This window comes from Brevibacterium pityocampae (assembly GCF_039541555.1).
In the GTDB taxonomy this organism is placed as follows: Bacteria; Actinomycetota; Actinomycetes; order Actinomycetales; family Brevibacteriaceae; genus Brevibacterium; species Brevibacterium pityocampae.
In genome coordinates, this window is record NZ_BAABGL010000006.1 from 110202 (window position 1) to 336388 (window position 226187).

Consider the following 226187-nt stretch of genomic DNA (forward strand, 5'->3'; position numbering starts at 1 on the left):
TGCGCCGTCCGTGGACTGGGTCACGCTCACCGCCACCCAGTCGTAGCCCGGGGCGGCCCCCGGCAGCTCGGCGAGCGGTCGGGAGTCCACGACGACGCCTCGGGGGCGGTGGACGACGAACGGGTAGGTCACGCTGGTGAACTCGTCGTCGGCGACGAGCACCCGGGCCCCGTCCGGCACCGCTGCGGCGACGAGCCCGATGAGCGCCGAGGCGCTGCCGCCGATCGTCACGCTGCTCACCGGCACCCCGATGAGATCGGCGTACCCCTGGAGCGCGGCCGCGACGGGAGGGTCGTACTCTGCGACCGTCGTGCGTCCCTGCGCCCAGCGCTCGAGTGCCGTCCTCATCGCCTCCGCGACGCGGCCCGGCGGAATACCGATGCTCGCGGTGTTGAGGTATCCGGTCGGAATGTCGACGGTCTCTCCCCAGCTGTGACGCATGCCACTGGGCCCTAGCATCCGAGGCTCAGCCGCGCTCCCATTCCGCGCGCGGCCCGGGCACCGCGAACATGAGCGGGTGGAGCGCTGGCACGTCACCGTCCCGCGCCCGCTCCGCGCAGGCCTCGGCGTGCGCGGGGCTGCGGATGCTGAGCTTGGCCAGCAGGTGGTCCCACTCGAACGCGATCTGCCCCTCGGCGACCTCGATGGTGCCGTCCCACGCGTCGTCGACGATGAGGCCGCGGTTGAAGGTGTAACCGCGGGCATCCGCCTCGGCGGCGAGCCCGGAGAGGTAGGCGCCGATCGCGGCGACCGGCGCGTCGAGCTCGCGGAAGCGCACGAGCTGCGGGTGGCTGCGGTACCCACGGGTCTGCCCGCGCAGCACCTTCTGGGCGAGCAGCGTCTCCCGCCAGCAGGCGATGAGCCCCTGCCGGTCGAGGTGGGAGGGGTGGAGCGACCAGATGCGCACAGGACCCGCGCTCAGCCGGTGGGCGCGGTCTCGTCGAACAGGATGACCTGCCGGACCGCCCGTCCGTCGGCGAGGGTGTCGAGGGCGGCGTTGATGTCGGCGAGCCCGATGTGCCCGGAGATCAGCTCGCCCACCGGGAGCCGCCCGTCGCGCCAGAGCCCTTCGTAGACGGGGATGTCCCGGGCCGGCACCGCGGAGCCCAGATAGGAGCCGATGATCGTGCGCGCCTCGGCGGTGAGGGTGAGCGGCGCGATCGAGGACCGGGCATCGGGGGAGGGCAGGCCCACCGTGACCGTCGTGCCGCCCACCCCGGTGAGCCGCACGGCGGTCTCGAAGGCCTTGGGGTGGCCGGCGGCCTCGATGACGACCGGGGCGCGCACCTCGGCGTCCTCCGCCTCCTCGGGTGTGTGGACGGCGTCCGCGCCGAGCTCGGTGGCGCGGTCGAGCTTGTCGCGGTTCGCATCGACCCCGATGACCTTCCCCCGGCCCAGGGACACGGCGGTGATGAGCGCGGCCATCCCGACCCCGCCGAGGCCGACGACGATGACGTCGTCACCCTCGGCCGGGTCGCCGGCGTTGATCACAGCGCCGCCGCCGGTGAGCACGGCGCAGCCGAGCACGGCCGCGATGTCCGCGGGCACATCGTCGCCGACGGGCACCACGGAGGTGCGGTGGAGGACTGCATGGGTGGCGAAGCCGGACACGCCGAGGTGGTGGAGGACGTCCTCGTCGCCGCGGTGGAGGCGGATGTGGTCGCCGACGAGGTGTCCGGCGTTGTTCGCCGCGGTGCCGGGGGTGCAGGGGAGCTTGCCGTCGGTGCGGCAGTTCGCGCACTCCCCGCAGCGCGGCAGGAACACCGTGCTGACCTGCTGGCCGGGGGCGAGGTCGGTGACGGCCGACCCGACCTCCTCGACGATCCCGGACGCCTCGTGCCCGAGCAGCATGGGGACGGGGCGGACGCGGTTGCCGTCGACCACGGACAGGTCCGAGTGGCACAGGCCGGCGGCGCGGATCCGGATGCGCACCTCCTCGGGTCCGGGCGGATCGAGCTCGAGCTCCTGGACCCGCAGCGGTGCGGACTCGGCGTAGGGGCGCGCGGCCCCGATCTCCTCGAGGACAGCTCCGGTGATCTTCATCCTGGCTCCTTCTCCTGTGTGCCGCCGCGTGGGGGCGGATGCGTCGTCGTGCATCCGACGCTACCGGTTCGCGGGCGCCGACGGCAGGGGCACCCACCGACCGGTGGATGCCCCCTCCGTCCCGTCCTCTCGGCGGGGCGACGCGTCATCAGGTGTGCTGAGGACTCCCACGCCCCACGGTGACATCACTCGGGGTGCGGTCCGCGCGCCTCGGGAGCGGGTGTGCGCCGTGGAGCACGCTCGCAGCAAGACCCGTGCAGGCGCCGAGCAGGAGCAGGCCTGAGAGGTAGGTCGCCCACTCGGTGAAGTTGCCGCCGACGAACTCGACGAGGACGAACGCGATGAGCACCGGGCCGGCCCAGCGCGGCGCGGTGCCGGAGCGGAGGTGGGCGATGCCGAGGAGCACCAGGCCCACCACCGTGCAGATCAGGCCGGCCATCATGAATGGCATCAGCGGCAGGTAGGACTCGAGCCGGCCGGCGGCCGCGAGGTTGGCGGTGGGGTCGGCGGCCAGCGCGTGGCGCGCCATCTCGACCCCGCAGAACACGGTGTGGCCGAAGCCGCCGAGGATGGCGAGTGCACCGCCGATCGACGCCAGCCCGGGGGTGGCCGGATGGAGCCAGACCGCGACTCCGACGAAGGCGATCATGAAGGCGAGCTGGCTGAGGGTGAGCGCCAGGACGGCGATCGGGGCGGTGGCGCCGGCGTCGGCGATCACGAGCAGGCTGTTCTGGGGGTCGACGGCGCTGTCGGGGAGGAGCAGTGTCCAGACGATCGACAAGGCTGCGAAGAGGACGAGGCTGATGGCGACGAGAAGTCGAAGTTTTCTGTTCATGTCTCCAGCACACCACCGCAGAGCGCGCCCGGCATCGGCCCCGGGTCGTGCCCGGTGTCCTCCGCGGGATGAGCCTGAGGCTGCTCGATGTCACCCATGGTTGACTCCCGCGGCGGCCTGCCCGTGCAGCACCGAGATCCGCGCGGACCGCCTCGGCGCCGGGAACGCCACCAGGGAGGGCCCGGGGAGCAGTGAGCACCACTGTTGTATGGTCCGAAGATTGTCATCCGTGGGATGATGCCACGGGTGCCCGACCGGCCTACCGTGAATATATGGAGCGGCACCGGTCCAGGATCGTCGATCTCATGATCGCCCTCGCTGTGCTCGTGGTCGGCCTGCTGGAGGTCTGGGTCCCGTTCGTCTCCCGTGAGGGGGACGGAAATCTGTGGCTGTCCTCGGCGCAGGTCGTCATCGTGGCGGCGGCCATGGTGGTGCGCCGCACCCGTCCGCTCATCGCCGCCGGGGTGGCCCTCATCCTGTTCAGCGGTCTGCACATCGCCGGGGTGACCTACCTGCTGTTCTACGGACAGTTCGTCCCGATGGTGCTGACGACCTTCGCCGTGGCGCGCCACGGAAAGGGGCGGGAACCCTACCTCGGAGCGGCGCTGATCATCGGCACCATGCTCGTCGGCGACCTGCTCGTGCCGGAGCTGCAGGTCCCTGACGAGATCGTCTTCCACTGGAGCGTACTGTTCGGCGCCTATGCCCTGGGACCTGGCAGCGGGTGATGGCGAACCAGGCCGCGCTGGCGCGGCAGCAGGCGATCGACGCCCAGGTTCAGGCCGCGGCCCGGACCGCACAGGCGAATCTCGGGGAGCGCACCCGGATGGCGCGCGAGCTGCACGACGTGGTGGCCCATGCGATGAGTGTGATCGTCGTCCAGGCGGGAGCGGCCCAGCTCGTCAGCGACGACGAGGACGAGGTGCGTCGTTCGCTCGAGACGATCCGGCTCACCGGGGCCGAGGCGCTGGGGGAGATGCGGCGGTTCGTCACGATGCTCCGGGATCAGGACGAGACCGCTCTGCGCGTGCCGCAGCCGGGACTGGCCGCGGTCACGCAGCTCGTCGACGACGCTCGCGACAGTGGGCTCCCGGTCACCCTCGCGGTGCACGGCACTCCAAGGGGCCTGCCGGCGGGGATCGACCTCGCGGCCTCTCGGATCGTCCAGGAGGCGCTGACCAACGTCCGGCGGCACGCGACGGGTGCAGCGGCGGTCGAGGTGACCGTCGATCATGCGGAGGACGGGCTGCACCTGGGGGTGCGCGATGACGGGATCCCCGTGGCCGGGACGACCGGTTCGGACCACGGCCTGATCGGGATGCGCGAACGGGTCGAGCTCTACGGCGGATCCCTGCGCGCCGGCCCGGCGGATCCGCGCGGCTTCCTCGGAGAAGCCGTCCTGCCGGTGGAGCGATCGTGACCACCTCGGTGCTCATCGTCGACGACCAGGAGCTGCTCCGGGCGGGATTCCGGCTGATCCTCGAGAAGTCGGGGTTCGACGTCGTCGGGGAGGCCGCCGATGGGTCGAGGCCATCGAGCGGGCGAGGGCGCTGTCCCCGGACGTCGTGCTCATGGACATCCGGATGCCGCGCCTGGACGGGATCGAGGCCACCCGCCGGATCGTGGCGCAGCTCCCCGCGACCAGGGTGCTCGTGCTCACCACCTTCGATCTCGACGAGTACGTCTACGACGCCGTGCGGGCAGGAGCGTCCGGTTTCGTGCTCAAGGACCTGCGCCCGGCCGACCTCGTCCGGGCCGTCGAGATCGTCGCGACCGGCGAGTCGATGCTCGCCCCGCAGGTCACCCGACGACTGCTCGAACAGTTCGCACCGCCGCCGTCGCAGGCAGTGGCGCTGCCCGTGTTGACGGACCGCGAGACGGAGGTGCTCACGCTCATCGCGGCGGGGAGGTCGAACACCGAGATCGCCGGTCTCCTCTTCCTCAGCGAGGCGACGGTGAAGACCTACGTCTCGCGGCTGCTCGCCAAGCTCGGCCTGCGCGACCGGGTGCAGATCGCCGTCCTGGCCTACGAGAGCGGACTCGTGCTGCCCGGATCGGGGTGACCGGCGGTGTGAGTGCGGGACGCCGATGTCCCGCCGCCCGGGAAGGCGATCCACTCCGACCAGGTCACGGCCGCACCTACATAGCGCGGCCGCTCGAGCCGCCAGTCGCGGGCGACTGTGGAGCGTGCCGGGGCTACACCGGGAGTCCACGCCTGCGCCGCCGCGCGCGGTTGGCGAGCGCGGCCGCGGTGCCGAGGAATACGAGCGCGGTGACGACCCAGACCGCGCGGATCCCGAGGGCCAGGTAGCACAGGCCTCCGAGCACCGCTCCGAGGGCGAGCGAGAGCCAGAGAAGGAAGTACCCGAGCCAGGCGGAATGGGCACCGCCGAAGAAGGCGCCGACGAATCGCTGCGACATCTTCACCAGGGTGCCTGTCATGTAGGTCAGAGAGATCGCGACCTCGCCGTCGCGTTCGAAGATGCTGTTCATCGAGCCCACGGTGAAGGACAGGCTGAGCACCGCGGGCAGATCGTGCCCGGCGAGGACCAGGGCCGAGGCGATCATCGCCGTGAGGCAGACGAAGAGGAGGACGAGCTCACGCGGTCGGGTGGGCGGCAGGTGGCGGTGGGCGAGTCGACTGACGAGTGAGCCGATCATCACACCGAGGAGGAACAGGGCCATCACCCCGGCCGCCCGTCCCACCACGTCCCAGCCGCCCTCGACAGCAGCTGCGGTCATTCGGGTGGTGTTGCCGGACATGAAGGAGAGGAAGAACCCGCCGAGGTAGAGGAAGCCGAGCGCGTCGATGAACCCGGTGATCGACGACAGGTACCACGCGAGCACACGTTCGCCGAGACGGTACCCCTCCAACGACGTGTGCCCTTCCTGCCGATATGTGGTGGGCCCAGAGGGACTCGAACCCCCGACCCTCTCGGTGTAAACGAGATGCTCTAGCCAACTGAGCTATAGGCCCCGACCGCTGTCCGCGCGCATCCGGGAACCGAAGGAATCGGTCCCGGTCAGCCCGCGCTGACAGCGGAATCAGTATGCCACACCGCCGACGGCGCTGCAGGGCGACGACACGGCCGCCCGGCGGCACCGGGTGCCGCCGCCGTCCGACCCCGCCGGCTTCCTTTCCCACCATCGCCTCGGTCATCCCGGCAGCGCATCGGTGGACAGGGCGCCGTAGACCACGGTGTCCGTCCACTCGCCCTTGCTCCACCAGTTCTGCCGGAGGTGCGCCTCGCGCGTCATTCCGATCCGCTCAGCCAGCCGCGCCGAGGCGGTGTTCCGGGCATCCATCTGCGCGGCCACCCGGTGCAGGCCGTAGGTCTCGAACCCGGCCCGGAGCAGCGCCCCGGCGGCTTCGGCGGCGAAACCCCGCGCGCCGTGCCTAGGGTCGAGCACCCAGCCGATCTCCGCCACCGGGAGCTCCTCCTCGGTGAGCCACAGGGCGACGTCGCCGATGACCCGTCCCTCGTGCTCGATGACGAGGGCGAGCGCCCGCGCCGCGGTCTCCAGCCCGGTGCGCCGGGTGAGCGACTGCGACTGCTCGGCCGCGTACTCCGGCGTCCACGGCTCCTCGAGCAGGTGCACCGCGACCTCGGGCCGGGAGTAGTAGGCGAGCAGCGAAGCGGCGTCGTCGAGGCGGTGCGGGCGGAGCGTGAGCCGCGGAGTGCACAGAGGCAGGGGCAGGGAATCCATGCCGGTCAGCCTAACGACTCACCCTCGTACCCTCCTCCGGGAACTCTTGTGCTCGGTTCACCACGCAGTGCATCCGGCACCGCGTCCGATCGAGCACCCGGCGCGTTGGCCTCCCACAGCTCGCGCGCGCGGCGGGCCACCGCATCGCGGATCGGGGTGGGGGAGAGCACCTCGACGCCGGGGACCTGGAGCAGCTGGGAGACGGCGATCGCTTGCGTCTCCATCGGCAGCTCGACCACGACCCGCGCTGCGGGAGCGCCAGTAACGCCGTCCACCGCATCATCTGTCACCGCATCGGCCTCCGCTGCCTCGAGCGCCGCCGAGGCGCCCGCCCCCGGGACGGCGTGCCGCAGAGCGGGCAGCGCGGACCGGTCCACCGCGACCCGCACGGTGATGCCGTCCAGGCCCCGTTCGAAGGCCGTCCGGGCCTGCGCCCAGTGCTGGGCCAGGGAGAATCCGGCGGGCCGCCATGCGGGCGCCTCCACCACCCGTGCGCCTGCGATCCGGGACACCCGGTAGGTGCGCAGCGCCCTGCGGTGCGCGGCGACGAGGTACCAGCGATCGGTCTTGAGGACCAGGCCGAGGGGATCGATGAGGCGCGACACGGCAGCGGCCCCACGCCGGTACAGCATCCGCAGGCGCCGCCCGGTCCAGACGGCCCGGGACACCGCGGCGAGCGCCGGCGGCTCCTCGGCCTCGGTGAACCACGCCGCGGCGTCGACGAGCACCCGCTGCTCGATGTGGTCGGCGACGTGCCCGTCCGCACTGGGTGGGTCGAGTTCCCCGCGCAGCCGGAGGCGGGCCGCCCGGTGCTCCCCGGCGAGGCCGAGCTCCCGCGCTGCGGTCTCCCCGAGGAGCAGTGCGGTGATCTCCTGCTGCGGCATCCCGGTGATCGGGGACGACCAGCCCTCGACGATCCCGACGCCGCCGGCCGGACCGGTGCGCGTCCACACCGGCACCCCCATCGCCTGCAGCTCGGCGAGGTCGCGCTGCACTGTCCGCCCGGACACCCCGTGGCGCTCGGCGAGCACCCCCACGCTCGTGGTGCGCAGGCGCGAGAGATCCATGATGAGCGACAGCAGCCGGGTTGAGCGCATGCGCGAAGCCTAGGCCATTCACGACACGGTCTGTCGGGAATGGCTGGGACGTTGGAACCATGGACGAGACGAGCTCACCCCAGGAATCCCGCACCCCCGCACCCGGTACCGCCGGACCCGGCACCAGTGCACCCACCAACGCGCGCCCGCTCACCGGGCGGATCGCGCTCGTCACCGGAGCCACCCGTGGTGCCGGCCGCGCGATCGCCCGGGAGCTCGCCGCCGCCGGGGCTGAGGTCCACTGCACCGGGCGCTCCGCGCCCGGCGACCTATCCGACTACGACCGGCAGGAGACCGTCGAGGAGACGGCGGAGCTCATCCGCGCCGCCGGGGGCACCGCGCATGCCGCGGTCGTCGACCACCGGGACATCGCACAGGTGACCGCGCTCCTCGACCGGATCGAGGACATGCACGGGCGCCTCGACATCCTCATCAACGACATCGGGGGAGAGGCCTACGTCGAGTTCGACACCCCGCTGTGGGAGTACGAATTCGACCGCGGGATGCGGCTGTTCGAGACCGGGTACCTCACCCACCTCATCACCAGCCGCTGCGCTCTCGGCCTGCTCATCCGGAATTCCGGCGGTCTCGTCGTCGAGGTCACCGACGGCACGCGGGAGTACAACGCCGAGCACTTCCGCTCCACGGTGTTCCTCGACCTCACCAAGACCGCCGTGGACCGGCTGGCGTTCGCCGAGGGCCACGAGCTCCGGCCCCACGGCTGCACCGCGGTGTCGGTGACGCCGGGCTGGCTGCGATCGGAGATGATGCTCGACCATTTCGGCGTCACCGAGGACACCTGGGCGGCCGCCGCCGCAGCGAACCGCGGGCGCACCGACGTCGTGCCGCCCTACGAGTTCGGGATCTCGGAGACCCCGGCGCTGCTGGCCCGGGGGATCGCAGCCCTGGCCGCGGACCCCGAGCGCGCCCGGTGGAACACGCGATCGACGAGCTCCTTCGAGCTCGCCGGGCACTACGGGCTCACCGACGTCGACGGCTCCCGCCCGGACACGTGGCGCTTCATGGCAGCCTTCGAGACGCTGCCGGTCGAGTCGATCGAGACCGACGAGTTCCGCTGAGCCGGGTCAGCGAGCGGCGTCCTCGGTGACGAGCGGATAGACGCCGTTCTCGTCGTGGACCTCGTGGCCGGTCACGGGCGGATTGAAGACACAGGCCATGCGCAGCTCGGTCTCCGCGCGGACGGTGTGCTTCTCGTGCCCGTCGAGCAGGTACATCGTCCCGTCGCGGAGTTCGTGCACCTCGCCCGTCTCCTCGTTCGTCAGGGTGCCCGTCCCCTGGACGCAGTACACGGCCTCGATGTGGTTCTGGTAGTGGAACGTCGAGGTGGTGCCGGCGTAGATCACGGTGTCGTGGAGGGAGAAACCCACCCCGTCGCGGGCGAGCACCATGCGGCGACTGCGCCAGGTCTCGGACGTGACGTCCTGGTCGGTCCCGTTGAGATCGTCACGATCGACGATGAGCATCGTCCTCCTCTTTCGGTGGGAGCGACGGCAGCGCGGCCGCCGCAGATGGCACCTCCCACGCTGACGGAACCGGCCGACGACGTCAAGGAACGAAGGGTGCTGTCAGGAACGAACGGTGCTGCCAGGAACGGGTGACGAGCACGGCACCGGTTCCCCGCAGCTCGACCCCGCCGGTTCGAGCTCCCGGCCGCCTCAGCCGGTGCGCAGCGTGCGCTTGAGGATCTTGCCCGCGGAGTTCTTCGGCAGCTCGGAGACGAAGTGGACCGCCTTGGGCACCTTGAAGCCGGCGAGCCGGCCCTTGACGTGCTCGATGACCTGCGCCTCGGTGAGGGAGTCGTCCTTGGGCACGACATAGGCGGTGATCGCCTCGATCCACTTCTCGTCGGGCATCCCGATGACGGCGACCTCGGCGACGGAGTCGAGTTCGAAGATCGCGTCCTCGACCTGCCGGCTCGCGACGAGCACCCCGCCGGTGTTGATGACGTCCTTGACCCGGTCGATGACCTCGACGTACCCCTCGGCGTCCTGGATCACGAGGTCGCCGGAGTGGAACCAGCCGTCGCGGAACGCCTCCTCCGTGGCCTCGGGCTTGTTCCAGTAGCCCTCGCACAGCTGCGGGGAGCGGTAGAGGATCTCGCCCTGCTCGCCCGGTCCCACGTCCACGCCGGAGGGGTCGACGACGCGGGTCTCGGCGAACAGCACCGGGCGTCCGGCCGAGCCCAGCCGATCCTGGTGCTCCTCGGGCCTCAGCACCGTGGCGAGCGGGCCCATCTCGGACTGCCCGAAGCAGTTGTAGAAGCCGAGCTCGGGGAGGTGGGCGACGAGCTTGTGGAGCACGGGCCCGGGCATGATCGACGCCCCGTAGTATGCCTTGCGCAGGCTCGTGAGGTCCCGGGTCGCGAAGTCCGGGTGGTTGACGAGCGCGACCCACACGGTCGGAGCGGCGAAGAAGGTGTTGATGCGCTCGGCCTCGATGAGCTCGAGCAGCTCGCCGGGCACGGGGGCCGGCACGATGATGTTGAGCGCGCCCTTGATGAGCCCCGGGATGAGAAAGACGTGCATCTGCGCCGAATGGTAGAGCGGCAGCGCATGGACCTGCCGGTCGGAGGCATCGAAGTCGAGGACGTCGAGGCAGCTCATGTACTGGTGCATGAGCGCGCGGTGCGTCATCACCGCTCCCTTGGGCAGCGAGGTCGTGCCCGAGGTGTAGAGCAGCTGGGCGACGTCGGTGTCGGTGACGTCGAACTCGCCCATCGCCTCCGGAGCGACGTCCGGGGCCTGGACGGTGTCGAGGAGGTCCTCGAAGTCCGCTCGCAGCGCTGCGCGACCGGCCTCGGTGGCGTCGACATCGGCGGCCATCGCGGCGTCCGAGATCACCAGGCGAGCCCCGGAGTTGTCGAGGATGTACTCGAGCTCGTCGGTCTTGAGCTGGTAGTTCACCGGCACGTGGATGAGGCCGGCGCGCACGGTGGCGAAAAAGACGAGGGCGTAGAGGTCGGAGTTCCTGCCGTACGCGGCCACCCGGTCACCGTGCTCGAGCCCCTGGGCGAGCAGATGCCGGGCGAGCGCGGTCACCGCGGTGTCGAGCTCGGCGTAGGTCCACGTGCGGTCCGCGAAGACGAGGGCGGTCCGTTCGGGGGTGCGGCGGGCGGTGCGGCGGAGGAGGTCGGCGATGGTGCTGGATCGCAGCGCTGGGATCGAGTTCATGGCACCACCCTAATGTGCGCCGCGCCATCCTCCCAGGGCTGTCCGCTCTCCGAACGGCACCGTGCACCGCGCACCGGCACACCGCCTCGGCGGCGGGTGGGCGTGTACTACGGTGGCACCATGAGCACCGCGACCGTGAGAACGATCATGCACCTGTGCGAGCAGCTGTGGCCGGCGGCCTACGCCGAGAGCTGGGACACCGTGGGGCTCGCCGTGGGCGACCCGGATGCTCCCGTGCGCAGCATCCTGCTCGCTCTCGATCCCGTCGACGCCGTCGTCGCCGAGGCGGTCGACGGCGGGTACGACATGCTCATCACGCACCACCCGCTGCTGCTGCGCGGGGTCACCTCCGTCAATGCCGGCACCCTCAAGGGCGGTGCGGTCCATGCCCTGATCCGCGCCGGCGTCGCCCAGTTCAACGCGCACACGAACGCGGACTCCGCGCTCGGCGGGGTCTCCGACGTGCTCGCCGAATCCCTCGGCCTCACCGATACGGCTCCGCTGGCCCCCACCGCCGAGGCGCCCGCCGGGGTGGGCATCGGCAGGGTCGGCACCCTGTCTGCGGTGCAGACCGTGGAGGACCTCGCCCGCCGACTCGCAGAGGTGCTCGATCCGACCGTGACCGGAGTGCGGATCGCCGGAGACCCTGCGGCCGAGGTGACACGGGTCGCGGTGCTCGGCGGCGCAGGCGACTCGCTGTTCGACGCTGTGCGCGCCTCCGGCGCCGAGGTCTACATCACCTCCGACCTGCGCCACCACCCGGCCAGCGAGGCCCGGGACACCGCACACCGGACCGACGACACCCCGCACCTCATCGACATCTCCCACTGGGCGGCCGAGGCGCTGTGGCTCGATCGGGCCGCCGACCAGCTCGCGACCGCGGCCGAGGACGCCGGATGCGCCCTCGACATCACCGTGTCGCGCACCCGCACCGACCCGTGGACGCTGCGCATCGACCAGCCGCTCGATGAACCGGGCGCCACCCGTCCCGCACCGCTCGGGCCCGGGGCCGCCGACCCGTCCGCTCCGACCGAGGACTGAGAATGCCGCTCACCGACACCGAACACCGCGCCCTCCTCGACTGGATCGATCTGTCCGCCCGCCTGCGGAAGAACGTCCACGCCGCGAAGCAGACCGAGCTCCTCGAACAGCTGCGCGGGCTCGCCGCCGAGCACAAGGCCAACGCCGAGCGCATCGCCGCCCTCGAGGCGACCCGCACCGCGGAGTCCGAGCGCGCTACCGCGCTCGAGACCGACGTCGCCGCCCGCGGGGCGACGATCGAGCGGATGGAGTCCCGCCTGGCCTCGGGTGAGGGGCTGACCTCCCGCGACCTCGTGGCGCTCCAGGGCGACATCGAGACCGCGAAGACCGCGCGGGAGACGGTCGAGGAGGACCAGCTCACCTCGCTCGGCACGGTCGAGGAGCAGGACGCGGAGATCCGGGACCTGCGGCAGGAGGGCGCGGCGATCGCCGCCCGCGGCAAGGACCTCCAGGCCGAGCGCAAGGCACGCGCCGAGGAGCTCGCCGCCGAGGCCGCGGAGCTCGAAGCCGAGCGCGCCGGCACGGCGGAGAAGCTCCCGGCCGACATCCGGCAGCGGCTGAGCGCGAAGGAGACCGCGGGCCAGATCGGTGCCGCAGTGCTCGCTCACGGCACCTGCGGCGCCTGCGGCGACGAGCTCAGCGGCGTCGCCCGCGATGCGCTCTCCGGTTCCGAGCCCGGCACGGTCGTCGAATGCGACTCCTGCGAGACGCTCCTCGTCACGCCGCTGGGCTGACGGCACGGACCAGCTGGACGGCCGCGGTGCGAAGCGCCGGTTCCGGAGCCACCTCAGTGCGGTTCTGGCACTCAACAGCCACTGCAGTGCGGTTACTCGCTGGTATCCGCACCGGACTGCACCCGGAACCCGCCGTCGTCCGGAGGCCCGCCCCGCTCCGGCGCCTCAGCCGGGCAGGATGATGTCGAGCCGGGCCGGCTGCCGGCCCTGTGGGGGAGTGAACTCGACCGCGTGGTACCGCTTCGCCGCCGTGACGAGGCCGCGGAAGTCCTCCGGCAGCGCGGCCCGGGAGCGCAGCAGGCGGCCGACGAGCTCTCCGCGCGTGTGCTTGGCGTTGTGCGAGACCACGGTGCGCCGGCCCCGGGACTCGGTGTACACGTCGACGACGGCGGTGCGCTCCGGCGGGCCCGGCCACGACTTCCGGTACTCCGTCGAGCGGCAGTCGAGGACGAGCTGCCCGGCGAACTCGTCATCCAGCACCGGTGTGAGGCGGGTGCGCCACCAGGTGGAGAGCACCTGGCCGGAGAGCCGGGTCTTCATCGACAGGCGGTAGGCGGGGATCGGGTCGAGTGCGGCGACGATCCCGAACAACGCCGAGGATACCCAGACGTGCCCGAGCCGGGCACGCGCCGTCGGGGTGAGCCGGCCGAGCGCCGAGTAGAGCACTCCGGAGTAGGTGTCGAGCGCCGGCGCGCAGGGGATCTCGGTGAGCCGCGTGTTGCGGGCGACGTCCTCGGCGATGCCCGCCCCGACGCCCAGCCGGTCGAGCGCATCCGGGGCGGCGGACACCTCGGCGAGCGCGTCGAGCACCTCGGCGCGGGCGCCGGTGAGCTCCGGCAGGCTGAGCGCGACGAGGTCGAGGCGCGGTCCGGTCGCGGCGGGCGTCTTGCCCTCGGAGGGCGGGAGGAGGATGATCACGGTCCACCATCCTAGAGGCCGCCCAGCCGCCCCCTGACCCGGGGTTATGGTCAGCGAGGACGGCGTGGCCCGGGCTCGGGCCGCCTGCGACTACACTGGGTGATCGAGGACAGGTCGCCGGACGGTCGCGGCAGCGGGAACGCTGACGAGGAACGTCCGGGCTCCGCAGAGCACAGCGGTGGGTAACACCCACCCGGGGCGACCCGCGGGCACGTGCAACAGAGAGCAGACCGCCTGCCTGCCTGGTGCAGGCCGGTAAGGGTGAAACGGTGGTGTAAGAGACCACCAGGGTTCCGGGTGACCGGAATCGCTGGGTAAACCCCGCTGGGAGCAAGATCAGACAGACAGCGTCCGAGGGCTGCTCGCCCGAGCTGTCGGGTGGATCGCTCGAGGCCGTCGGCAACGGCGGCCCTAGACAGATGACCGTCGAACGGTGTCCGGGCAACCGGCCCGTGGACAGAACCCGGCGTACAGGCGGCCTGTCCTCACCCCTTGTGCTTGCGCACCTTCGCCCGGCCCCCGTTGGCCGCGAGATACGCCGCACCCACCGTGCCGGCGTCGTTGCGGAGCTCGGCCGGCACGATCTCCGCGCGCAGCCGAAGCAGCGGCAGGAACTGCTCGTGGCTCTTCGAGATCCCACCGCCGACGATGAACAGGTCCGGGGTGAAGAGCATCTCGAGCATCGAGTAGTACTGCTGCAGACGCTGCGCCCACTCGGCGTACTCGAGCCCCTCGCGGACCTTGACGGATTCCGCCGCCTGCGTCTCCGCATCCGCCCCGTTCATCTCGAGGTGACCGAGCTCGGTGAACGGCACGAGCACCGCATCGTGGAACAGCGCGGTGCCGATCCCCGTGCCGAGCGTCGTCATGATCACCGTCTGCTTGCGGTGGCCCCGCCCGGCGCCGAAGGTCATCTCAGCCAATCCGGCGGCATCGGCGTCGTTCATGACGAAGCAGCTGCGGCCGGTGGCCCGGGTGATCGCCTCGGGCAGGTGCTCGCCGATCCAGCTCTGGTCGAGGTTCGGGCAGAACAGCACCGTGCCCTCCTTGACGACGCCGGGGAAGGCGACGCCGAGCGGCAGCCGGGCGAGCGCCGCGGCGTCCGGCACGACCTTCTTGCGCACGGCCTTGTCGACCACCTGGTCGACGGCATCGGCCACCGCACCCACGACCGCCTCCGGGGTGGCGGGCTTGGGGGTGAGCACGCGCACGCGCTTGAACGGCAGGGTGCCGTCGACGAGGGACACGAGGCCGACCTTGATCCCGGTGCCGCCGATGTCGATGCCGATGCCGTAGGGGGTGTCGGAGTGGAGGAAGTCGGTCATGATCCGCCTTTCGGGGAACGGGTCGGGCTCGTGGGGCGGCGTCAGGCCGCCGGGCCGTGGAAGATCGCGGTGGACTCGTCGGGCAGGGTGAGGATGTCGGCACCGGATTCGGTGACGACGAGGGTGTGCTCGAACTGTGCGGAGCGCTTCCGGTCGGCGGTGACGATGGTCCAGTCGTCGTCCCAGGACTCCCACTTCTCGGTGCCGAGATTGAGCATCGGCTCGATGGTGAACACCATGCCCGGCTCCATGACCTCGTTGTGGGCCGGCGCGGCGTCGTAGTGGGGGACGATGAGGCCGGAGTGGAACTCGCGGCCCACCCCGTGCCCGGTGTAGTCGCGCACGACGCCGTATCCGAACCGTCCGGCGTACTTCTCGATGACGCGGCCGATGACGTTGATCTCGCGTCCCGGCTTCACCGCCTTGATCCCGCGCATCGTGGCCTCGTACGTGCGCTCGACGAGCAGCCGGGACTCCTCGTCGACCTCGCCGACGCAGAAGGTGTAGTTCGTGTCCCCGTGCATCCCGTCCTTGTACGCGGTGATGTCGAGATTGATGATGTCCCCGTCCTGCAGGACGGTGGAATCCGGGATGCCGTGGCAGATCACCTCGTTGATCGAGGTGCAGATCGACTTGGGGAAGCCGCGGTAGTCGAGGCAGGACGGGTAGGCGCCGTGGTCGCAGAGGTACTCGTGGGCGATCCGGTCGAGCTCGTCGGTGGTGACGCCGGGGACGATGGCGCGACCGGCTTCGGCGAGCGCGTTGCCGGCGATCCGGCCGGCCGCCCGGATGCGCTCGATCTCCTCCGGCGTGTAGTGGTCCCCGCCGCGTCCCTCGTCCGGCACCGCACGGCCCACGTACTCCGGACGCGGGATGTCGGCGGGGACGCTGCGGACGGGGGAGACGGTTCCTGGTGTGAGGGTGCCCAGCGGCGCGTGTGATGTCATGATGCGGCCAGTCTAATCGGCGTCCGGCCCGGTCCGCAGTCCGCGGTGCGGGACTAGGATGGAGGTTCCCGAGGAGGTCGCATGAGCACACCGCTGTCCGGTCTGGGCGACGGTCTGGGGGACGTCGTCGTGATGACGAGCGCGCCCCAGCAGATCGCCGACCACATCATGTCCTCGATCGCCGTCGGCGCCCTCCCGGTGGGTTCGGCGCTGCCGCCGGAGCGTGAGCTCGCCGCGGCGATGCAGGTGTCACGGTCCTCCGTCCGCGCGGCCCTCGACCGGCTCGAGCGCGGCGGCTTCATCGTGCGCCGGCGCGGGCGGGGCGGCGGCACCTTCGTCGCCGAATGGGACTCCCGGGCACTGGCCGGGATCGAGGACCGCCTGCAGGAGTTCCACCGCACCCGCATCGACCTGCTCGACGCGCGCGCCGTGGTCCAGAACCGGGCCGCGCTGCTCGCCGCGCAGCGGCGCACCGCGGCCGAGGCCGAGGAGATCGCCGGGCTCGCCGAGGCCTACGCCGCCCAGGCCGATGCCGCGGGGGCCCGGCTCGCCGACGCCCGCTTCCACCACGCCGTGGCCCTCGCCGGGCACAACCCGGAGATCGTGCGGATCGTCACCGATCTCGACCGGCGGATCAACACCGGCTTCCGCCACGATCCGTTCTCGCCGGAGCTCTTCGCCCGCGCCTGCGCCGACCACTCGGCGATCGTCGAGGCGATCCGCGACGGCGACGGCCCTGCCGCCGGCCGGCTGTGCGAGGAGCACTTCCGGGCGACGACGATGATGGCCGGCTGACGGCCCGCTCCCGCGCGAGCACGCCGGCGGCCCGCCCGCTCTCGGCTGCTCACAGGGGCGCCCGCGCACGCCGGCGGCCCGGGAGCCGAAGCTCTCCGGGCCGCCGCTGGGCGCAGCCAGAGGGCCGTGCTCAGGCGTCGATCGCCTCGGCCGGCGTGATGTGCTCGAGACCGAACGCCTCGGCGACGTTCTCGTTCGTCACCTTCCCGGCCTGGACGTTGAGGCCGCGGGCGAGCGCCGGGTCGGCCACCAGCGCCTCGCGCCAGCCGGACCTCGCGATCCGGGCGGCGTAGGGCATGACCGCGTTCGTCAGGGCCTTGGTCGCGGTGTTCGGCACCGCGCCGGGCATGTTCGCCACGCAGTAGTAGACCGAGTCGTGCACCGGGAACGTCGGATCGTCGTGGGTCGTGGGCTTCGAGTTCTCGAAGCAGCCGCCCTGGTCGATCGCGATGTCGACGAGCACGGAACCGCGCCGCATGCCCTGCACCATCTCATCGGTGACGAGCTTGGGGGCGCGCTTGCCGGGGATGAGCACGGAGCCGATGACGAGGTCGGAGGTCTCGAGGGCACGGGCGATCTCGTAGGGGTTCGACACCGTGGTCTGCAGGCTCGCACCGTAGATCTCGTCGAGGTGACGCAGCCGCTGGGCGTTGATGTCGATGATCTCGACCTCGGCGCCCATCCCCATGGCGATGCGGGCGGCGTTCGTGCCGGCGACTCCGGCGCCGATCACGGTGACGCGGCCGCGGCGGACCCCGGGCACGCCGGCGAGCAGGATGCCGCGACCGCCGTTGGCCTTGAGGAGCGTGTGGGCTCCGACCTGGGTCGACAGCCGGCCGGCGATCTCCGACATCGGGGCGAGCAGCGGCAGACCGCCGCCCTCGGGCTGCACCGTCTCATAGGCGATCGCCGTGGTGCCGGCCTCGCGCAGAGCAGTGGTGAGCGGCTCGTCGGCGGCGAGGTGGAGGTAGGTGAAGAGGATGAGGTCCTCGCGCAGGTGGCCGTACTCCTCGGCGATGGGCTCCTTGACCTTGAGCACCATCTCACCGGCCTGCCAGACCTCGGCGGGATCCTCGATGATCTCCGCGCCGGCCTCCCGGTACTCCTCGTCGCTGATCGAGGAGCCGATGCCGGCGCCGGCCTGGACGACGACGGTGTTGCCGCCCTCGACGAGCGTGTGGACGCCTGCGGGGGTGATGGCCACGCGGTTCTCGTTGTTCTTGATCTCTGTCGGGACGGCGACCTTCATCGATTCTCTCCCTCGGGGGTGGCGGCGTACGCCGCCGGGGTATCGGGTCACCACACTGTACGCCCCTAAAGGTCGGCCGAGCAAACCTTTAGACGGTGGGACGGGGACGCGGCCCGGCACGGCGGTAAGGTGGGAGCGGAACCCGCCAACCGCGTGCGGACCGGGGGCGCAGCCGCCCCACCGCACCCCCGCAGCCGAAGGAGACCCGAGATGTCGGACGCGAACACCGATGCCGGTGCAGAGAAGTTCTGGTACAACACCAAGACGAACCAGGTGGAGAAGGGGCGCGCGAGCGCGTGGGAGAACCGGATGGGCCCCTACGACACCGCCGAGGAGGCGCAGAACGCGCTGTCCCGGGCCGCGGAGAACACCGCGGACTGGGAGTCCGAGGACCGGGACTGGAAGTCCTGATGGGATCCATGAACCGCCAGCAGGAGTTCGTGCTCCGCACCGTCGAGGACCGCGACGTCCGGTTCATCCGGCTGTGGTTCTCCGACGTGCTCGGCCAGCTCAAGTCCGTCGCCATCGTCCCGGCGGAGCTCGAGGGCGCATTCGGCGAGGGCATCGGGTTCGACGGCAGCTCCGTCGAGGGCTTCTCCCGGGTGTTCGAGTCCGACATGGTCCTGCGCCCCGACCCCTCGACCTTCTCGCTCCTGCCGTGGCGCGGGGAGTCGGAGCCCACCGGCCGCATGTTCTGCGACATCTACTCGCCCGACGGCCATCCCGCGGCATCCGATGCCCGCAACGTGCTGCGCCGGACCATGGATCGGGCGGGTGAGCGCGGCTTCACCTTCTACGTCCACCCTGAGATCGAGTTCTACCTCTTCGAATCCGGGGAGCTCGGCGGCCGCCCGCCGGTGCCCGTCGACACCGCCGGCTACTTCGACCACGTCAACGGCGGGACCGCCAACGACTTCCGCCGGACCGCCGTGCAGACGCTCGAGGCGATGGGGATCTCCGTCGAGTTCTCCCACCACGAGGCCGGCCCCGGCCAGAACGAGATCGATCTGCGCTATGCCGACGGCCTCACCATGGCCGACAACGTCATGACCTTCCGGGCCCTCGTCAAGGAGGTGGCGCTGCAGCAGGGCGTCTACGCATCCTTCATGCCCAAGCCGCTCGCCGACCGGCCCGGCAACGGCATGCACACGCACATGTCGCTGTTCGAGGGGGAGAGCAACGCCTTCTACGAGCCGGCAGGGGAGTACCAGCTCTCGCAGACCGGCCGCCGGTTCGTCGCCGGCCTGCTCCGCCACGCCGCGGAGATCAGTGCCGTGACCAACCAGTACGTCAACTCCTACAAGCGGATCTGGACCGGCCACGAGGCGCCGAGCTACATCTGCTGGGGCCACCGGAACCGCTCTGCGCTGATCCGGGTGCCGCAGTACAAGTCCGGGAAGTCCTCGTCGGCGCGCATCGAGTATCGCGGCATCGACTCCTCCGCCAACCCGTACCTCGCCTACTCCGTCATGCTCGCCGCCGGGCTCAAGGGGATCGAGGAGGGCTACGAGCTCCCCGAGGAGGCGGAGGACAACGTGTGGACGCTCAGCGACAACGAGCGCCGCGCCATGGGCATCGAGGCGCTGCCGGCGAGCCTCGACGAGGCGCTGGCACGGATGGAGGACAGCGAACTCGTCGCCGAGACCCTGGGCGAGGAGGTGTTCGACTTCTTCCTCCGCAACAAGCGCGAGGAGTGGAACGACTACCGTGCGCAGGTCACCGAGTACGAGCTCGGCCGGCACTTCACCGCACCCTGATGCGCACGCGACGCGGCGACCCGGCGCGCTCGGGCGGGGCGGGGACGTCCGCCCGGGCCCAGCGGTTCATGGGCGAGGCGGACGAGCTCCTCGGGGCCGAGGTGCTCGCCGGCCCCGCCGTCGCCGGCCTGCTCAGTGCGGCGGCGGATCCCGACGCCGCCGCGCTCGGCGTCCTCCGGGTCGTCGAGGCGGTGGCCCGCGAGGGGGAGGGGGATCGGCTGCGTGCCGCCCTCGCCGGGTCCCCGGCCTTCCTGTCCCGTCTCATCCTGCTCGCCGGCGCCTCGGAGGCGAGCATCGATCACCTCGTGCGCTGGCCGGACTCGGTGTTCGTGCTCAACGGCGAGGACACCCACCTCATCGTCGGCTCCGAGGACGCCGCACCGGACGCGCTGCGGCGGACGCTGTTCACCGCCGTCGGCGCTGATCCGGATGCCGAGCTCCCGACCGCGACGATGACGGGGGAGGAGGCCGTGGCCGCGCTGCGCCGCCGCTACCGCGACCTGCTCGTCCAGGTCACCGTCGACGACCTCGCCGCCCTCGAGCCGACATCGATCGTCGAATCCGTCACCGCGCTGCTGAGCGACCTCGCCGCCGGGGTGATCGACGCCGGTCTGACGATCGCCCGCGCGGAGACCGAGGACGCCGACACCGCCTCGCTCGCCGTCATCGGGATGGGCAAGTGCGGGGCGCGCGAGCTCAACTACGTCAGCGACGTCGACGTCGTGTTCTGCTACGCCGCGCGCGGCGAGGCCCCCGACGACACCGCAGCCCGGGCCGCGACCCGCCTGGCGCTGCGGCTCGTCGAGATCATCAGCGGCTCCGCGGCCGAGCCCGCGCTGTGGGAGCTCGATGCCGCGCTCCGCCCGGAGGGCAAGGCCGGACCGCTCGTGCGCAAGCTCGAGGAGTTCGACCACTACTACGCCGAGGTCGCCCACAACTGGGAGTTCCAGGCCCTGCTCAAGGCCCGCCCGATCGCCGGCGACGCCTCACTCGGCGCCGCCTGGTACGACACCCTCAACCCCTACGTGTGGACCGCCTCCGGCCGCGATGGGTTCATCGAACAGGTCCGCGCGATGCGGGTGCGGGTCGTCGACCTCATCCCCAAGAAGGAGACCGAGCGGCAGATCAAGCTCGGCCCCGGCGGGCTGCGCGATGTCGAGTTCTCCGCCCAGCTCCTCCAGCTCGTCCACGGTCTCGCCGACGACCGGATCCGCGTCCCCACCACCCTGCGGGTGCTCGCCGCGCTCGGCGAGACCGGGTACATCGCCTCCGCCGATGCCGCCGATCTCGCCGAGGCCTACCGCTTCATGCGGGTCGTCGAGCACCGGCTGCAGATCCCCCGCATGCAGCGCACCGCCCTGCTGCCCGACCAGGAGTCGAAGCTGCGCACGCTCGCGCGCAGCGTGTACGCGCTCGGCGACCGCTCGGAGGGGCGTCTGGCCGACGACCGCACCGCCCACAGCAAGCGGGTGCGCGGCCTGCACGAACAGATCTTCTACCGCCCGATCCTCGAGGCCGCCGCGGGGCAGGACGCGCTCACCGCGATGTCCGCCGAGGCCGCTCGAGCCCGCCTGGCCGCGTTCGGGTACCGGGGCACGAAGGCCGCGATGGGCCACATCGCCGCCCTGACCTCCGGGGTGAGCCGCGCCGCCGTCGTGCACCGCCAGGTGCTGCCCGCGCTCCTCGACTGGTTCTCCGAGGGCGTCGACCCCGATGCCGGCCTGCTCGCGTTCCGGCGGCTCTCGGAGTCCCTGTCCGGGTCGAACTGGTACCTCAAGCTGCTCCGCGACTCCGGGGTCGCCGCGCGGTCCATGGCACAGGTGCTCTCCCTGTCGGAGTTCGCCACCGGCCTCCTGCTCCACAATCCCGCGGCCGCCGCCTGGCTCGACGATCAGGAGCGCCTGCAGCCGCGCAGCGTGGACTCGCTGCGCCAGGAGGCCGCCGGTCTCCTCGAGCGGCACGGCGCCGAGGCGGTCGAGCCGATCCGTGCGCTCTACAGCCGCGAGGTGCTCCGCACGGCGCTGGGCGACGTGCTCGACGCCGTCGAGCTCCCCGCGATCCCCGGCATCCTCTCCCAGCTCATGGAGATCACGATCGACGCCGCGCTGTCCGCCGTGCGCGCCGGGCTCGACGCCGAGGCCGATGTCCCCGACTACGAGTTCGCGGTGATCGCGATGGGCCGGCTCGGCGGGGCGGAGATCGGCTACTTCTCCGATGCCGACGTGATGTTCGTCCACCGTCCGCTGGTGGACGACCTCGACTCCGAGGCCTCGGGGCGTCTGACGGCGCACGTGAAGAAGGTGGCGCTGGCGCTCACCTCCGCGCTCGGCGGCACCGGATCCGCGAGCCTCGAGATCGACATCGACGCCGACCTCCGGCCCGAGGGCAAGTCCGGCCCGCTCGTCCGCGGACTCGAGTCGTACCGCCGCTACTATGCCAAGTGGTCGGAGCCCTGGGAGGCGCAGGCGCTCCTGCGCGCCCGCCCGATCGCCGGTTCGGGAGAGCTGCGCGAGGCGTTCGACGCGCTCATCGACCCCCTGCGCTATCCCGGCGAGGTCCCGGTGTCATCGCTGCGGCAGATGCGCCGGCTCAAGGCCCGGATGGAGAGCGAGCGGCTGCCGCGCGGGGCGGACCCCAAGCGGCACATCAAGCTCGGCCGCGGCGGGCTGTCCGACGTCGAATGGACGGTGCAGCTCCTGCAGCTCCGCCATGCGGCGGATCATCCCGGCCTGCGGACCACCTCGACGCTCGGGGCGCTCCACGCCGCGGTGGATGCCGGGCTCGCGGGGGAGGACGATGCGCGGACGCTCGAGACCGCCTGGTCGATGGCGACCGCGCTGCGGTCGGCGGTGATGCTGTTCCGCGGCCGCACCGCCGCTGCGCTGCCCGCCGACCACACCGAACTCGAGGCCGCCGCCCGACTCATGGGCTACCGGCCGGGCAGCGCGCAGCGGCTCGCGGAGGAGTACCTCGGGGCGACCCGGCGTGCGCGCAAGGTCATGGAGCGGCTGTTCTACGAGTTCGACTGAGCCGCACTCAGGGGTGGGGCCGCACCACACTCAGGGGAAGGGCCGCACTCAGGGATGGAGTCGCGGGGCGTCGTCGAACGGGTCGTCGTTGACGGTGTGGTTCTTCGGCACGACCGTGAGCCCGCTGTCGGTGACGGTGAAGCCGCGTCGCCGGTCGACCTCGGGGAACAGCCCCACGGTCTCGCCGGGCGGCACCACCGAGTTCTTGTCGAGGATCGCCCGGTGCACCCGCGCGCCGCGGTCGATCCGCACATTGTCCATGGCGACCGAGGCGGACACCGCCGCGAGCGAGTCGACGGTCACCCCCTGGGAGATCACCGAACCCTCGACGTAGCCGCCGGAGATCACGACGCCGGGGGAGACGATCGAATCGACGGCGCGACCGGGCTGGTGGTCGATGTCGTGGACGAACTTCGCCGGCGGCAGCACCGTGTGGCGGGTGTAGATCGGCCAGCGCATGTTGTACAGGTCGAACGACGGGACCGGGGCGATGAGGTCCATGTGGGCGTCGTAGAACGAGTCGATCGTCCCGACGTCCCGCCAGTAGCCGTGATCCTTGCTCCCGGACCCGGGGATGACGTTGTTCGCGAAGTCGTACACGCCGGCCTCGCCGCGGGACACGAACGAGGGGATGATGTCCCCGCCCATGTCGTGGGAGGAGGAGTCGTCCTTGGAATCGGAGACGACCGCGTCGATGAGCGCCTGCGCATCGAACACGTAGTTGCCCATCGAGGCGAGGAACTCGCCGGGGGAGTCGGGCAGGCCGGGGGTCGAGGCCGGCTTCTCGACGAAGGCGGAGATCCGGCTCGGGTCGTCCTCGACGGTCTCGATGACCCCGAACTGCTTGGACAGGGCCACCGGCTGCCGGACGCCGGCGACGGTCGCGGGCAGGCCGGATTCCAGGTGGGCGTCGATCATCTGCCGGAAGTCCATCCGGTACACGTGGTCAGCGCCGAGCACCGCGACGATGTCGGGCTTGGCGTCGAAGATCAGGTTGAGGCTCTGGAAGATCGCGTCGGCGCTGCCCTGGAACCAGCGCTTGCCCACCCGCTGCTGGGCGGGCACGGAGGCGATGTAGTTGCCGAGCAGGGAGGAGAACCGCCAGGTCTCGGAGATGTGCCGGTCGAGCGAGTGCGACTTGTACTGCGTGAGCACGACGACCTCGCGCAGGCCGGAGTTCACGAGGTTCGACAGGACGAAGTCGATGAGCCGGTAGCTGCCGGCGAACGGGACTGCGGGCTTGGCGCGGTCATAGGTCAGCGGCTGCAGTCGCTTGCCCTCGCCACCGGCGAGGACGATGGACAGTACGCGGGGATCCGACATTCGCAGTCCTTCTCCGATGGAGGTCGAGCGGGCACTTCTCACTCTATTCGCTCGCCCCGCCCACGCCAACACTCCCTGTGACCTGCGGTTCGCCCGCAAGCGCACCCCACAGCGAACGCCCTGCGCTCCGGCGCCGCTCACGCCCGCAGGTGGTCCGTGATTAGATTGGGGCGTGCGTACAGACATCGTGTCCAAGGAATTCCCGCCCGAGGTCTACGGCGGTGCCGGCGTCCACGTCGCCGAGCTCAGCGCCGTCCTCGCGATGCTCATCGACGTGCGCGTCCACGCCTTCGGCGACCGGCGCGACATCCCTTATGCCACCGGCTACCCAGAGCTGTCGGCGCTGGCCGACCAGAATGCCGCGATCCGCACGCTCGGCGTCGACCTGTCGATGATCGCCGGGATCGCCGGGGCCGACCTCGTGCACTCCCACACCTGGTACGCGAACATGGCCGGCCACCTCGCCTCCCTCATGTACGACATCCCGCACGTGCTGTCCGCGCACTCCCTCGAGCCCCTGCGGCCGTGGAAGGCCGAGCAGCTCGGCGGCGGCTACGCGATCTCCTCGTGGGCCGAGCGCACCGCCTACGAGCACTCCGCCGGCGTCATCGCCGTGTCCGAGGGCATGAAGCGCGACATCCTGCGCGTCTACCCGCAGATCGACCCCGGGAAGGTGCGCGTCGTCTACAACGGCATCGACTCGAGCGCCTGGCAGCCGAACGAGGACACCGCGGTGCTCGACGAGTACGGCATCGACCCGCGGCGTCCGAGCGTCGTGTTCGTCGGCCGGGTGACCCGGCAGAAGGGCCTGCCCTACCTGCTGCGCGCCGTCGCCCTGCTGCCCGAGGACGTCCAGGTGGTGCTCTGCGCAGGCGCACCGGACACCCCGGAGATCGCCCAGGAGGTGGCCGGGCTCGTCGCCGAGCTGCAGGAGACCCGCTCCGGCGTCGTCTTCATCGACACCGTGCTGCCGCGGGAGAAGCTCACCCAGCTCCTCACACACGCGACGACCTTCGTGTGCCCGAGCGTCTACGAGCCGCTCGGCATCGTCAACCTCGAGGCGATGGCCTGCGGCGCGCCGGTCGTGGGCACCGCGACCGGAGGGATCCCCGAGGTCGTGCTCGACGGCGACACCGGGATCATCGTGCCCATCGATCAGCTCGACGACGGGACCGGCACCCCGAAGGATCCCGAGGCGTTCGTCCGGGACCTCGCCGAGGGCCTCACCCGCATGGTCTCCGACCCCGACCGCGCCCGCGAGATGGGCAGGCGGGGCCGGCAGCGTGCCGTCGACACCTTCTCCTGGGAGCAGATCGGCCGTGAGACCGTGCAGGTGTACGAGTCCCTGCTGCGCTGACGATGCGGGCGCGGCTGCGGGAATCGGCGAGCTCGTTCCGGGGCCGCACCCTCCTCGTCGTGCTCTTCACGATCTTCGCCGGCCTGCTCATCGCCGGCGGCCTGAGCTTCGCGTCCAGGCCAAGAGCGCCTCCGACCGGGCGAACAACGAGCTCGACGACGAGATCGCCGACCTCCGCACCCTCTCCGCGGCCGGCGACGCCGAGGGCGTGCCCTTCGAATCGCTCACCGAGCTGCTCTACGCCGCGATGACCGCCGACGTGCCGGGCGCGCACGAATCCTTCGCCGCGATGATCGACGGCGAGATCGTGTACGTGCCGGCCGGGGAGCGCACCGTCGACATCACCCATCCGGCGCTGCTGGCAGAGATCGAGAGCCGCAGGACCCCTGACCGGACCGTCACCACCGACGTGTCCTACGAGTCCGAGCTCATGCGGGTGGCGATCGTCCCGGTCACCGTGCCCGGCGACGAGTCGCAGGGCTACTTCATCATCGCCTACGACCTCGGACGGTTCTACGACGAGGTCGCACAGGGCGCCTGGATCTACGCCGGGGTCAGTCTGTTCACGCTCCTCCTCGTCGGGGTGCTCGGCGCCGGGGTGATGGCGCGGATGCTGCGTCCGGTACACGAGATCAACGAGGTCGCCGGGAGGGCCGACGCGAACGATCTCAGCGCGCGCGTCGCGGTGACCGGCACCGGCGACGAGATCGACCGGCTGGGCGCGAACTTCAATTCGATGCTCGACCGGGTGCAGGACGGGATCGAGGAGCAGCGGCGCTTCCTGTCCGACGCCGGGCACGAGCTCAAGACGCCGCTGACGATCATCCGCGGCAACCTCGAGGTCGTCGACGAGACCGATCCGGCCGACGTCGTCGAGACCCGTGACCTCGTGCTCGACGAGGTCGACCGGATGAGCCGCATCGTCGCCGACCTCTCGCTCCTCGCCGCAGCCGGGCACGCCGACTTCATCCGGATCGGCCCGGAGTCTGCGGCGTCGATCGTCAGCGAGGTCGCCGCGAAGGCCTCGAGCCTGGGCCCGCAGCGATTCACCGTCGCCACCTCCGTCGATCAGGAGATGGTCATCGACCGGCAGCGGATCGCGCAGGCCCTGCTCCAGCTGTGCCGCAACGCGGTGAACCACACCCCGCCGGAATCGAGCGTGGTGATCTCGGCTGCGGCCACCTCGTCCCCGGCCACCCACCCCGAGGCCGGGCCGGCGGTGCTGTTCCGCGTGGCCGACGACGGCCCCGGCATCCCGTACGAGGAGCAGCCGCACATCTTCGACCGGTTCCGCCGCGGATCCGGCAGCGGCGGCACCGAGGGCTCCGGCCTCGGGCTCGCGATCGTCGCCGCGATCGCCCACGCGCACGGCGGCTGGGTCGACCTCGAGTCCCGGCCCGGACACGGCGCCGCATTCACCATCGTCATCCCCCGCACCCCCTGGAGAACGGAGCCGGCACCATGGCACACATCCTGATCGCCGAGGACGAGGCGAACATCGCCCGCTTCATCGCCAAGGGCCTGACGAAGGCCGGGCACACCTCCGACGTCGCCGCCGACGGCATGTTCGCCCTCCAGTCCGCGCTCCACGGGGCGTACGATCTCATCGTGCTCGACGTCGGGCTGCCGACGATCGACGGCTTCGCGATCCTCGCCGCGCTGCGGGAGTCGAAGAACACCACGCCGGTCATCATGTGCACCGCACGGACCTCGAGCGAGGACACCGTGCACGGTCTCACCGGGGGAGCCGACGACTACCTGGCGAAGCCGTTCCAGGTCTCCGAGCTCGTCGCACGGGTGGAGCTCCGCCTGCGCGACCACCAGTAGCACCGGGCGGAGGCGGCGCCGGCGGCGGAGGCGCTCCCCCTGCGTGCCGGGGCGATCGAGCTCGATGCGCACGCCCGCACCGCGATGGTCGGGGATCGGCGGGTGGACCTGTCGGCCCGGGAGTTCATGCTCGCGGAGCTCTTCGTCACCCATGCCGGCACGGTGCTCTCGCGCGACCAGATCCTCGAGCGGGTGTGGGGGCCCGACTCCGACGGCCGGTCGAACGTCGTCGAGGTCTACGTGCGGTACCTGCGCCAGAAGTTCGGCGCGGAATCGATCGAGACGGTGCGCGGCCTGGGCTACCGGATGCTTCAGGATCCGCCGGTCGGCTGAGGAGCCCGCGTGACCCGGACACCGGCCCCGGGCCGCACCGGGGCGGATGAGAGATTTCTCCTACGCGACTCATCCGCGGCTCATCCCTGGCCGGGACCATGGAGACATTCGTAGGAGGAAGGCGGAACCCGTGCGCACCCTGATCACCATCGGCGCCCTGATGCTCGCCCTCATGGCCGGGATCGGGCTGTGGGTGACGGATTCGATGTCCCCGACGGATTCCCAGAGCGAACCGATCGTCGGCAACTCGCAGGACGCCGGTGCAGGGGAGACCGAGGCCGCCGAGGGCGCGGAGGGGGAGGCCGGTCTCGACCCCTCGGAATCCGCGGCACCCCCGGCGGGCGAGGCCGAGCGGCCGGAGTTCCAGGTCGAGCGCAGGCAGCCCGCACCCGAGCGCGAGAGCTCCGGGGGCGGAGGTTCCGGCAGCGGCGGCTCCGGCGGGGGATCGAGCAGCGGCGGCGGAGGCGGATCCGCCCCGCAGGAGGTCGCTCCGCCCCCGCGCGCGCCCGGCGGCGGAGGGGATGACGATGACGACGACTGGGACGATGACGACTGGGACGACGACGATGACGACGACGATGACGATGATGACGACGACTGAGCCCGTCAGTCGGTGAACTCGAGGCCGAGCAGGGCGTTCTCCACCGCCTCCGGCAGGGCGGGGTGGATCCAGTACTGCTCCCGGGCCATCCGGTCCGCCGGCAGGCCGAAGGCCATCGCCTGGATGAGCGGCTGCACGATCATCGACGCCTCATCGCCCATGAGGTGCGCGCCGAGGATCTGTCGGGTGCTGCGGTCGGCGATGATCTTGACGAACCCGGTGGTGTCCTCGAGCGCCCAGCCGTAGGCGACGTCGGCGTACTCCTGGATCTTCACCGTGTACTCCGCACCCGAGGCGCGGACGGCATCCTCGGTCGCGCCCACGGAGGCGACCTGCGGGCGGGAGAACACCGCGGCGGGCACCGCGCGGTGGTTCGTCGTCTCGAGCGCGGAGTCCGGTGCAGCGCCCGGGGCGCCCGCGGCGATGTCGGCGAGGAGGTTCGCCTGCACGATCCGCGCCTCGTGATTCGCGACGTGCTTGAGGAGGTGCGGCGAGCTGATGTCGCCGAGCGCGAACACCCCGGGCAGGGGAGCACCGTCGGAGAGCACGCGCTGGTGGTCGTCGACGGCCACGCGTCCGGCGACGACGTCGATGCCGGCCGCATCGAGGCCGAGGCCGTCGATGTTCGGCACCCGGCCGGTGGCGAGCAGCACGACGTCGGTGGTGATGTCGTCCGGGACGGGGGAGTCGGGAACCCGGCCGGAGGCCTCGAGCTGGAGCCGGACGCCGTCCGCGGACACCTCGGCCTGCCGGATCTGCGTCCCGAGGTGCACCCGGTGGTGGGCGGAGAAGGCGCGGGTGAAGCGCTCGGTGACGGTGGCATCGGCGGCGGTGAGCAGCCCCTCGCCGCGCACGAGCACGGTGACGTCGACACCGAGGGCCGAGAACACGTGGGCGAACTCGGCGGCGATGAACCCGCCGCCGACGATCGTCATGGTCTCCGGCAGCGCGCTCATCCGCATGACGGTGTCGTTCGTCATGACGGGATAGCCGGGGGTGTCGACGCGGTCGGTGTCGATGCCCGGCAGGGCGGGGATCTGCGCGCGGGAGCCGGCGGCGAGGACCACCCGGTCGGCGGTGAACTCCGTGCCGGACGCCGTGGTGAAGGACTTCGGGCCGGTGAACCGGACGTGTTCGGGGTAGACGGTGACGTTCGGCTGCCGGTTGGTCCGGTACTCCCGGCCGCCGGCCTCGATCGGGTCGATCCGGCCGAAGACGCGGTCGCGGATCGCCGGCCAGTCGGCACCGCCGAAGGAGGTGCGGATCCCGAAGGCCGAGGAGTCCGCGGCGGCCGCGGCGAGGTCGGCGGTGTGGACGAACATCTTCGTTGGGATGCAGCCGACGTTGAGGCAGGTGCCGCCGAACAGGCCGGCCTCTGCGATCGCCACCCGGAGGCAGTCGAAGCGCTCGTCGACGATCGAGTTCCCGGAGCCGGTGCCGATGATGAGGAGGTCGTAGTGGGTCATGGCCCCAGTCTAGGACGCACCGAGGGGGAGCATCCGCACGGATGCTCCCCCTCGGTGCGGACGGTCATCGGCAGGGTGCCGGTGACCGTTCCGGTCGATCAGATCGAGTAGTAGAGCTCGAACTCGGTCGGGGTCGGACGGAGGCGGGCGACCTCGATCTCCTCCTCGCGCTTGATCCGGATCCAGGTCTCGATGAGGTCATCGGTGAAGACGTCCCCGGCGGTGAGGAAGTCGTGATCGGCCTCGAGCTCGTCGAGCGCCTCGTCGAGCGAGTTCGGCACGAGCTTGATGTCGCCGAGCTCCTCCGGCGGAAGCTCGTAGAGGTCCTTGTCGATCGGCTCCGGCGGCTCGATCCGGTTCTTGATCCCGTCGAGTCCGGCCATGAGCTGGGCGGAGAAGGCGAGGTACGGGTTGCACGACGGGTCCGGCACGCGGAACTCGAGGCGCTTGGCCTTGGGCGAGGAGCCGGTGACCGGGATGCGGATCGCGGCCGAGCGGTTGCGGGCCGAGTACACGAGGTTGACGGGCGCCTCGTACCCGGGGACCAGGCGGCGGTAGGAGTTGATCGTCGGGTTGGTGAACGCGAGGACCGCACCGGCGTGCTCGATCAGACCGCCGATGTACCAGCGGGCGAGGTCGGACAGACCCGCGTAGCCGTTCTCGTCGTAGAACAGCGGCTCGCCGTCCTTCCACAGCGACTGGTGGCAGTGCATGCCCGAGCCGTTGTCGCCGAACAGGGGCTTCGGCATGAAGGTCGCCGACTTGCCGAACTCCCAGGCGGTGTTCTTCACGACGTACTTGAAGTCGAGCAGCTGGTCGCCGGCCTTCTTGAGGGAATCGAACTTGTAGTTGATCTCCTGCTGGCCCGCGGTGCCGACCTCATGGTGGGCGCGCTCGACCTCGAAGCCGAGCTCCTGCAGGGTGAGCGAGATGGCGTCGCGCACATCGGCGAAGTGGTCGGAGGGGGACACCGGGAAGTAGCCGCCCTTGTAGGGGGTCTTGTAGCCGAGGTTGCCCCCGAGCTCCTCGCGACCGGTGTTCCAGGCCGCCTCCTCGGAGTCGATCTTGAAGAAGCCGTGACCCGGGTCGTTCTGGTACTGGATGCTGTCGAAGAGGTAGAACTCCGCTTCGGCGCCGACGTTGACGGTGTCGGCGATGCCGGTGCTCTTGAGGTAGGCCTCGGCCTTGGCGGCGACCTGGCGCGGATCGCGCGAGTACGGCTCATCGGTGAACGGGTCGACGATGGAGTGGTTGACTACGAGGGTCTTCGCATCGCGGTACGGATCGATGAAGGCCGAGGAGACGTCGGCGAGGAGCTTCATGTCCGACTCGTGGATCCCCTGGAATCCGGTGATCGACGAACCGTCGAACAGCAGGCCGTCGTTGATCTCGTCCTCGCCGTAGGCGGAGGCCGGGAGGTTGAAGTGCTGGACCACTCCGGGGAGATCGCAGAACCGGATGTCGACGAACTGGACGTCGTTGTCCCTGAGATAGGACACGAGTTCGGAAGATGTGGAGAACAAGCTCACTCCTGGTGTCGGGCTGGGAGGACGCTGCGGCAGGATTGCCGCGACGTCATACCCTCAGTCTAGTGGGCGGCGTGAATCCGCGGTATCGCCCGTGTTTCGAGCGTGTTACACGCCGTGGGCCGGTACCCTGGTAGGTGTGATCGATCGCGACGACCTCGGCTCCTGGCTCGACGGCCCCCAGTTCAGCGCCCCCGCCGACTACTGGCCGGGGAAGAATCTCGGCCTGCCGGAAGCGGGCCCCGGCTCCATCGCGCCGCTCGGCCGACGCCTCCTCGGAGTCCTCCTCGACTGGGCGATGTGCTACGCGATCGCCGCGTTCCTCTTCGACGCGCACCCGCTGGCGATCCTCTCGATCTTCGCGGTCGAGAACCTCGTCCTCGTCTCCACCCTCGGCATGACGGTGGGGCACTGGGCGTTCGGCGTGCGCGTGATGAATCTCGCCGGCCGCGCACCGGGACTGCTCGCCGGTCTCATCCGGACCGCGCTGCTGCTGCCCGTCGTCCCCGCACTCATCAGCAACGTCGACAACCGCGGCTTCCACGACGTCGCGGCGCGCACGGTGATCGTCCGCCGCTGAGCCGTGGCGCCGGGGACCACCGGCGGCCGGTGCGATCGATCCGGGTGCTGATCCGTGGCCCCGCGGCCCACCCTCACCTGCAGCATTCGCGCCGGAGGTCATCCACGCCGGAGGCCGGGGCCGACGTCCCCGTCGTACCCCGGCCTCCGTTGCGCGGGTGGGCGCCTGCGGCCCGGCCTCAGCGGCCGCGCAGCGCCTTGCGGTCCGGCCGGGCCCGCATCGGGTCGATGCCCTTGGGGATCGGCGGGCGCGTGGTCATCGAGCCGAGTGCGGTGAGCCGCTTGCGCACGGCGAGCACCTCGGCCTTGTTGAGCGGCCGCGGCACCTGGTGGACGGTCTTGACGATGCGGCTCATCGGGATCTGCTCATCGCCCTCGCCGCCCTGGAAGGTATGGATCGGCACATTGGGCAGCACGCGCTCGTGGCGCTTCTTCTCCTTGGCGAGCATCTTGGCCGAGCGGTTCTTCGGGCCCTCGCTGAACAGGATCACTCCGCCCTTGCCGGTCGAGCGGTAGACGAGGTCCCGGGTCCGCGGGTCGACAGCGATCGGCTGCTCGTCCATGAGCCAGCCGCGCCGGGCGGTGTTGAGGACCGCGCCGATCGAACCCGGCTGGCCGCGCATCTCCTCGAACGCGGCGGTCTCCGCGAAGCGACCGAGCATGAACAGGGCGAGGAACACGCCGAGGAGCAGACCGAAGATCACCCACAGCCACATCGCACCGAACACGAACCCGGCGATGACGCCGAGGCCGATGCAGCCGACGATCGCCGCAGCCATGAGCCACACGGACGCCGGGTTGTGGCGTCGGGCGAGCTGCACGACCTGCTTCATCTGGGCCAGGCGGCCGGTCTTGTTGGGATCCTTGGGCCTGCGCTTGAACAGCCCGCGGCGCTTCTCTGAGTCTGTTGACATTCTCTCGCTCGATCGATGGCGGATGATTCCTCGCTCAGCAAGTTTACCCTCTCCCGCGCGGCGCCGTGGGACGCCGTCGTCCACAGGGCCGGCAACGCTCTTGTGCTCCGCGTCGACACCTGGTGGAATGATGCGAACGACCGCACAGGACATCAAACGACACTGAGCGAGATCAACAGAGTGATTCCGACGGGCGCCGGACCGGTGCTCCACCATCACCGCGAGCGAAGGAGCCGAGCGTGGACCGGCAATGGCACGTCGAGGCCGAGGTGGCACCGGGGATCGCCCGGATCCGTGCGGGGGAGGACACCGCGTGGTTCCTCCCAGGCGAACCGGCGGCAGCCGAGGCGATTCTGCAGGAAGCACGAGGGGGCGCCACCGGGATCCGGCACATCACGGTCCTCGGGCCGGGCGGCGACGAGGCCACCGGGGTCCGGGTCCCGCGGTTCGCCGGCGGGCTGCTCGTCGATGTCCTGCGCTCGTGTGGGGGATTGTCGAGCGCACAGACGATCGGTGTCCTGCAGGAGTGCTTGACCGCCCTGGCGGAGACCCCTGCAGCGCCGCCGGGCCGGACCCGCCTGCACCGGCACGTGTTCGCCCTCGATGCCGAGGGGGCGATCCGGACCGTCCCGTGCCACACGGCGGCGGCCGGTGCGGTGGAGCCGCAGGTCGAGCTCGGGGAGATCGGGTACCTGTGCCTGACCGGACGGACCTGGACCGAGGCAGCGATCCCGGTGCGATCGCTGCGCCACGCGCCGGCGGAGCCGCTCGCGGTCATCGTCATCGAATTGCTCGAAGCCGCCGCGGAGCTCGACCTCGACATCCACGGGCTGCCGAGATCGCTCTCCGCTCGACTCGCCGCCGCCGGCGACGCTGAGCCGTTCCCGTTCCTCCCCGCGGAGGCCGCAGTTCCGGTCGCCGATGCGGTGACCGCTCAGATCCGGATCGATGCCGGGTACGCGGAGCGGCTCGCGGCTGCGGCGAACGGACGGGGCGCACGCGGCCGCACCGGTCCCGCAGACGGCGGCGTCGCTGATGACCCCGGAGCCGCTGAGGACACCGGGACCGCGGAGCCGACCCGCGGAGGTGCCGGGAGCGCAAGGAGAGCGCGCAGCGCCGCGGGAAGCGGGGGAGTCGGCAGTGCGGGGACCGTGCAGGCACCGGCCCCGTCCGGGGTGGGTCGACTCCGTCGGGCGGCCGGTCGGCGCGGAGCAACGGGTCGAGACGGGAATGCGGGGCGAGACGGGAGCACACGTCGGAGGAGGGCTCAGCACCGGAGCACGGCGGGGAACCGGAGGAGCGGGAGGCCTCGCCGGTGGCCGGGGCACTTCGGTGCCCTCGCCCCGGGCGAGCGCCTCGCGCGGGTCGCGGCCCGGTTGCGTCGGCTCGGACTGCGCCCGCTCGCGGCGATCGGTGCGATGCTCGCCGTCGTCATCGGGGTCCTCGTTCTCCTGCCCGCTCTCCAGACCGAGCAGCGGACGACCGCGGGGCCGAGCGCTGCGCCCGGGCCGACCGCATCCGGACCGTCCGGCAGCGCCGGTGCGGAGGCAGCGACGCCGGAGTCCTCTCCGCCGGCAGCCTCCGCCCCGCCCGGGTCCGCGACGACGGCCGCTCCGGAGCTGTTCGACCGGGACGACCCGTTCACGGCGTTCCGGGTCCTCACCGAGGCCCGGGCCGCAGCCTATGAAGCCGGTGACGCCGAAGCCCTGTCCACCCTCACGGTGCCCGGTTCGCCGGCGGCCCGGGCGGACGCCCGTGCGCCCGTCGAGGAGCACAGCGGTACGAGGGTGACCATCATGCTCGAGCTGCTCGGGGAGCCCGAGGCCGACGGGGATTCGGCACGGCTCGCGGTGCGCATGCACACGACGACCAGCGCGCCCGACGGCACAGCCGAGGACCACGGCCGGGTGAGCATCCGGGTGGAGCTGCGCTACGGCGCGGACGGCTGGCGCGTCTACCGGATCACGGACGGAGACGCCGCAGGGGCGGGATGAGCACAGTGCTCATCCCGCCCCTGCAGCGAGGAGACCCGTGGATCAGAGGTCGAGGTCCGCCTCGAAGTTGCCGTCCTCCAGGCGCGCCTTGATGGTCTGCAGGAAGCGTCCCGCATCCGCACCGTCGACGAGCTGGTGGTTGTAGGTCAGCGGCAGGTAGACCATGTCGCGGATCGCGATGCTGTCCTCCCCGTCGGCCGTCTTGACGACGACCGGACGCTTGGTGATGACACCGGTGCCGATGATCCCGACCTGCGGGGTGTTGATGATCGGGGTGTCGAAGAGCGCTCCGACGCTGCCGATGTTCGTCACCGTGAAGGTGCCGCCGGTGAGCTCATCGGGCCCGATCTTCTTCTCACGGGTCCGTGCGGCGAGGTCGTCGACGGCCTTCGCGAGGCCGGCGATGCTGAGCTCGCCGGCGTCCTTGATCACCGGGACGAGCAGACCGCGCTCGGTGTCGACGGCGACCGCGAGGTTCTCGTGATCGAAGTACGTGATCTCCTTGGCCTCGACGTCGTACACCGCGTTGACCTTCGGGTGGACCTGCAGAGCCTCGACGATCGCCTTGGCGAAGAACGGCAGGAAGCTGAGCTTCACCCCGTGCTTCTGCGCGAAGGCGTCCTTGTGCGCGGCCCGCAGCTTGGCCACCCGGGTCATGTCGACCTCGATGACCTGTGTGAGCTGCGCGGTCGTCTGCAAGGACTCGTGCATGCGCGACGCGATCGTCTGGCGGATGCGCGAGGCCTTCTCGGTGGTGCCGCGGAGCTTCTGCGCCTCCTCCGGGATCTCGTGCGTATACGCCTCGCGCTGCTCGCCCGCACCGCCGGCGACGGGGGCCGCCGCCTGCGAGGCCGCGGCGTTCTGCGCCGCGGAGAGCACGTCCTGCTTGCGGATCCGGCCGCCCACTCCGGTGCCGGACACCGTGGACAGGTCCACGCCCTTGGTCTTCGCGAGCTTGCGGACCAGCGGGGTGACGTAGGCGGCGTTCTCGGCGCTCACCGTGGCGGAGATATCGCGTCCGGAGCGGCCCTCGGACTTCTCCGCAGGCGCGGATTCCGCAGACTTCCCGGCGGGCTCGGACTTCTCGGACTCCTGCCCGGAACCCGTGTCCGGCTCGGGGTCCTCATCGGTCTCCGCATCGACCTTCTCCGCGGCCTTCTCGCCCTCGGCGTCGGTCTCCGCGGCCTCGTCGGCCTTGTCCTCGGGTTCGGCGTCGGCCTGGTCCTCGGCATCGGCGACCTCATCGTCGGAGGAGTCGTCCGAAGAGTCATCGGCGGTGTCGTCCGCGCCGGACTCGCCATCCGAGCTGTCCTCGGTGGGAGCTCCGGAGCCGATGAGTGCCAGCGGCTCGCCGACCTCGACGGTGTCGTCCTCCTCGGCGAGGAGCTTCTGCACGACGCCGGCGACAGGCGAGGGGACCTCGGTGTCGACCTTGTCGGTGGAGACCTCGAGCAGCGGCTCGTCGACCTCGATCTCGTCGCCGACCTCCTTGAGCCAGCGGGTGACGGTGCCCTCGGTCACCGACTCGCCGAGCGCCGGCATGGTGACCTCGGTGGCCTCGCCGGAGCCGGACGAATCCGACTTCGGGGCGGAATCCTCGCCGGCTGAGTCATCAGCAGAGTCGTCGTCCTCGTCATCGGCGTCGTCCTCATCCTCGTCGGCTGCGGACTCGTCGTCGGCCGGGGCGTCGTCGGAGGAATCTTCAGCATCGGAATCCGCCTCGGCATCGGCGGAATCCTCGGACTCGTCCGCGTCGGCGGAGTCGTCGGAGCCGTCGCCGATGACCGCGAGGTCACCGCCGACCTCGACGACATCGTCCTCGTCGGCGAGGATCTGCTCGAGCACGCCCGCGTAGGGGCTGGGAATCTCGGTGTCGACCTTATCGGTCGACACCTCGAGCAGGGGTTCGTCGACCTCGATCTCGTCACCGACTTCCTTGAGCCAGCGGGTGACGGTGCCTTCAGTGACCGACTCGCCGAGAGCCGGCATCTGCACGGAGTTGGACATAATGGTGTGTCTCCCTCGGGATCAGTTGTGGAAGTGGAGAGGCTTGCCGGCGAGCGCCAGGTGCGCTTCGCCGATCGCCTCGTTCTGCGTGGGGTGCGCGTGGATGAGCTGGGCGACCTCTTCGGGGAACGCCTCCCAGTTGACGATGAGCTGCGCCTCGCCGGCCTGCTCGCTCAGGCGCGCGCCGATGCCGTGGATGCCGAGCACCGGGCCATCCTTCTCGCGCACGACCTTGATGAACCCGTTGGTCTTGAGGATCGCCGACTTGGCGTTGCCACCGAGCGGGTACTCGACCTTCTCGATGCTGTCCTCGCCGTACTCCTCGGCGGCCTTCTTCTCGGTCAGGCCGACGGAGAAGATCTCCGGCTCGCTGTAGGTCACCCGCGGGATCCCGGACTCGATGATCGGGGCCGGGGACAGCCCGGCGATCTCCTCGGCGACGAAGATGCCCTGCGCGAAAGAGCGGTGGGCCAGCTGCAGCCCGGGCACGATGTCGCCCACGGCGTAGATGTTCCCGACCCCGGTGCGCTGGCGCTCATCGACGATGACGAATCCGCGATCGAGCGTGATGCCCTGGTCCTCGAAACCGAATCCCTCGGTCACCGGACCGCGGCCGACGGCGACGAGGAGCACCTGGGCGTCGATGACGGAGCCGTCCTCGAGCTTCACGTGGACCCCGGAGTCGTCCTGCTCGACGCTGTCGAACTTCACGCCCACCTGGAAACCGATCTTGCGCTTCTTGAACGCCTTCTCCAGGGCCTTGGAGATCGACTCGTCCTCGTTCGCGACGAGGTGGGGCAGGCCTTCGACGATGGTCACCTGCGAGCCGAACGAGGCCCAGACGCTGGCGAACTCGACGCCGATCACGCCGCCGCCGAGCACGACGGCCGATTCCGGCACCTCGTCGTACGTCAGCGCCTGCTCGCTCGTCATCACGCGATCACGGATGTCGATGCCGATGGTCTTCGAGGTCGACCCGGTGGCGAGCACCATGTGGGTGCCGGTGACCTCCATGGTCCCCTCGTCGTTGGTGACCTCGACGGTGTCCTCGGAGACGAGCTTGCCCTCGCCGGCGATGTAGTCGATGCCGCGGGCCTTGATGAGGCCCTGCAGGCCCTTGTAGTTCCGGTCGATGATGCCCTGCTTGAAGTCGAGGACCTTGGGCATGTCGATACCCTGGAACTCGACCTCGATGCCGAAGCCGCCGGCCTCGCGCGCGGAGTCGGCGACCTCGGCCGCGTGGAGGAGGGCCTTCGTGGGGACGCAGCCCCGGTGCAGGCACGTGCCGCCGACCTTGTCGCGCTCGATGAGCGCGACCTTCATGTCGAGTTGGGCGGCGCGCAGGGCGGCGGCGTATCCTCCGGTGCCACCGCCGAGGACGACGAGATCGTACGTGTTGTCCGGATCGCTCACGGATCGCTCCTCGCAGTACTGAAGGGGTGTGCCGAGGGTGACGGCACGTTTCCAATCATCTTTCCACTAATCGACGGAAATGTCGTGATGAGAGGTGCCGGAATTGCTGTAAGCCGCCTCACGCCCGAAGCCCGGAGGCCCGCCCGCCAGAGGGCGAGCCGGACTCGGGTGCACGCGCGGGGCCGGGCCGGTGCTCAGCGTCCGGAGAGCTGCGCGGCGACCTCGATGAGGGTGCGGACCGGGACCCCGGTGCCGCCTGCCGGGGTGTAGCCCCACGGGGATTCCGTGTTGTAAGACGGTCCGGCGATGTCGAGGTGCGCCCACTGCACACCGGGGGCGACGAACTCCGCGAGGAAGATGCCGGCGGCGAGCATGCCGCCGTGGCGCTTGCCGGAGTTCTTGAGATCGGCGACCGTGGAATCGAACTGGCGGCGGATCTCCTCGGGGAAGGGCATCGGCCACATCTGCTCCCCGGTCGCGCCGGCGGCGAGCACCACCCGGTTGCGCGCGCCGTTGGTGCCCATGACGCCGGACACCCGGGTGCCGAGAGCGACGATCTGCGCGCCGGTGAGCGTGGCGATGTCGATGACGAGGTCGGGATCCTCCTCCTGGGCGGCGACGAGTGCATCGGCGAGGACGAGGCGCCCCTCGGCGTCGGTGTTCGTCACCTCCACGGTCTTCCCGCCGTAGATCCGGATCACGTCACTGGGGCGCTGGGCCTCACCGCTGGGCATGTTCTCGGCGAGCGCGAGCCAGGCGGTGGCGCGCACCGGCAGGCCGAGGTCCGCGATCGCGAACAGCGCCTGGGCCGCGGCCGCGGCACCGGCCATGTCGGACTTCATGTCCTCCATCGAGGCCGCCGGCTTGAGCGACAGCCCGCCGGAGTCGAAGGTGATGCCTTTGCCGACGAGAGCCAGATGACGGGCGGCCTTGCGGGGGCTGTACTCGAGCTTGACGAGGCGGGGGCCGCGCGGCGAGCCCTGGCCCACGCCGGTGAGCCCGCCGTAGCCCTGCGCGGCGAGCTGCGCGGGGTCGAGCACGGTGACCTTGACCTTGCGTCCCTTCGCCTGCGCGGCGACGGTGTCCGCGAAGGTCTCCGGATAGAGGTCGAGCGGGGGCTGGTTGACGAGATCGCGGGCCCGGTTCGTCGCGGCGACCACCGGAGCGGCCCGGGTTACGCCGTGCGAGCCGTCCTTGTCGGTCGTGAGCACGGAGATCGCCGTCGGGCGGCGCTTGGCCTCCGGAGTGCTGCGGTACTCGGTGTACTGGTAGGCGCCGAGCCCGGCACCGGTGGCGATCGCCTCGGCGGCGGAAGCGGTGTCCGCGGGCAGGGCGAGGGCGACGGACTCGCCCTTCGACAGCGCCCGCACCGCGGTGCCGGCCGCCCGGCGGAGGACTTCATGCGCCTCGTCGGCGCCTGCCTCGCCGACGATGTCGAGCTCATCGAACTCACCGAGGCCGACGAGCAGCACGGAGCGGGCGGCGACGCCCTTGGGGGCCGGGATGCGCGCGTGCGAGTCGACCGCGCCGGAGAAGCCGACCGCGGCGGCCGCCGCGCCGAGCTCCGACTGCGCACCCTTGGGCAGATCGATGCCGGCCGGGAGGGCGGCGGTGCCGTCCTGGGACCGCATGCCGAGGACGAGCACGTCCGCCCGGGCCTTCGCCGGGGCGGTGCCGTCAGCGGTGATGTCGATCGTGGGGGAGGTCATGGATGTCCTTTCGTCGGGGCTGCTGTCCTGCTCACTGATCGTAGTCCGTCGTCCTGGCATCGCGGTGAGCGCCGGGGCGCGAGGCGCGCCGGGCCCGGTCGCCCGCCGTTAGGATGGAGGCGTGTACCGATTGATACTGCGCACCGTGTTCGTGCCGATGGACGCCGAGCGCGCTCATCGGATCAGCTTCGGCGGCCTGCGGGCGCTCGACCGGGTCCCCGGTGTGCGCGCCGCACTCGGCGCCCTGTTCAGCGCCGGCACCGGCGATCCCGCCGAGGTGCTGGGCCTGCCCTTCCCCAATCGGGTCGGGCTGGCGGCCGGGTTCGACAAGAACGCCGCCGGCGTCCGTGCGCTCGCACTGCTGGGCTTCGGGCACATCGAGGTCGGGACGATCACCGCGCACAGCCAGCCGGGTAACGCGCGACCCCGTCTGTTCCGGCTCCTCGACCACGACGCGATCCTCAATCGGATGGGTTTCAACAACGACGGTGCGCGCGCCGCGTCCTTCAACCTCCGCACCGCCCGCACCCGGGTCGCGCGGATGCCCCTGGGAAGGCAGCCGATCATCGGCGTCAACCTCGGCAAGACCAAGGTCGTCGACGCCGTGCGGGCGGCCGAGGACTACCGCGAGTCCGCGCGCATCCTCGCCCCGTTCGCGGACTACCTGGTCATCAATGTGAGCTCGCCGAACACACCGGGGCTGCGCGACCTCCAGTCCACCGCCGCCCTCGAGCCGATCATCCGTGCCGTCCAGGAGGCCGCCGCGTCCGCCGTGCCGGCGCCCCGTTCGCGCCTGGGCCACGTGCCGCTGCTCGTCAAGATCGCTCCCGATCTCGCCGACGCCGATGTCATCGCGGTGGCCGAGCTCGCCCTGCGCACCGGGGTGGACGGGCTCATCACGACGAACACGACGATCGACCGGACGGTGCTCGACGGGTCGGACCGGAGATTCGCCCTCGCCGAGGCCGGCGGGATCTCGGGCCGGCCGCTCGCCGGCAGGGCCTTCGACGTGCTCCGTCTCGTCAAGGCGCACGTCGGCGACCGGCTCGCGGTGATCTCCGTGGGCGGGGTGTCCGACGCCCGCGATGTGCGGGCGCGGCTCGCCGCCGGCGCCGACCTCGTGCAGGTGTACTCGGGGATGATCTACGGCGGGCCGTTCTGGCCCGGCCGCCTGCTGCGCGCGATCAGGCGGGGAACTCGCCGCGCTTGACCTGCGGCTTCGGGATGCGCAGCGGGCGCATCTGGATCGAGCGCATGACGAGGTAGAACGTCAGGCCCTTCTCGAGCCGGTCGCGGCCGCCGAACTTGTCGGCCATCCGGGCCTTGACGCGGTAGTTGAGGACCACGCTGTCGAGGATGACGAGCGCGAGGATGCCGTAGACGATGATGTTCGCGATGACTTGGAAGTCCGGGCCGCCGAACATGCCGACGACGAGCACGATGAGCGCGAGCGGGATGAAGAACTCGCTGATCGACCAGCGCGCGTCGACGAAATCGCGGACGTAGCGGCGCTGCGGTCCGCGGTCACGCGCGGTGAGGTACTTCTCGTCCCCCTGCATGACGCCGATCCGCGCCTGGTCGCGCTGCTTGCGCATCTCGTCGCGGGCGCGCCGGTTGGCCACCTTGCGGTCCTGCGGCACGAGCGGCTGCTTGCGGGCGGCCTGCTGCGCGCTCCGCTTGGGGGTCGGACGGTTCTTCTTCGCCTCTGCCGGATTCACCGCCGCGGGTGCCTCGGGGTGCCCGGGTGCAGGCGAGCCGGCCCCGCCGTCGGGCGTCGTCGCAGGGTCGGCGGCGGAGGAGCCGCTCGCACTCGGGGTCTCGGGGTTCTTGTTCCGTCCAAACACGCATTCAATAGTATCGGACGCATGACCGATTCGAATCCAGCATCCACCGCACCCCTCACCGCCGCCGCCCTCCGCACCGAGCTCGAGGCGATCATGCCCCGCGTGCTCGACTCGCTCGGCTCGCTCGTCGCGATCCCGTCGATCGCCTGGCCGACGCTGGACCCCGCTCCGGTTCGCGCCAGTGCCGAGGCGGTGGCCGATCTCGCGCGGGCCGCCGGGTTCGACCGCGTCGACATCCTCACCGCGCATACCCCCGACGGCACCCCGGGCTACCCTGCGGTCGTCGCCTCGATCCCGGCGCCCCCCGGTCGGCCCACGGTCGTGCTCTACGCCCACCACGACGTCCAGCCCACCGGTGACGAATCGCTGTGGGACACCCCGCCATTCACCGCGACCCGGGTGGGGGACCGGCTGTTCGGCCGGGGCGCCGCCGACGACAAGGCCGGGATCATGGTCCACCTCACCGCGCTCGAACTCCTGGGCGAGCGGCTCGGGGTGGGCGTGACGCTGTTCGTCGAGGGCGAGGAGGAGGCCGGCTCGCCGAGCTTCCGGGATTTCCTCGAGCGCTACCGGGAACGGCTCACCGGGGACGTCATCGTCGTCGCCGACTCCGGAAACTGGGCGGCCGGCGTCCCCGCGCTGACCTCGAGCCTGCGGGGGATGGCCGCACTCGAGTTCACCGTGCGCACCCTGGATCACGCCGTCCACTCCGGGATGTACGGCGGCCTCGTGCCGGATGCGATGCTCGCCATGACCCGGCTGCTCGCCACGCTCCACGACGACGCCGGAGCGGTCGCAGTGCCCGGCCTCGTGCGGCGGGAGACCGCCGACGTCGAGTATGAGGAGGGGGAGCTGCGCCGCGATTCGGGGGTGCTGCCGGACACTGCGCTCATCGGCTCCGGCTCGCTGGCCTCCCGCCTGTGGGCGCAGCCGTCGATCACCGTGATCGGTCTCGACAACCCGCACGTCGACGACTCCTCGAACACCCTGCAGGCCTCGCTCCGGGCCAAGCTCTCGATCCGGCTCGCGCCGGGCGACTCGCCGGAATCGGCACTCGCCGCGGTCAAGCAGCACCTGGCCGAGGCGGTCCCGTTCGGCGCGCAGATCGAGTTCGGCCCCGAGGAGAGCGGCAGCCCGTGGCAGGCCGATGCGGACGACCCGGTCACCGCGCTCGCCCAGCAGGCGCTCAGCGATGGCTTCGGTGTCGAGTGCGTGCGCATGGGGCTCGGGGGCTCGATCCCCTTCATCGCCGATCTCACCGCGGTGTTCCCGGCGGCCTCGATCCTCGTCACCGGGGTGGAGGATCCCGACGCCCGGGCGCACAGCGCGAACGAATCGCTCTATCTGCCCGACTTCGCCTCCGCGATCGTGTCCGAGGCGCTGCTGCTCGACCGCCTCGCACACGGCGCGGAGTCGGCGGAATAATGCACCCGGGACGGGCGTTCGTTCATGTAGCCTGTGTCCGAACCACATGTCTGCGAAGGAGTCCCCGATGACAGTCACGAACGAAGCCCCGGTGCACGAGATCGATCTCTCCACCGCGGCCGCGGACAAGGTCCGCAGCCTCCTCCAGCAGGAGGGCCGGGACGATCTCCGGCTCCGGGTGGCGGTGCAGCCGGGCGGCTGCTCGGGCCTGATCTACCAGCTCTACTTCGACGAGCGGTTCCTCGACGGCGATGCCGTGCGGAACTTCGGCGGCGTCGAAGTCATCGTCGACCGGATGAGCGTGCCGTATCTCAACGGCTCGACCATCGACTTCTCGGACACCATCGAGAAGCAGGGCTTCACGATCGACAACCCGAATGCGGGCGGTTCGTGCGCCTGCGGTGACTCCTTCCACTGAGGCCGCGGCGGCGGATCTCGATCCGCACCGCGAACCGCCTCCGCCGGAGTCCGGAGACGACATGGACCTGGGTGATCTGCGCGCCGTCGGCGAGCTGCGCAGCATCACCCAGGTCCTCTCTGCGTATCGAGCCGGACTGTTCCCCATGGGGCTGGGGGAGGGCGGCTCCGGGCCGATCGGCTGGTGGGCACCGCGCCGCCGTGGCGTGCTGCGGCCCGGTGAGCTGCACGTCTCCACCAGCCTGCGGCGGTCCATGCGAAGGTTCTCCGTGACGGTCGACACGGATTTCGCCGCGGTCGTACGGGCGTGCGCCGACCCGGCCCGGCCCGGGGCCTGGATCACCGAGGAGTTCATCGAGCTCTACCTCGTGCTCCACCGGGCGGGGTATGCGCATTCGGTCGAGGTCCGGGCCGACGAAGAGCTCGTCGGCGGCCTCTACGGGGTCGCACTCGGGGGAGTGTTCGCCGGGGAATCGATGTTCCACACCCGCACCGACGCCTCGAAGGCGGCACTCGCGCACCTCGTCGGGATCCTCGACGGCGCAGACGATCCCGCCCCCTGGCTCATCGACACGCAATGGCGGACTCCGCACCTCGCGCGCCTCGGCGTGTCGGAGATCAGCGCCTTCGAGTACCTGTCCGCCCTGCGAAGCGCGCTCGAGCGGAATCATTCGCAGGCTTTTCTCACCGATTGAGCAGTTGAGTGTGATTTTCTACCGTGCGTAGCGGTAAGGTATGTGGAGACAGAATCAGAATTCGGTGATCCGCCCCGCCGGCGGCGGCCAGCACGGCGCGCAGGAGTGCGCGCGGGCGGGCCCACCAGGGCGGACGGTCATCGACGGAAGTTGTGAAAGGCTGCACGTGGATTCTCCGAATCAGCCAGTGCGCGGCAAGCGACGGATCTGGCCCAGACGGCTCGTGGCCGTCGGCGCAGTTGCCATGACAGCCCTCCTCGCCGGGTGCTCCCGCGAGGTCTGGGAGGTCGGGTTCTTCCCGGTGGAGTCCAAGGGAGCGACCTCCCACACGGACGCCTACACCGCGCTGTGGAACGGCGGCTGGATCGCCGCCCTGCTCGTCGGCCTCGTCACCTGGGGACTCATCCTCTGGTGCGTCATCGCCTTCCGGCGCAAGAAGTCGGACCGGGGCCTGCCAGTGCAGCTGGCCTACAACATGCCGATCGAGATCCTCTACACGGTCATCCCGATCATCCTCGTCGTGGGCTTCTTCTTCCACAACGTCAGCGCCCTCGAGAAGACCATCGACGACGAGACGCCGGGAGAGCAGGTCATCGAGGTCGTCGGCAAGCAGTGGGCCTGGGACTTCAACTATGTGACCGAGGACGTCCACTACGCCGGCGTCCAGGTCAACCTCGACGGCACCGAGCAGCCGGGCTACGACGCACCGACGCTCTACCTGCCGGCCGACACCGACATCGAACTCGTCATGCGCTCGCGCGACGTCATCCACTCCTTCTGGGTCCCCGCCTTCCTCGAGAAGCGCGACATGATCCCGGGACGCGAGTCGTCGATCCACCTTCGTCCCCTCAAGGAGGGCACCTACGTGGGCAAGTGCGCCGAGCTCTGCGGTGAGTTCCACGCAGAGATGCTCTTCAACGTCGAGGTCGTTCCGGAGAACGAGTTCATCGAATACACGGACAGCCTGCGCGAGCAGGGCAACACCGGCATCCTCGGCCCGGATTACGACCGCACCGAGTGGTACCAGAATCCCTATGAGCAGGAAGAGGGGGCTGAACAATGACAGCCGTCGCTGAGAACCGGTCCACGACCGCGGTGACCCGGGATCCGCTCCCCAGGAGCAAGGGTCGGATCGTCGTCGACTGGATCACCTCCACCGACCACAAGACCATCGGGTACATGTACCTGATCGCCTCCTTCATCTTCTTCTGCATCGGCGGCGTCATGGCGCTGCTCATCCGGCTCGAGCTGTTCGAGCCCGGGATGCAGATCATCGAGACGAAGGAGCAGTACAACCAGCTGTTCACCATGCACGGCACGATCATGCTGCTGATGTTCGCGACCCCGCTGTTCTCCGGGTTCGCCAATGTCATCATGCCGCTGCAGATCGGCGCGCCGGACGTCGCGTTCCCGCGTCTCAACGCCTTCGCGTTCTGGCTCTTCCTGTTCGGCAGCCTCATCGCGCTCGCCGGCTTCCTCACCCCGCAGGGTTCTGCCTCGTTCGGCTGGACCGCCTACGCCCCGCTGTCGAACACGACCTTCACTCCGGGGGTCGGCGGACACCTGTGGGTCATGGGCCTGGCGTTCCAGGGCTTCGGCACGATCCTCGGCTCGGTGAACTTCATCACCACGATCATCACCATGCGTGCGCCGGGCATGACGATGTTCCGGATGCCGATCTTCACCTGGAACGTCCTCATCACCGGCATCCTCGTGATGATGGCCTTCCCGCCGCTGGCCGCCGCGCTGCTCGCGCTCGGTGCGGACCGCATCCTCGGTGCCCACGTGTTCAGCCCGGAGAACGGTGGGCCGATCCTCTGGCAGCACCTGTTCTGGTTCTTCGGCCACCCCGAGGTGTACGTCATCGCACTGCCGTTCTTCGGCATCGTGTCGGAGATCTTCCCGGCCTTCAGCCGCAAGCCGATCTTCGGATACAAGGGCCTCGTCTACGCGACGATCGCGATCGCCGCGCTGTCCGTCACCGTGTGGGCCCACCACATGTACGTCACCGGTGCGGTCCTCCTCCCGTTCTTCGCGTTCATGACGATGCTCATCGCGGTGCCGACGGGTGTGAAGATCTACAACTGGATCGGCACGATGTGGCGCGGTTCCCTGACCTTCGAGACTCCGATGCTCTGGTCCCTCGGGTTCCTCGTGTCGTTCGTGTTCGGCGGGCTGACCGGGGTCATCCTCGCCAGCCCGGTCCTCGATCAGCAGGTGTCCGATTCGTACTTCGTCGTCGCCCACTTCCACTACGTCATCTTCGGCACGGTCGTGTTCGCGATGTTCGCCGGGTTCTACTTCTGGTGGCCGAAGTGGACGGGGCGGATGCTCAACGAGTCGCTCGGCAAGATCCACTTCTGGCTGCTGTTCATCGGCTTCCACATGACGTTCCTCATCCAGCACTGGATGGGTGCCGATGGCATGCCGCGCCGGTACGCGGATTTCCTGCCGCAGGACGGCTGGACGTGGATGAACCAGATCTCCACCGTAGGTTCGCTGATCCTGGGTCTGTCGATGATCCCGTTCTTCTGGAACGTCTGGGTCACCGCCCGCAGGGCACCGAAGGTCACGGTGAACGACCCGTGGGGCTACGGCTCCTCCCTCGAGTGGGCGACCTCGTGCCCGCCGCCGCGCCACAACTTCACCTCGCTGCCCCGGATCCGCTCCGAGCGCCCTGCGTTCGACGCGAACCACCCGGAGCTGCTCGAGCTGGCCGGCTACGATCGTGACGCGTACGCAGTGGTGGAGAGGACGAAGAAGTGAAGACATCAGCCATCATCTTCAGCTCGGGCATCCTGTTCTTCCTCCCGATCGCCTTCATCTACGGGTTCCTCACCGACTTCCAGGAGCTCGTCGGATTCCCGGCGATCCTCCTCGTCGGGCTCATGTCCCTGATGATCGGCGGGTACCTCTTCCTCCACGACAGGAGCATCGGACGGATCGCCGCCGACGACCTCGACGGCGAGATCTCCGATGAAGCCTATGAGTACGGCTTCTACAGCCCGTGGAGCTGGTGGCCGATCACCGTCGCCACCGGTGCCGGGATCTGCTTCGTCGGCGTGGCCGTCGGATGGTGGATCGTTCCGTTCGGAGGACTCATCGCCCTGGTCGGACTCGTCGGACTCGTCTACGAATACGATCGCGGCAACCACGCGCACTGAGCGCAGGCGCATAGCGCAGGCACGCTGAGGCGGGGCCGGGACTCATGTCCCGGCCCCGCTTCTCTGCGTGTGCCTTCAGGCGACCCGGGGGCGCCTCCCGTGATTGCTTGTTCCGGGGGAATTGGAACCGAGCGAGTGCGTGATCCGCGGTAGGATACTCGATCCTCTGGGCGCACGGGCGACGAACTGCGGTGATCGGGCGTGCAGGAGAGTTCGACGGGTTCAGGCGAACACTGCTGCGGCCAGGAAGAAGGCCCAGGCGGTACACGTGCTCAGCGGTGAAGGGTGCGGCGAAGGTATCAGCACGACCAGCTGAAATCGGCGATCCTGCGACCGCCGGTGCCCCGTTCCCGAGGAGTACAGCTTCACTGCGCTCCAGGAAGCGATGGTGTCCAGCAACTCCCCGACGATCGGTTCGTTCCTCCGAGACCGCACTGCATCGGACTCCAACGGATGCTCGATCTGGCGTGGGGGCTACGCCACGACCACCGACTATCCGCAGCGGCGAACCTCATGAGGCCCGGATCGCTGCAGTCGCGGCGGCGCTGTCCGAGGCGGCGCCGAACCCCCCTGCTCTCGCTCAGAAACCCAGCACCGCGGCCGACTTCGATACGTGTCTGCAACAACGCAGACTGCTGTGGCGGTCGTGGACTCGTGGACTGCGCAGTCTGCGACTGCGGCAGCAGTTTCCGTTGCGATCTCTCTGGGGTGTGAGACGAGGGCGAACCAGCGCTGAACTCAGTGAGCCGGAGCCGGCGAGTGATGGGCTGCGATTGACGGTCGAGCGCGAAGGCCAGCCGTGACGTGCCGGACGCCTCGTCCGCTCGGACGGAGCCTCGGGGGAGGGGACTGGGGGCCTGCATGTGATCGGACGAGCAGTCCGGCGAGCAGCCGTTCGCAGGACCGGGTGAACGGCCGAGGGCCGGACTGTCGGTAACAGTCCGGCCCTCGGCCTCGTGCGAGCGGATCTCCGCTCAGTGTCCGCGCGGGAGCTCTCCACCGGAGTGCGATCCGGCGTCGACGCCGTGGTCACCATGATCGTGGTGAGCGGCATCGAGCTCGTCCTTGGTCACCGGGGCGACGCGATCCTCGTAGAAGAACTTCGAGATCGCTGCTCGGCGACGCTCCCACTTCGAGATCTTCCCATCGGGGTCCGGCTCGGCGGGGACGTACTCGGGGGACTCGAAGGAGCTCAGCGCCCACACCTCGTGATCGGTGTGCACCTTGTGGCGCTCCTGGTACTCGCCGTGGGGCAGGCGGATGATCTCGCCGCTCTCGTAGCCGTGCAGGATGATCTCGCGGTCCTTCCGCTGCAGTCCGAGGCAGATCCGCTTCGTCACGATGTACGCGATGATCGGGCCGGCGAAGAACAGGAAGCGGAAGATGTAGATCATGTCGTTGAGCGACATGTGGAAGAACACCGCCATGAGGTCACCGGAGGCAGCTGCCCACATCACGGCGTACCAGACGACCGCCGCCATGCCGAAGGCGGTGCGCGTGGGGTTGTTGCGCGGGCGGTCGAGGATGTGGTGCTCGCGGTGGTCCTTGGTGACCCACGCCTCGACGAACGGCCAGGCGGCCATCGCACCGAACAGCAGCGCGGCGATGAGCAGCGCGGAGAAGATGTTGAAGCTGATCGGCCATCCGAAGATGTAGAACTCGGTCCAGCCCGGGATGATGCGGAGGAAGCCGTCCATCCAGCCGATGTACCAGTCCGGCTGCGTGCCGGCGGAGACGGGGGAGGGATCGTACGGCCCGTAGTTCCACACCGGGTTGATGGTGAAGAAGCCGGAGATCAGCGCCAGCAGGCCGAAGATCATGAAGAAGAACCCGCCGCCCTTGGCCGCGAAGGTCGGGAGCACCGGCTCGCCGACGACGTTCTTCTCGGTGTGCCCGGCGCCCGGCCACTGCGTGTGCTTGTGGATGACGACGAACATCAGGTGGACGCCGATGGCAGCGATGAGCAGCGCCGGGACGATCATGATGTGGAGCGAGTAGAGGCGCGACACGATGTCGATGCCGGGGAACTCGCCGCCGAACAGGAAGAACGACACATAGGTGCCGACGAGCGGGATGCCCTTGAGCAGGCCGTCGATGATCCGCAGGCCGTTGCCGGAGAGCAGGTCGTCGGGCAGCGAGTAGCCGGTGAAGCCGGCACCCATGCCGAGCGCGATGAGAGCGATGCCGATGAGCCAGTTGATCTCGCGCGGGCGGCGGAACGCACCGGTGAAGAAGATGCGCAGCGCGTGGATGCTCACCGCGGCCATGAACAGCAGAGCCGCCCAGTGGTGCATCTGGCGGATGAACAGGCCGCCGCGGATCTCGAAGGAGATCGCCAGCGTCGAGGCGTAGGCCTCGGACATCTCGACGCCCTTGAGCGGGATGTACGGACCCTCGTAGTGGAGCTCGCCCATCGCCGGCTTGAACCAGAACGTGAGGAAGGTGCCCGTGAGGATGAGGATGATGAAGGTGTAGAGGGCCACCTCACCGAGCATGAAGGACCAGTGGGAAGGGAAGATCTTGCGACCGAACTCCTTCACCATCTTCGAGGCGCCTACGCGGCTCTCGGTGAACTGTGCCGCTTTTCCGACAGCGGTCGTCGCGGGTGCTGTGCTCATTGCTCGGAGGTCTCCCTGGTGTTGATCTCCCAGAACGTCGGGCCGACGGGATCCACGAAGTCGCGCTGGGCGACCAGGTAGCCCTCGTCATCGACGGCGATGGGAAGCTGCGGAAGCGGACGCTTGGCCGGGCCGAAGATGACCGCGCAGTGGTTGGTCACGTCGAAGGTCGACTGGTGGCACGGGCACAGGAGGTGGTGGGTCTGGTGCTCGTAGAGGGCGACCGGGCAGCCGACGTGGGTGCAGATCTTGGAGTAGGCGACGATGCCGTCGACACCCCAGTCCTCCTTCGCCGGATCCGTGTTGAGCTCCTGCGGATCGATCCGCATGAGGAGCACGGCGGCCTTGGCCTTCTCGTTGAGCGGGTGCTCGGACTCGTACATCTTCTCCGGGATCACGTGGAACGCGGAGCCGATGGTGACGTCCTCGGCACGGATGTAGCGGTCCTCGTGGGGCACCATGCCCGGGTCCTGGACGAGGCGCACGCCGGGACCCCAGAGGGTCTTGAAGAGCGAGTCGCCCGGGAGCGGACCGAGATCGCGGAACACGAGCAGCGCCGGCAGGGGAGCGATCGCGACGGCTGCGATGAGGGTGTTGCGCAGCAGCGGGCGACGGGCGATGCCCGACTCCTCCTTGGCCTGGTTGATGATCTCGAGCGCGATCGCCTGGTCCTCCTCGGACCCGGCGATGTCGTGACGGGACTCGACGACCTCGACGTCGGTGATGAGGGTCTTGGCCCACAGGACGATGCCGACTCCGATGGAGAACAGCGCGAGCGTCGCGCCGAGCCCGAGCATCGCGTTCTGCAGTCGGATCGACCCCATCGAGCCGTCCTCGATCGGGAAGAGGAAGTACGACACGATGAACCACAGGGTTCCGATCATCGAGAGGATGAACCATCCCGCGATCTGCCGTTCGGCCATGCGCTCAGCAGCGGGGCTGCTGTCGGTGACTCGGGGCTTGTGCTCGGGAATACCAGGATTGGTGAACCCGTTCACCTGCTCGAGCTGGCTGCCGTGCTCGGCAGTGTGCTGTTTCGAGGTCATTCGCTTCCTCGTCTTTTACTCGATACGGATGAGAACGTGGTGGTCACTTGGACCGCGCCGAGAGCCATACGGTGATGCCGATGACTGCAGCGAGACCGAAGAACCAGATGAACAGGCCCTCGGCGACCGGGCCGAGCGAGCCGAGCTTGGCTCCACCGGCGGACGGCTGCTCCGAGACCTCGCGGACGTAGGCGATGACGTCGCGCTTCTGCTCGGGGGTGAGGTTGGCATCGTTGAAGATCGGCATGTTCTGCGGACCGGTCTGCATGGCCTCGTAGAGGTGCTTCTCGGAGACCTCGGAGAGGTTCGGGGCATACTTGCCGCGGGTCAGGGCGCCGCCCGAGCCGACGACGTTGTGGCACATCGCGCAGTTGGTGCGGAAGAGTCCGCCGCCTGCGGCGGGGTCGCCCTGCGAGGCGTCGAGGTACTCGTCCTCCGGAACTGCCGGTCCGGGGCCGAGCGAGGCGACGTACGCCGACATCTGCGAGATCTGCTCCTCGCTGAACTGCGGAGTCTTGACCTGTGCCTGCGGGCCGCTCATCTGCAGCGGCATGCGGCCGGTACCGACCTGGAAGTCCACGGCTGCCGCGCCGACTCCGACGAGGCCGGGCCCGTTCTCGGTGCCCTCGGCGTTCATCCCGTGGCAGGTCGCGCAGTTGGTGACGAAGAGCTTCTCGCCCTCCTCCACGTCCTGAGCCGTGTACTCCTCGGCGGACGCGGTGCTGTTCGTGGTGAACACTGCGTAGGCGCCGCCGGTCATCAACAGACCGACGAGCAGCAGGACCACGAGGGCCATCGGGTGCCGGCGTCGTGCGGCTAGAAGCTTCACAGATTTGTCCTTTTCTTGCTGGAGTCTGGCAGGGCGGGTCTCAGACCGCGATCACTGGAGGATGTAGATCACGGCGAAGAGGCCGACCCACACGACGTCGACGAAGTGCCAGTAGTACGACACGCAGATCGCGAACACGGCTTCCCGGTGACCGAACCGCTTGGCGGCGTAGGTGCGGCCGATGACCAGCAGGAACGCGATCAGGCCGCCGAGCACGTGGAGGCCGTGGAACCCGGTGGTGAGGTAGAAGACCGAGCCGTAGGCGTTCGAGTTGATCGCAACGCCCTCGGAGACGAGGGTGGCGTACTCGTAGACCTGGCCGCCGATGAAGATCGAGCCGAGGAAGAAGGAGGCGTAGTACCACTCGACGAGGCCCCAGCGGCCGACGTTGAGCAGACCGCCGGTGCGGCGCGGCTGGAAGTGCTCGGCCTTGAACACGCCGAGCTGGCAGGTCACCGACGACAGCACCAGGATCGAGGTGTTGCCGAGCGCGAACCAGAACGCGAGCTTCTGCGTTTCCTCGGCCCACATTTCCGGGACGACCGAACGGATCGTGAAGTACATGGCGAAGAGCGCGGCGAAGAACATCAGCTCGCTCGACAGCCACACGATGAACCCTACGGTTGTCGTGTTCGGCCTGTTGACGACTGGATGAACCGGCGCTGTTTGAGATGCATTGGCAGTGGACACGCCCCCATTATTACCCAGTCCCAAGGATAAATTCACCTTTTGCTCAGGTTCGCCGGGGACATTTTCTACGGCGTGTAGCGGAAAGCCCGAGAACTCGCGGATCCGTGTGACGTGCGGGAACACGCTCCCTCGCGTGTCGGTTCCGCCGATCGGACCGCGGACGCGCCGGCACGGGCGGCGTAGCATGATGGAGCCGTCCCCTTCCCGGGGTGAGACCCGGAGTCCCATCGAACACCGCAGCCCAGAGAGAGGTCCCCCGAATGAGCGCACAGTCCCGACCCGCGAACGCGTCTGCCGTCGTCTCGGATGTGCGCAACTGGCCCGACCTGCTCGTCGCCCTCATGTCGCGGCAGGATCTCGACGCCGGGACCGCGGCGTGGGCGATGGACGAGATCATGTCCGGCAACGTCCCCGACGTCACCATGGCCGCTTTCCTGGTGGCCCACCACGGGAAAGGGGAGACGGTCGAGGAGATCAGCGGTCTCGTCGAAGCGATGATGGCTCATGCGGTGACGCTCGACGGGCTCTCCGACGCCGTCGACATCGTCGGCACCGGCGGCGACCGGGCGAAGACGGTGAACATCTCCTCGACCGCCTCGTTCATCATCGCCGCCTCCGGGCAGCGTCTCGTCAAGCACGGCAACCGGGCCACGTCCTCGGCCTCGGGGTCCGCCGACGTCCTCGAGGCGCTCGGACTCACCCTCGACCTCACGCCCGCGCAGACCGTCGGGCTCGCCCGCGAGGTGGGGATGGCGTTCTGCTTCGCGAACGTCTACCACCCGGCGATGCGATTCATCGCCCCGGTGCGGAAGGCCATCAAGGTGCCCTCGGCCTTCAACATCCTGGGCCCCCTCACCAATCCGGCCCGCACCCGTGCCACCGCGATCGGTGTCGCCGATCCCGCGATGGCACCGCTCGTCGCCGGGGTGCTCGCCCGACGCGGCGACACGGCGCTCGTGTTCCGGTCCGGCGACGGCCTCGACGAGCTCAGCACCACCGCGGTCAACGACGTCTGGGAGGTCCGTGACGGCTCGGTCGTCCATTCGACCTTCGACGCGACCGCCCTCGACCTCCCGCGGGTCTCCAAGGACGATCTGCGCGGCGGTGACCCGGAGTTCAACGCCGGGGTGATGACCCGGGTGCTCGAGGGCGAGCGGTCCCCGGTGCGCGATGTCGTCATCCTCAATGCGGCGGCCGCGCTCGTCGCAGCCGATCGGGAGGCCGAGGGTGCTCTGACCGATCGGCTCGCCGCGAAGTCCGGGATCGCCGCCGAGGCGCTCGATTCCGGGGCCGCCCGCCGCAAGCTCGATGAGCTGATCGAGGCGTCACACCGCTGGGGTGCCGCCGAGCGGACCGAATGACCCGAGGACGCGCCCGAAGCCGGTGAGCGGCTCGCTCCAGCCGCCGGTGGTGCGCACCAGCCGCGTGCTCCCGTCGGCCAGCCGCCGATGGATCAGCGCGGTCTCCTGGGCGAGCGCCGCCGGCGCATCCACGGACGGCTGCTCGACGTGCTCGGCGGTGAGCCGCAGCGACTCGATCGCCGGATAGGGATTGACGCCCCCCGGCACGCGGGCGCTCCCGGCGAGCCGGCCCCAGCGGACGAGGGCGAGGTCCCAGCCGCCCCCCGGCGTCGGGACGGCGGCGACGCACTCCTCGATCGCAGCGAGCCCGGCCTGCCGCTCCTGGGCGGCGAGCGAGGAGAGCAGCCCGGTCATCGCGTCGCGCACCTCGGCGGCGGTCTCGAAGCGCTCGCCCGCGGTGAGGGCGGCCATGCGCTCCCGGCAGCACCGGACGAACTCCGCCGGGTCGCCGACGAGGAGATCGTGGACGCCGGTGATGCCGGCCCGGTAGGCCTCGGCGTCCCAGTTCCCGGCGCACGGTCCGCCGCAGCGACCGAGCTCCCCGGAGGCGCACGGGGCGAAGGCGGCGTGGTGCGGCTTCTGCGTGCACTGCTTGAGCGGGAAGAGGCGGTCCAGGGCGCGCTTGGCCTCCTGGGCGCGGCGGTGGGTCCGGAACGGCCCGAGCCGGCGCGCGGCGTCGTCCGCCGAGGCCGGTGCTGTCCGCACGACCGAGAGGCGCGGGAACTCCTCGTCAGTGAGCCGGAGCCAGGTGCGGCGCTCCGGATGTTTGGACCGTCGGTTGTAGGGCGGGGCGAGCTCGCCGATGAGCCTGACCTCCCTGACCTCCGCCTCGAGGTGCGTGTCGCAGGGGACCGTGCTGACCTCCTGGGCGGCGGTGATCATCTCCGCCATGCGACCGCGGGTCTCCCCGGCCGTGAAGTAGTTGCGCACGCGGGCCCGCATGTTCCGGCTCACCCCGATGTAGAGCACCCGCCGGGAGCCGTCGAGGAACATGTACACACCGGGTCCTTCCGGGACCCCCGTGGCGAGGTGGGCCTTGGTGCGGCGCTTCTGCCATCCGGCCGGCTTGAGGCGCTGGAGGTCTTCGAGGGTGGTGATGCCGAAGGTGCCGAAGCGGTCGAACAGCCGGTGGAGGATCTCCCCGGTCGCCCGCGCATCCGCCAGTGCCCGGTGGTCCGGGGCCACCGCGGTGCCGAAATGCGCGGCGAGTGTGCCGAGCTTGTGGTTGACGACCTCTCCGCGGGGCACGACCTGGCGGGCGAGCTTGACGGTGTCGAGCACGGGCGGGTCCGGCCAGGCGTAGTCGAGCGAGCTGCAGGCGGCCTTGAGGTAGCCGATGTCGAAGCCTGCGTTGTGGGCGACGAGGACGGATCCCCGCGCGAACTCGAGGAACGCGGGGAGCACCGAATCGAGTTCCGGGGCGCCGGCGACCATGCCGTTGGTGATCCCGGTCAGTCGTTCGACGAACGGGGAGATCGTGCTCGTGCGCGGCCGGACCAGGGTGGAGAACTCGCCGAGCACCTCGCCGCTGCGGAGCTTGACCGCGCCGATCTCGGTGATGTCGGTCGAGCCGGTCGTCTCGAGGTCGACGACGACGAAGGTCACCTCTTCCAGCGGGGTGCCGAGATCGCTGAGGTCGAGCTGCCCGGAGCGCGGCCGCTCGTCCCGGTCGAAAGCCCTCGGGGCGCGGTGGATGGACATGGCTGACATCCTGCCACGCGGGACGGACACGGGGGTCGGGGATGCGGGCAGGGCGGCCGCCGGCGGGGCCGTGTCCGCACCTCCGTCTAGGGTCTGGAACGTGCACCTGACACCGTGCGTCGCAGCCGCGGCGCACCGATCGAGGAGGACCTCATGATCATCGAATGCACCGATCCCGGCCACGGCACGGACGAGCGCACGGGCGCGGTCGTGTGCCCGGACCCCGACTGCCTGGTCGCCGCCGTCCACTCCGGTCCGGATCCGATGGACCGACTGCCCGCCGTGCGCCCCGACTGGATCCTCGAGAGTCCGGATCACCTCGATCGTCTCGAGGTCGAGGCGCTCGCGGTGCTCGGCGACTGCGGCCTCGTGCCGCAGGTCGTGGCGCCGGGGGAGGACGACCGGGAGGCCGACTACGTGCCCTTCGCTCCGGCGATCCGCCGGGTCGGCTGATCAGACCTGCGCCCCGCCGCCGGGATCGCTGCGGTGCTCGGCCGGCAGGTTGAGGAAGAGCATGAGGCCCGAGGCCATGCTGATGCCGAGGAGCACGAGCACCGCGATGCCCGGCACGGGCCGGAAGAAGATCGCCATGACGAGGAGAGCGCCGACCCCGCCGACGAGCCCGACGACGGAGAGCACGAAGAGCGGGGGCGCACTGCGCCAGCCGATCCGCTCCGGGGCCGGTGGGACCCAGTCCTCGTCCTCCTCGAGCCGCTCGCGGATCTCGTCGATGGACATCTCCGGGACGAAGCCCGACTGCGCCTCGATCCCGGACACCATGGACTCCCAGTCCGCATCCGGGATGCGCTCGGCGTCGGGCAGGCGTTCGCGATCCGGGTCACCGGAGGATCCCGGGAGGCCGCCGGAGCCGGTCATGGCCGAGACCTCGGGGAGTCCGCGGCGGCGTCGCGCATGCGGCGGATCTCGGTGAGGACGAGGGACGCGTCGTAGTCGAGTGTGGCGACGTGGCGACTGCGGCGCAGGGAGACCGTGCGCACCGGCCCGGCGAGCCGGGCGCGCAGCTGTCGCGCCGACCACGGTCCCACGACGTTGTCGGTGCCCGACTGGCAGATGACCGTGGGCACGGTGATCCGCCACAGGCGCTGCAGCAGTGAGCGCTGGCCGCGCTGCATCGAAGCGATGGCGCGCAGCGGGGTGCGCGGGTAGGCGACCTCGTCCTGGTCGGGCAGCTCGATGTCGTTGCCGATCGCCGCGACGCTCGGCACGAGGTGCTGAAGGAGGGGGAGCGCGGTCCGCAGCGGGGAATCGACCCGCAGGGCAGGATTGACGAGGACGAGGCCGAAGATCTCACCGAGCGCGCCCTCCCGGTCGCCTGCCGGAGCGGCTGCGGCGAGTTCGAGGGCGAGTGCCCCGCCCATCGAGAGGCCCGCCACGACGACTGCGGAGTGGCGCCCGCGGAGGTCGGCGAGCTCGCGCGCCGCCGCAGTGCGCCAGTCGGCCCAGGTGGCAGCGTTGAGATCCTGCCAGACGGTGCCGTGTCCCGGCAGCAGCGGAACACGCACCGCGGTGCCGTCGGCGATGAGCTGCTCGGCGATCGGCCGCCAGGCGGCGGGGGAGCCGGTGATGCCGTGGAGCAGCAGCACGCCGACCTCGGACGGGGCGTCAAAGGTCAGCGCGGAGGCCGGGCGCTCGGCTGCGATCGTGCTTCCGGGAGGTGCCGTCATGCGTTCCAGAATGCCACACCGCGCCGCAGCCGCAGAGAGCCCGTGCTTCCTCACTGGAAGGGCGTCGGTGACGCACAGCCCAGAGGCGGCGAGTGTGCGGTGGGTGCGGTGGGCGCGGTGCCGATCGCAGCGGATCCGAGGACGCCTCCGTGTAGTAGTCTCGGACCGTTCGACCGCCCGTGTGGAAAGGGACACCGTGTTCTACTGGCTGCTCAAGACCATCGTCGTCGGGCCGGTCGCGCGTGCCCTGTTCCGGCCGTGGGTGCGCGGGCTGGAGAACATCCCGGAGACCGGCGGTGCGATCATCGCGGGCAACCACCTGTCCTTCATCGACTCGATCTTCGTGCCGCTGGCGGTTCCCCGGCCGGTCGTCTACCTCGCGAAGAACGACTACTTCGTCGGCCGCGGGATCAAGGGCACGGTGACCCGGTGGTTCTTCAAGCTCACCAACCAGTTGCCGATCGACCGGTCCGGGGGCTCGGCCTCGGAGGCCTCGCTCGACGCCGGGCTCAGGGTGCTCCGCCGCGGGGACCTCCTGGGGATCTACCCCGAGGGCACCCGCAGCCCCGACGGGCGGCTGTACCGCGGGCGGACCGGGATCGCGCGCCTCGTCATGGAGGCCGGCGTACCCGTGGTGCCCGTCGCGCTCATCGGCACCGACAAGGTGCAGCCCGAGGGACGGACCATCCCGCGCCTGCGTCGGGTGGGGATCGTGTTCGGCAAGCCGCTCGACTTCAGCGAGTACGCCGGCATGCAGGGTGACCGGTTCCTGCTGCGCTCGGTGACCGACGAGATCATGTACGAGATCCTGCGCCTGTCCGGGCAGGAGTACGTCGACACCTATGCCTCATCGGTGAAGACGAAGCTGCTGACCTCGACCAAGCCGACGAACCGGACCGAGGAGACCTCCGGGAACGCCGCCGGGAACGCCGCCGGGAGCGGATCCGTCGGCGGCGAGGCCGCCGGTGGGGCGCCTGCGACGGCTGCTCCGCGGTGACGGCGACCCGCCGATGCTGGTCGCTCCCCGGTGCGGGCGCACCGGCCGTCACCGCGGAGAGATTCCGGTCGCTCGGCGTTCGATTACTCCGGTAACGGCGACACGCCGAATCGTTATCCCGTGCTTCGTTGTCCGCGCCCGCACCAGCGCATAAGTTCAAGGGTGTAACTTTCCCTGGGTCCGCGAGCGCCCGGTGCGGTAGAATCACTGGAGACAACCGATCCGGTGCTCGCAGGCCCTGCTTCCCCCAGGGACATGAAGGAGGAGTCGGTGTGAACCGCTCAAGTCAGGAACAGGCCCGTTCCACAGCAGTGCCGCCGGCCGCGCAGGGTCTGCTGTTCGACGACGATCTGCCTGTGCTCGACGAGGAGGCCGGCTACCGCGGTCCCACCGTCTGCCGCGTCGTCGACATCACCTACCGTCAGCTCGACTACTGGGCACGGACGGATCTGGTGGTCCCGAGCATCCGCACCGCGACCGGCTCCGGCTCGCAGCGCCTCTACAGCTTCCGCGACATCCTCGTGCTCAAGATCGTCAAGCGCCTCCTCGACACCGGTGTGTCCCTCAACCAGATCCGGGTGGCCGTCGGCCACCTGCGTGAGCGGGGCGTCGACGACCTCTCGCAGATCACGCTCATGAGCGACGGCTCGAGCGTCTTCGAATGCACCTCCGCCGACCAGGTCATCGACCTCGTGCAGGGCGGCCAGGGCGTGTTCGGCATCGCCGTGGGCCGGGTCTGGCGCGAGGTCGAGGGCACCCTGTGCGAACTCCCGAGCGAACGTCCTGAGGACGAGGTCGAGATCGTCGACGAGCTCGCCGCCCGGCGCGCCGCACGCAAGTCCAGCTGAGGCAGGAGAGCCCCAGCAGCAGGACCCGCTGACGATGAAGGGCCGTGATGATCATCATCACGGCCCTTCATCATGCCCGGCGGTGCAGCGTCAGAACCGCTTCTTCTCCCGCGCGCGGCGGGCGCGGCGGGACTCGAAGCTCTCCTCGTGCTCGCCGGCCTGGCGCTCACCGGTGCCGCCGGAGGTCGGACGCGCGGCGCTCGATGGGGGATCGGCGGGCTTCTTCGGCTCGCCGGCCGCCCGGCTCCCGCTACCCCGGGCCGAGCTCTGCGGAGCACCGGCTACGGAGCGCGGGGGAGACGCCGCGTCGACTCCGGCCGGGGACTCGCCGGCGGTGGCGGATGCGGACCCCGGTGCGGATGCGGTCCCGGGTTCGCCGGCAGCGTCCTGTTCGGTCGCGGGGGAGTCGTCGTCCCTCTCGGTCGCTGTGGAGACCTTCTTCCCGTCGGCCGCCGAGGAGCCATCCTTCTCGGTCCCGGGTTCCGGGGGAGTCGTGGATGCTGAGGGCTTCGAGGCCGCCGCATCGTCCGTCTGCTCCGCGACGCCTGCGGCGTCGACGGATCCCGGCGCGGCATCGTCCTTCGCGGGGCTCTCCTGCGACGGCCCGTTCTGCGCGGAGTCGCCAGTGGCAGCGTCCCCGGCCCCGCCCTGCGGGGCGCCGGGCCGGCGCATCTTCTCGCTGCGGAGCGCGCGGTCGAGGATCCGGTCGAAGGCGGAGGCGAGCTCCGCTGCCGGACGGCCCGGCCACGAGTGGATGGGCCGCGCCGAGCCCTGGGCCTGCTGGAGCACGGTGCGCTCCGGGAGCGGGGGAGTGATGACGAGCGGGCCGAACATCTCCTTGAGCTCGGTGAAGCGGTAGGCGTGCTCACGTGAGTTCGGTCGAACCCGGTTGACGACGATGCCGAGCGGCTGCAGGCTCTGCGCGTTGCGGCGGCGGAGCTCCTCGGTGGCGCGCAGCGCGCGGTCGGCTGCGGCGACGGAGAACAGGCCCGGCTCGGTGACGATGAGGACGCGGTCGCTCGCCGTCCAGGCGGCGCGGGTGAGTCCGTTGAGGGAGGGCGGGCAGTCGATGAGGACGAGCCGGTAGCCGCTCGACACCTTGGCGATCGCGTCCTTGAGACGGCGCAGGTACCGGTCCGTGAGCGAGGGCCGGTCGAACTCGGCGGCACGCGGGGAGCCGGGGATGACATCGATGTGGCCGGGGCGGTCGCCCACCCAGCCGCTCGGCACGACCGCGCGGTCGAGGATCCGCGACTTCGGTGCGGCGAGGACGTCGGCGATGTCGACCTCGGTGGTCACCGGGACGTCGAGGCCCGTGGAGGCGTCGGCCTGCGGATCGACGTCGACGACCAACGTCGGGATGCCCCGGCTGTAGGCGGCCGAGGCCAGGCCGAGGGTGACGGAGGTCTTTCCGACCCCGCCCTTGAGACTGGAGACACTGAGGACGAGCACAGTCCAACGTTAGCCGATATCCCACCCCGGATCATGACGACGCACGCAGGAGCGCGCACCGGGTTCGCTCAGCCGGGGATCTCGACCCGGATGCGCGAACCCGTGGGGGACGCCTCGAGCACGATCTGGTTCGGGATCGCCTGCTGCATCCCCTGGACGTGGGAGATCACCCCGACGGTGCGACCGCCCTCGCGCAGCTCCTCGAGGATCCCGATGACCTCGGCGAGGGTGTCCGGGTCGAGGGTGCCGAAGCCCTCGTCGATGAACAGCGAATCGAGCTCGATCCCCCCGGCGGTCGACTTCACGGTGTCGGCGAGCCCGAGGGCGAGCGCGAGGGCGGCCATGAAGCTCTCCCCGCCCGACAGCGTCCGCGGGTCGCGCCGCTCCTGGGTGAAGCCGTCGACGACCTGCAGGCCGAGTCCCGCACGCTTCTCCCGCCGGTGGATGACGTCGTCGTGGACGAGGGAGTAGCGACCCCGGCTCATCACCCGCAGCCGCTCCGAGGCGTTCGCGGCGACGTCGGCGAACAGAGCGACGAGCGCGTAGGACGACAGCGAGATCCGCCGCAGGTTGTCCGGGCTCGTCGCCTGCACGAGGCCGGCCAGTGCCACGTCTGCCCGGAGTTCGCCGAGCTCGTCCTCCTCGACCGCGGCCTCGTCGAGGAACGTCGTGCGGAGCCCGGTGATATCGCGGCAGCGATCCTCGGCGACTGCGAGGGATTCGACGGCCCGGCGGGCCCGCTCCCGGAACCGCACCTCCGCGTCCTCCGCGCGGGCGCAGGCGGAGAGCAGCTCCTCCTCCGGTGCGGTGTCGCGCGAGGCAGCCGGGAACCACGCCGACTCCCGCATCACGGTGATGCGGGTGAGGAGAGCCTGGTGCTGCGCCGCCTGGGAGGAGAGCACATCCGGGTCGAGGTTGCGGGCGCTGAGGAGCTCCGATTCGGAGGTGAAGGGCGAGGCCCGCAGCGCCGTGTCGTACTCCGTCTGCCGCGTGGCCACCTCGCTCGCGGCGTCCGCGGCGGCGGCACTGGCTCGCCCGGCCGCCTGAGCGGCCGCGGTGAGTGCGGTGCCGGTCGCTGCGGCTTCCTCCGCGGCCGCCGATGAGTCCGGCACCGCGTGCCCGGTGCGTCGGAGGACCTCGCGGGGGGAGGCGGCTTCGGACTCGTCGAGCTCAGCGATCTGCTCGGCGAGGGATTCGGACCGCGCGCGCAGGCGGGTGAGCTCCGTCGACAGGCGCTGTGCTTCGCCGTCGAGCGCATCAGCGCGGGTCGCGAGGCGATCGGCCTCCGTGCGGAGCCGGTCGAGATCGGCGGTCTGCGCTTCGAGCGCCTCGACCTGCTGCGCGGCTGCGGCCCTGGCGCGGGAGGCGTCGTCGACCGAGCCGTCACCGGCGGTGGCCCGCGCAGCGGCGTGCTGCTCCTCGAGCCGGGTGCTCCGGTCCTGAGCCGCGGTCAGTGCGGCCTGCCGCGACTCCCAGGTGGAATGGGCGCGCTCCTCGTCCTCTCGGGTGACGGAATGCGAGTCCGCTGCGGCCGGGTGCGGGTGTTCGGTCGATCCGCAGACGGGGCATTCGGCCCCGGCTTCCAGTGCGGCGGAGAGCTCCGCGGCGATCCCGGTGATGCGGCGGCGACGGATGTCCTCGTAATCCGTGCGAGCGCGGTCCCGATCGGTGCGCCGGGATCCGACCTCGGTGCGCGCATCGGCCAGCCGGTCGGCCAGGCGGTCGCGGAGCTCGGCGGACTCGAGCTGCTCCGCGGCCCGACGGAGGTTCGCGCGCTCCTTCTCGAGTGCGGCGCGCACGGTGGGTTCGGCGGCGAGTGCGGTCGCGGTCTCGGTGCGCCGACGGGCCTCCGCCTGCTGGAGCTCGGCGTGCTCCCGGAGCCGTGCCGACTGCGTGGTGATCGCCTCCTCGCAGTCCCGAGCTGCAGCGCGTAGGGATTCGCCGCGCTCGAGTGCTCTGCCGAGCGTCCGGGCCGCTTCCGCGACCCCGCGCCCGAGCTCTGCGAGCTCCTCCCAAGAGGTGTCGGGGTCGACCTCCGGCAGGGTCGCGAGCGCGGCCTCGAGGCGCCGGCGCTCGGCGCGCGCCGATTCTGTGCGGGTGTCCCGCGTGCGCTCGGCGGCGCGGAGCTCACGGTGCAGCGGCAGCACCGCGCCGGCAGCCCGGGCGAGCGCCTGCTGCTCACGGATCCGGTCGCGGTCGCCCGCCCCGCCCTCGTAGTCCTGTTCGAGCTTCCGCAGCCGGGTGAGCTCCCGGCGGGCGGTGAGGCGCTCCGCGGCGGCACCGGCCGCCTCCGCCGCCCGGTCCCAGGCCGCCTGACTGAGATCCCGGCCGGCCACGGCGAGGTCCCGGCGCTCGGCGCAGATCGCCGTGCTCGGCCCGAGCACGGCGTCGACATCGGCGACGCCCGGGTGCTCGACCGCAGGGCGGGGGAGGTCCTCGCCGTGGACGGCGAGCGCCCGGTCGACGAGTGCTGTGCGCCCGGCGGACACCTCGGTCATCCGGGTGCGCGCCGCCCGGGCGGAGTCGGCGAGGACCCGTTCGACGGCGGTGAAGTGCTCGGTGTCGAAGAGCCGCCGCAGGATGGGTTCGCGCTCCTGCGGTGCGGCGCGGAGGAAGGCGGCGAACTCGCCCTGGGGGAGGAGGACGATCTTGGTGAACTGCTCGGCGTTGAGGCGCAGTGCCCGATTGACGTGGGCCTGGACCTCGTTCATCGTGCGGCCGAGTCCGGCCCACGCGGTGCCGTCCCACTGGAGCAGGGACACCGCCGGTCGCTGCGTGACCGTGCCGGAGCCGCGCTGCTTGGGCCGTTCGTAGGCCGGGCTGCGTTCGATCCGATAGCGCCGGCCGCGCGCACTGAAGTCGAGGACGACCGTCGTCGGGGTGGTCGGAGCGGCGAACTGGGAGCGCAGCTGTCCGGCTTCGTTGCGGGCCCCCGGCACGGTCCCGTAGAGGGCGAAGACGATGGCATCGAGAACGGTCGTCTTCCCCGAGCCGGTGGGCCCGTGGATGAGGAAGAGGCCGTCCCCGGCGAGGGCGTCGAAGTCGACCTCCGCGGTCTCCGCGAACGGTCCGAAGGCCGAGAGCGTCAGCGTGTGCAGTCTCATGCGTCCTCCCTCCGCGAGGAGGCGAGTGCGGTCTCGAACCGGGTGCGCTCCCCGGGCCGCGCGGGGCGTCCGGCGACGTCGTCGACGAAGGCGGAGAACACCTCGGTGTCGGTGCGGGCGGCCGCCGTCGCGGCGTCCGGCACTTCCAGTGCGGTGGGCTGGGCGGCGTTGACGTAGCTGAGCCTGATGAGCCCGGGCAGCACGGCGCGCAGCCGCCCGAGCGCCCCGTCGACGCGCTCGGTGTCGGTGAGCTCGACGGCGACGAGCGCATCCTCGTGCTCCGCCGCGCGGGCGAGGACGTCGGCGAAGGTGCCGCGCACGGTCTCGATCCGGGAGAACGCCGGGACCGGCACCGCGCTGAGCTCGATCCCGGCGTCGCGGATGTCGAGGAGGACGAGCTGCTTGGGGGTGAGCGCCTCGGTGAAGGACAGCGGCACGGGGGAGCCGGAGTAGCGCACGGTCGGGGTGATCGACTGCGGGCGGTGGAGGTGGCCGAGGGCAGCGTAGTCCGCGCCGGCGAACACCGCGGCGGGCACCACGCCCACGCCGCCGATCCCGATGTCGCGCTCCGATTCGCTGCCGACGGCACCGGACACGAAGGCGTGGGCCATGACGAGCAGCGGCACCCCGGGATGGTGGGCTCCCGCGTGCTCCCGGATCCTCTCCATCGCAGCACCGAGCACGGCGGTGTGGGTCCGCTCGACGCCGAACCGGGAATGGACGAGCGCGGGCTCGAGGTAGGGGATCGCGTACACCACGGCCTCCGGATCTCCGCCGGCGGGGGAGAGGGGGACCGGCCAGGTGATGTCCGACAGCCGGGTCCGCAGGTGGAGACCTGCCGTGTCGACGAGCCTTCGACCCATCCCGAGCCGCATGAAGGAGTCGTGGTTGCCGCTGGAGACCACGACCCGGGTACCGGCGGCGAGCAGACGGCCCACCGCGGTGTCGAAGAGCTCGAGCGATTCCTGCGGCGGGATCGCCCGGTCGTAGACGTCGCCGGAGACGAGGACGACGTCGATGCGCTCGGCTTCGACCGTGTCCACGAGGAAGTCGAGGAACCGGGCGTGGACGTCGTGCTGGTCGACGCCGAAGAACGACCGCCCGAGGTGCCAATCGGAGGTGTGGAGGATACGCATGCGCCCAGGGTATCGGCGGGGACGGACACGGGGTCGGGCGGCGGGCGATGCTCCGTACCGGCGGGGGCAGCATCCAGGGTTTCCACGCCCCGCCGGTGACGTGTCCGCGGGCGTCTGTAGAGTTGTGCCTGTCAAAGGACCCCGCGCCGACCACCATCGACGCCGAGCTGAAACGAGCAACACTGATGTTCTCAAAGGTTCTCGTAGCCAACCGCGGAGAGATCGCGGTTCGCGCTTTCCGCGCCGCCTATGAACTGGGCGCCACCACCGTCGCCGTGTTCCCGTACGAAGATCGCAACTCGGAGCACCGGCTCAAGGCCGATGAGGCCTACACGATCGGGGAGAAGGGGCACCCGGTCCGCGCGTACCTCGATGTCGAGGAAGTCATCCGCGTGGCCAAGGAGTGCGGCGCCGACGCCGTGTACCCCGGCTACGGCTTCCTCTCCGAGAACCCCGACCTCGCCCGGGCCTGCGCCGACAACGGCATCGTCTTCATCGGCCCGAAGGCCGACGTCCTCGAGATGGCCGGCAACAAGGTGCACGCGCTCGAGGCCGCCCGCTCCGCCGGGATCCCCACGCTGGCCTCCACGCGGCCCTCGGCGGATCTCGACGAGCTCCTCGCGGACGCGGAGTCGATGGACTACCCGCTGTTCGTCAAGGCCGTCGCAGGCGGCGGCGGGCGCGGCATGCGCCGGGTCGGCAGCAAGTCCGAGCTCGTCGATGCCCTCAAGGCCGCGATGCGCGAGGCCGAGGGCGCCTTCGGCGACCCCACGGTCTTCATCGAGCAGGCCGTGCAGCGCCCGCGCCACATCGAGGTGCAGATCCTCGCCGACAACGACTCCAACGCGATCCACCTGTTCGAGCGCGACTGCTCGATCCAACGGCGCCACCAGAAGGTCGTCGAGATCGCTCCGGCGCCCCACCTCGATCCGGCGGTCGCCGAGGCCCTGCGCACCGACGCGCTCAAGTTCGCCACCGCGCTCGGCTACCAGAACGCCGGGACCGTGGAGTTCCTCCTCGAGACCGAAGGGCCCCGGGCCGGCCAGCACGCCTTCATCGAGATGAACCCCCGGATCCAGGTCGAGCACACGGTGACCGAGGAGGTCACCGACGTCGACCTCGTGCAGTCCCAGATGCGGATCGCGGCCGGGGAGTCGCTCGCCGACCTCGGGCTCAGCCAGGACAGCATCACCGTCAAGGGCGCCGCCCTCCAGTGCCGCATCACCACCGAGGACCCGGCGAACTCGTTCCGTCCGGACACCGGTACCATCACCGCCTACCGGTCCGCCGGCGGCGCGGGAGTCCGCCTGGACGGCGGCACGGTGTACGCCGGCGCCGAGGTCTCCGCGCACTTCGACTCGATGCTCGTCAAGTGCACGACCCGCGGCCGCACCTTCGAACAGGCCGTCAACCGGGCCCGCCGCGCCCTGGCCGAGTTCCGGATCCGCGGTGTGGCGACGAACATCGGGTTCCTCCGCGCCGTGCTCGACGACCCGGCGTTCATCCGCGGCGACGTCGCCACGACCTTCATCGAGGAGCGTCCGCACCTGCTCGCCGCGAAGGTCGGTGCCGACCGCGGCTCCAAGCTCCTCGAGTTCCTCGCCGACGTCACGGTCAACCGCCCGCACGGCGATTCCCCGGTGGCGCTGCTGCCCAAGGACAAGCTGCCCGCCTTCGACATCTCCGGCGAGGCCCCAGCCGGTCAGCGCCAGCGGCTGCTCGACCTCGGCCCGGCGGCCTTCGCCGCGGACCTGCGGAAGCAGTCCGCCCTCGCCGTGACGGACACCACCTACCGCGATGCCCACCAGTCGCTGCTCGCCACCCGCGTGCGCTCGAAGGACCTGCTCGCGGTCGCCCCGTACACCGCCCGGATGACTCCGGAGCTGCTGAGCGTCGAGTGCTGGGGCGGTGCGACCTACGACGTCGCGCTGCGCTTCCTCGCCGAGGATCCGTGGGAGCGCCTGGCCGCACTGCGCGAGGCGATGCCGAACATCAACCTGCAGATGCTCCTGCGCGGCCGCAACACCGTGGGCTACACCCCGTACCCCACCGCGGTGACCGATGCCTTCGTCGAGGAGGCCGCGCGCACCGGCGTCGACATCTTCCGGATCTTCGACGCCCTCAACGACGTCGAGCAGATGCGCCCGGCGATCGACGCCGTGCTCGCCACCGGGACCACCGTCGCCGAGGTCGCGCTGTGCTACACCTCGGACCTCACCGATCCGGCGGAGGAGCTCTACACCCTCGACTACTACCTCCGGCTCGCGGAGAAGATCGTCGAGGCCGGTGCCCACGTGCTCGCGATCAAGGACATGGCAGGCCTGCTGCGCCCGGCCGCTGCGACCACGCTGGTGACCGCGCTGCGGGAGAACTTCGACCTCCCGGTCCACGTGCACACCCACGACACCGCCGGAGGTCAGCTCGCCACGCTGCTCGCCGCCTCCACCGCGGGAGCCGATGCGGTGGACGCCGCGAGCGCCTCGATGGCCGGCACCACGAGCCAGCCCGCGCTGTCCGCGCTCGTCGCCGCACTCGAGCACACCGACCGGGACACCGGCCTCTCGCTCGCCGCGGTCTCCGACCTCGAGCCGTACTGGGAGGCCGTGCGCAACGTCTACAAGCCCTTCGAATCCGGTCTGCCCGGCCCCACCGGCCGCGTCTACCGCCACGAGATCCCCGGCGGCCAGCTCTCGAACCTCCGCCAGCAGGCCTTCGCGCTCGGCCTCGGCGAGAAATTCGAGGAGATCGAGAAGATGTACGAGGCCGCGGACCGGATCCTCGGCCACCTCGTCAAGGTCACGCCCTCGTCGAAGGTCGTCGGTGACCTCGCCCTGCACCTCGTCGCCGTGGGCGCCGACCCGCAGGAGTTCGCCGAGAACCCGCGCCACTTCGACATCCCGGACTCCGTCATCGGATTCCTGTCCGGCGACCTCGGTGATCCGCCCGGCGGCTGGCCGGAGCCGTTCCGCTCCAAGGCGCTCGAGGGCCGCAAGTACACCGCCCCCGCGGAGAGCCTGTCCGACCACGACTCCGACCTGCTCGGGGAGACCGGCCGGGTGCGCCAGGAGACCCTCAACCGGCTCCTGTTCGCCGCTCCGTCCAAGGAATTCAACCGGATGCGGGAGACCTACGGCGACCTGTCCGTCCTCGAGACCACCGACTACCTCTACGGTCTTCAGGAGGGCGAGGAGCACGCCGTCGTCATCGACAAGGGCAAGGCGCTGCTCGTCGGCGTCCAGGCCGTCGGCCCGGCCGACGAGCGCGGCATGCGCACCGTGATGTGCACGCTCAACGGCCAGATGCGCCCCGTCTCCGTGCGCGACCGCTCCGTCGACGTCGACGTCGTCACCGCCGAGCGCGCCGACACCTCGGTGCCGGGCCACATGGCCTGTCCGTTCGCCGGCGTCGTGACCATGCAGGTCGCGGCCGGGGACAGCGTCAAGGCCGGCGACACCGTCGCGACGATCGAGGCGATGAAGATGGAGGCCGCGATCACCGCCCCGATCGCCGGCACCGTCTCCCGTGTCGCGATCGGCGCCGTCCAGCAGCTCGAGGGCGGCGACCTCGTGGCCGTGGTCGATGCCTGAGAGGCCCATCCGTCGCTTCGGCGATCCGGTCCTCAAGACCGTGACCGACCCGGTCACGGTGTTCGACCGGAAGCTCAGGGAGCTCGTTCGCGACCTGCTCGACTCGACCCGCATGGAGGGGCGGGCAGGCGTGGCGGCCACCCAGATCGGGTCGACCCGCCGTGTCTTCGCCTACCACGTCGAGGGCGAGCTCGGCTACGTCGTCAATCCGGAGCTCGTCGAGACCGGGGGAGAGAAGCGGGAGATCGGGGAGGGCTGCCTCTCCGTGCCCGGGCTCTGGTACCCCACCCCGCGCTGGGAGACCGCCGTGGTCCGCGGCGTCGACCAGGACAACCAGCCGGTCGTCGTGCGGGGCGAGGGCCTCATGGCCCAGATGCTCCAGCACGAGGTCGACCACCTCGACGGACTCGTCTACCTCGACCGGCTGAGCCCGGAGAACCGGCGCGCCGCCCTCAAGGCGGTCCGGGAGTCCGACTGGTTCTGAGCCCGCACGATCGGGCCCGGAGCACCCGAGCCCGTCCGCACTGCAAGCACCGCACATGACTACAGGAGTTGATATGACAATCGAACGCGCAGGAGTGATCGGCTGCGGCCTCATGGGATCCGGCATCGCCGAGATCCTCGCCCGCAAGGGCCTCGACGTCGTCGTCCGCGACATCGACGACGCCGCCGTCGAGGCCGGTCGCGCCCGGGTGGAGAAGTCCTTCGCCAAGGGCGTCGAGCGGGGCAAGATGAGCGCCGAGGACCGCGACGGCGCTCTCGCCCGCCTCCACTTCACCACGGATCTGTCGGCGATGGCCGACCGGCAGCTCGTCATCGAGGCGGCGAGCGAGAACGAGGGGATCAAGAAGAAGATCTTCGCCGAGCTCGACTCGATCGTCACCGACCCGCAGGCGATCCTCGCGTCGAACACCTCGTCGATGCCGATCGTGCGGTTCGCCCAGGCGACCTCCCGCCCCGAGCGCGTCATCGGCATGCACTTCTTCAACCCCGCACCGGTGCAGCCGCTCGTCGAGATCATCTCCTCGCTGCTGACCGACCCGGCGATGGCCGACGAGCTCGACGCCTTCACCACCGAGGTGCTCGGCAAGGTCACCATCCGCTCCGACGACCGCCCCGGGTTCATCGTCAACGCGCTGCTCATCCCGTTCCTGTTCTCCGCCATCCGCATGCTCGAGGCCGGGCACGCGACGAAGGAGGACATCGACACCGGGATGATCAACGGCTGCGCCCACCCGATGGGCCCGATCCGGCTCGCCGACCGGGTGGGCCTGGACACCTGCTTCTACGTCGGACAGAGCATCTACGAGGAGACCGGGGACCCGGCGAACAAGCCGCCGCTGCTGCTGAGCCGCATGGTCGACGCCGGCCTGCTCGGCGTGAAGTCCGGTCAGGGCTTCTACGACGACTACCGCTGAGCCGTCACGGCCGGCCCTCGGCCGGAGACGCGAAGGCCCCCACCGGGAACCCGGTGGGGGCCTTCGCATTCCTGCCGGCGGGTGGGCGCCCGTGCCGGCGGGATCTCAGTCCTGGGCGAGGAGCTTCTCGCAGGCGGCGAGTCGCACGCACACCGCGAGACCCTCGGTGGCGGCGGTGACATCGGCGAGGCTCGGCATCGTCGGGGCGATCCGGATCACCGCGTCGTCGGGGTCGAGGCCGTAGGGGTGCGTCGCACCCGCCGGGGTGAGCTTGACACCGGCCTCACCGGCGAGCTTGACCACCCGGTCGGCGGTTCCGGGGAGCACGGAGAGCGTGATGAAGTAGCCGCCGTCCGGGTCCGTCCATCGCGCCGCCCCGGTGCCGGCGAGGCCGGCCTCGAGCTTCTCGATGACCGCGGCGAACTTCGGGCCGATGAGCGCGGCGTGCTCGGACATGTGCCGGCGCACCCCGGCGGCATCGCCGAAGAACCGGGCGTGGCGCAGCTGGTTGATCTTGTCCGGGCCGATCGACGCGGCGCCGAGGTGGCCGGTGAACCAGCCGATGTTCGCCTCCGAGCCACCGTAGAAGGCGACCCCGGCACCCGGATGGGTGATCTTCGAGGTCGAGGCGAACACCCACACCCGGTCGGGGTGTCCGGCATCCGCGGCGAGACCGAGCACGTCGAGCATCGGGGCGTGGGGCTCGCGCAGGTGGTGGATGCCGTAGGCGTTGTCCCACAGGAGCTTGAAGTCCGGGGCCGCGGTCGGCATCGCGAGCAGGGCGCGGGTGCGCTCCTCGCTCATCGAGATGCCGGTCGGGTTCGAGTACATCGGGACGACCCACATGCCCTTGATCGTGGGATCGGTGGCGACGAGCTCCTCGACCGCGGACAGCACCGGGCCCTCGTCGTCGAGGGGGACGGTGACGAGCTCGAAGCCGAGCGCCTCGGCGAGCGTGAAGTGGCGGTCGTACCCGGGCACGGGGCAGATGATCCGGCGCGGCTGCCCGACCCACGGCGCGTCGCCGTCGACCGTGCCGGCGAGCAGCGCGAAGCTCAGCGCCTGGTGCATGAGAGTGAGGGAGGAGTTGCCCTGCGCGAGCAGCTGATCGGCGGGGACGCCGTAGAGCTCGCCGAACATCTCGCGGAGCTCCGGGAGGCCCTCGAGCCCGCCGTAGTTGCGGACGTCGACGCCGTCGCGGGAGCGGATGTCGTCCCCGGCGACCGCGGTGAGCAGGCCCGCGGACAGGTCGAGCTGGTCGGTGCCGGGCTTGCCGCGGGTGATGTCGAGGTCGAGCCCGCGGGCGGCGAAGTCGCCGTACGCCTCGGTCGCGGCCGCGAGCTCCTGCTCGAGGTCCGCCTGCGAGAGATCTTCCAGTGCCATGCGAAGCCGCCCTTCCCGGGGTCGATGAGGCCTTCCGCTCATATCCTAGTGCGGTGACCCCTGACCCCGAGACCCGCCTCCGCCCGGTCCTGCTCGGTGCGCTGCTCGCCGTCGGGCTCGGCCTCGTCGCCCTGTTCCCCGACGCGCTCGGGCTGCACACCCTCAGCGGCGCGGTGCATCTCAGTGCCCTGCGCGGCCTCGTCACGCTCGCCGCGCTCGGGATCCTCCTCGTTGCCGCAGGCGGCCTGCTCTCCCGCCGGTCGCGGCCGTTCCTCACCGGGTTCCTCGGGTTCGGCGCCGTCCTCGTGCTCGCCAGCGGCGGGATCCTGCTCGGCCGAGGATATTCCGACCCGGGCGTGCCCGCGGCGGAGACCCAGCCGTTCGCCCCGGCGGCCGCCCCTGGGTCGGCCCCGGGGTCCCGGCTCACCGTGCTCACCGCGAACGTCCTCATCGGCAACGCCGGCTACGAGGATCTGCTCCGGGAAGCGGCCGCCGCGCAGGCCGACGTCATCGCCCTCCAGGAGACCTCACCGGCCATCGTCGAAGCGGTCCTCGAGCGCACCGGACTGTCAGCGGAGTATGAGGTGGCGGCGGTGTCGATCCGCTCCGGGGTCGACACCGCGGCGACGATCCTCCTCGTCAACCCGGCGCTCGAGCCGGAGGAGATCGATGGAGGACCGCTGCCCTTCGCCGCGGTCGGTGCGCGCACGAATGTGGGGGACATCTACGCGGTCCACACCTATGCGCCGATCGACCGCAGTATCCGCCAGTTCAACTGGTGGCGCTCGGTGTCGGAATCAGCGAAGCTCTGCACGACCGGGGCCGGCACCCTCGTCGTCGGGGACTTCAACGCCACCCCGGACCACCGGACCCTGACCGGACACACCGATTGCACCGATGCGGCCACCGCACTCGGCATGGGGGCCGTGGGCACCTGGCCGCAGACCGTCGGCGACCGGGAGTGGCCGCGCGGGCTCGGCGCCGCGATCGACCACCAGCTGTTCGATCCGCAGCGCTTCACCGCACACCGCGGCTGGATCCTCGACATCCCGGGATCGGACCACCGCGGAGTGCTCGTCGAGTACATCGTGGACGCCGCGCGGGTGCCATGATGGGCACATGAAACGATACACACCGGACTCGACCCGTTCCCAGATCGATGCCATCATGGCCGGCTTCGGCGTCGACGACGCCACCCGCACCGTGTGCACCGACGTCATGTTCGCCACCGACCTCTCCGGGGTCGACTCCCACGGCATCTCGATGCTGCCGATCTACCACCGGGAGATCGCCGCCGGCACCACCGACCCGGACGCCGTGCCCGAGGTGACCCGCAGCGCCGGGGCCTTCAGCCTCATCGATGGGCACCGGGGGTTCGGCCACACCGCGGCGCACCTCGGCATGCGCGAGGCGATCGCGAAGGCCAAGGAGATGGGCATCGGGCTCGGCTCGGTGGGCAACGCCAACCACTTCGGCGCCGCCGGCTACTACGCGCGGATGGCCGCCGAGGAGGGGCTCATGGGCATGGCCCTGTGCTCGACCCGGGAGGCCCTGCAGACCCCCACCGGCTCCCGCCACCCGCTCATGGGCACGAATCCGCTCGCCTTCGCCGCCCCCGTCACCGGGGAGGAGCCGATCGTCATCGACATGGCCTCCTCCGTCGTCCCCCTCAACAAGGTCAAGGTCTACGGGCTCAAGGGCGAGCCGCTGCCCGCGGAGTGGGTCGTCGACGACGCAGGCGAGGTCGAGACCGACGCCGGGGCCGCGTACGCCGGTCTGTGCAGCCACGACGACCGCCACGGCCTCGTGCCGATCGGCGGGCGCGGCACCCTGTCCGGCGGCCACAAGGGCTACGCGCTGGCCACGATGATCCAGCTCCTGTCCGCCGCGATCCCGGGCGCCGACCAGCCCGGCAGCAAGGCCGGGTTCCACGACGTCGGCTACTTCTTCCTCGCGATCGACACCGAGCTCATCAACCCGGGCGTGGCCGCCGACTACGCGAAGGAGCTGCGCGACACCCTGCGCGGGCTCGAGCCCGTCGACCCGGCGCATCCCGTGCAGGTCGCCGGCGACCCCGAGACCAGGATCCGCGCCGAGCGATCCGCCCACGGGATCCCGCTGGCCGACACCCTCGTCGGTCAGCTGCAGCACGTGTGCGCCGACACCGGAGCGGAGTTCCTCCTCGCGGAGCAGGTCTGATTGGCCGGCCCGCGCATGCCTGCCGCCGGCCGCGAGGCGCACGGCAGGTGCTTCGGCACGGCCGCGGACGTCTACGACGCGGTGCGTCCCGGCTACCCGGACGCGCTCGTCGATGCGATCGCGGCGGACGGGGGAGCGGTGCTCGACCTCGCCGCCGGCACCGGAAAGCTCACGCGCCCGCTGCTCGAGCGCGGCCTCGAGGTCGTCGCCGTCGACCCCGACGGCCAGGCGCTCGCCCGCAACCCGGCCCGCGGGATCCTCGGCACTGGGGAGTCGATCCCGCTGGCCGACGGCAGCGTCGACCTCGTCACCGTCGCCCAGGCCTGGCATTGGCTCGACCCGGAGCGCTCAGCCGCGGAGATCGCCCGCGTCCTCCGCCCGGGCGGAGTGCTGTGGATCGTGCTCAACCAGCTCGATGTGCGCGTCGACTGGGTGCTGCGGCTGAGCCGCATCATGCACGCCGGCGACGTCTACCGCCCGCACTGGCGCCCTGAGCTCGGACCGGGGTTCGGTCGTGTCGAGGCGCGCCTCGACGAGTTCAGCACCCCGGTGGGCGTCGACGACATCGTCGACCTCGCCGCCACCCGCTCCTACTGGCTGCGCTCGCCGCGGCACATCCGCAAGCGCGTCGAGGCCAACCTCCGCGACTACTTCGCCGAGGAGCACCCCGTGGCACTCGGCACCCGCCTCGACCTCCCGTACCTCTGTCTCAGCTATCGCGCACAGCGTCTCACCGACGCCGGATCCGCATGAGGGCAGAACCATCCGTGGGAGGATGAGGAACGGAATCGACTGAGGAGGAGACACGAGAATGCGCGGAGTCCTGCTGACAGAGCACGGCGGACCGGAGGTCCTCGGATGCACCGGGATCCCGGACCCCGAACCGAAGGCCGGTCAGGTCCTCGTCGAGCTGCGGACCGCGGGCATCAACCGCCGCGACGCGCTCATCCGTGGCGGGATCGGCCCCGGCTACCGACCGCACCTGCCGGTGATCCTCGGCTCCGACGGCGCCGGCATCCGCCGTGACACGGGGGAGGAGGTCATCATCCTGCCGTCCCTGCGCTGGGGCGACGACGACGCCTGCCCCGGACCGGATTACGCGGTGCTCGGCGGCGGGCCCGACGGCGGCACCTACGCGGAGCTCATCGCGGTCGACGAGGCCTGCCTGTTCCCCAAACCGCGCCACCTCGCCTGGGCGGAGGCCGGCGCGCTGTCGCTGTCCGGCCTCACCGCATACCGGGCGCTGTTCACCGTCGGGCGGCTGCGGCGCGGCCAGACCCTCGTCATCCTCGGCGCCGGGTCGGGCGTGTCGCTCATCGCCCTCCAGCTCGCCGTCAAGGCCGGCGCGCGCGTCGCGGTGACGTCCTCGAGCGAGGACAAGCTCCGGCTCGCCGAGGAGATGGGCGCTGCGGTCGGCGTCGACTACACCGTCCCGGACTGGGAGCTGCGGCTGCGCGACGAGATCGGAGAGGCCGACCTCGTCCTCGACTCGGTGGGATCGACGCTCCAGGAGTCCGTGCTGCTGCTGCGGCGCGGGGGAGCGGTGCTGTCGATGGGCGGGACCGGTGACAGCGGCATCGTCTCCGACTTCGACATCCGTACCCTCTACCTCCAGCACAAGCGGATCCTCGGCACCGCGATGGGGTCCCCGCGGGACTTCGCCGGGTTCCTCGAGATGGTGTCCGACGGGGACATCGATCCCGTCATCGACTCCGTCTACCCGCTCGACGAGGTCGCCGAGGCGCACTCCCAGCTCGACTCGAACCTCCGCTTCGGCAAGATCGTGCTCTCGATGGAGTGAGGCGCCGGCCGACGCCCGGACATGGAAGAACCGGCCGGGACATCGCGTGATGCGATGTCCCGGCCGGTTCCGCTGTCACCGGGGCGAGGGACGCCCCGAGGATCCTCAGACCGAGGTGCCGGTGCCCGAGGTGCCGGAGTCGGTGCCGGTCGAGGTGCCCAGGTCCGTGGTGACCGTGGTGCTGCGGTCGGTGCCCTGGTTGTGGGCGACCGAGATCTTGCGCGGCCGCGCCTCCTCCGCGACCGGGATCGTCAGCAGGAGCACACCGTCGGTGTAGTCCGCCGAGATCTGGTCGAGGGCGATCCGGTTGCCCAGGGTGAGCTGACGGGCGAAGGTCCCGGTGGGACGCTCACGGGTGAGCCACTTGATGTCCTGGGTGCTCGTGTTCGCGGTGCGCTCGGCGCGCACGGTCAGCGTGCGGTCCTGCACGTCGACATCGATGCTCGCCGGGTCGACGCCGGGCATGTCGATGCGGGCGACGAACACCTCGCCCTCACGGTAGAGGTCCATCGGCAGCGCGGCGGTGTTGGGGGTGCGGGTGACCTCGGAGAAGAAGCGGTCGAGATCGCGGATCGGATCGAACTTGGTGGCCATGTGCATGTCCTTTCAGATGTGCGGTGAAGCCTTACATTGAGTCGAACACACTCAAGTCCGAGATCATTCCCGAGAACCGCCGACTCCGCGCCCGCAGGTTCTGCAGCACGGCCGATCTCCTAGAGTGAGGTCCATGGGATTCGCCGACATCGTCACCGCGCTCGTGCCGGTGGCGGCTCTCATCGCCCTGGGCTTCGGATTGCGGCGCACCCCGCTGTTCTCCTCCGCGGAATTCTGGGCGGGCGCGGAGAAGCTCGCCTACTTCGCCCTCCTGCCGACCCTGCTGTTCCGCAACGTCGCCACCGTCGACATCGCCGCCTTCGACCTCGGCCCGCTCGCACTCGGCCTCGTGCTGCCGACGCTCGGCGCAGCGGGCGTCCTGTGCCTGGTCCACCGGCTCGTCGCGGCCGACGCCCCGGCGTTCACCTCGGTGTTCCAGGGCGGCATCCGCTTCAACACCTACATCGGCCTGTCCCTGTCCGCGGCGCTGTTCGCCGACACCGGGCTCGCGCTCGCGGCGATCATCGGCGCGATCCTCGTCCCCCTCGTCAACGTCCTGTCCTCGCTCGCCTTCGAGCTCTTCCTCGTCGACAAGCACTCGTGGCTCTCGCTCCTGCGCACGGTGGTCCTCAATCCGCTCGTGCTCGGCTGCGCGCTCGGGATCGTCGTCAACCTGCTCCCCGTCGAACTGCCCGGGCTCGCGCTCGAGGTGCTCGACCCGCTGTCGGCCGCGGCCCTGCCGGTCGGCCTGCTGTGCGTCGGCGCGGGGATGCGTGCGATCTCGATCGGCGAGCACGGGGTCGGCCTGGTCGTCGCCGCCGCGGTCAAGCTCCTCGTCCTGCCGGCGGTGACCGTCGCCGCGCTCCTCGCCTTCGGCGTCACCGGCGAGGCGGCTCGCGTGGGCCTCGTGTTCCAGGCGATCGCGACCGCGCCGAGCGCGTACGTCATGGCCCGGCAGCTCGGCGGGAACGCCCGGCTCATGGCCGCCCTCATCGCCGTGCAGACGCTTCTGTCGATGGTCACCCTGCCGCTCGTCCTCGGCCTCGGGTTCCGGCTCCTCGGCTGAGTCCGCGGATCCCGCTAGACTGCGAAGTGCCCCGCCGACGGCACCCGCCCCGTTCGGCGATCCCCGCCCGAAGGCATCGATCGCATGCACACGCCCGAACCCCGCCGGGGCCCGGCCGGCCCGGCTCCTGCGGCCGGTCCCGCGCCGCACACGCCGCACCGCGGACCGGGTCCGCGCGCTCTCGCCCCCGACCTCGCCCGCGGGGTCATGCTCCTGTTCATCGCGATCGCCAATGTGTCGTGGTTCCTCTACGGCGGCGACGAACACCCCGCGGTCGTGCACCCGACCGACGGCACCGTGCTCGACCGGGCGCTCTCCACACTCGCGATCCTCTTCGTCGACGCCCGCGTCTATCCGATGTTCGCCTTCCTGTTCGGCTACGGGATGGTGCAGTTCGCGACCTCGCGCGCGGCGCGCGGGATCCCCGAGCCGGTGGTCCGGCGGATGCTCGCACGGCGCCACTGGTGGATGATCGCCTTCGGGTTCGTCCACGCCGCACTCCTGTTCGCCGGTGACATCCTCGGCGCCTACGGACTCGCCGGCCTCATCCTCGCTGCGCTGTTCTTCCGACGCGCCGACCGGACCCTGAAGATCCTCGTCTGGGTGGTCGTCGCGATGCTCGCCGTCAGCGCGCTCTTCAGCCTGTTCGGCGCGGTGATGGTCTCGTGGGTGCTGCCGCAGGCCACCGGCATGTCCGCCGAGGAGCTCGCGGGCGATACCGGCTTCACCGTCGGCAGCCAGCGCGGCATGCTCAGCGGGGACGGGAACTACCTCGTCTCGGTGGGCGCCCGGGTGCTGTTCTTCGCCCTCGGCCTGTTCGGTCAGCTCCTCGGCCTCGTGGTGCCCGCCTGCATCCTCCTCGGGTGGTTCGCCGCCCGCCACCGCTTCCTCGAGGACTCGGAGCGCCACCGCCGTCTGCTCGGCCGCACCGCGCTGTGGGGGATCCTCATCGGAGTCCTCGGCGCCGTGCCCCAGGCACTGTCGTACCTCGGCCTCCTGCCGCTGGCGGACGCAGCGTGGTGGGGCACCATGGGGCTCGTCACCCTCACCGGCATGGCCGGCGGGGTCGGCTACGCCGCGCTGTTCGGTCTGCTCGCGCTGCGACTGCGCTCCCGCGTCAGGTCGCCGCTGCGCGCGGTCGCGGCCGTCGGCAAGCGCTCGCTGAGCTTCTATCTGCTCCAGTCGCTGATCTTCGCTCCGCTGCTGGCGGCCTGGGGATTCGGCATGGGGGAGTGGATGGGCACCGCAGGGGCCTACGCACTGGCGGTCGCGGTCTGGGTGCTCTCGCTCGTCATCGCCGGAGTGCTCGAATCCCGCGGCCGGCGGGGGCCGGCCGAGGCGCTGCTCCGGCGCCTGACGTACCGGCGGGACGATCCCGCAGGACTCCACCCGGCCGGTGCCGTGCCCACCCGGTCCGACCCGCCGGGACCCGCAGGACCGGGGCGGCCGCCACCGCCACAGCCGTCCGTTCCTCCACCGCCCATCGACCCTCCGTCCCGAGGAGCCTCGCCATGACCATCCGCATCGACATCTGGTCCGACATCGCCTGCCCGTGGTGCCGGATCGGCAAGGCCCGCTTCGAATCGGCGCTGGCGCGGTTCGCGCACCGCGACGAGGTCGAGGTCGCGTGGCACGCCTTCATCCTCGATCCGGACCTGCCGGTGCGCTACGACGGTACCGAGGTCGAATACCTCATCGAGCGCAAGGGCATGCCGCGCGCCCAGGTCGAGGCGATGACGCAGCAGATCGCGCGGGCCGGTGCGGGGGAGGGGCTCGACTTCGACTTCGATTCCGTGGTGCCCTCGTCCTCGCTCGCCGCGCACGCGCTGCTCAAATATGCGGAGGCCACGGGTGCGGACATCGGGGCAGTGGAGGACGCGCTGTTCGACGCGCACTTCCGCGACGGCGAGGTCATCGCGGATGCGGACGTGCTCGTGCGGATCGGGGCGGCGCAGCGCCTCGACGCCGGCGCGGTGCGCGCCGGACTCACCGACCCCACGGTGGTGCGCGCGGTGCAGGCCGACCTCGCCGCGGCCCAGCAGATCGGCGTTTCCGGGGTGCCGTTCTTCGTCTTCGAGCAGAAGTACGGGGTGTCCGGCGCTCAGCCGGCCGAGGTCTTCACCCAGGCACTCGAGCAGGTGTGGGCGGAGGTGCATCCGCAGGTCGGACTGACGCCGCTGGGGGAGCCCGATGCCGCCGCGTGCGGGCCGGACGGATGTGCGGTGCCGACGCGCCCGGACGCGGGTGCGGAGCAGTCCTGACCTCGGGTTAGGATTGTCCACGACGACTCGGTGGGAGGTGAAAGACATGATCGATGTGCTGCTCTCGATGGCCATCATCGGCGGGATGCTGGTGCTGCCCCTGCTCGCGATCGTCGTATTGCCGACGGCCGACCAGAAGTCCTCGCGTCGCTCGACCGACCGCTGATCGGATCCGAACCTTCCAGTGCCCGCTCGTCCTCTCCGGACGGGCGGGCTCTGTCATTCACGCGCTGTGCACCACCCGCAGGCCGAGGTCCTCGAGAAGCTGGGGGAGAGGCGGCCCGACCTCGGCCTGCAGTCAGGTGGCGGGAGGTGCGGGCTCACCGTCCATGACCGAGCACCACTGTGCTCGCGTCACAGCGGTGACGGAATGATGGACCCGACGCTCGACAGATGCTTCGTATGTGACCTAGTATTGTTCGTATGCGAAATGAATTCGCGGGATCCGCGCCCGCCCCTGAGCGGAAGCCCCGTTTCATCTATCTGCTCAACCTCGCGCAACGCTCGCTCCAGGCCGCCCTCCACGACGATGCGGGGAAACAGAACTCCGCCCGGGCCGGCATCCTCTTCGCCGTCGGGGACGACGATTCGGGGCGACCGACGAAAGAGCTGCGCGCGCAGCTGCGGCTCAGCCCCTCCGCGCTGTCCGGTCTGCTCGACCGGATGAGCCGGGACGGACTCGTCGAACGCCGTCCCGACCCGCACGACGGGCGCGCCGCGACAATCGTCCTCACCGCGGAGGGCCGGACCGCCCGGGCCGAGGCGGTCCGGACCGCCCGCACCATCAACGACCGGCTGTGCGAGGGCTTCGACGCGAGCGAGCTCGCCCTCGTCGAGCGCTGGCTGGAAACCGTGACTACCCGATTCTCACCAGGAGAGAAGAACGATGAATGACAGCACGCAGCACAGCAGCATCCGAACGGAGCGATCCGACGGCGTCCTCACGCTCGTCATGGACCGCGCCGAGAAGAAGAACGCGCTGACGAACGAGATGTACGGAATCCTTGCGGACGCTCTCGAGGCGGCCCAGGACGATCCTGCGGTCCGCGTCGTCGTCATCCGGGGTGAGGGGGACATGTTCACCGCGGGCAACGACGTCGGCGAGTTCGCCGCGAGCACGCCGGACAGCGGACCACGCCACGTGCGCCGGTTCGTCCGCGCGATCGCGGAGTTCCCCAAGCCGCTGCTCGCCGCCGTCCAGGGTCGGGCGGTCGGCGTGGGGACGACGTTGCTGCTCCACTGCGACTACGTCGCCATCGCCGAGGACGCGAAGCTCTCGACGCCGTTCGTCAGCCTGGGACTGGTCCCGGAGGCCGCCTCGAGCATGCTCCTGCCGGCCCGGATCGGCCACCTGCGCGCATTCAGCATGCTCGCGCTGGGGGAGACCGTGAGAGGCGACACGGCTGTGGAATGGGGACTCGCCACGACAGCGGTTCCCGCCGCCGAGCTCGTGCCCACGATCGAGGCCGTCGCCGCCCGGATCGCCCAGCTGCCGCTCGGCGCGGTCCGCGCGACGAAGCAGCTCATGCGCGACACCACGGCGATCACCGAGCACATGCGCGTCGAGGGTGAGGAGTTCGCCGCACGTCTGACGAGCCCGGAGGCCAAGGAGGCGTTCACCGCCTTCGCGGAGAAGCGCAAGCCCGACTTCTCGCAGTTCAGCTGAACGGGGAGCGGGGCCGGCGCAGACGTGCGGAACCGGGAGGGGGTACGTCTGCGCCGTTCCCGCCCTCTTCCCCTCTTCCGCCCGTAGTTAACATAATGTATATTATCGGCTTTGCGGGAGAGCAACGCCGTCCCGGCGTTCGTTGAACTCCAGCGCCCACGCCACCTGCGAGATCGGCCGATGCCTCTGCTCCGCGAATCGGGCCGTGTCCACGGGGATCAACGACGCGAACATGCTCGCCGAGCGGGCCGAGGAGATCACCGGAGCGAGCACAACGGCCCGAACGACCACCCGAGGTCGACTCATTGAACCGCACCCGCGGGGTGGGCCCCGGACCGGTCGAGCTCACCATCCCATCATTTCAACCCGGGAGGATCCTGCCGATCACGTGTCGCGGGACGAACCGCCGGCGCTTCGCCTGTTGGCCAGAAAACGTGCCTTCTTCTCGCGGTTGCCGCAGGTGTTCATGTCGCACCATTTTCGGGTCCGGCTGCGGCTGGTGTCGAAGAAGGCCGCCCGGCACGTCGGGGATGCGCAGAGTGCGAGCCTGCCGTCGCGCGCTCCGGAGATGATGCCGATCGCGCTCAGCGCTACGACCCCCAGGGCGCCGGCCACTGGGCCCCCGGGTCCCAACTGCCAACCAAGGCCACCCTCCGTAGTGAGGAGAGCTGAAGCGGACCCGTTGATGCTGGCCATGTTGATGACCTCGCGAGCCTCAGGCGGAAGCGGCTCACCCCGTGCCGCCGCTGTGCCGCATACGTGGACGGCCTCGCGCAGCTCGCGAGCACGGTCAAGATCGGCCTCACTGCAGGCCACCACGTCAAGACCGTTGGCGATGAACCAGTCTGCAAGGCGCGACGGCACGGGAATGCGTTCCACGCGGTCCCCGTGACGCTCGGTGAGTGTTCCGGTGAAGCACATCGCCAGTTCCGTTCCCGGGCGGAACGGCGGGTATCTGGTCGCCGACATGACTGCGAGTCTACCAATTCGGAACCGACATTGCTGGTTGCACGGACGGCGACCGGCTGTTAGAACTACCCATGACGGTTCCTATCGAGCGGAGTGAACATGCCCCTGCCCGCCTTCTGTCGCTCGCACCTCACGGCAACCCGGCAGCCAACGGTTTGGTCCCCCGCATCGATTGCCACCTGGGCCATCCTGATAGACGGGCAAGCCCGTGGTTGACCTGCTGGTCCTCCCCGCCTTCGTCGGGGTGATCCTAGCCTTCTTGGCACCACCCGGGCCGGACATGACCTACATGATCGCCGTGGGCCTGCAAGGGGGCCGGCGGGCAGCCGCCCGCGCCATCCTCGGGATCGGAACCGGGATGAGCGTCTACGCCGCCGCGGTGGTCCTCGGGTTGGCCAGGCTCATGCAGGCCAACCCTGCAGTCCTGGACGCCGTGCGACTGGGCGGGGCGGCCTTTCTGGTGTGGATGGCCTGGACGAGCCTGCGCGACGCGCGTCGAGGGAGCACCGACATCGATCAGGTGCGCGCCGGCCGGTGGTACGTGCGGGGCGTGATCATCAGCCTGACCAACCCCAAGCTCATCCTGTTCTTCGTCGCCGTCCTCCCCCAGTTCATCGGCAGAGCGGAGAGCCCAGAACTGCAGCTCGCGATGTTGGGCGCGGTCAACGTCGCCACCGAGGTTCTGCTGTACGGGGCAATCGGCCTCCTGGCGGGCGCTTTCGCCGCCCGCTTCGCACAGAATCGACGTGCCAGCCGCCATCTTCACCAGTTCGCCGGGGCTGTCTACCTCTTGCTCGCCCTGGCGATCGTCGTCGACACGGTACGCACGCAGTGACCGCCATAGTGAACTGTGCGGGGTGACGTTCCGACTCATCTGACGGAGAAGTTCCGACATCTTCTATGGCAACGGGAGCCCGCAACGCCTGCTCATCCGGGCCCCAGGCTGAGGTCAGCCTATCCACACATGCCGCGCTCCCCTTGCAGGACTACGATGTGAGCACAGCGTGACTCGCGTCATGCTCCACCGTTCCGGACCCGAAAGGAAGCCTCCATGCGTCTGTCCGACACCATGGCCCGCGCCCTCAGCGACCAGGTCACCCTCGAGCTCACCGCGTCGATCGTCTACCTCCAGCTCGCCATCGAGCTCGACAACCAGGATCTCACCGGCATGAGCTCGTGGATGCGCGCCCAGGCCGAGGAGGAGCAGGTCCACGCTGCCAAGTTCATCTCCCACTCCCTCGACCGCGGATCCGCCCCGCAGATCGGCACCATCGAGGCGCCGAGCTTCTCCGGCCGCACGCCGGTGCAGCTCTTCGAGGCCGCTCTCGCCCACGAGGAGAAGGTCTCCGAGGCGATCCGTGAGCTCTACCGCACCGCCCAGGCCGAGGGCGACATCGACATCCTGCCGCTGCTCAACTGGTTCGTCGACGAGCAGCTCGAGGAGGAGGCGAGCGTCGGCGAGATCGTCGGGCGCCTCACCATCGTCGGCGACGACGGCTCCGGACTGCTCCGCATGGACAGCCAGCTCGGCAGCCGCACCCCGGACATCGACAGCGGCGAGTGACCGCACGCACGAAGGCCCCGATCGGATGATCGGGGCCTTCGTCGTCTCCGCCGACTGAATGCCCGGCGGGTGGTGCTGGGTCCGTCAGCGGCGGAGCAGGCGGCGGGCCTGTCCGGCGCCCTTCGTGACACCCTCCTGCGCGACCTGGAACACGCGGTCGACCTTGCCGGTGCGCACCGCGTCGGAGAGGCGCGTGCCGATGCCGGCGATGAGGCCGTTGATCTTCGTCTCGGTCCAGTCCACCGGTCCACCGGGGGCGGCGGCGCGGTGGGCCTGGGACTTCGCCCGGTCGCCGATCCGAGCGCTCTCCGTACGGGCGCGCTCGGAGTAGGAGCGGACCCGATCGACGGGCTGATCGGCGAAGTCGCGCACGCCGCTGCGGGCGGACTCCGCCCGCAGCCGTGCGGCATCGGCGGCGCGCACGCCGCCGGAGATCACCTGGTCCGCCGCGGCCCGGATGCGATCCGAGGCGCTGCGATGGGTCGAGTCGTACACTTCGGTCGGTTCCACGGGTTCACGATGATCGCTCATACGCCGATTGTCCCCGGTCACGGCCGCCGTGGTCAACGTCAGGGAGCGCTTCGTCGCACCCACACAGGCGATCCTCAGGCGGGCGCCGGTGGACCGGCGGGCCCGCGGGTCGACGCTCGGCTACTGTGGGTGCGATGACCGGACCGGAGACGATCGCCCACCGCGGCGGACTGTGGGACGACGCCGCGGAGAACACCATCGAGGGCTTCCGACGCTGCGCGGACCTCGGGCTCGACTGGATCGAGACGGACGTGCACGCCTCCCGCGACGGGGTCCTCTACGCCGTCCACGATCCCGACCTCGCTCGCCTCGCCGGCCGCCCCGAACGCCTCGGCGACCTCGACGCCCGGACCCTCGATCGGATCGAGCTCACCGGCGGCGGTCGACTCCCCCGCCTGGCGGACGTGCTCGAGGAGCTCCCGGGCGTGTCCTTCAACATCGACGTCAAGGCCGACCGGTCCACCGCCTCCACCGTGCGCCTGATCCGCGCGATGGACATCGGCTACCGGATCCGCCTCGCGTCGTTCTCCACCCGCCGGCTCGCCCGGCTGCGTGCCGCGCTTCCGGGCGTGCGCAGCTCCGCGGGCACCGCCGAGGTCGCCGCGTTCCTGCTCGCGGGCCGCCGGGCCGCCCACCGGTTCGATCCGGACCTTGATGCCTTCCAGGTACCGCACCGGCGGTCCGGCATCACCGTCGTGACGCGCCGCTTCGTCGACCGTGCTCATGCCGCCGGGCTCCTCGTCCACGTCTGGACCGTCAACGAACCCGCGCACATGCGCGAGCTCGCCGCGCTCGGGGTCGACGGCATCGTCACCGATCACCCGGCCCGGGCACTCGCCGTGCTCGGGAATCACCTGCCTGCGGGTGATCCGCCGTCGCCGGGGAATCCTCGTTCCTGAGGAATGAAAGCGCCCGGTAGACTGTTGGACTGGATTGTTCGATCGTGCACGACCGGAAGGTGGACCAGGAATGAGTGAGCGCAGCCTGCGCGGGACCCAGTTGGGCTCGCGGAGCCTCGAATCGGACGTCGGCGTCGAGCCGGCGCCGCGTCAGGTCGTCGAGTACGCCTGCGAGGACGGGCACACCTTCACCGTCCCGTTCTCCGTCGAGGCCGATGTGCCCGCGACCTGGGACTCGGGAACCCACGGCATCGGCATGCGGGTGGGCGGCGAGGAGCCCGAGGCGGAGCCGGAGAAGCACGTCCGCACCCACTGGGACATGCTCCTCGAGCGCCGCTCCTTCGAAGAGCTCCAGGTGCTGCTCGACGAGCGGCTGGCAGTGCGGCGTGGAGAGGCCCCGCTGCAGAGCTGACCCCCTGAAAGCGCACGATCCCGCCGAGAGGACTCGGCGGGATCGCTGCATTCAGGGATCGTCGCATTCAGTGGTGGTCGCCGACCGCCGCCCGATGTCGCGTCAGCGACGGAGCAGGCGCCGGACCTGACGCCCGCGGCGCTCGAGGCCCCAGCGGGCGACGTTTGTCATCGCCTCGGAGATGATTCCGCCGTGCATCTTCGACTCCCCGAGCTCGCGCTCGACGAAGGTGATCGGCACCTCGGCGATCCGGAAGCCGGCCTCGTCCACCCGCTTCGTCATATCGATCTGGAAGCAGTAGCCCTGGGACTCGATGTCGTCGAGCGCGATCGCCGCAAGTGCCTCCCGCCGGTACGCGCGGAAGCCGGCGGTCGCGTCACCGACCCCGAGACCCATCGCCGCGTTGACGTAGAGGTTCGCCCCGCGGGACAGCAGGTGGCGGTTGCGCGGCCAGTTGACCACCGCTCCCCCGGGGATCCAGCGGGAGCCGATCACGAGATCCGCGCCGCCCTCGATCGCCGCGAGCAGCTGCGGCAGGTCGCGGCCGCGGTGCGAGCCGTCGGCGTCCATCTCGCAGATCACCGCGTAGTCGCGCTCGAGGGCCCAGGTGAAGCCGGCGACATACGCGGCACCGAGGCCGTTCTTCGCAGTGCGATGGAGCACGGAGATGCGCGGATCGGCCGCCGCGGCCTCGTCCGCCCACTCCCCCGTGCCGTCCGGCGAGGCGTCGTCGACGACGAGGATCTCGGCCGCGGGCACCCAGGTGCGGATCGACTCGATGGTGTGCGGGAGAGAATCCCGCTCGTTGTACGTGGGGATGACGATGAGGGTCTTCATAGGCACTCCCCCACCCTAGAGGACACCGGCGGGTGGGCCGGTGAGGCACTCCGGCGTGAATCGATGGACCCGGCCCCACCGACTTCGGACCGTGGAACCGAGAGGCCCACGTTTTCTAATGCCGGCGGGAACCGGGTCGCGCTCCCGCAACGGGAGCGTCAGAGTCGAACCTACCCGCCGAGCAGGGTTCCGCAAAATCGCTCTGACCTGGGACGATGCCTATCCGCCCAGGTGAACAGCGGGTTGCGGGAGCAGAAAACAGGTCGAAGAATCTCAGCACTCCCGGCGTGTCGCGCATGTCCGCGCCGCGCCGCTCGGCTAAGCGGTCACACCTCGGTGCCGCGCACCCACACCGTGCGCAGCCGGGGCAGCGATTCCGGATCGGTCAGATCGGGCAGCCCCGGGGTACCGGAGCGCGGATCGGTGCTCCACGCCGCCACCCGCTCGTCGGCGACCTGCACCGCGAGCCCGTCGACCTCCCAGCGCACCGCAGTCGCCAGCGCGCCGGGGGCGAGCACGCCGGCCTCGAACCGACCGAGCGCACGCAGCCCGAACCGGGTCGCGCAGTTGAATGCGGCGCGTGCGGAGATGCCGTCGGCCGCGCCGTACACCGCTGCGCTGAGCGAGCGCCAGGGGGATGCGGGATCGAGGGCGAAGCTCAGCTGCACTCCGGCGGAGAGCATGGTGCCGAGCGGCTGCTCGTGGCGGGTCGGGTCGAGGGTGACCGGGATGCCGTGACCGGCGAGCTTCTCCACACCTGAGGCAGGGACGGGGCAGCCGACGAGCAGCCGGTAGCCGTGGCGCTGCGCGTGGGTGCGCACCACGGGATCCTGGAACAGCTCGAGGGCGGTCCGGAGCTGCTCCGGGGAGTCGACGAGCGCGAACTGCGGGTGCTCCGGCAGGTGCTGCGGGTCGAGCTCGGCGATGCCCACCGCGCCGGTCGCGTCGGTGCGCCCGAGCGGGTAGGCGACGATGTCGAGCCCCGGGGGCGCGGCGGCGGCGAAGTTCTCCACCGTCGTGCTCTCCCCCACGACGTGCGCGGTGGTGATGCCGGCGGCCAGGAGCTCCGCGGGCGACACCTCGACGTCCCGGAGGTCCACCCCGGCGCTGACGAACCCCGGGGTCACGAAGTCCTCGGCGAGGTCGACCTGGTTCCCGCCGAGCTCGGCGGCGGCCTCATCGGACCCCACCCAGGTCACGGTGTCGCCCTCGAAGGCGATGGCGGTGGCGAAGGGATCGGCGCTGCTGTAGACGTCGCCGTGATGCAGAACTGTCCTGGAAGTCACCCGGTCATTCTGCCACGGCGGGCGGGGCGCGATGCTCCCCCGGACCCGTGTCCGAGGGCCGTTGTAGGGTGACACCGTGACTCAACCGCTCGTCGTCCTCGACACCCCGACGCTGTACTACCGGGCGTTCCACGCCCTCCCGGATTCGCTCCGCGACCCCGCCGGGATGCCGATCAACGCCGCCCGCGGGATGACCCAGACACTCGCCTCCCTCGTCGAGCTCACCGGCTCCACCCGCATCGTCGCGGCGATGGACGCGGACTGGCGACCGGCGTTCCGCACCGCCGTCGTCCCGGAGTACAAGGCGCAGCGCGTCACCGACGACGCCGCCGGCACGGAGACCCCGCCGGACCTCGCCGTCCAGCTCCCCCTCATCACCGCCCTCCTCGCCGCCGCCGGGATCCCCGTGGCCGAGGTGCCCGGCACCGAGGCCGACGACGTCATCGCCTCGATCGCCGCCGCTGCGCACGAATCCGTCGTCATCGTGTCCTCCGACCGGGATCTCCTCTCCCTCCTCGCCCCGGGCCGCGATCTCGTGGTCATGAGGCCCAAGAAGGCCGGCGTCTGGGACACGCTGCGCATCGCCGACCTGCCCGGGTCCTACGGCGTCGTCGACGGCGCGCAGTACCGGGCGCTCGCCGCGCTGCGCGGCGACCCCTCCGACGGGCTCGTCGGGGTGCCGGGCATCGGGGAGAAGACCGCGGCCGCCCTGCTCTCCGGCTACGGCGACCTGCCGGGGATCTTCGCCGCCGCCGAAGCCGGCGAGCGGGCCCACGGGCTGTCCCCGCGTCGCGCCGCGGCGATCCTCGAGCACCGCGCCGCGGTCGAGGCCAACCACACGGTGATGACATGCCGGGAGGATCTCCCGGTGGCCGGGTTCGTCGAGGCCGCTGGCGGTGATCCGGATCCCGTCGCCCTGCGCGAGCTCGCCGCCCGCCACGGTCTGACGCAGAGCGCCGAGCGCCTGCTCGCCGCGCTCGGTGCCCCGCCGGCAGACGTCGCCCCACCCGCAGGTGTCCCGGCCGCCGCCCATACCGGGGAGCAGTCCGCCGGGGAGGTCTGGACCGAGGCCCCCCTGTGGGGATTCGACCTCGAGACCACGGGGACGGATCCGCACACCGCGCGCATCGTCAGCGCCGCGCTCGTCCGATTCGCGGGCGGCGACCCGGTCGAACGGTTGACCTGGCTCGTCGATCCCGGCGTGGAGATCCCGGCCGCCTCGGTCCGCATCCACGGCATCACCCCCGAGCACGTCCGCGCCCACGGTCGGCCGGTCGCCGAAGCGGTGCCGGAGATCCTCGCGAAGGTCGCCGCCATCCGCGGAGCCGGCGGTATGCTCGTCGGCCACAACGTCGTCTACGACCTCACGATCCTCCAGTACGAGGCCGAGCGCGCCGGTGCCGAGCCCGACGCCCGCGCCGTCTGCCCGCCCGTCATCGACACCTTCGTCCTCGACAAGCGGGCCCAGCAGTTCCGCAGGGGGCCGCGCACGCTCACCGCGGTGTCCCAGAACTGGGGCGTCGAGCTCTCCCAGGCGCACGAGGCCCTCGCCGACGCCGAGGCGGCCGTCCGGATCGCCCTCGCGATCGCCGCGGTCCATCCCGACATCGCCGCCCACTCCCCCGCTGCGCTCCACGCCGCGCAGATCGGGTGGAAGCGCGAACAGGCCGCCTCGTTCCAGGAGTACCTGCGCGGGCGCGGCCGTCCGAATGCCGTCGTCGACCCCTCGTGGCCCTTCGAGCCGCGCCGCGGACCCGCTCCCCGGCCCGGTGTCTGACCGCGCCCCCGACCGCCCGGAGGATGCGCGGGGACACCTCGTCCCCTGCGTACACTGGGACCGACACCCGACCCCTGTGGAGGACATGCGCGATGGGATTCTTCGCCCGACTGCTCAACCGGCCCGGCGCCCAGGCCGACAGGCGCATCGGCTGGCTCAGCAGGAGCCGTCCGGAGATCGAACGACTCGGCGAGGAGTACGCCGAGCTCAGCGACGCGGAGATCACCGTGAAGGCCGGGGAGATCTTCGAGACCGGCGAGCGGCGGACCCAGCTCACCGAGTTCGCCGCGCTGGCCCGCGAGGCCGCCGAGCGCACCCTTGACGAGCGCCCCTACGACGAGCAGATCACCGGCCTCATCGGGCTGCTCGAGGGCTCGATCGTGCAGATGCTCACCGGTGAGGGCAAGACCCTCGTCGGCGCGATGGCCGCCGCCGGCTACGCCCTGCAGGGGCGCCGCGTGCACCTCGTCAGCGTCAACGACTACCTCGCGGTGCGCGATGAGGCCTGGATGAGGCCGCTGTTCGATCTGCTCGGTGTCGAGTCGGCCGCGATCTCCGGCACCCAGACCGAGGAGGAGCGCCGGTCCGCCTACCGCTCCGAGGTCGTCTACGCCTCCGTCACCGAAGTCGGGTTCGATGTGCTGCGGGACCGCTTCGTGCTCGACGACGCGGAGATCCGGGTGCCCGGCCGGGACGTCGTCATCGTCGACGAGGCCGACTCCGTGCTCATCGACGAGGCGCGCGTCCCGCTCGTCCTCGCCGGGTCCACCAGCCACGAGGCGGGGGACGCGGAGATCGCCGCGCTCGTCGCCGGACTCGTGGCCGGCGAGCACTACGAGATCAGCCCCGACCGGAAGGCGGTGTCGCTCACCGACGCCGGGATCGACCGGGTCGAGGAGGAGCTCGACGTCGACCTGTTCGGGGACGACTCGGCGACGCTCGCCGCGGTCAACCTCGCGCTCTACGCCTCCGCGCTCGTCCATCGCGACGTCGACTACCTCGTGGTCGACGGCGCCATCAAGCTCATCTCCGACTCCCGCGGCCGGGTGGCCGAGCTTCAGCGCTGGCCCGACGGGCTGCAGGCCGCCGTCGAGGTCAAGGAGCAGCTGTCGACGACAGACAGCGGCGAGATCCTCGATCAGATGACCGTCGAGGAGCTCATCCACGGCTATGACACGGTGTGCGGCATGACCGGCACCGCGGTCGCCGTGGGCGAGGACCTGCGCGAGTTCTACGGGCTCGAGATCGTGCCGGTCGACCCCCACCTCGAGGTCATCCGCGTCGACGAGCCGGACCGTCTCTACACCTTCCAGGAGTCGAAGGAGCGCGCGATCGTCGACGAGGTCGTCGAGCAGCATGCCGCGGACCGTCCCGTGCTCATCGGCACCCGCTCGGTGGCGGAATCCGAGAGCCTCGCCGAGCGGCTGCGCACCCGCGGGATCGATGCGCAGGTGCTCAACGCGAAGGACGATTCCGCAGAGGCGGAGATCATCGCCGGCGCCGGGCGGGCCGGGGCGGTCACCGTGTCCACCCAGATGGCCGGGCGCGGCACCGACATCCGGCTCGCCGACGAATCCGTCGCCGAATCCGGCGGGCTGCTCGTCATCGGCGCCGGCCGCTACCAGTCCTCCCGCCTCGACGACCAGCTGCGCGGCCGCGCCGGCCGCCAGGGCGACCCGGGCTCCTCGGTGTTCTTCACCAGCCTCGAGGACGAGCTCATGAGCCGCGTGCCGGAGGCCCAGCGGTTCATCGAGGAGGGCGACGAGCACGGCCACATCGCCTCGAAGCGCGCCGCCCAGCTCGTCGAGCACGCCCAGCGCATGGCCGAGGGCGAGAACACCGCGGTCCACCGCGACACCTGGCGCTTCAACGAGCTCATGGCCCAGCAGCGCGAGCTCGTCCTCGAGCGCCGGAAGGCGATCCGGGAGGGCGAGGCGGGGATCTCCGAGGTCCGCGCGGAGCTGCCGGAGCGCGTCGAGGAGCTCGACGAGGCGCACGGGGAGGACACCGTCGACGCCGCGATCCGCGACGTCCTGCTCTTCACCCTCGACAACCGGTGGGTCGAGCACCTCGCGTTCCTCAACGATCTGCGCGAGGGCATCCACCTGCGCACGCTCGCCCGGGAGAAGCCGCACGAGGCATTCAACTCCGAGTCGATCGGCGCGTTCTCCGGGTTCTGGACCGATGTCCTCGAGCGCGCGACCGAGGTCGTGGAGGAGGCGGAGTTCACCGACGCGGGCATCGACCTGCCCGCATACGGGCTCAAGCGGCCGTCCTCGACGTGGACCTACCTGTCGACGGACTCGACCTTCGGCTCCGACATCGAGTCCGTGGTCCGGCGCATCGGTCGCTGACAGCCGCCCCGCGGGGTCTCAATCCGCGACGACCCCACGGCGGATCGCGTCCGCCGCGCGGCGCACGACCACCGCGGTCGCGGGCTCGCAGACGTCGGCGACCTGGCCGAGCAGGTCGAGGGTCTGCTTGGCCCAGCGGACGAAGTCCCCGGCGGCGATGTCGGATCCGGCCAGTGCCGCCGACAGCGACTTCCCCTCGGTCCATCGGAAGATCGGTTCGACGAGGCCGAACTCGGGCTCCGGGGTCACCGGCAGGTCCGCGTCGACCTCGAGCCGGTAGAGGTTCTGCCAGGTGCTCCGCAGCTCGACGAGCGCGTGCTCGAGGCTCGCGGAGGGGATCCGCGGGTTGAAGTACCCCTCGGTGCGCCGGGCCTGGTAGACGAGGCTCGAGGCGAAGGCCGCGGCCTCCGGCTCCGACAGCGGGTCCCACAGCCCGGCGCGCACGCTCAGCGCGGTGAGGAGGTCCCGCTCCCCGTAGATGCGGCGCAGGATTCGGGCGTCGTCGGGGAGGAACCCGAGGGTCGTGAGCACGCGGCGCACCCGGTCGAACACCTGCGCGATCGAGGTCGTGCGCCCTTCGATCTGCTTCGTCAGCGAGGCGGTGTCGCGCTGCAGCTTCGCGGCCCGCTCCGCCCACCGGGCGTGGTGCTCGCGGTCGGGGCAGGAATGGCAGGGGTGGCTGCGGAGCTGTTCGCGGACGAGTGCGATCTCCTCGGACTGGACCCGGGCACCCTTGGCCGGCTGCGCGGCCTCGCTGGGCTGTGCGACACGGCCGTCGGCGATCGCGGCGAGCAGGGAATCGCGCAGCGCGCGGCGCTCCGATGCCTGCCGGTGGTTGAAGCGCTTGGGCATCTTGAGGCGTCCGAGCACCACGGCGGGCTCGGTGATCTCGTGCATCCGCAGGTGCCACACCTTGCCCTGCTCGGTGAGCACGGTCGGCAGCCGCAGCTCGCCGTCCCGGTTGCTCATCGGAGTGATGACGACGGCGGTGCCGTCGATCCGCTTCGAGGGCAGCACGATGACGTCGCCGTGCTTGAGCCGGCCGAGCGACTCGATCGTCTCCCGCTGCTTGATCTTCGTGCGTGAGCGGCTGGCCCGCTTCTCCATCTCCGACAGGGTGCGGCGCAGCTGCACGTACTCCTCGAAGTCCCCGCGCTCGCACTCCATCGACGTCCGGTAGCCTGCGAGCGCCTCCTCGTTGCGGCGCACCCGCCGGGCCAGGCCGACTACGCCCTTGTCCGCCTGGAACTGGGCGAACGAGGTCTCGAGCACCTTCGCGGCGTCGTGCTCGGTCAGCCGGGCGAGCAGGTTCGCCGTCATGTTGTACGTCGGGGTGAATCGGCTCTGCAGCGCGTAAGTGCGCTTCGAGGCGAGCGAGCCGATGTCGGCGAGCTCGGTGCTCGGGTGCCAGACGACGACGGCGTGGCCTTCGACGTCGATCCCGCGCCGTCCGGCGCGCCCGGTCAGCTGGGTGTACTCCCCCGGGGTGATCTGCACATGGGATTCGCCGTTGAACTTCGTGAGCTTCTCGAGCACGACGGTGCGCGCCGGCATGTTGACGCCGAGCGCGAGGGTCTCGGTGGCGAACACCGCGCGCAGGCAGCCGTCGACGAACAGCTCCTCGACGAGCTCCTTGAACTGCGGGATCAGACCCGCGTGGTGTGCTCCGAAGCCGTGGATGAGACCGGTGGAGAAGGTGTGGTAGCCGAGCACGGAGAGGTCCTCGGAGCCGAGCTCGTCGTGGAGCTCCTCGAGGCGGGCCATGATGTGACGCTTCTCCGCCTTGTCGGTGAGGTCGAGGCCGGCGGCGAGGCACTGCTCGACGGCGGCATCGCAGCCATTGCGGGAGAAGATGAAGAAGATCGCCGGGAGCAGGTCGTCCTCGTCGAGCTCGCGGATGAGCGCGGTGCGCGAGGGCCGCTGGAAGCGTGCGTGCATGGGCCGGCGGCGGTCCCGCCGGGAGCCCCGGGAGACGAAGGGCCGCACCGCCAGCTCGAGGTCGCGGTTGACCTGCCCGGGCGCCCCGGCCTGGAACAGCGGGTGGAGGTCGGTGCCGACGGCGACGTGGCTGTACAGCGGCACCGGCCGGTGCTCGCTGACGATGACCTCGGTGTGCCCGCGCACCTCGCGGAGCCAGGCGCCGAACTCCTCGGCGTTGGACACGGTGGCCGACAGGCTGACGAGTGCGACATGGGCGGGCAGGTGGATGATGACCTCCTCCCACACCGGTCCCCGGAACCGGTCGCCGAGGTAGTGGACCTCGTCGAGCACGACGTAGCCGAGGGAGCTGAGGTCGGTGCCGGAGTAGATCATGTTGCGCAGCACCTCGGTCGTCATCACGACGATCTGCGCGTCCCGGTTGATCGAGACGTCGCCGGTGAGCAGTCCGACCCGGTCCGCCCCGTACTCCCGGCTGAGCTCTGCGAACTTCTGGTTGCTCAGCGCCTTGATCGGGGTGGTGTAGAAGACGCGCACGTCCTGCTCGGTGGCGAGCAGCACCGCGAACTGGGCGACGACGGTCTTGCCGGCGCCGGTCGGGGCGGCGACGAGCACGGATCTCCCGTCGGCCAGCGCCCGGCACGCCTGCTCCTGGAACGGGTCGAGTCCGTAGGACAGCGCGGCGGTGAAGCGTCCGAACGGGGTGGCCGCCTCCGCTGCGCGCTTCCGCGATGCGGCGTAGGCCTGAGCAGGCGGGATGCGGTCGTCCATGCCCTCGACTCTACCGCCTCGAGGTGCGCGTCCGCCGCCCTCCGGGCCGCTCGCGGCTCAGTCGTCGAGCTCGGCGGGATCCTCCCAGGTGCCCTCGGCGATCATCCGCGCCTTCCGCCGCCGGTCGCCGAGCCAGCACAGCACCCAGGCGAGGACGAACAGTGCAGTCATGGGGATGACGAGGAAGAACATCGAGATCGCATCGGGGGTCGGGGTGGCGATCGCGGCGAAGGCGAAGATCAGCACGACGACCCAGCGCCACGACTTGCGGATGGTGTCGGCCGACAGCAGCCCGAGCAGGTTGAGGCCCACCATGAGGACCGGCAGCACGAAGGCGATGCCGAACACGACGATGATGAGCATGACGAAGTTGAGGTAGTCCTGCGCCGGGATGATGTTCGTCGCACCCTCGGGGGTGAATGCGGTGAGCGTGCGCACGGCGTTCGGCAGGGCGAACGAGGCGAGTGCGGCGCCGGCGAGGAACAGCGGGATCGCGGCGGCGAGGAAGCCCAGGGAGTAGCGCTTCTCCTTCTTCGTCAGGCCCGGCACGATGAAGGCCCATACCTGGTAGAGCCAGAACGGGGAGGTGAGGAAGAAGCCGATGAAGACCGCGACCTTGACCTTCATGTCGAAGGGGGAGGCGACGCCGGCGAAGTTGACCTCCGCGACGCGGCCGTCCTGCGCGGACACCTCCATCACCGGGGCCTGGAGAAACTGGAGGACCGGATCGTAGAGGAACCAGCCCACGACGGCGCCGAGCCCGAGGGCGATGACGGAGAGGAGGACGCGGTTGCGGAGTTCGACGAGGTGCCCCGCCAGCGGCATCCGCTTCTCGGGGTTGGCCGCACGGGCACGGCCGCCTCCCGGCAGACCGCCGGGACGGGAGATCTTCACCACCGGTCAGGGACGGGGGCGCTGCTCGTCGCCGGGGGTGCGGGTGGAATCGACGGGCTCGGCGGTGCGCTCGGCGGACCGGGTCGGGTCTGCGGGACGTTCGGGGGCGTCGGTGATCTCGTGCCGCTCGGCGGTGCCGCGGTCGTCGTCGTTGCGCAGATCCTTGACCTCGGACTTGAAGATCTTCATCGACTTGCCCAGGTTCTTCGCGATCATCGGGAGCTTGGGCGCGCCGAAGATCAGCAGGATGACGACGAGCAGGATGATGATGTGGATCGGCTCGGGGCGCATGCGGACTCCTCAGGAAGCGGTTTCAGGGATCCAGTCTAGTCCCTGCCGACGTGGGAATCATCCGCGCCCGGAGCGGTGCCGGCGATCGCTGAGATGGCACCGTCGGCGGCCTCGGGAGGGGAGACGGCGAGCACGTGACGCCCGTGCTGGAGCAGGAGGCGGGTGAGCCAGGTGTCGGAGAGCACTCGGAGCGTCATCGTCACGGTGCCGGGGCCGTGCGTGTCGTGGGCGCGGTCGAGCGGATCGAGCTCGTCGGCGAGCCAGGCCGCCGCCGGGGCGAGCGCTAGGGTGACCGCGGTGCCGGATTCATCGGGGCCGGCACCGGCTCCGGAGCCCGCATCGGCCTCGTCCGTCGGCGCGGGCGGGGCGGCGGGTGCTGTCGTCGGGGCAGCGCTGCGGATGTTGTCGACGGCGAAGGACCGCTCCCCGCCGGAGGTGTGGCAGTAGGCGTCCATGTACCACTGCCCGGTGAGCCGCAGGGAGCGCGGGGTGACGGTGCGAGCGGTGAGCTCGTCGCGGGAGGGCACGTAGTAGCGGATGTCCAGGCCGGTGCCGGCGGCCGCGGCGCCGCGGATCTCCGCGGCGAGCTCCCGGTCGAGCTCGGGGACGCCCACGTCGATGCTCGGCCGCTCGTCCTGGAGTCCGGCGGCGGTGCGGATCTTGTCCCGGGTGGAGGCGATCGCGGCCTGGCGGTCCGGATCGAGCGAGGCGAGGTAGTCGAGGGCGACGAGGAGGCTCGTCGACTCATCGCGGGTGAGACGCACGGGCACGGACACCTCGTCGGCGTTGCCGAGGTGGATGCGGCCGTCCTCCCAGCTCGCCTCGATGAGGTCGTCGGGCATGCGGCCGGGCCGGCCGGTGACGAAGAGGAGCTCGAGGTCGTCGACGAGCTCGGCGACGGTGACGCCGAACACCGCGGCGGTCCGGTGAAGATCCGCGCCGGGGTTCTCGATAAGGTAGGGCACGAGCCCGAGCAGGCGGGCGAGGCGCGTCGAGGCGGTCGTCGTCATGCGCGCTCCTCCGTGTCGGGTGCCTCGGTCTCCACGGGTGTGCTCGGTGCCACGGGGGCGTCCTGTGCGGCGGTCAGGGCCGCCAGCGTGGTCCCGCGCATCCGCTCCAGGGCGTCGGCGAGGTCGGCGGGCGAGTCGACCTCGACGGCCCGCCCGAAGCCCACCAGCGTCGCGGCGAGCTCCTCCGGATCGTCGTAGCCGAGTGCGAGGAGGTCCCAGCCGGCATCGTCGGTGCCGGCGGGCGTGCCGGCGCGGCGCAGCGGGTCGCCGCTGCCGGGTCGCAGCCGCAGGTGCGCGGTCGTGCTCGCTCCGGAGGCGTGGACCGGCCGGAACCAGTCGCCGGGCCGGAAGTCCTCCGGCACCGTGTAGTCCCCGTCCTTCCGGCCGTGCACTCGGGAGAGGGTGCCGGAGATGCGGGAGAGCCGGAAGGTCCGGATCTCCTCCTTGTCGAGGTCGCGGCCGAGCAGGTAGACGCGGTCGCCGCGGGTGAGCAGCGCATAGGGCTCGAGCCGCCGCTCCCCGGCGACGCCGCCGGGCTTGCGGTAGGAGAAGCGCACGGCGCGCCGGGCGTTCACCGCGGACAGCGCCGCGGCGAAGGTCTCGGTGCCGAACCGCATCCGGGCAGGCAGCGGGTCCGTGCTCTCGGCGAGGTCGATGCCGAGACCCCGGAGCTTGTGGAGCGCCCGCCCGCTCGCCTCGCCGAGCGCCGAGTCCTGCCAGAAGCGGCTCGCGACGGAGAGCACCGCGGCTTCCTGCGGGGTGAGGTCGATCTCGGGCAGCTCGTAGTCGTCGGAGGTGATCCGGTAACCGTAGCCGTTGCGTCCGGTGAACTCGTCGTCCCAGGTCGCGGTGCTGATCTCGATCCCGAGGTCGCGGAGCAGGCGCTTGTCACGGGAGAAGGCGCGGTCGAAGGCGGCGTCGCTGAGGCCGGCGTACTCGTCCATGCACGCCTTGAGGGAATCGCGGTCGATCCACCCGGAGGCGGCGCGCAGCGCGATGAGCAGGTTGAGGATCCGCTCGGTCTGCTCGCGCACGCGGCTGTCGGCATCGTTCACGCCCACCACGCTACAGGCACGCACCGGGTACGGTGGGCATATGATCCACTGGCGTCGTGCGCATGTCGTGTCCGTGAGCAGCGATCGGCCCGGGGTGAGGGAGGTCCGCGCGGCCCTCACCGAACCCCTCCCGGGCGCTGACGGCAGCCCGGGGGCAACCGGTGCCGGAGAGGTCCGCGCAGTGGCCTACACCGGGCTCGTCGGCACCCCGGAGCCCGGCGACACCGTGATCCTCAACGTCTCCGCCCTCGCCCGCGGGCTCGGCACCGGCGGATTCGCGCTCGTCGTCGCCCTGCCCGAGGCGCTCCCCGCGGACCCGCCTCCGGCTCCGGGGCACCTCGTCAAGGACCGCTACTCCCCCACCCAGACGATGGTGCTCGGGGTCGACGACCAGGAGTCCGAGCACCATGCGACGCTCGCCCGGGCGACGGGCATCGACGGGATGCCGGTGCTCGTCGCCGACCTCCACTCGGCGCTGCCCGCGATCCTCGCCGGGATCCGGGCGGAGGACCCGGAGCTGCGGGTCGCCTATGCGATGACCGACGGGGCGGCGCTCCCGCTGCCGTTCTCCCAGGCGGTCGCAGGGCTGCAGGAGGCCGGCTGGCTCGCCGACACGCTGAGCGTCGGCCAGGCGTGGGGCGGGGACCACGAGGCCGTCACCGTCCACTCCGCCCTGCTCGCGGCCCGCCACGTCGCCGGCGCGGACATCACGATCGTCAGCCAGGGCCCGGGCAACCTCGGGACCGGGACCCCGTTCGGGTTCTCCGGCATGGTCGTCGGCGACCACCTCGACGCCGCCGCGCTGCTCGGCGGGCTGCCCGTGGCGGTGGCCCGGATGTCGAACGCCGATGCCCGCGGGCGCCATTTCGGGATCTCCCATCACACGCTCACCGCAGTCGGCCGGGGCGCTCGACCGGGCTGCACGGTGCCGCTGCCCGGCCTCGCCACCCTGCCGGACTCCGTGGCGGCCGCGTGCGACCCCGACCCGCGGATCGTCGCCGAGGCGCTCGCCTCCCAGCGCGCCGAACTCACCGCCCACACGCTCGTCGACGTCGAGCTCGACGGGCTGTTCGAAGCGCTCGAGGGCTCCCCCGTCCGGCTGTCGACGATGGGCCGCGGTCTCACCGCGGATGCCGCCTCGTTCCTCTCCGCCGCGGCCGCCGGGCGCTGGGCGGCCCGCGCGCTCGCCGGATGACAGCGGCGCCGTCGCCTGCCCGGAGGGGGCGGACGACGGCGCCGTGCGCGGTCTCGGCTCAGTGCCGCTGCGAGCGCGGTGTCAGCGCACGTTCTCGAGGTCGCACACGAAGATCAGGCTCTCCCCGGGGGCGATGACGCCGCCGGCGCCGTGGTCGCCGTAGGCGAGGTGCGGCGGGATCCGCAGGGTGCGTCGACCGCCGACCTTCATCCCCTGCACGCCCTGGTCCCAGCCGGCGATGACCATGCCGACGCCGAGCCGGAACTCGAGCGGGGCGCCGCGGTTGTACGAGGAGTCGAACTCCTCACCGGTCGAGTGGGCGACGCCGACGTAGTGGACGGCGACGGTGTCGCCGGCCTTCGCCTCGGCACCGGTGCCGATCTCGTCGTCGACGATCTCGAGCTCGGTGGGCGGCTGGTCGCCGGGGAAATCGATCTCGGGCTTGCTCTTGGCCATGTCTGCTGTCCTTCCGGGACGGGAGATGGTGGATGGGTGCGGCGGCTGCCGGTCAGCCGACGGCCGACAGGATGTCGATGACGAACACGAGGGTGGCGTCGCCGGGGATGGACGGCGGGGAGCCCTGCGCCCCGTAGCCCTTCTCCGGCGGGATCACGACGAGGATCTGGGAACCGACCTTCTGCCCGATGAGCGCCTCGTTCCAGCCGTCGATGACGGGGGCCGCGCCCACGCCTTCGACGGCGAAGGGCTCGCCGCGGTCCCAGCTCGAGTCGAAGGTTTGCGAGGCGTCGTCCCACAGCCAGCCGGAGTAGTGGACGCTCACGGTCTGGCCCTCGGAGACCTCCGCGCCCTCCCCCAGGATCGTCGGCTCGACGACGAGCTCGGCTGGGGCGTCGCCCTCGGGCTGGGTGATGCTCGGGACGCCGGCGTCGTCGGTGGACACCTCGGGCAGGCCCTCGGCGGGCTCCTGCGGCTCACCGGAGGCGCGTTCGAGCGGTTCCGGGATCTCCTCGGCGCTCACCAGGTCGACGACGTAGATCAGGGTCTCGGCAGGCTGCCCGGACTGCGGGCTGCCGTTGAGGCTCAGCAGCACGCGGGAGCCGACCGGCACGTCGACGAGCGCGTCGAACAGCGCCTGGTTGATCTGCGCGGTGTCCATCGGGAAGCCCGACGGCGATTCGGCCTGATAGCTCGACTCGATGACCTCACCGCTCGTCCCGGACACCATCGTCATGTTCGCCGTGACCTGCTGTCCCTCGGCGACCGGTTCGCCGTCGCCCTCGGAGAGCACGGTGTGCGCGGACTCCTCGATGACGAGCGGGGTTTCGAAGGACACCGTCGGCTCGGCGTCGGGCTCGCCCTCGACGGTGACGCCGTCGAGCGAGGTGGTCTTGGCCTCGGCGGTGGAGACCGCCTGGGTCTCGCCGGCCGGATCCGATCCCGAGTCGCCGCAGCCGGCGAGGGCCAGCACGGCGATGCTCAGGGCACTGATGAGAGTGGTGCGCACGAAGGCGTCCTTTCCACGAGGGGCAGGGCAGGGCGAAGAGCCCCCACGATCCTAGCGGCTCACACTGAGTGCTCGCCCGGAGCCTCCCCCAGCCCCGCGATGAGTGCGTCGGCGGAGTCGTTCGATGCCGCGAACGGGTCCTTGAGGACGACGGCGCGCTGGAGCTGGTCGTTGAGCCGCAGATGCACCCAGTCGACGGTGAAGTCGCGGCAGGCCGCGTGCGCCGCGCGCACGAACCGGCCGCGGATCGCCGCGCGCGTCGTGGCCGGCGGGGCGTCGACGGCGGCGCGCACCGTGTCCTCGGGGACCACACGGGCGGCGAGCCCCGCGGCCTCGAGGCGGGCGAGCATGCCGGACCCCGGGGTGAGGTCGTGGAAGGCGAAGTCGAGGCGCGCGATCCGCGGGTCGGCGAGCCCGGCCTCGGAGCGCTGCAGGTAGCGCTGCACGAGGCCGCGCTTGATGACCCAGTCGATCTCCGTGTCGACGCCGGTGAAGTCCCCGCTCTCCACGGCGGCGAGGATCCGCGTCCACAGGTCGATGACCCGCGCGGCGGACGCGTCGGAGCCGAGGCTGTGGTCGCCGGCGGCCACGAGCGCGCGGGCCCGCTCGAGGTAGATCGAGAGCAGCTCGAGCACGGTGAGGCGCTCCCCCGACACGAGCTCGAGGACGTGTCGGCCGGTGAGGTCGCGGGCGACGTGCCGGATGTCGCGGATCGGGTTGCGGAGGCTGAGGTCGCGGATCGGGGCGCCGGACTCGATGAGGTCGAGGACGAGCGCGGCGGAGCCGACCTTGAGCTCCGTCGTCGTCTGCGTCATCGAGGAGTCGCCGACGATGACGTGGAGACGGCGGTACTTCTCCGCGTCGGCATGGGGCTCGTCGCGGGCGTTGATGATCGGCCGGGAGCGGGTGGTGGCCGAGGACACGCCCTCCCACATGACGTCGGAGCGGGCCGACAGCCCGTAGACGAGGTCCCTGCCCGGATCGGTGGGAGCGGTGTGCGGGCTGTGCGGGGCGGCGCGGTTGGAGTCGGCCGGCCGGAGGTCGGTGGCGACCGCACGCGGGATCACCGCCCCGGCGCCGACCATGAGCTGCCGGGTGACGAGGAAGGGCAGGAGCACCGAGGTGAGGTGGGTGAAGTCCATCGAGCGGCGCACGAGGAGGTTCTCGTGGCTGCCGTAGGAGTTCCCTGCGGAGTCGGTGTTGTTCTTCACCAGGTGGGCGGTGCCGTCCACCCCGTCGGCGGCCATCGCGGCCTGGGCGCGGGCGAGGAGATCGACCATGATCGCGTCCCCGGCGGCGTCCTGCGCGAGGAGATCGGGCAGCACGTCGCACTCGGCGGTCGCGTACTCCGGGTGGGAGCCGACGTCGAGGTAGAGGCGGGCGCCGTTGGGGAGGAACACGTTGGAGGACCGGCCCCACTCGACGACCGGTCGGAACAGGTAGCGGGCGATCTCCTCGGGCCCGAGGCGCCTCCCCTCGCCCTGGGTGAACGCGATGCCGTACTCGGTCTCGAGGCCGAAGATCCGCTTCACTGTGCGTCCTCCGCCGGTGGCTGCGTGCTCCCCGGCTGCGCGTCGGTGCCCGGCTGCGCGTCGGTGCCCGCGGCGAGGGCGAGCAGCTCGGCCATCGCGGTGTCGTCGAGGCGGCGGAAGGTGCGGTGGCTGCCGGTCGTCCGGTCGAGGACGGCGGCCTCGATGCTCGTGACGGGGATCGGCGCCCCGTCGGCGGGCGACAGGGCGCGCACGCCGAGCGCGAACACCGCGGGCAGCGGCCGGTCGGCGGTGTGGACGCCGGAGAGCTGGGTGGAGATCGCGTCGGCCTGGCCGCCGATCGCCACGTGCTCGTTCTCGTCGGCCACGGAGCCGTCGTAGGACAGCCGGTAGAGGCGGTCCCCGGCGGCGGTGACGCCGAGCTCGGCGACGACGATCTCGACCTCGAAGGGCTTCGACTCGGTGGTGAAGACGCCGGCGAGGGTCTGCGCGTAGGCGTTGGTGAGGCCGCGCGCGGTGACATCGGCCCGGTCGTAGGAATAGCCGCGGAGGTCGGCGTAGCGCACCCCGGCCTGCCGCAGGGTCTCGAACTCGTTGTACTTGCCGACGGCCGCGAAGCCGATCCGATCGTAGATCTCGGCGATCTTGTGGAGCGTCGAGGACGGGTTCTCGGCGATGAGGACGATGCCCTCGTCGTAGCGGAGCACGACGACCGAGCGGCCGCGCGCGATCCCCTTCCGGGCGAATTCCGCCCGGTCCTTCATCAGCTGCTCGGGTGAGACGTAGAACGGCTGGCTCATGCGCGCTCTCCTTCCGCGCGGGTGGCCACCACGGCGGTGGCGATGTCGAGGACCTCCGACTGCGGCACCTGCCGGGTGCCCGCGGCGTCGACGAGGTGGACGACGGGGGCGACCTGGCGCATGAAGTCCGGTCCCCCGGTGGCGGAGTCGTCGTCGGCGGCGTCGATGAGCGCCTCGACGGCGACCCGGATCGCCGCCGGCGAGTCGAGATCGGGGCTCCACAGCTTCTTCAGCGCCCCCCGGGCGAACCCGGAGCCGGATCCGATCGAGTGGAAGTTGACCTCTTCGTACTTCCCGCCGGTGACGTCGAAGCTGAAGATCCGCCCGTGGTCGGCGCCGGGCTCCACGCCGGCGAACAGCGGCACCACCGCGAGGCCCTGCATCGCGAGGCCGAGGTTGGCGCGCAGCATCGAGGCGAGCCGGTTGGCCTTGCCGACGAGCGAGAGCGGGGTGCCCTCGATCTTCTCGTAGTGCTCGAGCTCGAGCTGGAACAGCCGGATGAGCTCGAGGGCGAGCCCGGCGGTGCCGGCGATGCCGATGACGGAGGTCGAATCCGCGGCGTGGACCTTCTCGATGGTGTGGCTGGCGATGACGTTGCCGATCGTCGCGCGCCGGTCGCCGGCCATGAGCACCCCGGTGGCGGTCTTGAACGACACGATCGTCGTGCCCTCGGGCACCTGCGGGGCGGGGAGCTGCGCACCGCTCTCGCCGAACGGCAGCACCTCGGGGGCGGTCGCCCGGGCGAAGGCGATGAACGAGTTGGTCGTCGAGCTCAGGTAGGCGGGGTCGAAGCCGGGAGTCACTGGCCGCCCTTCTGGACGAAGTTGCGGACGAACTCCTCGGCGTTCGACTCCAGCACGCTGTCGATGTCGTCGAGGATCGAGTCGACCGCCTCGGTATTCACCTGGGTCTGCGCCTGCGCGGCGACGGGTGCGTCGACCGGCTCGACGTCGTCCTTGCGGGTGGTGCGGATCTGCTCCTGGCCGCTGCTCATCTCATACCTCGCTGCTGTCTCGGTGGGCTGTTCCCCCGAGTCTAGTGACTCCGAGGGCGGCGAGCAGCGCCGCCGGCGACTCCGCCTCCTCGATCGCGGCCCCGACGAGCGCGCGCGTGCCCTTGAGCGGGTAGCGCAGCGGCAGGCGGACGAGCGCCTCGCCGCCGGTCGACAGGATGAGCGAGTCCCAGCTCGCGGACACGAGCTCGGCGGTGAAGCGTGCCACCACGCGGCCGCGGAGCCAGGCGCGGGTGTCCTCCGGCGGCGTGTCGAGGGCGGCGGCGACCTCCTCGGCGGTGGTGAGGCGGGTGATCCGGCCGGCCGATTCGAGCCGGTGGAACAGCCCCTTCGACGGCCGGACGTCGTGGTACTGGACGTCGATGAGGGCGAGCTTCGGGTGGTCCCAGGGCAGGTTCTCCCGCGTCCGGTACTGCTCGAGCATCGCGAGCTTCGCGACCCAGTCGATGCTGTCGGAGAGTTCGAAGGGGTCGCGGGCGAGCGCGTCGAGGAACCGCTCCCACTCCGCGAGGACCTCGGCGGTGTCCGGATCCGGGTCCGGCCCGGCGGCGGTCCGCGCGGCATCGAGGTAGATCCGCTGGATCTCGAGCGCGGTGAGGGCCGAGCCGTCGGCCAGGGGCAGGCGGGTGGACAGGGTGAGGTCGTGGGACACCGTCCACAGCGAGTCGAGCGGGTCGGCGAGCTCGAGGTGCGGCACCGCGCCGGACTCGATGAGGCCGAGGACGAGCGAGGTGGTCCCGAAGCGCACGAGGGTCGCGGGCTCCGCGAGGGTGGCGTCGCCGAGGATGACGTGGAGGCGCCGGTAGAGGGTGGGGTCGGCATGGGGCTCGTCGCGGGTGTTGACGATGGGGCGGCGCAGCGTGGTCTCGAGTCCGACCTCGGCCTCGAAGAAGTCCGCGCGGGAGGAGATCTGGTAGCCGGGCGTGTCGCCGTGCACGCCGATCCCCACGCGGCCCGCGCCGCAGAGGATCTGGCGGGTGACGAAGAACGGGGTGATGCCGGTGACGATGTCGTCGAAGGGCACGGCGCGATCGACGAGGTAGTTCTCGTGGGCGCCGTAGGAGGAGCCCTTGGAGTCGGTGTTGTTCTTGTAGAGGTTGACCGGCTCGGGCCCGGCGGCCAGCGATTCGACGGCCGCGAGCGCGACGAGGTCCCCGGCGCGGTCCCAGCGCACGACGTCGCGCGGTGTCAGGGTCTCCGGGGAGGAGTACTCCGGGTGGGCGTGGTCGACGTAGAGGCGCGCCCCGTTGGGGAGGATGACATTGGCGAGGTACTGCGCCTCGGGCTCGGCCTGCGGCAGGTGGGTGAGCTGCGAGGAGTGGGCGTCGGCGACGTTCATGAGGAAGCCGCGGGCATCGGCGAGCGGCGATTCGGTCTCGAAGTCCCAGAAGCTCTGGCTCGACTTGAGCCCGCGCGGTCCCGCGTAGGCGTCGACGACGCGCGCGGAGTCCCGCATCGGGTTGGCGTGCGGGTTGCCGGGCTGGGAGATCCCGAACTCGGTCTCCGCCCCCATGATCCTCTCGACCCTGAGCATGTCGTCATCTCCTCTCCTCGGATCCGGCGTGCGGGTGCGGCCGGTGCCTGTCCGCTCCCCACTCTAGGACGTGCGCGCACCCCCGCGCCCATTACACTGCTCGTGTGGCCGCGAAGAAGAAATCACACCTGCTCATCGCCCTCGTCGTCGACCTCGTGCTCGTGGTGCTGTTCACCATCGTCGGCTACTACACGCACGCGCAGAACCTCGACGTCGACGGGATCATCGGCACCGCCTGGCCGTTCGTGCTCGGGCTGCTCGCCGCCTGGCTGCTCAACGCCGTGTGGGCGGCGCCGCTGGCGCCGCTGCGCACCGGGGTGGGCGTGTGGGCGACGACGGTGCTCCTCGGACTCGTCGTGCGCGCGCTCACCGGTGAGGGCACGGCCGGGCCGTTCGTCGTCGTCGCCGCCTCGCTCAACCTCGTCACGCTCGTCGGCTGGCGGCTCATCGCCACCGCCGTCGCCGGACGCTCCGGGCGCTGAGGCCCGGGCTCCGGACGCGGTGGCCCGGCCTCACACGAGGCCGGAGTCGCCCTCGACGGTGACGACGTCTCCGCCGCCGGGCGGCGTCGTGCCCAGCGGCGCACCGGAGAACTCGTGCTGGACCATCCGCAGGTGGGTGATGCGCTCACCCTTCTTCCCGCTGATCCGCGCCCACTCGTCCGGGTTCGTCGTATTCGGCAGGTCCTCGTGCTCGGAGAACTCCTCGCCGATCGCACGCTCGAAGTGCTCCCAGGTCAGGCCGCGCTCCCCGTCGGCGAGCAGGGACTTGATCGCATGCTTCTTGGCACGGTCGACGACGTTGGAGATCATCGCCCCGGAGGCGAAGTCCGCGAAGTGGAGCAGCTCCTTCTGGCCTGTCGCGTAGGTGACCTCGACGAAGGCGTTGCGCGCGGTGCGCGCGTACATCCGCTCGACGCACGCGGTGATGAGCTGCTCGACCGCCTGGGCGCGCGAGCCCCCGGCGGACTCGAGGACGCTGGCGTGGAGCGGCAGATCGGCGGTGAGGTACTTCGAGAAGATGTCGGCGGCGGCCTGCTCGTCGGGCCGCTCGATCCGGATCTTGACGTCGAGCCGGCCGGGCCGCAGGATCGCCGGATCGATGAGGTCCTCACGGTTCGACGCACCGATGACGATGACGTTGTCGAGCCGCTCGACGCCGTCGATCTCGCTCAGCAGCTGGGGCACGATCGTCGTCTCCACGTCGGAGGACTTGCCGGTGCCGCGGGTGCGGAACAGCGACTCCATCTCGTCGAAGAACACGACGACGGGCGAACCGGCGGTCGCCTTCTCCCGGGCGCGGGAGAAGATCAGACGGAGCTGACGCTCGGTCTCGCCGACGTACTTGTCGAGCAGCTCCGGGCCCTTGATGTTGAGGAAGTAGGACCGGGTCCCCTCCCCCGCGCGGCGCTGGGCCAGCGAGTTCGCCACAGCCTTCGCGATGAGCGTCTTGCCGCAGCCGGGCGGGCCGTAGAGGAGGATGCCCTTGGGCGGCTTGAGCCCGTGCTCGGTGTAGAGGTCGGGGTGCTCGAAGGGCAGTTCGACGGCGTCCTGGATCATGTCGATCTGGTCCTCGAGGCCGCCGATGTCGTTGTAGGAGATGTCCGGCACGGTCTCGAGCAGGAGTGACGCCACCTCGGGCTTCTCGACCTTCTCGAGTGCGAAGTGGGTGCGGGTGTCGACGAGCACCGCGTCGCCCGGGCGCACGCCCTCGGAGCGCAGCGGTCCGGACAGGCGGTGGATCTGCTCGTCGTCGCCCGGCGCCCCGATGAGGATCCGTCCGTCGGGCAGCACCTCGCGCACCGGCACGACGGTGCCGGCGTCGGCGAAGCCCACCGCTTCGAGGGCGACGAGGCCCTCGGACAGCCGGACGTCGGCGCCGGGGACGAGGGTGGAGACGTCGAGGTCGGGGGTGATCGCGACGCGCATCCGACGGCCGGAGACGAGCACGTCGAGCGCGCGGGTGTCCGCGGGGCCGTCGACGACGGCGAGCACCGTGCCGAAGGAGTTCGGCGGCTCGGACAGGCGCTCGGCCTCGGTGCGGATCCGCACGAGCTCCTCCCGCGCCGTCTTGAGGGTGCGGGACAGGGCGTCGTTGCGCTTCGAGGCGTTGAACAGCTGCTGGCGCAGCTGGGCGGCGTCCTTGCGCACCGCGCTGAGCTCGGCGGTCCGGTGGTCCTCCGTCATGTGTCCTCCTCCGGTGTGCGGTCGATGCTGGGGGTGCCGGCGCCCGGGGCGGCCCCGGGTGGCCGGGTGCGCTCGGCGATGCGGCTGCGGGAGCCGGCCTCGCGCATGACGCGGCGCAGCTTCTTGCCGGTCGCCTCGCGGGTGCCGATCGCCTGGGCGGTGATCTCGCCGTCCTCCCAGGCCGCCCGGTCCTCCGCGCTCGGCTCGCTGCCCTGCGGGCGGCGGCGGCGCTCGAGCGGACTCGTGCCGGCGGACAGGCGGCGGGCGAACAGGAGGAAACCGGTGTGGGCGATCATCCGGTGCTCGGGGCGCACCGCGAGGCCCTCGAGGTGCCAGTCGCGGAGCATCGATTCCATCGCGCGGGGCTCGGTCCAGTCCCCGGACTCGCGGAGCGCCTCCGCGGTGCGGGAGAGCTGCGGGACGGTGGCGACGTAGCAGGCGAGCACGCCCCCGGGGGCCAGCGCGGCGGTGACCGCGGGCAGGCACTCCCAGGGGGCGAGCATGTCGAGGACGACGCGGTCGACGGTGCCGGGTGCGAACTGCGCGGGCAGCTCCTCGGCGAGGTCGCCGATGGTGAGCCGCCACGCGGGGTGCGGGCCGTCGTAGAAGTCCTCGATGTTGCCCGCGGCGATCTGCGCGAACTCCCCGCGGCGCTCGAAGGAGTGGACGCGCCCGGCGTCCCCGACGGCGCGCAGGAGGGAGAGGGTGAGGGCGCCGGAGCCGACCCCGGCCTCGACGACGGTGGCCCCGGGGAAGACGTCGCCGAGGGTGACGATGAGGGCGGCGTCCTTGGGATAGACGACGGCGGCACCGCGCGGCATCGACATCACGAAGTCCTCGAGCAGCGGGCGGAGCACCTGGTAGGGCACGCCGCCGGTGGTGTGGACGATCGTGCCTTCGGCGCCGCCGATGAGCTCGTCGTGGTCGATGGAGCCCTTGTGGGTGTGGAACTGCCGACCCGGCTCGAGCGCGATCGTGTGCAGGCGGCCCTTGGGGTCGGTGAGCTGCACCTTGTCGCCGATGCGCAGCGGGCCGCGGCGGGCGGCCGCGCCGGTCGACGCGGGGTCGGTGCGGACGGGGCCGCTGGGGTCATCGGTGGAAGTCATCGGCTCCACTCTAGTCGTCCGCCCGGCACGGGCGCGCGGGCGGGTCGAGGACCGGACACCCCGGCGGATCAGTCCGCGAGGAGCTCGTCGAAGAACTCCTGGAGATCGATCACCCCGGTGAGCGTGCTGCCGTCCATGACGAGGCAGAACTCGGCCTTGGGCCGGTGGGTGAGCGATTCGAGGAGGTGGGGCGCGGTGATGTCGCGGGGCACCCCGATCCACGCGCCGAAGGGCCTCACGAAGTCCCTGACCTGGGCGGGCGGACCGGGCGCGGCGATGACCTGCGAGGCCGCGTGCCGATCGAGCAGACCGAACGGCAGCCCGGTCTCGTCGAGGACCACGATGAGCGGGACCGGGCGCGCGGCACCGGGTCCCGAACCGGTGAGGGCACGGTCGGCGAAGGCCAGCGTCTGCTCGACGTCGGCGTCCCCGGTCGCCGCGATCGCCGGCTGGATCACACGGGAGAGGTCGTAGGTCTCCATCCGCCGGGCGCGCTTGGCGTGGGTGGCGGCGTCCCCGGCGGAGACCCAGAGCATGATCGCGATCGCACTCATCCACAGCACGGTGACGAGGTCGGGGCGGCGCCCGGCGAGCAGCGGGGTGAGCAGCGACCAGGCGACGAAAGCCACGGCGATGAGGCGGCCGACCCAGCTCGCGACGATGGTGCCGCGGTACTGGCTGCGGGTGGCGCGCCAGAGGAGCGCCTGGAGCGCCCAGCCGCCGTCGAGCGGGATGCCGGGCAGCAGGTTGATGACGCCGAGGGCGAGGTTGGCGAAGGTCAGCGCCATGAGGAGCAGCCAGGGCACCGACCAGACCTCGGTGAACTGCACCGCTCCCCAGCCGATCCCGGCGAGCACGAGGTTGACCACGGGGCCGACGATGGAGATGACGAAGCTCGTCGTCGCCGCGCGGACGGAGTCCTCCTCGATCCGCGGCTCGAAGCGGGTGAGGCCGCCCCACACGTTGAGCTCGATCGCCGCGACCCGCTGCCCGGATGCGCGACCGGCCACCGCGTGGGCGAGCTCGTGGAGGAACACCGAGCCGAACAGGAGCACGGCGTAGGCGAAGGCGACCAGCCACGTGCCCCAGCCGAGGTCGGGGCGGACGGAGGCGAGCCACGGCCGGAACAGCACGGTGATGACGACGGCGGCGAGGAACCACGACCAGGCGAGCAGCACCGGTGCGCCGAGGACGCGCCCGAGGTGCAGGCCGCGCGACGCTCCGGGCGCGCGACGCGCTGAGGTGGTGTCCGACATGGGGTCCATCCTAACGGGCGTGAGGCCGGTGCCGGGTGCCGTGTCCGCACCCCTCGGTAGAGTGCAGGCATGGTCGAACTCGCAGCACTCTCCCCGTCCCGGGCGAACGATTTCGTGCAGTGCCCCCTCAAGTTCCGGTTCCGCACCGTCGACCGGCTGCCGGAGCCGCCTTCGCCGGCCGCGTTCAAGGGCACCCTCGTCCACGCGGTCCTCGAGCAGCTCTTCGATGCACCGGCCGCCGAGCGCACGCTCGACACCGCGGCCGGTCTGCTGCCCGGCCGGTACGCCGCACTCGCGGCGAAGGACCCGGAGGTCGCCGCGATGTACCCGGACGAGCAGGCCGTCGACGTCCTGTTCCGGGAGAGCACCGAGCTGCTGCGGGCGTACTTCGGGCTCGAACTGCCCGACCGGCTCGAACCGGCGGAGCGGGAGCGGTTCGTCTCCGTCACCCTCGACAGCGGACTCGTGCTGCGCGGCTTCATCGACCGGGTCGACGTCGCCCCGGGCGGGCAGGTGCGGCTCGTCGACTACAAGACCGGCAAGCAGCCCAAGCCGCAGTACGGGCGCGAGGCGGAGTTCCAGATGCGCTTCTACGCACTCCTGCGGCATCGCATGGACGGGGTCCTCGTCCACACCCTGCAGCTCATGTACCTCGGCAGCCGCTCGATCAAGAGCTTCCACCCGACGCTCGCCGACGTCGAGCGCACCGAGGCGGAGGTGCTCGGCATCTGGGACGACATCACCGCCAGCGCCCGCTCGGGCCGGTGGCGGGCACGGAAGTCGCCGCTGTGCGGGTGGTGCCACTTCAAGCCGCTGTGCCCGGCCTGGGGCAACACCCCGCCGGAGCCCCCGCCGATCACCGCGATCGCAGGGACGGACCTGCTGAGCTGATCCGGGTCGCGGGGGCTCAGATGCGCCCGGAGCGCATCCTCCCGGCGATCTCCCGCAGCTCGACCGGGCTGATCCCGGAGAGCCCGGGCAGGAGCACCCGTCCCGGGGCCTCCGGGATGGGGACGAGGTGGGGGACGCCGAGCGCGAGCGTGCCGGCGGCCTCTGCGCTCGTCAGCCCGGGGATCGAGTCCTCGAGCGCGACACAGTCCTCCGGAGCCAGGCCGAGCGCCTCGGCGCCGAGCACGTAGGGGGCGGGATCGGGCTTGCCGGCGGGCACCTCGTCGCCGGTGACGAGTGCGCGGAAGCTGCCCGGCGGGCAGGCCGCGACGACGGCCTCGGCGAGCCGCCGGTACGACATCGTGACGAGCGCGCACGGGATGTCGGCGGCATGGAGCGCGTCGAGGAGCTCGCGGGCCCCGGGGCGGAACGGCACGTGCTCGGCCACCTGCTCGATCACCGCGTCGAGGAGGATCTCGACGATCTCCTCCGGCGGCAGCGGCAGGCCGTGGTCGACGAGGATCCGGGCCGAGGTCAGCAGGTCGTTGCCGACCATGAGGAGGCCCTTCTCCTCGTCCCAGTTCAGGCCGTGGGCGTGCATGAGGTCGGTCTCCGCCCTCATCCAGTACGGTTCGGTGTCGACGAGGGTCCCGTCCATGTCCCAGAGGACCGCAGCGAAGGTGTCCATATGCGCACCAGCGTAATCTGGATCCATGAGTTTTCTGCCATCCGGCCCGGGCCGGCTCGTCGTCATCGCCTTCGAGGGCTGGAACGACGCCGGGGAGGCCGCCGTCGACACCGCGCGCCACCTCGTCGCGGTCTGGGGACTCCAGGGGCGCACCCTGTTCTCCGGCGACGACTACTTCGACATGACATTCATCCGCCCCGTGCTCACCCGCGATGCCGACGGCCCGCACATCGAGTGGCCCGGCTGCACCACCCACACCGGCACGGTGCCGGGCACCGGTCTGGAGATCGAGGTGATCATCGGCACCGAGCCGTCCTATCGCTGGCAGGAGTACATCGGCCGGGTCCGGGAACGGCTGACCGAGGGCGACCGGGTGGTGCTCCTCGGTTCGCTCCTCGCCGACGTCACGCACACGCGGCCGCTGCCGGTGTCGACGACCGCGGAGGATCCCGAGCTGGCCGCCGAGCCGGAGATCGAGCGCAGCGAGTACACCGGGCCCGTCGGGATCCTCGGAGTGCTCGCGACGACGCTCGCGGAAGCGGGCCTGCCGACCGTCTCGCAGTGGGTCGCGGTGCCGGCGTACGCCGCCTCGAGCCCATCGCCCAAGGCGGTCCTCGCGATGCTCGGCGCGTTCGAGGACCTCACCGGGCTCGTCGTCGACCAGCACGAGCTCGTCGACGAGGCCCGGGCGTGGGAGACCGGCACGGACGCGCTCGTCGACAGCGACGAGGACCTCGCCGAGCACGTCGCCCGGATCGAGGGGATGACAGACGCCACCGAGCTCCCCCAGGCCTCGGGCGAGGCGATCGCGCGGGAGTTCGAGCGCTACCTCGACCGGCGTCGGCGCGAGGACTGAGCAGAACCCGCGCCGGCGGGCCGGGCAGGGCTCAGAGGACGACGCCGAGCAGGGCGTCGATCGCGTCCCGGATGCGCGCGGTGTCCTCGTCGGCCGGTCCGCTGCCCGCGGCGGCGGCCCAGTCGTCGACGACGGACAGCGCTGCCGGGCAGTCGAGGTCGTCGGTGAGCTCCTGGCGGAGGTTGGCGATGACCTCGGCCGCGGGGATCCCGGAGGCGCGGCCGGCGGCCTCCCGCCATGCCTCGAGGCGACGGGCGGCCCCGGCGAGGTGCGCGTCCTCGTACATCCAATCGCTGCGGTAGTGGTGGGCGAGGAGCACGAGCCGGATCGCCATCGGGTCCACGCCCTCGGCCCGCAGCGCGGACACGAACACGAGGTTGCCCTTCGACTTGCTCATCTTCTCGCCGTCGAGCCCCACCATGCCGGTGTGCATGTACGTGCGCGCGAGCTCCGTGCCGGTGAGCGCCGAGGCGTGGGCGGCACCCATCTCGTGGTGCGGGAAGATCAGGTCGCTGCCGCCGCCCTGCACGCTGAGCGGCAGGCCGACGTACTCCTCGGCGATGACGGCGCACTCGATGTGCCAGCCGGGTCGACCCGGTCCCAGGTCGCCGCCGTCCCAGCTCGGCTCGCCGTCGCGCCGGGCGCGCCACAGGAGTGCATCGAGCGGATCCTCCTTGCCCGGCGTGTCCGGGTCGCCACCGCGCTCGGCGAAGAGTTCGAGCATGGTGGGGCGGTCGTAGCCGGAGATCGTGCCGAAGGGCGGCTGGACCGCGGTCGCGATCCGGTAGTAGACGTCGCCGCTGTCGAGCTGGTAGGCCGCGCCGGAGTCGAGCAGCCGCTGCACGGCCGCGGCGATCCGGTCGACGGATTCGACGGCTCCGATGTAGGAGTCCGGCGGGATCACCCGCAGCGCCTCCATGTCGGCGAAGTAGAGCTCGGTCTGCTCGCGGGCGAGCTCCTGCCAGTCCACCCCGGTCGCTGTGGCGCGCTCGAGGAGCGGATCGTCGACGTCGGTGGTGTTCTGCACGTAGTTCACGGCGATCCCGGCGTCGCGCCACACTCGCACGAGCACGTCGAAGGCGACGTAGGTCGCGGCGTGTCCGAGGTGCGTCGCATCGTACGGGGTGATCCCGCAGACGTAGAGGCGGGCCTCGGCCTGCTTCCGGGGCGAGGACACGGGGCCGCGGGCCGAGGTGCAGAAGACCACGGGGGCGTCGCCGACGGTGCCGATCTCAGGGATTGCGGGTGCTGACCAGGTTTTCACCACTCAACCATAGACAGCCCGGTCGAGACCGGGCAAAGCCGGGTGCGCGCAGAGCGCCGCGCGGACTCAGAGCGGCGGCCACGGGATCGGGGTGCGGGTGTGCGGCACCCCCGGCATCCGGCCGTGCACGAGCAGGCCCGCGATCCGCTCGAACAGCGCATCGATCTCCGCCGCGGCGATGACCGGGGCGAGAGCGGCGGCGAGCTCGTCCTGCGCTGCGAGCAGGGCGCCGAGCGCATCCCGCTCCCCCGCGGTCAGCGGCTCCTCGGCGAAGCCCCAGAGGATCGTGCGGAGCTTGGGCCGGACGTGGAAGGACAGCCCGTTGTCGATCCCGAACAGCAGCGGCTCCACGCCGGGAGCGGGATGGTAGTGGCCGTGGAGCGCGTGGGAGGCCTTGCGGTCGGCGTTGTTCGTGATGACGTCGAAGAGCGCGAGCCCGCGCAGGGCCGGGGTCAGCCCGTGGGCGACGACGACCTCCTCGTCCTCGGCGGTGACGGCGCGGAGGACCGGGGCCCAGCCGGCGGGCACGGCGTCCGGGGCGAACACCGTGACGAGGTCCTCGGGATCGCCGGCGGACTCGACGTAGGCCTGGAGCGAGCCGGGGCCGGACGGGAGGTCCTCCCGGAGCACGGTCGGCGGGACCTCGACGAACGGGCAGTGCGCGGCGAGGACGGAGCAGGCGACCTCGCGCCCGGCGAGCGAGCCGAGCGGGAAGTCGTGGAGCGGTCGCTCCCCCGCTGTCGGCTTGTACACCGCACGCAGCACCGCGTCGCCGTCCGCGACGGTGACGAGGCGGGTGTCGTTCGAGGCACCGGGGATGCGGCCGAGCTGCTCGATCGCACCGGAGAGCAGGAGGTCGCGCACCGCCTGTGCCGAGGACATCAGCGGGCGACCCCGTTGGCCCGCGGGCAGATGTGGCCCTCGGGGTCGAGGGGCAGAGAGCAGAAGGGGCAGTCCTGCCGACCGGCGTTGACGACCTGGTCGGCGCGGCGGGAGAACTCGCGGGCGCGGGCCGCGCTGAGCACCACGCGCAGCCGATCGCGGTCCTCGGACTCGTCGTCGGGCTCGGCGCTCGTCCCGGATTCGGCGTCGGTGCGGGTGAACTCGAAGCACTCGACGACCATGTGCTCGGCGACGGTGTCCCAGCCCAGGCTCATCGTGCCGACCCGGAACTCCGATTCGACCGGCACGCTGAGACCGGCGTTGTCGATGAGCTCCTCGCGCGGTGCGAGCGGGATCGACTGGGGATCCGAGGACTTCGAGCGGACGAGGTCGAGGAGTTCGTTCATCCGCTCCCCGAGCATCTCCACCTGCTCCTTCTCGAGCGTCACGGTGGTCACCCGCTGATCGGTCCGGGCCTGGAGGAAGAAGGTCCGCTCGCCGGGCAGCCCGACGGTCCCGACGACGAACCTGTCCGGGGCGGGATGATCGAATACCTGCGCAGCCATGCCCCCAGCCTATGACACGGCCTCCCGCACCGCTTCACATGGGATGACGCCCGGACGGACCGCGACCCGGAAGGGTTACGCCGGTGCGCCGGGTGGGGGTACATTTGGGGCATGAGCCTTGAACCGCACGTGGCACTCGAAGACTTCCTCTCCGCTGTTCGCGAGCACTACGCGGCAGCCGCGCACCGCACCTCCGACACCGACCCGCGGGTGGAGGCGAGCTACATGGCGCTCGCCGACGCGTTCGAGCTCTACGAGGACGCGCTCTACACCGCGTTCGACGAGGTCACCCCGTTCGAGCTCTTCGACGACGTCGAGGACGCCAAGGACGATGACGACGAGGACGATGACGACGAGGACGACGATCTCGAGGACGACGACTTCGACGATGACGATGACGATGATGATGATGATGACTTCGACGACGAGGACGACGACTCCGCGCGCTGAGCGCACAGCGTCACTCCACGGCGAGCCGCACCGCCGGCCTCAGGGGTCCGAGATCTGATCGAGCGCGTCGCGGATCTCCGGCTCGAGCACGAACTCGCTGTCGAGGATCTCGCGCAGCTGCGCGACCGAGCGCGGACCGACGAGCGAGCACGCCACCGGCAGCGCCCGGTTCCAGGCGAGCGCCACATCGAGCGGCGACACCCCGAGCCCGGCGGCGGCCTTCGTCACCCCGGCCATGACCTGCTCCGACTCCGCGGTGAGCTTCTCCGTCACCCACTCGCGTCCGGCACCGGCGGCGCGCGAGTCGCGCGGCACCCCGGTGGCGTATCGGCCGGGCAGGATCCCGCGGCCGAGCGCGGAACCGGCGATGACGCCGATCCCCAGGTACTCCGCTGCCGGCAGCACTTCGCTCTCGGCACGGCGGTCGAGGAGCGAGAGCTCGGACAGGGCCGCGACGAGGGGGATCCCGGCGGCGCGCAGCACCGCGAGCTGCCAACCGGTGTGGTGGGCCGCCGCGACGTGGACCACCGCCCCGCTGCGCAGCACGGTATCGAGCGCCGAGGCGGTCTCCGCGAGCGGCACCTGGGCGTCGAAGCCCTCGAGGACGAGCACATCGAGGCGATCGCGGCCGGTCCGCCGGAGGAGCGATTCGACCTGGGTGAGGATCGTGCGGCGGCCGAGCGACAGGCGCGCGCCGCGGGTGTCGACATCGACCCCGACACGAGCGATGAGAGCGATCTCGGAGGGAAGACTCAGGCTCCCCACGACCTCGGCGGCCGGGGAGGCGAAGGACGGCAGCTCGAGCACCGTCCCGCCCGCCTCCGCGTAGGCGTCGACGAGCTCCTGGGCGGTCTCCGCGCTCACGCGGTGCCCCCATTCGAAAGTCCCCAGACCGAGCTCGGAGACCTCGAGACCTGACGTTCCCACACGGTTGATGCGCATATTCATTGAGGTTACCCGACCGGAGGACTACCCTGGTCTGGGCCTCCCGTGCAGGTGAGGCCGCCTCGTCGCCCCTCGGGGCGACGTCTCCTGCGAAGAAGGACATTGATGGACTGGTTGATCGCTGCCGTGCTCGGCGTCGTCCAGGGACTCACCGAGTTCCTCCCGATCTCCTCGTCGGCCCACCTGCGGATCGTCGGCGAGTTCCTCCTGCCGGGCGAGGACCCGGGGGCGTTCTTCACCGCGATCGTGCAGATCGGCACCGAGACCGCGGTCCTCGTCTACTTCTGGAGCGACATCGTCGGGATCATCCGCTCCTGGTGCGCCTCGCTCGTCGGACGGCGGGAGAAGGGCGACCCGCAGGCGCGCCTCGGCTGGCTCATCATCCTCGGCTCGATCCCGATCGGGGTGCTCGGCCTCGCGTTCCAGGACGCGATCGACAGCGTGCTGCGCAACCTCTGGATCACCGGCGCGATGCTCATCGTGTTCGGCATCATCCTCGGCATCGCGGACCGGGTCGGTTCCCGCGAGCGCGGCCTGGAGGACATGACCTGGGGGCAGGGCATCGTCTACGGCCTCGCCCAGGCGATGGCGCTCATCCCGGGCGTGTCGCGCTCCGGCGGCACGATCATCGCCGGCCGGCTCATGGGATTCACCCGCGAGTCGGCCGCCCGCTACTCGTTCCTGCTCGCGGTCCCGGCCGTCATGGCCTCGGGGTTCTACGGGCTCGTCAAGAGCCTGGGCGAGCCGATGGTGCTCGGCTGGGGTCCGACGGTCCTCGCGACCGCCGTGTCCTTCGTCGTCGGCTACGTCGTCATCGTCGGGTTCCTCAAGTTCATCCAGACGAAGTCGTTCGCGATCTTCGTCTGGTACCGGGTGGCGCTCGGCCTCCTCGTGTTCGTGCTGCTCGGCACCGGAGTGCTCTCCGCGGTCTGATTCCGGCGGGATCGGCGGTCCGAGCCGGGTGCGCTCAGCGGCCGCCGCCCACGGCTCCCGCCTCACCCGTGCGGCCGGAGGCCGTCACCGACATCGCGGTGACCGTCGGGTAGCCCGTCTCCGGGTACGTCACGACGCTGAGCGAGCCGGGTGCGACGGCGATCCGCTGGAACGCGTCGAGCGGCATGTCGAGCGCGGCGGCGAGCACCGCCTTGATGATGTCGCCGTGCGCCACGACGACGCCCACCGGCACCCGCGTCCCGCCCGCTCCCCCTGCATCCCCCGCTCCGGCGTCGGGCACCTGACGGGCACGGAGGTCGGCGACGAAGGCGTCGACCCCGGTCACGGCGCGGGCGGCGGCATCGCGCAGCGATTCGCCCCCCGGGAACTCCATCGACGACGGCGAGCGCGCGACCCGCTGCCATTCGGGGAGCTCCTTGAGCTCGGCGAGCCGGCGGCCCGACCACGTCCCGTAGTCGACCTCGGCGAACTCGGGCGCCTCGCGCACCCCGGGCGCGGTGATCCCGGTCAGGAGCAGCGCAGCGGTCTCGCGGCAGCGCTGCACCGTGGAGCAGCGCACCTCGGTCACGGTGCGGAACGGGAAGATCTCCGCGAGGCCGCGGATCTGCTGCTCCCCGGCCGGGGTGAGCGACACGCCGGGCGTGCGGCCGGCGAGGATCCCGGCGGCGTTCGCCGAGCTCTCGCCGTGCCTGACGAGGACGATGTGGACCATGCGCCCAGGCTAGCCCACGGCCCGGTGGTACGGTTACGCTCGATCACCGATCGCCAGGCCCAGCACACTGCTGCACTCACTTCGCGGAGGAACGATGAAGCGCACCCGGACCCCGGTGGAGTACGAGTTCCGCACCATCAGCTTCACCCGCGACACCACCCGCAGCGAGGCCCGCACCCTGCTCACCGAGGAGGCCGAGTACGGCCGCTGGGAGCTCGCCCGGACCCGGATCGGGATGGGCGGATCCCGCACCGTGTGGCTGCGCCGCCGCATCATCCGCGTGCAGCGCACCGCCTGATCGTGCGGCTCCCCCTCCTCCTCAGCGCCGTCGCGACGACGCTCGCCGGGTTCGGCATGGCCGTGCAGGGCAACGCCAACGCCGCCCTCGCCGGGATCACCGGCAACGGCCTGTTCGCCGCCACGGTGTCTTTCCTCGGTGGCCTGCTCGTCATGCTCGTCGTCGCCCTCGTCTCCCCGCGCACCCGTCGCGGGCTGGCCCTCGTCGTGCGGCTTCTGCGCTCCCAGGAGGTCCCGTGGTGGATGACGCTCGGCGGCCTCGGCGGCGCCGCCGTCGTCATCGCGCAGTCGATCACGGTGCCGCTGTTCGGCGTCGCGGTGTTCACCATGGCGTTCGTCTCCGGTCAGCTCGCCGGCGCGCTCGTCGTCGACAACACCTCCCTGCCCCCGGGCGGACGGAAGTCCCTCAGCCTCCAGCGGGTGCTCGGTGTGGCGGTGGTGCTCGTCGGGGTCGTCGTGTCCTCGAGCGGCGTGCTCGAGCACGGCATCAGCTGGTGGGCGCCGTTCCTGCCGTTCCTCGCCGGGTCGATGACCGCCTTCCAGCAGGCGGCCAACGGTCGGATCAAGCTGCGTTCGGCCTCGGCCGCGACCGCGACGTTCATCAACTTCCTCGGCGGGTCGATCTTCCTCGTCGCCGTGGCACTCTGCCTGCTCGCCGCCGGCGTCCGCTTCACCGGCCTGCCGGACCTGCCCGGTGAGTGGTGGACGCTCATGGGCGGTGTCATCGGAGTGGCCTTCATCGGGATCACGACGGTCTCCGTCGAGCACCTCGGGGTCCTCCTGCTCAGCCTGACCTCGCTGTTCGGCAGCCTCGTGGGCTCGCTCGTCATCGACCTGCTGTTCCCCGCCGCCGCGACCCCGGTGACGTGGACGACCTACCTCGCGATGGCGATCGTGCTCTCCGGCGTGCTCATCGCCTCGCTCCCCCGGCGCCGGCGCACCTGAGGTCCACGCCGCTCAGGCCTCGAGGAGGAAGCGGTGGAGCACCCGGGTGCCGAAGGTCAGCGCGGAGACCGGCACGCGCTCGTCGACACCGTGGAACATCGCCGGGAAGTCGAGGTCCCCGGTGAGGCGCAGCGGCGCGAATCCGTAGCCGTGGATCCCGAGCGCGGCCAGCGACTTGTTGTCGGTGCCGCCGGACAGCGTGTACGGCAGCACCCGCGCCCCGGGGTCCTCGGCGAGCAGGGAGGTCGTCATCGTGTCGACGAGCCGCCCGGAGAACGGCGCCTCGAGGGCGGGCGCCTCGATCTCGGTGAGCACCTCGACGTCGCTGCCCGCGAGCTCGCGGACCGTGCGCATGAGGGCGTCGTGCTCACCGGGCAGGGTGCGGCAGTCGATGAGCGCCTCGGCCGTCGAGGGGATGACGTTGTGCTTGTAGCCGGCGGACAGCAGGCTCGGGTTCGAGGTGTTGCGCAGGGTGGCGCCGACGAACTTCGCGACCGACCCGAGCTCGGCGAGCAGCTCCGGGTAGGTCTCCGCGCCGAAGGGCACACCGGTGATGTCGGACACGCCGCGCAGCAGGTCCTCGGTGGCCTGCGGGAGCTGCTCGGGCCAGGCGTGCGCACCGATCCGGGCGACCGCGGCGGCGAGCTTGGTCACCGGGTTGTCCTCGTTGATCTGCGAGCCGTGGCCGGCCGTGCCGCGGGCGACGAGCTTGAGCCAGGCGATCCCCTTCTCCGCGGTCTGCACGAGGTACACCCGCTGACCGCGCAGGTCGACGGAGTAGCCGCCGACCTCGGACACGGCCTCTGTCGCGTCGGTGAACAGGTGCGGGTGGTTCTCGACCATCCAGCGTGCGCCGTAGGTGCCGCCGGCCTCCTCGTCGGCGAAGAACGCGATGATGAGGTCGCGGCGGGGGCGCAGGCCGGTGCGCAGGTAGTTCCGCACGACGGCGATGATCATCGCGTCCATGTCCTTCATGTCGACCGCGCCGCGGCCCCAGATCAGGCCGTCGCGCTCTTCGGCGGAGAACGGGTCGACGGCCCACTCGGCGGCGTCGGCGGGCACGACGTCGGTGTGGCCGTGGACCACAAGGGCCGGGAGGCCGGGATCGCTGCCGGGGATGCGGGCGACGAGGCTCGCCCGGCCCGGTGAGGACTCGAAGATCTCCGAGTCGAGGCCCACCTCGGTGAACCACTCGGCGATCCGCTCCGCGGCGGGGCGCTCCGGCCGAGCGGTGTTCCCGCCCCAGTTCTGGGTGTCGAAGCGGATGAGCTCGCGGCAGATGCCGACCACCTCGGACTCCGCACTCGGGATCTGCGCGCCGGTGTCCTGCTGCGCGGTGGACTGCGGGGAGCTGGGGTCGGGGGTCTGAGACGTCATCGGGGTCCTCGGTCGGTGGTCGGCGTGGTGCGGGCGGGCGGTGTCGGCCGGGTTCTCGGCCGTGGTGTCAGCCGTAGAGGCGGACGGCGATGTGCGGGGTGTCGAATCCCTCGACGGCGGTGGCGCGCTCGATCTGGGCGCGCGCCTGCTCCTCGACGGGGGCGTCGGAGAGCGCCTGCAGGTAGCGCTCGTGGGCCATGAGCGAGGTGACGGCCGCATCGACGTGGCCGTCGACGTCGACGACGTGGGTGGGCTCGCCGGCGAACTCGAGGATGTACTTCACACCCTGGTAGCGCTCGCCGGGGACGATCCACTCGTTCCCGGCGTCGGACACCGCGTCGAGCGCTGCGAGTCCGACGTGCCGGTGGTCGGCGGAGTTCGGGTGCCGGCCCCCGAAGGTCTCGTGGAAGTTGAGCACCATGACGACCTCGGGGCGGAACCGCCGGATCTCCTCGGCGATCGCGGTCCGCAGCTCACGGGTGTACATGATCGAGCCGTCGGGCTCGTCGAGGAACACGAGGTGCTCGACTCCGATCGCGGCGCAGGCGGCGCGCTGCTCGGCCTCCCGGATCCGCGCGGAATCCGCGGGCGGGAGCCCGGCGATGCCGGCCTCGCCGCGGCTCGCGAGCACGTAGCCCACGCGCTTCCCCTCGGCGAGCCAGCGCGCGACGGCTGCCGCCGAGCCGTACTCGGGGTCGTCCGGGTGGGCCATGACGAGGAGGACGGAGTCGAAGTCCTCCGGCAGGGTGTCGAGCATGGGCGTCCTTTCGGATCGGGGTCAGCGGATGCGGTCGTCGCGGAGCCGGTCGCGGGCGTCGAAGTAAGTGCGCGCGCCGAGGACGAGGGCGAGGAACACCGTCGTGCCGACGGCTCCCACGATACCGAGGAGGATCGCGATCTGATAGCCGATCGCGGTCATTGGGTCGACCCCGGCGAGGATCTGGCCGGTCATCATGCCGGGCAGGAACACGATCCCGGTGCCGAGCATGCTGTTGATCGTCGGCATGAGCGCGCTCTCGAAGGCGGAGCGGACGAGCGGAGCGATGGCGGCACGCGGCGCGGCGCCGAGGCCGAGCGCGTCCTCGATCGCGTCGCGGTTCTCGCGCATCCCGTCGACGAGCGCCTTGAGGCCCAGGGTGATGCCGGTCATCGAGTTCCCGATGAGCATCCCGGCGATCGGGATGACGTAGCGCGGCTCGTACCAGGGGCTGAGCCCGACGACGACGAACAGGAACCAGGCGACCGCGCCGGTGGTCCCGGCCGTCGAGGCGAGGACGACGACGCGGCGCAGCGCGAGCGACAGCCGGCCGCGGAACTTCCCGAGGATGGTGGCGACGGCGAACACCTGCATGAGCGCGAAGATCAGCCCGGTGAGCCACCAGCTGGGGTGGGCGAACACCCAGCCGAGCACGAGTCCGACGAGGACGAGCTGCACGGTCATCCGCAGGCACGCCCACAGCATCTCCCCGCGCCGGCCCACCCGGGTCGCCACCATGAGCAGGAGCACGACGAGCACCATGACGAAGGCGAGGCCGACCTGCGGCCAGCCGAGCACGACGAGGCCGCCGCTCATCGCGCCGCCTGCCGCGCGGTGCCCCCGGAGACGACGACCCGGTGCTCGGCGCAGGCGTCGACGAGCGCGCTGCTGTGGGTGACGAATACGATGTCGGTGCCGCCCGCGGCGAGCAGCCGCACCAGGGTCCCCATGACGCGCAGCGCGGTGTCCTCGTCGAGCGCGGAGGTCGGCTCGTCGAGGAGCACGGTGTCGGGCGTGAGGAGCAGCAGCCGGGCGAGGGCGAGGCGCTGGCGCTCGCCGCCGGAGAGCACCCCGGCATCGGCGTCGAGGTCCTGTGTCAGGCCGAGGGCGGCGAGCGCCTCGGCGGCGGCGTCCGGTGCGGGATCGGGACGCTCCTGCAGCCGATGGGCGCGGGCGAGGTTGTCGAGCACGGTGCCCGGCACGACGACCGGCGATTGGGAGAGCATCGGGACCCGCCGGCGCAGCTCGATCGCGGGGATCTCCCGGATGTCGGTGCCGCGGTGGCGGATCGTGCCGGATTCCGGCTCGCGCAGGTCGTCGAGGAGCCTCAGGAGCGTCGACTTGCCCGCGCCGGAGGGTCCGGTCACCGCGGTGACCCCGGTCTCGATGCGCAGCGCGGGGATGTCGAGGACGCCGCGGAAGCGCACCTGTTCGAGCTCGAAGACCGGCATGCGGTCAGTCTACGGACCGCGCGGGACCGGGGTGCCTGCGACCTCGGCGCCGGTGCAGGGGCTAGGGTGATCGGAGGATGCGGACATGCTCCGCACCCGCACACCCACGATCCCGCACCACTACGCAACCGGAACACGAACGAGGAGAACCGAGTGAAGACCATCGTCTTCGGCGGGGACGGCTTCTGCGGCTGGCCCACGGCACTGCACCTGTCGGCTCGCGGCCACGAGGTCGTCATCGTCGACAACCTGTCCCGGCGGGCCATCGACGCCGAGCTCGGGGCGGAGTCGCTCACCCCGATCAGCTCGATCGAGGAGCGGATCGCCGCGTGGCACGAGGTCAGCGGGAGGACCATCGAGTTCGTCGACCTCGATCTCGCGCAGGACCCCGAGGGCCTGCTCGCGCTCATCGCGCGCACCGCGCCGGATTCGATGGTCCACTTCGCCGAGCAGCGTGCCGCGCCGTATTCGATGAAGTCGGCCGGCCACAAGCGCTACACCGTGGACAACAACGTCAATGCCACCCACAATCTGCTCGCCGCGGTCGTCGAGTCCGGCCTCGACGTCCACCTCGTGCACCTCGGCACGATGGGCGTCTACGGGTACGGCACCGCGGGGATGAAGATCCCGGAGGGCTATCTCGACGTCCAGGTCACCGCGACGGAGGACGCCGAGGGCAACCCGGTCGACCCGTACCCCATCGACCAGCAGATCCTCTACCCGACGAACCCGGGCTCGATCTACCACATGACGAAGGTGCTCGACCAGCACCTCTTCGCCTTCTACGCGAAGAACGACCGGCTGCGCATCACCGACCTGCACCAGGGCATCATCTGGGGCACGAACACCGCGGAGACCAAGCAGGACGAGCGCCTCGTCAACCGCTTCGACTACGACGGCGACTACGGCACCGTGCTCAACCGCTTCCTCATGCAGGCGGCCGTCGGCTACCCGCTCACCGTCCACGGCACCGGCGGCCAGACGCGCGCCTTCATCCACATCCAGGACATGGTGCGCTGCGTGGAGATCGCGCTCGCCAACCCGCCGGAGGCCGGCGACCGGGTGAAGATCTTCAACCAGATGACCGAGACCCACCGGGTGCGCGACCTCGCGGCCCTCATCTGCGAGATCACCGGGGCCACGATGGAGCTCGTGCCGAACCCGCGGCAGGAGTCGCCGGAGAACGAGCTCCACGTCGTCAACGCCACCTTCCTCGACCTCGGCCTGCAGCCGACGACCCTGTCCGAGGGTCTGCTCCTCGAGGTCGAGGAGACGGCGAAGCGCTACCGGGAACGGGCGGACCTGTCGCGGATCCCGGCCCGCTCCCTGTGGAACCGGACCACCCACGAGGGCGTCCCGCCCTCGCTCGCCGGGACCGAGGCGGGGGCCGCCGGTCCCGCCGCCGTGCCGACCGCCGCCGGGCGCTGAGACCCCGGTGCGGATCGCGCTCTTCACCGAGGTCTTCCTCCCCAAGATCGACGGTGTGGTCACCCGTCTCATGGGCACCCTCGACCATCTCGCCGAGCTCGGGCACGAGGTCGTCGTGTTCGCTCCCGGGAACCCGCCGGCCCGCTATGCCGGGTTCCGGGTGGTCCCGGTGGCATCCGTCGCCTTCAAGCCGTGGTACCCGGAGCTCCGGGTCGGTCTGCCGACGGCGAGCATCGCCCGCACCATGGAGCGGTTCCATCCGCACGTCGTCCACGCGGTGAATCCGGTGTGGCTCGCCGCCTACGGCACGATGTCCTCGAAGCGCCGCGACCTGCCGATGCTCGCGTCGTTCCACACCGACGTGCCGGAGTACACCCAGCGCCTCGGGCTCGAGTGGATCACCGACACGACGACGCGGTGGATCCGCTGGATCCACAACCTCGCCGAGGTCAACCTCTGCACCTCCCAGCAGATGGTCGAACAGGCCGGGGCGGCGGGCATCCGCAACATCGACCTGTGGCCGCGGGCCGTGGACACCATCGGCTACACGCCGGCCAATGCCTCACCCGACATGCGTGCGCGTCTCACCGACGGGCATCCCGAGGACCGGCTCCTCATCTACGTCGGGCGGCTGTCGAAGGAGAAGGACCTCGGGGTGCTGCGCGCGGTCATGGCCCGGCTCCCGGAGGACACGCGGCTCGCCCTCGTCGGCTCGGGCCCGCACGCCGCGGAGCTCCAGCGCGAGTTCGCCGGCACGCGGACGGTGTTCACCGGCTACATGAGCGGCAAGGAGCTCGCCGCGGCGTACGCCTCGGCCGACGTCTTCGTGTTCCCGTCGACGACGGAGACGCTCGGACTCGTGGCACTCGAGTCGCTCGCCTCCGGGGTGCCGGTCGTCGGGGCGCGCGCCGGCGGCATCCCCTTCGCCGTGCAGGACGGCGTCGACGGGCTGCTGTTCGAGCCGAACGATGCCCCGGACATGGCGCGGCAGATCTCGCGCCTGCTCGAGGACGAGGAGCTGCGCGGGCGCCTCGGCGCGCAGGGCCGGGCGAGCACGGAGCAGTACAGCTGGCGGGCGGCGACGGAGCGACTGGTCGAGTTCTACGAGCTCGCGATCGATCGCCACTGGACGAACCACGTGGAGCCGGCGTGGCGGATCAAGCTCCTCGGCCGCCCGATGCCCCGCGCCCGCTGAGTCGGACGCTCACCGAGCCCGGTTCTCCTCAGGCCGGCGCTCCTCAGGCAGGATCGACGGCGTCCCGCGCCGCCTGCCAGCCGCCGAAGTGCGCACGCAGGCCGGCGCCCGACGGCCGCGGGGCGCCCGCGGTGCTCTCCGCGCGCGCCCAGTCCTGGTACGCGACGAAGCTCGTCGGGGTGCCCGCGCGCTCGGCGGCGGTGAGGAAGTCGCGCACCGCGGCCCGGTAGTCCTCCTCGGAGTACCGGGATGCGCCTCGGGCGCGGCCGCGGCCGGACACCGGGAGGCCCACCGCCCGCAGAGCGGAGTTCCAGTACCCCTCCCCCAGCGTCCGGCGCACGGTCTGGCTCGTCGGGGGCCAGATCCGGTGACCGGGCAGGCCGGCGGAGTGCTCACCGGCGATCACGGTCTGCCGCGTCCGGTCGTACGCCTCGGCGGAGAACTCCGCGGCGGTCCCGGCGGCGAGCACCCGCAGGGCTGCCCGGATGCCGGCGCGGCAGCGGGCGATGCGGGACGCCGAAGCGCCCTGCTCGCTGAGGATCGCCGCGGCGGCCTCGCCGAGGCCGGGGTCCTCCTCGGGCTCGGACGACCCGGGCACCTCGGCGGCGGCGAGGCCGTGCGCCTCGGCGTAGAGCCACAGCATCCCGGCCCGCAGGGCTGCGGCGGAGTAGCGCTCCCGGTCCGGTGCGGCGCGGTCATCTGATGTCAACGGCCCTGGTCCCCTTCGCAGACGGCGGTGTCATGACGGATCGAGCCTATCGTCTCAGGCGCGCACGGCGATCCACAGCAGCCAGCCGCCGCCGGCGAGGCATGCGACGATCGGCAGCAGCGGGGTGATCGGCCACCGGCGCGGCGCGCGCGAGGCCAGCCGGCGCTGGATCCGGGCCATGCGCTGCGGAGCGGTGCGCGCGAGCACGGACGGCAGCCACGCAGGTGTGGAGATGACTGCGATGACGAACAGCAGGACGGGAGCCTTCCACCACACCCCGAAGGGCGCTCCGACGATGTCCTGGGTGACGGCGATGTAGAGGGGCAGCGAGGTGTAGTTCGTCGCCATCGTCGCCGCTCCCCACACGAGGGTGCCCCGGGAGCGGGCGCTGCCGACGGCCTCGACGGCCTCGGTCGCCGGCGACTTCGCCGCGGTGGACCCGGTGCGCTCCGCGCGACGGCGGCCCCCGGTGGAGGCCCAGTAGCGCTTGACGAGGACGGACCCGTAGACGAGCAGGGCGACGCCGACGAGGCCCTGGAACACACCGGAGAGGACCTCGCGCTCGATGACGGCGGTGAGGCTCGCGCCGAGGATGCCGGCGCTGACGATCCCGATCGCCAGGAGCACGGCGGCGTTGCCGAGCACATAGCGGGAGGCGGCACGCCGGTCCATCGTCGTGACGATGGTCGTCGCGTTGATGAACACGACGGGGCTCACCGCGGCGGGCAGGGTGAGCGGTCCGATCTCGAGGAGCAGGGAGAGCAGCGCACGGGTGGTCTCCTCCATGCGTCCGCACCCTTCCGGTATCCCGATTGTAGGGCCGGAGCCGAACGGGGAAAGCAACAGGCCCCGGATCTCTCCGGGGCCTGTGTTCCTGTGCGCGAGGGGGGACTTGAACCCCCACGCCCGATAAGTTGGGCACTAGCACCTCAAGCTAGCGCGTCTACCAATTCCGCCACCCGCGCAGGCAACAGATAGAACTTTACACACACTTTCGGGCGAAGCCAAACCGGAACGGCCGAATGTGTTGCATGTCATATCGGCCGTTCCGGTCGGGCACCCGCGGGAGGCCCCTGCAGTGCCTCAGCGCAGGGGTGCGACCGCTGCGAGCAGGTGCGGCTTGCCGGACTTCGGGTTCCACACCGCATAGTCCACACTGCCGTCGGCCTCCCGCCGGGTGACCCGGAAGGCCGCCCGAGCGGGCAGCACGATCGGCTTCGCGAACTCGAACTCCCAGCGGAAGGCATCGAGCCGGACGTCGGCGGCGGCGAAGCCGCGGGCAGCGGTGTACATCCCGTGCGCGATCGAGCGCGGGAACCCGAACGCCTTGGCCGCCAGCGGGTTCATGTGGATCGGGTTGTAGTCCCCGGACACCCGGGCGTACTGCGGCCCGATCGCCGGTGCGAGCCGCCACTCGGCGGTCGGCACGGGAGCGGCGAAGTCCTTCCGCTCCCGCTCGGCGGCCGGTGCGGCACCGGGCAGGGCGGCACCCTTCGCCAGGCACACCCAGGTCTCGTCGAACACCGGCTCGCCGGCGACGGATCCACGCACGCGGAAGCCGATCTCGGTGCCGCGGGCATGGGCCCGCGGCTCCTCGACGCCGACGGTCAGGGTGAGCTCCGCCCCCACCTCCACCGGGCGGAGCTGCGTGTACGCGGTGCGGATGTGCACCATGCCCATGGCGGGCACGGGGAATCGCGGGTCGGTCATCAGCCGCATGCTCAGCGGGAAGCCGAGGACGTGGAGGTAGGCCGGTGGGACGCGGTTGCCGACCGGCGCGCCGACGACGCGGCTGAACCGGGCGACCTCGGCGGGGTCGATGACCACGGTGCGGCTGAGCTCCCCGCCGGGCACCTGGGCGGAGCGGCGCCGGCCGGGCAGCATGCCCAGCAGCGCCCGCCCGTAGATCGGCAGCATCGAGGACTGCTGCTCACCGGGGTTCTCGTGCGTGTTGCGCTGGGGTTCCCTCATGTCACGCTCCCACCATGTTCTGGCCGCACACGCGGAGCACGCGGCCGTTGATGCCGCCGGCGGCGTCCGAGGCGAGGTACGCGATCGCCTCGGCGACGTCCTGCGGCGTCCCGCCCTGCTGCAGGCTGGAGACGCGGCGTGCGAGCTCGCGGGTGAGGACGGGCATCTTCGCGGTCATCTCGGTCTCGATGAACCCCGGGGCGACGGCGTTGATCGTGCCGCCGAGCGCGGCGAACTCCGCGGCCGCGCCGGCGGCCAAACCGATCACACCGGCCTTCGAGGCGGCGTAGTTCGTCTGCCCCCGGTTGCCGGCGATGCCCGAGGTCGAGGCGAGGGACACGACGTGCGGGTGCTCGCCCCAGGCGCCGAGCTCGGTGAGGCCTGAGTTGATCCGGAGCTGGGATGCGATGTTCACCGCGATCACCGAGTCCCACCGCGCTCCGTCCATGTTCGCCAGCAGCTTGTCGCGGGTGATCCCGGCGTTGTGGACGAGGATGTCGATCGGTCCGCGGACCTGTGCGGCGATCGTCGCCGCGGCGTCCGGCGCGGTGATGTCGAGCTGGAGGGCCACCCCTCCGATCCCGTTCATCGTCCGCGCGAGCGAATCGCCGGCGGCCGGCACGTCCACGCCGATGACGCGGGCGCCGTCACGGGCCAGGGTCCCGGCGATCGAGGCGCCGATCCCCCGCGCCGCCCCGGTGACCACTGCGGTGCGGCCGGCGAGCGGAGCGGCTCCCTCGGCCCCCGAGGTGCGGGTCGCGGCGAACTCCCGCGCGGTCACCGCGGTGCCGCGCGCGGAGTCGACGGTGAGGAACTGGCCGGACACGTAGGCCGACTTCGCGGACAGGAGGAACCACAGGGCCGACACGGCCGAGGGCGCCAGCACGTCGACGCCGTCGAGGACGATCCCGTTCGCCGTCGCCCCGGCGCGCATCTCGTGGGCCAGTGAGCGCGTGATCCCGGTGACGGCATTGCGTGCGGCGTTCGCCGCAGCCGTCGTGCCGGCGGCCTCCTCGGGAGTGAGCCCGGCGGCCTCGGCGATGGTGACGATGCGCCCGCACCGGGCGAGCTGCTTGATGCCGGCGCCGATCGCCAGGGCGGTCGGACCGAGCTCGGACGGGTCGTCGATCCCGGTGAACACCCCGATGATCGCGGAGTACCGCTGACCGGGGGTGGCGGTGCGGACGACCTCGAAGTCGGCGCCGAGGAGGAGCTCGGCGATCGGGTCGGCCGAGGCGGCCGGCCCGACGACGAGGATCGGCTCCGTCAGGTACCCGTGGCGGGGGTCCGCGGGGTCGAAGCGGCGGAGCTCGACCGGTGCCGGCAGGCCGAGGCTCTTGACGATGCCCTTGAGTGGCCCGTTGACGACGGAGATGTAGCGGTCGCTCATGCTCGCGCTCCTTCCACGATCGCGGTGAGGCCCTGGCCGCCGGCGGCGCAGATCGACACGAGGGCGCGGCGCTTCCCGGTCTCCGCGAGGTGCTTCGACACGCTCGCGATGATCCGTCCGCCGGTCGCGGCGAAGGGGTGGCCGGCGGCGAGCGAGGAGCCGAGCGGGTTGAGCCGCTCGCGGTCGATGGGGCCGAGCGCGGCGGGCAGGCCGAGCACGTCCCGGCAGTACTCCTCGCTCTCCCAGGCAGCGAGGTGGCACAGCACGGTGGCGGCGAAGGCCTCGTGGATCTCGAACACGTCGAAGTCGGCGAAGGTCAGGCCGTTGCGGGCGAGCAGGCGCGGGACCGCGTGGGCCGGGGCCATGAGCAGCCCCTCCGAGCCGTCGACGAAGTCCACCGCGGCGGCCTCGGCGTCGACGATGTAGGCCAGCGGCGTCAGCCCCTGCTCGGCCGCCCATTCCTCGCTGCCGAGGAGCACGGTCGAGGCGCCGTCGGTGAGCGGGGTGGAGTTGCCGGCGGTCATCGTCGGCTCGGCCGGCAGGGAATTGCCGAACACCGTCTTCAGACCGGCGAGCTTCTCCACGGTGGAGTCCGGACGCAGGTTCGTGTCGCGGGTGACCCCGAGGAACGGGGTGACGAGGTCGTCGAAGAAGCCGCGGTCCCAGGCGGCGGCGAGCTTGGCGTGGGAGGCGGCGGCGAGCTCGTCCTGGGCCTGCCGGGTGATGCCCCAGTCGGCGGTCGAGAGCGCCTGGTGCTCGCCCATCGACTTGCCCGTGCGGGCCTCTCCGGTGGTCGGGGCCTGGGGTGCGAGGTCGGCCGGGCGCAGCCGGGAGAGCGTCTTGAGCCGCTGCGGCACGGACTTCGCGCGGGACAGCTCGAGGAGGATGCTGCGGAGCTCCTCGCTCACCACGATCGGGGCGTCGGAGGCGGAGTCGACGCCGCCGGCGATCCCGGAGTCGATCTGGCCGAGCTTGATCTTGCCGGCGATCGACACGACCGCCTCGAGCCCGGTGGCGCAGGCCTGCCCGAGGTCGAACGCAGGGGTCTCGGGGCTCAGCGCGGAGCCGAGCACCGCCTCGCGCGTGAGGTTGATGTCCTTCGAGTGCTTGAGGACCGCGCCGCCGGCGACCTCGCCGAGGCGCTGTCCGGCCAGCCCGTGGCGGGCCACGAGGCCGTCGAGAGCGCTCGTGAGCATGTCCTGGTTCGAGGCGTGCGCGTACTCCTTGTTCGAGCGGGCGAACGGGATGCGGTTGCCGCCGAGCACGGCGGCCTTGCGATGCGTCATGGGTTCCTCCTGGGAACGTGGGGACGTTTAACCGTTACCGACAGTACCTGATACTGTCTGACGCATGAAACCCATCACATCCGACGGTCGCTCCGCCCGCTGGGACGAGCACCGCCGACGCCGGCACCGGGAGCTGCTGCGCACGGTGCGGCACGTCGTCGCCGAGCACGGGGCGGACCTCTCGATGGAGCAGATCTCCGCCCGCTCGGGCACGACGAAGACCGTCCTCTATCGCTACTTCGGCGATCGCTCGGGCCTCCAGGCGGCGATGGGCGACTGGGCGATGCACACCATCCGCCGCTCGCTCGCCGCCGCCCATGCCCCGGAGGGCGACTCCCGCGCCGCGCTCGAGGCGATGATCGACGCCTTCACCGCGCTCGCCGCCGGCTCCCCGGAGGTCTACCGCTTCTGCGACTCCGCGGTCTCCGGCGGCGCACCCGCCCGCGGCTTCCTCACCGACGTCACCGACCTGCTCTGCGTGCGCATGGGGCTGACCCGGGAGGCCGAGGTGCAGTGGGCGGCCGGCGCGCTCGGCTTCGTCCGCTCGTGCACCGAGCAGTGGCTCCTCGACCCGCGCGACCGCCACGATTTCACCACCCGACTCACGACCTGGCTGTGGGATTCCAGCCGCAGCTTCATGGAGGTACACCGATGAACCGCACCAAGACCCCGCTCACCGTCGACCCGTCCGTGCTCGCCGACCTCCTCGATGGCCGGTGGGCCTCCGAGCGCCGCCGCGGCCGCACGCTCGTCGAGCACCCCGACACCGTGCCGCCGATCACCGGCGACCTCGACGAGATGCGCGAGGCCACCTTGCGCGGCGTCCGCGCGCTCGGGGAGTCCGGCTCGACCCTGCGCTCCCTGCCCACCGAGCTCGGCGGGGAGAACGACCACGCCGGCTACGTCGCCGCCTTCGAGGAGTCGGTGACCGCCTCCCCGAGCCTGCAGATCAAGGCCGGCGTCCAGTACGGGCTGTTCGGCGGGGCGATCCAGCACCTCGGCAATGCCGAGCAGCACGCGCAGTGGCTCCTGCCCGCCCAGCGCGGGGAGCTGCTCGGCTGCTTCGCGATGACCGAGATCGGGCACGGCTCCGACGTCGCCTCGCTCGGCACCATCGCGGTCTACGACCCGGCGGCCGAGGAGTTCGTCATCACCACCCCGTTCCGGGCCGCGACGAAGGAGTACATCGGCAACGCCGCCGCGCACGGCCGGGCCGCCGTCGTGTTCGCCCAGCTCATCACCGCCGGGGTCGACCACGGCGTGCACGCCTTCTTCGTCCCGATCCGGACCGAGGACGGCGAACCCATGCCCGGCGTGTCGATCGAGGACGACGGACGCAAGGGCGGGCTGCTCGGGGTCGACAACGGCCGGCTCGCCTTCGCCGACGTGCGGGTGCCGCGCACCCACCTCCTCGACCGCTACGGCGCCGTCGCCCCCGATGGCACGTACTCCTCCCCCATCGACTCCCCCGGGCGCCGGTTCTTCACCATGCTCGGCACCCTCGTCCAGGGGCGCGTGTCGCTCGACGGAGCAGCGGTCGTGGCCGCGAAGCTCGGTCTCGACATCGCGGTGCGCTACGGCCTCGAGCGCCGGCAGTTCACCGGGGCCGACGACACCGAGGAGGTCGTGCTCATGGACTACCAGCAGCACCAGCGCCGCCTCATGCCGCTGCTCGCGGAGACCTACGCGAACGCGATCGCGCACGAGGTGCTGCTGGCCTCCTTCCAGCGTGTGTTCTCCGGCGAGGACGACTCCGACGAGGCCCGCCAGCTCCTCGAGACCCAGGCGGCCGGCTTCAAGGCGACGTCGACCTGGGACGCCCTCGACGTCCTCCAGGAGTGCCGCGAGGCGTGCGGCGGGGCGGGATTCATGACGGAGAACCGCCTCACCGGGCTGCGCGCGGACCTCGACGTCTACGTCACCTTCGAGGGCGACAACACCGTCCTCCTCCAGCTCGTCGGCAAGCGGCTGCTCGGCGACTACGCCGCGGAGTTCAAGAACATCGATGTCGGCGGGGTGGCGCGCTTCATCGGCACGCAGGCCGCCGAGCACTCCCTCTACCGCTCGGGGCTCGCGAACGTCGGGCGCACGATCGGCGAGGTGCTCACCCCGGGGCTGACCGAGCGCCGGATCCGCTCGGGCCGGCTCCAGGAGCTGCTCCTGTCCGCTCGCGTCGACACCATGGTCGCCGAGCTCGCGAGCAATCTGCGTCCGGCCTCCAAGCTCCCCAAGGAGGAGGCCGCCGCGCTCCTCAACGAGAACCAGCACGAGCTCATCGAAGCGGCGAAGGCCTATGTCGAGCTCCTCAAGTGGCAGGCGCTCAACACCGCGATGCACACCTTCGACGACGACCCCCGGCGGGCGGACGAGGCCAAGGCGCTCCGCCGCATCCGCGACCTCTACGGGCTCACGCTCATCGAGCGCAGCATCGGCTGGCACATCATGTACGGGCGGCTCTCGATGAACCGCGCCCGGCAGGTGGGCCCGGCGATCAACCGCCTGTGCGCCAAGCTCGCCGGCAACGCCGCGGACCTCGTGGCCGCGTTCGGCTACGGCCCCGAGCACCGGCGCGCGACGATCGCCGAGGGCGTGGAGGCCCGGCGCCAGACCGAGGCGCGCGAGCACTACCGGCGCGCCCGCGCGCAGGCCGACCATCCGGTCGACGAGAAGGTGCTCCACCGGGAGCGGACCCGGAAGGGCTGATCAGCCCTCGAGGAAGCCGCGCACCAGCCGACCGACCTTCTGCCCCTCGGTGAGGAAGCCGTCGTGACCCGCCCACGATTCGATCGTGTGGTGGGTCACGGTGCCCGGCAGCGCGGCCGCGAGCTCGGCGACCTGCGCCGGCGGGTAGAGCCGGTCGGTGGAGATGCCGATGACTTGGAACTCGCTGCGGGCGCCGGCGAGCGCCTCGGCGAGGTCGGAGTGCCGGCCCCGGCGCACGTCGTGATCCCGCAGGGCCGCCGTGAGGACCCGGTAGGACTCCGCATCGAAGCGGTGGACGAGCTTGCGCGCCTGGTGGTCGAGGTAGCTCTGGATCGAGTAGTACGTGTCCGGGGCCCCGGCCGGGCGCGGGAACTGGTGCGCGTTCGCGAACCGGTGGTTGAGCTCGACGTCGTTGCGGTAGGTCAGGTGGGCGATCTGGCGTGCCAGCCCGAGCCCCGCGGCGGGGAACCGGCCGAGCGCGGCGTAGTCCCCGCCGCAGTAGTCCGGGTCGAGGGCGATCGCCTGGATCTGGGTGTGCGCCCACGCGATCTGGTCGGCGTCGGAGTACGCCGGCGCGGCGAGCACCGTGGCCTTGCGCACACGCTCCGGAGCGAGCAGCGCGAACTCGAGCGCGCGCGCCCCGCCCATCGAACCGCCGATCACCGCGTGCCAGGACTCGATGCCGAGCCTGTCGGTGAGCGCGAGCTCGGCGGTGACGAGGTCCCGGACGGTGAGCGCGGGGAAGCGCGAGCCGTAGGGCAGCCCGTCGGCGTGGATGGTCGTCGGCCCGGTGCTGCCGTTGCACCCGCCGAGCGCGTTCGCGCACACGACGAAGAACTCGTCGGTGTCGATCGGCCGGCCCGGGCCGATCACCTCCTCCCACCAGCCGGGGGCGAACGAGCTCGGGTGCTCGGCCGTCGCAGGCTCGGCGACCCCGGAGGTCACGTGGGCGTCGCCGGTGAGCGCGTGCTCGATGAGGACCGCGTTCGTGCGTTCCGCGTTGAGCGTGCCGAAGGTCTCGTAGGCGATGTGCATCTCCTCGAACACGTACCCGGATTCGAGGGCGAGGTCGGTGAATCCGGCGAGTCCCGTGCGTCCGGTGACCGGCATGCGGCTCAGCCGCGCGCGGCGGCGAAGCCCTTCTCGAGGTCGGCGATGATGTCCTCGACCCCCTCGATGCCCACGCTGAGCCGGACGAGGCCCGGGCTGACCCCGGCGGCGGCCTGCGCGGCCTCGTCGAGCTGGGAGTGCGTGGTGGAGGCGGGGTGGATGACGAGCGAGCGGACGTCGCCGATGTTCGCGACGTGCGAGTGGAGCTCGAGCGCGTCGACGAAGCGCACCGCGGCGTCGTAGCCGCCGGCGATGTCGAAGGACAGCACCGAGCCGACGCCCTTCGGCAGGTACTTCTGGGCGCGCTCGTACCACGGGCTCGACGGGAGTCCGGCGAACACGACGCGCTCGACCTGCGCGTGGTCCTCCAGCCAGGCGGCGACGCGATCGGCGTTGGCGACGTGGCGCTCGATGCGCAGGCTCAGGGTCTCGAGGCCCTGAGCGAGGAGGAAGGCGTTGAACGGGGAGAGCGCCGGGCCCAGGTCGCGGAGCAGCTGCACGCGCGCCTTGATCCCGAACGACACGTTCGCACCGAACGGCGAGTCCGGACCGAGGTCGCGGGCGTAGACGATGCCGTTGTACGAGGCGTCCGGGGTGTTGAAGCCGGGGAAGCGCTCGGGGTCGCGGGAGAAGTCGAAGGTGCCGGCGTCGACGATGATGCCGCCCATCGCGGTGCCGTGCCCGCCGAGGTACTTCGTGGCGGAGTGGACGACGATGTCCGCGCCGTGCTCGATCGGGCGCACGAGGTAGGGGGTGGCGAGCGTGTTGTCGACGATGAGGGGCACGCCGGCGGCGTGGGCGACCTCGGCGACGCCGGCGATGTCGAGGACGTCGGAGCGGGGGTTGGAGACGACCTCGCCGAAGAACGCCTTGGTGTTGGGGCGGACCGCGGCCCGCCACCCCTCGAGATCGTCGGGGTCGGCGACGAAGGTCGTCTCGATGCCGAGCTTGCGCAGGGTGACGTCGAGGAGGTTGTAGGTGCCGCCGTAGAGGCTGGGGCTCGCGACGATGTGGTCGCCGGCCTCGGCGACGTTGATGAGCGCGAGGAACTCCGCGGACTGGCCGGAGGCGAGCAGCAGGCCCTGGACACCGCCCTCGAGGTCCGCGATCCGGTCCTCGACCACGGCGACGGTCGGGTTGCCGATCCGGGTGTAGATCGGGCCGAGGTCGGCGAGCGCGAAGCGGTCGGCTGCGGTCTGCGCGGAGTCGAAGACGTAGGACGTGGTCTGGTAGATCGGCAGGGCCCGGGCGCCCGTCGTGGGATCCGGGGTCTGGCCGGCGTGGATCTGCCGGGTCTCGAACGACAGCTCGCTCATGGGTTCCTCCTCATCGAAGTGTGCCTCCCACTCTCGCCCGGGAGCGCGGTCCCGGCGGCACCCGATGTCATCTGGCTGTCATCTTCCGTCACATTGCGTCATGTGCGAGCGGTGGGCAGGTCCGGCGCCGACTCCCGGCGTCGCACTCCGGTGCGCCTCAGCGGAAGTCCCGGGAGCGGGAGGGCAGCTGCACCTCGAGCGGGTGGAGCCGGTGCGCGTAGAGGCTCACCACCTCACCGGCACGCTGCAGCTGCCCGGTCACGACGAGGGTGCTGCGGCTCGTGGAGATCGGGGCGAAGCGCTTCATCAGTCCCGGGGTGCACACGACATTGAGCATCCCGAACTCGTCCTCGATGTTCATGAAGGTGATGCCCGAGGCGGTGGCCGGCCGCTGTCGGTGGGTGACGATCCCGGCCACGGTGATCCGGGAGCCGTCCGCGGTCGCCCGGGCGTCCTCCGTCGAGGCGTACCCGCGGGCGGTGAGGGCGCTGCGCAGCTGGGCGGTCGGGTATCCCTCGACGGTGAGGCCGGTGGCGAACAGCTCGGCGAGCGTGACGTCGAACGCGCTCATGAGTGGCAGGGTGGGGGCGGCGGTGACGGGTGCGGTGCCCGGCAGCACGCCGGGCCCGGCGCCGGCGAGCGAGCCGGCGAGCCACAGCGCCTGGCGCCGGTCGACGCCGAACCCCGTGAAGGCGCCGGCGGAGGCGAGCCCCTCGAGGACCCGCACCTCGACCCCGGTGCGGTGGGCGAGGTCGGCGATCGAGGCGTAGGGCCCGGCCGCCTCGCGCTCGGCGACGATCGTCGCGGCCGCGCCCCCCACCTCGCGCACGGATTCCAGGCCGACCCGGATCGCGAGCCCACCGGTGGAGTCCGGGTCCGGTTCGAGGTCGGCGAGGGCGGCCGAGGCGTTGACGTCGACGGGGCGGATCGTCACGCCGTGGCGGCGGGCGTCGGCGATGAGCGACTGCGGGGAGTAGAAGCCCATCGGCTGGGAGCGCAGGAGGCCGGCGGTGAACGCCGCGTGGTGGTGGCACTTGAACCAGGCGGAGTCGTAGACGAGGTTGGCGAAGCTGATGGCGTGGCTCTCGGGGAAGCCGTAGTTGGCGAAGGCGGCGATCTTGTCGAAGATCGCCTGTGCGATGTCCGGGGCGACCCCGCGGGCGGCGCACCCGGTGTGGAAGCGCTCGGCGAGCTGCTCCATCCGGGCGCGTGAGCGGCGGGAGCCCATCGCGCGGCGGAGCTCGTCGGCGTCGGGGCCGGTGAAGCCGGCGACGTCGATCGCCATCTGCATGAGCTGCTCCTGGAACAGCGGCACCCCGAGGGTCTTGTCGAGTGCGTTCTCGAGCAGCGGGTGGAGGTGCTCGACGGGTTCGAGGCCCTGCCGGCGGCGGATATAGGGGTGGACGGAGCCGCCCTGGATGGGGCCGGGGCGGATGAGCGCGACCTGCACGGCGAGGTCGTAGAAGGTGCGCGGACGCAGCCGGGGCAGGGTCGCGAGCTGAGCGCGGGACTCGACCTGGAACACGCCCACCGCGTCCGCGGCGCAGAGCATGTCGTACACGCGCGGGTCCTCCTGCGGGATCGCCGCCCGGTCGATGCGCTCGCCGGTGTGCCGGGCCACGAGGTCGACCATCTCGTGGAGCGCGGTGAGCATCCCGAGGCCGAGCAGGTCGAACTTCACGAGGTCCATCGCCGCGCAGTCGTCCTTGTCCCATTGGACGACGGTGCGGTCCTCCATCGTCGCCGGCTCGATCGGCACGACCTCGCCGATCGGCCGGTCGGCGAGGATCATGCCGCCGGAGTGGATGCCGAGGTGGCGCGGGGTGCCGAGGAGTCCGGCGGCGACCTCGAGCACCGGGGCGGGCACCGCGGTGTCCGCCGGATCGGGCAGGGTCGACCAGCGGTTGATGCCGGTGGAGAAGGCGTCCTGCTGGCCGGGGTCGTATCCGAGGGCGGCGGCGGCGTCGCGGACGGCGGACTTCGCGCGGTAGGTGATGACGTTGGCGACCTGGGCGGCGCGGTGGCGGCCGTAGTGCCGGTAGACGTACTGGATCACCTCCTCGCGGCGGCCGGACTCGATGTCGATGTCGATGTCCGGGTAGCCGGCGCGGTCGGGGGCGAGGAAGCGGTCGAAGAGGAGCCGGAACCGCACGGCGTCGACGGCGGTGATGCCGAGGACGTAGCAGACCGCGGAGTTCGCCGCCGAGCCGCGGCCCTGGCAGAAGATGTCCTGCTCGCGGCAGAACCGGGCGATGTCGTGGACGATGAGGAAGTAGCCGCAGAACCCCATCGTCTCGATCGTCGCGAGCTCCCGGTCGAGCTGCTCCCAGGCGCGCGGGTGTGCGGTGCGGGTGCCGTAGCGCCCGAGCCCGCCGGCCTCGACGAGCCGGCGCAGGTGGGTCGCCTCGTCGGTCCCGGCGGGGATCGGGGCATCGGGCAGCCCGGCGCGCGCCGCGGTGAGCTCGAAGGCGTGGCTCGCCGCGAGCCGGACGGCGGTGTCGAGGGCGGCGGCCGGGAAGCGCTCGCGCATCTCCTCGCCGGTGTGGATGCGCGCCGAGGCGGTGGGCGGCAGCCAGCCGGCGACCGCCTCGAGGGAGCGGCGGGAGCGCACCGCGGCGCGCACCTGGGCGTCGGCGAAGCGGGCCCGGGTCGCGTAGTGGACGGCGTTGGTGGCGACGACCGGCAGCCGCGCCCGGTGGGCGAGCTCGCACAGGTGGGCGATCCGTGCGTCGTCGGTGGGCAGGCCGTGGCGGGTGAGCTCGACGACCACCCGGTCGCGGCCGAACTCCGAGACGAGGCGGCGGAGCGCGCCGAGGCCGCCGTCGGGATCGTCGAGGTGCGGCAGGAGGGGGCCCTTGCGGCAGCCGGTGAGGATCGTCCAGTCGCCCGCCGCGGCGGCGAGGCCGGCGCGGTCGAACACCGGCCGGGTCTTCTCCCCGGCCAGTGCGCCGGCGGTGAGCGCCGCGGACAGGGTGCGGTAGCCGTCGACCCCGTGGGCGAGGACGAGGAGGTGCTCGGCCTGCGGGTCGATCTGGCCGGGGATCTTCGCGGTGAGCCCGAGGGAGAGCTCGGCGCCGAACACCGTGGGGAGGGAGGCCTCGGCGGCGGACTGGGCGAAGCGGACCGCGCCGTAGAGCCCGTTGTGGTCGGTGAGCGCCATCCCCGTGAGCCCGGCCCGGGCGCCGGTGGCGGCGAGCTCCTCCGGCTCCGAGGCGCCGTCGAGGAAGCTGAAGTCCGAGTGCACATGGAGCTCCGCCCACGGGGTGCGGGCGGGCAGGAGGGCGGGTGTGCGGGCGGGCAGGAGGGAGTGGTCGGAGCTCCCCTGCTGGTCGGAGCTCCTGTGCTGGTCGGCCTCCGCGTACCGGTCGGGGCGGGAGAAGGCCGGGGCGTCGGAGCCGTCGGCGCCTGCGGGGATGGCACGTCCCGGGCGCGTGCGGGCGTCCCGGCCCGCGTACCGGGACGGTCCGTCCGAGCCGCCGGGCCCCACGGACACGGGACCTGTGGATCCGGGACCTGTGGACCCGGCATCGGGGTCCGGCTCCCGGCTCTTCCGGTCCGCCCGCGGGTCCGGCCGGTCGGAGAGCCGCCGCTCGAGCTCGGACCACGGGGTGCGCGGGTTGAAGAAGCCGTTCATGCGTATCTCCCGGTGAGGTACCAGCGGCCGCTCTCCTTGCTCAGCAGGTAGGCGGCCCCGTCCTCGGCGACGACTTGGAGGCGCACCCGGTACTGGGCCGTGCTCCGGTCCCACCAGCCGGCCTCCACCGGCCAGGCCGAGGAGTGGTCGACCACGCGCACCGTCCCCGTGCCGGGGATCCGGAGCAGCGCCGGGACGTTGTCGAGTCCGGCGGGGCGGGCGACGATCGTGGCGCCGCGCTCGTCGAGCAGGTCCACCGGGGTGTGCTCGACGAGCGTGGGGCGGGGAGCCGGCACCGCGCCCGGCCAGGGGGCCTCGGGGTCGCGCTCGGGCCGGGGGCGCTGCTGCCAGGGTGTCCAGAGGTTCGTCTCCGCCGGATCGCGGCCGCCCTGCAGGCCGGGGACGAGCACGGCGTCGGGGCCGAACAGGCCCTGGAGGCGCTCGAGGGTGTGCGCGATCCGTCCCGGGTGCTGGTCGAACAGGCTCTGCTGCGTGCCCAGGGGGCTGAGGAGCTCCGCGGCGGCGAGCCCGATCGCGCAGATCCCGTCCTCCCCGCTGACGAGTGTCGGGTCGGGGCCGGGGTCCTCCCCGTTCTCGGGAACGGCCCGGGCGGTGCGGTCGGGGCGGGCAGTGCGAGCCCTGCGATCGGGGCGGGCGCCTCGGGTACGGGGTCCGCCCCGGCCGTCGGCACCCGTGCCGGCTCCCCCGGCGGCGAGCCACCCCTCGGCCTGCCAGCGGAGGCGGTCGGCGATCATCGACTCGTCCATGTCCTCGAGGCGCCAGGTCCGCCGGCAGGTCTCCCCCGTCGTCGCGGTGAGCTCGATGTCCACCTGGGTGCACACGAGGCCGGCGGCGCGGACGGTGCCGAGCAGCTCGGCACCGAGGGTGCGGGCGTGGAAGGACAGCACGTCGCTGCGGCCGCTCGGCGGGTCGAGGGGGCTGTGCACCCGGAACTCGCGGGCGCGCACGTGGTCGGCGGGGATCCGGTCGGGCAGACCGCGGGCGAGCCGGTGGGCGCGCCGGCCGAGGGTGCCGAACCGCGCATGGACGTCGGCCTCCGCGAGCTGGGCGAACCGACCGAGCGCGGTGAGCCCGAGCCGGCCGAGCAGTGGGACGAGCTCGGCGTAGGCGTGGGCGTCGACCGCGGTGAGGGAGGAGATGGGGAGCGGGGCGAGGAAGGCGGCGGTCCGGCCCGGCGGCACGCGGGTGGCGGTGCGGGAGGCGAGCAGCGCGGCGAAGGCGGTATCGGCGATGCCGGGGAAGAACTCCCAGCCGGTGGAGTCGGTGAGGCCGGTGAGGAGCTCCTCGACCGCGGACTCCTCGCTCGCGTGGGTGCGGCGCAGGGAGAGGGCCGGGATGCTCACCACGCCCGGGGACAGCAGGGTGAACCGGGCGACGAGGTCCTCGAGCACGCCGATCCCGGCGGCGAACACCCGGTGGTCGACCTCGGGGTCCCAGGGGATGACGGTGAGCTCGGGACAGCGCAGCTGGGCGGCGCGCTTGTTGAGCCCGGTCTCCACGCCCGAGGCGCGCGCGGGCGCATTGCAGGAGATGATGCGCCCGGCCCGGAGCACGGCGGCGGGCGCGGCCGTGCTCAGCCCGTGCGCGATCCCGGCCGCCACCGCCGGCCAGTCCGGCACTGCGAGGACCACCGTGCGATGGACGGACACGCGCTGGGAGGTGGAGGCTGCAGAGGCAGGTGGTTCGGCAGGAGCCGGGGCTTCGGCAGGTGTCGGGGCCTCGGCCGGCGCGGTGGGGAGCTCGGCAGGAGCCGTGGACTCGGCAGACGCTGCTTCAGTCGACACTGTGGATCCTCGGGACAGGGCCGCCGGGGTGCGCGACCCCCACCGCTGGAACGGAGTGTTCGGCCCCCGGCATCGGAGCGGGGTGCTCGGCCCGGCCGGAGGGGGCCGGGAGCAGGAGGGTGTGGGTGCCGGTGCGCGAACCGTGGACGGTGACCGTGCACTGCTCGAGGCGGCCGGCGCCTCGAGCAGTGCCCTCCCAGCGGACGTCGCGGACGCCGAGCCGCTCGCCGGTGCCGGGGAACTCGTCGAGGGTGATGAGGGTCATCCGCCGTTCCCGGACCTTGGCGAGCAGACGCTGCCGGTCTCCCGGGGTCGGGGCGAAACCGGGCCGGACGATGAGGATGTCGAAGGACTCGACGAGGATCGATGTCACCCGCAGCCAGTCCTGGAGCGGGGTGCGGAGGTTGACGAAGTGGGAGAGATCGATGCCGAAGTCGGCGATCCCGGCGACGGCAGGCTCCCCCATGCCCAGGACGGCGCACCACAGCTGCTCCCGCGTAGCGGCGGCGCAGGCGGCCAGTGCGAGGGAGAAGGAGTGCTCGCCGGTGATGGCGAGGATCTCGCCGCGCGGCAGCCCGCCGCGCTGGAAGAGCGGCCGCAGCGGGGCGTCGACCGCGTACGGCGGGTGCCCGGCGAACAGCTCGGAGGCCGTCCGGATCCCCGGCAGGCGCGTGAGCTGTTCGGTGAGGGCACTGATCGCGTGCACGGGGTCGGCGGACATGCATCCAGTATCGAACGTCAGTTCTAATCATTCAAGTGGGATTCGAAGGGCACCCGGTCGCCGTTCGAACATACTCAGCTCTTCGCTCGCACGCGGCCAGGCCACCGTTCGAACGCGGCATGATCGCCGCACGAGCACAGCCCAGCCGCCACGGCACCAGCACACCGGCACCCACGCCCCGGCACCGGACGCCAGCCGGCAGCCGCCCGGCCCCGATCCGCAGCCGCTGGGTCAGGCGGCGGCCTCGGCCTCGTCGCGCGGCAGGCCGTCATCGTGGAGCCGGGCGGCGTCGAAGATCCAGCGGACGCACTCGTGGAGGTCGAAGCCCTCCCCGCCGCCGAGGGTGCAGATGCGCTCCGGATGATTGGCGACCCGGTCGTAGTCGTCCCAGGACAGCCAGGCGGTATCGAACACCCCGACGTCATCCGTCTCCCTCCACGTCGGCATGAGCTCGGCACCCGCGGCAGTGAAGACGAAACCGACGCCGGGATGCCGATCGGTCCGCGCTGCGCCCCTATGAGCGTTGCCATCATGAGCGTCGTCATCATGAGCACCGCCGTCAGGAACCTCGCCCGCGCGCCGGGCGATGGACACACCGTGCTCATGGATCGCGATGTGGTGCGAGCGGCAGAGCAGGAGCATGTTGTCGAGGTCCGTCGGGCCGCCCTCGGACCACGGTCGGATGTGGTGCGCCTCGAGCAGCCGGGTGCGCGAGCAGCCGGGGAATCGGCATCCGATGTCGCGCACCGCGAGGGCCCGCCGCTGGCGATGCGAGGCCAGGCGCTTCGTCCGGCCGAGGGCGAGCACGTCGCCGGATGCATCGATGAGGGCGCCCACGAGCGGCGATCCGCAGCTCAGCCGGCCGACGGTGGCGGCGGTCACCGCGCCGTACCCCTCGATGCAGGCGACGTCGGCCTCTGACACCGCGCGAGGCTCACTGCTGTCCACGGCCTCGGTCGGCTCATCGCCCGTGTCGCGGTGTGCCCCGGCTGTCGCGCCGATGTTCGCATCCTCCGCCTCGACCCGCCCCGCAGCGGATTCGGAGGCAGGGTCCGCGCCGGCGACGGTCGCGATGGATGCGTGAACGTGCACCTCGGCCCGGCGGGACGTCGTCCCGGCCTCCTCGCCGCTCCGCGATCCGGTCCGGATGAGGTCGAGGAACCGGTCGACCCTGGAGATCGGCTCCGACGCGGGACCCTCCGTGTTCTCGCCACCATCGGCTTCGCCGCTCATCCCCTCGCCCGCCTCACCGTCCGCTCCCTCTCCCCGCGCCCGCCGGTGGGCGGTGGTGATCGTCCGGTCGACGGCCGCGTCCACCAGTGCCATGACCTCGGCGGCCTCGGCCTCGGGCAGCTCGATCGTGATCCGTGCGCGCCCGGCAGGGAGCGGCTCGATGCGGAACACGTCACCGGGGAGCTCCTTGACCACCCCGGCCGCGTCCGGCGCGATCCGCCGGAAGGTCGAGATCATCCGGGAGAGCTGCGCCGAGGTCGCGACCCGGCACATCCGCGCCGCCTCCGTCTCGTCGATCCGACCTGCCAGCCGGGTGATCTCACGGACCTTCGAATACGACACCCGGCCCTCCCCGAAGAGTCGGGTGACCTCGGGGAACTCGCGCAGGCCGCGAGCGACCCGGATGTACTCCCGCGCGGTGTGCGGTGTCATCTCGCACGCGAACGCCACCCAGTGCCCGAAGCTCCGGATGCCGACCCAGCCCTCCCAGGCACCCTCCTGATCGATCCGATCGAGGAGCGCGACGAACTGCGCCTGCGACTGTGCCATCTGCGCCGCGGCACCCCGGATCCGGCGAACGAGCTCGGCACACTCGTCCGGGTTGCCGCCGGACTCCCGCTCCTCCGGTGCCTCGGATGCAGGCGCCGCCGTCCTGTCCGCCGTCCGGTCAGCATCGGGTGCATCCCCGCCACGCCTCATATCCTCGGCCTCGTCCGCCCCGTTCGCATGCCCGCTCGGCCGCGCGTCTTCCGCCGTCGGTGTTCTCATCGTGTCCCCCTCCTTCGGGCGAGCTCCGCACCCCACCCTTATCGAGATGAGATCACGCTATCGGGAGGCACTGACACGGGTTCGATCACAGTGATCTATTGTCGTCCTGCTGTTCTGTGCGGATCAGGGGCCGCCCGCCTCCACCGGGATGCCCTCGTCTCTACCGGTGCACCATCGACCCCACCGGGGCGCCATCGAACCGGCGCGCGGACCGCTCGTTCCGCGCCTCGCCCGCCGGCCCATATACCTCGCCGTCGACGCTAGGGCGGCCGGTCCGGCCCCGAGGTGCCCGCCCACCTCGTCCTCATCCGGCGGGATGCTCGCCCATGAGAGCCGCCGGAGTCCTGAAGCGAGGACAGCACTCCGGCGGCTCCGGCGTCACAGCGGCGTGCCTGCCGTGACGTCTTCGCCCAACCGACCCCGTGTGCTCCATAGGCATCGGTCACACACCCGCACCGTCACCCCGCTGTAACAACCCCGCCGTGACGACCCCGCCGTGATGCCCCTGCTGTGACGTCTCGGAGGTCACGTCTCAACTGTGACGCGTTCGCAATGATGTCACCCCGTCACGTCCCCGGTGCGACGCCGCTGTTCTCACGCCTCTGCTGCGACGACTCTGCTGCGAGTTCCGCGCTGTGACGTCATTCCGATCGCGGGAACCCGTCCGGTCGCGTCCCCGCTGTGTCGCCCCGCTGAGACGCCCCGTCGTGACGTCCCAGCGGCTTTCACGTCCCAGCCGTGACGTCTTCGCCCTCACGTCCCTGCTGTGACGTCGTTGCCTTCACTACGCCACGGTGACGCTTCTGCCGCGACGCCGCGCAGCGAACACCTCGCTGGAAGAACCCGGTCTCGGCCGGGATGCTCAACAGCGGCGCGACCGGGACGCTTCACCCCGGATGGACGTCACAGCGGGGACGTCACAGCAGGGACGCCCCTATCGCCCCGCCTGCCGCACCTCGGCACTCGGTGCCACCGCTCCCGCCCCGAACCGGACTGATGCGCACTCCCCATCCCGGCTCGCAGCACCCGCGCGCATACACTGGGCCGGTGATGAATCTCAGCATCGTGTTCTGCACCCCCGAGATCCCGGGCAACACCGGCAACGCGATCCGCCTGGCCGCGGTCACCGGCGCGCACCTGCACCTCGTCGAGCCCCTCGGCTTCGACCTCTCCGACGCCAAGCTGCGCCGCGCCGGGCTCGACTACCACGACCTCGCGCACGTCACCGTCCACCCGGACTTCGACGCCCTGTGGGACACGCTCGGGGACCGCCGCGTCATCGCCTTCACCGCCCAGTCCGACACCGCGTTCCACACCGTCGAGTACACGGGCGACGACGTGCTCCTGTTCGGCCGCGAGTCCGTCGGACTCCCCGCCGAGGTGCTCGCCGACAACCATGTCGACCTCACCGTGCGCATCCCGATGCAGCCGTCCCGACGCTCGCTCAACCTCGCGAACTCCGCCTCGATCGCGGTGTACGAGGCGTGGCGCCAGCTCGGCTACCCCGGCGGCACCTGAGCCCGCACACCCCGCCCGGCGAGACCAGTGCGCATCGACGACACGTGCGCTCCACTCGGAACGGTCCGCACCCACTCGGATCACTGCTCACCGCCCACTCGGATCACGGCTCACCGATCACCGTGTGCACTGCGGACTGAGGAGTACAGTGGATCCATCGTGCACCGCGCGCACGGCTCCGCGCCGTCGCACCTCGCACCTCCAGCACCGCACCCCACTGCCCCACCACGGAAGGATCCACCTCATGATCGCTCGTGCCCTCACGGTCGCCGGCTCGGACGTCTCCGGCGGCGCGGGCCTGGCCGCCGACCTCAAGATGTTCGAGGAGTACGGCGTGTTCGGCACCGCCGCCGTGACGTGCATCGTCACCTTCGACCCCGAGGACGGGTTCAACCACGTCATCGAGTTCATCGAGCCCGAGGTCGTCAACCGCCAGCTCGACTCCGCGCTCGCCGTCCACGACTTCGACGTCATCAAGTCCGGCATGCTCGGCTCCGTCGACTCCGCGCTCGTCCTCGCCGAGCGCCTGCGCGACAACCACCTGCCCTACGTGTTCGACCCGGTCCTCGTGTGCAAGGGCGCGGGCACCATGGTCGACCTCAAGGACCTCTTCGTCGAGAACCTCGTCCCGCTCGCCACGGTGATCACCCCGAACCTCGAGGAGGCCGCGACCCTGACCGGCACGGCCGAGCTCACGAGCGTCGAGGACATGGTCGACGCGGCCCGGGCGATCCACTCGATGGGTGCGAAGAACGTCGTCGTCAAGGGCGGCGCCCGCCTCGCCGGCGAGGATGCGGTCGACGTGCTGTTCGACGGCGAGTCGGTCACGGTGTTCGCCACGAAGAAGGTCAACGACCACCTCGTCAACGGCGCCGGCTGCTCGTTCGCCTCGGCGATCGCTGCGGGGCTGGCCACCGGACTCGCCGTGCCCGAGGCGGTCGCGCGGGCCAAGGAGACCGTCGCCCACGGCATCGCCGCGGCGATCGAGAACGCGACCGGCGTCCGCTCGCTCCTCCACCCCGCCGTCCGCTGCTTCCCGCACGCGGACATCACCGTCACGCGCAGCTGACCGGCCGTCGCACCCTTTCGGTGCGCAGTCGGCAGCGGTGAATAGCGCAGGGCCCCGGGATTCGATCCCGGGGCCCTGCGCTCGTCTCAGGCGTGCGTCACTTGCGCTTGCCGAAGCCCTTGTAGCGGTCCTTGAACTTCTCGACGCGGCCGGCGGAGTCGAGGATGCGCTGCTTGCCGGTGTAGAACGGGTGCGAGGCCGAGGAGATCTCGACGTCGATGAGCGGGTAGGTGTTCCCGTCCTCCCACTCGATGGTCTTGTCGCTCTTCACGGTGGAGCGGGTGAGGAACTTGGTGCCGGAGGAGAGGTCGTTGAACACGACGACGTCGTACTCCGGGTGGATGTCCTTCTTCATGAATGTCCTTCGCGTTGAATTCCTGTGAGCCCTGATGCGGATCCTCATCCGCCTGCCAGTGCTCAAATTCGTGTGCTCGGATCCTGCTCGGATCCGGTCCGGTCCCACGGAGGACCGACGATCCACTATACCGGACGCGTCGAACCGGGGCGAACCCGAACACGCCGACCGATCATGACACCGCGCCTGCACCTGCACGCCGGCCTGTCCTATCGTGGGTGCCATGACCTGGAGCATCCTGCCCGACACCGTGACCGCCGTGCCTGCCAGCGACACCCCCGAGCTCGTCGCCGCTCCCACCGCCGAGGCGCTCGCCGCGCTCCCGGCGGATCTCACCGCCGAGGTGTTCCCCATCGACCCGGACCTCGCGGACACCGCAGCCCTCACCGAGGCCTACGGCCTGGCCCCGGAGCACTCCGCGAACTGCGTCCTCGTCGCCGGCACCCGCGCGGGCGACGAGCGCATCGCCGCCTGCCTCGTGCTCGCCCACACCCGCGCCGACGTCAACAAGCGGGTCCGCAAGCTCCTCGACGTCCGCAAGGCCTCGTTCCTGCCGATGGACCGGGCGGTCGAGGAATCGGGCATGGAGTACGGGGGCATCGGGCCGATCGGCCTCCCGGAGGGCTACCGGCTGCTCGTCGACTCCCGAGTCATCGCGGCCGACGAGGTGATCATCGGCTCGGGCATCCGGGGTTCGAAGATCATCCTCCCCGGGTCCGAGCTCGCACGCCTCCCCGGCGCCGAGGTGATCGAGGACCTCGCGCTCGAGGTGTGAGCGCGAGCCGGCTCAGAGCGCGATCCCCTCGGCGGGGAGGCCGGCGCGCTGCAGGATGAACTCGATGAGCGGCAGATAGAGCTGCGGCTCGATGTCGTCGTCGAGCGGGACGGCGACCTCGACCTGGCCCTGCGCCTCGGCGACGAACAGGGCCGGATCGTTGCAGTCGGCGAAGCCGATCGCGCGCAGGCCCTGCCCGCCGGCGTACCCGGCCCAGCCGTGGTCGGCGACGACGAGGTCCGGCGGTGCCTCGCCGCGGCGGCTGAGCTCGGCCAGCAGATGCGCCACCGGTTCGGGCGAGTGGGTGTGCGGTACGCCGCCGTGCTGGTGCCAGACCCATACCCCGCCGAGGTGCCGGACGTCTCCCCCATCGGTGTCGACGGTGATCGGTCCGGTGGCGCGGACGACCTCGGCCCCGGCGGCCTCCGCGGCCCGGGCGAAGGCCTGGTGGACGGGCACCATGCCGGCCGGGTGGCCGGAGCCGAAGAGGATCCGTCCGCCGCCGCGCGCGACCTCGCCGAGCACCGCCGCGAAGCGCGCGGAGGCCGCGAGGCACAGCGCGGTCGAGATCGTGTCCTGACCGGCGGTGTGCGCCCGATCTGCGGAGATTCCGACCCGGCCGACCATGAGGTCGAAGACAGCGTCGTAGTCCCAGTCGCGGGTGAGCGGCACGCCGAAGTGGAAGTGCGTCTCCTGGTCGAGGAACCGCTGGATGTGGGACAGGTTGCCCTCGCGCGGCGTGCCGACCTCCCCGGTGATCCGGGCGGCCTCGAGGGCGCGGGTGAGCTCCGGCGCGGTCTGCTCAGTCGGATCGGTGCGGTCAGTTCGTCGGTTCTGCATCGTCGTCTCCGGGATTCGCTCGGATGGTCTCGCTCGATCGCTGAGTCTCGCTCTGCGGCGTGTCCACGCTCGGCTGCAGCGCGTAGCAGGCCACAGCCGTCGCGGCGGCGACGTTGAGCGAGTCGACGCCGTGGCCCATGGGGATGAGGACGGTCGAGCGCGCCGCCGCGATCGTCCTGCGCTGCAGTCCGTCGCCCTCGGTGCCCATGATGAGCGCTGTGCGCGCAGGAGCCCGCGCGGCGAACTCCCGCAGCGGCACCGAGTCGTCCTCGAGCGCGAGCGCGGCGGTGTGGAAGCCGAGCTCGTGGAGCCGGTCGATGTCGGCCGGCCAGGAGTCGAGACGCGTCCACGGGACCTGGAACACCGTGCCCATCGACACCCGGATCGCCCGGCGGTAGAGCGGGTCGGCGCTGCGTGGGGTGATGAGCACGGCATCGACGCCCAGGCCCGCCGCGGAGCGGAAGATCGCGCCGAGGTTGGAGGCGGTCACAGAGTGTTCTGGAGCGTTTCGGACCCGTGAGCTCGGTTCCTTCCGGTCGACACACCGATGAACTGAGCATTACGTCTCCGCAGGTCAGAAGGAAAATATGGCCGCTCGGTCGTCATCGTCGGCCGGCTTGGAGCGTTCAATAAACCCTATGCACCTCACTCCCCCACCCACTGCCATGCTGCGACTGCACAGCAGCGACCTGAGCTTGGGCTGATGGCGCTCATTGTACTCGTCCGGGTCGGGGCAGACCCTCAGGACGCGAGATTGCAACGGCAAGCACTCGAGCCGATCTGCTCGCGTCTCTTCGAGGCGACAGCATCGCGTCGACGCCTGATCAAGAACCGCCCCGGGCTCCTCGCTGCTGTGGCGGAGGTCGGCGACGGGGATGCACTCACCGTGACCCGCGCACGGAGCCTGAGCACGAGCATGGTCGACGGACTCGAGACACTGCTGGGCCTCATTGACCGAGGAGTAACAGTGAAGGTCCTCGTTGGCCTGGCCGCGGGCGAGCACACCGGAGACTCGGAGCTTCTCGCTGACATCCGCGAGCTCAGACAACTACGTCGTGAGCTTCAAAGCTCCCGCATCCGGGCCGGCATCCAGACGGCGCGGGAACACGGAGGCAGCCACGGCCGACCACGCACCATTAGCGACGAGACGCAGCGCGAGATTAGGATGCGGAGAGATCGAGGCGAGTCGTTGCGCAGCATCGCCGGAAGCGCTGGCGTGTCGATCGGAACCGCCCATCGCGTGCTGACGCAACGAGGGCCTAGTCAGGGGACGTTGTCCCCTCGGCCGTGAGCTGAGTCGGTAGCGCCATTGCCGCGTGGTGGAGCAATAGCTAGGAGACGGATGACCGAGGATGAGGCACGCGCGGCAGCGCGGGCATTGCGCCCCCACGGCGGGAGCGATCCGCTGACGCTGGCGGAGCTCGAGCAGTACCTCGCCGCGGCGGCTGACCTGCTGCGCGGCAGCATCGACCAGGCCGACTTCAAGGCGTACATTTTCCCGCTGATGTTCTTCAAGCGGATCAGCGACGTCTACCTCGAGGAGTACGCCCAAGCGCTGGACGAGTCCGGGGGCGACCACGAGTTCGCCCTGTTCGCGGAGAACCACCGCTTCGTGATCCCTCCCGGAAGCCTCTGGGACGACGTGCGCACCCACACAGCGAACATCGGCACCGCCTTGCAGACTGCGTTGCGTGAGATCGAGAAAGCGAACCCCGAGACGCTGTACGGCATCTTCGGCAACGCCAGCTGGACCAACAAGGACAAGCTGCCCGACCGCAAGCTCGCCGATCTCTTCGAGCACTTCTCGAGCAAGGCGCTGACCAACGCCGCTGTGCCGCCCGACGTGTTCGGCAACGCGTACGAGTACCTCATCAAAAGGTTCGCCGACCAGTCGAACAAGAAGGCCGGTGAGTACTACACGCCGCGCTCGGTGGTCGGCCTGCTCGTCACCATCCTCAACCCCACCGAAGGCGAGACGGTCTACGACCCGGCCTGCGGCACCGGCGGCATGCTGATCGAGGTCATCGAGCACGTGAAGACCGCCGGCGGCAGCCCCAAGACTCTCTGGGGCAAGCTCTACGGCCAGGAGAAAGTGCTCGCGACCTCTGCGATCGCACGGATGAACCTGCTGCTCCACGGCGTCGAAGACTTCAAGATCGTCCGCGAGGACACGCTGCGCAACCCCGCTTTCTACACGGGAAACAACCTCGCGCAGTTCGACTGCGTCGTCGCCAACCCGCCGTTCTCACTTAAGAACTGGGGCGAGCCCGAATGGGCGTCCGACAAATGGGGCCGGAACGCACGTGGTGGTGTCCCACCAAAGGGGTATGCCGACTGGGCCTGGGTCCAGCACATGCTCACCTCCGCGAAACCGAAGACTGGACGCGTCGCCGTCGTCCTGCCCCAGGGGGCGCTCTTCCGGCAGGGCGCTGAGGCGCGGATCCGCACCCACGTGCTCGAGTCAGACCTCGTCGACGCGGTCATCGGGTTGGCTCCCAACCTGTTCTACGGCACGGGCCTCGCCGCCTGTGTACTGATCCTTCGACAGGAGAAGCAACCGGAGGAGAAACGCAAGGTGCTCTTCATCAACGGTGAAGACCTGTTCAAGCGCGGACGCAACCAGAACACCCTCGAACCCGAGCATGCCCAGCAGATCCTTGACGCCTATGAGCTCCACGCTGACATCGAGGGCCGCTCCCGTGTCGTCGATCTGGCCGAGATCGAGAGCAACGACTACAACCTCAACATCCCGCTGTACGTCGCCCCACCTGACATCGGCGAGAAGCTCACGCTCGCGGACGCTCTCGCGAATCTCGAAACGGCGCACGCCGAGGCGACCAGGACGCGTGCTGCGCTGGAGGCCGAGCTGACGAAGTGGGGGCTGTCCGTATGAGCACCAGAATCACACAGCGCGAGCTCGAGAACTACCTGTGGGGCGCGGCGATCGTGCTCCGTGGGCTGATTGACGCCGGCGACTATAAGCAGTACATCTTCCCGCTGGTCTTCTTGAAGCGGATCTCCGACGTCTACGACGAGGAGCACGCCGCCGCGATGGAGGTATACGACGACGACGAGGAGCTCGCCGACCTCCCAGAGAACCACCGCTTCGCCATCCCCCACGGCTGCCACTGGGACGACATCCGAGGCGTCACCCAGAACATCGGAACCACGCTCCTTCACGCCATGCGGTCCATCGAGAAGGCCAACCCCGACACACTCCCCGGCGTCTTCGGTGACGGCGACTGGGGCAATAAGGACCTGCTCCCGGACTCGACGCTGGCCGACCTCATCGAGCACCTCTCCACCAAGACGCTCTCGATCACCAACCTGCCCGAGGACGAGCTCGGCAACGGGTACGAGTACCTGATCAAGAAATTCGCGGACGACTCCGGTCACACCGCGCAGGAGTTTTACACCAACCGCACGCTCGTGCACCTGATGACGATGATGCTCGAGCCCCAACCGGGTGAGTCTGTATACGACCCCACTTGCGGCACGGGCGGCATGCTCATCTCCACCGCCGCCGAATTGAAGCGGCAGGGCAAGGAGTGGCGGAATCTGCGCCTCTACGGCCAGGAGCTCAACTACGGGACATCCGCCATCGCGCGGATGAACCTGTTCCTGCACGGCATCACAGACGGCCACATCGCCCACGGTGACACCCTCAGCCGGCCGGCGTTCCTAGACGGCAAGGGCCGTCTGCAGACGTTCGACGTTGTGCTGGCAAACCCGCCCTACTCCATCAAGGCGTGGAACCGCACCGCGTTCGCCAAGGACCCGTACGGCCGCAACGTCTGGGGCGTGCCGCCGCAGGGACGCGCCGATTACGCGTTCTTCCAGCACATCGCCAAGAGTCTCGACCCCGATACGGGCCGCGCTGCGATCCTCTTCCCCCACGGGGTGCTCTTCCGGCGTGAAGAGGCATCTCTGCGTGAAGCACTGGTCAAATCCGACCTCATCGAGTGCGTGCTCGGGCTCGGTGCCGGACTGTTCTACAACAGCCCCATGGAGGCCGTGGTCGTCACGCTCCGCGCCAGTAAGCCCGCCGAGCACAAGGGCAAAGTGCTGTTCATCAACGCGGTCAACGAAGTCGCCCGCGAGCAGGCGCAGTCGTTCCTGCGAGACTCCCATCAGCAGAAAGTGCTGGAGGCGTACCGCGCTTTCGCCGACATCGACCAGTTCGCAGCCGTCGCCTCACTCGCCCAGATTGCCGACGAGGGTCACAGCCTCGCGATTCCGCTGTACGTCGCCGGAGCCTCAGCCACCCTCGCGGGAGACCAGCTCGACGTCACAGATGCGGTTGCTGATTGGCGAGCGTCTGCTGCTGTAGCCGACGCGGCGATCGACGACGTACTCGCGTTCCTGCGAGCAGAGGTGACGGCATGATGTTGAACCTCGACAAGTCCGCCTGGAAGCGGGTGGCATTCGGCGACGTCGTCCGCAATGTCAATGAGACCGTCCGTGATCTCGAGGCGGCCGGCATCGACCGGATCATCGCGATGGAGCATTTGGACCCCGGCGAGCTGAAGGTCAGCCGTTGGGGATCCACCGATGCCGGCAGGACCTTCACTCGACGGGTCAAACCCGGACAGACGCTCTTCGGCAAGCGCCGTGCCTACCAGCGAAAGGCCGCCTACGCCGAGTTCGACGCCATCTGCTCCGGCGACATCTACACCTTCGATGCCGATGAGACGCAGCTTCGCAGAGACTTGCTCCCCTTCATTGTGCAGTCGGAGGGCTTCTTCGAGCATGCTCTCGGCACGTCGGCTGGTTCTCTGTCGCCACGCACCAACTGGCGCGACCTCAAGGACTTTGAGTTCAACCTCCCATCCTTCGAGGAACAGACGCGCATGGCCGACCTCCTCTGGGCCATCGAGCGTCATAAACGCACCCTTGCGGACGAGGTCGAATCGGTCCAAGGTGTCCTTGCGCGCGTCGCGGCTACACGGCTCAGCGCCCTACCCACTACAGCGCGACTGGGGGATCTCACGACGACGCGGTCCGGGCCTTCGTTTCCAGCATCGGATGTTCACGGTGAATCCGTCGAAGGATCGGTGCCTGTCATTGGTATCCCTAACACGAAGCCTGACGGAACGATCGATCTCGAAGGCGTCGGCCATGTGACTGGACTTCCCGCCAGTGTTAGCACAATCGACGAGTCGAGCCTCATCCTGATTCGCACTAATGGAAACCGACAGCGGATCGGGAACGTATACATCCCGCCCGAAGCGGCGCACGGGCATGCGGTGTCCGCGTTCCAGTTCCTTATGCGGGCGAACGACATGTCCGACAGGGATTATCTCTTCTGGGTCCTGAGCGAGGCGGGGATGCAGCACCGCATGAGTGACGCAGCCTCGGGGACTGTCGGCTTGGGCAACCTCGCCGTTCGCTGGCTCAACGAGCTTGAAATTCCCTGGACGGAACTCCCCGAAGAGAGAAGAGCATTTGTCGAGACCCTCGGCACGCTGAGGGACGGTCTCGCACGCCTTCGTGCCGAAGTCGCTGCTGTCACCGCCGTCGGCAAAGTGGTTCTCGGAGAGATGCTTGGAGGCAGCTGATGGCCCAGTTCAACGAAGCGAATTCTGTGCGCGACCTCATCCGGGACCTAGTGAAATCCGACGACGTCCAGTTTTTGCCGGGCAACGAGCTTCCGCGTCGTACCGACGAGGTGATGCTCGAAGGTGTGCTGGAGGGAGCGCTTGTCCGGCTGAATCCGGAGATCGAGGCGGACCCCGCGAAGGCGGACGAAGTCATCTACAACCTCCGTGCGATCCTGATCGCTGCCCGGAACAGCCCGCATCCAGTGGTGGCCAACGAGGAGTTCATGGCGTGGCTGACTGGTCAGAAGTCGATGCCGTTCGGGCCGAACGGCGAGCACACGACGGTCCGGCTGATCGACTTCGACGACCTCGACGATGATTCGTCGAACCAGTGGATCGTCTCGACTGAGGTGACGTTCAAACAGGGAAGGCTCGAGAAGCGCTTTGACCTGGTGCTCTGGTGCAATGGCCTGCCCTTGGTGGTGGGTGAGGCGAAGACGCCGATCCGGCCGGCGTACACCTGGATCGACGGGGCCGCGCAGATCCACGACGACTACGCGCAGAGCGTCCCGCAGTTCTTCGTGCCCAACGTGTTCTCGTTCGCGACCGAGGGCAAGGACTTCCGTTACGGCACCATTGGCATGCCGATCGAGCTGTGGGGCCCCTGGCGCGACGACCCCACCGATGAGGATGCGCCGGCGAAGATCGGTCTCGTCGCGGTCCAAGAGGCCGTCGAAGGAGTACTCACTCCCCGTGCGGTCCTGGATTTTCTGCGGTTCTTCACCCTTTACGCGACTGACAAGAAGCACCGCAAGATCAAGATCATCGCGCGGTTCCAGCAGTTCCAGGCGACCAATCTGATCGTCGACCGGGTTCTGCTCGGCAAGGTCAAGCAGGGCCTGATCTGGCACTTCCAGGGCTCGGGCAAGTCACTGCTCATGGTCTTCACCGCGCTCAAACTGCGCGCGATGGCCGAGCTGACGAACCCGACGATCCTGATCGTGGTCGACCGCATCGACCTGGACACCCAGATCACGGGCACCTTCAACGCCTCGGACGTCCCGGGCTTGGTGTCGACCGACTCTCGGGCCCAGCTCCAGACGCTGCTCAGCCAGGGAGCTCGGAAGATCATCATCACCACGATCCACAAGTTCGGCGAGGCACCTGGCGTCCTCGACGCCCGGCAGAACATCATCGCGATGGTCGACGAGGCCCACCGCTCGCAAGAGGGCGACTACGGGCAGAAGATGCGTGAGGCCCTACCCAACGCGTACCTCTTCGGCCTGACGGGCACGCCGATCAACCGACGCGACCGCAACACCTTCAAGTGGTTCGGCGCACCCGAGGACGAGGGCGGCTACCTGTCGCGGTACTCATTCCAGGACTCCATCCGCGACGGTGCGACCCTTCCGTTGCACTTCGAACCACGACTCTCAGAAATCCACATCGACCAGGAGGCGATCGACGCGGCGTTCGAGGAACTCGCCACGGATCGCGATCTGTCCGAGAGCGACAAGATCACCCTCTCGAAGAAGGCGGCCTCGATCGAGGTGCTGATCAAGACGCCCTCGCGCATCGCGAAGATCGCTGCCGACATCGCCGCCCACTTCCAATCCAAAGTGGAGCCCCAGGGTTTCAAGGCGCAGGTCGTCGCTTACGACAAGGCCTCCTGCGTCGCGTACAAGAATGAGCTCGACAAGCACCTCGGGCCCGAGGCATCAACCATCGTCATGTCGAAGACCCGAGGTGACTCGCCCGACTGGGCCAAGTGGACCCCAGGTGCCGAGGAGCTTGAGCAGGTCGTCGCGCGGTTCAATGACCCGAGCGACCCGCTCAAGATCATCATCGTGACGGCGAAGCTGCTGACCGGGTTCGACGCTCCGATCCTCTACTGCCAGTACCTCGACAAGCCGCTGAAGGAGCACACGCTGCTCCAAGCGATCACTCGCACCAACCGCGTGTACCCGCCGGACAAGACCCACGGCCTGATCGTCGACTACCTCGGCATCTTCGACGACGTCGCCCGATCCCTCTCCTTCGACGAGCAGGCTGTCCGGGAGGTCGTCTCCAACATCGAGGAGCTCAAGACTCAACTCGCACCGGCGATGGCTGCCGCACTCGCATTCTTCCCCGGTGTCGACCGCACCGTCGGCGGGTACGAAGGCCTCGTCCAGGCACAATCCGCGATCGCCGACGACGTCACGAAGGACGCTTTCGGAGCCGCCTACAGCGTGGTGTCACAGCTGTGGGAGGCACTCAGTCCAGACCCCATGCTGGGCGAACATCGCGATGACTACCGCTGGCTCTCGGATGTCTATGAGTCGGTGCGCCCCTCGGACATCACGGGCCGTCTCGTGTGGCACGCGCTCGGAGCCAAGACAATCGACCTGATCAACGAGCACGTCGCCGTCGAGATCCCGCAGAACACAGAGACGATCGTGCTCGACGCTCAGACGATCGAAGACCTCATGACTGGTCGGCGCACCGACATCCCCACCGAAGAGATCGAGCGTCAGATCACCGCACGCATCGCGCGGCACCTGCATAACCCGGTCTTCGTCGAACTCGGCCAGCGCCTCAACGACCTGCGCGAGCGCTACGCCGACATCCAACAGTCCAGCCTCGACTTCCTTCGAGAGCTTCTCGAACTCGCCCGCGACACCGTTGCTGCCGAGAAAGCAGCCGACGAGGTGCCCCGCGAAGAGCAGGGCAAGGCGGCACTGACCGAGCTGTTCGACGCCCTCAAAGGCGATCAGACCCCGATCATCGTCGAGAACGTCGTCAACCGGATCGACGAGGTCGTCCGTGGGGTCCGCTTCGAGGGGTGGCAGTCCACGATCCGCGGCGACCAAGAGGTCCGCCAAGCTCTGCGGAAGACGCTCTACGTCCAGTTCAAGATCCGCGACAACGACGTTTTCGAGAAAGCCCTCGGCTACGTCCGGGAGTACTACTGATGAGAGTGCGACAGTTCCGCCTGGAGAGGTATCGATCCATCCTCAAGAGTGAGGGCATGGACCTTCGAACTATGACGGTTCTCGTCGGTCCAAACAACGAAGGAAAGTCGAACATCCTGCGTGGTCTCGTCGTTGGCCTACGTGCAATATCCGACATCGGCAAGGGCGCACCCTATCCCGCGCGCGGTCGCGGACGGCGGGATGACTGGGACTTCGAGACGTACACGTGGGAATCAGACATCCCCGATTCTGTCAGGTCAGCAAAACCGAACTCGGCAACGGTCCTCGAGTTCGACTTCGAGCTCAACGACGACGAGATTGAAGAATTCAAGGAACGAACGAAGAGCGCCAATAACGGCACATTGAAAGTTCGTCTGCGCCTGTACCGAGGACGGCGCGAGATGCAAATCATCAAACAGGGACCCGGCAGCAAGAAGATCAACGAGAAGAAGGTCGCCATTGCGAAGTTCATCTCGGACCAAGTTCGCGTGCAGTACATCCCTGCGTCTCGCCCAGCGTTTGAATCGGTCTCGTTGATGCGCGCCGAGGTGGGTTCTCGTCTCGCGGCGCTGGAAAGCGATCAAGAATACCGAAAGGCGCTGGAGGTCGTGCTCGAGCGCCGCAAGGATGCCCTATCACCGCTCGGCACGTCAGTCACTGATGCCCTTCGCCGCTTCCTCCCAAACGTGGAGTCAGTCGAGATCGAGCCGTCTGGGCGGGACTACTTTGGAGTGAATCCGTGGGCCTGGACAGAGTTCGACTTCATGGTCGACGACGGAGTGAAGACGCCTCTGGCGTCAAAGGGTGACGGGGTGCAGAGCCTTGCCGCGATCTCTTTGGCGCACTCATTGGCGCAGGCGAACAATAAGTCGGACCTAATCCTCGCAGTCGAAGAGCCTGAGGCCCATCTTCACCCCTCAGCGGTTCACGAGCTTCGCGCAGTTCTGGATGAGATTGCCCATGACCAGCAGGTGGTCATTACAACTCACAGCCCTCTCCTCGTGAGTCGTGGTGATGTCGCGGGCAACGTCATCATCAGGCAGAACCGTGCGGTCCAAGCGGGTTCACTCGGCCAGATCCGGGACATCCTCGGGGTACGGATCGAGGATAACCTTCAGTCGGCGAGCGTCGCCCTGCTAGTTGAAGGCCTCAGTGACAAAAGGATCATCCAGACGCTTCTGGCTGGCGAGAGCCCGATAATCCAGTCCGCGTTGACTGACGGCGCACTCCGGATAGAGATTACAACCGGCGCGAGCAATGTCGCTTACCAGTTCCGTCACTTCTACGACAGTGTCTGCCGCGTTCACGTACTACTAGACTCCGACGCTGCTGGGCGCAAGGCACTCGAAGCTCTCGAGAAGGAGCACGGCTTCAGCCATCTTGACGCGACCATGGTGAGGGTCGTCGACATGAACGACTCGGAGGTGGAAGATCTGCTCGACGAAGCATTTCTGGGACCGGACATCCTCGCTCGATTCAACGTGACCCTGGATCCTGCTCACACTCACCCGCAAAAGAAGTTCAAGCTGCGAATGCAAGACTACTTCGCAGGCTCGGGTCAAGGTTGGACTAAGGCGATCGAGGACGACCTCAAGACCCTCGTTGCCGATGCCGTCGAGCGCGATCCCGTCGCCGCCCTTCGAGCCGATCGAAGAGGGCCTCTCGATGCCCTCGTTCGCGAAATTGAATCCAAGCTAGAAGGGTCGTGAGCGTCCGCAGCGACCCGATTCCCTGCCCAATGGGCATTGGGGCGGCCACCGCCACGTAAGTTTCCTGTGACTACCGCGTCGCGTAGAACGCCACCGCCGCCGACGCTGCCACGTTCAACGAGTCCACCCCGTGCATCATCGGGATCGTCACTCGTCGGTCGAGCCGGCGGTCGGCCTGGCGCGTCAGGCCGTGGCCTTCTGTCCCGAACACCAGCGCGAGATGCGGGTGGTCCTCCGCGACCAGCTCGTCAAGCGTGATCGCGCCCTCCCCCAGCGTCATCCCGGCCACGACGTAGCCGTGCTGTTTAGCAGCGTCTTTCGGTAGCGTGTGTGTGGCGAACCGGTAGCGCGGGCGGGACGACCGGGTAGCGGCGATCCCGCCCGNGTAAGTCGCGGAGGCTGTCCGGCAGCGACGACCTATTTCTGACGCGGGCTGTTTAGCAGCGTCTTTCGGTAGCGTGTGTGTGGCGAACCGGTAGCGCGGGCGGGACGACCGGGTAGCGGCGATCCCGCCCGCGGTGCTGTTCAGTCGGCGGCGTCGAGTTTGGTGTGGCGACGCATGTTCGGGCCGGCGAGTTGGACCAGTTCGGCGTTGGACACGATCCGGTTGAGGATCGATTCCGCGATCACGGCGTCATGGAGTGATTTGTACCAGTCGGTGGGGTCGAACTGTGATGTGACGGCTGTCGAGCCTCGTCCCTCACGTGCGGCGAGAATGTTGAGGAGCTCGGCTGCGATCTCGGGGCTGATGGGCGTGGTGAGGAAGTCATCCAATACGAGCAGGTCGCACTCGTGCAGATTCTGGAGGAAGCGGAGCCGTCCTGGGTCGGAGTGGTGCTGGACGGCGAGCTGGTTGGCGAGGTCGTCAAGCCGATAGTATCTGGCTGTGTAGTCGCGTCTGCAGGCGGCGTTGACGAGGGCTTGAGCAAGATATGACTTCCCCACGCTCGAGGAACCCAAGATCACGAGGTTGGTGCAGCGATCGATCCAGCCGCACGATGCAAGCCTGGCGACGACGTCACGGTTCAGTGAGCGCCCATCGAGGTAGTGGATGTCCTCAACGCAGGCAGCCGGGTTCGGGGTGTGCGAGGCTTTCAAGAGCTTGAGCATCCGCCGTTCGCCGCGGGCCGTGCTCTCTCGTTCGAGGGCGTGTCTGATCTTCTGGGAGAAGGTCCACTCATCACAGTCGGGGTCGTTGGCGATCTCGATGACCGCTTCGCCGAAGGCGGTCATGCGCAGCTTCGTGAACAGGGGCATGTCATCAACACTCAGGTGCATGTCAAGCATCGTCAGCCTCCCGCGTGTTCTGCGCCGTGAGGGCTTCGAGGCTGAATGCAGAGATCCCTGCCAGGTGGGCCCCACTGGTGTCTCGACCTGCCGATGATGCCCGAGCAGCGGCGGTGCCAGGCGGTGCGGCCGGCAGCGTGCGAGGTCTTTCGTCCTGCTGAGCCTGCAGCGCGCTCGTGGTGTTCTTGACCGCGGTGTAGGTGATCTGGCGGTGCTCATCACTGTCGATGAGGTGTTGACATGCCTGTTCCAGCAGCACTCGGCCACGACGTTTGCCCAGGTCGAGGATGTTCATACACGAACGGAACCCCTGCGCCTCGATCTTCTTGCGATCGAGCAGGCGCTCCAGGGCTGCGACGGTGGCCGGGCCGACTTTCGCCGCCTGGCGGAGGAAGTAGGCGCGCGTCCACAGTCCCGCCGTCTCTGCCAGGTAGGCAGGTGCATGATCCGGGTCGGTGACGTAGCCGTTGCGATGCCTGCCTCGCCGGTGCCTGGCGACCACGTCCCCGCCGGCGAGGACCTCGACCTGGCTGCCGACGATGCGCACATCCACACTGACTCCCGCGAACTCGTACGGCACGGAATACTTGATCGTGTCGATCTGGATATGCCAGTCCCGATGCACCTTCGCTTTCCTCCAGACGACTGGCTCCCATCTGTGCTCGGGCAGTTCGAGCAGTTCCGGCTTCTCCGCCTCCGTGAACCAGGCGTGGCGGCTGCGTTCCTCACCGCGGAACGGGGTTCTGTGGTTGATCCACTCCACCCGTTCAGCGAGGGCTTCGTTGAGGTCATCGAGAGAGGCGAAGACCTGATCGGCGAGGTAGTGGATGGCCCAGCTCGTCACGACTTTCACACCGGCTTCGACATTGCCCTTATCCCGCGGAGCAGCTGAACGTGTGGGGACTGCAGCGCTGCGGTGATGCTCGAGGAACTGTGCGTAGGCTGCGTTGACGTCGCGTGTGCGTTCGGTCTTGCTGATCTGGTTCGACGCCGTCGAAGCATTGTCCGGGACGACCATGAGGGGCACACCGCCGATGAACTCGAATGCCCGCTGATGACCATCACACCAGGCAGACAGTTTCTCGTCGAGGTAGCCGCGGGCGTAGACGAATCCGGAGTAGGGCAGCGTCGCGACGAACACCGATACCCGGGTGCTCTCTCGTGTGATCGGGTCGAGCAGCTGCATCGGGGACCCGGCCCAATCGACTTGCATCGTGTGCCCGGGCACATGCCGGATGGGGGCGGTGAGATCATGCACGCGCACGTGCTCGGCGACGAGCTCGCAGAACCGGTCGTACCCGTAGTTACGCACGCCCGCGGGCGCATCGGTGTTGACGTACTTCGCCCAGAGCACTTTCAGTGGAGGCTTCTTCCGGCCCACTCTGGCTTGCACGATGGAGTCGAAGTCGATCGGGGCGAATTCGCCGGCGCTGCTCTTGCGGCCGTCGGAGAACAACCGGTCAAGATCCTCGGCGCTGAGCCCCTCGACGTCAGCAACGGTGCTCAAGCGGTGCTCGTCGAGGACGCGGCGAGCTCTGGCGATCGCGCGATGCGAACAGCTGGCCATCACCTCGATCTGCCGGTAGGAACGCTGCTGGATCAGCAACATCATGATGCGTCGGTAGTCGGCCATAGTCGGGGTCCTTCCATCCAGTGCAGCCTCCGTTGGCTGCAGGTGAAAGCAATCCTGGAACACAACACCCGCAAGCGCTACCGACTCCACCCGCCAGTGCTACCGGACCGTCCCACGCACGCTACCGAACCCCGCGGCTAAACACCGTGCTCCTTGATGAGGTCGATGTCGGCCGGCCAGGACTCGATGCGCGCCCAGGGGACCTGGAAGACCGTACCCATCGAGACGCGGATCGACCGGCGGTACAGCGGGTCCGCGCAGCTCGGGGTGACGAGGACGGCGTCCACGCCAATCGCCGCGGCTGATCTAAACGCGGCTCCAAGATTCGTATGATCGACGATGTTCTCGAAGATCGCGATCCGCGAGCGATGCTTCGGCCCTGACTCCCCTCCCTGCTGCTGCGGAGGTTTACGACCACCCACGTTCGTGTGGTCGACGATGTCCTCGACCACGACGACCCGCCGGGCATCCGCGAGCACCTCGGCGAGCGCGGGGAGCACCGGGCGGTGCACCGCGGCGAGCGCGCCCCGGTGGAGGTGGTAGCCGGTGAGCTGCTCGACGACGGCGTCCTCGCCGATGAACACCGGCGCGTGGGTCCCGGCGATGATCCCGGTGAGCGCGGCGAACCACTTGCGGGTCATGAGGAAGGAGCGCGGCACGTGGCCGGCGGCGATGGCGCGCTCGATGATCTTCGAGCTCTCCGCGATGAAGAGGCCCCGCTCGGGCTCGCGCAGGGTGCGCAGCCGCACGTCGGTGAGCCGGGTGTAGTCGGCGACCGCGGGGTCGTCGGCGGAGGTGAAGAAGCGGATCCGTGCGGCGGCGATGCCCGCGGACTCCGCGAGCGCGAGGATCTGCGCGTCGGTGAGCGCCGGCTTGCGCGGGGTGTTCATCCGCCGCTCACATCTGCAGGATGCGCCACAGCGCGACGAGGCCGAGCACGACGATGATCGCGCGGAGCAGCACCGGGCTGAACCGGCGCCCGATGCGCGCCCCGAAGTACCCGCCGATGAGCGAGCCGATCGCGATGAGGAGCACGGCGAGCCAGTCGATCCGGTCGAAGCCGACGATGATGTACACCGCGGCGGCCACCGTGTTCACCGCGAGGACGAGGACGTTCTTCGCGCCGTTGAGGCGCTGCAGCGGCTCCGGCAGCAGGAGGCCGAGGAGCGCGATGAGGATGATGCCCTGCGCGGCGGCGAAGTAGCCGCCGTAGATCGCGGTGAGGAACACCGCGAGGACGACGGCGAGCATCCGGCCGGTCGACAGCGCCGGCGGGCCCGGCACCGTGCCCGGCGCCGCACCGGACTCCGCATCGGAGCCTGCCGGCACCTCGGCGCCGGCCGCCGGCCCACCGGCCTCCCCGACCGTCTCCCCCGCCTCCCCGCGGGCGTCGGCGCGCATCGCCTTGCGCTTCTTGAGGTAGCGCTGGAGCGCCGGCTGCCCGACGACGAGCAGGAGCGCGAACACGAGGAGCACCGGGACGATGGTGATGAAGGCGTCCTCGGGCAGGGTGAGCAGCAGGTAGGCGCCGAGCAGCGCGCCGGCGAGGGAGGCGGGCAGGAGCTGGAGCAGCCGCCTGCCCTGGCCGCGGAGCTCCTCGCGGTAGCCGAACGAGGAGGCGATGTTGCCGGGGATGAGGCCCACGGCGTTGCTCATCGTCGCCGTCACCGGCGGCACGCCGAAGGCGACGAGTGCCGGGAAGGTGATGAGGGTGCCTGAGCCGACGATCGCGTTGATCGTGCCCGCACCGAGCCCGGCGAGCAGCACGAGGGCCGCTTCGAGGACGGTCATGCAGCAGCCATTCAGCCGCGCGCCCGCGCGTGGTAGCGGCCGCCCTCGTGCCCGAGCGTGACATCGGTGCCGAAGGTCGTGCTGAGGTTCTCCGAGGTCAGCGTCGAGTCGATCTCGCCGGCGGCCACAGCGGCGCCGTCCTTGAGGAGGAGCGCGTGGGTGACGCCGGTGGGGATCTCCTCGACGTGGTGGGTGACCATGACCGTCGTCGGCGCGTACTTCCCGTCGAGGATCTCGCCGAGCGCCTGGAGGAGCTCCTCGCGCCCGCCGAGGTCGAGGCCGGAGGCCGGTTCGTCGAGGAGCAGGAGCTCGGGATCGGTCATGAGGGAGCGGGCGATCTGCACGCGCTTGCGCTCGCCCTCGGACAGGCTGCCGAAGGGCCGGTCGGCGAAGCGTTCGACGGCGAAGGCGGAGAGGAGATCGCGCGCCCGGTCGAGATCGAGCTCGTCGTACTCCTCGCGCCACCGGCCGAGCACGCCGTAGGCGGCGGTGAGGATGATGTCGGTGACCTTCTCCGAGCCGGGGATCCGGGCGGCCAGCGCCGAGGAGGTGTAGCCGATGCGCGGGCGCAGCTCGAACACGTCGACCCGGCCGAGGCGCTCCCCGAGGATGTCGACCCGGCCCGAGGTCGGGTGCATGCGCCCGGCGGCGAGCTCGAGGAAGGTCGTCTTGCCGGCGCCGTTGGGGCCGAGCACCACCCAGTGCTGCCCCTCGGAGACCTCGAGGGACAGTCCGCTGAGCAGGAAGTTCGTCCCCCGCCGGACGTGGACGTCTGCAAATTCCAGCACATCGCTCATAGTGCAGACTCTAGCGCACACGGTGCGCTAGATTGTGGCGGATGGACACCGCACTGGCGACCCTCCTCACCTCGCTCACGGTCGATGCCGCGCTCGCCGGCCGGCTCTCCCCCGATGACTGCGCGCAGGTGCTGCTCGACGCCGGGATGCCGGTTCCGCTCGTACTCGAGGACGCCGTCTACGACTCCGACCCGCCGACCGGCCTGCTGCTCCTCCTCCCGGCCCTGCGCGCCCGCGGGATCGACCGGCTGCGCCTGGCGCTGCTCCACCCGACCTTCCCGTCCGCGGTGCCGCGGGTGGAGAAGTCCGCGCGCCGCACCCTCGCCCGCGCCACCGCGGTCGCCGTCACCGAATCGTCCGGCATGTCCGATGCGGTGCTCGTCCTCGACGGGGAGGCCAACCTCCGGGTGCTCGCGTGCGCCCGGGTGCCCTACGCCCCGCTCGACGTCCGCAGCGTGCCCGAGGCGGCCCGCACCCTGCGCGAGACCGTGATGGAGGGTCTCGCCCTCGTCGAGGCGCTCGGCGACGGCGTCCCGGCGGAGATGCGCAACCTCCAGTGGCGGGACTGGCAGGCGGACATGAGCGCGGCCGCCCCGCGCGCCGAGCTCACCGGTCTGCTCGCCCGGCCCGAGCAGGCCCCGCTGCTCCATGCCGCACTCGACATCCATCACGCGATGTCGCCCGTCCTGGCGCCTGCGACCGTGGGGCCCGCGGAGTTCGGCGACATGCTCGCCCGCCTCCACCGCGCGGCGGCCGCCGTGGTCACCGCGGTGAGCCGCGACAACGGGATCGGGTGACACGCGACTGCAGGGGAACCGTTCGGCCGGCGACTCCGTAGAATCGCTGTCATGCACAGGATCAGCCTCATCCACCCCGCCGGCGCCGACTGGACCGTGAGCTCGCGCCTCGTCGATGCCGGTGGTCTGGAGACCATCGTCGCCGCCGAGTCCGCCGCCCACCCGGATGCGGACGTGTTCGTCGTGCCCGAGGCGCTGAGTGAGGCCCCGCCGCAGCTCGTCCTCATGGACGTCGACTCGACCTTCCTCAACGAGGAGGTCATCGAGCTCATCGCCGCGCACGCCGGGGTCCGCGAGGAGGTCGCCCGGATCACCGACGAGGCGATGCGCGGGGAGCTCGACTTCGCCGCGAGCCTGCGCGCGCGGGTCGCCGCGCTCGCCGGGCTCCCGGAGTCCGTGCTCGCCGAGGTGCGCGAGCAGGTCACGCTGACCGCGGGCGTGCCGGAGCTCGTCGCCGCGGTGCAGGGTGCCGGCGGGGTGGTCGCGCTCGTGTCCGGTGGGTTCGCCGAAGTCGTCGTGCCGGTCGCCGCGGAGCTCGGGATCGCCGAGGTGCTCGCGAATCGACTCGCGGTGCGCGACGGCCTGCTCAGCGGTGAGGTCGACGGTCCGATCATCGACCGGCGGGCGAAGGCCGATCAGCTGCGCGTGCTGTGCGAGCGGCTCGACATCGATCCGGCGCGCACCGTGGCGATCGGCGACGGGGCGAACGACGCGGAGATGGTCCAGGCCGCCGGCTTCGGGATCGCGTTCTGCGCCAAGCCGGCGCTCGCCGAGGTCGCCGACGCCGCGCTCACCGTGCGGCGGATGGATGCCGTGTGGGCCGCGCTGACCGGGGAGCCGATCGGCTGACGGCGGGGGCCGGTGCGCCGGTCAGTCCTTGAAGCTCCGGATCTCCGGCGGCGGATAGTCTCCGGGGGCCAGTCCCCAGCGCGGGAGGTCGAACACCGCGATCGAGCTCGGGCGGAAGCGCCGCGGCACCCCGAGCGCGGGGCACAGGTGTCCGATGACGGCGCTCACCGTCGGCTCGTGCCCGACGACGTACGCCCCGGTCGCCTCCGCGGGGATCGAGTCGATGACCTCGAGCCAGGCGTCGATGTCGGCCTCGTAGAGCGCCCGGTCGGCGTGGAGCACCGGCGCGTCCGCGAGGGCGCGGGCGACGGCCTCGCTGGTCTGCACGGTGCGCAGCGCGGCGGAGGCGACGAGGTGCGTGAGCGGGTACCGGGTGAGGTGCTCGCCCGCCGCGGCCGCCTCGGCGGAGCCCGCCGCGGTGAGCGGCCGATCGAAGTCGGCCATCGGCGGGCGCGCGGCGGTGGCGTGGCGGGCGAGCACCAGGTGGGGCACGGGTGTCAGGCCCCGGTGGCGTGGAGTCCGCCGTCGACGTGGACCATCTCGCCCGTCGTCGCCGGGAACCAGTCGGAGAGCAGGGCGACGATCGCCTTGCCGGCCGGCTCGGTGTCCGTCTGCTCCCAGCCGAGCGGGGCGCGGGTGCCCCACACGTCCTCGAACGCGTCGAAGCCGGGGATCGACTTCGCGGCGGTCGTCTTGAGCGGGCCGGCGGAGACGAGGTTGACGCGGATGCCGTCGCCGCCGAGGTACTTCGCGAGGTAGCGCGAGGTCGACTCGAGCGCGGCCTTCGCCACGCCCATCCAGTCGTAGGCCGGCCAGGCGACGGTCGCGTCGAACGTCAGGCCCACCACGCCGGCGCCGCGGTTGAGCACCGGGCGGGCGGCGACGGTGATCGCCTTGAGCGAGTACGCGGAGACGTGGACGGCGTTCGACACCGATTCGAAGGGGGTGTCGAGGAAGACCCCGCCGAGCGCGTCCTTGGGGGCGAAGGCGATCGCGTGGACGATCCCGTCGATGTTCCCGCCGAGCCGCTCGGGCAGCGCGGCGAGGTCGTCCTCGTTCGTCGCGTCGAGCTCGATGACCTGCGCGGGCTGCGGCAGCCGCTCGGCGATGACCGAGGTGATCTTCATCTGCCGGCCGAACGAGGAGAGGACGACCTCAGCCCCCTGCTCCTGGGCCAGGCGGGCGGCCGCGAAGGCGATCGAAGCCTCCGTGAGCACGCCGGTGACGAGGATGCGCTTGCCGTCGAGAATTCCCATGATGTTGTCTTCCTCTCGCGTGGAGTACGCGGTGTGCGTGTGGACTCGGTGTGCGGTGTCAGTGTCCCATGCCCAGGCCGCCGTCGACCGGGATGACGGCGCCGGAGATGTAGGAGGCCTCGTCCGAGGCGATCCAGCGGACCACGGCGGCGACCTCCTCGGCCTCGGCGAAGCGCTTGGCGGGGATCGTCGCGAGGTATTCCTTCTGCTGCTTCTCCGGCAGCTCATCGGTCATCTCGGTGCGGACGAACCCGGGGGCGACGACGTTCGCGGTGATGCCGCGGGCGCCGACCTCGCGGGTGATCGAGCGGGCGAGGCCGACGAGCCCGGCCTTCGAGGACGAGTAGTTCGCCTGGCCGGCGACGCCGTAGAGCCCGGACACCGAGGAGATGAGCACGATGCGGCCCTTCTTCGCCCGGATCATCCCGGTGATCGCGCGCTTGACGGTGCGGAAGGCGCCGCCGAGGTTCGTGTTGATCACGGCGTCGAAGTCCTCGTCGGACATCCGCATGAGGAGGGTGTCGCGGGTGATCCCGGCGTTCGCGACGACGACCTCGACCGGGCCGAGCTCCTCTTCGATCCGCGTGAACGCGGCGTCGAGGGAGTCCGGGTCGGTGACGTCGGCGGACACCGCCAGCGCGCCGTCGGGGGCGTCGCCGTTCCGCGAGGTCACGGCCACCTTCTCACCGGCGGCGAGGAACGCCTCGGCGATCTTCCGCCCGATCCCCCGGTTGCCACCGGTGACGAGTACTACGCGCGAATCCGACACTGTCGCTCTCCTTGTTCGCCGACTGCTGCAGGCCGCCCGAGGGCGGGTCTCCAACCTAACGCACCTGCGCGCTCCATGAGTACGCCGCCGACAATCGGGGAGTATGCTTTTGTAGCCAGGAGCACGCGCGCGCGTGCCTCACCCCCGAGTGCTGGAAGGCCATGGCCCACAGGACGCACGCCCAACGGATCACCGAGGCCGAGGTGTCCCATGAGCAGGACATCCACACGCGGACCGTGCGATACCTCATCTCGATGGGGATCCGCATGCTCTGCTTCCTCCTCGCGGTCCTCACCCCGAGCCCCTGGCGGTGGTTCTTCGCCGCCGGCGCGATCGTGCTGCCGTGGGTCGCGGTGCTCATCGCGAATGCGGCGCGCGCCCGCGGCACCGAATCCGGCGGCGCGGTCATCGACTCCGCTCCGCTCGAGGCGCTGGCACCGGGGCCGGTGGATGGTCCCCGGTCAGGCACCGATGATGCCGGAGCCGGGGCCGAGGCGCCCGCCGCGCCCGCGGCGACCGCCGCGGACGGGGTGTACGACGGGGAGATCATCGATGGCGAGGTCATCGACGGCGACACTGCTCAGTCCGGCGACTCCGACAGCGCCCCTGATGCCGGGGACCCCGACGCCGGGCGATACGGTGGGACGAACGAGGGGAACGGAGGAAGACGGCGATGACGTGCTCGGCGAAGGCGTGCACCCGGACCGCGGAGTTCGCGCTGCTGTGGAACAACCCGCGCATCCACACCCCGGAGCGGCGCAAGGTCTGGCTCGCCTGCCCGGACCACCGCACGCACCTCCACGAGTACCTGCAGATCCGCAGCCTGCTCCGTGACGACGTCCCCGTCGCCGAGATCCCGGAGGGCGCCGGCTGATGGCCGAGCCCACGCCCCAGCCCGTTCCCCCGCCCGCCGAGCGCGGCGGCTACCGCTTCGTCCTCTCCGCACGCTGGCTGCGCTACATCGCGCTCGCGATCGTCGCCGCGGTCGCCTGCGGATTCCTCGCGAACTGGCAGGACCACCGCCGTGCCGCGCGGGATGCGGAGATCGAGCGGATCGAGACGAACTACCACGGCGCGGCCCGGCCGCTGCCCGAGGTCCTCCCCGACCGCACCGCCCCTCTGCCCGTCGACGCCGAGTGGGCGAAGGTCGCCGTCACCGGCAGCTACGACCCCGGGGCGACGGTGCTCGCACGCAACCGGAGCCTGCAGAACCAGGCCGGCTTCTACGTCGTCGTCCCGCTCGTGCTCGACTCCGGGGACACGATCGCCGTGGTCCGCGGCTGGGTGCCGACGACGAGCGAGGGATCCGCCCCCGACCCCACCGCTCTCCCCGCACCGCCGGCCGGCGAGGTCGACGTCGAGATGTGGCTGCGCCCGCGCCAGGACGCGAGCGGCGACTCCAATCCCCCGGGCCTGATCCGCGCGATCGACCCCGATGCCATCCCGGGCATGGATTCCCCCGTGACCGAGGCCTACGGGCAGCTCAGTGCCGAGGACCCGGCCCCCGCCGACGACGGCCTCACTCCCCTGCCACCGCCGAGCACCGATCCCGGCTCCCACCTGTCCTACACGTTCCAGTGGATCGTGTTCGGGATCATGATCCTCGCCGGCGTCGTCTACGCCGCCCGCCGGGAGAAGCGCGCACTCGACGCCGCACGCAGCGAGGAGGCCGCGGACGCCGCACCGACCGAGTACGTCGTCGTCGACAAGGCCGCCCTCACCCGCGGCGGCCGGCGCTCCGCCGGCGCGAGCACGGGAGGCGGGCGCTACGGGGAAGGCAGGACGACGCGGCCCGGCCGGGCGGCTCCCCGGAGCCCGCAGTCGTCCCGGAGCAAGCAGTCGTCCCGGAGCCCGCAGCGGCAGCGGACCGAGGAGGAGCTCGAGGACGCCCTCCTCGACTCCCAGGGCTACTGATTCAGGCGAGGCTGACGAGGTCGAGGTAGGTCTCGCCCCAGAGGTCCTCGTCGCCGTCGGGCAGGAGGAGCACGCGGTCGGGATCGAGCGCGGCGACCGCGCCCTCGTCGTGGGTGACGAGGACGATCGCGCCCTCGTAGCGGCGGATCGCCGACAGGATCTCCTCGCGGCTGGCCGGGTCGAGGTTGTTCGTCGGCTCGTCGAGGAGCAGCACGTTCGCGCTCGACACGACGAGCGTCGCGAGCGCGAGCCGGGTCTTCTCTCCGCCGGACAGCACTCCGGCCGGCTTGTGGACGTCATCGCCGGAGAACAGGAACGAGCCGAGCACGGAGCGCGCGGCGGTGTCGTCGAGGTGCGGCGAGCTGCGCTGCATGTTCTCGAGCACCGTCCGGTCGTGGTCGAGAGTCTCGTGCTCCTGCGCGTAGTAGCCGAGCTTGAGGCCGTGGCCGGGCACGACCTCCCCGGAATCGGCTGCCTCGAGCCCGGCGAGGATCTTGAGCAGCGTGGTCTTGCCTGCGCCGTTGAACCCGAGCACGACGACCCGGGTGCCCTTGTCGATCGCGAGGTCGACGCCGGTGAACACCTCGGTCGAGCCGTAGGACTTGCTCAGTCCCTCCGCGGTGAGCGGCACGCGGCCGCAGGCGGCAGGGGCCGGGAACCGGAGGTGGGCGACCTTGTCCGCAGCCCGCTCCGCCTCGAGCCCGGAGAGCATCCGCTCGGCCCGCTTCGCCATGTTCTGCGCCGCGACGGTCTTCGTCGCCTTGGCGCGCATCTTGTCCGCCTGCGCGCTCAGCGCGGCGGCCTTCTTCTCGACGTTCGAGCGCTCGCGCCGGCGGCGCCGCTCATCGGCCTCACGCTGTTTGAGGTACTGGCGGTAGTTCATCGCGTAGATGTCGATGCACTGCCGGTTGGCGTCGAGGAAGAACACGCGGTTGACGACCTCGTCGATGAGATCGAGATCGTGGGAGATGATGACGAGCCCGCCGGCGTAGGTCTTGAGGTAGTCGCGCAGCCACAGCACCGACTCCGCGTCGAGGTGGTTGGTCGGCTCGTCGAGGATCATCGTGTCCGGGGCCGCGAACAGGATCCGGGCGAGCTCGACGCGGCGGCGCTGGCCGCCGGACAGCGTCTGCAGCTCTCGGGACAGCAGTTCCTCGTCGAGCCCGAGGTTCGCAGCGATCGCGAAGGCCTCGGACTCGGCCGCGTAGCCGCCGGCGGCGACGAACTCCGATTCGATCCGCGGGTAGCGGTCGATCGCCTTCGACATGACGTCGGGGTCCGGGTCGGACATCTGCTCCTCGGCCCTGCGCAGCCGCCGCACGAGCACGTCGAGCTCCCGGGCGGACAGGATCCGCTCCCGGCCCGAGGCCGTGGGGTCGCCCGAGCGCGGGTCCTGCGGCAGGTAGCCGACCGTTCCGGACCGGGTGACGGTCCCGGCGTTCGGGGCGAACTCGTCCATGAGGACCTTCGTCAGAGTGGTCTTGCCGGCGCCGTTGCGGCCCACGAGACCCACCCTGTCGCCGGTGTCGACGCGGAAGGAGACATCGGTCATGAGAGTGCGCGAGCCCACGAGGACCTCGAGATCCGAGACGGCGATCATGCGTGCTTCCGTTCCATGCCGTGCTGGTCCTCCATGCCGTACTTGCGTTCCATGCCGAGTGCGATGAGCTCGGCGAGCTCGTCCTGGGGTCTGCGGGCGGCGGCCTGCGCGCGCTCGACGATCCGGTCGGCGAGCTCGGCGTCGAGCCGGCACGACACCGTCACCGGCGCGCGCTCGGGCTCCGGGTCACGAACGGAGTGCTCCGGGTCACGAGCGGGGGCTCCCGGGCCGCTGAAGCCCGGACCCGGGTCCACCGGCGTGCCCCGCCGGTAGGCCTCCGCGGCCGCCCGGGCGCGGGCGTCGGCGGCGTCGTTGAGGCGGTGGCTGCTGTGGCCCTTGACCCATTCGAGCCGGATGTCGCGGTCGCGCAGCGCGGCGTCGAGCTCCTCCATCTGGTCGCGGTTGAGGACGTCGCCGCCGTTGGCCTTCTTCCAGCCCTTGAGCTTCCACACCGGCATCCACTTCGTCACCGAGTTGATGACGTACTTCGAGTCGCAGAGCACGTGAAGCTGCTCGGAGGTGCCGGCGGTGGCGCGGAGCAGCTCGATGAGCGCCTGCAGCTCGCCGCGGTTGTTCGTCGCCTCCGGCCATCCCCCGGACCCCCACCGTTCGTCGTCGATGTACCAGGCCCAGCCGGCCGGTCCGGGGTTCCCCAGCGCCGAGCCGTCGACGGCGACCGTGATCGTCACAGAGTGTCCTTTCGTGGGATGCGGATGGAATGCACCCGGACCACCCTATGCTATTGCCATGACGTTCAATCCCGGCAGCAGACTCGACACCTCGCAGGTGTCCAAGCGCGGCGGCGGTCGCTCGGGCGGGGGCCTCGGCGGCCCCGGCATCAAGATCGGCGGCGGGCTCGGCGGGCTCGTCATCATGGTGATCATGGCACTCGTGTTCGGGCCCGAGGTCATCACCGGCGGGCAGGGCTTCACCGACAGCTCACAGGTCGACCGGCAGACCACCGGGGACGACCTCGCGACGAAGTGCCGCACCGGCGAGGACGCCAACGAGGACGTCGAGTGCCGGGTCGTCGGCACGGTCAACAGCCTCAACCAGTACTGGCAGGAGGGGGTCCACGACCTCGGGGTCGCCTACCGCGCGCCGGGTGCGGTGCTCACCAGTGGCCAGTGGCAGACGGCGTGCGGCACGGGCAGCTCCGCGATGGGCCCGTTCTACTGCCCGGGCGACGAGACCGCGTACTTCGACGTCGCGTTCTTCGCCCAGCTCCGTGACCGGTTCGGCGCCGAGCAGGGGCCGCTGCCGGAAGAGTACGTCGTCGCCCACGAGTGGGGCCACCACATCCAGACACTCACCGGGGACATCCAGCGCACCCGCGACGGGCAGACCGGCCCGCAGTCGAACGCGGTCCGCCTCGAGCTCCAGGCCGACTGCTACGCCGGGGTATGGGCCGCGAACGCCGCAGTGACCCCGGATCCGAGCACGGGCGAGCCCTACCTGCAGCCGCTCACCACGGAGGACATCTCCGCTGCGCTGTCCGCGGCCGAGGCGATCGGCGACGACTCGATCATGGAGACCTCCGGCGGCCGGGTGATCCCGGAGAACTTCACCCACGGCTCCGCCGAGCAGCGGCAGACGTGGTTCCTCCGCGGCTACCGCGACGGCCGGCCGAGCGCCTGCAACACCTTCGCCGTCGACCGGGTGTGAGCCGCCGACAGCGCCGGGAGAGGAGACGATGAGCACCCTGCACACGGACACCCGCCCGATGCGCGTCGTCGTCGCCGGCGGCACCGGGGCGCTCGGCACTGCTCTCACCGGTGCGCTGCAGCGCGCCGGGGCCGAGGCGGTCGTCCTCACCCGGCGCCCCGCCGACTCCCCCGAGCTGCTCCGCCGCACCGGGCCCGGACTGCGGTTCCGGCAGTGGGACGGCCGGAGCGTCGGGGACTGGGCAGAGGAGCTCGCCCGTACCGGGGAGGAGCGCATCGGCGTCGTCAACCTCGCCGGGGCGCTCGTCGACACCCGGCCGACGCCCGCGGGCATCGCGCGCCTCCGCGATTCGCGCGTGCGTGCCACCGAAGCGCTCGTCGCGGCCTCGCAGGAGCAGGCGCCCGTCGAGGCGTGGGTGCAGGGATCGACGACCGCGATCTGGTCCGATGCCGGGGAGGCGCGGCTCGACGAGAGCTCGCCGCTGCCTGCGGGCGCGGCCGCCCTGCCGCAGATGACCGGGGTCGCCCGCCCGTGGGAGGAGGCGGCCGCCGGGGCGCATGCCCGGCGCACCACCGTGCTGCGGACCTCGATCGTCCTCCAGCACGACTCCCCCGCGCTCGATCGGCTGGCGCTGCTCGCCCGGGCTGGGCTCGGCGGGACGGTGGGGCGCGGTGATCAGTGGTTCTCGTGGATCCAGCTCGAGGACTGGCTGCGGATCGTGCTCGCCGCGCTCGGCCTGTGCGGACCGGAGCTGCCCGGCGGCATCCTCGTCGCCGCGGCACCGCACCCGGTCCGCAACGCCGAGCTCATGGCCCGGCTGCGGACGCGGCTCGCCCCACGGCTGCCGCTGCTCGCCCCGCACGGGTTCGGACTGTCGACCCCGGCGCCGGTGCTCCGGGCCGGAGCGGTGCTCCTCGCGACGGATCCCGCGCTCGGGCTCACCGGCCGGCATGCGACCAGCCGGGTGCTCGCCGAGGCGGGATTCCGGTTCGCGCACCCCGAGCTGCCCGGCGCGCTCGCAGCGGTGCTGTGAGCCGTGGTGCTGAGAGCGGTGGTGCTGCTCAGATGTTGAAGCCGAGGGCCCGCATCTGCTCGCGGCCGTCCTCGGTGATCTTCTCCGGGCCCCACGGCGGCATCCACACCCAGTTGAGGCGGTAGGCCGGGACGATCCCCTCGAGGACCTGCGCAACCTGGTCCTCGATGACGTCGGTGAGCGGGCAGGCGGCACTCGTCAGGGTCATCTCGATGACGGCGGTGCCGTCCTCCTCGACGGCGGTGCCGTAGACGAGGCCGAGGTCGACGATGTTGACGCCGAGCTCGGGGTCGACGACGTCCATGAGTGCCTCAAGGACCTCCTCGGGCACGGCGTTGGTGGGCTGGTCGATGACTTCAGGCATGGTCTCCTCCTGCGGCGTGGGCCTGGGCGAGTGCGTCCTTGAGTGCCATCCAGGACAGCAGGGCGCATTTGATTCGGGCGGGGAACTTCGAGACCCCCTGGAAGGCGGCGGCATCGCCGAGGACGTCCTCGTCGGCCTCCCCCTGTCCGCGGGAGTGCATGAGAGTGTGGAAGGCGGCCTCGGCGGCGGCGAACCCCTCCGGTCCGGTGTCCTCGGCGATCTCGGTCAGGACCGAGGCCGAGGCCATCGAGATCGAGCAGCCCTGGCCGTCCCAGCGCACGGTGAGCGCGCCGGTGCCGGGGTCGATCTCCGCCTCCACGGTGATCTCGTCCCCGCACGTCGGGTTGACCTGGTGCGAGGAGCCGAACTGCGGGGAGCGGTCGATCCCGGTCCCGCCGAGCAGCGGCCGGTTGCCGTAGCGCTGCTTGGCGTGGTCGAGGATGACCTGCTGGTAGAGCTGCTGGAGATCGCTCATGACACTCCGAAGAAGGGGCGGACGCCGGCGAGGGCGGTGAGGAACCGCTCGCAGTCCTCGGCCGTGGTGTAGACCGAGGCGCTCGCGCGGGTGGTGGCGGTGAGCCCGTAGCGGCGGTGGAGCGGCTGTGCGCAGTGGTGGCCCACCCGCACCGCGATCCCCGCGTCGTCGAGCACCTGGCCGACATCGTGGGCGTGGACGCCCTCGACGTCGAAGGCGACGGAGGCGATCCGCGCCGCCGAGGCGTCCGGGCCGATCCGGCGCACGCCGGGCACCCGGTCGATCCCCTCGACGAGGATCCCGGCGATCTCGGCCTCGTGCGCGGCGACATCGGCCATCCCCGTCTCGGAGAGGTAGCCCACGGCCGCACCGAGCCCGGCGACCTGCGCGACCGGCTGGGTGCCGGCCTCGAAGCGCTGCGGGGCCGGCATGAACTCCGCGGACTCCATGTCGACGGTGGTGATCATCGAGCCGCCGGTGAGGACCGGGGGCAGGGTGTCGAGGAGCTCGGCGCGCCCGTAGAGCACGCCGATCCCGGTGGGTCCGAGCATCTTGTGCCCGGAGAAGGCCGCGAAGTCGACGTCGAGCGCGGCGAGGTCGACGGGCAGGTGGGGCACCGACTGGCAGGCGTCGAGCACGGTGAGCGCCCCGACCTCGCGGGCCCGGGCGACGAGCCGCTCGACGGGATTGATCGTGCCGAGGACGTTCGAGGCGTGGGTGAAGGCGAGGACCTTCGTCGTGGTGTCGACGATCTCCTCGAGATCGCCCAGCTCGAGGTGCCCGTCGTCGGTGAGCGGCAGGTGGCGCAGGCGCGCACCGGTGAGGCGGGCGAGCTGCTGCCACGGGATGAGGTTCGCGTGGTGCTCCATCTCGGTGACGACGATCGAGTCCCCGGGGCCGATCCGGTACCGCTGCGCCTCCGGACCGCCGAGGCCGGCCGCGGCGTGCGCGAGGCCGAGCGCGACGACGTTGAGCGCCTCGGTGGCGTTCTTCGTCCACACGATCTCGCGGATCCCGGCGCCGACGAAGTCCGCGACCGCCGCGCGCCCGGACTCGAACGCATCGGTGGCCTCCACCGCGAGGCTGTGCGCCCCGCGGTGGACGGCGGAGTTGCGGTGCGCATAGAAGTCGAGCTCGGCGTCGATGACGCACTGCGGCTTCTGCGCGGTGGCCCCGGAGTCCAGGTACACCAGCGGCGACCCCCCGACCTCGCGGGCGAGGATCGGGAAGTCGTTGCGGATGCGCTGCACCTCGGCGGCCGAGAGCATCAGGCTCCCACGCCGAGGAAGCGGTCGTAGCCCTCGTTCTCGAGGCGCTCGGCGAGCTCGGCGCCGCCCTCCTCGGCGATCCGGCCGTTGACCATGACGTGGACGTAGTCGGGCTGGATGTAGCGCAGGATGCGGGTGTAGTGGGTGATGAGGAGGACGCCGACGTCGGTCTTCTCCTTGACCCGGTTGACCCCCTCGGACACGATCCGCAGCGCGTCGACGTCGAGGCCGGAGTCGGTCTCGTCGAGGATCGCGAAACGCGGCTTGAGGAGCTCCATCTGGAGGATCTCGTGGCGCTTCTTCTCACCGCCGGAGAAGCCCTCGTTGACGTTGCGCGAGGCGAACGCGGGGTCGACGCGGAGGTTCTTCATCGCCTCGGAGAGGTCCTTGGTCCAGGTGCGGAGCTTCGGCGCCTCGCCGTCGATCGCGGTCTTCGCGGTGCGCAGGAAGTTCGTCACGGTGACGCCGGGGACCTCGACGGGGTACTGCATGGCGAGGAACAGGCCGGCCTTGGCGCGCTCGTCGACGCTCATCTCGAGGATGTCCTCGCCGTCGATCGCGGCGGTGCCGGAGGTCACGGTGTAGCCGGGGTGGCCGGCCAACGCGTAGGCCAGCGTCGACTTCCCGGAGCCGTTCGGGCCCATGATCGCGTGGGTCTCGGTGGAGTTGATGTCGAGGTTGACGCCGCGCAGGATCTCCTTGGCACCGGCGTCGGTCTCGACGCTGACGTGGAGGTCGCGGATGGAGAGAGTGGACATGGGTTTCCTTACTGTTCAGGACTGGTGGGGTCGACGTAGATCATGCCGTCGCGCTCGCTGCACGGGTAGACGGCGACCGGCTCGAAGGCCGGCGGAGTGAGCGGCCTGCCGGTGGTGAGGTCGAAGGCGGAGCCGTGGAGCCAGCACTCGATCGAGCAGCCGGACACCTCCCCCTCGGCGAGGGACACCTCGCCGTGGGTGCACAGGTCGTCGATCGCGTGCACGGCGCCGTCGTCGGTCCGGGCGATGCAGATCTCCCGGCCCTCGAGGACGACGCGGATCGCGTCACCGGGGTCGACGGCGCTCGCGGCGCAGGCGGCGAGCTCGCTCACATCATGCTCCGGGAGAGCTCGTCCTCGATCCTTGCGGACAGGACCTCTTCGATCGCGGGCACGCGGATCTGTCCGATGACCTCGTGGAAGAAGCCGCGGACCACGAGCCGACGGGCCTCGACCTCGTCGATGCCGCGGCTCATGAGGTAGAACAGGTGCTCCTCGTCGAAGCGGCCGGTCGAGGACGCGTGGCCTGCGCCCTCGATGTCGCCGGTCTCGATCTCGAGGTTCGGCACGGAGTCCGCCCGGGCGCCCTCGGTGAGGACGAGGTTGCGGTTGAGCTCGTAGGTGTTGATGCCGATCGCCTCGGGGCGGATCAGCACGTCGCCGATCCACACGCTGCGCGCATCGGTGCCCTGCAGTGCACCCTTGTACATGACGTCGGACACCGCCTGCGGCGTGTTGTGGTCGATGTACGTGCGGTGCTCGAGGTGCTGGCCGGCGTCGGCGAAGTAGAGGCCGAGGAGCTGCGCCTCTCCCCCGGGCCCGTCGTAGCGGACGTTGGAGTTGAGCCGCACGATGTCGCCGCCGAGCGAGATCGCGATGTGCTTGTACTGCGCGTCCTTGCCGACGATCGCGTCGTGCTGGCCGAGGTGGGCCGAGCCGTCCTCCCACAGCTGGAGCGACACGAAGGTCAGCTGCGCGCCGGCCCCGACGACGATCGAGACGAGCTCGGAGTACTGTGCGGTGCCCTCGTGCTCGACGACAATCGTCGCGCGCGCGTTGTCGCCGACGGTGAGGAGGATGTGGCCGTGCACCGGGTCGGTCCCGGCGCCGTCGGCGTGGACGACGACGGCCTCGGGCACCTCGGCGCCGGCCTCGACCGCGTAGTGGCGGATCCCGCCGGAGCGGGCCGCGGCGATCGCGGCCGGGCGGTCCTCGGGCTCCATGATGCCCTGGGCGCGGGCGGTGTCGAGGTCGATGGTCTCCACCGACACACCGGCGGGGAGCTCCTCGGTGAAGCGCAGCTCGGCGCCGGTGCCGGCGTCCTCGAGCAGCGGCGCGAGTCGGCGGACCGGGGTGAAGCGCCATTCCTCCTCGCGGCCCGTGACCTGCGGGAAATCGGCGACGTCGAAGCTCCGGGTGCGCTCGCTGCGCGAGGCGACGGGTACCTGGACCTCGGCAGCGCTCTGCACGGTGTCTGTCATGTGTGTTCTGTCTCCTTCGTGGACGGGGTGGGGCCGGGCGCGGACGGCCGGCTCAGCCCACCGCGCCTTCCATCTGCAGTTCGATGAGCCGGTTGAGCTCGAGGGCGTACTCCATCGGGAGCTCGCGGGCGATCGGCTCGATGAAGCCGCGCACGATCATCGCCATCGCCTCGGTCTCCTCGAGGCCGCGGCTCATGAGGTAGAACAGCTGGTCGGCGCTCACCTTCGACACCGTCGCCTCGTGTCCGAGCGATACGTCGTCCTCGCGGATGTCGATGTAGGGGTAGGTGTCGGAGCGGGAGATGTTGTCGACGAGCAGGGCGTCGCACAGCACGGTGTTCGACGCGCCCTTGGCCCCCGGGTGGACGTGGACGAGACCGCGGTAGCCGGCCCGTCCCCCGTTGCGGGCGACCGACTTCGACACGATCGAGGAGTGGGTGTTCGGTGCGGCGTGGACCATCTTGGCCCCGGTGTCCTGGTGCTGGCCGGTCCCGGCGAAGGCCACGGACAGGGTCTCCCCGCGCGCGTGCTCGCCGGTCATCCAGATCGCCGGGTACTTCATGGTGACCTTCGAGCCGATGTTGCCGTCGACCCATTCCATGGTCGCGCCGGACTCCGCGATCGCACGCTTCGTCACGAGGTTGTACACGTTGTTCGACCAGTTCTGGATGGTCGTGTAGCGCACGCGGGCGTCCTTCTTCGCGATGATCTCGACGACCGCCGAGTGGAGCGAGTCGGACTTGTAGATCGGCGCGGTGCAGCCCTCGACGTAGTGCACGTAGGAGCCCTCGTCGGCGATGATGAGCGTGCGCTCGAACTGGCCCATGTTCTCGGTGTTGATGCGGAAGTAGGCCTGGAGCGGGATCTCCACGTGGACGCCCTTGGGGACGTAGATGAAGGAGCCGCCGGACCACACCGCGGTGTTGAGCGCGGAGAACTTGTTGTCGCCCGAGGGGATGACGGTGCCGAAGTACTCCTCGAACAGCTCGGGGTGCTCCTTGAGCGCGGTGTCGGTGTCGAGGAAGATCACGCCCTGGCGCTCGAGCTCCTCGTTGATCTTGTGGTAGACGACCTCGGACTCGTACTGCGCGGCCACGCCGGCGACGAGCCGCTGCTTCTCCGCCTCCGGGATGCCGAGCCGGTCGTAGGTGTTCTTGATGTCCTCGGGGAGATCCTCCCAGGACTGCGCCTGACCCTCGGTCGAGCGCACGAAGTACTTGATGTCGTCGAAGTCGATCCCGGTGAGGTCGGCGCCCCAGCTGGGCATCGGCTTCTTCTCGAACAGCTTGAGGGCCTTGAGGCGGCGCTGGAGCATCCACTCCGGCTCCTCCTTGAGGGCGGAGATGTTGCGCACCACGTCCTCGCTCAGGCCGCGCTGCGCCGCGGCGCCGGCGTCGTTCGAGTCGTGCCAGCCGTAGGCGTAGTTGCCGATGTCCTTGAGCTCGGGGTTCGCTTCGAGGATCGGGTTGGTCTCGGTGGTATCGGTCACCGTGAGCCTCCTTGGTTGCGGTCGGTCTGGTCGATCAACGGGCGGTTGAGGACCGAGGTCGGGATGTGCGTGGTGCAGACGTGGTCGCCGTTGGCCAGGGTGGACAGGCGGCGGACGTCGACGTCGAGGTGCTCGGCGAACAGCTGGAGCTCCGCCTCGCAGAACTCCGGGTACTCCTTCGCGACGTGCTGGATCGGGCAGTGGCCCTGGCACAGCTGGATCGCCTCGAGCGGGGTGCCCACGGCGACCGGCGAGGCCGAGGCCGCGAAGCCCTCCGCGGACAGCGCGGCGGCGAGCTGCCGGGCCCGGCCGACGACGGTCGGCTCGGGGCGCTCGGTGCGCGCCCGCAGGCGCTGCCCGAGCTCCGCGACGTGCTCGGCGGCGAACTCGGCGACCGCCTCGCGGCCGGAGCGCCGCTCGACGAAGCCGAGGACATCGACGGCGAGGTCGTCGTAGGTGTGGCTGATCAGCTCGTGGCCCTGCGCGGTGACGACGTACTGCCGGGCGGGCCGCCCCCGGCCGGCCCGGGTCCCGGCGAGCCGGCGGACCTCGATGAGGCCGTCGGCCTCGAGGGCGTCGAAGTGGCGGCGGATCGCCGCGGCGGTGAGGTCCATGACCTTCGCCACGCCGGAGGCGCTCACCGGACCGAGATCGAGCACCGCGCCGAGCACCCGCTGGCGGGTGCGGGCGTCCTCGGACCGGGCGATGGCATGCGATGACATGGTTCTCCTTCCGGGTGCCGAGGGTGGTGCTCTGCGTTATACAAGACAATTGTTGCGTAATCTATTCCACTGTAAACGAAGGCGAGCCTAAGCCCCGGTCGCGGACCCGTCGCGGCCCGGGCGCTCCCCGGAGCGGGGCCACGCGTACACTGGTCGACCGTGACGACCGCACCCCTGAGCCTGACCGGGCTCGGCTTCGACTACCGGGCCCGGCCCGCGCTCGAATCGATCTCGCTCACCGCCGACGCCGGGCGCGTCCACGCGGTGCTCGGCCCCAACGGCGCCGGCAAGTCGACGACGATCGCCTGCGCGGTGGGCCTCCTGCGCCCGGCGCGCGGCACGGTCCGGATCTTCGGGGCCGACCCCGTGGCCGAGCACACCCGCACCGCCGGGCTCACCGGGGTCATGCTCCAGGACGGCGGGCTGCCCATGGCCGCGCGGCCGCTCGCGGTCCTCACCCACCTCGCCCGGATGTACGCGGACCCGCTCGATGTCACCGCGCTCGCCGAGCGGCTCGGGATCACCGGCTTCGCCGACCGCACCATCCGCCGGCTGTCCGGCGGGCAGCGCCAGCGGGTCGGGCTCGCCGCCGCGCTCGTCGGCCGTCCGCGCCTCGTGTTCCTCGACGAGCCCACCGCCGGCCTCGACCCGCAGGCGTCCCTCGTCGTGCACGAGGTCATCGGCGAGCTCCGCGCCGACGGCGTGGCCGTCGTCCTCACCACCCACGACATGGCCGATGCGCAGGCGCTCGCCGACACCGTGACGATCATCGACCACGGTCGGGTCATCGCCCAGGGCACACCGGCCGAGCTCACCGCCGCCGCCGACGGCGCGCACAGCCTGCGGATGCGCCTGCCCGGCGACGCCCCGGCCGGGCTCGCCGCCGCGCTCGAGGCGTTCGGCACCGTCACCGTCCACGGCCCCGTGCTCACCGTGTCCGGCGACATCGGCCCGGCCGCGCTCGCCGGCCTCACCGCGGAGCTCGCCGCCCGTGGGGTGCGGGTCGACGACCTCTCCCTGCACGGGCGCACCCTCGGCGACGTGTTCCTCGAGCTCACCGGCAGGAGCCTGCGATGACGGAGCCCGCGACGACACCCTCCTCCCCGGCCTCCCCGGCCTCCCGGCGCATCCTCGCGCAGGCCGGGTTCGAGGCGCGTTCGATCCTCCGCAACGGCGAGCAGCTCCTCCTCTCCCTCGTGCTCCCGATCATCGTGCTCCTCGGGCTGTCCCTCACCGGGATCCTCGACGTGCTCGGCCTCGGCATCGGCGGCCACTCCCCCGTCGCCGTCGCGACCTCCGGGGTGCTCGGCCTCGCGATCGCCTCGACTGCCTTCACCGGGCAGGCGATCTCCACGGGGTTCGACCGCCGCTACGGTGTGCTCCGCCAGCTCGCCACCACCCCGCTCGGCACCACGGGCCTGATCTGGGGCAAGCTGCTCGCCGTGCTCCTCGTCGTCGCCGTCCAGTTCGCGCTGCTCGGCGGCATCGCCCTCGTCCTCGGCATCACCGCCCCGGTCGCCCACCTCGCCGTCGTCGTCGCCGGACTGCTCGGGACGGCGGTCATGCTCACCTGGGGGCTCGTGCTCGCCGGGACCCTGCGCGCAGAGGCGACGCTCGCGCTCGCCAACCTCCTGTGGGTGCTCATGGCCTCGGTCGGCGGGCTCGTCGTCGCTCACGACGGGCTGTGGGGCCGGCTCGTGTCGTGGACGCCCTCGGGGGCGCTCGGCGATGCCATGCGCAGCGCGGTGCTCGACGGCGCGATCGACCTGCGCGCCTGTGCGGTGATGCTCGCCTGGACGCTCCTCGGGCTGCTCGCGGCCCGCCGCTTCTTCGACTTCGACGGACGGTAGAATGGCCCGCATGACGACCCCCGCAGCCCCCGCACCGCCCGCCGGCTCCCGCTGGCAGCCCGCCACCGTCACCCGGCTCGTGAGCGCCGCGGCGTGGACGATGCTGTTCGCCCAGTCGGCGATCATCGTCACCGGTGCGCTCGTGCGGCTCACCGGCTCCGGGCTCGGCTGTCCGACCTGGCCGATGTGCACCGACGAGTCCCTCGTCAACACCCCGGAGATGGGCATCCACGGCTACATCGAGTTCGGCAACCGGCTGCTCGGGGTCGCGCTCGGACTGCTCGGCGTCGCGATCCTCGTCCTCCTGTGGCGCCTCCGCAGGACCCGCCCCGACCTCTTCTGGCTGACGTTCTGGCTCACCGCCGTGGTGCCCTTCCAGGCGCTCCTCGGCGGCCTCACCGTGCGCACCCAGCTCAACCCGTGGATCGTCGCCGCCCACTTCATCCCCTCGGCGATCGCCGTCGGCGCGTCGGCCTACCTCGTGCGCCGCACCGCGGACTCCGGCCGGGACCCCCGGCCGCTCGGCACCCCGCTGCTGCGCGGCCTGTGCTGGGCGATCGGCGGGCTCATGGTCGTCATCGTGCTCCTCGGCGTCCTCGTCACCGGGGCCGGCCCGCATGCCGGGGACGTCATCAGTGCCCGCAACGGCCTCGACACGGTGATGATCTCCCGCCTCCACGCGATCCCGGTCTGGCTGCTCATCGGCGCGACGGTCCTCGCCCGCATCCTGTCCGCACGGCAGGGGCTGAGCGAGCTGTCCCGTGCGCTCACCGTGCTCCTCCTCGTCGAGGCGGCGCAGGGCGCGATCGGCTACTTCCAGTACTTCACCGGCCTGCCGATCGCCGCCGTCGCCCTCCACCTCGTGGGCGCCTGCCTCGTCATCGCCGCGACCGTCGCCGTCGTCGACGCCTGCTACCGCCGTGCGCCGCTGCCGGCCACCGCCGTCCCGGACTCCCCGCAGGCGGTCCACCAGACGGTGTGACCGCAGCCGGCCCGCCACCGCCGCCGTGAGCCATCCCATGCCCTACCTGGGTGCCACCGGTGAGCGCACGACGGCGCGGTCTGCTTGAATGTCCGGGTGCCTCTCCTCGCGCTCCTGAACAGATACCTCCTCGACTACCGCGGGCTCCTCCTCGGCGTCGTCGTGTTCCAGGCACTCCAGTCCTTCGGCCTGCTCCTCATCCCCACGCTCAATGCGCGGATGATCGACGAGGGCGTCGCCCGCGGCGACGTGCCGACGGTGTGGGCCTACGGCGGCTGGATGGTCGTCGTCGCCGTCCTCCAGCTCGGGTGCAACGGGATCGCGATCTACTGCGGCGCGAAGTGCGCGATGTCCGCTGCCCGCGACCTCCGCCGCGACGTCTTCCACCACGTCGTCGACATGGGCCACCAGGACGTCTCCCGCTTCTCCGCCGCCGGCCTCATCACCCGCAACACCAATGACATCCGACAGGTCCAGCAGTTCATCGTGCTCAGCGCGACGATGCTCGTCATGGCACCGCTCATGGCGCTCGGCGGGATCGTCATGGCCCTCGCCGAGAGCTTCCGCCTGTCGTGGATCGTCGTCGTCACGGTCGTCGTGCTCGGCGTCGTCATGGCGTTCATCGTCTCCCGCATGGTCCCGTCCTTCGCCGTCATGCAGGAGCGCATCGACGCCCTCAACTCCGTCACCCGCCAGCAGCTCACCGGGATCCGGGTCATCCGCGCCTTCGTCCGCGAGCCGGCCGAGGCGCAGCGCTTCGGGGAGGCCAACCTCGCGGTCACCGACGCCAACCTCCGGGTGGGCCGGCTGTTCTCGCTGATGTTCCCGCTCGTGATGTTCATCATCGGCGCGGCCTCGGCCGCCGTCGTGTGGTTCGGCGCGTTCGAGGTGCAGGGGGGCATGCTCGGGGTCGGCACCCTCATGGCCTTCATCCAGTACCTCCTCATGATCCTCATGGGCGTGATGATCGCCTCGTTCATGGCGATGATGATCCCGCGCGCCGCGGTCTCCGCCGGCCGCATCCTCGACGTCGTCGACTCCCCGGTGACGATCGACTTCTCCGGCACCCGGACCGACACCCCGGCGCCCGGCGAGGTCGAGCTGTCCGGGGTCGAGTACCGCTATCCCAGCGCCGAGGAGACGGTCCTCAGCGGAATCGACGTGCGGGTCCCGGCCGGGTCGACCCTCGCGATCGTCGGGGCCACGGGTTCGGGCAAGACCACCCTCGCCTCCCTCGTCGTGCGCCTCATCGACGCCGACGCCGGCACGGTGCGGATCGGCGGCACGGACATCCGCGCACTCGCTCCCGCTGTGCTCCACGCGCAGACCGGCTTCGTCCCGCAGCAGGCGTACCTGTTCTCCGGCACGATCGCCGACACCCTGCGCTTCGCCGCCCCCGGGGCGAGCGAGGAGGAGATGTGGGCGGCCCTCGACACCGCCCAGGCGGACTTCGTCCGCGAGCTCCCCGAGGGGCTCGACCACGAGCTCACCCAGGGCGGCACCAACCTGTCCGGCGGCCAGCGCCAGCGGATCGCGATCGCCCGCGCGCTCGTCGGGCGACCTCGGATCCTCGTCTTCGACGATTCCTTCTCCGCCCTCGACACCGCGACCGACAAGGCGCTGCGCGCCGCGCTCGCCCGGGACGTCGACGCGACGATGATCATCGTCGCCCAGCGGATCGCGACCGCCCGCGACGCCGACGCCATCCTCGTCCTCGACGAGGGCCGGATCGTCGGCCTCGGCACCCATGATGAGCTCGCGGAGTCGAACCCGGTGTACCGGGAGATCATCGATTCGCAGGCCGCCGCCGCGACCGGAGAGGGGGTCTGAGATGTCGATGGAGGACGCCCCGGGTTCCAAGGCCCGCGCCTTCGGGCCGACGATGAAGCGCCTGCTCGGCCGCTTCCGTCCCTTCACCCTCGCCGTCGTCGGCGCCGTGGTGCTCAACGCCGTGGGCATCGTCTTCACCGTCCTCGGCCCGCTCGTCCTCGGTCAGGCGACGAACCTCGTCTACGAGGGCTGGGTGTCCGGCCGGATGGAGGGCGGTCGGTCCCAGGCCGAGGTCGTCGCCGATCTCCGCGCCGCCGGCGACACGACGATGGCCGACATGGTCGCAGCGATGGAGATCGTGCCCGGTGCCGGGATCGATTTCGCCGCGCTCGGCCGGACGCTGCTGCTCACCCTCGCGGTGTACCTGCTCGGATCCCTCGTGATGTTCCTCGCGAGCCGGATCCTCAACTCCGTCGTGCAGCGGGTGATGTACCGGCTGCGCGAGGATGTCGAGTCGAAGATCCACGCGCTCCCCCTGTCGCATTTCGACCGGATGAAGCGCGGCGACGTGCTCTCCCGGCTGACGAACGACCTCGACAACCTCAACCAGGTGCTCAGCGAGTCCCTCGGGCAGATCGTCATGAGCCTGCTCACCGTCGTCGGCGTCCTCGCGATGATGTTCACGCTGTCCTGGCAGCTCACCCTCGTCACCCTCATCACCGTGCCGCTCACCGCGCTCGTCATCGGACTCCTCGGGGTCCGTTCGCAGCGGCAGTTCCAAGCCCAGTGGAAGGCCACCGGCGTGCTCAACACCCGCGTCGAGGAGTCGATCACCGGCCACGACCTCATCACCGTCTACGGCCGTGACCGTGTGACGAAGGAGCTCTTCGACGCGGAGAACGACGACGTCTACCGGGCGTCCTTCTCCGCCCAGATGCTCGCCGGGCTGATGATGCCGGCGATGCAGTTCATCGGGAACCTCGTCTACGTCGGCATCGCGGTCGTCGGCGCCCTCCAGGTCGCCTCCGGCCAGCTCCGGCTCGGCACCGTGCAGGCGTTCATCCAGTACTCCCGCCAGTTCTCGCAGCCGCTCGCGCAGCTCGGCGGGATGGCCGCGCAGCTCCAGTCAGCGGCGGCGTGCGCCGAGCGCGTGTTCGAGCTCCTGTCCTACCCGGAGGAGACCCCGGACACCGGGACCGCGACCCTGCCCGAGCGCCCGCGCGGCGAGATCGCCTTCGAGCACGTCGCCTTCGGCTACTCCTCGGACTCTCCGCTCATCACCGACCTCGGCCTGCGCGCCGCGCCGGGCACGACGACGGCGATCGTCGGCCACACCGGTGCCGGGAAGACGACCCTCGTCAACCTCCTCATGCGCTTCTACGAGGTCGATTCGGGCCGGATCACCTTCGACGGCGTCGACATCGCGGAGCTGCGCCGCTCCGAGCTCCGCTCGCACATGGGCATGGTCCTCCAGGACACCTGGCTGTTCGGCGGGACGATCGAGGAGAACATCGCCTACGGCAAGCCCGGGGCCACGCGGGAGGAGGTCGTGGCGGCGGCCGAGGCGTGCTACGTCGACCACGTCGTCCGCACCCTGCCCGACGGCTACGACACCGTCATCGACGACGACGGCGGCAACCTGTCCCAGGGCGAGCGCCAGCTCATCACGATCGCCCGCGCGTTCCTCACCCGGCCCACCGTGCTCATCCTCGACGAGGCGACCTCCTCGGTCGACACCCGCACCGAGCTCCTGCTCCAGCAGGCGATGCAGACCCTGCGCGCGGGCCGGACGAGCTTCGTCATCGCCCACCGGCTCTCCACGATCCGGGACGCGGACACGATCCTCGTCATGGCCCACGGCGACATCGTCGAGCAGGGCAGCCATGCGGAGCTGCTCGAGCGCGGCGGCGCCTATGCGGAGCTCCATGCCGCGCAGCTCGCCGCCGGCGGCTCGCTCGACGGGATCGAGGACTGAGCTACTGCTGCTCGATCCTGCGGCAGATCATGAGCTCGGTGCTCGGTCCCTCGCGCCGGGAGGCGAGCAGGCGCATCTCGAGCGGGTAGAGGAGGCGCCCGGCGAGCCCACCGAGGCCGGCCGCGGTGACCGTGCGCATGACGAGCGCCCACGCCCGGCGGCGCAGCCAGGGGGCGTCGACCTGGGCGTTCATGAGGACGAACATCGGGGTGTGGCGGATCGGCTCGAGGCCGGCGGCGGCGAGCTCCCGCTCGATCGTGTGCATCGACCGGTTGACCTGACGCGGGCCGCGCTGCTCGGGGCCGAAGAGGAAGTTCTCCGAGAACACGAACAGCCCGCCGGGACGCAGCAGGCGCGCGGCGTTGCGGAGGGCCTGGGCGTGACCGGCGTCGTCGGTGATGTGGAAGAGCATGTCCATCGCGGACACGATGTCGTAGGCGCCGGCGGGCACCGGGAGCTCGGGGGATGCGGCGTCGAAGGGATGGAAGTCCGAGTCCGGGAAGCGGCCGCGCAGATTGTTCACCGCGGCGGTGGTGATGTCGGAGCCGGTCACCCCTGCGACCCCGAGCTCGCGCCAGAGGTCGACGTAGAAGCCGGTGCCGGAGCCGATGTCGAACACCTCGGCGGTGGGGAGATCGATCGGAGCGGCGGCCATCTCGCGGAGGAACACCGCGCGCCTGACCCGGTACATCCAGGTGTTGAACGCCGCTCCGAGCGCGCGGTAGCCCACGCCCGTCTCCGTCCAGTCCTCGGCGAGGCGGTTCTCCCAGAAGTCCTTCGTCGACGTCTCCATGCCCCGATCCTACGGGTGAACTCAGATGAAGGGGTTGAGGAAGGGGTCGATCGCGATCGCGAGGAAGAGCACCGACAGATAGGTGATCGAGCCGTGGAACACCTTCATCGCGCGCAGCTGGGTGCCCTGGAAGCCCTGCTTCGCACGGCGGGTGAGCCCGTAGCAGAGGTACATGAACCAGGCGCCGGAGAGCAGCGCGGTGGCGATGTAGACCGGGCCCATCGGGGTGACGGGGATGAGGGCGAGGCTCGCGGCGACCATGAGCCAGCCGTAGGCGAGGATCTGCCGGCCGACGGAGGTCGGCGGCACCTTCGAGGGCAGCATCGGCACGCCGGCGGCGTCGTAGTCGGCCTTGTACTTGATGGCGAGCGGCCAGTAGTGCGGGGGCGTCCAGAAGAACACGACGAGGAACAGGATGAGCGGCTCCCACGACAGCGAGCCGGTGACCGCCGACCAGCCGATGAGCACCGGCATGCACCCGGCCGCGCCGCCCCACACGATGTTCTGGGCGGTGTGGCGCTTGAGCATGATCGTGTAGAACACGACGTAGAGGAGGATCGCCGAGGCGGTGAGACCGGCGGCCACCCAGTTGGTGAAACCGCCCATCCAGAAGATCGAGCCGATGCCGAGCGCGAAGGCGAACACGATCGCTTCGCGCAGGGACACCTCGCCGGTGACGAGCGGGCGGTTCTCGGTGCGGCGCATCTTCGCGTCGATGTCGCGGTCGAGGATGCAGTTGAACACCGAGGCCGAGGCGGCCGCGGCGGAGCCGCCGACGAGCGTGGCGAGGACGAGCCAGAGGTTGGGCAGGCCCTGCGCGGCGAGGAACATCACGGGTGCCGTGGTGACGAGGAGGAGCTCGATGACCCGCGGCTTGGTGAGCGCGACGAAGGCCATGAAGCGGGAGCGCCCGCCGGTCCGCGCCAGGAGTCGGGATTCGTCGATCGTCCGCCGGAGCGGACGCTCCACCTGTTCGGCGGCGCTGTGCTGGTCGCTGCTCACGTAAAGGGGTTCTCTTTCCTCTGGACACCGGATCCGACCATTCTACCCCTCGTAGACGTCCGCGCCAGTCCGCGCGCCGTGGTTCCGGACACCGGTACCGCACACTGCGGACCACCCGGTAGAGTCGGAGTCGACGAACCCCGAGCAGAAGGACAGATGCCCCCTCATGAGCCCTGTGACCTGGTCCGCGAAGGACTCCACGGCTGTCGACACCGCACGTCTGCTGGCCGCGGACGCCGTCCAGAAGGCCGGCAACGGTCACCCGGGGACCGCGATGAGCCTCGCGCCCGTCGCCTACTGCCTCTATCAGCACACGATGGTCCACGATCCGGCCGACCCGCAGTGGCTCGGCCGGGACCGCTTCGTCCTGTCGGCCGGCCACTCGAGCCTGACCCAGTACGTCCAGCTCTACCTGTCCGGCTACGGCCTCGAGCTCGATGATCTCAAGGCGCTGCGCCAGTGGGGCTCGCTGACCCCCGGCCACCCCGAGGTCGGCCACACCGCCGGCGTCGAGATCACGACCGGGCCGCTCGGCTCCGGGCTCGCCTCGGCCGTCGGCATGGCGATGGCCGCCCGGCGGGAGCGCGGGCTCTTCGACCCCGACGCCCCGGCCGGCGAATCGGTGTTCGACCACCGCATCTACGTCCTCGCCTCCGACGGCGACCTCCAGGAGGGCGTGTCCTCCGAGGCGTCCTCGCTCGCGGGCACGCAGGAGCTCGGGAACCTCATCGTGATCTGGGACGACAACCGGATCTCCATCGAGGACGACACCTCGATCGCTTTCACCGAGGACACCGCGGCCCGCTACGCCTCCTACGGCTGGCACGTCGAGCACGTCGACTTCACGCAGGGCGGCACCGAGTACCGCGAGGACATCGACGCCCTCGCCGCCGCCCTCGACGCCGCCCAGGCCGATCCCCGCCCCTCGTTCATCCGGCTCTCGACGATCATCGCCTGGCCCGCGCCGACGGCGCAGGGCACCGGCGCCTCGCACGGCGCCGCCCTCGGCGAGGAGGAGATCGCGGCGACGAAGACCCTGCTCGGATTCGACCCGGCCGAGCAGTTCGCCGTCGATCCCGCCGTCCTCGAGCACGCCCGCGCCGTCCGGGAGCGCGGGGCCCGCGCGCACACCGACTGGAACGCCTGCTTCACCGCCTGGCGCGAGGCCCAGCCGGAGCGCGCCGCGCTCCTCGACCGGCTCCTCGCCCGCGAGCTCCCCGCCGGCCTCGACGAGGCGCTGCCGGTGTTCGAGGCCTCGACGAAGGGGATCGCCACCCGCGCCGCGTCCGGTCAGGTGCTCAATGCGATCGCCCCGCTGCTGCCGGAGCTGTGGGGCGGCTCGGCCGACCTCGCCGGCTCGAACAACACGCTCATCAAGGGCGAGGCCTCGTTCCTCCCCACCGAGCGCAGCTCCGACATGTTCGCCGGCGACCCCTACGGCCGCAACCTCCACTTCGGGATCCGCGAGTTCGCCGCGGGCCTCGCGTGCAACGGCATCGCGCTCCACGGGCCCACCCGCCCGTACAACGGCACCTTCCTCGTGTTCAGCGACTACCAGCGCCCGGCGGTGCGGCTCGCCGCCCTGCAGGAGCTCCCGACGGTGTTCGTGTGGACCCACGACTCGATCGGCCTCGGCGAGGACGGCCCCACCCATCAGCCCGTCGAGCACCTGAGCGCGCTCCGCGCGATCCCCGGTCTCGACGTCGTGCGCCCGGCCGACGCGAACGAGACCGCGGTCGCCTGGCGACGGATCCTCGACCGCACCGACGGGCCCACCGGACTGATCCTCACCCGGCAGAACGTCCCGGTCCTCGACCGCGGCGAGTACGCGCCGGCCGCCGGGGCCGCCCGCGGCGGCTATGTGCTCCTCGACTCCCCCGGCACCCCGGAGGTCATCGTCATGGCCTCGGGCTCCGAGGTCGCGATCGCCCTCGAGGCCGCGCAGACGCTGCGCGAGCGCGGCACCGCGGTGCGCGTCGTGTCGATGCCGAGCCACGAGTGGTTCGACGCCCAGCCCGCCGAGTACCGCGAGTCGGTGCTCCCGGCCGCGGTCGCCGCCCGCGTGAGCATCGAGGCCGGCACCGCGCTGAGCTGGCACCGCTACCTCGGCACCCACGGACGCGCGGTGTCGCTCGAGCACTTCGGCGCCTCGGCCGACTACCAGCGGCTCTACACCGAGTTCGGCATCACCGCGGAGGCGGTCGTGACAGCGGCCGACGACGCGCTCGCCGCAGCGAAAGGATGACCATGACCACCCCCCTGGCCGAGCTCTCCCGCGCCGGCGTCTCGATCTGGCTCGATGACCTGTCCCGCTCCCGGATCACCTCCGGCAGCCTCGCCGCGCTCGTCGCCGACAAGCAGGTGGTGGGGGTGACGACGAACCCGACGATCTTCGCCGCCGCGCTCGCTGACAGCGAGGCCTATGCCGCGCAGCTCACGCCCCTCGCCCGGGACGGCGTCGACCTCGAGACCGCGGTGGAGATGCTCACCTGCGACGACGTCGCGAAGGCCGCCGACATCCTCGAGCCGGTGTACCGCGCCTCCGGGGGCGTCGACGGCCGGGTGTCGATCGAGGTGCCGCCGGACGCGGCCCGCGACACCGAGGCGACGATCGCGCACGCCACCCGGCTGTGGGAGGCGATCAACCGCCCCAACGTCATGATCAAGATCCCCGCCACGCTCGAGGGGCTGCCGGCGATCACCGCGGTCGTCGCCCGCGGGATCAGCGTCAACGTCACCCTGATCTTCGCGCTCGACCGCTACCGGAAGGTCGTCGAGGCCTACATCAGCGGCCTCGAGCGGGCGCGCGAGGCGGGCATCGACCTCGCCGGCATCCACTCCGTCGCCTCGATCTTCGTGTCGCGCGTCGACACCGAGGTCGACCGCCGGCTCACCGCGCTCGGCACCGACGAGGCCCTGCGCCTGCGCGGGCAGGCGGGCGTGGCGAACTGCCGGCTGGCCCACCAGATCGCCGGTCAGCTGTTCTCGAGCGAGCGCTTCGAAGTGCTCGAGGCCGCCGGCGCGCACCCGCAGCGTCCGCTGTGGGCGTCGACCGGGACGAAGAACCCCGACTATCCCGACACCCTCTACGTCAGCGAGCTCGTGGCGCCCGGCACCGTCAACACCATGCCCGAGGCGACGCTCGAGGCCTTCGCCGACCACGGCGAGGTGCGCGGGGACACGATCGGCTCCGGCTACGGGCAGGCGAACGCGCTGTTCGATCGGCTCGCCGCCCTCGGCATCGACTACGCCGAGGTGATGGAGCAGCTCGAGGCGGAAGGGCTGCAGAAGTTCGACGCGAGCTGGGCCGAGCTGCTCGACACGGTCCGCACCCAGCTGGAAGGAGCCCGCGCATGAGCCCCATCGACTTCGGTTACCCCTCCCCCGCCGAGTTCGACGACGAGGTCCGCGACCTCGTCACCGCCCACGTCGCCTCGCGGATCAGCGTCGGCGACGGCACCCTGTGGGGCGACGCTGCGGCCCCCGAGGCCTCCCGCCGACTCGGCTGGGTCGATCTGCCGACGAGCTCGACCGGTCTGCTCGCGGAGATCGCGGAGCTGCGCGCCGAGCTCCTTGCCGAGGGCGTCGACATCGTCACACTCGCGGGCATGGGCGGCTCCTCGCTCGCCCCCGAGGTCATCTGCGCCACCGCAGGAGTCCCTCTCGAGGTGGTCGACACCACCGATTCCGGCCAGATCGCCGAGGCGATCGGCACCGACCTCTCCCGCACCGTGCTCGTCGTGTCCTCGAAATCGGGCTCGACGGTGGAGACCGATTCGCACCGCCGCGCCTTCTCCTCCGCGTTCGAGGCCGCCGGCATCGACCCGGCCTCCCGGATCGTCGTCGTCACCGACCCCGGCTCACCGCTCCACGAGCTCGCTCTCGAGCTCGGATACCGCCGCGTGTTCCTCGCCGACCCGGAGGTCGGCGGCCGCTACAGCGCGCTCAGCGCCTTCGGACTCGTCCCGTCCGGCCTCGCCGGGGCGGACATCGGCGCGCTGCTCGCCGAGGCCCAGGAGATCGCACCGGCGCTCGCGCTCGACGAGCCGACGAATCCCGCGATCCAGCTCGGCGCCTTTCTCGGCGTCGCCCACGCCCGCGACACGGAGAAGCTCGTCGTCGCCGCCACCTCGAGCCCGATCGTCGGGTTCGGGGCGTGGCTCGAGCAGCTCGTCGCGGAATCGACGGGCAAGGACGGCGAGGGCATCCTGCCCGTCGTCGTCGAGGGGATCGACGCCCCGGGCTTCGTCGACGCGGGGGCGGACGCGATGCTCCTGTTCATCGGCCGCGCCGAGGGCGAGCACCAGCCGATGTCCGGCTTCGCGTGCGCCGTCGACGCGCCGCTCGGTGCCCAGTTCCTCCTGTGGGAGTACGCGACCGCGATCACCGGCTACAGCATCGGGATCAACCCCTTCGACCAGCCCGACGTCGAGGCGGCGAAGGCCGGGGCCCGCGAGATGCTCGACGGGGGCCTCGGCACCGGTGCCGAACGGCCCGCGTTCACGCACGGGGCGGTCGCGGTGTTCGGCCCGCCCGAGCTGCTCGACGGCGCCGACACCCTCGAGGACGCGCTGCGCGCGCTCGCCGACAGCGCCGAGGAGTACGGATACGTCGCGATCCAGGCCTACCTCGACCGGACGAGCGACACCCGCGCCGCACTCATCCGGCAGGCCGCGGCGCTCCGCACGGGCCTGCAGACGACCTTCGGCTTCGGCCCGCGCTACCTCCACTCGACCGGCCAGTACCACAAGGGCGGTCATCCGAACGGGGTCTTCCTCCAGATCACCGCGGACTCGCGAGCCGACCTCCTCATCCCCGGCCGCGACTTCACCTTCGGCCAGCTCCAGGCCGCGCAGGCCGCCGGGGACGCACGGGTGCTGCGGGAGCGCCGCCGTCCGGTGCTCCGCCTCCACCTCACCGACCGGGCCCAGGGCATCGAGCAGATCCTCGCCGCCTTCGGCTTCGAGGCCTGAGCCCGCCGCAGCAGCGGACGGGACGCGACAAGCGAACGCACGGAACCCCGGACCGCAGGGTCCGGGGTTCCGTCGTGTACGAGGTGGGGCGTCCTACTCGAAGCGGACGATGAGTCCGAGGAGCACGATCGAGGCCCCCCAGATGATCGCGACGAGCGTGGTGAAGCGGTTGAGGTTGCGCTCGGCGACCCCGGAGGAGCCGAGGTTCGAGCTCATCCCGCCGCCGAACATGTCCGACATGCCGCCGCCCTTGCCCTTGTGGAGCAGGATGAGCAGGATGAGGAAGAGGCTGGTGAGGATGAGGACGCCCGTGAGGGACCAGGTCAGAACAGTCACGACGGCAAGCCTAACAGAGAGCGGATGGGAGTGCGGACAGGGGCGGCGGCGCGTCCACCGGGCGGTGGAGCACCGCGCCTACCGGGCGGTCGCGGCCCGGCACAGCGCGGCGAAGCCGTCCGGGTCGAGGCTCGCGCCGCCGATGAGAGCGCCGTCGACCTCGGGGTGCTCGGTGATCTCCGCGACGTTGTCGGCCTTGACGCTGCCGCCGTAGAGGAGGCGGACCGACTGCGCGGTGTCCGCGCCGAGCAGCTCGCGCAGCTTCTCGCGCAGCGCGGTGCACATCTCTGCGGCGTCTGCGGCGGTCGCGGTCTTCCCGGTGCCGATCGCCCACACCGGCTCGTAGGCGACGACGAGCCCGCCGAGGTCTGCCGACGGCAGGTCGTCGAGGGCGGCGGCGAGCTGGTCGAGCGTGTGGGCGACGTGCTCGCCGGCCTCGCGGACCTCGAGCGGCTCCCCGACGCAGAGGATCGGGGTGAGCTCATGGCGCAGTGCGGCCTCGACCTTCGAGCGGACCTGCGCGTCGGTCTCGCCGTGGTGCTCACGGCGCTCGCTGTGCCCGATGATGACGTAGCTGCAGCCGAGGCGGGACAGGAAGCGGCCGGACACCTCTCCGGTGTAGGCGCCCTCGTCGTGGGCGGAGAGGTCCTGACCGCCGTAGGCCATGTCGAGCGAGTCGCCCTGGATGAGGGTCTGCACGGAGCGGATGTCGGTGAACGGCGGGAGCACGACGACGTCGACGGCCGTGAGGTCGACCTTCGCGTCGCGCAGCGCCCATGCGAGCTTCTGCACGGTGGAGATCGCCTCGAGGTGGTCGAGGTTCATCTTCCAGTTGCCGGCGAGCAGCAGGGTCCGGTCGGTGCTCATCTCAGCGCTCCTCGTCGGACAGCACGGACAGGCCGGGCAGCGTCTTGCCCTCGAGGTACTCGAGGCTCGCGCCGCCGCCGGTGGAGATGTGGCCGAACTGCTCGTCGGCGAAGCCGAGGTTGCGGATGGCGGAGGCGGAGTCGCCGCCGCCGACCACGGTGAGGCGGCCGTCGGCCACGCCGCCGTGGGCGTCGGTGAGGGCCTCGGCCACAGCGCGGGTGCCGGCCGCGAAGGCCGGGAACTCGAACACGCCCATCGGGCCGTTCCAGAACACGGTGCGCGCCGCGGCGATCCGCTCCGCGTAGGCGCCGGCGGATTCGGGGCCGATGTCGAGCCCCATGCCCTGCGCACCGGCCGGGGTGTCCTCGAGGGAGTCGACGGGGCGCACCCAGTGCTCCGCATCGGCAGCGAAGGACTCCGCCATGACGATGTCGGTGGGGAGCACGATCTCGACGCCGCGCTCGGCGGCGTCGGACAGGTAGGACTTCACGGTGTCGAGCTGGTCCTCCTCGAGGAGGCTCCTGCCCACCGCATACCCCTGTGCGGCGAGGAAGGTATAGACCATCCCGCCGCCGATGATCAGGGTGTCGGCGCGCTCGAGGAGGTGGGAGATGACGCCGAGCTTGTCGGACACCTTGGAGCCGCCGAGCACGACGACGTAGGGCCGCGCCGGATCGGTGAGGAGGCGGTCGCACACCTCGACCTCGGCGGCGACGAGCCCGCCGGCCGCGGCCGGGAGCAGGGTGGCGATGTCGTAGACACTCGCCTGCTTCCGGTGGACGACGCCGAAGCCGTCGGACACGTAGGCGTCGGCGAGAGCGGCGAGCTGCTCGGCGAACTCGCGCCGCTCCGCCTCGTCCTTCGAAGTCTCCCCCGGGTTGAACCGGAGGTTCTCGAGGAGGAGGATCTCGCCGTCGGCGAGGGCGGCGGCCTTGGCGCGCGCGTCCTCGCCGACGGTGTCGGACGCGAACTCGACCGCACGGCCGACGGCCTCGGCCAGCACCGGCACGACCGGGGCGAGCGAGTACTTGCCCTCGGGCTTCCCCTTGGGGCGGCCGAGGTGCGCCATGACGATGACCTTCGCACCGGCCTCCGCGAGTGCCTTCAGCGTCGGGGCGGAGGCGACGATGCGACCGGTGTCGGTGATCGTCGTCCCGTCCATCGGGACGTTGAGGTCGCTCCGGACGAGCACGCGCTTCCCGGCGTACTGCGAGGGAGTGTCGAGGGTCTTCATGGCTGCCTTTCGTCGTGCCGCTGCCGGCCGGTGCCGGGTCGGGTCAGAGGGACTTTCCTACGAGCTCGACCATGTCGAGCAGACGCTGCGAGTATCCCCACTCGTTGTCGTACCACGACACAACCTTGACCTGGGAGCCGAGCACCCGGGTGAGGCCGGCGTCGAAGATCGAGGAGTAGTCGCTCATGATGATGTCGGAGGACACGATCGGGTCCTCGGTGTAGTCGAGGATGCCCTCGAGCTCACCGGTCGTCGCGGCCTTGACCGCGGCGTTGACCTCGTCGACCGTGACGCTGCGCGAGGGGGTGAAGGTCAGGTCGACGAGCGAGCCGGTGGGCACGGGGACGCGCACCGCGAAGCCATCGAGCTTGCCCTTGAGGTTCGGTAGGACCTCCGCGACGGCCTTCGCCGCGCCGGTGGTCGTCGGCACGATGTTGATCGCGGCGGCGCGCGCCCGGCGCAGGTCCTTGTGCGGGCCGTCGACGAGGTTCTGGTCGCCGGTGTAGGCGTGCACCGTGGTCATCAGCCCGGACTCGATCCCGAAGGCCTCGTCGAGGACCTTGGCGAGCGGGGCGAGGCAGTTCGTCGTGCACGAGGCGTTGGAGATGATGTGCTGCGTCTCCGGATCGTACGTGTCGTCGTTGACGCCCATGACGAACGAGCCGTCGATGTCCTTGCCGGGCGCGGACAGGATGACCTTCTTGGCACCGGCGGTGAGGTGCGCGCCGGCGGCCTCCCCGGTCTTGAACTTGCCCGTCGCCTCGACGACGACGTCGACGCCGAGACCGGCCCAGTCGATGTCCTTCGGGTCCTTGATCGCGGTGGCCCGGATCCGCTCACCCTTGACGGTGAGCGATTCGTCGTCGTGGCTGATCTCCCCGGGGAAGGTCCGCCACACGGAGTCGTACTTGAGCAGGTGTGCGAGGTGCTCGTTGTCGGTGAGGTCGTTGATCGCAACGATCTCGACGTTCGTACTCTCTGCTTCGTCGACCTGACGGAAGAACGAGCGGCCGATGCGGCCGAATCCGTTGATACCCACGCGAATGGTCATGCCTGTGCCTCCTTGAAGGGGTTCGGGGCGGTTCTGCTTCATCCTAGTCAGACCCGCGGACACAACCCCAGCCGAGCGTCGAATCCGAGTGAAGATCACATGAATCCCGCACCCCGCACCGATCCGGGCACGGGGCGGCTCACGAGTCCTCGAGCATCTCCTGGGTCAGGCTCGCCTCGGTGCCGGGGATGCCGAGGTCCTCGGCCTTCTTGTCCGCGGTCGCGAGCAGCCGCCGGATGCGGCCGGCGATCGCGTCCTTGGTCATCGGCGGTTCGGCGAGCTGGCCGAGCTCCTCGAGGGAGGCCTGCTTGTGCTGGAGCCGAAGCATCCCGGCGTAGCGGAGGTGCTCGGGCACGTCGTCGGCGAGGATCTCGAGCGCGCGCTCGACACGCGCCCCGGCCGCCACCGCCGCGCGAGCGGAGCGGCGCAGGTTCGCATCGTCGAAGTTCGCGAGCCGGTTGGCGGTGGCGCGCACCTCGCGGCGCATCCGCCGCTCCTCCCACACCAGCCGAGTGCTCTCCGCACCCATGTTCGTGAGCATGTCGCCGATCGCCTCGCCGTCGCGGATCACCACCCGGTCGACCCCGCGGACCTCACGGGCCTTCGCCCCGATCCCGAGGCGCCGGGCGGCGCCGACGAGCGCGAGCGCGGCCTCCGGCCCGGGGCAGGTGATCTCGATGGCCGCCGAGCGGCCGGGCTCGGTGAGCGAGCCGTGGGCGACGAAGGCACCGCGCCAGGCGGCGCGGGAGTCGGTGAGCGAGCCGTTGACGATCGCGGAGGGCAGCCCGCGCACGGGCCTCCCCCGGCCGTCGATGAGACCGGTCTGACGGGCGAGCGCCGGACCGTCCTGGCTCACCCGCACGAGGTACCGGTTGCCCTTGCGGATGCCGGAGGCGCCGACGACGACGACCTCGGCGACGTGGCCGAACAGCTCCTTGATCTCGGTGCGCAGGCGCCGGGCGACGGCACCGGTGTCGAGCTCGGCCTCGACGACGATCGAGCCGGCGACGATGTGGAGCGCCCCGGCGAACCGCAGCACGGTCGACACCTCGGCCTTGCGCGCCGAGGTGCGGGTGATCCTGAGGCGAGCGAGCTCGTCCTTGACCTGTGCGGTCAATGCCATGGGAGTTCCTTCCTCACCACTGCTCGTCCACAGTGATTCCGGCGTCGATGAGCAAATCACGGTAGCATGCCGCGAGCTTGAGGCTGTCGTGGGCGCGGGGCCGGCGGGACTCGAGCGGCCGCGACCACAGCCGGGCCCCGAAGCGCCGCTCCGCCGCGCGGGCGAGCGCGGGTTCGTCGGCGGCCGCCGCGCTGTCGACGAGCACGGCGTCGAAGCGCAGCTCCGGGGCGTGCGCGTGGAGCGATTCGAGGTGGTCGACGAGGGTGAGGTCCGCGGTCTCGGCCTGTGCCCCGGGCAGGTTGAGGGTGAGGCACTTGTAGGCCGTCGAGGCGACGATCGCCTCGGCGAGCTCGGGCACGAGCAGGTGCGGCATGACGGAGGTGTACCAGGACCCGGGTCCGAGGTTGAGCACCTGCGCGGCGCGCACGGCCTCGATCGTCTCCCGGCGGGCGGGCGGCGCCTGCGGGTCGAGGCGCACGTGGTCGACCCGGCCCGGGGTCGCGGCGAGCTGCGACTGCCCGCGGATCACGCTCGTCGGCCCACCGGGGCGGAGCGCGACGTCGGCCTCGATGACGAGCGGGACGGAGGACATCGGCAGCACCCGTCCGTGGGTGCGCAGCAGCCGCGCCATCCAGTCGAGTCCCTCGACGTGGTCCCCGAGGAGCTGCCACAGGGCGGAGATGAGGAGGTTGCCCACGGAGTGCTCGTCGAGCGGACCGCGGGACTGGAAGCGGTGCTGGATGACGTCGCGCCAGGTGCGGCCCCACTCGCCGTCGTCGCAGAGTGCGGCGAGCGCCATCCGCAGGTCGCCCGGGGGCAGCCCACCGAGCTCCTCGCGGAGCCGGCCCGAGGAGCCGCCGTCGTCGGCCACGGTGACGACCGCGGTGAGGTTCTCGGTCAGCAGCCGGAAGGCCCGCAGCGCGGCGTAGAGCCCGTGCCCGCCGCCGAAGGACACGATCATGGGCCCGCCGGAGGGCTGCTTGGCGGGTCGGCTGAGGTAGAGGGGCAGCTCCTCGGTGCGGATCAGCCCGGGATGCGGGTCCATGCTCATTCCCGTCCGAGGTCGCGGTGCCGGACGCTCACCGAGGCCTCGGTCCGGTCGGCGAGGCGCCGGGCGAGCTGCTCGCTGATCGCCACCGAGCGGTGCTTGCCGCCGGTGCAGCCGATCGCGATGGTGGCGAAGGAGCGATTCTCGCTGAGGTACCCCTCGACGATGATGTCGAGGAGCGCGAGGTAGCGGTCGACGAAGCTCAGGGCGCCCGGCTGGGACAGCACGTAGTCCGACACCGGGGCATCCTGGCCGTTGAGGCCGCGCAGATGCGGGATCCAGTAGGGGTTGGGGAGGAAGCGGACGTCGACGACGTGGTCGGCGTCCTTGGGGATGCCGTACTTGAATCCGAAGCTCATCACCGTGAGCTTGAGCGCAGCGGCGCCGTCCTGGCCGAAGGCGGCGCGCACCTCGGCGCGGAGCTGGTGGACGTTGAGGTCCGAGGTGTCGATGGTGATGTCGGCCCGGTTGCGCAGCGGGGCGAGCTCGCGGCGCTCGGCCTCGATCCCGTCGATGAGGGTGCCGTCGCCCTGGAGCGGATGCGGACGGCGGACCGATTCGAAGCGGCGCACGAGCACCTCGTCGCTCGCGTCGAGGAAGAGCACGCGGATCCCGATCCCCTGGTCCACGTAGTCGACGAGCACCTGCTCGAGCTCGGAGAACATCGAGCGGGCGCGGACGTCGGCGACGACGGCGACCTTGGGCAGCGCGCCGTCGGCCCGGGCGACGAGCTCGACGAGCGGGGCGATCATCTGCGGCGGGAGGTTGTCGACGACGTACCAGTCCATGTCCTCGAGCGCGTTCGCCGCCGTCGAGCGTCCGGCCCCGGACATCCCGGTGAGCACGAGCACCTCGAGTGCGGTCGCGGGCGAGGTGGTCTCGACGATCTCCGGCGGCTCAGTCATCCGGGCTTCCTTCCGCTGCGGTGGCTTCCGCTCCTACGGTATCCGATCCCGGGTCCTCCCCGGTGTCCCCGCCTGCGGCCCCCGGCGGGCCGAGGGCGGCGTGGATGCGCTCGGCGAGCGCCGGACCGATCCCGGGTGCTCCGGCGAGCTCCTCGGGACTCGCGGCCCGGATCCGCCGGACCGACCCGAACCGGGCGAGCAGCGCCTTGCGCTTGGCCGGGCCGAGCCCGGGGATGCCGTCGAGGGCGGATGCCCGCATGCTCCTCCCCCGGCGCTTGCGGTGGTAGGAGATCGCGAAGCGGTGGGCCTCGTCGCGGATCCGCTGGAGCATGAACAGGCCCTCGGAGTTGCGGGGCAGCACGACGGGGAACTCGTCGCCGGGCACCCACACCTCCTCGAGCCGCTTCGCCAGGCCGACGACGGCGATGTCGGTGATGCCGAGGTCCTCGAGGGCGGCGACCGCGGCGTGCACCTGGGGCAGCGCGCCGTCGACGACGAGCAGCGAGGGGCGGTAGCCGAAGCGCTCGTCGGGCTCGGCGGACACGAGGCTCTCGAGGTAGCGGGAGAAGCGGCGGGACACGACGTCGTACATCGCGGCGGTGTCGTCGCGGGCGGCGTCCCCGGTGACGGCGAAGTGACGGTAGTCGCGCTTCTTCGGCAGCCCGTCCTCGAATACGACGAGCGAGCCGACGACGTCCTGGCCGCCGGTGTGGGAGTTGTCGATGCATTCGATGCGCAGCGGCGGCTCCGCGAGGTCGAGCGCCTGCTGGATCTCGGTGAGCGAAGCGCTGCGGGTGGTGAGGTCGGAGGCGCGGCGGGTCTTGTGGAGCTGGAGAGCCTGCTCGGCGTTCTTCGCCACGGTCTCCATCACGGCGCGCTTCTCGCCGCGCTGCGGCACCCGGATGCTCACCTGCGACCCGCGCATCTCCGTCAGCCACGCGGTGACGGTGTCGAGATCGGCGGGCAGGGTGTCGACGACGATCTCGCGCGGGATCGCCTCGGGCTCGACATCGGTGTACGCCTGCCGGAGGGAGTCGGCGATGAGCTCGGCGGGGCCGAGCTCCTGGAGGCGCTCGATGATCCAGCCGCGCTGCCCGCGGATCCGGCCGCCGCGCACGTGGAACACCTGCACGGAGGCCTCGAGCTCCTCGGCGACGAGGGCGAAGACGTCGACGTCGGCGTTCATCGACAGCACCACGGCGCTCTTGTCGAGGACCTTCTCGAGCGCGGCGATCTCGTCGCGCAGGCGGGCGGCGCGCTCGTAGTCGAGCTCGGAGGCGGCGGCGGCCATCTCCTCCTTGCGCGCGGAGATGAAGCGCCCGGTGTTCCCGCCCATGAACTCCGCGATGCTCCGGGCGAGGCCGCGGTGCTCCTCCGGCGTCACCCGGCCCACGCAGGGGGCCGAGCACTTGTCGATGTAGCCGAGCAGGCAGGGCCGCCCGGTGCGCTGGGCGCGCCGGAACACCCCGGGCGTGCACGTGCGCACGGGGAAGGCCCGGAGGAGCAGGTCGAGGGTCTCGCGGATCGCCCACACCTGCGCGAAGGGCCCGAAGTACTTGACGCCGGGCTTGCGCTTCCCGCGGGTGATGAAGGCGCGCGGGAACTCGTCGCGCAGGGTGAGCGCGAGGTACGGGTAGGACTTGTCGTCGCGGAACATGACGTTGAACCGCGGTTCGAACTCGTTGATCCACGTCCATTCGAGCTGGAGCGCCTCGACCTCGGTGTCGACGACGGTCCAGTCGACGGAGGCCGCGGTGTGGACCATCGCGAAGGTCCGCGGGTGGAGCCCGGAGGGATTGGCGAAGTACGAGTTCAGGCGGGCACGGAGGTTCTTCGCCTTCCCGACGTAGACGACCCGGCGGTCCGGGTCGCGGAACCGGTAGACGCCCGGCGAGGTCGGGATCTCGCCGGGCCGCGGCCGGTACTCAGTCGGATCCACTGCCGCCCGCCCGTCGACCGAGGAGCCCGGCCAGGTACTCGCCGGTGTAGGAGCCGGCGATCTGCGCGACCTCCTCCGGGGTGCCCTCGGCGATCACCGTGCCGCCGCCGCGACCGCCCTCGGGCCCCATGTCGATGACGTGGTCGGCCGAGGCGATGACGTCGAGGTTGTGCTCGATGACGATGACGCTGTTGCCCTTGTCGACGAGCCCCTGGAGCACCCCGAGGAGCTTGCGGATGTCCTCGAAGTGGAGACCGGTGGTCGGCTCGTCGAGGACGTAGACCGTGCGCCCCCGGGTGCGCTTCTGGAGCTCCGCGGCGAGCTTGACGCGCTGCGCCTCGCCGCCGGACAGCGTGGTCGCTGGCTGGCCGAGCCGCACGTAGCCGAGCCCGACCTCGACGAGGGTGGTGAGGTGCCGGGCGATCGCGGGCACCGCGGCGAAGAACTCCGCGGCCTCCTCGATCGGCATGTCGAGCACCTCGGCGATGTTCTTCCCCTTGAACCGGGCCTCGAGGGTCTCCCGGTTGTACCGCGCGCCCTCGCACACCTCGCAGGGGACGTAGACGTCGGGGAGGAAGTTCATCTCGATCTTGATCGTGCCGTCGCCGTGGCAGGCCTCGCAGCGCCCGCCCTTGACGTTGAAGGAGAACCGGCCCGGCTGGTAGCCGCGGACCTTCGCGACCTCGGTCTCCGAGAACAGGCGGCGGACGTGGTCGAACACGCCGGTGTAGGTGGCCGGGTTCGAGCGCGGGGTGCGCCCGATCGGCCCCTGGTCGACGTGGATGACCTTGTCGAGGTGCTCGAGCCCGCGCACCCGCTTGTGGCGCCCGGGCACCCGCTTGGCGTTGTTGAGCTTGTTCGCCAGCTCGGTGTAGAGGATGTCGTTGACGAGGGTCGACTTGCCGGAGCCGGAGACCCCGGTGACGGCGGTGAGGACCCCGAGCGGGAAGCTCACGGTGACGTCGCGGAGGTTGTTCTCCCGGGCGCGTTCGACGGTGACGACGCGCTTCGCGTCGACCGGGCGGCGGCTGCCGGGCAGCTCGATGCGGCGGCGCCCGGCGAGGTAGTCGCCGGTGATCGAGCGGGCGGCGTCGGTGAGCCCGGCGACCGGGCCCGAGTACACGACCTCGCCGCCGTGCTCGCCGGCACCGGGGCCGATGTCGACGATCCAGTCGGAGGACTCGATGGTCTCCTCGTCGTGCTCGACGACGATGAGCGTGTTGCCGAGATCGCGGAGCTTGACGAGGGTCTCGATGAGGCGGCGGTTGTCGCGCTGATGGAGGCCGATCGACGGCTCGTCGAGGACGTAGAGGACGCCGACGAGCCCGGAGCCGATCTGGGTGGCGAGCCGGATCCGCTGCGCCTCGCCGCCGGACAGGGTTCCGGCGGTGCGATCGAGGCTGAGGTACTCGAGCCCGACGTCGAGGAGGAATCCGATGCGGGCACGGATCTCCTTCATCACCTGCGCGGCGACCGCCGCGTCGCGGCCGCTGAGCTCGAGCCCGCCGAGGAACTCCCCGGCCTGGTCGAGCGCCATCGCGGAGACCTCGGCGATCGAGCGGCCGGCGACGCGCACGCTCAGCGCCTCCGGCTTGAGCCGGGTGCCCTGGCAGGCGGAGCACGGGACCTCGCGCATGTAGGACTCGTAGCGGTCCCGCGCGTGGTCCGATTCGGTCTCCCCGTGCTTGCGGAGGATGTACTGGTAGACGCCCTCGAAGCCGGTCGAGTACGTGCGCTCGCGACCGAACCGGTTGCGGTACTTGACGTGGACCTTGTGGTCCTTGCCCTCGAGGATCGCGGTGCGCTGCTTCTTCGTCAGCTCCGCCCACGGGGTGTCCATGTCGAAGCCGAGGTCCGCCCCGAGCCCGGCGAGGAGCCGGTTGAAGTACTTCGCGGTGCTCTTGCCCACCGACCAGGGCGCGATCGCGCCCTCGGCGAGGCTGAGGTCCTCGTCGGGGACGACGAGCACCTCGTCGACCTGGAGCTTGACCCCGATCCCGTCGCAGGTGGGGCATGCGCCGAACGGCGAGTTGAAGGAGAAGGTCCGCGGTTCGATCTCGTCGATCGTCAGCGGGTGCTCGTTCGGGCAGGACATGTGCTCGGAATAGGTGCGCACGGTGCCGTCGTCGACGAGCTCGATGTCGATCCGGCCGTCGGCGAGCGCGAGCGCGGTCTCAACGGAGTCGGTGAGCCGCTGGCGCATCCCCTCCTTGATGACGAGGCGGTCGACGACGGCGGCGATGTGGTGCTTGATCTGCTTGGCGAGCACCGGCGGCTCGCTGAGCTGGACCTGCTCGCCGTCGACGACGGCGCGCGCGAAGCCCTTCGCCTGGAGCTCGGCGAACAGGTCGACGAACTCCCCCTTGCGGCCGCGGACCAGCGGGGCGCGGACGATGAATCGGGTGCGCTCGGGCAGCTCGAGGAGCTGGTCGACGATCTGCTGCGGGGTCTGGCGGGTGATCCGCTCCCCGCAGGTCGGGCAGTGGGGGACGCCGATCCTGGCCCACAGGAGGCGGAGGAAGTCGTAGACCTCGGTGATCGTGCCGACGGTCGAGCGCGGGTTGCGCGAGGTCGACTTCTGATCGATCGACACCGCCGGGGACAGGCCCTCGATGAGGTCGACGTCGGGCTTGTCCATCTGCCCGAGGAACATCCGGGCGTAGGAGGACAGGGACTCGACGTAGCGGCGCTGGCCCTCGGCGAAGATCGTGTCGAAGGCGAGCGAGGACTTGCCCGAGCCGGACAACCCGGTGAAGACGACGAGCGAGTCCCGCGGGATCGCGATGTCGACGTTCTTGAGGTTGTGGGCGCGCGCGCCCTCGACCCGGAGCGTGTCGAGGTGCGACACGCCTCGAGCGCTCCGGGCGCGCCCACTGGTCTGCTCTGCCATCACATCGGTCACTCTATTCCCCTCCTCGGACACGGGTCCTGCGCCGCCCGCGTCCCCCTCGTCATCGTGTGTACCGTCGTCATGCCGGTCGCGACCGCTCAGGTGCCGGCCGGGGCCATCGGCCCCACGTCGAGCACCTCGACGACGACCTCGTCCGCCTCGTCGCTCGCCGCGACGTCGACGCGGGCGGTGATCGCCCAGTCCCTGTCCCCGCGGGGATCGGCGAACACCTGTCGCACCTCCCAGTGGTCCGGACCCGGGGTGATGTCGACGAGCGCGGCGCTGCGGGCGTCGCCGTCGATGCCGAGCTCACCGTACTCGGCGTAGTAGTCCTCGATCGCGTCCTCCCAGGCCTGCTGGTTCCAGCCGCTCGCGCCGTCGAGTTCGCCGAGCCGGGCGTAGTCGGCCCGCTCGGCGAGCAGCACGCGGTGGAACATCGTGTTGCGGATGAGCCGGGTGAAGCGGTGGGCGTCGGCCGACAGCCGGGTGTCGAGCGGCGGCAGCAGGCTCTCCTGGCCCGGGTCCTCCGGGTTCCGCAGGGCCTCCCACTCCTCGAGCAGGCTCGAGTCGACGCGTCCGATGAGGTCCCCGAGCCACGCCGTGATCTGCTCGAGCTCCGGCGTCTGCGCCTCGGTCGGGACGTTCTGCACGAGCGCCCGGAAGACGTCCGTGAGGTAGCGCAGCAGGCCGCCCTCGACGCGGGCGAGCCCGTAGTAGGCGACGAACTGGCTGAAATTCATCGCCTGCGTGAGCATGTCGCCGACGACCGACTTCGGCTCGATCCCGATCTCCCGGACCCACGGCGCGGTCTCGGCGTAGGCGTCGAAGGCCGCGGTGAGCACCTCGGCGTTCGGCTGCGGGTAGGTCAGCTCGTCGAGGACGGCCATCCGCTCCTCGTACTCGACGCCCTCGGCCTTGAGCGCACCGAGCTCGTCGCGCTTGATCCGGTCGAGCTGGCCGCGCAGGATCGCGTACTGGATCGTGGTCGTCGCCTCGATGATGCTCAGCACGTCCATCGCGTAGTCCGGGGACTCGCGGTCGAAGAGCTCGAGCGCGGCATGGGCGAAGGGCGACAGCGGCTGGTTGAGCGCGAAGTGCGGCCCGAGGTCGGTCTGCGGTCGGAAGCTCACCCGCCCGTCGTCGTCGACGGTGCGGGAGATGACGCCGGCGGTGAGGAGCGCGCGCCCGATGTGGAGGGCGCGCAGGCGCATGTCGAGCTGCGCCTCCGGGGTGTCATGGGTCGAGGCGATGAAATCGGCGATCGTGCGCACGCCCGCACCCGGCCGGGACAGCAGGTTGATGATCGTCGCATGCGTGATCCGCATCCGCGAGGTGAGCTCCTCCGGCCGGCCGGTCGTCAGGTGCTCGAAGGTCTTCTCCGACCACGACACGAAGCCCGCCGGGGGCTGCTTCTTCGTCACCTTCCGGCGCTTCTTCGGGTCGTCCCCGGCCTTCGCGAGGGCCTTCGTGTTCTCGATGACGTGCTCGGGGGCCTGCACGACGACGTAGCCCACGGTGTCGTACCCGGCGCGGCCGGCGCGCCCGGCGATCTGCTGGAACTCGCGGACGTGGAGGCGGCGCATGCGCCGCCCGTCGAACTTCGTCAGACCGGTGAAGAGCACGGTCCGGATCGGCACGTTGATGCCCACCCCGAGGGTGTCGGTGCCGGAGATGACCTTGAGGAGCCCGGCGGAGGCGAGCTGCTCGACGAGCCTGCGGTACTTCGGGAGCATGCCGGCGTGGTGCACGCCGACGCCGTGCGCCAGCAGGCGCTTGAGGACGGTGCCGAATCCGGCGCCGAACCGGAAGCCGCTGATCTCGGCGGTGATCGCCGCCCGCTCCTCCCGCGTGGTGAGGTTCGCGCTGACGATCGAGCCGGCGAGCTCGACGGCCTGCGCCTGCGCGAAGGACACGACGTAGACGGGGGCGCGACCGCGCCGCACGAGGGCGTGGAGCGCCTCGTGGAGGGGTTCGACGGAGTACTCGAACTCGAGCGGAACCGGGCGATCGACCGAGGTCACGAGGGTGGTGGGCCGGCCGGTGCGCTCCTCGAGGTCGCCGGCGATCCGGGACACGTCGCCGAGGGTGGCCGACATGAGGACGAACTGCGCCTGCGGCATGAGGAGCAGCGGGACCTGCCAGGCCCAGCCGCGCTGCGGGTCGGCGAAGTAGTGGAACTCGTCCATGACGACCATCCCGACGTCGAGCAGCGCACCCTCGCGCAGCGCCTGGTTCGCGAGGATCTCCGCGGTCGCGCAGATGATCGGCGCATCGGGGTTGACGGCGGAGTCGCCGGTCACCATGCCGACGTTCTCCGGTCCGAGCGCCTCGGTCAGGGCGAAGAACTTCTCGCTCACCAGCGCCTTGATGGGAGCCGTGTAGTAGCTGCGCCGCCCGGTGCTCAGCCCGGAGAACAGCGCGGCGAGCGCGACCATGCTCTTGCCGGAGCCCGTCGGGGTGGCGACGATCGTGTTGTCGCCGGTGACCGCGGCGAGCACCGCCTCCTCCTGGGCCGGGTAGAGGGTGATGCCGAGCGCGCTGCAGTGGTCGAGGAAGGCTTCGTGGACGGTGTCCGGGTCCGCGAACTCCGCGGGGATCTCCGGCAGGCGTGGCACGTGGGTTCCTTCCGTGGGCGGCGTCTAGACTGGCGGTGCGGGCACCGGGTGGTACAACCGGCGCCCACCTGCCGATTATTCCCCACTCCCGGACTGGAGAAGCACATGGCGATCTTCGCTGTCACCTACGAGTACGGCCCCGACACCGAGCGCCGGATGGCGGCCCGACCGGCGCACCGCGCCTGGCAGGCGCACCTGCTCGAATCGGGGGTGCTGCTCGCCTCCGGTCCGCTCGAGGACGACGACACCCCGGGAGGGCTGCTCATCCTGTCCGCCGCCGAGCGGGCGAACATCGTCGACATCCTCACGCAGGACCCGTACGCGGCCGAGGACGTCATCGCGGCGACGACCATCCGCACCTGGAACCCCGTGTTCGGGCCCTTCGCCCCGCAGGGCTGATCAGACGCTCGGCCCGTCCTGCTCGACGATCCGGCGCGACACCGCGGCGTCGTCGCCCCGCTGTGCGGCGGCGGCGAGGCGCGCCTCGTGCGCGGTCCGGATGATCCGCGAATACTTGTCCTTGTGGTCGAGGAGCTTGTCGCGCCATTTCTGGTCGACACCCTCGGCCTCCTGCGTCCAGCGGTCCATGAGCTGCTCCGCCTGCGACCGCTCCTCGGCGCTCGCGCTCTCGGGCAGCACGGTGTAGCGGTGCGAGTAGCGCTCGGCGTTCTGCAGGGCGCGCAGCGCGCGGCCCTTGGGGCTCAGCAGCGAGGCGACGACGGTGATCCCGAGGATCGCAACGATGACGAGCAGCGAGGTCGTCGTGGGGACCTCGGCGACCGGCACGTTCTCGCCGTCGTTGATGAACGGCAGGTTGTTCTCGTGGAGCGCGTGGAGGATGAGCTTGATGCCGATGAAGCCGAGCACTGCGGCGAGGCCGTAGGCGAGGTAGACGAGGCGGTCGAGCAGCCCGTCGATGAGGAAGTAGAGCTGGCGCAGGCCCATGAGCGAGAACGCCGTCGCCGCGAACACGATGTAGGGCTCCTGGGTGAGGCCGTAGATCGCGGGGATCGAGTCGAAGGCGAAGAGGATGTCCGTCGCGCCGATCGCCACCATGACGAGGAACATCGGGGTGAGCACCTTCTTGCCGTTCTCCACGGTGAACAGCTTGTCCCCGTCGTAGGTGTCGGAGGCGGGAAGGAACTTCTTCGCCATCCGCACCATGATGTTGTCGGCCTCGTCGTCCTCCTTGTCGCCGGTGAGCTCGCCCTTGAGCTGCTGGCCGGCGATGAGGATGAGGAAGAGCCCGAACAGGTAGAAGACGTCGGACCACATCTCGATCGCGACCGCGCCGATGAGGATGAACACGGTGCGGGTGATGAGCGCGAAGGTGATGCCGAAGAGGAGCACCTTCTGCTGGTAGTCGCGCGGCACCTGGAAGCTCGCCATGATGACGAGGAACACGAAGAGGTTGTCGACGCTCAGCGCCTTCTCCGTGAGGTAGCCGGCGTAGTACTCCACCGCGTGCGCGGTGTCGCCGAGGGCGAAGAACACGAGTCCGAAGACGAGCGCGAGGCCGACGTAGATCGCCGACCACACCGCGGCCTCGCGGATCGTCGGGGTGTGCGCCTTGCGCACGTGGAAGATGTAGTCGAATGCGAGGAGCGCGGCGATGACGATGATCGTCACCGTCCAGGTCACCCAGGTGATCTCCATGCCGGAGCCGTGCCTTTCCGTAGCGGGGAGGCGCCCGGCGCGCGGCCGCAGGGAGGGGTGCGGTGCGCAGGACGCCATGAGGTCGGCCGCCACGAGTCTCTCCGCCTGCGGTGCAGCGCGCACCCGCCAGGCCTCTGCATCCGGCCCCCGTGCGGACGGGAGCGTGCTGACGGACGCAGCGTTGAGGATACTCCCTCATCAACAGCAGGAGTCAGTGTAGCGCAGTCGGCCGGGCCCGTCGTTCAGCCCCCGGCGCGCCGGCGGCTCAGCCGTGTCCCTCCCGCTGCATCTGGCGCAGCTCCTTCTTGAGATCGGCGAGCTCGTCGCGGAGCCGCGCGGCGAGCTCGAACTGGAGCTCCGCGGCCGCGGTGTGCATCTGGTCGGTGAGCCCGGCGATGAGCTCGGCGAGGTCCGCCGCGGGCGGGCGCAGCGAGCCCCCGTCGGCCGCGCGGCCGCGCTGCTCGTCCGTCAGGGTCGCGTTGTAGCCGCGCCGGCCCTTGCCGTAGTCGAACTCGGTGAGGAGCTCACGGGTGTCCTCGTCCTCGCGCTGGAGCCGCTCGGTGATGTCGGCGATCTTCTTGAGCAGCGGCTTCGGGTCGATCCCGTGCTCGGTGTTGTAGGCGATCTGGATCTCGCGCCGGCGGTCGGTCTCGTCGATCGCGAATCGCATCGACGGGGTGATCGTGTCGGCGTACATGTGGACCTCGCCGCGCACGTTGCGCGCCGCGCGCCCGATCGTCTGGATGAGCGACTTGCCCGAGCGGAGGAAGCCCTCCTTGTCCGCGTCGAGGATCGCGACGAGCGACACCTCGGGCAGGTCGAGGCCCTCGCGCAGGAGGTTGATGCCGACGAGCACGTCGAACTCGCCGGCCCGGAGCTCGGTGAGGAGCTCGACCCGGCGCAGGGTGTCGACGTCGGAGTGGAGGTACTGGACCTTGACCTCGTGCTCGAGGAGGTAATCGGTGAGGTCCTCGGCCATCTTCTTCGTCAGGGTGGTGACGAGCACCCGCTCGTCGCGCTCGACGCGGTCGCGGATCTCCGCGAGGAGGTCGTCGATCTGGCCGCGCGTGGGCTTGACGACGACCTTCGGGTCGACGAGGCCGGTGGGCCGGATGATCTGCTCGACCACCCCGTCGCCGCGCTCGAGCTCGAAGTCCCCCGGCGTCGCGGACAGGTACACCGCCTGGCCCACCCGGTCGAGGAACTCGTCGAACTTCAGCGGCCGGTTGTCGAGCGCGCTCGGGAGCCGGAAGCCGTGCTCGACGAGCGTGCGCTTGCGCGACATGTCGCCCTCGTACATGCCGCCGATCTGCGGCACGGTGACGTGGCTCTCGTCGATGACGAGGAGGAAGTCCTCCGGGAAGTAGTCGAGGAGGCAGTTGGGGGCGGTGCCCGGAGCGCGCCCGTCGATGTGGCGGGAGTAGTTCTCGATCCCGGAGGTGAAGCCCATCGACTGCATCATCTCGAGATCGTAGGAGGTGCGCATCTTGAGGCGCTGCGCCTCGAGGAGCTTGTTCTGCGCCTCGAGCTCGGCGAGCCGCTCCTGGAGCTCGTGCTCGATGTCGGAGATCGCCCGGCCCATCCGGTTCTCCCCGGCGACGTAGTGGCTCGCCGGGAAGATGTGGACGATCTCCTCCTCGCGCACGATCTCCCCGGTGAGCGGGTGGAGGGTGTAGAGCGCCTCGATCTCGTCGCCGAAGAACTCGATCCGCAGCGCGAGCTCCTCGTACTGCGGGATGATCTCCACCGTGTCCCCGCGCACGCGGAAGGTGCCGCGGGTGAAGGCGAGGTCGTTGCGCGCGTACTGCATCGACACGAAGCGCTTGAGCAGGGCATCGCGGTCCCATTCCTGTCCCACCCGCAGCGAGACCATCCGATCGACGTACTCCTCCGGGGTGCCGAGGCCGTAGATGCAGGACACCGTGGACACCACGACGACGTCGCGGCGGGTGAGCAGCGAGTTCGTCGCCGAGTGGCGGAGCCGCTCGACCTCGTCGTTGACCGAGGAGTCCTTCTCGATGAAGGTGTCCGTCTGCGGGACGTAGGCCTCCGGCTGGTAGTAGTCGTAGTACGACACGAAGTACTCGACCGCGTTGTGCGGCAGGAGCTGGCGGAACTCGTTGGCGAGCTGCGCGGCGAGCGTCTTGTTCGGCGCCATGATCAGGGTGGGCCGCTGGACCTGCTCGATGAGCCAGGCGGTGGTCGCCGACTTGCCGGTGCCGGTGGCGCCGAGGAGCACGACGTCCTTCTCGCCGGCGTCGAGGCGGCGGGCGATCTCCGCGATCGCGGCGGGCTGGTCGCCGGCCGGCGAGTACTCGCTGACGACCTCGAAGGGCGCCACCGAGCGCTCGACCTCGGGCCGGTGGCCGATCCGCGGGACCGGACGCTCGGGCGCGGTCCGCGGGCGGGTGTCGGGGGGCGTGGGGGCGTCGGCGGAGCTCATAGGAGCACCCTACCGCCGGGCTCGGACACTCCCCCGGCACAGCCCTTGGCACGACGCTCTGCACGACGCTCCGCACGAGGCTCCCCACCGGTCGCGCGCACCCCGGCCGCACCTGCCGCGGGGCCGATGCCAAGTCGTGATCCGCCGGAAAACGGCGCGAAACGTTCCGTGTGCCATAATCCAGTTCAGCACCTGTCCTGTGACTCACATCACACCGAAGTGAGCCGGGGCGCGTGGACCAGGAAGGCACATACCGTGACACACGATCTCGTGCGTCGGCCCAGGTGGAAGCGGACGGCACTCGTCGCGCTCGCCCTCGGGCTGCTGGCGATCCTCGGCGGGTTCCTCGCCGGCCCCGCGGCGGCATCCGCCGTCGCCGCCACCGACACCCTCGCCGGCGGCACCGCCCCGGTGATCTCCGGCTCGCTGCGGAACGAGGGCGAACCCCTCGCCGGCGTCCGGATCACCGCGACCGGCGACGCCGGCACCGTCGAGACCACCTCCGAGGACGACGGCCGCTGGCAGATCGAGGTGCCCGCCAAGGGCACGTACTCCGTCGAGCTCGACGAGTCGACGCTCCCCGACGGGGTGAGCCTCGCCGACGGCCAGGAGAACCCGCGGGAGGTGTCCTTCGGCAACACAACGCGCGCCGGGGTGATCTTCCAGTTCGGCGCCGGCGGCGGTGCCGCGGCGGCCCCGGCCCCCTCGGGCGCCGACGACACCACCGCGGTGCCCTCCTCCCCGCCGACCGCCGGGGAGACCGCGGCGCCGGGCACCACCACGGACACCGGCACCGGCGGCCGCGCCTTCGGCGTCGTGCTCGGCGAGCGCGCGCTCGCGGGCCTGACCTTCGGCCTCATCCTCGCGCTGTGCTCGGTGGGCCTCAACCTCATCCTCGGCACCACCGGGCTCAACAACTTCTCCCACGGCGAGACGGTCACCCTCGGCGCGGTGCTCGCCTTCGCGTTCGCCGCGCTCGGCCTGCCGATGTGGCTGGCGATCATCGCCGCGGTCGCCGGCGGCGGCCTCTACGGCTACCTCAACGACACGCTCCTGTGGCGGCCGCTGCGCCGCCGGCGCGCCGGACTCGTGCCGATGATGATCGTGTCGATCGGCTTCGCGCTGACGGTGCGCTACATCCTCCAGTTCTTCTTCGGCGGCTCGACCCGCCAGCTCCCGTACGCGCAGGGCCCGGTGTTCGACCTCGGCCCGTTCTCGATCACGCGGAACAACCTCGTGTCGATGCTCGTCGCGCTCGCCGTCGTCATCATCGTCTCCCTGCTCCTCATGAAGTCGAAGATCGGCAAGGCGACCCGCGCGGTGGCCGACAACCCGGCGCTCGCCTCGGCCTCGGGCATCGACGTCGACCGGGTGATCCGGATCATCTGGATCACCGGCGCCGCGCTCGCCGCGCTCGGCGGCATCCTCTACGCGTACTACCGGCCCGGCGTCACCTTCAACATGGGCCAGCAGATCCTCCTCATGATGTTCGCCGCGGTCACGCTCGGCGGTCTCGGCACGGTGTTCGGGGCGCTCGTCGGCTCGCTCATCGTGGGGATCTTCGTCGAGATCTCGACGATCTGGCTGTCGGCGGACCTCAAGTACGTGGGCGCGCTGGTCATCATGATCCTCGTCCTGGTGTTCCGACCCCAGGGGATCCTGGGACGAAAGGAGAGGATCGGCTGACGCCGGTCCGAGGTCATCATCATGGATTTCTCCAGCATCCTCACCAACGCCCTGTGGGAGTTCTTCAACCCCATCACCGCCGCCTACGCGCTCGGCGCGCTCGGCCTCGCCGTGCACTTCGGCTACGCGGGCCTGCTCAACTTCGGCCAGGCGGGCTTCATGGCCGTCGGCGCCTACGGCTTCGCGATCGCGGTCCTCACCTTCGGCGCCCCGCTGTGGGCGGCGTTCCTCGTCGCCCTCGTGTGCTCGCTCGCGCTCGCCGCGCTGCTCGGCATCCCGACGCTGCGGCTGCGCGCCGACTACCTCGCGATCGTCACGATCGCGGCGGCGGAGATCATCCGCTACGTCGTGACGACGAACGAGCTCACCGACGTCACCGGCTCCGCCAACGGACTCGCCGCCTTCGAGGGCGGGTTCTACGACCTCAGCCCGATCCCGTCGGGCAGCTACTCGCTCGGCTTCACCGTGATCTCCTCGCGCACGCTGTGGATGCTCATCGTGTCCTGGGCCGTGGTCGTCCTCTGCGCGGTCCTCATCTGGCTCCTCATGCGCTCCCCCTGGGGCCGCGTGCTCAAGGGCATCCGCGAGGACGAGGACGCGGTCCGCTCGCTCGGCAAGAACGTCTTCTCGTACAAGATGCAGGCGCTCATGCTCGGCGGCGTGCTCGGCAGCCTGGCCGGCATGATCTTCGTCCTCAACACCGGGTCGGTGCAGCCGGCGAACTTCGGCACCGAGCTGACGTTCTTCCTCTGGACCTGCCTGCTGCTCGGCGGCATGACGACCGTGCTCGGCCCGATCCTCGGCGCGATGATCTTCTGGGTCGTGCTCTCGCTCACCCAGGGCATCCTCACCGGGCTCGTCGAGTCCGGCACGGTGACGTTCATCACCACCGTGCAGGCCGGTCAGCTCCGCTACATCCTCGTGGGCGTCGCGCTCATGATGCTCATGATCTTCAGGCCGCAGGGCATCCTCGGCAACCGGAAGGAGCTGGTGTTCTCGTGAACGCCCAGACCGACACCCCGCGCCCCGGGCCCGACGCCGGGACCGGAGCGCACCCCGACGAGTACGCGCACTGGACGACGAGCGAGTACATGCTCGACGAGCGCCCGATCGTCGCCGGGGACGCCTCCGGGCCGGGCTGCGCGAAGCGCGACCCGATCATCGTCGGCGACTCGATCACCCGCCGGTACGGGGCGATCACCGCCGTCGACGTCGACCACGTGGAGATCCCGCGCCACAAGATCACCGCGCTCATCGGCCCGAACGGCGCCGGCAAGACCACCCTGTTCAACCTCCTCACCGGATTCGACACCCCGCAGTCCGGCACCTGGTCGTTCGACGGGCACCCGCTCGCCGGGATGCGGCCGCACCGGGTGGCGCGCCTCGGCATGGTGCGGACCTTCCAGCTCACCAAGGTGCTCGGGAAGCTCTCGGTGATCGAGAACATGCGCCTGGGCGGGTCGCGGCAGCCCGGGGAGCGGATCCACACCGCTCTCCTCCCGTGGCTGTGGCGCAGGCGCGAGGCCGAGATCACCGAGCGGGCCGATGACCTGCTGCGCCGGTTCAAGCTCGACGCGAAGCGCGAGGACTACGCCGCGAGCATGTCCGGCGGCCAGCGCAAGCTCCTCGAGATGGCGCGCGCGCTCATGACCGACCCGGTGCTCGTCATGCTCGACGAGCCGATGGCCGGCGTCAACCCGGCGCTCAAGCAGTCGCTCCTCGACCACATCATCAACCTCAAGGCCGAGGGCATGACCGTCCTCTTCGTCGAGCACGACATGCACATGGTCCGGCACATCGCCGACTGGGTCATCGTCATGGCCGAGGGCCGGATCGTGGCCGAGGGCCCGCCGGACACCGTGATGCAGGACGCGGCCGTCATCGACGCCTACCTCGGCGCCCACCACGACGTCGACCTCGGCGACTCCGCCGGGGTGGCCGCGCTCGAGCACAGCCTCGCACAGGACGAGGAATCCGTCGTCGGCACCGCCGGCGAGGACCCCGCCGGCGAGGACCCCGCCGGCGAGGACCCCGCCGGCGAGGACCCCGCCGGCGAGCCGCCCGCCTCCCCCACCGACCCGAAGGACACCCCATGACCGCCGCACCGCACACCGCCCAGACACCGGGCCCGGACACTGCCGGGGAGCCGGTCGTCACCGTCACCGACCTCGTCGCCGGCTACCTGCCCGGGGTCAACATCCTCAACGGGTGCAGCATCGAGGCCCGGCCGGGCGAGCTCATCGGCATCATCGGCCCCAACGGCGCCGGCAAGTCGACGCTGCTCAAGGCGATGTTCGGCCTCGTCAAGGTCCACTCCGGCACCGTGCGGGTGCGCGGGGAGGACCTCACCGGGCTCAAGGCCAACGTCCTCGTCAAGCGCGGGCTCGGCTTCGTCCCGCAGACGGAGAACGTCTTCACCACCCTGACGGTGGAGGAGAACCTGCAGATGGGGATCTATCTGCGCTCGAAGCAGTTCGACGAGCGCTTCGACTACGTCACGACGCTGTTCCCCGAGCTCGGCCGGCGCCGCACCCAGCGGGCCGGCTCGCTGTCCGGCGGCGAGCGGCAGATGGTCGCGATGGCGCGCGCGCTCATGATGGATCCCGCCGTGCTCCTCCTCGACGAGCCCTCGGCGGGCCTGTCCCCGGTCAAGCAGGACGAGGCGTTCCTCCGCGTCCACGAGATCAACCGGGCCGGGGTGTGCGTCATCATGGTCGAGCAGAACGCGCGGCGCTGCCTGCAGATCTGCGACCGCGGCTACGTGCTCGACCAGGGCCGCGATTCGCACACCGGGACCGGCCGGGATCTCCTGGGCGACCCCAAGGTCATCGAGCTCTACCTCGGCGACCTCGCCGAGAAGGTCGACGGGAAGGACCACGGCCCGGACCACGGCACGGCGGCAGGCGCGGCGCCGGGGACGCAGCCCGGTCCGCACTGAGCACACGAGCACTGAGCGCACACGCGCACGGCGCACACGAGAGGGGCGGCCGTCGGATCGACGGCCGCCACACCCGCTGTGCTCAGATGTGCTCCCGCAGGAGGCGCGGACTCATTCGAGCGAGCCCTGCTCCTCCATGTCCGGCTGCGGGCGGTTCTCGCCGTCGAACTTGTAGATGCCCATCGTCGCCTCGGTGACATCGCCGTTCTCCGACATCGTCACCGGTCCGGAGATGCCGTCGTAGTCGATGTCGGTGCCGGCCTCGATGAGCTCGAGGCACTGCGCGACCTCGGTGCACTTCTCGCCGTCGCGCGACACCGCCTGGAGCTCGTCGCGGATCGCGGCCGGGTCGGTCGACCCCGCCTGCGCCGCGGCGAGCGCGAGGAGCACGGTGGCGTCGTAGGACTCGCCCGCGTAGTTCCACACGGTGAGCGCGTCGTCGACCTCCGCCAGCCGCTCCTTGAAGTCGTCCTGCGCGAACGAGCCGGGCTGCGTGCCGTAGGCGCCCTCGAGGGTGCCGGGATCGAAGTCCGCGCTGTAGTCCGCGATGTTGCCGTCGACGAAGTACAGCTGGTCCGCGCTGATCCCCTTCGAGGTCAGCAGCGGCACGATCGACTTCGCCTGGTCGAAGGTGATCACCGCGATCGCATCCGGGTCCGCCCCGACGACCTCGTCGACCTGCGAGGTGAACTGCGAATCTCCCTCGTTGAACATCGACTCGACGGCGATGGTGCCGCCGGCGGCCTCGACGGTCTCACGGATGTTCGCGGCCAGACCGGTGCCGTAGGCATCGTTGAGGACGATCATCCCGATGTTCGAGGCGCCCTGGGACACCATGAAGTTCCCGAGCACCTGGCCCTGGAGCACGTCCGAGGGCGCGGTCCGCCAGTAGAAGCCGTCGTCGTCCCAGTCGGTGAAGTCCGGCGAGGTGTTCGCCGGGGAGAACTGGATGACACCGGCGCCGGTGATCTGGTTGATCACCGTCTTCGCCACACCGGACGAGGCGGGTCCGACGACCGCCGACACGTCCTGGTTGAGGAGGTCCGTCGTCGACTGCGTCGCGAGGTTCGTCGTCGTGTCGCCGGAGTCGCGGTGGATGATCTCCACGTCCTCGCCGTTGATGCCGCCGGCCTCGTTGATCTCCTTCATCGCGAGGTCGACCCCGGCGATCTCCGGGGGTCCGAGGAACGCGAGCGCACCGGTCTGCGGCAGCAGGGTGCCGATCTTCAGCGCTCCGCCCTCGCCTCCGCCGCCCGATTCGCCGCCGGATCCCTCCGAGCCCCCGCCCGTCGCGCACGCCGTGGCGACGAGAGCGACCACTGCGCCCATCGCCACCGATGCCGAGAGACGCGCTGCACGCCTCGTCCGCTGTGTCACAGCCATGTTCAGCCTCCTTCGATCACGGGCGCCGTGCCCATGTCAGCCCCCGCAGGGGATGTGATGAATATCACCACACATTCGACCCGCGCGGGGCCCGACACGGAGGAAATTTTCACACCCGTTACATCCGGGGCCGCCGGGAGGCCTCCACGAGTCCTGCCCAGTAGACTCCATTCAGGGTCGCCGACCCCGCACATCCCGACTCGAAGGAACGAGGAACCCCATGGCCCCCGCAGCGAACGCGATCGTCTCCAAGGCGCACACCACCTGGCACGGCACCCTGGCAGAGGGCACCGGCACGGTGTCCCTCGACTCCTCGGCCGCGGCCTCGATGACCCTGTCCTGGGCCGGCCGCGCCGAGACCGCGATCAACGGGGTGACGAACCCGGAGGAGCTCATCGGGGCGGCGCACTCCGCCTGCTACTCGATGGCGCTGTCGAACGCGCTCGCACAGAACGGCACCCCGCCGGAGGAGATCACCACCGGGGCCGACGTCTCCTTCTCCCCGGAGAAGGGCATCACCGACATCCACCTCGTCGTCGTCGGCCGGGTGCCGGGGATGTCGGCGGCGGACTTCGACACGATCGCGCAGAAGGCGAAGAAGGACTGCCCGGTGTCGAAGGCCCTCAAGGGCGTCGACATCCACCTCACCGCATCGCTCGGCTGAGCTCCACATCGGCCGGCCGCCCGGGGTCCGCACTGCGATGCAGGCTCCGGGCGGACTGCTGTCCGGGCGTCTCCGCCGCACCCGCCGGGACCGGCGGGAAGCCCGCCGCGCCCAGCGCGGCACCGAAACGCTCCTCCGACTCCCCCGCGCCCGGCACCGCGGTGAGGGCGATCGCGCCGGCGGCCGCGTCGTCGGTGCGCTCCACGGACTCGATCTCCACGCCGGCCTCCGCACACGCGTGACGGATCCGGGCGGTGAGGCGCTCGACCGCCCACGCACGCTCGCGCGGACCCTCCGGAGCGCCGTTCCTCGCTGCCTGCTCCCGGGGCGCGGGGCGGGCGGCGGCGAGGTTCCGGGAGAAGGGCAGCAGGCGCTCGTCCACGAGGCGCTCGACGGCAGCGGCGGTCGCAGCCTGCTCCCCCGCGTTGTCGATGACGACATCGCAGGCCCGATAGCGGTCCGCGTCGCTCGCCTGCGCGGCGATCCGTCGCTCGGCGTCGGCCCGGTCCATCCCGCGGGAGCCGACGAGCCGCTCGAGCCGCTCCGCGGCGGGCACGTCGACGAGCAGCGCGAGGTGGTAGCGCGGGGACATCCCGTTCTCGACGAGCAGCGGCACGTCGTGGACGACGAGCTCCCGGTCGGCGTGCGCGCGGACGCGCTCGGCGGTGCGCTCCCCGATCGCGGGGTGCATGATCGCGTTGAGACGCCGGGTCGACTCCGGGTCGGCGAAGGCGAGGGCGGCCAGCGCGGGCCGGTCGAGCGCACCCTCGTCAGTGAGGATGTCCGGCCCGAACGCCGCGGTGAGCTCCTGCAGCGCGGGCGCGCCGGGGGCGACGACCTCGCGGGCGATCGCGTCGGCGTCGACGATCGCGGCCCCGGCCTGCTCGAGCACACGGGCGACGGTCGATTTGCCGGCGCCGATTCCGCCGGTGAGTCCGATGAGCAGCATGGCCCCAGCGTATCCCGCGTGCAATGGGTCAGCGCAGATCGATGAGGTAGACGCCGTCGATCTCGAGGTACGGGGCGCCGGCGGCCCGCGAGGTGTGCTGCGCGATCGCGAGGGCCTCGTGCGGCAGGTGGGCGCCGTCGACGGCGATGACGACGAAGTCGACGCCCGCGGCCCGCAGCGCGTCGACGGCCTCCCGACCGCGCGGCCGGGCGCCGTCGGGCAGCGGGGAGCCGCGGTGCTCGTCGAGCACCGCGTCGAGCGGGTCCGCAGGCGCGGAGAAGATGATCGGGCTCTCCGGGGTGGAGCCGATGAAGTAGCCGCCGGTCTCCCGGTAGTGCATCCCGGTCAGCGCCTGCCACACCATCGCCTCGTCGGCGTGCGGGGTCGCCATCGCCACCGGCCGCGGCAGGGTCTTGACGACCGAGCCCGCCGGGATGACCTCGGCGTAGGCGCCGGCGTAGAAGTCCGGGATGATGATCGGCCGTGCGGTCACCGCCCCGGGGGCGACGAGGAGCAGCGACAGCGCCGCGGCGATCGGCCCGAGCCGGCGCAGGGCCGGGCGCGGGCTGCGCAGGCACCGCCACAGGCCGAGCGCGAGGAGCACGGAGAGGGCGAGCGTGGAGTGGACGGCGAGCCGCATCGGCAGCACGTTGCCGAGCACGGGGAGCAGCTCGACGAGACGGAACGGCGTGTGCTCCCACACCGGGCGGCCCCACACGTACCACGGCGCGCCCATGGACAGCAGCCAGACGAGAAGGCCGGCGAGGGCGGTGACGCGCACGAGCGTGCCGTACCGCGTCGAGCGGTGCAGCGCGAGCACCGTGAGGGCAGCGCAGACGAGCCACACGATCCCGGTGTAGCCGCCGATCTCGGATGGGTCGAGGCCGAGCTGCCGCGGGATCGGGGTGGGGCCGCCGCCGAGCAGCGTGTAGGCGCCGGGGACCAGCGGGTCGAGGAGGTCGTTGTTCCACACGCCGTGGGGACGGATCGTCTGCCCGGGCGCCCCGGGCAGGGTGAACATCGCGAGCAGCAGCGGCGTGCCGATGAGCACGGCGATGCCCGCGGCGAGCAGGCCCCCGCCGAGGAGCTGCAGGCCGGCGCGGGCGAGGATGCGCGGCGCGCACACGAGCATGGCGAGCAGCAGGCACACGGCGGCGAGGAAGGTCCCGGCCAGGAGCTCGGTCGAGACGTAGAACTGCCACCCGATCGCGCACCCGAGCCACACGCCGGTGACCACCGGGCGGCGGCGCGGACCGGTGCGCAGGAGCTCGACGATGCCGAGCGCGACGAGCGGCGGCAGGACCGCGAATGCGAGGTTGAGATGGCCCGAGGCCTGCGACACGAGGTAGGTGGAGAAGCCGTAGGCGAACCCGCCGACGAACGCCGGGAGACGCGGCACGAAGCGGTGGACGAGGGCGGCGGCGGCGAGCGCGGAGGCGACCGGCGCGGCGATGATCGCGAGGTTGTAGGCGACGACGGGCCCGGCGAGCCAGGTCACCGGGACGAGCGGCAGGGCGAGCCCGAGGACGGTGGTGTTCCAGCCGCCGTTGACCCCGGCCGGGTGGTGCATCGAGGTCGAGTAGAGGAGGTGCCGCTCCCCCGAGCCCTGGCCGAACCAGCCGGCGACGACGTCGGCGGCGTGGGCGAGCCACCAGATGAACAGCGAGGTGTCGTCGTTGTCCGCGAACACCCGCGTGCCCGGGTGCGCGATGACCTCGCCGAACACGGTGAGCGAGGCGAGGACGAGGACGAGCGCGTAGAGGAGCCACGCGCGCACCGGCCCGCGCGGGAGCCGGGGACGGCCGAAGGGCCCCCGGACGGTCGTCCGGGAGCCCTTCAGGGGTGCTGTGCTGGAGCTCAGTTGCCCGCGAGCTTCTCGCGCAGAGCCGCGAGTGCCTCGTCGCTGGCCAGCGTGCCCTCGTCGGCGCGGTCGTCCGAGCTGTACGAGGAGGAGGCCTGCGAGCCGGACTCGGCGGGAGCCTCGGAGCCGGATTCGGCGTCGGCCGCGATGGCCTTCGCGACCTGCTTCTTGTGCTCCTCCCAGCGGGCCTGGGCGGCGGCGTACTGCTGCTCCCACTCCTCGCGCTGGGTCTCGTAGCCTTCCAACCACTCCTGGGTCTCCGGATCGAAGCCCTCGGGGTACTTGTAGTTCCCGTCTTCGTCGTACTCCTGGGTCATGCCGTAGAGCGCGGGGTCGAGGAACTCCACGGCCTCCGGGTCGACGCCCTCGTTGGCCTGCTTGAGGGACAGCGAGATCCGGCGGCGATCGAGGTCGATGTCGATGACCTTGACGTAGATGGTCTCGTCGACGCTGACGACCTGCTCGGGCAGATCGATGTGGCGCACGGCGAGCTCGGAGATGTGCACGAGGCCCTCGATGCCGTCCTCGACGCGCACGAACGCACCGAACGGGACGAGCTTGGTGACCTTGCCCGGCACGATCTGTCCGATGACGTGGGTGCGGGCGAAGTGCTGCCACGGATCTTCCTGGGTGGCCTTGAGCGACAGGGACACGCGCTCGCGGTCCATGTCGACGTCGAGGACCTCGACGGTGACCTCGTCGCCCACGGTGACGACCTCGCTCGGGTGGTCGATGTGCTTCCACGAGAGCTCGGAGACGTGGACGAGCCCGTCGACGCCGCCGAGGTCGACGAAGGCGCCGAAGTTGACGATCGAGGACACGACGCCGGGCCGGACCTGGCCCTTCTGCAGGGTCTGCAGGAAGTCGTGGCGGACCGCCGACTGGGTCTCCTCGAGCCAGGCGCGGCGGGAGAGGACGACGTTGTTGCGGTTCTTGTCGAGCTCGATGATCTTCGCCTCGACCTGCTGGCCGATGTACGGCGCGAGGTCGCGCACGCGGCGCATCTCGACGAGCGAGGCCGGGAGGAATCCGCGGAGTCCGATGTCGACGATGAGGCCGCCCTTGACGACCTCGATGACGGTGCCGGTGACGACGCCCTCTTCGTCCTTGACCTTCTCGATGTCGCCCCAGGCGCGCTCGTACTGCGCGCGCTTCTTCGACAGCATCAGGCGTCCGTCCTTGTCCTCCTTGGTGAGGACCAGGGCTTCGATGTCGTCTCCGACCTCGACCACCTCGGCGGGATCGACATCATGCTTGATCGACAGCTCGCGCGAAAGGATGACGCCTTCCGTCTTGTAGCCGATGTCGACCAGAACTTCGTCGCGGTCGACCTTGACCACCGTTCCCTCGACGATGTCTCCGTCGTTGAAGTACTTGATGGTCTCGTCGACTGCCGCGAGGAAATCTTCCGCAGATCCGATGTCGTTGACTGCGATCTGCTCGTTCTTCGCCGTGTCCGGCGTGGTGGTGGTCATAAAGGTAGGGACTCCGTAATGGACTGATGCCCGTCGGCCGGGGCCGGCGGTCTCGGTGCGTGTGGATGGACAGGTGCTGCGCCGCGCGATGGTGCTGCGGTGGTGCCGTGATGCACGCGCTCGCCGTCGGCCGGAGCGTGCACCGGGTGGGCGGCCCCGGCGATCGACCTGCCGGTGGACCGAGAGGTGAACCCGAGGCGAACCGGAAGTGACACGGGATGTGACACCATGGGACACGACGACCGCGCGTGCTGAGCACAGCGCATACAGTATCAATCGTAGCACCTGACAGCACCCGCGTGCACCCCGGTGCCCAGTGCCCGCACGGCGCGGGCGAGGAACGGAGAAGCCATGACCGACAGCGAATACTCCCCCGAGATCATCAGCGGGGGGTACCGCGCGATCGACGAGGAGGCCTCGGTCCGGGCCAACCGCACCTACTGGGACGGCTCGGCCGCGGACTATCTCGCCGAGCACGGCAGCTTCCTCGGCGCGAGCGAGTTCGTGTGGTGTCCCGAGGGCGTGCACGAATCCGATGTCGGACTGCTCGGCGACGTCGCCCGCCGGCAGATCCTCGAGGTCGGGTGCGGCGCCGGCCAGTGCTCCCGCTGGCTCGCCGAGCAGGGGGCGCTCGCGACCGGCGTCGACCTCTCCTCCGGGATGCTCGAGCAGGCCTCCCGGCTCCAGCGCGAGCACCCGCTCGATCCGTCCACGGTGCCGCCGACCTTCCTCCAGGCCGATGCCCGCGCCCTGCCGTTCCCCTCCGGCAGCTTCGACATGGCCTTCTCGTCCTACGGCGCGCTGCCGTTCGTCAAGGACGCCGAGGTGGTGCTCTCCGAGGTCGCGCGCGTACTGCGCCCCGGAGGCACCTGGGTGTTCTCCGTCACGCACCCGGTGCGCTGGATGTTCCCCGACGTCCCCGGCGAGGCCGGGCTCACCGTCGAGTACTCGTACTTCGACCGCACGCCCTACGTCGAGCTCGACGGGGACGGGCACCCGGTGTACGCCGAGCACCACCGCACGATGGGCGACTGGATCTCGCTGCTCGTCGACTCCGGGTTCGTCCTCACCGGGCTCACCGAGCCGGAATGGCCCGAGCACAACCGGACGGCGTGGGGCGGCTGGTCGCCTTTGCGCGGCCAGGTCATGCCCGGCACCGCGATCTTCTCCACCCGCCTGCCGGAGTAGGCGGCCGGCCCCGTTGCGCCCCGTGACGCAGCGGGCGCCCGGCCTCAGTGGGCGGCCTGCTGCCAGGTCGCGCCGCGGCCGATGTTGACCTCGAGCGGCACCTCGAGCTCCGCGGCCGCACCCATCGTGGTCGCGAGCAGCTCGGCCACCGCATCGAACTCGCCGTCGGCGAGCTCGAGCACGATCTCGTCGTGCACCTGGAGGAGCACCCGGCTGGCCAGCCCGGCCTCGGCGAGCGCCGCGTCGACGCGGAGCATCGCGATCTTCATGATGTCGGCCGCAGTGCCCTGGATCGGGGCGTTGAGCGCGGCGCGTTCGGCCATCTCGCGGACCTGGCGGCGGTCGCTGCTCAGCTGCGGGAGGTAGCGGCGACGGCCGTACATCGTCTCGGTGTATCCCACTCGGCGGGCGGACTCGACGGCTCCGGCGAGGTACTCCTGGACGGCGCCGAAGCGCTCGAAGTACTCGTCCATGAGGCCACGCGCCTCCTCGACGCCGATCCGCAGCTGCTTGGACAGACCGTAGGCGGACAGGCCGTAGACGAGCCCGTAGGACATCGCCTTGACCTTGGAGCGCATCGCCGGGGTGACGGCGTCGGTGCTCACGTCGAACACGCGCGCACCGACGAAGGAGTGGAGGTCCTCGCCGGCCCGGAACGCGTCGATGAGCCCCGCATCGCCCGACAGATGGGCCATGATGCGCATCTCGATCTGCGAGTAGTCGGCGGTGACGAGGTCGGCGAAGCCGTCCCCGGCCGCGGGCACGAACATCTCGCGGATGCGCCGCCCGGCGTCGGTGCGCACGGGGATGTTCTGGAGGTTCGGGTCGATCGAGGACAGGCGGCCGGTCGCCGCGACCGTCTGCAGGTAGGTCGTGTGGATCCGGTCGTCGTCGGCGACCATCCGCTCGAGCCCGACGACGGTCTGCTTGAGCTTCGTCGTGTCGCGGTAGCCGAGCAGGTGCTCGAGGAAGGGGTGCCCGGTCTTGACGAACAGGTCGGTGAGCGCGTCGGCGTCGGTGGTCCACCCGGTCTTCGTGCGCTTGGTGCGCGGCATCTCGAGCTCCTCGAACAGCACCGTCTGGAGCTGCTTGGGCGAGCCGAGGTTGACCTCGTGGCCGATCGCGGCGTAGGCGGCGTCCGCGCTCGCCTGGGCCTGGGCGCCGAACTCGGCCCCGAGCGCTGTGAGCCCGGAGCGGTCGACGGCGATCCCGGTGAGCTCCATCCGCGCGAGGATCGTCACGAGCGGGATCTCGATGTCGGTGAGCACCCCGGTCATCCCGGCGGCCTCGATCCGCTCCCGGAGCACCGCGGCGAGGGGGAGCACCGCCCAGGCGCTCCGGCCGATGCCGGTGAGCGCGCTCGCGGCGTCCGCCGGCCCGAGGTCGAGCGTGCCGGCCTCGGGCTCGTCCTCCGCGACGGCGGGGCTGAACCCGCAGTGGCGGGTGCAGAGATCGGCGAGCTCGTAGGTCCGCTGGTCGGGCACGAGCAGGTACGCGGCGATCTCGGTGTCGAGCGCGAGGTGCGGCAGCGGGTACCCGGCCTGGGCAAGCGCCTTGAGCTGCGGCTTGGCGCTGTGGAGCACGAGTCCGGGATGCGAGCCGAGCAGCTCCGACAGCGCGTCGACGGCCGCCGGGTCGAGTGTCGTGAGGTCGGCGGTGACGGCCGCATCGCCCTGCGCGATCCCGATCGCGTCGACGGTGCCGAGGCCGAGCTCGAAGCGCGCGTCGGTGGCGACCCCGACCGGCGCCTCGGCGTCGAGCCCGGAGACGAACTCGACGAGCCCGGCGGCGTCGACGAGGCGCGGGACGGGGATCTCCGCGTCGGCCGCCGGTGCCGCGGCGGCGCCGAGCAGAGGTTCGAGGCGGCGCCCGAGGACCTGGAACTCGAGCTGGTCGAGCAGCGCCTCGACGGCCTCCCGGTCGGCCTCTCCGCGCACCGCCTCCGCCGCCGAGGTGGCGAGCTCGAGGTCGGTGACGAGCCGATTGAGGCGATGGTTGCGCTCGACCTCGGACAGGTGGGCGCGCAGGTTCTCCCCGGCCTTCCCGCCGATGTCGTCCGCGGCGGCGAGGACCGCGGGGAGGTCGCCGTACTTCGTCAACCACTTCGCCGCGGTCTTGTCGCCGACGCCGGGCACACCGGGCAGATTGTCGGCCTTCTCCCCCACGAGCGCCGCGAGCCCCCGGTAGTTCTCCGGGCTCACGCCGTACTTGTCCTCGATGGCCTCCGGGGTCATCCGGGCGAGCTC

199 protein-coding genes, 2 tRNA genes, 1 other RNA gene and 4 pseudogenes (2 of these 206 cut by a window edge) are annotated in these 226187 nt (G+C 70.8%); 90 read left to right on the forward strand and 116 right to left on the reverse strand.

From position 1 onward, the window contains the following. From ABD883_RS06600 to ABD883_RS06615, 4 genes are all read right to left on the reverse strand, one after another. Nucleotides 1–348, reverse strand: partial view of an aminotransferase class V-fold PLP-dependent enzyme gene (locus tag ABD883_RS06600; protein ID WP_345030885.1) — the 5' end (the start) only. It extends 594 nt beyond the left edge of the window; the window shows 348 of its 942 coding nt (coding positions 1–348); its start codon is at nucleotides 346–348; its stop codon lies beyond the left edge, outside the window. A 118-nt stretch (nucleotides 349–466) separates the two neighbouring features. Next, entirely contained in the window at nucleotides 467–907 is a 441-nt protein-coding gene (locus ABD883_RS06605; RefSeq protein WP_345030887.1) for a pyrimidine dimer DNA glycosylase/endonuclease V, read from the reverse strand. Between the two features lie 11 nt (nucleotides 908–918). Then, nucleotides 919–2043: an alcohol dehydrogenase catalytic domain-containing protein gene (locus ABD883_RS06610; protein ID WP_295686957.1), complete on the reverse strand. Its 1125-nt coding sequence runs from the start codon at nucleotides 2041–2043 to the stop codon at nucleotides 919–921. Between the two features lie 148 nt (nucleotides 2044–2191). Then, nucleotides 2192–2878, reverse strand: a complete 687-nt coding sequence (locus tag ABD883_RS06615; RefSeq protein ID WP_345030890.1) for a hypothetical protein — start codon at nucleotides 2876–2878, stop codon at nucleotides 2192–2194. Nucleotides 2879–3183: 305 nt separating this feature from the next. On the opposite strand from ABD883_RS06615, the gene ABD883_RS06620 reads away from it, so the two are divergent. The 3 genes and pseudogenes from ABD883_RS06620 (at nucleotide 3184) to ABD883_RS06630 (ending at nucleotide 4941) form a co-directional block, all read left to right on the forward strand. After that, nucleotides 3184–3606, forward strand: coding sequence for a hypothetical protein (locus ABD883_RS06620; protein WP_345030892.1), 423 nt, complete (start codon nucleotides 3184–3186; stop codon nucleotides 3604–3606). Continuing rightward, entirely contained in the window at nucleotides 3606–4298 is a 693-nt protein-coding gene (locus ABD883_RS06625) for a sensor histidine kinase (protein WP_345030895.1), read from the forward strand. The genes ABD883_RS06620 and ABD883_RS06625 overlap by 1 nt, the downstream gene beginning before the upstream one ends. Next, nucleotides 4295–4941: pseudogene (locus ABD883_RS06630) on the forward strand (response regulator). The gene ABD883_RS06625 and the pseudogene ABD883_RS06630 overlap by 4 nt, the downstream one beginning before the upstream one ends. A gap of 133 nt (nucleotides 4942–5074) precedes the next feature. On the opposite strand, the gene ABD883_RS06635 reads toward ABD883_RS06630, so the two are convergent. The 4 genes from ABD883_RS06635 to ABD883_RS06650 form a co-directional block, all read right to left on the reverse strand. Then, nucleotides 5075–5752 carry a YoaK family protein gene (locus ABD883_RS06635; RefSeq protein ID WP_345030897.1) on the reverse strand — a complete coding sequence of 226 codons (678 nt, stop codon included), beginning with the start codon at nucleotides 5750–5752 and terminating at the stop codon, nucleotides 5075–5077. Between the two features lie 26 nt (nucleotides 5753–5778). Continuing rightward, a tRNA-Val gene (locus ABD883_RS06640) sits at nucleotides 5779–5855 on the reverse strand. A gap of 179 nt (nucleotides 5856–6034) precedes the next feature. Beyond that, nucleotides 6035–6586: a GNAT family N-acetyltransferase gene (locus ABD883_RS06645; RefSeq protein ID WP_345030900.1), complete on the reverse strand. Its 552-nt coding sequence runs from the start codon at nucleotides 6584–6586 to the stop codon at nucleotides 6035–6037. A 5-nt stretch (nucleotides 6587–6591) separates the two neighbouring features. After that, entirely contained in the window at nucleotides 6592–7683 is a 1092-nt protein-coding gene (locus ABD883_RS06650; protein ID WP_345030902.1) for a helix-turn-helix transcriptional regulator, read from the reverse strand. Nucleotides 7684–7742: 59 nt separating this feature from the next. Here ABD883_RS06650 and ABD883_RS06655 point away from each other — a divergent pair, with 59 nt between their 5' ends. After that, nucleotides 7743–8762, forward strand: a complete 1020-nt coding sequence (locus ABD883_RS06655; RefSeq protein WP_345030904.1) for an SDR family oxidoreductase — start codon at nucleotides 7743–7745, stop codon at nucleotides 8760–8762. Between the two features lie 6 nt (nucleotides 8763–8768). Here the strand turns inward: ABD883_RS06655 and ABD883_RS06660 are convergent, their stop codons facing one another. Both ABD883_RS06660 and ABD883_RS06665 read right to left on the reverse strand, forming a co-directional pair. Beyond that, complete coding sequence (locus ABD883_RS06660; RefSeq protein ID WP_345030907.1) at nucleotides 8769–9167, reverse strand: ectoine synthase; 399 nt, start codon at nucleotides 9165–9167, stop codon at nucleotides 8769–8771. Nucleotides 9168–9359: 192 nt separating this feature from the next. Then, entirely contained in the window at nucleotides 9360–10874 is a 1515-nt protein-coding gene (locus tag ABD883_RS06665; RefSeq protein ID WP_345030909.1) for a fatty acyl-CoA synthetase, read from the reverse strand. A gap of 120 nt (nucleotides 10875–10994) precedes the next feature. Here ABD883_RS06665 and ABD883_RS06670 point away from each other — a divergent pair, with 120 nt between their 5' ends. Together ABD883_RS06670 and ABD883_RS06675 are read left to right on the forward strand one after the other, a co-directional pair. Beyond that, on the forward strand, nucleotides 10995–11915 hold the full coding sequence (locus tag ABD883_RS06670) for a Nif3-like dinuclear metal center hexameric protein (RefSeq protein WP_345030912.1): 921 nt from the start codon (nucleotides 10995–10997) through the stop codon (nucleotides 11913–11915). A 2-nt stretch (nucleotides 11916–11917) separates the two neighbouring features. After that, nucleotides 11918–12649: a CT398-like coiled coil hairpin domain-containing protein gene (locus tag ABD883_RS06675; protein WP_345030914.1), complete on the forward strand. Its 732-nt coding sequence runs from the start codon at nucleotides 11918–11920 to the stop codon at nucleotides 12647–12649. A 165-nt stretch (nucleotides 12650–12814) separates the two neighbouring features. Here ABD883_RS06675 and ABD883_RS06680 read toward each other — a convergent pair whose 3' ends face one another. After that, nucleotides 12815–13567, reverse strand: coding sequence for a YaaA family protein (locus ABD883_RS06680; RefSeq protein ID WP_345030916.1), 753 nt, complete (start codon nucleotides 13565–13567; stop codon nucleotides 12815–12817). Between the two features lie 109 nt (nucleotides 13568–13676). On the opposite strand from ABD883_RS06680, the gene rnpB reads away from it, so the two are divergent. Continuing rightward, nucleotides 13677–14054, forward strand: an RNA gene (gene rnpB / locus ABD883_RS06685) — RNase P RNA component class A. Here rnpB and ppgK read toward each other — a convergent pair. Beyond that, nucleotides 14053–14892, reverse strand: a complete 840-nt coding sequence (gene ppgK / locus ABD883_RS06690) for a polyphosphate--glucose phosphotransferase (RefSeq protein WP_137319621.1) — start codon at nucleotides 14890–14892, stop codon at nucleotides 14053–14055. The two genes, rnpB and ppgK, sit on opposite strands and share 2 nt — an antisense overlap. Before the next feature lie 41 nt (nucleotides 14893–14933). Then, nucleotides 14934–15839 (reverse strand): type I methionyl aminopeptidase, encoded by a 906-nt coding sequence (gene map / locus ABD883_RS06695; RefSeq protein ID WP_265809294.1) that lies wholly within the window; start codon nucleotides 15837–15839, stop codon nucleotides 14934–14936. An 81-nt stretch (nucleotides 15840–15920) separates the two neighbouring features. Here map and ABD883_RS06700 point away from each other — a divergent pair, with 81 nt between their 5' ends. After that, nucleotides 15921–16634, forward strand: coding sequence for a FadR/GntR family transcriptional regulator (locus ABD883_RS06700; RefSeq protein ID WP_137319623.1), 714 nt, complete (start codon nucleotides 15921–15923; stop codon nucleotides 16632–16634). 130 nt (nucleotides 16635–16764) lie between these two features. Here ABD883_RS06700 and ald read toward each other — a convergent pair whose 3' ends face one another. Beyond that, entirely contained in the window at nucleotides 16765–17883 is a 1119-nt protein-coding gene (gene ald, locus ABD883_RS06705; protein WP_345030924.1) for an alanine dehydrogenase, read from the reverse strand. A gap of 210 nt (nucleotides 17884–18093) precedes the next feature. Between ald and ABD883_RS06710 the strand changes: the two genes are divergently transcribed. From ABD883_RS06710 to ABD883_RS06720, 3 genes are read left to right on the forward strand one after another with little or no spacing between them, the layout of a single operon-like run. Next, nucleotides 18094–18294, forward strand: coding sequence for a hypothetical protein (locus tag ABD883_RS06710; protein WP_137319625.1), 201 nt, complete (start codon nucleotides 18094–18096; stop codon nucleotides 18292–18294). Between the two features lie 8 nt (nucleotides 18295–18302). Continuing rightward, nucleotides 18303–19640: a glutamine synthetase family protein gene (locus ABD883_RS06715; RefSeq protein WP_137320473.1), complete on the forward strand. Its 1338-nt coding sequence runs from the start codon at nucleotides 18303–18305 to the stop codon at nucleotides 19638–19640. Continuing rightward, nucleotides 19640–22669: a bifunctional [glutamine synthetase] adenylyltransferase/[glutamine synthetase]-adenylyl-L-tyrosine phosphorylase gene (locus ABD883_RS06720; RefSeq protein ID WP_295688073.1), complete on the forward strand. Its 3030-nt coding sequence runs from the start codon at nucleotides 19640–19642 to the stop codon at nucleotides 22667–22669. Before ABD883_RS06715 ends, ABD883_RS06720 begins: the two co-directional genes overlap by 1 nt. 48 nt (nucleotides 22670–22717) lie before the next feature. On the opposite strand, the gene glgC is transcribed toward ABD883_RS06720, so the two are convergent. Then, nucleotides 22718–23992, reverse strand: a complete 1275-nt coding sequence (glgC, locus tag ABD883_RS06725; RefSeq protein WP_137319627.1) for a glucose-1-phosphate adenylyltransferase — start codon at nucleotides 23990–23992, stop codon at nucleotides 22718–22720. Nucleotides 23993–24164: 172 nt separating this feature from the next. Here glgC and glgA point away from each other — a divergent pair, with 172 nt between their 5' ends. From glgA to ABD883_RS06750, 5 genes are all read left to right on the forward strand, one after another. After that, nucleotides 24165–25349 (forward strand): glycogen synthase, encoded by a 1185-nt coding sequence (glgA, locus tag ABD883_RS06730; protein WP_295688068.1) that lies wholly within the window; start codon nucleotides 24165–24167, stop codon nucleotides 25347–25349. 208 nt (nucleotides 25350–25557) lie between these two features. Continuing rightward, nucleotides 25558–26826 (forward strand): sensor histidine kinase, encoded by a 1269-nt coding sequence (locus ABD883_RS06735; RefSeq protein ID WP_345030934.1) that lies wholly within the window; start codon nucleotides 25558–25560, stop codon nucleotides 26824–26826. Beyond that, nucleotides 26811–27176 carry a response regulator transcription factor gene (locus ABD883_RS06740; RefSeq protein WP_345030937.1) on the forward strand — a complete coding sequence of 122 codons (366 nt, stop codon included), beginning with the start codon at nucleotides 26811–26813 and terminating at the stop codon, nucleotides 27174–27176. The genes ABD883_RS06735 and ABD883_RS06740 overlap by 16 nt, the downstream gene beginning before the upstream one ends. A 102-nt stretch (nucleotides 27177–27278) precedes the next feature. Further along, nucleotides 27279–27509 carry a winged helix-turn-helix domain-containing protein gene (locus tag ABD883_RS06745; RefSeq protein ID WP_345030940.1) on the forward strand — a complete coding sequence of 77 codons (231 nt, stop codon included), beginning with the start codon at nucleotides 27279–27281 and terminating at the stop codon, nucleotides 27507–27509. 130 nt (nucleotides 27510–27639) lie between these two features. Then, nucleotides 27640–28110: a hypothetical protein gene (locus ABD883_RS06750; RefSeq protein ID WP_345030943.1), complete on the forward strand. Its 471-nt coding sequence runs from the start codon at nucleotides 27640–27642 to the stop codon at nucleotides 28108–28110. Nucleotides 28111–28115: 5 nt separating this feature from the next. On the opposite strand, the gene ABD883_RS06755 is transcribed toward ABD883_RS06750, so the two are convergent. After that, nucleotides 28116–29576: a mycothione reductase gene (locus tag ABD883_RS06755; protein WP_345030946.1), complete on the reverse strand. Its 1461-nt coding sequence runs from the start codon at nucleotides 29574–29576 to the stop codon at nucleotides 28116–28118. 98 nt (nucleotides 29577–29674) lie between these two features. Continuing rightward, a complete protein-coding gene (glnA, locus tag ABD883_RS06760) occupies nucleotides 29675–31099 on the reverse strand; it encodes a type I glutamate--ammonia ligase (RefSeq protein WP_247619065.1) in 1425 nt (474 codons plus the stop codon). 142 nt (nucleotides 31100–31241) lie between these two features. Here glnA and ABD883_RS06765 point away from each other — a divergent pair, with 142 nt between their 5' ends. Then, nucleotides 31242–31682, forward strand: a complete 441-nt coding sequence (locus ABD883_RS06765) for an RDD family protein (protein ID WP_247619066.1) — start codon at nucleotides 31242–31244, stop codon at nucleotides 31680–31682. A 178-nt stretch (nucleotides 31683–31860) separates the two neighbouring features. Here ABD883_RS06765 and ABD883_RS06770 read toward each other — a convergent pair whose 3' ends face one another. After that, nucleotides 31861–32595, reverse strand: a complete 735-nt coding sequence (locus ABD883_RS06770; protein WP_137319635.1) for a DUF4191 domain-containing protein — start codon at nucleotides 32593–32595, stop codon at nucleotides 31861–31863. 239 nt (nucleotides 32596–32834) lie between these two features. On the opposite strand from ABD883_RS06770, the gene ABD883_RS06775 reads away from it, so the two are divergent. Continuing rightward, the gene (locus tag ABD883_RS06775; RefSeq protein ID WP_345030952.1) at nucleotides 32835–34589 is read left to right on the forward strand and encodes a hypothetical protein; all 1755 of its coding nucleotides are present in this window, start codon (nucleotides 32835–32837) and stop codon (nucleotides 34587–34589) included. Nucleotides 34590–34631: 42 nt separating this feature from the next. Here the strand turns inward: ABD883_RS06775 and sucB are convergent, their stop codons facing one another. The 3 genes from sucB to ABD883_RS06790 form a co-directional block, all read right to left on the reverse strand. Beyond that, nucleotides 34632–36596, reverse strand: coding sequence for a 2-oxoglutarate dehydrogenase, E2 component, dihydrolipoamide succinyltransferase (gene sucB, locus ABD883_RS06780; RefSeq protein WP_345030954.1), 1965 nt, complete (start codon nucleotides 36594–36596; stop codon nucleotides 34632–34634). 21 nt (nucleotides 36597–36617) lie between these two features. Next, nucleotides 36618–38009: a dihydrolipoyl dehydrogenase gene (gene lpdA, locus ABD883_RS06785; RefSeq protein ID WP_345030956.1), complete on the reverse strand. Its 1392-nt coding sequence runs from the start codon at nucleotides 38007–38009 to the stop codon at nucleotides 36618–36620. Between the two features lie 194 nt (nucleotides 38010–38203). Further along, entirely contained in the window at nucleotides 38204–39718 is a 1515-nt protein-coding gene (locus tag ABD883_RS06790) for a leucyl aminopeptidase (RefSeq protein ID WP_345030958.1), read from the reverse strand. 121 nt (nucleotides 39719–39839) lie between these two features. On the opposite strand from ABD883_RS06790, the gene ABD883_RS06795 reads away from it, so the two are divergent. Then, the gene (locus ABD883_RS06795; protein ID WP_137319640.1) at nucleotides 39840–40928 is read left to right on the forward strand and encodes a quinone-dependent dihydroorotate dehydrogenase; all 1089 of its coding nucleotides are present in this window, start codon (nucleotides 39840–39842) and stop codon (nucleotides 40926–40928) included. Here ABD883_RS06795 and ABD883_RS06800 read toward each other — a convergent pair. Then, nucleotides 40903–41562 (reverse strand): DUF3043 domain-containing protein, encoded by a 660-nt coding sequence (locus tag ABD883_RS06800; protein ID WP_247619071.1) that lies wholly within the window; start codon nucleotides 41560–41562, stop codon nucleotides 40903–40905. The two genes, ABD883_RS06795 and ABD883_RS06800, sit on opposite strands and share 26 nt — an antisense overlap. 21 nt (nucleotides 41563–41583) lie before the next feature. On the opposite strand from ABD883_RS06800, the gene ABD883_RS06805 reads away from it, so the two are divergent. From ABD883_RS06805 to ABD883_RS06830, 6 genes are all read left to right on the forward strand, one after another. Beyond that, nucleotides 41584–42987 (forward strand): dipeptidase, encoded by a 1404-nt coding sequence (locus ABD883_RS06805; protein WP_247619072.1) that lies wholly within the window; start codon nucleotides 41584–41586, stop codon nucleotides 42985–42987. 67 nt (nucleotides 42988–43054) lie between these two features. Then, nucleotides 43055–43405 (forward strand): HesB/IscA family protein, encoded by a 351-nt coding sequence (locus ABD883_RS06810; protein WP_175406957.1) that lies wholly within the window; start codon nucleotides 43055–43057, stop codon nucleotides 43403–43405. A 61-nt stretch (nucleotides 43406–43466) separates the two neighbouring features. Continuing rightward, nucleotides 43467–44099 carry a leucyl/phenylalanyl-tRNA--protein transferase gene (gene aat, locus ABD883_RS06815; protein WP_217494856.1) on the forward strand — a complete coding sequence of 211 codons (633 nt, stop codon included), beginning with the start codon at nucleotides 43467–43469 and terminating at the stop codon, nucleotides 44097–44099. A gap of 166 nt (nucleotides 44100–44265) precedes the next feature. Next, nucleotides 44266–45162 carry an aa3-type cytochrome oxidase subunit II gene (gene ctaC / locus ABD883_RS06820; RefSeq protein WP_425548420.1) on the forward strand — a complete coding sequence of 299 codons (897 nt, stop codon included), beginning with the start codon at nucleotides 44266–44268 and terminating at the stop codon, nucleotides 45160–45162. Continuing rightward, a complete protein-coding gene (gene ctaD, locus ABD883_RS06825) occupies nucleotides 45159–46865 on the forward strand; it encodes an aa3-type cytochrome oxidase subunit I (RefSeq protein WP_137319645.1) in 1707 nt (568 codons plus the stop codon). The genes ctaC and ctaD overlap by 4 nt, the downstream gene beginning before the upstream one ends. Next, complete coding sequence (locus tag ABD883_RS06830) at nucleotides 46862–47263, forward strand: cytochrome c oxidase subunit 4 (RefSeq protein WP_137319646.1); 402 nt, start codon at nucleotides 46862–46864, stop codon at nucleotides 47261–47263. Before ctaD ends, ABD883_RS06830 begins: the two co-directional genes overlap by 4 nt. Before the next feature lie 974 nt (nucleotides 47264–48237). Here the strand turns inward: ABD883_RS06830 and qcrB are convergent. The 4 genes from qcrB to ctaE are packed head-to-tail and all read right to left on the reverse strand — an operon-like array spanning nucleotide 48238 to nucleotide 52464. After that, nucleotides 48238–49881, reverse strand: coding sequence for a cytochrome bc1 complex cytochrome b subunit (gene qcrB / locus ABD883_RS06835; RefSeq protein ID WP_137319647.1), 1644 nt, complete (start codon nucleotides 49879–49881; stop codon nucleotides 48238–48240). Next, entirely contained in the window at nucleotides 49878–50927 is a 1050-nt protein-coding gene (gene qcrA / locus ABD883_RS06840; protein WP_137319648.1) for a cytochrome bc1 complex Rieske iron-sulfur subunit, read from the reverse strand. The genes qcrB and qcrA overlap by 4 nt, the downstream gene beginning before the upstream one ends. A 43-nt stretch (nucleotides 50928–50970) precedes the next feature. Then, nucleotides 50971–51756, reverse strand: coding sequence for a cytochrome bc1 complex diheme cytochrome c subunit (gene qcrC, locus ABD883_RS06845; protein ID WP_137319649.1), 786 nt, complete (start codon nucleotides 51754–51756; stop codon nucleotides 50971–50973). A 51-nt stretch (nucleotides 51757–51807) separates the two neighbouring features. After that, nucleotides 51808–52464, reverse strand: a complete 657-nt coding sequence (gene ctaE / locus ABD883_RS06850; protein WP_486303684.1) for an aa3-type cytochrome oxidase subunit III — start codon at nucleotides 52462–52464, stop codon at nucleotides 51808–51810. A gap of 242 nt (nucleotides 52465–52706) precedes the next feature. Here ctaE and trpD point away from each other — a divergent pair, with 242 nt between their 5' ends. Further along, nucleotides 52707–53807 (forward strand): anthranilate phosphoribosyltransferase, encoded by a 1101-nt coding sequence (trpD, locus tag ABD883_RS06855; protein ID WP_345030970.1) that lies wholly within the window; start codon nucleotides 52707–52709, stop codon nucleotides 53805–53807. On the opposite strand, the gene ABD883_RS06860 is transcribed toward trpD, so the two are convergent. Continuing rightward, on the reverse strand, nucleotides 53772–55508 hold the full coding sequence (locus tag ABD883_RS06860) for a DEDD exonuclease domain-containing protein (protein WP_345030973.1): 1737 nt from the start codon (nucleotides 55506–55508) through the stop codon (nucleotides 53772–53774). The two genes, trpD and ABD883_RS06860, sit on opposite strands and share 36 nt — an antisense overlap. A gap of 153 nt (nucleotides 55509–55661) precedes the next feature. Here ABD883_RS06860 and ABD883_RS06865 point away from each other — a divergent pair, with 153 nt between their 5' ends. Next, a complete protein-coding gene (locus ABD883_RS06865; protein WP_137319653.1) occupies nucleotides 55662–55961 on the forward strand; it encodes a hypothetical protein in 300 nt (99 codons plus the stop codon). On the opposite strand, the gene ABD883_RS06870 is transcribed toward ABD883_RS06865, so the two are convergent. Beyond that, nucleotides 55962–56384, reverse strand: coding sequence for a hypothetical protein (locus ABD883_RS06870; protein WP_247424527.1), 423 nt, complete (start codon nucleotides 56382–56384; stop codon nucleotides 55962–55964). Further along, nucleotides 56381–57193 (reverse strand): alpha/beta hydrolase, encoded by an 813-nt coding sequence (locus ABD883_RS06875; RefSeq protein ID WP_137319655.1) that lies wholly within the window; start codon nucleotides 57191–57193, stop codon nucleotides 56381–56383. Before ABD883_RS06875 ends, ABD883_RS06870 begins: the two co-directional genes overlap by 4 nt. Before the next feature lie 196 nt (nucleotides 57194–57389). On the opposite strand from ABD883_RS06875, the gene ABD883_RS06880 reads away from it, so the two are divergent. Both ABD883_RS06880 and ABD883_RS06885 read left to right on the forward strand, forming a co-directional pair. Beyond that, nucleotides 57390–58190, forward strand: coding sequence for a lysophospholipid acyltransferase family protein (locus tag ABD883_RS06880; RefSeq protein WP_137320475.1), 801 nt, complete (start codon nucleotides 57390–57392; stop codon nucleotides 58188–58190). Between the two features lie 272 nt (nucleotides 58191–58462). Continuing rightward, nucleotides 58463–59038 carry a MerR family transcriptional regulator gene (locus ABD883_RS06885; protein ID WP_137319656.1) on the forward strand — a complete coding sequence of 192 codons (576 nt, stop codon included), beginning with the start codon at nucleotides 58463–58465 and terminating at the stop codon, nucleotides 59036–59038. A gap of 90 nt (nucleotides 59039–59128) precedes the next feature. On the opposite strand, the gene ABD883_RS06890 is transcribed toward ABD883_RS06885, so the two are convergent. The 3 genes from ABD883_RS06890 to ABD883_RS06900 form a co-directional block, all read right to left on the reverse strand. Next, the gene (locus ABD883_RS06890; protein ID WP_345030980.1) at nucleotides 59129–60490 is read right to left on the reverse strand and encodes a ParA family protein; all 1362 of its coding nucleotides are present in this window, start codon (nucleotides 60488–60490) and stop codon (nucleotides 59129–59131) included. Nucleotides 60491–60558: 68 nt separating this feature from the next. Then, nucleotides 60559–63594 carry an AAA family ATPase gene (locus ABD883_RS06895; RefSeq protein ID WP_295689835.1) on the reverse strand — a complete coding sequence of 1012 codons (3036 nt, stop codon included), beginning with the start codon at nucleotides 63592–63594 and terminating at the stop codon, nucleotides 60559–60561. Further along, entirely contained in the window at nucleotides 63591–64730 is a 1140-nt protein-coding gene (locus tag ABD883_RS06900) for an exonuclease SbcCD subunit D (RefSeq protein ID WP_345030982.1), read from the reverse strand. The genes ABD883_RS06895 and ABD883_RS06900 overlap by 4 nt, the downstream gene beginning before the upstream one ends. 185 nt (nucleotides 64731–64915) lie before the next feature. On the opposite strand from ABD883_RS06900, the gene ABD883_RS06905 reads away from it, so the two are divergent. From ABD883_RS06905 to ABD883_RS06915, 3 genes are all read left to right on the forward strand, one after another. Further along, complete coding sequence (locus ABD883_RS06905; RefSeq protein WP_345030984.1) at nucleotides 64916–68317, forward strand: pyruvate carboxylase; 3402 nt, start codon at nucleotides 64916–64918, stop codon at nucleotides 68315–68317. Beyond that, a complete protein-coding gene (gene def / locus ABD883_RS06910; RefSeq protein ID WP_137319660.1) occupies nucleotides 68310–68801 on the forward strand; it encodes a peptide deformylase in 492 nt (163 codons plus the stop codon). Before ABD883_RS06905 ends, def begins: the two co-directional genes overlap by 8 nt. Before the next feature lie 73 nt (nucleotides 68802–68874). Continuing rightward, nucleotides 68875–69735 carry a 3-hydroxybutyryl-CoA dehydrogenase gene (locus tag ABD883_RS06915; protein ID WP_137319661.1) on the forward strand — a complete coding sequence of 287 codons (861 nt, stop codon included), beginning with the start codon at nucleotides 68875–68877 and terminating at the stop codon, nucleotides 69733–69735. 105 nt (nucleotides 69736–69840) lie between these two features. On the opposite strand, the gene ABD883_RS06920 is transcribed toward ABD883_RS06915, so the two are convergent. After that, nucleotides 69841–71118: an aspartate aminotransferase type Ic gene (locus tag ABD883_RS06920; protein WP_137319662.1), complete on the reverse strand. Its 1278-nt coding sequence runs from the start codon at nucleotides 71116–71118 to the stop codon at nucleotides 69841–69843. Nucleotides 71119–71171: 53 nt separating this feature from the next. Between ABD883_RS06920 and ABD883_RS06925 the strand changes: the two genes are divergently transcribed. From ABD883_RS06925 to ABD883_RS06940, 4 genes are read left to right on the forward strand one after another with little or no spacing between them, the layout of a single operon-like run. Next, entirely contained in the window at nucleotides 71172–72230 is a 1059-nt protein-coding gene (locus tag ABD883_RS06925; protein WP_175406958.1) for an endonuclease/exonuclease/phosphatase family protein, read from the forward strand. 7 nt (nucleotides 72231–72237) lie between these two features. After that, on the forward strand, nucleotides 72238–73317 hold the full coding sequence (locus ABD883_RS06930) for an Ldh family oxidoreductase (RefSeq protein ID WP_137319664.1): 1080 nt from the start codon (nucleotides 72238–72240) through the stop codon (nucleotides 73315–73317). Beyond that, entirely contained in the window at nucleotides 73318–74070 is a 753-nt protein-coding gene (locus ABD883_RS06935) for a class I SAM-dependent methyltransferase (protein ID WP_345030988.1), read from the forward strand. Between the two features lie 58 nt (nucleotides 74071–74128). Then, nucleotides 74129–75118, forward strand: a complete 990-nt coding sequence (locus ABD883_RS06940; RefSeq protein ID WP_137319666.1) for a quinone oxidoreductase family protein — start codon at nucleotides 74129–74131, stop codon at nucleotides 75116–75118. Between the two features lie 105 nt (nucleotides 75119–75223). Here ABD883_RS06940 and ABD883_RS06945 read toward each other — a convergent pair whose 3' ends face one another. Then, nucleotides 75224–75712, reverse strand: a complete 489-nt coding sequence (locus tag ABD883_RS06945; RefSeq protein ID WP_137319667.1) for an Hsp20/alpha crystallin family protein — start codon at nucleotides 75710–75712, stop codon at nucleotides 75224–75226. Nucleotides 75713–75845: 133 nt separating this feature from the next. Between ABD883_RS06945 and ABD883_RS06950 the strand changes: the two genes are divergently transcribed. The 5 genes from ABD883_RS06950 (at nucleotide 75846) to ABD883_RS06970 (ending at nucleotide 80705) form a co-directional block, all read left to right on the forward strand. Continuing rightward, nucleotides 75846–76778: an AEC family transporter gene (locus ABD883_RS06950; RefSeq protein ID WP_295687312.1), complete on the forward strand. Its 933-nt coding sequence runs from the start codon at nucleotides 75846–75848 to the stop codon at nucleotides 76776–76778. A gap of 84 nt (nucleotides 76779–76862) precedes the next feature. After that, complete coding sequence (locus ABD883_RS06955; protein WP_345030993.1) at nucleotides 76863–78293, forward strand: DUF418 domain-containing protein; 1431 nt, start codon at nucleotides 76863–76865, stop codon at nucleotides 78291–78293. Beyond that, nucleotides 78290–79039: a DsbA family oxidoreductase gene (locus tag ABD883_RS06960; protein WP_345030995.1), complete on the forward strand. Its 750-nt coding sequence runs from the start codon at nucleotides 78290–78292 to the stop codon at nucleotides 79037–79039. The genes ABD883_RS06955 and ABD883_RS06960 overlap by 4 nt, the downstream gene beginning before the upstream one ends. A 423-nt stretch (nucleotides 79040–79462) precedes the next feature. Continuing rightward, a complete protein-coding gene (locus ABD883_RS06965) occupies nucleotides 79463–79933 on the forward strand; it encodes a MarR family winged helix-turn-helix transcriptional regulator (RefSeq protein ID WP_295687307.1) in 471 nt (156 codons plus the stop codon). Further along, nucleotides 79926–80705, forward strand: a complete 780-nt coding sequence (locus ABD883_RS06970) for an enoyl-CoA hydratase (RefSeq protein ID WP_295687304.1) — start codon at nucleotides 79926–79928, stop codon at nucleotides 80703–80705. Before ABD883_RS06965 ends, ABD883_RS06970 begins: the two co-directional genes overlap by 8 nt. A 384-nt stretch (nucleotides 80706–81089) precedes the next feature. Here the strand turns inward: ABD883_RS06970 and ABD883_RS06975 are convergent, their stop codons facing one another. Beyond that, nucleotides 81090–81674 (reverse strand): CGNR zinc finger domain-containing protein, encoded by a 585-nt coding sequence (locus ABD883_RS06975; RefSeq protein WP_247424566.1) that lies wholly within the window; start codon nucleotides 81672–81674, stop codon nucleotides 81090–81092. 208 nt (nucleotides 81675–81882) lie between these two features. Between ABD883_RS06975 and ABD883_RS06980 the strand changes: the two genes are divergently transcribed. Beyond that, nucleotides 81883–82509 (forward strand): LysE family translocator, encoded by a 627-nt coding sequence (locus ABD883_RS06980; protein WP_247424569.1) that lies wholly within the window; start codon nucleotides 81883–81885, stop codon nucleotides 82507–82509. Between the two features lie 216 nt (nucleotides 82510–82725). Further along, the gene (locus tag ABD883_RS06985; protein WP_247424572.1) at nucleotides 82726–83238 is read left to right on the forward strand and encodes a ferritin; all 513 of its coding nucleotides are present in this window, start codon (nucleotides 82726–82728) and stop codon (nucleotides 83236–83238) included. An 84-nt stretch (nucleotides 83239–83322) separates the two neighbouring features. Here ABD883_RS06985 and ABD883_RS06990 read toward each other — a convergent pair whose 3' ends face one another. Next, nucleotides 83323–83769 (reverse strand): hypothetical protein, encoded by a 447-nt coding sequence (locus ABD883_RS06990; RefSeq protein ID WP_295687298.1) that lies wholly within the window; start codon nucleotides 83767–83769, stop codon nucleotides 83323–83325. A 134-nt stretch (nucleotides 83770–83903) separates the two neighbouring features. Between ABD883_RS06990 and ABD883_RS06995 the strand changes: the two genes are divergently transcribed. Together ABD883_RS06995 and ABD883_RS07000 are read left to right on the forward strand one after the other, a co-directional pair. Continuing rightward, nucleotides 83904–84668: a glycerophosphodiester phosphodiesterase family protein gene (locus tag ABD883_RS06995; protein ID WP_265809333.1), complete on the forward strand. Its 765-nt coding sequence runs from the start codon at nucleotides 83904–83906 to the stop codon at nucleotides 84666–84668. Between the two features lie 70 nt (nucleotides 84669–84738). Continuing rightward, nucleotides 84739–85080: an RNA polymerase-binding protein RbpA gene (locus tag ABD883_RS07000; RefSeq protein WP_345031000.1), complete on the forward strand. Its 342-nt coding sequence runs from the start codon at nucleotides 84739–84741 to the stop codon at nucleotides 85078–85080. Nucleotides 85081–85182: 102 nt separating this feature from the next. On the opposite strand, the gene ABD883_RS07005 is transcribed toward ABD883_RS07000, so the two are convergent. Together ABD883_RS07005 and ABD883_RS07010 are read right to left on the reverse strand one after the other, a co-directional pair. Beyond that, nucleotides 85183–85917, reverse strand: a complete 735-nt coding sequence (locus ABD883_RS07005) for a polyprenol monophosphomannose synthase (RefSeq protein WP_247424584.1) — start codon at nucleotides 85915–85917, stop codon at nucleotides 85183–85185. A 326-nt stretch (nucleotides 85918–86243) separates the two neighbouring features. Next, nucleotides 86244–87203, reverse strand: coding sequence for a metal-dependent hydrolase (locus ABD883_RS07010; RefSeq protein WP_247424587.1), 960 nt, complete (start codon nucleotides 87201–87203; stop codon nucleotides 86244–86246). Between the two features lie 76 nt (nucleotides 87204–87279). On the opposite strand from ABD883_RS07010, the gene ABD883_RS07015 reads away from it, so the two are divergent. Further along, nucleotides 87280–88980 (forward strand): exonuclease domain-containing protein, encoded by a 1701-nt coding sequence (locus ABD883_RS07015; protein ID WP_295687291.1) that lies wholly within the window; start codon nucleotides 87280–87282, stop codon nucleotides 88978–88980. Nucleotides 88981–89072: 92 nt separating this feature from the next. Continuing rightward, nucleotides 89073–91334, forward strand: coding sequence for an accessory Sec system translocase SecA2 (secA2, locus tag ABD883_RS07020; RefSeq protein WP_345031006.1), 2262 nt, complete (start codon nucleotides 89073–89075; stop codon nucleotides 91332–91334). Between the two features lie 18 nt (nucleotides 91335–91352). Here the strand turns inward: secA2 and ABD883_RS07025 are convergent, their stop codons facing one another. The 5 genes from ABD883_RS07025 to ABD883_RS07045 form a co-directional block, all read right to left on the reverse strand. Then, complete coding sequence (locus ABD883_RS07025; protein WP_247424596.1) at nucleotides 91353–94043, reverse strand: DEAD/DEAH box helicase; 2691 nt, start codon at nucleotides 94041–94043, stop codon at nucleotides 91353–91355. A 57-nt stretch (nucleotides 94044–94100) separates the two neighbouring features. Beyond that, the gene (tatC, locus tag ABD883_RS07030; RefSeq protein ID WP_137320478.1) at nucleotides 94101–94868 is read right to left on the reverse strand and encodes a twin-arginine translocase subunit TatC; all 768 of its coding nucleotides are present in this window, start codon (nucleotides 94866–94868) and stop codon (nucleotides 94101–94103) included. Between the two features lie 75 nt (nucleotides 94869–94943). After that, nucleotides 94944–95228 (reverse strand): Sec-independent protein translocase subunit TatA, encoded by a 285-nt coding sequence (gene tatA, locus ABD883_RS07035; protein ID WP_247424599.1) that lies wholly within the window; start codon nucleotides 95226–95228, stop codon nucleotides 94944–94946. A gap of 35 nt (nucleotides 95229–95263) precedes the next feature. Then, nucleotides 95264–96238, reverse strand: coding sequence for a WYL domain-containing transcriptional regulator (locus ABD883_RS07040; RefSeq protein ID WP_247424601.1), 975 nt, complete (start codon nucleotides 96236–96238; stop codon nucleotides 95264–95266). Continuing rightward, nucleotides 96235–97293, reverse strand: a complete 1059-nt coding sequence (locus ABD883_RS07045) for a helix-turn-helix transcriptional regulator (RefSeq protein WP_247424603.1) — start codon at nucleotides 97291–97293, stop codon at nucleotides 96235–96237. The genes ABD883_RS07040 and ABD883_RS07045 overlap by 4 nt, the downstream gene beginning before the upstream one ends. Before the next feature lie 40 nt (nucleotides 97294–97333). On the opposite strand from ABD883_RS07045, the gene ABD883_RS07050 reads away from it, so the two are divergent. After that, complete coding sequence (locus ABD883_RS07050; protein ID WP_345031011.1) at nucleotides 97334–98488, forward strand: DUF3866 family protein; 1155 nt, start codon at nucleotides 97334–97336, stop codon at nucleotides 98486–98488. 81 nt (nucleotides 98489–98569) lie between these two features. On the opposite strand, the gene ABD883_RS07055 is transcribed toward ABD883_RS07050, so the two are convergent. The 7 genes from ABD883_RS07055 to dop are packed head-to-tail and all read right to left on the reverse strand — an operon-like array spanning nucleotide 98570 to nucleotide 104789. Then, nucleotides 98570–98944 carry an FKBP-type peptidyl-prolyl cis-trans isomerase gene (locus tag ABD883_RS07055; protein WP_247424609.1) on the reverse strand — a complete coding sequence of 125 codons (375 nt, stop codon included), beginning with the start codon at nucleotides 98942–98944 and terminating at the stop codon, nucleotides 98570–98572. A 52-nt stretch (nucleotides 98945–98996) separates the two neighbouring features. Continuing rightward, the gene (locus ABD883_RS07060) at nucleotides 98997–99953 is read right to left on the reverse strand and encodes an FKBP-type peptidyl-prolyl cis-trans isomerase (RefSeq protein WP_247424612.1); all 957 of its coding nucleotides are present in this window, start codon (nucleotides 99951–99953) and stop codon (nucleotides 98997–98999) included. Between the two features lie 59 nt (nucleotides 99954–100012). Next, on the reverse strand, nucleotides 100013–101485 hold the full coding sequence (gene pafA / locus ABD883_RS07065) for a Pup--protein ligase (protein WP_295687282.1): 1473 nt from the start codon (nucleotides 101483–101485) through the stop codon (nucleotides 100013–100015). Further along, nucleotides 101482–102243, reverse strand: a complete 762-nt coding sequence (prcA, locus tag ABD883_RS07070) for a proteasome subunit alpha (protein ID WP_137319691.1) — start codon at nucleotides 102241–102243, stop codon at nucleotides 101482–101484. Before prcA ends, pafA begins: the two co-directional genes overlap by 4 nt. Then, nucleotides 102240–103046, reverse strand: coding sequence for a proteasome subunit beta (gene prcB / locus ABD883_RS07075; protein WP_137319692.1), 807 nt, complete (start codon nucleotides 103044–103046; stop codon nucleotides 102240–102242). Before prcB ends, prcA begins: the two co-directional genes overlap by 4 nt. Further along, nucleotides 103043–103237, reverse strand: coding sequence for a ubiquitin-like protein Pup (locus ABD883_RS07080; RefSeq protein WP_137319693.1), 195 nt, complete (start codon nucleotides 103235–103237; stop codon nucleotides 103043–103045). Before ABD883_RS07080 ends, prcB begins: the two co-directional genes overlap by 4 nt. Before the next feature lies 1 nt (nucleotide 103238). Further along, on the reverse strand, nucleotides 103239–104789 hold the full coding sequence (gene dop / locus ABD883_RS07085; protein ID WP_345031016.1) for a depupylase/deamidase Dop: 1551 nt from the start codon (nucleotides 104787–104789) through the stop codon (nucleotides 103239–103241). 104 nt (nucleotides 104790–104893) lie between these two features. On the opposite strand from dop, the gene ABD883_RS07090 reads away from it, so the two are divergent. Next, a complete protein-coding gene (locus ABD883_RS07090) occupies nucleotides 104894–105271 on the forward strand; it encodes a DUF3054 domain-containing protein (RefSeq protein WP_137319695.1) in 378 nt (125 codons plus the stop codon). Between the two features lie 30 nt (nucleotides 105272–105301). Here ABD883_RS07090 and arc read toward each other — a convergent pair whose 3' ends face one another. The 3 genes from arc to ABD883_RS07105 all read right to left on the reverse strand — a co-directional run bounded on the left by arc (nucleotide 105302) and on the right by ABD883_RS07105 (nucleotide 109337). Continuing rightward, entirely contained in the window at nucleotides 105302–106975 is a 1674-nt protein-coding gene (arc, locus tag ABD883_RS07095; RefSeq protein WP_137319696.1) for a proteasome ATPase, read from the reverse strand. After that, nucleotides 106972–108081, reverse strand: coding sequence for a tRNA (adenine-N1)-methyltransferase (locus ABD883_RS07100; RefSeq protein WP_345031019.1), 1110 nt, complete (start codon nucleotides 108079–108081; stop codon nucleotides 106972–106974). The genes arc and ABD883_RS07100 overlap by 4 nt, the downstream gene beginning before the upstream one ends. Nucleotides 108082–108149: 68 nt before the next feature. Then, nucleotides 108150–109337, reverse strand: coding sequence for a site-2 protease family protein (locus ABD883_RS07105; RefSeq protein WP_345031021.1), 1188 nt, complete (start codon nucleotides 109335–109337; stop codon nucleotides 108150–108152). Nucleotides 109338–109406: 69 nt separating this feature from the next. Between ABD883_RS07105 and ABD883_RS07110 the strand changes: the two genes are divergently transcribed. Further along, on the forward strand, nucleotides 109407–110228 hold the full coding sequence (locus ABD883_RS07110) for a RecB family exonuclease (RefSeq protein ID WP_265809340.1): 822 nt from the start codon (nucleotides 109407–109409) through the stop codon (nucleotides 110226–110228). A gap of 16 nt (nucleotides 110229–110244) precedes the next feature. Here the strand turns inward: ABD883_RS07110 and ABD883_RS07115 are convergent, their stop codons facing one another. Then, a complete protein-coding gene (locus ABD883_RS07115) occupies nucleotides 110245–110913 on the reverse strand; it encodes an HAD family hydrolase (protein ID WP_345031026.1) in 669 nt (222 codons plus the stop codon). Between the two features lie 25 nt (nucleotides 110914–110938). Here ABD883_RS07115 and ABD883_RS07120 point away from each other — a divergent pair, with 25 nt between their 5' ends. Further along, nucleotides 110939–111769, forward strand: a complete 831-nt coding sequence (locus tag ABD883_RS07120; RefSeq protein WP_137319701.1) for a proteasome assembly chaperone family protein — start codon at nucleotides 110939–110941, stop codon at nucleotides 111767–111769. A 31-nt stretch (nucleotides 111770–111800) separates the two neighbouring features. Here ABD883_RS07120 and mshC read toward each other — a convergent pair whose 3' ends face one another. The 3 genes from mshC to ABD883_RS07135 form a co-directional block, all read right to left on the reverse strand. Next, nucleotides 111801–113033 (reverse strand): cysteine--1-D-myo-inosityl 2-amino-2-deoxy-alpha-D-glucopyranoside ligase, encoded by a 1233-nt coding sequence (gene mshC, locus ABD883_RS07125; protein WP_345031030.1) that lies wholly within the window; start codon nucleotides 113031–113033, stop codon nucleotides 111801–111803. A 66-nt stretch (nucleotides 113034–113099) separates the two neighbouring features. Beyond that, entirely contained in the window at nucleotides 113100–113915 is an 816-nt protein-coding gene (locus ABD883_RS07130; RefSeq protein ID WP_345031032.1) for an SCO1664 family protein, read from the reverse strand. Continuing rightward, entirely contained in the window at nucleotides 113915–114481 is a 567-nt protein-coding gene (locus tag ABD883_RS07135; RefSeq protein ID WP_137319704.1) for a DUF3090 domain-containing protein, read from the reverse strand. Before ABD883_RS07135 ends, ABD883_RS07130 begins: the two co-directional genes overlap by 1 nt. Nucleotides 114482–114592: 111 nt before the next feature. Here ABD883_RS07135 and ABD883_RS07140 point away from each other — a divergent pair, with 111 nt between their 5' ends. Further along, nucleotides 114593–114931 carry a hypothetical protein gene (locus tag ABD883_RS07140; protein ID WP_345031035.1) on the forward strand — a complete coding sequence of 113 codons (339 nt, stop codon included), beginning with the start codon at nucleotides 114593–114595 and terminating at the stop codon, nucleotides 114929–114931. Nucleotides 114932–114970: 39 nt separating this feature from the next. Here ABD883_RS07140 and ABD883_RS07145 read toward each other — a convergent pair whose 3' ends face one another. Continuing rightward, nucleotides 114971–115873 (reverse strand): aldo/keto reductase, encoded by a 903-nt coding sequence (locus ABD883_RS07145; RefSeq protein WP_265809345.1) that lies wholly within the window; start codon nucleotides 115871–115873, stop codon nucleotides 114971–114973. Nucleotides 115874–115981: 108 nt separating this feature from the next. On the opposite strand from ABD883_RS07145, the gene ABD883_RS07150 reads away from it, so the two are divergent. Continuing rightward, nucleotides 115982–116809 (forward strand): undecaprenyl-diphosphate phosphatase, encoded by an 828-nt coding sequence (locus ABD883_RS07150; protein ID WP_137319707.1) that lies wholly within the window; start codon nucleotides 115982–115984, stop codon nucleotides 116807–116809. Nucleotides 116810–116843: 34 nt separating this feature from the next. Here ABD883_RS07150 and ABD883_RS07155 read toward each other — a convergent pair whose 3' ends face one another. After that, nucleotides 116844–117542 carry a histidine phosphatase family protein gene (locus ABD883_RS07155; RefSeq protein WP_345031038.1) on the reverse strand — a complete coding sequence of 233 codons (699 nt, stop codon included), beginning with the start codon at nucleotides 117540–117542 and terminating at the stop codon, nucleotides 116844–116846. Between the two features lie 94 nt (nucleotides 117543–117636). On the opposite strand from ABD883_RS07155, the gene ABD883_RS07160 reads away from it, so the two are divergent. After that, nucleotides 117637–117840, forward strand: coding sequence for a DUF5703 family protein (locus tag ABD883_RS07160; RefSeq protein ID WP_345031040.1), 204 nt, complete (start codon nucleotides 117637–117639; stop codon nucleotides 117838–117840). A 2-nt stretch (nucleotides 117841–117842) separates the two neighbouring features. Continuing rightward, complete coding sequence (locus ABD883_RS07165; protein WP_295687245.1) at nucleotides 117843–118784, forward strand: DMT family transporter; 942 nt, start codon at nucleotides 117843–117845, stop codon at nucleotides 118782–118784. 12 nt (nucleotides 118785–118796) lie between these two features. Here ABD883_RS07165 and ABD883_RS07170 read toward each other — a convergent pair whose 3' ends face one another. From ABD883_RS07170 to ABD883_RS07185, 4 genes are all read right to left on the reverse strand, one after another. Beyond that, entirely contained in the window at nucleotides 118797–120161 is a 1365-nt protein-coding gene (locus tag ABD883_RS07170) for a M20/M25/M40 family metallo-hydrolase (protein ID WP_345031043.1), read from the reverse strand. 67 nt (nucleotides 120162–120228) lie between these two features. After that, on the reverse strand, nucleotides 120229–120918 hold the full coding sequence (locus ABD883_RS07175; protein WP_137319712.1) for a PIG-L deacetylase family protein: 690 nt from the start codon (nucleotides 120916–120918) through the stop codon (nucleotides 120229–120231). 21 nt (nucleotides 120919–120939) lie between these two features. Then, the gene (locus tag ABD883_RS07180) at nucleotides 120940–121734 is read right to left on the reverse strand and encodes an ABC transporter permease (RefSeq protein ID WP_265809350.1); all 795 of its coding nucleotides are present in this window, start codon (nucleotides 121732–121734) and stop codon (nucleotides 120940–120942) included. Beyond that, the gene (locus ABD883_RS07185) at nucleotides 121731–122369 is read right to left on the reverse strand and encodes an ATP-binding cassette domain-containing protein (protein ID WP_247424677.1); all 639 of its coding nucleotides are present in this window, start codon (nucleotides 122367–122369) and stop codon (nucleotides 121731–121733) included. Before ABD883_RS07185 ends, ABD883_RS07180 begins: the two co-directional genes overlap by 4 nt. Before the next feature lie 153 nt (nucleotides 122370–122522). Between ABD883_RS07185 and ABD883_RS07190 the strand changes: the two genes are divergently transcribed. Both ABD883_RS07190 and ABD883_RS07195 read left to right on the forward strand, forming a co-directional pair. Beyond that, nucleotides 122523–123797: an NAD-dependent epimerase/dehydratase family protein gene (locus ABD883_RS07190; protein ID WP_247424680.1), complete on the forward strand. Its 1275-nt coding sequence runs from the start codon at nucleotides 122523–122525 to the stop codon at nucleotides 123795–123797. 7 nt (nucleotides 123798–123804) lie between these two features. After that, nucleotides 123805–124992, forward strand: coding sequence for a glycosyltransferase family 4 protein (locus ABD883_RS07195; protein ID WP_295687228.1), 1188 nt, complete (start codon nucleotides 123805–123807; stop codon nucleotides 124990–124992). A 43-nt stretch (nucleotides 124993–125035) separates the two neighbouring features. Here ABD883_RS07195 and ABD883_RS07200 read toward each other — a convergent pair whose 3' ends face one another. From ABD883_RS07200 to ABD883_RS07225, 6 genes are all read right to left on the reverse strand, one after another. Beyond that, a complete protein-coding gene (locus ABD883_RS07200; RefSeq protein ID WP_295687225.1) occupies nucleotides 125036–125701 on the reverse strand; it encodes a hypothetical protein in 666 nt (221 codons plus the stop codon). 54 nt (nucleotides 125702–125755) lie between these two features. Then, entirely contained in the window at nucleotides 125756–126487 is a 732-nt protein-coding gene (locus tag ABD883_RS07205) for a hypothetical protein (RefSeq protein WP_295687223.1), read from the reverse strand. A 91-nt stretch (nucleotides 126488–126578) separates the two neighbouring features. After that, nucleotides 126579–126666, reverse strand: a tRNA-Leu gene (locus ABD883_RS07210). A 118-nt stretch (nucleotides 126667–126784) separates the two neighbouring features. Continuing rightward, a complete protein-coding gene (locus ABD883_RS07215; protein ID WP_295687220.1) occupies nucleotides 126785–127672 on the reverse strand; it encodes a MaoC/PaaZ C-terminal domain-containing protein in 888 nt (295 codons plus the stop codon). A 1-nt stretch (nucleotide 127673) separates the two neighbouring features. Then, nucleotides 127674–129062, reverse strand: a complete 1389-nt coding sequence (locus tag ABD883_RS07220) for a 3-oxoacyl-ACP reductase (protein ID WP_137319720.1) — start codon at nucleotides 129060–129062, stop codon at nucleotides 127674–127676. Beyond that, nucleotides 129059–130348 carry an acetyl-CoA C-acetyltransferase gene (locus ABD883_RS07225; protein ID WP_295687215.1) on the reverse strand — a complete coding sequence of 430 codons (1290 nt, stop codon included), beginning with the start codon at nucleotides 130346–130348 and terminating at the stop codon, nucleotides 129059–129061. The genes ABD883_RS07220 and ABD883_RS07225 overlap by 4 nt, the downstream gene beginning before the upstream one ends. 64 nt (nucleotides 130349–130412) lie before the next feature. Here ABD883_RS07225 and ABD883_RS07230 point away from each other — a divergent pair, with 64 nt between their 5' ends. Together ABD883_RS07230 and ABD883_RS07235 are read left to right on the forward strand one after the other, a co-directional pair. Continuing rightward, complete coding sequence (locus ABD883_RS07230; protein WP_345031053.1) at nucleotides 130413–131003, forward strand: TetR/AcrR family transcriptional regulator; 591 nt, start codon at nucleotides 130413–130415, stop codon at nucleotides 131001–131003. Further along, nucleotides 131000–133051, forward strand: a complete 2052-nt coding sequence (locus tag ABD883_RS07235) for an acyl-CoA dehydrogenase family protein (protein ID WP_295687207.1) — start codon at nucleotides 131000–131002, stop codon at nucleotides 133049–133051. The genes ABD883_RS07230 and ABD883_RS07235 overlap by 4 nt, the downstream gene beginning before the upstream one ends. Here ABD883_RS07235 and metX read toward each other — a convergent pair whose 3' ends face one another. The 6 genes from metX to ABD883_RS07265 form a co-directional block, all read right to left on the reverse strand. Beyond that, nucleotides 133052–134161, reverse strand: coding sequence for a homoserine O-acetyltransferase MetX (gene metX, locus ABD883_RS07240; protein WP_295687205.1), 1110 nt, complete (start codon nucleotides 134159–134161; stop codon nucleotides 133052–133054). A 5-nt stretch (nucleotides 134162–134166) separates the two neighbouring features. Continuing rightward, nucleotides 134167–135477, reverse strand: coding sequence for a bifunctional o-acetylhomoserine/o-acetylserine sulfhydrylase (locus ABD883_RS07245; protein ID WP_425548422.1), 1311 nt, complete (start codon nucleotides 135475–135477; stop codon nucleotides 134167–134169). A 157-nt stretch (nucleotides 135478–135634) separates the two neighbouring features. Beyond that, a complete protein-coding gene (locus tag ABD883_RS07250) occupies nucleotides 135635–139111 on the reverse strand; it encodes an error-prone DNA polymerase (protein ID WP_345031058.1) in 3477 nt (1158 codons plus the stop codon). Beyond that, a complete protein-coding gene (locus ABD883_RS07255; RefSeq protein ID WP_345031061.1) occupies nucleotides 139108–140916 on the reverse strand; it encodes a DNA polymerase Y family protein in 1809 nt (602 codons plus the stop codon). Before ABD883_RS07255 ends, ABD883_RS07250 begins: the two co-directional genes overlap by 4 nt. Continuing rightward, nucleotides 140906–141637 (reverse strand): porin, encoded by a 732-nt coding sequence (locus ABD883_RS07260; RefSeq protein ID WP_175406961.1) that lies wholly within the window; start codon nucleotides 141635–141637, stop codon nucleotides 140906–140908. The genes ABD883_RS07255 and ABD883_RS07260 overlap by 11 nt, the downstream gene beginning before the upstream one ends. A 231-nt stretch (nucleotides 141638–141868) precedes the next feature. After that, nucleotides 141869–143419, reverse strand: a complete 1551-nt coding sequence (locus ABD883_RS07265; protein ID WP_345031063.1) for an HNH endonuclease signature motif containing protein — start codon at nucleotides 143417–143419, stop codon at nucleotides 141869–141871. A 1269-nt stretch (nucleotides 143420–144688) separates the two neighbouring features. On the opposite strand from ABD883_RS07265, the gene ABD883_RS07270 reads away from it, so the two are divergent. Both ABD883_RS07270 and ABD883_RS07275 read left to right on the forward strand, forming a co-directional pair. Beyond that, entirely contained in the window at nucleotides 144689–145156 is a 468-nt protein-coding gene (locus ABD883_RS07270) for a tRNA (cytidine(34)-2'-O)-methyltransferase (protein WP_247424720.1), read from the forward strand. A 244-nt stretch (nucleotides 145157–145400) separates the two neighbouring features. Continuing rightward, nucleotides 145401–146225 carry a PfkB family carbohydrate kinase gene (locus ABD883_RS07275; RefSeq protein WP_137319729.1) on the forward strand — a complete coding sequence of 275 codons (825 nt, stop codon included), beginning with the start codon at nucleotides 145401–145403 and terminating at the stop codon, nucleotides 146223–146225. 97 nt (nucleotides 146226–146322) lie between these two features. Here ABD883_RS07275 and ABD883_RS07280 read toward each other — a convergent pair whose 3' ends face one another. Next, complete coding sequence (locus ABD883_RS07280; protein WP_137319730.1) at nucleotides 146323–146580, reverse strand: type B 50S ribosomal protein L31; 258 nt, start codon at nucleotides 146578–146580, stop codon at nucleotides 146323–146325. Nucleotides 146581–146803: 223 nt separating this feature from the next. On the opposite strand from ABD883_RS07280, the gene ABD883_RS07285 reads away from it, so the two are divergent. Beyond that, entirely contained in the window at nucleotides 146804–147355 is a 552-nt protein-coding gene (locus ABD883_RS07285) for a YbaK/EbsC family protein (RefSeq protein ID WP_345031069.1), read from the forward strand. Between the two features lie 12 nt (nucleotides 147356–147367). On the opposite strand, the gene ABD883_RS07290 is transcribed toward ABD883_RS07285, so the two are convergent. Both ABD883_RS07290 and ABD883_RS07295 read right to left on the reverse strand, forming a co-directional pair. After that, nucleotides 147368–148195, reverse strand: coding sequence for a phosphatase (locus ABD883_RS07290; protein WP_345031071.1), 828 nt, complete (start codon nucleotides 148193–148195; stop codon nucleotides 147368–147370). A gap of 73 nt (nucleotides 148196–148268) precedes the next feature. Further along, nucleotides 148269–148676: pseudogene (locus ABD883_RS07295) on the reverse strand (TrmH family RNA methyltransferase); the annotation flags it as partial. 222 nt (nucleotides 148677–148898) lie between these two features. Between ABD883_RS07295 and ABD883_RS13775 the strand changes: the two are divergent. The 6 genes from ABD883_RS13775 (at nucleotide 148899) to ABD883_RS07320 (ending at nucleotide 158398) form a co-directional block, all read left to right on the forward strand. After that, entirely contained in the window at nucleotides 148899–149486 is a 588-nt protein-coding gene (locus ABD883_RS13775) for a recombinase family protein (protein WP_360317511.1), read from the forward strand. Between the two features lie 51 nt (nucleotides 149487–149537). Further along, a complete protein-coding gene (locus ABD883_RS07300; protein WP_345031073.1) occupies nucleotides 149538–151088 on the forward strand; it encodes a type I restriction-modification system subunit M in 1551 nt (516 codons plus the stop codon). Beyond that, on the forward strand, nucleotides 151085–152581 hold the full coding sequence (locus ABD883_RS07305; RefSeq protein ID WP_345031075.1) for a type I restriction-modification system subunit M: 1497 nt from the start codon (nucleotides 151085–151087) through the stop codon (nucleotides 152579–152581). The genes ABD883_RS07300 and ABD883_RS07305 overlap by 4 nt, the downstream gene beginning before the upstream one ends. Next, nucleotides 152578–153753: a restriction endonuclease subunit S gene (locus ABD883_RS07310; RefSeq protein WP_345031076.1), complete on the forward strand. Its 1176-nt coding sequence runs from the start codon at nucleotides 152578–152580 to the stop codon at nucleotides 153751–153753. The genes ABD883_RS07305 and ABD883_RS07310 overlap by 4 nt, the downstream gene beginning before the upstream one ends. Continuing rightward, nucleotides 153753–156689: a type I restriction endonuclease subunit R gene (locus tag ABD883_RS07315; protein ID WP_345031078.1), complete on the forward strand. Its 2937-nt coding sequence runs from the start codon at nucleotides 153753–153755 to the stop codon at nucleotides 156687–156689. The genes ABD883_RS07310 and ABD883_RS07315 overlap by 1 nt, the downstream gene beginning before the upstream one ends. 71 nt (nucleotides 156690–156760) lie before the next feature. Further along, complete coding sequence (locus tag ABD883_RS07320; protein WP_345031080.1) at nucleotides 156761–158398, forward strand: AAA family ATPase; 1638 nt, start codon at nucleotides 156761–156763, stop codon at nucleotides 158396–158398. A gap of 70 nt (nucleotides 158399–158468) precedes the next feature. Here the strand turns inward: ABD883_RS07320 and ABD883_RS07325 are convergent. The 6 genes and pseudogenes from ABD883_RS07325 to ABD883_RS07350 form a co-directional block, all read right to left on the reverse strand. Continuing rightward, nucleotides 158469–158705 (reverse strand): annotated as a pseudogene (locus ABD883_RS07325) (TrmH family RNA methyltransferase); the annotation flags it as partial. Nucleotides 158706–158923: 218 nt separating this feature from the next. Next, nucleotides 158924–159685, reverse strand: a complete 762-nt coding sequence (locus ABD883_RS07330) for an ATP-binding protein (RefSeq protein WP_137319612.1) — start codon at nucleotides 159683–159685, stop codon at nucleotides 158924–158926. Then, nucleotides 159678–161318 carry an IS21 family transposase gene (gene istA / locus ABD883_RS07335; RefSeq protein ID WP_345031083.1) on the reverse strand — a complete coding sequence of 547 codons (1641 nt, stop codon included), beginning with the start codon at nucleotides 161316–161318 and terminating at the stop codon, nucleotides 159678–159680. The genes ABD883_RS07330 and istA overlap by 8 nt, the downstream gene beginning before the upstream one ends. A gap of 143 nt (nucleotides 161319–161461) precedes the next feature. Beyond that, nucleotides 161462–162208, reverse strand: a pseudogene (locus ABD883_RS07340) (TrmH family RNA methyltransferase); the annotation flags it as partial. A 7-nt stretch (nucleotides 162209–162215) separates the two neighbouring features. Continuing rightward, nucleotides 162216–163109, reverse strand: coding sequence for a sulfite exporter TauE/SafE family protein (locus tag ABD883_RS07345; protein WP_345031085.1), 894 nt, complete (start codon nucleotides 163107–163109; stop codon nucleotides 162216–162218). Nucleotides 163110–163120: 11 nt separating this feature from the next. Beyond that, nucleotides 163121–163906, reverse strand: coding sequence for an ABC transporter ATP-binding protein (locus ABD883_RS07350; RefSeq protein ID WP_295690704.1), 786 nt, complete (start codon nucleotides 163904–163906; stop codon nucleotides 163121–163123). 41 nt (nucleotides 163907–163947) lie between these two features. Between ABD883_RS07350 and ABD883_RS07355 the strand changes: the two genes are divergently transcribed. Both ABD883_RS07355 and serB read left to right on the forward strand, forming a co-directional pair. Further along, the gene (locus ABD883_RS07355) at nucleotides 163948–164703 is read left to right on the forward strand and encodes a hypothetical protein (RefSeq protein WP_295690707.1); all 756 of its coding nucleotides are present in this window, start codon (nucleotides 163948–163950) and stop codon (nucleotides 164701–164703) included. Between the two features lie 51 nt (nucleotides 164704–164754). Next, nucleotides 164755–165552 (forward strand): phosphoserine phosphatase SerB, encoded by a 798-nt coding sequence (gene serB / locus ABD883_RS07360; protein ID WP_295690709.1) that lies wholly within the window; start codon nucleotides 164755–164757, stop codon nucleotides 165550–165552. A 21-nt stretch (nucleotides 165553–165573) separates the two neighbouring features. On the opposite strand, the gene ABD883_RS07365 is transcribed toward serB, so the two are convergent. Genes ABD883_RS07365 through fabG form a run of 3 tightly spaced genes read right to left on the reverse strand, consistent with a single transcriptional unit; the run spans nucleotide 165574 to nucleotide 167577 of the window. Then, complete coding sequence (locus ABD883_RS07365; protein ID WP_295690711.1) at nucleotides 165574–166044, reverse strand: SixA phosphatase family protein; 471 nt, start codon at nucleotides 166042–166044, stop codon at nucleotides 165574–165576. A 5-nt stretch (nucleotides 166045–166049) separates the two neighbouring features. Beyond that, nucleotides 166050–166808 (reverse strand): enoyl-ACP reductase FabI, encoded by a 759-nt coding sequence (gene fabI / locus ABD883_RS07370; protein ID WP_276087701.1) that lies wholly within the window; start codon nucleotides 166806–166808, stop codon nucleotides 166050–166052. 58 nt (nucleotides 166809–166866) lie between these two features. After that, complete coding sequence (fabG, locus tag ABD883_RS07375; RefSeq protein WP_265809374.1) at nucleotides 166867–167577, reverse strand: 3-oxoacyl-ACP reductase FabG; 711 nt, start codon at nucleotides 167575–167577, stop codon at nucleotides 166867–166869. Between the two features lie 161 nt (nucleotides 167578–167738). Between fabG and ABD883_RS07380 the strand changes: the two genes are divergently transcribed. The 3 genes from ABD883_RS07380 to ABD883_RS07390 are packed head-to-tail and all read left to right on the forward strand — an operon-like array spanning nucleotide 167739 to nucleotide 169491. Further along, on the forward strand, nucleotides 167739–168254 hold the full coding sequence (locus ABD883_RS07380; RefSeq protein ID WP_247424748.1) for a DUF3099 domain-containing protein: 516 nt from the start codon (nucleotides 167739–167741) through the stop codon (nucleotides 168252–168254). Next, nucleotides 168251–168451 (forward strand): hypothetical protein, encoded by a 201-nt coding sequence (locus tag ABD883_RS07385; protein WP_247424751.1) that lies wholly within the window; start codon nucleotides 168251–168253, stop codon nucleotides 168449–168451. The genes ABD883_RS07380 and ABD883_RS07385 overlap by 4 nt, the downstream gene beginning before the upstream one ends. Continuing rightward, nucleotides 168451–169491 carry an SURF1 family cytochrome oxidase biogenesis protein gene (locus tag ABD883_RS07390; protein WP_247424754.1) on the forward strand — a complete coding sequence of 347 codons (1041 nt, stop codon included), beginning with the start codon at nucleotides 168451–168453 and terminating at the stop codon, nucleotides 169489–169491. The genes ABD883_RS07385 and ABD883_RS07390 overlap by 1 nt, the downstream gene beginning before the upstream one ends. A gap of 1 nt (nucleotide 169492) precedes the next feature. Here the strand turns inward: ABD883_RS07390 and ABD883_RS07395 are convergent, their stop codons facing one another. Next, complete coding sequence (locus ABD883_RS07395; protein WP_345031088.1) at nucleotides 169493–171091, reverse strand: ABC-F family ATP-binding cassette domain-containing protein; 1599 nt, start codon at nucleotides 171089–171091, stop codon at nucleotides 169493–169495. After that, a complete protein-coding gene (locus ABD883_RS07400) occupies nucleotides 171088–171780 on the reverse strand; it encodes a ribonuclease H family protein (protein ID WP_345031091.1) in 693 nt (230 codons plus the stop codon). The genes ABD883_RS07395 and ABD883_RS07400 overlap by 4 nt, the downstream gene beginning before the upstream one ends. Nucleotides 171781–171838: 58 nt before the next feature. Here ABD883_RS07400 and ypfJ point away from each other — a divergent pair, with 58 nt between their 5' ends. Both ypfJ and ABD883_RS07410 read left to right on the forward strand, forming a co-directional pair. Continuing rightward, nucleotides 171839–172756 (forward strand): KPN_02809 family neutral zinc metallopeptidase, encoded by a 918-nt coding sequence (gene ypfJ / locus ABD883_RS07405; RefSeq protein WP_137319745.1) that lies wholly within the window; start codon nucleotides 171839–171841, stop codon nucleotides 172754–172756. A 28-nt stretch (nucleotides 172757–172784) separates the two neighbouring features. Then, a complete protein-coding gene (locus ABD883_RS07410) occupies nucleotides 172785–173789 on the forward strand; it encodes a DUF1731 domain-containing protein (RefSeq protein WP_345031095.1) in 1005 nt (334 codons plus the stop codon). Nucleotides 173790–173817: 28 nt separating this feature from the next. Here the strand turns inward: ABD883_RS07410 and ABD883_RS07415 are convergent, their stop codons facing one another. The 8 genes from ABD883_RS07415 to ABD883_RS07450 are packed head-to-tail and all read right to left on the reverse strand — an operon-like array spanning nucleotide 173818 to nucleotide 180345. Then, complete coding sequence (locus tag ABD883_RS07415; RefSeq protein ID WP_137319746.1) at nucleotides 173818–174153, reverse strand: metal-sulfur cluster assembly factor; 336 nt, start codon at nucleotides 174151–174153, stop codon at nucleotides 173818–173820. Beyond that, a complete protein-coding gene (gene sufU / locus ABD883_RS07420; protein WP_137319747.1) occupies nucleotides 174146–174628 on the reverse strand; it encodes a Fe-S cluster assembly sulfur transfer protein SufU in 483 nt (160 codons plus the stop codon). Before sufU ends, ABD883_RS07415 begins: the two co-directional genes overlap by 8 nt. Then, nucleotides 174625–175896, reverse strand: coding sequence for a SufS family cysteine desulfurase (locus tag ABD883_RS07425; RefSeq protein WP_345031101.1), 1272 nt, complete (start codon nucleotides 175894–175896; stop codon nucleotides 174625–174627). The genes sufU and ABD883_RS07425 overlap by 4 nt, the downstream gene beginning before the upstream one ends. After that, complete coding sequence (gene sufC / locus ABD883_RS07430; RefSeq protein WP_247424767.1) at nucleotides 175896–176654, reverse strand: Fe-S cluster assembly ATPase SufC; 759 nt, start codon at nucleotides 176652–176654, stop codon at nucleotides 175896–175898. The genes ABD883_RS07425 and sufC overlap by 1 nt, the downstream gene beginning before the upstream one ends. Before the next feature lie 8 nt (nucleotides 176655–176662). Beyond that, on the reverse strand, nucleotides 176663–176986 hold the full coding sequence (locus ABD883_RS07435) for a non-heme iron oxygenase ferredoxin subunit (RefSeq protein ID WP_137319750.1): 324 nt from the start codon (nucleotides 176984–176986) through the stop codon (nucleotides 176663–176665). Next, a complete protein-coding gene (sufD, locus tag ABD883_RS07440) occupies nucleotides 176983–178134 on the reverse strand; it encodes a Fe-S cluster assembly protein SufD (protein ID WP_137319751.1) in 1152 nt (383 codons plus the stop codon). The genes ABD883_RS07435 and sufD overlap by 4 nt, the downstream gene beginning before the upstream one ends. A 52-nt stretch (nucleotides 178135–178186) precedes the next feature. Next, nucleotides 178187–179623 carry a Fe-S cluster assembly protein SufB gene (gene sufB / locus ABD883_RS07445; protein WP_295688735.1) on the reverse strand — a complete coding sequence of 479 codons (1437 nt, stop codon included), beginning with the start codon at nucleotides 179621–179623 and terminating at the stop codon, nucleotides 178187–178189. After that, nucleotides 179620–180345 (reverse strand): helix-turn-helix transcriptional regulator, encoded by a 726-nt coding sequence (locus ABD883_RS07450; protein ID WP_265809382.1) that lies wholly within the window; start codon nucleotides 180343–180345, stop codon nucleotides 179620–179622. The genes sufB and ABD883_RS07450 overlap by 4 nt, the downstream gene beginning before the upstream one ends. Before the next feature lie 159 nt (nucleotides 180346–180504). On the opposite strand from ABD883_RS07450, the gene ABD883_RS07455 reads away from it, so the two are divergent. The 5 genes from ABD883_RS07455 (at nucleotide 180505) to ABD883_RS07475 (ending at nucleotide 186922) form a co-directional block, all read left to right on the forward strand. Next, nucleotides 180505–181422: an ABC transporter ATP-binding protein gene (locus ABD883_RS07455; protein WP_137319753.1), complete on the forward strand. Its 918-nt coding sequence runs from the start codon at nucleotides 180505–180507 to the stop codon at nucleotides 181420–181422. Beyond that, nucleotides 181419–182195: an ABC transporter permease gene (locus ABD883_RS07460; protein WP_247424773.1), complete on the forward strand. Its 777-nt coding sequence runs from the start codon at nucleotides 181419–181421 to the stop codon at nucleotides 182193–182195. The genes ABD883_RS07455 and ABD883_RS07460 overlap by 4 nt, the downstream gene beginning before the upstream one ends. A 10-nt stretch (nucleotides 182196–182205) precedes the next feature. Next, a complete protein-coding gene (locus tag ABD883_RS07465; RefSeq protein ID WP_295688732.1) occupies nucleotides 182206–183177 on the forward strand; it encodes a COX15/CtaA family protein in 972 nt (323 codons plus the stop codon). A 96-nt stretch (nucleotides 183178–183273) separates the two neighbouring features. Further along, nucleotides 183274–185007, forward strand: a complete 1734-nt coding sequence (locus tag ABD883_RS07470) for an ABC transporter ATP-binding protein (protein WP_345031108.1) — start codon at nucleotides 183274–183276, stop codon at nucleotides 185005–185007. 1 nt (nucleotide 185008) lies between these two features. Then, a complete protein-coding gene (locus ABD883_RS07475) occupies nucleotides 185009–186922 on the forward strand; it encodes an ABC transporter ATP-binding protein (RefSeq protein WP_295688728.1) in 1914 nt (637 codons plus the stop codon). A gap of 1 nt (nucleotide 186923) precedes the next feature. On the opposite strand, the gene ABD883_RS07480 is transcribed toward ABD883_RS07475, so the two are convergent. Both ABD883_RS07480 and ABD883_RS07485 read right to left on the reverse strand, forming a co-directional pair. After that, on the reverse strand, nucleotides 186924–187715 hold the full coding sequence (locus ABD883_RS07480; RefSeq protein WP_295688727.1) for a class I SAM-dependent methyltransferase: 792 nt from the start codon (nucleotides 187713–187715) through the stop codon (nucleotides 186924–186926). Nucleotides 187716–187736: 21 nt separating this feature from the next. Continuing rightward, a complete protein-coding gene (locus ABD883_RS07485) occupies nucleotides 187737–188660 on the reverse strand; it encodes a heme o synthase (RefSeq protein ID WP_295688743.1) in 924 nt (307 codons plus the stop codon). Nucleotides 188661–188883: 223 nt separating this feature from the next. Here ABD883_RS07485 and tkt point away from each other — a divergent pair, with 223 nt between their 5' ends. Genes tkt through ABD883_RS07500 form a run of 3 tightly spaced genes read left to right on the forward strand, consistent with a single transcriptional unit; the run spans nucleotide 188884 to nucleotide 193690 of the window. Continuing rightward, nucleotides 188884–190962, forward strand: a complete 2079-nt coding sequence (gene tkt / locus ABD883_RS07490) for a transketolase (RefSeq protein WP_247424786.1) — start codon at nucleotides 188884–188886, stop codon at nucleotides 190960–190962. After that, entirely contained in the window at nucleotides 190959–192074 is a 1116-nt protein-coding gene (tal, locus tag ABD883_RS07495) for a transaldolase (RefSeq protein ID WP_295688726.1), read from the forward strand. The genes tkt and tal overlap by 4 nt, the downstream gene beginning before the upstream one ends. After that, nucleotides 192071–193690 (forward strand): glucose-6-phosphate isomerase, encoded by a 1620-nt coding sequence (locus ABD883_RS07500; protein ID WP_137319762.1) that lies wholly within the window; start codon nucleotides 192071–192073, stop codon nucleotides 193688–193690. Before tal ends, ABD883_RS07500 begins: the two co-directional genes overlap by 4 nt. A gap of 93 nt (nucleotides 193691–193783) precedes the next feature. On the opposite strand, the gene secG is transcribed toward ABD883_RS07500, so the two are convergent. The 10 genes from secG to ABD883_RS07550 form a co-directional block, all read right to left on the reverse strand. Beyond that, nucleotides 193784–194026 carry a preprotein translocase subunit SecG gene (gene secG, locus ABD883_RS07505; protein ID WP_137319763.1) on the reverse strand — a complete coding sequence of 81 codons (243 nt, stop codon included), beginning with the start codon at nucleotides 194024–194026 and terminating at the stop codon, nucleotides 193784–193786. A 78-nt stretch (nucleotides 194027–194104) separates the two neighbouring features. Next, entirely contained in the window at nucleotides 194105–194893 is a 789-nt protein-coding gene (gene tpiA, locus ABD883_RS07510; protein WP_345031114.1) for a triose-phosphate isomerase, read from the reverse strand. 1 nt (nucleotide 194894) lies between these two features. Continuing rightward, the gene (locus tag ABD883_RS07515) at nucleotides 194895–196127 is read right to left on the reverse strand and encodes a phosphoglycerate kinase (RefSeq protein ID WP_295688720.1); all 1233 of its coding nucleotides are present in this window, start codon (nucleotides 196125–196127) and stop codon (nucleotides 194895–194897) included. Nucleotides 196128–196170: 43 nt separating this feature from the next. Then, nucleotides 196171–197178, reverse strand: coding sequence for a type I glyceraldehyde-3-phosphate dehydrogenase (gene gap / locus ABD883_RS07520; RefSeq protein ID WP_247424799.1), 1008 nt, complete (start codon nucleotides 197176–197178; stop codon nucleotides 196171–196173). Nucleotides 197179–197317: 139 nt separating this feature from the next. Next, nucleotides 197318–198301 (reverse strand): DNA-binding protein WhiA, encoded by a 984-nt coding sequence (whiA, locus tag ABD883_RS07525; RefSeq protein WP_295688715.1) that lies wholly within the window; start codon nucleotides 198299–198301, stop codon nucleotides 197318–197320. Nucleotides 198302–198314: 13 nt separating this feature from the next. Then, the gene (locus tag ABD883_RS07530) at nucleotides 198315–199346 is read right to left on the reverse strand and encodes a gluconeogenesis factor YvcK family protein (RefSeq protein ID WP_265809594.1); all 1032 of its coding nucleotides are present in this window, start codon (nucleotides 199344–199346) and stop codon (nucleotides 198315–198317) included. 2 nt (nucleotides 199347–199348) lie between these two features. After that, the gene (gene rapZ, locus ABD883_RS07535) at nucleotides 199349–200254 is read right to left on the reverse strand and encodes an RNase adapter RapZ (RefSeq protein ID WP_265809595.1); all 906 of its coding nucleotides are present in this window, start codon (nucleotides 200252–200254) and stop codon (nucleotides 199349–199351) included. After that, nucleotides 200247–202193: an excinuclease ABC subunit UvrC gene (gene uvrC / locus ABD883_RS07540; RefSeq protein ID WP_295688711.1), complete on the reverse strand. Its 1947-nt coding sequence runs from the start codon at nucleotides 202191–202193 to the stop codon at nucleotides 200247–200249. Before uvrC ends, rapZ begins: the two co-directional genes overlap by 8 nt. Continuing rightward, nucleotides 202180–205083: an excinuclease ABC subunit UvrA gene (uvrA, locus tag ABD883_RS07545; RefSeq protein ID WP_345031121.1), complete on the reverse strand. Its 2904-nt coding sequence runs from the start codon at nucleotides 205081–205083 to the stop codon at nucleotides 202180–202182. Before uvrA ends, uvrC begins: the two co-directional genes overlap by 14 nt. A gap of 98 nt (nucleotides 205084–205181) precedes the next feature. Continuing rightward, on the reverse strand, nucleotides 205182–207698 hold the full coding sequence (locus ABD883_RS07550) for a DEAD/DEAH box helicase (protein ID WP_345031124.1): 2517 nt from the start codon (nucleotides 207696–207698) through the stop codon (nucleotides 205182–205184). Nucleotides 207699–207803: 105 nt separating this feature from the next. Between ABD883_RS07550 and ABD883_RS07555 the strand changes: the two genes are divergently transcribed. Further along, on the forward strand, nucleotides 207804–208097 hold the full coding sequence (locus ABD883_RS07555; protein ID WP_295688704.1) for a YciI family protein: 294 nt from the start codon (nucleotides 207804–207806) through the stop codon (nucleotides 208095–208097). On the opposite strand, the gene ABD883_RS07560 is transcribed toward ABD883_RS07555, so the two are convergent. Together ABD883_RS07560 and uvrB are read right to left on the reverse strand one after the other, a co-directional pair. Then, entirely contained in the window at nucleotides 208098–209354 is a 1257-nt protein-coding gene (locus tag ABD883_RS07560; RefSeq protein ID WP_137319773.1) for a TerC family protein, read from the reverse strand. It lies immediately after the preceding gene. Nucleotides 209355–209619: 265 nt separating this feature from the next. Next, the gene (gene uvrB / locus ABD883_RS07565; protein ID WP_137319774.1) at nucleotides 209620–211797 is read right to left on the reverse strand and encodes an excinuclease ABC subunit UvrB; all 2178 of its coding nucleotides are present in this window, start codon (nucleotides 211795–211797) and stop codon (nucleotides 209620–209622) included. 255 nt (nucleotides 211798–212052) lie between these two features. Between uvrB and ABD883_RS07570 the strand changes: the two genes are divergently transcribed. From ABD883_RS07570 to ABD883_RS07585, 4 genes are all read left to right on the forward strand, one after another. Then, complete coding sequence (locus ABD883_RS07570) at nucleotides 212053–213483, forward strand: branched-chain amino acid ABC transporter permease (RefSeq protein ID WP_345031128.1); 1431 nt, start codon at nucleotides 212053–212055, stop codon at nucleotides 213481–213483. 21 nt (nucleotides 213484–213504) lie between these two features. Continuing rightward, entirely contained in the window at nucleotides 213505–214485 is a 981-nt protein-coding gene (locus ABD883_RS07575) for a branched-chain amino acid ABC transporter permease (RefSeq protein WP_295688698.1), read from the forward strand. Between the two features lie 89 nt (nucleotides 214486–214574). Further along, nucleotides 214575–215579 (forward strand): ABC transporter ATP-binding protein, encoded by a 1005-nt coding sequence (locus tag ABD883_RS07580; RefSeq protein WP_345031174.1) that lies wholly within the window; start codon nucleotides 214575–214577, stop codon nucleotides 215577–215579. After that, the gene (locus ABD883_RS07585; protein ID WP_295688877.1) at nucleotides 215576–216421 is read left to right on the forward strand and encodes an ABC transporter ATP-binding protein; all 846 of its coding nucleotides are present in this window, start codon (nucleotides 215576–215578) and stop codon (nucleotides 216419–216421) included. The genes ABD883_RS07580 and ABD883_RS07585 overlap by 4 nt, the downstream gene beginning before the upstream one ends. 111 nt (nucleotides 216422–216532) lie before the next feature. Here the strand turns inward: ABD883_RS07585 and ABD883_RS07590 are convergent, their stop codons facing one another. After that, nucleotides 216533–217804: an ABC transporter substrate-binding protein gene (locus tag ABD883_RS07590; RefSeq protein ID WP_247424830.1), complete on the reverse strand. Its 1272-nt coding sequence runs from the start codon at nucleotides 217802–217804 to the stop codon at nucleotides 216533–216535. A gap of 220 nt (nucleotides 217805–218024) precedes the next feature. On the opposite strand from ABD883_RS07590, the gene ABD883_RS07595 reads away from it, so the two are divergent. Further along, on the forward strand, nucleotides 218025–218468 hold the full coding sequence (locus ABD883_RS07595; protein ID WP_137319779.1) for an OsmC family peroxiredoxin: 444 nt from the start codon (nucleotides 218025–218027) through the stop codon (nucleotides 218466–218468). On the opposite strand, the gene coaE is transcribed toward ABD883_RS07595, so the two are convergent. The 3 genes from coaE to rpsA all read right to left on the reverse strand — a co-directional run bounded on the left by coaE (nucleotide 218449) and on the right by rpsA (nucleotide 222753). Beyond that, complete coding sequence (coaE, locus tag ABD883_RS07600) at nucleotides 218449–219417, reverse strand: dephospho-CoA kinase (RefSeq protein ID WP_137319780.1); 969 nt, start codon at nucleotides 219415–219417, stop codon at nucleotides 218449–218451. The genes ABD883_RS07595 and coaE overlap by 20 nt on opposite strands. Before the next feature lie 28 nt (nucleotides 219418–219445). Continuing rightward, the gene (locus ABD883_RS07605; RefSeq protein ID WP_345031134.1) at nucleotides 219446–221194 is read right to left on the reverse strand and encodes a hypothetical protein; all 1749 of its coding nucleotides are present in this window, start codon (nucleotides 221192–221194) and stop codon (nucleotides 219446–219448) included. Between the two features lie 80 nt (nucleotides 221195–221274). Next, on the reverse strand, nucleotides 221275–222753 hold the full coding sequence (gene rpsA / locus ABD883_RS07610; protein WP_247424839.1) for a 30S ribosomal protein S1: 1479 nt from the start codon (nucleotides 222751–222753) through the stop codon (nucleotides 221275–221277). 351 nt (nucleotides 222754–223104) lie between these two features. Between rpsA and ABD883_RS07615 the strand changes: the two genes are divergently transcribed. Next, nucleotides 223105–223941 (forward strand): class I SAM-dependent methyltransferase, encoded by an 837-nt coding sequence (locus ABD883_RS07615; RefSeq protein WP_295688885.1) that lies wholly within the window; start codon nucleotides 223105–223107, stop codon nucleotides 223939–223941. Between the two features lie 44 nt (nucleotides 223942–223985). Here ABD883_RS07615 and polA read toward each other — a convergent pair whose 3' ends face one another. Further along, nucleotides 223986–226187, reverse strand: the 3' portion of a protein-coding gene (gene polA, locus ABD883_RS07620; protein ID WP_295688888.1) for a DNA polymerase I. 480 nt of this gene lie beyond the right edge of the window; only the last 2202 of its 2682 coding nucleotides appear in the window; the start codon falls outside the window, past its right edge; the stop codon is at nucleotides 223986–223988.

Bases quoted from the DNA above. Each gene is read 5' to 3' on its own strand.
- ABD883_RS06610 (WP_295686957.1), bottom strand. From the start codon at position 2,043: ATGAAGATCACCGGAGCTGTCCTCGAGGAGATCGGGGCCGCGCGCCCC.
- ABD883_RS06615 (WP_345030890.1), bottom strand. From the start codon at position 2,878: ATGAACAGAAAACTTCGACTTCTCGTCGCCATCAGCCTCGTCCTCTTC.
- ABD883_RS06620 (WP_345030892.1), top strand. From the start codon at position 3,184: ATGATCGCCCTCGCTGTGCTCGTGGTCGGCCTGCTGGAGGTCTGGGTC.
- ABD883_RS06625 (WP_345030895.1), top strand. From the start codon at position 3,606: ATGGCGAACCAGGCCGCGCTGGCGCGGCAGCAGGCGATCGACGCCCAG.
- ABD883_RS06645 (WP_345030900.1), bottom strand. From the start codon at position 6,586: ATGGATTCCCTGCCCCTGCCTCTGTGCACTCCGCGGCTCACGCTCCGC.
- ABD883_RS06650 (WP_345030902.1), bottom strand. From the start codon at position 7,683: ATGCGCTCAACCCGGCTGCTGTCGCTCATCATGGATCTCTCGCGCCTG.
- ABD883_RS06655 (WP_345030904.1), top strand. From the start codon at position 7,743: ATGGACGAGACGAGCTCACCCCAGGAATCCCGCACCCCCGCACCCGGT.
- ABD883_RS06660 (WP_345030907.1), bottom strand. From the start codon at position 9,167: ATGCTCATCGTCGATCGTGACGATCTCAACGGGACCGACCAGGACGTC.
- ABD883_RS06665 (WP_345030909.1), bottom strand. From the start codon at position 10,874: ATGAACTCGATCCCAGCGCTGCGATCCAGCACCATCGCCGACCTCCTC.
- ABD883_RS06670 (WP_345030912.1), top strand. From the start codon at position 10,995: ATGAGCACCGCGACCGTGAGAACGATCATGCACCTGTGCGAGCAGCTG.
- ABD883_RS06675 (WP_345030914.1), top strand. From the start codon at position 11,918: ATGCCGCTCACCGACACCGAACACCGCGCCCTCCTCGACTGGATCGAT.
- ppgK (WP_137319621.1), bottom strand. From the start codon at position 14,892: ATGACCGACTTCCTCCACTCCGACACCCCCTACGGCATCGGCATCGAC.
- map (WP_265809294.1), bottom strand. From the start codon at position 15,839: ATGACATCACACGCGCCGCTGGGCACCCTCACACCAGGAACCGTCTCC.
- ABD883_RS06700 (WP_137319623.1), top strand. From the start codon at position 15,921: ATGAGCACACCGCTGTCCGGTCTGGGCGACGGTCTGGGGGACGTCGTC.
- ald (WP_345030924.1), bottom strand. From the start codon at position 17,883: ATGAAGGTCGCCGTCCCGACAGAGATCAAGAACAACGAGAACCGCGTG.
- ABD883_RS06710 (WP_137319625.1), top strand. From the start codon at position 18,094: ATGTCGGACGCGAACACCGATGCCGGTGCAGAGAAGTTCTGGTACAAC.
- ABD883_RS06715 (WP_137320473.1), top strand. From the start codon at position 18,303: ATGAACCGCCAGCAGGAGTTCGTGCTCCGCACCGTCGAGGACCGCGAC.
- ABD883_RS06720 (WP_295688073.1), top strand. From the start codon at position 19,640: ATGCGCACGCGACGCGGCGACCCGGCGCGCTCGGGCGGGGCGGGGACG.
- glgC (WP_137319627.1), bottom strand. From the start codon at position 23,992: ATGTCGGATCCCCGCGTACTGTCCATCGTCCTCGCCGGTGGCGAGGGC.
- ABD883_RS06740 (WP_345030937.1), top strand. From the start codon at position 26,811: ATGGCACACATCCTGATCGCCGAGGACGAGGCGAACATCGCCCGCTTC.
- ABD883_RS06755 (WP_345030946.1), bottom strand. From the start codon at position 29,576: ATGACCCACTACGACCTCCTCATCATCGGCACCGGCTCCGGGAACTCG.
- ABD883_RS06770 (WP_137319635.1), bottom strand. From the start codon at position 32,595: ATGTCAACAGACTCAGAGAAGCGCCGCGGGCTGTTCAAGCGCAGGCCC.
- sucB (WP_345030954.1), bottom strand. From the start codon at position 36,596: ATGTCCAACTCCGTGCAGATGCCGGCTCTCGGCGAGTCGGTCACTGAA.
- ABD883_RS06790 (WP_345030958.1), bottom strand. From the start codon at position 39,718: ATGACCTCCCCCACGATCGACATCACCGCTGACGGCACCGCCCCGGCG.
- ABD883_RS06805 (WP_247619072.1), top strand. From the start codon at position 41,584: ATGACCGATTCGAATCCAGCATCCACCGCACCCCTCACCGCCGCCGCC.
- ABD883_RS06810 (WP_175406957.1), top strand. From the start codon at position 43,055: ATGACAGTCACGAACGAAGCCCCGGTGCACGAGATCGATCTCTCCACC.
- aat (WP_217494856.1), top strand. From the start codon at position 43,467: ATGGACCTGGGTGATCTGCGCGCCGTCGGCGAGCTGCGCAGCATCACC.
- ctaD (WP_137319645.1), top strand. From the start codon at position 45,159: ATGACAGCCGTCGCTGAGAACCGGTCCACGACCGCGGTGACCCGGGAT.
- qcrB (WP_137319647.1), bottom strand. From the start codon at position 49,881: ATGAGCACAGCACCCGCGACGACCGCTGTCGGAAAAGCGGCACAGTTC.
- qcrA (WP_137319648.1), bottom strand. From the start codon at position 50,927: ATGACCTCGAAACAGCACACTGCCGAGCACGGCAGCCAGCTCGAGCAG.
- trpD (WP_345030970.1), top strand. From the start codon at position 52,707: ATGAGCGCACAGTCCCGACCCGCGAACGCGTCTGCCGTCGTCTCGGAT.
- ABD883_RS06860 (WP_345030973.1), bottom strand. From the start codon at position 55,508: ATGTCCATCCACCGCGCCCCGAGGGCTTTCGACCGGGACGAGCGGCCG.
- ABD883_RS06865 (WP_137319653.1), top strand. From the start codon at position 55,662: ATGATCATCGAATGCACCGATCCCGGCCACGGCACGGACGAGCGCACG.
- ABD883_RS06870 (WP_247424527.1), bottom strand. From the start codon at position 56,384: ATGACCGGCTCCGGCGGCCTCCCGGGATCCTCCGGTGACCCGGATCGC.
- ABD883_RS06875 (WP_137319655.1), bottom strand. From the start codon at position 57,193: ATGACGGCACCTCCCGGAAGCACGATCGCAGCCGAGCGCCCGGCCTCC.
- ABD883_RS06895 (WP_295689835.1), bottom strand. From the start codon at position 63,594: ATGAGACTGCACACGCTGACGCTCTCGGCCTTCGGACCGTTCGCGGAG.
- ABD883_RS06900 (WP_345030982.1), bottom strand. From the start codon at position 64,730: ATGCGTATCCTCCACACCTCCGATTGGCACCTCGGGCGGTCGTTCTTC.
- ABD883_RS06905 (WP_345030984.1), top strand. From the start codon at position 64,916: ATGTTCTCAAAGGTTCTCGTAGCCAACCGCGGAGAGATCGCGGTTCGC.
- def (WP_137319660.1), top strand. From the start codon at position 68,310: ATGCCTGAGAGGCCCATCCGTCGCTTCGGCGATCCGGTCCTCAAGACC.
- ABD883_RS06915 (WP_137319661.1), top strand. From the start codon at position 68,875: ATGACAATCGAACGCGCAGGAGTGATCGGCTGCGGCCTCATGGGATCC.
- ABD883_RS06920 (WP_137319662.1), bottom strand. From the start codon at position 71,118: ATGGCACTGGAAGATCTCTCGCAGGCGGACCTCGAGCAGGAGCTCGCG.
- ABD883_RS06930 (WP_137319664.1), top strand. From the start codon at position 72,238: ATGAAACGATACACACCGGACTCGACCCGTTCCCAGATCGATGCCATC.
- ABD883_RS06940 (WP_137319666.1), top strand. From the start codon at position 74,129: ATGCGCGGAGTCCTGCTGACAGAGCACGGCGGACCGGAGGTCCTCGGA.
- ABD883_RS06945 (WP_137319667.1), bottom strand. From the start codon at position 75,712: ATGGCCACCAAGTTCGATCCGATCCGCGATCTCGACCGCTTCTTCTCC.
- ABD883_RS06950 (WP_295687312.1), top strand. From the start codon at position 75,846: ATGGGATTCGCCGACATCGTCACCGCGCTCGTGCCGGTGGCGGCTCTC.
- ABD883_RS06955 (WP_345030993.1), top strand. From the start codon at position 76,863: ATGCACACGCCCGAACCCCGCCGGGGCCCGGCCGGCCCGGCTCCTGCG.
- ABD883_RS06960 (WP_345030995.1), top strand. From the start codon at position 78,290: ATGACCATCCGCATCGACATCTGGTCCGACATCGCCTGCCCGTGGTGC.
- ABD883_RS06965 (WP_295687307.1), top strand. From the start codon at position 79,463: ATGCGAAATGAATTCGCGGGATCCGCGCCCGCCCCTGAGCGGAAGCCC.
- ABD883_RS06970 (WP_295687304.1), top strand. From the start codon at position 79,926: ATGAATGACAGCACGCAGCACAGCAGCATCCGAACGGAGCGATCCGAC.
- ABD883_RS06975 (WP_247424566.1), bottom strand. From the start codon at position 81,674: ATGTCGGCGACCAGATACCCGCCGTTCCGCCCGGGAACGGAACTGGCG.
- ABD883_RS06985 (WP_247424572.1), top strand. From the start codon at position 82,726: ATGCGTCTGTCCGACACCATGGCCCGCGCCCTCAGCGACCAGGTCACC.
- ABD883_RS06990 (WP_295687298.1), bottom strand. From the start codon at position 83,769: ATGAGCGATCATCGTGAACCCGTGGAACCGACCGAAGTGTACGACTCG.
- ABD883_RS06995 (WP_265809333.1), top strand. From the start codon at position 83,904: ATGACCGGACCGGAGACGATCGCCCACCGCGGCGGACTGTGGGACGAC.
- ABD883_RS07000 (WP_345031000.1), top strand. From the start codon at position 84,739: ATGAGTGAGCGCAGCCTGCGCGGGACCCAGTTGGGCTCGCGGAGCCTC.
- ABD883_RS07005 (WP_247424584.1), bottom strand. From the start codon at position 85,917: ATGAAGACCCTCATCGTCATCCCCACGTACAACGAGCGGGATTCTCTC.
- secA2 (WP_345031006.1), top strand. From the start codon at position 89,073: ATGGGATTCTTCGCCCGACTGCTCAACCGGCCCGGCGCCCAGGCCGAC.
- ABD883_RS07025 (WP_247424596.1), bottom strand. From the start codon at position 94,043: ATGGACGACCGCATCCCGCCTGCTCAGGCCTACGCCGCATCGCGGAAG.
- tatC (WP_137320478.1), bottom strand. From the start codon at position 94,868: ATGCCGCTGGCGGGGCACCTCGTCGAACTCCGCAACCGCGTCCTCCTC.
- tatA (WP_247424599.1), bottom strand. From the start codon at position 95,228: ATGCGCCCCGAGCCGATCCACATCATCATCCTGCTCGTCGTCATCCTG.
- ABD883_RS07040 (WP_247424601.1), bottom strand. From the start codon at position 96,238: ATGACGACGACCGCCTCGACGCGCCTCGCCCGCCTGCTCGGGCTCGTG.
- ABD883_RS07050 (WP_345031011.1), top strand. From the start codon at position 97,334: ATGATCCACTGGCGTCGTGCGCATGTCGTGTCCGTGAGCAGCGATCGG.
- ABD883_RS07055 (WP_247424609.1), bottom strand. From the start codon at position 98,944: ATGGCCAAGAGCAAGCCCGAGATCGATTTCCCCGGCGACCAGCCGCCC.
- prcA (WP_137319691.1), bottom strand. From the start codon at position 102,243: ATGAGCCAGCCGTTCTACGTCTCACCCGAGCAGCTGATGAAGGACCGG.
- ABD883_RS07080 (WP_137319693.1), bottom strand. From the start codon at position 103,237: ATGAGCAGCGGCCAGGAGCAGATCCGCACCACCCGCAAGGACGACGTC.
- dop (WP_345031016.1), bottom strand. From the start codon at position 104,789: ATGCTCAGGGTCGAGAGGATCATGGGGGCGGAGACCGAGTTCGGGATC.
- arc (WP_137319696.1), bottom strand. From the start codon at position 106,975: ATGACGGAGGACCACCGGACCGCCGAGCTCAGCGCGGTGCGCAAGGAC.
- ABD883_RS07100 (WP_345031019.1), bottom strand. From the start codon at position 108,081: ATGACTTCCACCGATGACCCCAGCGGCCCCGTCCGCACCGACCCCGCG.
- ABD883_RS07105 (WP_345031021.1), bottom strand. From the start codon at position 109,337: ATGTCGGACACCACCTCAGCGCGTCGCGCGCCCGGAGCGTCGCGCGGC.
- ABD883_RS07110 (WP_265809340.1), top strand. From the start codon at position 109,407: ATGGTCGAACTCGCAGCACTCTCCCCGTCCCGGGCGAACGATTTCGTG.
- ABD883_RS07115 (WP_345031026.1), bottom strand. From the start codon at position 110,913: ATGGACACCTTCGCTGCGGTCCTCTGGGACATGGACGGGACCCTCGTC.
- ABD883_RS07120 (WP_137319701.1), top strand. From the start codon at position 110,939: ATGAGTTTTCTGCCATCCGGCCCGGGCCGGCTCGTCGTCATCGCCTTC.
- ABD883_RS07130 (WP_345031032.1), bottom strand. From the start codon at position 113,915: ATGTCCTCGGCACAGGCGGTGCGCGACCTCCTGCTCTCCGGTGCGATC.
- ABD883_RS07135 (WP_137319704.1), bottom strand. From the start codon at position 114,481: ATGGCTGCGCAGGTATTCGATCATCCCGCCCCGGACAGGTTCGTCGTC.
- ABD883_RS07140 (WP_345031035.1), top strand. From the start codon at position 114,593: ATGAGCCTTGAACCGCACGTGGCACTCGAAGACTTCCTCTCCGCTGTT.
- ABD883_RS07145 (WP_265809345.1), bottom strand. From the start codon at position 115,873: ATGCGCATCAACCGTGTGGGAACGTCAGGTCTCGAGGTCTCCGAGCTC.
- ABD883_RS07150 (WP_137319707.1), top strand. From the start codon at position 115,982: ATGGACTGGTTGATCGCTGCCGTGCTCGGCGTCGTCCAGGGACTCACC.
- ABD883_RS07155 (WP_345031038.1), bottom strand. From the start codon at position 117,542: ATGGTCCACATCGTCCTCGTCAGGCACGGCGAGAGCTCGGCGAACGCC.
- ABD883_RS07160 (WP_345031040.1), top strand. From the start codon at position 117,637: ATGAAGCGCACCCGGACCCCGGTGGAGTACGAGTTCCGCACCATCAGC.
- ABD883_RS07170 (WP_345031043.1), bottom strand. From the start codon at position 120,161: ATGACGTCTCAGACCCCCGACCCCAGCTCCCCGCAGTCCACCGCGCAG.
- ABD883_RS07175 (WP_137319712.1), bottom strand. From the start codon at position 120,918: ATGCTCGACACCCTGCCGGAGGACTTCGACTCCGTCCTCCTCGTCATG.
- ABD883_RS07180 (WP_265809350.1), bottom strand. From the start codon at position 121,734: ATGAGCGGCGGCCTCGTCGTGCTCGGCTGGCCGCAGGTCGGCCTCGCC.
- ABD883_RS07185 (WP_247424677.1), bottom strand. From the start codon at position 122,369: ATGCCGGTCTTCGAGCTCGAACAGGTGCGCTTCCGCGGCGTCCTCGAC.
- ABD883_RS07205 (WP_295687223.1), bottom strand. From the start codon at position 126,487: ATGGAGGAGACCACCCGTGCGCTGCTCTCCCTGCTCCTCGAGATCGGA.
- ABD883_RS07215 (WP_295687220.1), bottom strand. From the start codon at position 127,672: ATGAGGGAACCCCAGCGCAACACGCACGAGAACCCCGGTGAGCAGCAG.
- ABD883_RS07220 (WP_137319720.1), bottom strand. From the start codon at position 129,062: ATGAGCGACCGCTACATCTCCGTCGTCAACGGGCCACTCAAGGGCATC.
- ABD883_RS07225 (WP_295687215.1), bottom strand. From the start codon at position 130,348: ATGACGCATCGCAAGGCCGCCGTGCTCGGCGGCAACCGCATCCCGTTC.
- ABD883_RS07230 (WP_345031053.1), top strand. From the start codon at position 130,413: ATGAAACCCATCACATCCGACGGTCGCTCCGCCCGCTGGGACGAGCAC.
- ABD883_RS07235 (WP_295687207.1), top strand. From the start codon at position 131,000: ATGAACCGCACCAAGACCCCGCTCACCGTCGACCCGTCCGTGCTCGCC.
- metX (WP_295687205.1), bottom strand. From the start codon at position 134,161: ATGCCGGTCACCGGACGCACGGGACTCGCCGGATTCACCGACCTCGCC.
- ABD883_RS07245 (WP_425548422.1), bottom strand. From the start codon at position 135,477: ATGAGCGAGCTGTCGTTCGAGACCCGGCAGATCCACGCCGGCCAGACC.
- ABD883_RS07250 (WP_345031058.1), bottom strand. From the start codon at position 139,111: ATGAACGGCTTCTTCAACCCGCGCACCCCGTGGTCCGAGCTCGAGCGG.
- ABD883_RS07260 (WP_175406961.1), bottom strand. From the start codon at position 141,637: ATGTCCGCCGACCCCGTGCACGCGATCAGTGCCCTCACCGAACAGCTC.
- ABD883_RS07265 (WP_345031063.1), bottom strand. From the start codon at position 143,419: ATGGCACAGTCGCAGGCGCAGTTCGTCGCGCTCCTCGATCGGATCGAT.
- ABD883_RS07270 (WP_247424720.1), top strand. From the start codon at position 144,689: ATGAATCTCAGCATCGTGTTCTGCACCCCCGAGATCCCGGGCAACACC.
- ABD883_RS07275 (WP_137319729.1), top strand. From the start codon at position 145,401: ATGATCGCTCGTGCCCTCACGGTCGCCGGCTCGGACGTCTCCGGCGGC.
- ABD883_RS07280 (WP_137319730.1), bottom strand. From the start codon at position 146,580: ATGAAGAAGGACATCCACCCGGAGTACGACGTCGTCGTGTTCAACGAC.
- ABD883_RS07285 (WP_345031069.1), top strand. From the start codon at position 146,804: ATGACCTGGAGCATCCTGCCCGACACCGTGACCGCCGTGCCTGCCAGC.
- ABD883_RS07290 (WP_345031071.1), bottom strand. From the start codon at position 148,195: ATGCAGAACCGACGAACTGACCGCACCGATCCGACTGAGCAGACCGCG.
- ABD883_RS13775 (WP_360317511.1), top strand. From the start codon at position 148,899: ATGGCGCTCATTGTACTCGTCCGGGTCGGGGCAGACCCTCAGGACGCG.
- ABD883_RS07300 (WP_345031073.1), top strand. From the start codon at position 149,538: ATGACCGAGGATGAGGCACGCGCGGCAGCGCGGGCATTGCGCCCCCAC.
- ABD883_RS07305 (WP_345031075.1), top strand. From the start codon at position 151,085: ATGAGCACCAGAATCACACAGCGCGAGCTCGAGAACTACCTGTGGGGC.
- ABD883_RS07310 (WP_345031076.1), top strand. From the start codon at position 152,578: ATGATGTTGAACCTCGACAAGTCCGCCTGGAAGCGGGTGGCATTCGGC.
- ABD883_RS07315 (WP_345031078.1), top strand. From the start codon at position 153,753: ATGGCCCAGTTCAACGAAGCGAATTCTGTGCGCGACCTCATCCGGGAC.
- ABD883_RS07320 (WP_345031080.1), top strand. From the start codon at position 156,761: ATGACGGTTCTCGTCGGTCCAAACAACGAAGGAAAGTCGAACATCCTG.
- ABD883_RS07330 (WP_137319612.1), bottom strand. From the start codon at position 159,685: ATGCTTGACATGCACCTGAGTGTTGATGACATGCCCCTGTTCACGAAG.
- istA (WP_345031083.1), bottom strand. From the start codon at position 161,318: ATGGCCGACTACCGACGCATCATGATGTTGCTGATCCAGCAGCGTTCC.
- ABD883_RS07345 (WP_345031085.1), bottom strand. From the start codon at position 163,109: ATGACCGTCCTCGAAGCGGCCCTCGTGCTGCTCGCCGGGCTCGGTGCG.
- ABD883_RS07350 (WP_295690704.1), bottom strand. From the start codon at position 163,906: ATGAGCGATGTGCTGGAATTTGCAGACGTCCACGTCCGGCGGGGGACG.
- ABD883_RS07355 (WP_295690707.1), top strand. From the start codon at position 163,948: ATGGACACCGCACTGGCGACCCTCCTCACCTCGCTCACGGTCGATGCC.
- serB (WP_295690709.1), top strand. From the start codon at position 164,755: ATGCACAGGATCAGCCTCATCCACCCCGCCGGCGCCGACTGGACCGTG.
- fabI (WP_276087701.1), bottom strand. From the start codon at position 166,808: ATGGGAATTCTCGACGGCAAGCGCATCCTCGTCACCGGCGTGCTCACG.
- ABD883_RS07380 (WP_247424748.1), top strand. From the start codon at position 167,739: ATGGCCCACAGGACGCACGCCCAACGGATCACCGAGGCCGAGGTGTCC.
- ABD883_RS07385 (WP_247424751.1), top strand. From the start codon at position 168,251: ATGACGTGCTCGGCGAAGGCGTGCACCCGGACCGCGGAGTTCGCGCTG.
- ABD883_RS07390 (WP_247424754.1), top strand. From the start codon at position 168,451: ATGGCCGAGCCCACGCCCCAGCCCGTTCCCCCGCCCGCCGAGCGCGGC.
- ABD883_RS07395 (WP_345031088.1), bottom strand. From the start codon at position 171,091: ATGATCGCCGTCTCGGATCTCGAGGTCCTCGTGGGCTCGCGCACTCTC.
- ypfJ (WP_137319745.1), top strand. From the start codon at position 171,839: ATGACGTTCAATCCCGGCAGCAGACTCGACACCTCGCAGGTGTCCAAG.
- ABD883_RS07410 (WP_345031095.1), top strand. From the start codon at position 172,785: ATGAGCACCCTGCACACGGACACCCGCCCGATGCGCGTCGTCGTCGCC.
- ABD883_RS07415 (WP_137319746.1), bottom strand. From the start codon at position 174,153: ATGCCTGAAGTCATCGACCAGCCCACCAACGCCGTGCCCGAGGAGGTC.
- sufU (WP_137319747.1), bottom strand. From the start codon at position 174,628: ATGAGCGATCTCCAGCAGCTCTACCAGCAGGTCATCCTCGACCACGCC.
- ABD883_RS07425 (WP_345031101.1), bottom strand. From the start codon at position 175,896: ATGCTCTCGGCCGCCGAGGTGCAGCGCATCCGCAACGACTTCCCGATC.
- sufC (WP_247424767.1), bottom strand. From the start codon at position 176,654: ATGTCCACTCTCTCCATCCGCGACCTCCACGTCAGCGTCGAGACCGAC.
- sufD (WP_137319751.1), bottom strand. From the start codon at position 178,134: ATGACAGACACCGTGCAGAGCGCTGCCGAGGTCCAGGTACCCGTCGCC.
- ABD883_RS07450 (WP_265809382.1), bottom strand. From the start codon at position 180,345: ATGTCATCGCATGCCATCGCCCGGTCCGAGGACGCCCGCACCCGCCAG.
- ABD883_RS07460 (WP_247424773.1), top strand. From the start codon at position 181,419: ATGACGGAGCCCGCGACGACACCCTCCTCCCCGGCCTCCCCGGCCTCC.
- ABD883_RS07465 (WP_295688732.1), top strand. From the start codon at position 182,206: ATGACGACCCCCGCAGCCCCCGCACCGCCCGCCGGCTCCCGCTGGCAG.
- ABD883_RS07475 (WP_295688728.1), top strand. From the start codon at position 185,009: ATGTCGATGGAGGACGCCCCGGGTTCCAAGGCCCGCGCCTTCGGGCCG.
- ABD883_RS07480 (WP_295688727.1), bottom strand. From the start codon at position 187,715: ATGGAGACGTCGACGAAGGACTTCTGGGAGAACCGCCTCGCCGAGGAC.
- tkt (WP_247424786.1), top strand. From the start codon at position 188,884: ATGAGCCCTGTGACCTGGTCCGCGAAGGACTCCACGGCTGTCGACACC.
- tal (WP_295688726.1), top strand. From the start codon at position 190,959: ATGACCATGACCACCCCCCTGGCCGAGCTCTCCCGCGCCGGCGTCTCG.
- ABD883_RS07500 (WP_137319762.1), top strand. From the start codon at position 192,071: ATGAGCCCCATCGACTTCGGTTACCCCTCCCCCGCCGAGTTCGACGAC.
- tpiA (WP_345031114.1), bottom strand. From the start codon at position 194,893: ATGAGCACCGACCGGACCCTGCTGCTCGCCGGCAACTGGAAGATGAAC.
- ABD883_RS07515 (WP_295688720.1), bottom strand. From the start codon at position 196,127: ATGAAGACCCTCGACACTCCCTCGCAGTACGCCGGGAAGCGCGTGCTC.
- gap (WP_247424799.1), bottom strand. From the start codon at position 197,178: ATGACCATTCGCGTGGGTATCAACGGATTCGGCCGCATCGGCCGCTCG.
- whiA (WP_295688715.1), bottom strand. From the start codon at position 198,301: ATGGCATTGACCGCACAGGTCAAGGACGAGCTCGCTCGCCTCAGGATC.
- ABD883_RS07530 (WP_265809594.1), bottom strand. From the start codon at position 199,346: ATGGACCCGCATCCCGGGCTGATCCGCACCGAGGAGCTGCCCCTCTAC.
- rapZ (WP_265809595.1), bottom strand. From the start codon at position 200,254: ATGACTGAGCCGCCGGAGATCGTCGAGACCACCTCGCCCGCGACCGCA.
- uvrA (WP_345031121.1), bottom strand. From the start codon at position 205,083: ATGGCAGAGCAGACCAGTGGGCGCGCCCGGAGCGCTCGAGGCGTGTCG.
- ABD883_RS07555 (WP_295688704.1), top strand. From the start codon at position 207,804: ATGGCGATCTTCGCTGTCACCTACGAGTACGGCCCCGACACCGAGCGC.
- ABD883_RS07560 (WP_137319773.1), bottom strand. From the start codon at position 209,354: ATGGAGATCACCTGGGTGACCTGGACGGTGACGATCATCGTCATCGCC.
- uvrB (WP_137319774.1), bottom strand. From the start codon at position 211,797: ATGAGCTCCGCCGACGCCCCCACGCCCCCCGACACCCGCCCGCGGACC.
- ABD883_RS07575 (WP_295688698.1), top strand. From the start codon at position 213,505: ATGGATTTCTCCAGCATCCTCACCAACGCCCTGTGGGAGTTCTTCAAC.
- ABD883_RS07580 (WP_345031174.1), top strand. From the start codon at position 214,575: ATGCTCGACGAGCGCCCGATCGTCGCCGGGGACGCCTCCGGGCCGGGC.
- ABD883_RS07585 (WP_295688877.1), top strand. From the start codon at position 215,576: ATGACCGCCGCACCGCACACCGCCCAGACACCGGGCCCGGACACTGCC.
- ABD883_RS07590 (WP_247424830.1), bottom strand. From the start codon at position 217,804: ATGGCTGTGACACAGCGGACGAGGCGTGCAGCGCGTCTCTCGGCATCG.
- ABD883_RS07595 (WP_137319779.1), top strand. From the start codon at position 218,025: ATGGCCCCCGCAGCGAACGCGATCGTCTCCAAGGCGCACACCACCTGG.
- coaE (WP_137319780.1), bottom strand. From the start codon at position 219,417: ATGCTGCTCATCGGACTCACCGGCGGAATCGGCGCCGGCAAATCGACC.
- rpsA (WP_247424839.1), bottom strand. From the start codon at position 222,753: ATGACCACCACCACGCCGGACACGGCGAAGAACGAGCAGATCGCAGTC.
- ABD883_RS07615 (WP_295688885.1), top strand. From the start codon at position 223,105: ATGACCGACAGCGAATACTCCCCCGAGATCATCAGCGGGGGGTACCGC.